The organism is Providencia alcalifaciens, from assembly GCF_020271745.1.
Lineage (GTDB): Bacteria > Pseudomonadota > Gammaproteobacteria > Enterobacterales > Enterobacteriaceae > Providencia > Providencia alcalifaciens_B.
The window spans coordinates 2,939,705-3,170,390 of record NZ_CP084296.1; the positions used below are offsets into that span (position 1 = coordinate 2,939,705).

General features: G+C 42.3%; 221 protein-coding genes, 5 tRNA genes, 1 pseudogene, 2 CRISPR repeat arrays, 1 riboswitch and 1 other annotated feature (1 of these 231 only partly in view). Of the genes and pseudogenes, 148 read left to right on the plus strand and 79 right to left on the minus strand.

What is annotated here, in order from left to right:
- On the minus strand, positions 1–2,409 hold the 5' portion of the coding sequence (gene putA / locus LDO51_RS13420) for a trifunctional transcriptional regulator/proline dehydrogenase/L-glutamate gamma-semialdehyde dehydrogenase (RefSeq protein WP_225574954.1). Its footprint begins 1,575 nt before the window's first position; only the first 2,409 of its 3,984 coding nucleotides appear in the window; the start codon lies at positions 2,407–2,409; its stop codon lies off the left edge, out of view.
- A 492-nt stretch (positions 2,410–2,901) separates the two neighbouring features.
- Here putA and putP point away from each other — a divergent pair, with 492 nt between their 5' ends.
- The gene (putP, locus tag LDO51_RS13425; RefSeq protein ID WP_225574955.1) at positions 2,902–4,386 is read left to right on the plus strand and encodes a sodium/proline symporter PutP; all 1,485 of its coding nucleotides are present in this window, start codon (positions 2,902–2,904) and stop codon (positions 4,384–4,386) included.
- 88 nt (positions 4,387–4,474) lie between these two features.
- On the opposite strand, the gene cycA is transcribed toward putP, so the two are convergent.
- Positions 4,475–5,875, minus strand: a complete 1,401-nt coding sequence (gene cycA, locus LDO51_RS13430) for a D-serine/D-alanine/glycine transporter (protein WP_225574956.1) — start codon at positions 5,873–5,875, stop codon at positions 4,475–4,477.
- Between the two features lie 349 nt (positions 5,876–6,224).
- Positions 6,225–6,656: a hypothetical protein gene (locus LDO51_RS13435; protein ID WP_225574957.1), complete on the minus strand. Its 432-nt coding sequence runs from the start codon at positions 6,654–6,656 to the stop codon at positions 6,225–6,227.
- Between the two features lie 599 nt (positions 6,657–7,255).
- On the opposite strand from LDO51_RS13435, the gene LDO51_RS13440 reads away from it, so the two are divergent.
- The 13 genes from LDO51_RS13440 to LDO51_RS13500 all read left to right on the plus strand — a co-directional run bounded on the left by LDO51_RS13440 (position 7,256) and on the right by LDO51_RS13500 (position 21,924).
- Positions 7,256–8,484 (plus strand): IS3 family transposase gene (locus LDO51_RS13440; RefSeq protein WP_225574958.1). Its coding sequence is split into 2 segments (ribosomal slippage): positions 7,256–7,571 and positions 7,571–8,484, totalling 1,230 coding nucleotides; the frame shifts between segments, so codons are not numbered across the junction.
- Positions 8,485–9,619: 1,135 nt separating this feature from the next.
- On the plus strand, positions 9,620–9,970 hold the full coding sequence (gene flhD, locus LDO51_RS13445; RefSeq protein ID WP_036951507.1) for a flagellar transcriptional regulator FlhD: 351 nt from the start codon (positions 9,620–9,622) through the stop codon (positions 9,968–9,970).
- Complete coding sequence (flhC, locus tag LDO51_RS13450) at positions 9,967–10,557, plus strand: flagellar transcriptional regulator FlhC (protein ID WP_225574959.1); 591 nt, start codon at positions 9,967–9,969, stop codon at positions 10,555–10,557. Before flhD ends, flhC begins: the two co-directional genes overlap by 4 nt.
- A gap of 96 nt (positions 10,558–10,653) precedes the next feature.
- Positions 10,654–11,541, plus strand: a complete 888-nt coding sequence (motA, locus tag LDO51_RS13455) for a flagellar motor stator protein MotA (RefSeq protein WP_225574960.1) — start codon at positions 10,654–10,656, stop codon at positions 11,539–11,541.
- A 6-nt stretch (positions 11,542–11,547) separates the two neighbouring features.
- Positions 11,548–12,483, plus strand: a complete 936-nt coding sequence (gene motB, locus LDO51_RS13460; protein ID WP_225574961.1) for a flagellar motor protein MotB — start codon at positions 11,548–11,550, stop codon at positions 12,481–12,483.
- 92 nt (positions 12,484–12,575) lie between these two features.
- Positions 12,576–14,777 (plus strand): chemotaxis protein CheA, encoded by a 2,202-nt coding sequence (gene cheA / locus LDO51_RS13465; RefSeq protein ID WP_225574962.1) that lies wholly within the window; start codon positions 12,576–12,578, stop codon positions 14,775–14,777.
- Positions 14,778–14,793: 16 nt separating this feature from the next.
- A complete protein-coding gene (gene cheW, locus LDO51_RS13470) occupies positions 14,794–15,291 on the plus strand; it encodes a chemotaxis protein CheW (protein WP_225574963.1) in 498 nt (165 codons plus the stop codon).
- Positions 15,292–15,411: 120 nt separating this feature from the next.
- Entirely contained in the window at positions 15,412–17,097 is a 1,686-nt protein-coding gene (locus tag LDO51_RS13475; RefSeq protein ID WP_225574964.1) for a methyl-accepting chemotaxis protein, read from the plus strand.
- Between the two features lie 112 nt (positions 17,098–17,209).
- Complete coding sequence (locus tag LDO51_RS13480) at positions 17,210–18,775, plus strand: methyl-accepting chemotaxis protein (protein ID WP_225574965.1); 1,566 nt, start codon at positions 17,210–17,212, stop codon at positions 18,773–18,775.
- A gap of 141 nt (positions 18,776–18,916) precedes the next feature.
- On the plus strand, positions 18,917–19,756 hold the full coding sequence (locus LDO51_RS13485) for a CheR family methyltransferase (protein WP_225574966.1): 840 nt from the start codon (positions 18,917–18,919) through the stop codon (positions 19,754–19,756).
- The gene (locus LDO51_RS13490) at positions 19,753–20,820 is read left to right on the plus strand and encodes a protein-glutamate methylesterase/protein-glutamine glutaminase (protein ID WP_225574967.1); all 1,068 of its coding nucleotides are present in this window, start codon (positions 19,753–19,755) and stop codon (positions 20,818–20,820) included. The genes LDO51_RS13485 and LDO51_RS13490 overlap by 4 nt, the downstream gene beginning before the upstream one ends.
- A 42-nt stretch (positions 20,821–20,862) precedes the next feature.
- Positions 20,863–21,255, plus strand: coding sequence for a chemotaxis response regulator CheY (gene cheY, locus LDO51_RS13495; RefSeq protein ID WP_225574968.1), 393 nt, complete (start codon positions 20,863–20,865; stop codon positions 21,253–21,255).
- Positions 21,256–21,279: 24 nt separating this feature from the next.
- Positions 21,280–21,924: a protein phosphatase CheZ gene (locus LDO51_RS13500; RefSeq protein ID WP_132494647.1), complete on the plus strand. Its 645-nt coding sequence runs from the start codon at positions 21,280–21,282 to the stop codon at positions 21,922–21,924.
- A 113-nt stretch (positions 21,925–22,037) separates the two neighbouring features.
- On the opposite strand, the gene LDO51_RS13505 is transcribed toward LDO51_RS13500, so the two are convergent.
- From LDO51_RS13505 to yajD, 3 genes are all read right to left on the minus strand, one after another.
- Positions 22,038–22,346: a CcdB family protein gene (locus tag LDO51_RS13505; RefSeq protein ID WP_225574969.1), complete on the minus strand. Its 309-nt coding sequence runs from the start codon at positions 22,344–22,346 to the stop codon at positions 22,038–22,040.
- A complete protein-coding gene (locus LDO51_RS13510; protein WP_225574970.1) occupies positions 22,346–22,582 on the minus strand; it encodes a type II toxin-antitoxin system CcdA family antitoxin in 237 nt (78 codons plus the stop codon). The genes LDO51_RS13505 and LDO51_RS13510 overlap by 1 nt, the downstream gene beginning before the upstream one ends.
- A 542-nt stretch (positions 22,583–23,124) precedes the next feature.
- A complete protein-coding gene (gene yajD, locus LDO51_RS13520) occupies positions 23,125–23,472 on the minus strand; it encodes an HNH nuclease YajD (protein ID WP_006657500.1) in 348 nt (115 codons plus the stop codon).
- Between the two features lie 284 nt (positions 23,473–23,756).
- On the opposite strand from yajD, the gene flhB reads away from it, so the two are divergent.
- From flhB to LDO51_RS13535, 3 genes are all read left to right on the plus strand, one after another.
- Complete coding sequence (gene flhB / locus LDO51_RS13525; protein ID WP_225574971.1) at positions 23,757–24,908, plus strand: flagellar biosynthesis protein FlhB; 1,152 nt, start codon at positions 23,757–23,759, stop codon at positions 24,906–24,908.
- Entirely contained in the window at positions 24,901–26,997 is a 2,097-nt protein-coding gene (gene flhA, locus LDO51_RS13530; protein WP_225574972.1) for a flagellar biosynthesis protein FlhA, read from the plus strand. Before flhB ends, flhA begins: the two co-directional genes overlap by 8 nt.
- 256 nt (positions 26,998–27,253) lie before the next feature.
- A complete protein-coding gene (locus LDO51_RS13535; RefSeq protein WP_225574973.1) occupies positions 27,254–27,391 on the plus strand; it encodes a hypothetical protein in 138 nt (45 codons plus the stop codon).
- 76 nt (positions 27,392–27,467) lie between these two features.
- Here LDO51_RS13535 and LDO51_RS13540 read toward each other — a convergent pair whose 3' ends face one another.
- From LDO51_RS13540 to flgA, 3 genes are all read right to left on the minus strand, one after another.
- The gene (locus LDO51_RS13540; RefSeq protein ID WP_225574974.1) at positions 27,468–27,908 is read right to left on the minus strand and encodes a flagella synthesis protein FlgN; all 441 of its coding nucleotides are present in this window, start codon (positions 27,906–27,908) and stop codon (positions 27,468–27,470) included.
- Between the two features lie 11 nt (positions 27,909–27,919).
- Positions 27,920–28,222: a flagellar biosynthesis anti-sigma factor FlgM gene (gene flgM, locus LDO51_RS13545; protein ID WP_225574975.1), complete on the minus strand. Its 303-nt coding sequence runs from the start codon at positions 28,220–28,222 to the stop codon at positions 27,920–27,922.
- A gap of 245 nt (positions 28,223–28,467) precedes the next feature.
- The gene (gene flgA, locus LDO51_RS13550) at positions 28,468–29,139 is read right to left on the minus strand and encodes a flagellar basal body P-ring formation chaperone FlgA (protein WP_225574976.1); all 672 of its coding nucleotides are present in this window, start codon (positions 29,137–29,139) and stop codon (positions 28,468–28,470) included.
- Between the two features lie 240 nt (positions 29,140–29,379).
- On the opposite strand from flgA, the gene flgB reads away from it, so the two are divergent.
- The 11 genes from flgB (at position 29,380) to flgL (ending at position 39,699) form a co-directional block, all read left to right on the plus strand.
- Positions 29,380–29,793 carry a flagellar basal body rod protein FlgB gene (gene flgB / locus LDO51_RS13555; protein WP_225574977.1) on the plus strand — a complete coding sequence of 138 codons (414 nt, stop codon included), beginning with the start codon at positions 29,380–29,382 and terminating at the stop codon, positions 29,791–29,793.
- Positions 29,794–29,798: 5 nt separating this feature from the next.
- A complete protein-coding gene (flgC, locus tag LDO51_RS13560; RefSeq protein ID WP_225574978.1) occupies positions 29,799–30,203 on the plus strand; it encodes a flagellar basal body rod protein FlgC in 405 nt (134 codons plus the stop codon).
- Positions 30,204–30,215: 12 nt separating this feature from the next.
- On the plus strand, positions 30,216–31,073 hold the full coding sequence (locus tag LDO51_RS13565; protein WP_225574979.1) for a flagellar hook assembly protein FlgD: 858 nt from the start codon (positions 30,216–30,218) through the stop codon (positions 31,071–31,073).
- Positions 31,074–31,118: 45 nt separating this feature from the next.
- Complete coding sequence (gene flgE, locus LDO51_RS13570; RefSeq protein ID WP_225574980.1) at positions 31,119–32,387, plus strand: flagellar hook protein FlgE; 1,269 nt, start codon at positions 31,119–31,121, stop codon at positions 32,385–32,387.
- 15 nt (positions 32,388–32,402) lie between these two features.
- The gene (locus LDO51_RS13575) at positions 32,403–33,158 is read left to right on the plus strand and encodes a flagellar basal body rod protein FlgF (RefSeq protein ID WP_225574981.1); all 756 of its coding nucleotides are present in this window, start codon (positions 32,403–32,405) and stop codon (positions 33,156–33,158) included.
- A 47-nt stretch (positions 33,159–33,205) separates the two neighbouring features.
- A complete protein-coding gene (flgG, locus tag LDO51_RS13580; RefSeq protein ID WP_225574982.1) occupies positions 33,206–33,988 on the plus strand; it encodes a flagellar basal-body rod protein FlgG in 783 nt (260 codons plus the stop codon).
- 80 nt (positions 33,989–34,068) lie between these two features.
- Positions 34,069–34,803 (plus strand): flagellar basal body L-ring protein FlgH, encoded by a 735-nt coding sequence (locus LDO51_RS13585; RefSeq protein ID WP_154628524.1) that lies wholly within the window; start codon positions 34,069–34,071, stop codon positions 34,801–34,803.
- Between the two features lie 35 nt (positions 34,804–34,838).
- Positions 34,839–35,954 (plus strand): flagellar basal body P-ring protein FlgI, encoded by a 1,116-nt coding sequence (locus LDO51_RS13590; protein ID WP_225574983.1) that lies wholly within the window; start codon positions 34,839–34,841, stop codon positions 35,952–35,954.
- Complete coding sequence (flgJ, locus tag LDO51_RS13595) at positions 35,954–36,934, plus strand: flagellar assembly peptidoglycan hydrolase FlgJ (protein WP_225574984.1); 981 nt, start codon at positions 35,954–35,956, stop codon at positions 36,932–36,934. Before LDO51_RS13590 ends, flgJ begins: the two co-directional genes overlap by 1 nt.
- Positions 36,935–37,073: 139 nt before the next feature.
- Positions 37,074–38,714 carry a flagellar hook-associated protein FlgK gene (gene flgK / locus LDO51_RS13600; protein ID WP_225574985.1) on the plus strand — a complete coding sequence of 547 codons (1,641 nt, stop codon included), beginning with the start codon at positions 37,074–37,076 and terminating at the stop codon, positions 38,712–38,714.
- Positions 38,715–38,763: 49 nt separating this feature from the next.
- On the plus strand, positions 38,764–39,699 hold the full coding sequence (gene flgL / locus LDO51_RS13605; RefSeq protein ID WP_225574986.1) for a flagellar hook-associated protein FlgL: 936 nt from the start codon (positions 38,764–38,766) through the stop codon (positions 39,697–39,699).
- On the opposite strand, the gene LDO51_RS19750 is transcribed toward flgL, so the two are convergent.
- Positions 39,682–39,843 carry a hypothetical protein gene (locus LDO51_RS19750; RefSeq protein ID WP_225574987.1) on the minus strand — a complete coding sequence of 54 codons (162 nt, stop codon included), beginning with the start codon at positions 39,841–39,843 and terminating at the stop codon, positions 39,682–39,684. The genes flgL and LDO51_RS19750 overlap by 18 nt on opposite strands.
- A gap of 208 nt (positions 39,844–40,051) precedes the next feature.
- Positions 40,052–42,060: a CRISPR direct-repeat array (repeat unit 28 nt; unit sequence GTTCACTGCCGTACAGGCAGCTTAGAAA).
- Positions 42,061–42,121: 61 nt separating this feature from the next.
- Positions 42,122–42,538, minus strand: coding sequence for a helix-turn-helix domain-containing protein (locus LDO51_RS13615; protein ID WP_225574988.1), 417 nt, complete (start codon positions 42,536–42,538; stop codon positions 42,122–42,124).
- A gap of 296 nt (positions 42,539–42,834) precedes the next feature.
- Here LDO51_RS13615 and cas1f point away from each other — a divergent pair, with 296 nt between their 5' ends.
- From cas1f to LDO51_RS13655, 8 genes are all read left to right on the plus strand, one after another.
- Positions 42,835–43,812, plus strand: a complete 978-nt coding sequence (cas1f, locus tag LDO51_RS13620; protein ID WP_225574989.1) for a type I-F CRISPR-associated endonuclease Cas1f — start codon at positions 42,835–42,837, stop codon at positions 43,810–43,812.
- Positions 43,809–47,300 (plus strand): type I-F CRISPR-associated helicase Cas3f, encoded by a 3,492-nt coding sequence (cas3f, locus tag LDO51_RS13625; protein WP_225574990.1) that lies wholly within the window; start codon positions 43,809–43,811, stop codon positions 47,298–47,300. The genes cas1f and cas3f overlap by 4 nt, the downstream gene beginning before the upstream one ends.
- Before the next feature lie 27 nt (positions 47,301–47,327).
- Positions 47,328–48,596, plus strand: coding sequence for a type I-F CRISPR-associated protein Csy1 (gene csy1, locus LDO51_RS13630; protein WP_225574991.1), 1,269 nt, complete (start codon positions 47,328–47,330; stop codon positions 48,594–48,596).
- Positions 48,593–49,549 carry a type I-F CRISPR-associated protein Csy2 gene (gene csy2 / locus LDO51_RS13635; protein WP_225574992.1) on the plus strand — a complete coding sequence of 319 codons (957 nt, stop codon included), beginning with the start codon at positions 48,593–48,595 and terminating at the stop codon, positions 49,547–49,549. The genes csy1 and csy2 overlap by 4 nt, the downstream gene beginning before the upstream one ends.
- Positions 49,549–50,571 carry a type I-F CRISPR-associated protein Csy3 gene (gene csy3 / locus LDO51_RS13640; RefSeq protein ID WP_225574993.1) on the plus strand — a complete coding sequence of 341 codons (1,023 nt, stop codon included), beginning with the start codon at positions 49,549–49,551 and terminating at the stop codon, positions 50,569–50,571. The genes csy2 and csy3 overlap by 1 nt, the downstream gene beginning before the upstream one ends.
- 8 nt (positions 50,572–50,579) lie before the next feature.
- Positions 50,580–51,215, plus strand: a complete 636-nt coding sequence (gene cas6f, locus LDO51_RS13645) for a type I-F CRISPR-associated endoribonuclease Cas6/Csy4 (RefSeq protein ID WP_225574994.1) — start codon at positions 50,580–50,582, stop codon at positions 51,213–51,215.
- A gap of 131 nt (positions 51,216–51,346) precedes the next feature.
- A CRISPR array of direct repeats spans positions 51,347–55,156; the repeat unit is 28 nt; unit sequence GTTCACTGCCACATAGGCAGCTTAGAAA.
- Positions 55,157–55,234: 78 nt separating this feature from the next.
- Positions 55,235–55,561: a type II toxin-antitoxin system RelE/ParE family toxin gene (locus tag LDO51_RS13650; RefSeq protein WP_225574995.1), complete on the plus strand. Its 327-nt coding sequence runs from the start codon at positions 55,235–55,237 to the stop codon at positions 55,559–55,561.
- Positions 55,545–55,820, plus strand: coding sequence for a helix-turn-helix domain-containing protein (locus LDO51_RS13655; protein WP_423810936.1), 276 nt, complete (start codon positions 55,545–55,547; stop codon positions 55,818–55,820). Before LDO51_RS13650 ends, LDO51_RS13655 begins: the two co-directional genes overlap by 17 nt.
- A 420-nt stretch (positions 55,821–56,240) precedes the next feature.
- On the opposite strand, the gene fliR is transcribed toward LDO51_RS13655, so the two are convergent.
- The 13 genes from fliR to fliF form a co-directional block, all read right to left on the minus strand.
- Positions 56,241–57,020 (minus strand): flagellar biosynthetic protein FliR, encoded by a 780-nt coding sequence (gene fliR, locus LDO51_RS13660; RefSeq protein ID WP_225574996.1) that lies wholly within the window; start codon positions 57,018–57,020, stop codon positions 56,241–56,243.
- Between the two features lie 2 nt (positions 57,021–57,022).
- Positions 57,023–57,292 (minus strand): flagellar biosynthesis protein FliQ, encoded by a 270-nt coding sequence (gene fliQ / locus LDO51_RS13665; protein WP_006657520.1) that lies wholly within the window; start codon positions 57,290–57,292, stop codon positions 57,023–57,025.
- An 8-nt stretch (positions 57,293–57,300) separates the two neighbouring features.
- Positions 57,301–58,044: a flagellar type III secretion system pore protein FliP gene (gene fliP, locus LDO51_RS13670; protein ID WP_225574997.1), complete on the minus strand. Its 744-nt coding sequence runs from the start codon at positions 58,042–58,044 to the stop codon at positions 57,301–57,303.
- A 12-nt stretch (positions 58,045–58,056) separates the two neighbouring features.
- Entirely contained in the window at positions 58,057–58,554 is a 498-nt protein-coding gene (gene fliO, locus LDO51_RS13675; protein WP_225574998.1) for a flagellar biosynthetic protein FliO, read from the minus strand.
- A gap of 2 nt (positions 58,555–58,556) precedes the next feature.
- Positions 58,557–58,973, minus strand: a complete 417-nt coding sequence (gene fliN, locus LDO51_RS13680; RefSeq protein WP_036951399.1) for a flagellar motor switch protein FliN — start codon at positions 58,971–58,973, stop codon at positions 58,557–58,559.
- Positions 58,966–59,973 carry a flagellar motor switch protein FliM gene (gene fliM / locus LDO51_RS13685; protein WP_225574999.1) on the minus strand — a complete coding sequence of 336 codons (1,008 nt, stop codon included), beginning with the start codon at positions 59,971–59,973 and terminating at the stop codon, positions 58,966–58,968. The genes fliN and fliM overlap by 8 nt, the downstream gene beginning before the upstream one ends.
- A 5-nt stretch (positions 59,974–59,978) precedes the next feature.
- On the minus strand, positions 59,979–60,464 hold the full coding sequence (fliL, locus tag LDO51_RS13690; protein WP_225575000.1) for a flagellar basal body-associated protein FliL: 486 nt from the start codon (positions 60,462–60,464) through the stop codon (positions 59,979–59,981).
- Positions 60,465–60,626: 162 nt separating this feature from the next.
- On the minus strand, positions 60,627–62,072 hold the full coding sequence (locus LDO51_RS13695) for a flagellar hook-length control protein FliK (RefSeq protein WP_225575001.1): 1,446 nt from the start codon (positions 62,070–62,072) through the stop codon (positions 60,627–60,629).
- Positions 62,073–62,516 carry a flagellar export protein FliJ gene (gene fliJ / locus LDO51_RS13700; protein ID WP_225575002.1) on the minus strand — a complete coding sequence of 148 codons (444 nt, stop codon included), beginning with the start codon at positions 62,514–62,516 and terminating at the stop codon, positions 62,073–62,075.
- An 11-nt stretch (positions 62,517–62,527) separates the two neighbouring features.
- Positions 62,528–63,892, minus strand: coding sequence for a flagellar protein export ATPase FliI (fliI, locus tag LDO51_RS13705; RefSeq protein ID WP_225575003.1), 1,365 nt, complete (start codon positions 63,890–63,892; stop codon positions 62,528–62,530).
- Complete coding sequence (fliH, locus tag LDO51_RS13710; protein WP_225575004.1) at positions 63,889–64,620, minus strand: flagellar assembly protein FliH; 732 nt, start codon at positions 64,618–64,620, stop codon at positions 63,889–63,891. The genes fliI and fliH overlap by 4 nt, the downstream gene beginning before the upstream one ends.
- Positions 64,613–65,605, minus strand: a complete 993-nt coding sequence (fliG, locus tag LDO51_RS13715; RefSeq protein WP_006657530.1) for a flagellar motor switch protein FliG — start codon at positions 65,603–65,605, stop codon at positions 64,613–64,615. The genes fliH and fliG overlap by 8 nt, the downstream gene beginning before the upstream one ends.
- Positions 65,602–67,296, minus strand: a complete 1,695-nt coding sequence (gene fliF, locus LDO51_RS13720) for a flagellar basal-body MS-ring/collar protein FliF (protein ID WP_225575005.1) — start codon at positions 67,294–67,296, stop codon at positions 65,602–65,604. Before fliF ends, fliG begins: the two co-directional genes overlap by 4 nt.
- A 260-nt stretch (positions 67,297–67,556) precedes the next feature.
- Here fliF and fliE point away from each other — a divergent pair, with 260 nt between their 5' ends.
- From fliE to LDO51_RS13740, 4 genes are all read left to right on the plus strand, one after another.
- A complete protein-coding gene (gene fliE, locus LDO51_RS13725; RefSeq protein ID WP_225575006.1) occupies positions 67,557–67,868 on the plus strand; it encodes a flagellar hook-basal body complex protein FliE in 312 nt (103 codons plus the stop codon).
- 216 nt (positions 67,869–68,084) lie between these two features.
- Positions 68,085–68,501 carry a hypothetical protein gene (locus LDO51_RS13730; protein WP_225575007.1) on the plus strand — a complete coding sequence of 139 codons (417 nt, stop codon included), beginning with the start codon at positions 68,085–68,087 and terminating at the stop codon, positions 68,499–68,501.
- Positions 68,502–68,525: 24 nt separating this feature from the next.
- Complete coding sequence (locus LDO51_RS13735; protein ID WP_154604150.1) at positions 68,526–68,939, plus strand: hypothetical protein; 414 nt, start codon at positions 68,526–68,528, stop codon at positions 68,937–68,939.
- Positions 68,940–68,949: 10 nt separating this feature from the next.
- Positions 68,950–69,309: a hypothetical protein gene (locus tag LDO51_RS13740; protein ID WP_225575008.1), complete on the plus strand. Its 360-nt coding sequence runs from the start codon at positions 68,950–68,952 to the stop codon at positions 69,307–69,309.
- Positions 69,310–69,406: 97 nt separating this feature from the next.
- On the opposite strand, the gene LDO51_RS13745 is transcribed toward LDO51_RS13740, so the two are convergent.
- The 3 genes from LDO51_RS13745 to LDO51_RS13755 all read right to left on the minus strand — a co-directional run bounded on the left by LDO51_RS13745 (position 69,407) and on the right by LDO51_RS13755 (position 72,099).
- Entirely contained in the window at positions 69,407–69,871 is a 465-nt protein-coding gene (locus LDO51_RS13745) for a DUF1097 domain-containing protein (RefSeq protein WP_225575009.1), read from the minus strand.
- 269 nt (positions 69,872–70,140) lie between these two features.
- Positions 70,141–71,328 (minus strand): YadA-like family protein, encoded by a 1,188-nt coding sequence (locus tag LDO51_RS19755; protein WP_225575010.1) that lies wholly within the window; start codon positions 71,326–71,328, stop codon positions 70,141–70,143.
- A gap of 288 nt (positions 71,329–71,616) precedes the next feature.
- Positions 71,617–72,099, minus strand: a complete 483-nt coding sequence (locus tag LDO51_RS13755) for a DUF4822 domain-containing protein (protein WP_225575011.1) — start codon at positions 72,097–72,099, stop codon at positions 71,617–71,619.
- A 564-nt stretch (positions 72,100–72,663) separates the two neighbouring features.
- On the opposite strand from LDO51_RS13755, the gene def reads away from it, so the two are divergent.
- Positions 72,664–73,170, plus strand: coding sequence for a peptide deformylase (def, locus tag LDO51_RS13760; protein ID WP_154604147.1), 507 nt, complete (start codon positions 72,664–72,666; stop codon positions 73,168–73,170).
- A gap of 146 nt (positions 73,171–73,316) precedes the next feature.
- On the opposite strand, the gene fliT is transcribed toward def, so the two are convergent.
- The 3 genes from fliT to fliD are packed head-to-tail and all read right to left on the minus strand — an operon-like array spanning position 73,317 to position 75,535.
- Positions 73,317–73,706, minus strand: coding sequence for a flagellar protein FliT (gene fliT / locus LDO51_RS13765; protein ID WP_225575012.1), 390 nt, complete (start codon positions 73,704–73,706; stop codon positions 73,317–73,319).
- Positions 73,696–74,094 carry a flagellar export chaperone FliS gene (gene fliS, locus LDO51_RS13770; protein WP_006657543.1) on the minus strand — a complete coding sequence of 133 codons (399 nt, stop codon included), beginning with the start codon at positions 74,092–74,094 and terminating at the stop codon, positions 73,696–73,698. Before fliS ends, fliT begins: the two co-directional genes overlap by 11 nt.
- A 4-nt stretch (positions 74,095–74,098) precedes the next feature.
- Complete coding sequence (gene fliD / locus LDO51_RS13775) at positions 74,099–75,535, minus strand: flagellar filament capping protein FliD (RefSeq protein ID WP_225575013.1); 1,437 nt, start codon at positions 75,533–75,535, stop codon at positions 74,099–74,101.
- Between the two features lie 358 nt (positions 75,536–75,893).
- Between fliD and LDO51_RS13780 the strand changes: the two genes are divergently transcribed.
- Both LDO51_RS13780 and LDO51_RS13785 read left to right on the plus strand, forming a co-directional pair.
- On the plus strand, positions 75,894–77,051 hold the full coding sequence (locus LDO51_RS13780; protein WP_225575014.1) for a FliC/FljB family flagellin: 1,158 nt from the start codon (positions 75,894–75,896) through the stop codon (positions 77,049–77,051).
- Positions 77,052–77,448: 397 nt separating this feature from the next.
- The gene (locus LDO51_RS13785; protein WP_225575015.1) at positions 77,449–78,165 is read left to right on the plus strand and encodes an RNA polymerase sigma factor FliA; all 717 of its coding nucleotides are present in this window, start codon (positions 77,449–77,451) and stop codon (positions 78,163–78,165) included.
- A gap of 190 nt (positions 78,166–78,355) precedes the next feature.
- Here the strand turns inward: LDO51_RS13785 and LDO51_RS13790 are convergent, their stop codons facing one another.
- Positions 78,356–78,796: a GNAT family N-acetyltransferase gene (locus tag LDO51_RS13790; protein ID WP_036951356.1), complete on the minus strand. Its 441-nt coding sequence runs from the start codon at positions 78,794–78,796 to the stop codon at positions 78,356–78,358.
- 304 nt (positions 78,797–79,100) lie between these two features.
- On the opposite strand from LDO51_RS13790, the gene LDO51_RS13795 reads away from it, so the two are divergent.
- Entirely contained in the window at positions 79,101–79,463 is a 363-nt protein-coding gene (locus LDO51_RS13795) for a hypothetical protein (RefSeq protein WP_225575016.1), read from the plus strand.
- Between the two features lie 74 nt (positions 79,464–79,537).
- On the opposite strand, the gene LDO51_RS13800 is transcribed toward LDO51_RS13795, so the two are convergent.
- Complete coding sequence (locus LDO51_RS13800; RefSeq protein WP_225575017.1) at positions 79,538–81,580, minus strand: choline transporter; 2,043 nt, start codon at positions 81,578–81,580, stop codon at positions 79,538–79,540.
- Positions 81,581–81,789: 209 nt separating this feature from the next.
- Between LDO51_RS13800 and betI the strand changes: the two genes are divergently transcribed.
- The 3 genes from betI to betA are packed head-to-tail and all read left to right on the plus strand — an operon-like array spanning position 81,790 to position 85,593.
- Positions 81,790–82,392 (plus strand): transcriptional regulator BetI, encoded by a 603-nt coding sequence (gene betI / locus LDO51_RS13805; RefSeq protein ID WP_225577278.1) that lies wholly within the window; start codon positions 81,790–81,792, stop codon positions 82,390–82,392.
- A gap of 21 nt (positions 82,393–82,413) precedes the next feature.
- The gene (betB, locus tag LDO51_RS13810; protein ID WP_225575018.1) at positions 82,414–83,892 is read left to right on the plus strand and encodes a betaine-aldehyde dehydrogenase; all 1,479 of its coding nucleotides are present in this window, start codon (positions 82,414–82,416) and stop codon (positions 83,890–83,892) included.
- Between the two features lie 33 nt (positions 83,893–83,925).
- Positions 83,926–85,593 carry a choline dehydrogenase gene (gene betA / locus LDO51_RS13815; protein ID WP_225575019.1) on the plus strand — a complete coding sequence of 556 codons (1,668 nt, stop codon included), beginning with the start codon at positions 83,926–83,928 and terminating at the stop codon, positions 85,591–85,593.
- Between the two features lie 45 nt (positions 85,594–85,638).
- On the opposite strand, the gene LDO51_RS13820 is transcribed toward betA, so the two are convergent.
- Positions 85,639–85,986 carry a carboxymuconolactone decarboxylase family protein gene (locus LDO51_RS13820; protein WP_225575020.1) on the minus strand — a complete coding sequence of 116 codons (348 nt, stop codon included), beginning with the start codon at positions 85,984–85,986 and terminating at the stop codon, positions 85,639–85,641.
- Positions 85,987–86,346: 360 nt separating this feature from the next.
- The gene (gene cutA / locus LDO51_RS13825) at positions 86,347–86,694 is read right to left on the minus strand and encodes a divalent-cation tolerance protein CutA (protein WP_225575021.1); all 348 of its coding nucleotides are present in this window, start codon (positions 86,692–86,694) and stop codon (positions 86,347–86,349) included.
- A gap of 696 nt (positions 86,695–87,390) precedes the next feature.
- On the opposite strand from cutA, the gene LDO51_RS13830 reads away from it, so the two are divergent.
- Together LDO51_RS13830 and LDO51_RS13835 are read left to right on the plus strand one after the other, a co-directional pair.
- Positions 87,391–88,863, plus strand: a complete 1,473-nt coding sequence (locus LDO51_RS13830) for an anion permease (protein WP_225575022.1) — start codon at positions 87,391–87,393, stop codon at positions 88,861–88,863.
- 275 nt (positions 88,864–89,138) lie between these two features.
- On the plus strand, positions 89,139–89,459 hold the full coding sequence (locus LDO51_RS13835) for a hypothetical protein (protein ID WP_225575023.1): 321 nt from the start codon (positions 89,139–89,141) through the stop codon (positions 89,457–89,459).
- Between the two features lie 89 nt (positions 89,460–89,548).
- On the opposite strand, the gene LDO51_RS13840 is transcribed toward LDO51_RS13835, so the two are convergent.
- Positions 89,549–90,640, minus strand: a complete 1,092-nt coding sequence (locus tag LDO51_RS13840; RefSeq protein ID WP_225575024.1) for an NADH:flavin oxidoreductase/NADH oxidase — start codon at positions 90,638–90,640, stop codon at positions 89,549–89,551.
- A 608-nt stretch (positions 90,641–91,248) separates the two neighbouring features.
- On the opposite strand from LDO51_RS13840, the gene LDO51_RS13845 reads away from it, so the two are divergent.
- The 5 genes from LDO51_RS13845 (at position 91,249) to LDO51_RS13865 (ending at position 97,149) form a co-directional block, all read left to right on the plus strand.
- Complete coding sequence (locus LDO51_RS13845; protein WP_225575025.1) at positions 91,249–92,565, plus strand: CitMHS family transporter; 1,317 nt, start codon at positions 91,249–91,251, stop codon at positions 92,563–92,565.
- Positions 92,566–93,188: 623 nt separating this feature from the next.
- On the plus strand, positions 93,189–94,010 hold the full coding sequence (locus tag LDO51_RS13850; protein ID WP_225575026.1) for a VanW family protein: 822 nt from the start codon (positions 93,189–93,191) through the stop codon (positions 94,008–94,010).
- A 420-nt stretch (positions 94,011–94,430) separates the two neighbouring features.
- Positions 94,431–95,027, plus strand: a complete 597-nt coding sequence (locus LDO51_RS13855; RefSeq protein ID WP_225575027.1) for a hypothetical protein — start codon at positions 94,431–94,433, stop codon at positions 95,025–95,027.
- Between the two features lie 281 nt (positions 95,028–95,308).
- Positions 95,309–96,019, plus strand: a complete 711-nt coding sequence (locus tag LDO51_RS13860) for an RNA ligase family protein (protein ID WP_225575028.1) — start codon at positions 95,309–95,311, stop codon at positions 96,017–96,019.
- Complete coding sequence (locus LDO51_RS13865) at positions 96,016–97,149, plus strand: AAA family ATPase (RefSeq protein WP_225575029.1); 1,134 nt, start codon at positions 96,016–96,018, stop codon at positions 97,147–97,149. Before LDO51_RS13860 ends, LDO51_RS13865 begins: the two co-directional genes overlap by 4 nt.
- A 48-nt stretch (positions 97,150–97,197) precedes the next feature.
- Here LDO51_RS13865 and LDO51_RS13870 read toward each other — a convergent pair whose 3' ends face one another.
- The 8 genes from LDO51_RS13870 to citC all read right to left on the minus strand — a co-directional run bounded on the left by LDO51_RS13870 (position 97,198) and on the right by citC (position 105,280).
- Positions 97,198–98,253 carry a 4-oxalomesaconate tautomerase gene (locus LDO51_RS13870; protein WP_225575030.1) on the minus strand — a complete coding sequence of 352 codons (1,056 nt, stop codon included), beginning with the start codon at positions 98,251–98,253 and terminating at the stop codon, positions 97,198–97,200.
- A gap of 82 nt (positions 98,254–98,335) precedes the next feature.
- A complete protein-coding gene (locus tag LDO51_RS13875; protein ID WP_225575031.1) occupies positions 98,336–99,769 on the minus strand; it encodes an anion permease in 1,434 nt (477 codons plus the stop codon).
- A 271-nt stretch (positions 99,770–100,040) separates the two neighbouring features.
- Complete coding sequence (gene citG, locus LDO51_RS13880) at positions 100,041–100,949, minus strand: triphosphoribosyl-dephospho-CoA synthase CitG (protein ID WP_225575032.1); 909 nt, start codon at positions 100,947–100,949, stop codon at positions 100,041–100,043.
- Complete coding sequence (gene citX / locus LDO51_RS13885) at positions 100,930–101,475, minus strand: citrate lyase holo-[acyl-carrier protein] synthase (protein ID WP_225575033.1); 546 nt, start codon at positions 101,473–101,475, stop codon at positions 100,930–100,932. The genes citG and citX overlap by 20 nt, the downstream gene beginning before the upstream one ends.
- A 3-nt stretch (positions 101,476–101,478) precedes the next feature.
- The gene (gene citF, locus LDO51_RS13890; RefSeq protein ID WP_225575034.1) at positions 101,479–103,005 is read right to left on the minus strand and encodes a citrate lyase subunit alpha; all 1,527 of its coding nucleotides are present in this window, start codon (positions 103,003–103,005) and stop codon (positions 101,479–101,481) included.
- An 11-nt stretch (positions 103,006–103,016) separates the two neighbouring features.
- Positions 103,017–103,913, minus strand: a complete 897-nt coding sequence (citE, locus tag LDO51_RS13895; protein ID WP_225575035.1) for a citrate (pro-3S)-lyase subunit beta — start codon at positions 103,911–103,913, stop codon at positions 103,017–103,019.
- Positions 103,913–104,209, minus strand: a complete 297-nt coding sequence (citD, locus tag LDO51_RS19760; protein WP_225575036.1) for a citrate lyase acyl carrier protein — start codon at positions 104,207–104,209, stop codon at positions 103,913–103,915. Before citD ends, citE begins: the two co-directional genes overlap by 1 nt.
- Before the next feature lie 18 nt (positions 104,210–104,227).
- Positions 104,228–105,280 carry a [citrate (pro-3S)-lyase] ligase gene (gene citC, locus LDO51_RS13905; RefSeq protein WP_225575037.1) on the minus strand — a complete coding sequence of 351 codons (1,053 nt, stop codon included), beginning with the start codon at positions 105,278–105,280 and terminating at the stop codon, positions 104,228–104,230.
- Positions 105,281–105,652: 372 nt separating this feature from the next.
- Between citC and dpiB the strand changes: the two genes are divergently transcribed.
- The 24 genes from dpiB to LDO51_RS14025 all read left to right on the plus strand — a co-directional run bounded on the left by dpiB (position 105,653) and on the right by LDO51_RS14025 (position 123,360).
- Positions 105,653–107,290, plus strand: coding sequence for a sensor histidine kinase DpiB (gene dpiB / locus LDO51_RS13910; RefSeq protein ID WP_225575038.1), 1,638 nt, complete (start codon positions 105,653–105,655; stop codon positions 107,288–107,290).
- A gap of 206 nt (positions 107,291–107,496) precedes the next feature.
- On the plus strand, positions 107,497–108,756 hold the full coding sequence (locus LDO51_RS13915; protein WP_225575039.1) for a tyrosine-type recombinase/integrase: 1,260 nt from the start codon (positions 107,497–107,499) through the stop codon (positions 108,754–108,756).
- A 93-nt stretch (positions 108,757–108,849) separates the two neighbouring features.
- Entirely contained in the window at positions 108,850–109,833 is a 984-nt protein-coding gene (locus LDO51_RS13920; protein WP_225575040.1) for a hypothetical protein, read from the plus strand.
- A 105-nt stretch (positions 109,834–109,938) separates the two neighbouring features.
- Complete coding sequence (locus tag LDO51_RS13925) at positions 109,939–110,184, plus strand: helix-turn-helix transcriptional regulator (RefSeq protein ID WP_225575041.1); 246 nt, start codon at positions 109,939–109,941, stop codon at positions 110,182–110,184.
- Positions 110,184–110,579 carry a hypothetical protein gene (locus tag LDO51_RS13930; RefSeq protein ID WP_225575042.1) on the plus strand — a complete coding sequence of 132 codons (396 nt, stop codon included), beginning with the start codon at positions 110,184–110,186 and terminating at the stop codon, positions 110,577–110,579. Before LDO51_RS13925 ends, LDO51_RS13930 begins: the two co-directional genes overlap by 1 nt.
- Positions 110,580–110,591: 12 nt before the next feature.
- Positions 110,592–111,278: a Rha family transcriptional regulator gene (locus LDO51_RS13935; protein ID WP_225575043.1), complete on the plus strand. Its 687-nt coding sequence runs from the start codon at positions 110,592–110,594 to the stop codon at positions 111,276–111,278.
- 985 nt (positions 111,279–112,263) lie between these two features.
- A complete protein-coding gene (locus LDO51_RS13940) occupies positions 112,264–112,488 on the plus strand; it encodes a host cell division inhibitor Icd-like protein (protein WP_225575044.1) in 225 nt (74 codons plus the stop codon).
- Complete coding sequence (locus LDO51_RS13945; RefSeq protein ID WP_004265088.1) at positions 112,481–112,654, plus strand: DUF4222 domain-containing protein; 174 nt, start codon at positions 112,481–112,483, stop codon at positions 112,652–112,654. The genes LDO51_RS13940 and LDO51_RS13945 overlap by 8 nt, the downstream gene beginning before the upstream one ends.
- Positions 112,655–112,656: 2 nt before the next feature.
- A complete protein-coding gene (locus tag LDO51_RS13950; RefSeq protein WP_225575045.1) occupies positions 112,657–112,920 on the plus strand; it encodes a transcriptional regulator in 264 nt (87 codons plus the stop codon).
- Entirely contained in the window at positions 112,913–113,092 is a 180-nt protein-coding gene (locus LDO51_RS19765; protein WP_225575046.1) for a hypothetical protein, read from the plus strand. The genes LDO51_RS13950 and LDO51_RS19765 overlap by 8 nt, the downstream gene beginning before the upstream one ends.
- The gene (locus LDO51_RS13960; protein ID WP_225575047.1) at positions 113,089–113,298 is read left to right on the plus strand and encodes a hypothetical protein; all 210 of its coding nucleotides are present in this window, start codon (positions 113,089–113,091) and stop codon (positions 113,296–113,298) included. The genes LDO51_RS19765 and LDO51_RS13960 overlap by 4 nt, the downstream gene beginning before the upstream one ends.
- On the plus strand, positions 113,295–113,879 hold the full coding sequence (locus tag LDO51_RS13965; protein WP_196731547.1) for an ORF6N domain-containing protein: 585 nt from the start codon (positions 113,295–113,297) through the stop codon (positions 113,877–113,879). Before LDO51_RS13960 ends, LDO51_RS13965 begins: the two co-directional genes overlap by 4 nt.
- Positions 113,876–114,049: a hypothetical protein gene (locus LDO51_RS13970; RefSeq protein ID WP_004255426.1), complete on the plus strand. Its 174-nt coding sequence runs from the start codon at positions 113,876–113,878 to the stop codon at positions 114,047–114,049. The genes LDO51_RS13965 and LDO51_RS13970 overlap by 4 nt, the downstream gene beginning before the upstream one ends.
- Complete coding sequence (locus LDO51_RS13975; protein ID WP_144140322.1) at positions 114,049–114,234, plus strand: hypothetical protein; 186 nt, start codon at positions 114,049–114,051, stop codon at positions 114,232–114,234. The genes LDO51_RS13970 and LDO51_RS13975 overlap by 1 nt, the downstream gene beginning before the upstream one ends.
- A complete protein-coding gene (locus tag LDO51_RS19770) occupies positions 114,234–114,455 on the plus strand; it encodes a hypothetical protein (RefSeq protein WP_225575048.1) in 222 nt (73 codons plus the stop codon). The genes LDO51_RS13975 and LDO51_RS19770 overlap by 1 nt, the downstream gene beginning before the upstream one ends.
- The gene (locus tag LDO51_RS13985; RefSeq protein WP_225575049.1) at positions 114,452–115,048 is read left to right on the plus strand and encodes a hypothetical protein; all 597 of its coding nucleotides are present in this window, start codon (positions 114,452–114,454) and stop codon (positions 115,046–115,048) included. The genes LDO51_RS19770 and LDO51_RS13985 overlap by 4 nt, the downstream gene beginning before the upstream one ends.
- Before the next feature lie 12 nt (positions 115,049–115,060).
- On the plus strand, positions 115,061–115,405 hold the full coding sequence (locus LDO51_RS13990) for a hypothetical protein (RefSeq protein WP_225575050.1): 345 nt from the start codon (positions 115,061–115,063) through the stop codon (positions 115,403–115,405).
- A complete protein-coding gene (locus LDO51_RS13995) occupies positions 115,402–118,143 on the plus strand; it encodes a DUF927 domain-containing protein (RefSeq protein ID WP_225575051.1) in 2,742 nt (913 codons plus the stop codon). Before LDO51_RS13990 ends, LDO51_RS13995 begins: the two co-directional genes overlap by 4 nt.
- A 319-nt stretch (positions 118,144–118,462) precedes the next feature.
- Positions 118,463–118,777, plus strand: coding sequence for a hypothetical protein (locus LDO51_RS14000; RefSeq protein WP_225575052.1), 315 nt, complete (start codon positions 118,463–118,465; stop codon positions 118,775–118,777).
- Positions 118,777–119,214, plus strand: a complete 438-nt coding sequence (locus LDO51_RS14005; RefSeq protein WP_225575053.1) for a ProQ/FinO family protein — start codon at positions 118,777–118,779, stop codon at positions 119,212–119,214. The genes LDO51_RS14000 and LDO51_RS14005 overlap by 1 nt, the downstream gene beginning before the upstream one ends.
- Positions 119,215–119,415: 201 nt before the next feature.
- Entirely contained in the window at positions 119,416–119,589 is a 174-nt protein-coding gene (locus LDO51_RS14010) for a 3-hydroxybutyryl-CoA dehydrogenase (RefSeq protein ID WP_080675951.1), read from the plus strand.
- Complete coding sequence (locus LDO51_RS14015) at positions 119,590–121,968, plus strand: hypothetical protein (protein WP_225575054.1); 2,379 nt, start codon at positions 119,590–119,592, stop codon at positions 121,966–121,968.
- A 62-nt stretch (positions 121,969–122,030) separates the two neighbouring features.
- Positions 122,031–122,483, plus strand: coding sequence for a hypothetical protein (locus LDO51_RS14020; RefSeq protein WP_225575055.1), 453 nt, complete (start codon positions 122,031–122,033; stop codon positions 122,481–122,483).
- 484 nt (positions 122,484–122,967) lie between these two features.
- A complete protein-coding gene (locus tag LDO51_RS14025) occupies positions 122,968–123,360 on the plus strand; it encodes a terminase small subunit (protein WP_036983508.1) in 393 nt (130 codons plus the stop codon).
- A 299-nt stretch (positions 123,361–123,659) separates the two neighbouring features.
- Here LDO51_RS14025 and LDO51_RS14030 read toward each other — a convergent pair whose 3' ends face one another.
- The gene (locus LDO51_RS14030; RefSeq protein ID WP_137021945.1) at positions 123,660–124,028 is read right to left on the minus strand and encodes a hypothetical protein; all 369 of its coding nucleotides are present in this window, start codon (positions 124,026–124,028) and stop codon (positions 123,660–123,662) included.
- Positions 124,029–124,110: 82 nt separating this feature from the next.
- A complete protein-coding gene (locus tag LDO51_RS14035; RefSeq protein WP_137021944.1) occupies positions 124,111–124,527 on the minus strand; it encodes a hypothetical protein in 417 nt (138 codons plus the stop codon).
- A 563-nt stretch (positions 124,528–125,090) separates the two neighbouring features.
- On the opposite strand from LDO51_RS14035, the gene LDO51_RS14040 reads away from it, so the two are divergent.
- The 8 genes from LDO51_RS14040 to LDO51_RS14075 all read left to right on the plus strand — a co-directional run bounded on the left by LDO51_RS14040 (position 125,091) and on the right by LDO51_RS14075 (position 132,160).
- Positions 125,091–125,336, plus strand: a complete 246-nt coding sequence (locus LDO51_RS14040; RefSeq protein WP_419182011.1) for a hypothetical protein — start codon at positions 125,091–125,093, stop codon at positions 125,334–125,336.
- 651 nt (positions 125,337–125,987) lie between these two features.
- Positions 125,988–126,275, plus strand: a complete 288-nt coding sequence (locus LDO51_RS14045) for a hypothetical protein (protein ID WP_225575056.1) — start codon at positions 125,988–125,990, stop codon at positions 126,273–126,275.
- Between the two features lie 488 nt (positions 126,276–126,763).
- Positions 126,764–127,444, plus strand: coding sequence for a two-component response regulator DpiA (gene dpiA, locus LDO51_RS14050; RefSeq protein WP_154628501.1), 681 nt, complete (start codon positions 126,764–126,766; stop codon positions 127,442–127,444).
- A 28-nt stretch (positions 127,445–127,472) separates the two neighbouring features.
- The gene (locus LDO51_RS19775; RefSeq protein WP_225575057.1) at positions 127,473–128,660 is read left to right on the plus strand and encodes an ATP-grasp domain-containing protein; all 1,188 of its coding nucleotides are present in this window, start codon (positions 127,473–127,475) and stop codon (positions 128,658–128,660) included.
- Positions 128,657–129,799, plus strand: a complete 1,143-nt coding sequence (locus tag LDO51_RS14060; protein ID WP_225575058.1) for a hypothetical protein — start codon at positions 128,657–128,659, stop codon at positions 129,797–129,799. Before LDO51_RS19775 ends, LDO51_RS14060 begins: the two co-directional genes overlap by 4 nt.
- Positions 129,796–130,800, plus strand: a complete 1,005-nt coding sequence (locus LDO51_RS14065; RefSeq protein WP_225575059.1) for a Rieske 2Fe-2S domain-containing protein — start codon at positions 129,796–129,798, stop codon at positions 130,798–130,800. The genes LDO51_RS14060 and LDO51_RS14065 overlap by 4 nt, the downstream gene beginning before the upstream one ends.
- Positions 130,801–131,101: 301 nt before the next feature.
- Positions 131,102–131,653, plus strand: a complete 552-nt coding sequence (locus LDO51_RS14070) for a helix-turn-helix transcriptional regulator (RefSeq protein ID WP_225575060.1) — start codon at positions 131,102–131,104, stop codon at positions 131,651–131,653.
- Between the two features lie 24 nt (positions 131,654–131,677).
- Positions 131,678–132,160 carry a glutathione peroxidase gene (locus LDO51_RS14075; protein ID WP_225575061.1) on the plus strand — a complete coding sequence of 161 codons (483 nt, stop codon included), beginning with the start codon at positions 131,678–131,680 and terminating at the stop codon, positions 132,158–132,160.
- 42 nt (positions 132,161–132,202) lie between these two features.
- Here the strand turns inward: LDO51_RS14075 and LDO51_RS14080 are convergent, their stop codons facing one another.
- Positions 132,203–133,264, minus strand: coding sequence for a tetratricopeptide repeat protein (locus tag LDO51_RS14080; protein ID WP_225575062.1), 1,062 nt, complete (start codon positions 133,262–133,264; stop codon positions 132,203–132,205).
- 1,018 nt (positions 133,265–134,282) lie between these two features.
- Here LDO51_RS14080 and dtpA point away from each other — a divergent pair.
- Complete coding sequence (gene dtpA, locus LDO51_RS14085; protein ID WP_225575063.1) at positions 134,283–135,752, plus strand: dipeptide/tripeptide permease DtpA; 1,470 nt, start codon at positions 134,283–134,285, stop codon at positions 135,750–135,752.
- 95 nt (positions 135,753–135,847) lie between these two features.
- On the opposite strand, the gene glpX is transcribed toward dtpA, so the two are convergent.
- Positions 135,848–136,825 carry a class II fructose-bisphosphatase gene (glpX, locus tag LDO51_RS14090; protein WP_225577279.1) on the minus strand — a complete coding sequence of 326 codons (978 nt, stop codon included), beginning with the start codon at positions 136,823–136,825 and terminating at the stop codon, positions 135,848–135,850.
- Positions 136,826–136,988: 163 nt separating this feature from the next.
- A complete protein-coding gene (locus LDO51_RS14095; RefSeq protein ID WP_225575064.1) occupies positions 136,989–137,912 on the minus strand; it encodes an AEC family transporter in 924 nt (307 codons plus the stop codon).
- Between the two features lie 498 nt (positions 137,913–138,410).
- Between LDO51_RS14095 and LDO51_RS14100 the strand changes: the two genes are divergently transcribed.
- The 16 genes from LDO51_RS14100 (at position 138,411) to LDO51_RS14175 (ending at position 153,879) form a co-directional block, all read left to right on the plus strand.
- Positions 138,411–141,179: a DUF2339 domain-containing protein gene (locus LDO51_RS14100; protein WP_225575065.1), complete on the plus strand. Its 2,769-nt coding sequence runs from the start codon at positions 138,411–138,413 to the stop codon at positions 141,177–141,179.
- Positions 141,176–142,705 (plus strand): DUF3999 family protein, encoded by a 1,530-nt coding sequence (locus LDO51_RS14105; RefSeq protein ID WP_225575066.1) that lies wholly within the window; start codon positions 141,176–141,178, stop codon positions 142,703–142,705. The genes LDO51_RS14100 and LDO51_RS14105 overlap by 4 nt, the downstream gene beginning before the upstream one ends.
- Positions 142,706–142,766: 61 nt before the next feature.
- Positions 142,767–143,180 (plus strand): GFA family protein, encoded by a 414-nt coding sequence (locus LDO51_RS14110; RefSeq protein WP_225575067.1) that lies wholly within the window; start codon positions 142,767–142,769, stop codon positions 143,178–143,180.
- A gap of 213 nt (positions 143,181–143,393) precedes the next feature.
- Positions 143,394–143,801 (plus strand): phosphate-starvation-inducible protein PsiE, encoded by a 408-nt coding sequence (psiE, locus tag LDO51_RS14115; RefSeq protein WP_211886385.1) that lies wholly within the window; start codon positions 143,394–143,396, stop codon positions 143,799–143,801.
- Between the two features lie 295 nt (positions 143,802–144,096).
- Positions 144,097–145,650, plus strand: a complete 1,554-nt coding sequence (locus LDO51_RS14120) for an AbgT family transporter (protein WP_225575068.1) — start codon at positions 144,097–144,099, stop codon at positions 145,648–145,650.
- A gap of 16 nt (positions 145,651–145,666) precedes the next feature.
- Positions 145,667–146,899 carry a peptidase T gene (gene pepT / locus LDO51_RS14125; RefSeq protein WP_225575069.1) on the plus strand — a complete coding sequence of 411 codons (1,233 nt, stop codon included), beginning with the start codon at positions 145,667–145,669 and terminating at the stop codon, positions 146,897–146,899.
- Positions 146,900–147,130: 231 nt separating this feature from the next.
- Positions 147,131–147,817: a LuxR C-terminal-related transcriptional regulator gene (locus LDO51_RS14130; RefSeq protein WP_225575070.1), complete on the plus strand. Its 687-nt coding sequence runs from the start codon at positions 147,131–147,133 to the stop codon at positions 147,815–147,817.
- Positions 147,784–149,616: an excinuclease ABC subunit UvrC gene (uvrC, locus tag LDO51_RS14135; RefSeq protein ID WP_225575071.1), complete on the plus strand. Its 1,833-nt coding sequence runs from the start codon at positions 147,784–147,786 to the stop codon at positions 149,614–149,616. Before LDO51_RS14130 ends, uvrC begins: the two co-directional genes overlap by 34 nt.
- A 56-nt stretch (positions 149,617–149,672) precedes the next feature.
- A complete protein-coding gene (gene pgsA, locus LDO51_RS14140) occupies positions 149,673–150,221 on the plus strand; it encodes a CDP-diacylglycerol--glycerol-3-phosphate 3-phosphatidyltransferase (RefSeq protein WP_006657588.1) in 549 nt (182 codons plus the stop codon).
- Between the two features lie 164 nt (positions 150,222–150,385).
- Positions 150,386–150,461 (plus strand) — tRNA-Gly (locus LDO51_RS14145).
- 25 nt (positions 150,462–150,486) lie between these two features.
- Positions 150,487–150,560, plus strand: a tRNA-Cys gene (locus tag LDO51_RS14150).
- Between the two features lie 6 nt (positions 150,561–150,566).
- Positions 150,567–150,653 (plus strand) — tRNA-Leu (locus tag LDO51_RS14155).
- Positions 150,654–150,758: 105 nt separating this feature from the next.
- A tRNA-Leu gene (locus tag LDO51_RS14160) sits at positions 150,759–150,845 on the plus strand.
- 242 nt (positions 150,846–151,087) lie between these two features.
- Positions 151,088–151,246, plus strand: a complete 159-nt coding sequence (locus LDO51_RS14165; protein WP_154604110.1) for an MbeCy — start codon at positions 151,088–151,090, stop codon at positions 151,244–151,246.
- Positions 151,247–151,344: 98 nt separating this feature from the next.
- Positions 151,345–152,544, plus strand: coding sequence for an enoyl-ACP reductase FabV (gene fabV / locus LDO51_RS14170; protein ID WP_225575072.1), 1,200 nt, complete (start codon positions 151,345–151,347; stop codon positions 152,542–152,544).
- Between the two features lie 132 nt (positions 152,545–152,676).
- Positions 152,677–153,879, plus strand: a complete 1,203-nt coding sequence (locus LDO51_RS14175; protein ID WP_225575073.1) for a nicotinamide mononucleotide deamidase-related protein YfaY — start codon at positions 152,677–152,679, stop codon at positions 153,877–153,879.
- A 69-nt stretch (positions 153,880–153,948) separates the two neighbouring features.
- On the opposite strand, the gene LDO51_RS14180 is transcribed toward LDO51_RS14175, so the two are convergent.
- Positions 153,949–154,368 carry a DUF5339 family protein gene (locus LDO51_RS14180; RefSeq protein WP_225575074.1) on the minus strand — a complete coding sequence of 140 codons (420 nt, stop codon included), beginning with the start codon at positions 154,366–154,368 and terminating at the stop codon, positions 153,949–153,951.
- 300 nt (positions 154,369–154,668) lie between these two features.
- Between LDO51_RS14180 and map the strand changes: the two genes are divergently transcribed.
- Together map and LDO51_RS14190 are read left to right on the plus strand one after the other, a co-directional pair.
- Positions 154,669–155,439 (plus strand): type I methionyl aminopeptidase, encoded by a 771-nt coding sequence (map, locus tag LDO51_RS14185; RefSeq protein WP_225575075.1) that lies wholly within the window; start codon positions 154,669–154,671, stop codon positions 155,437–155,439.
- Between the two features lie 285 nt (positions 155,440–155,724).
- Entirely contained in the window at positions 155,725–156,531 is an 807-nt protein-coding gene (locus LDO51_RS14190; protein WP_225575076.1) for a hypothetical protein, read from the plus strand.
- Positions 156,532–156,590: 59 nt separating this feature from the next.
- Here LDO51_RS14190 and LDO51_RS14195 read toward each other — a convergent pair whose 3' ends face one another.
- The 3 genes from LDO51_RS14195 to LDO51_RS14205 are packed head-to-tail and all read right to left on the minus strand — an operon-like array spanning position 156,591 to position 158,613.
- The gene (locus LDO51_RS14195) at positions 156,591–157,847 is read right to left on the minus strand and encodes a PTS ascorbate transporter subunit IIC (RefSeq protein WP_006659411.1); all 1,257 of its coding nucleotides are present in this window, start codon (positions 157,845–157,847) and stop codon (positions 156,591–156,593) included.
- An 11-nt stretch (positions 157,848–157,858) separates the two neighbouring features.
- Entirely contained in the window at positions 157,859–158,146 is a 288-nt protein-coding gene (locus tag LDO51_RS14200) for a PTS sugar transporter subunit IIB (protein ID WP_225575077.1), read from the minus strand.
- 20 nt (positions 158,147–158,166) lie between these two features.
- Positions 158,167–158,613 carry a PTS sugar transporter subunit IIA gene (locus LDO51_RS14205; RefSeq protein ID WP_036953691.1) on the minus strand — a complete coding sequence of 149 codons (447 nt, stop codon included), beginning with the start codon at positions 158,611–158,613 and terminating at the stop codon, positions 158,167–158,169.
- A gap of 236 nt (positions 158,614–158,849) precedes the next feature.
- Between LDO51_RS14205 and LDO51_RS14210 the strand changes: the two genes are divergently transcribed.
- The gene (locus LDO51_RS14210; RefSeq protein WP_225575078.1) at positions 158,850–159,884 is read left to right on the plus strand and encodes a LacI family DNA-binding transcriptional regulator; all 1,035 of its coding nucleotides are present in this window, start codon (positions 158,850–158,852) and stop codon (positions 159,882–159,884) included.
- 321 nt (positions 159,885–160,205) lie between these two features.
- Here LDO51_RS14210 and LDO51_RS14215 read toward each other — a convergent pair whose 3' ends face one another.
- From LDO51_RS14215 to LDO51_RS14225, 3 genes are all read right to left on the minus strand, one after another.
- Positions 160,206–160,493: a hypothetical protein gene (locus tag LDO51_RS14215; protein WP_225575079.1), complete on the minus strand. Its 288-nt coding sequence runs from the start codon at positions 160,491–160,493 to the stop codon at positions 160,206–160,208.
- A 512-nt stretch (positions 160,494–161,005) separates the two neighbouring features.
- Positions 161,006–162,628, minus strand: a complete 1,623-nt coding sequence (locus LDO51_RS14220) for an FGGY-family carbohydrate kinase (protein ID WP_225575080.1) — start codon at positions 162,626–162,628, stop codon at positions 161,006–161,008.
- Between the two features lie 36 nt (positions 162,629–162,664).
- A complete protein-coding gene (locus tag LDO51_RS14225) occupies positions 162,665–163,393 on the minus strand; it encodes an SDR family oxidoreductase (protein ID WP_225575081.1) in 729 nt (242 codons plus the stop codon).
- Between the two features lie 238 nt (positions 163,394–163,631).
- Between LDO51_RS14225 and LDO51_RS14230 the strand changes: the two genes are divergently transcribed.
- Complete coding sequence (locus tag LDO51_RS14230) at positions 163,632–164,690, plus strand: LacI family DNA-binding transcriptional regulator (protein WP_225575082.1); 1,059 nt, start codon at positions 163,632–163,634, stop codon at positions 164,688–164,690.
- A 45-nt stretch (positions 164,691–164,735) separates the two neighbouring features.
- Here LDO51_RS14230 and fetB read toward each other — a convergent pair whose 3' ends face one another.
- Together fetB and fetA are read right to left on the minus strand one after the other, a co-directional pair.
- Positions 164,736–165,476: an iron efflux ABC transporter permease subunit FetB gene (gene fetB, locus LDO51_RS14235; RefSeq protein ID WP_423810982.1), complete on the minus strand. Its 741-nt coding sequence runs from the start codon at positions 165,474–165,476 to the stop codon at positions 164,736–164,738.
- Between the two features lie 54 nt (positions 165,477–165,530).
- Positions 165,531–166,184: an iron efflux ABC transporter ATP-binding subunit FetA gene (fetA, locus tag LDO51_RS14240; protein WP_225575084.1), complete on the minus strand. Its 654-nt coding sequence runs from the start codon at positions 166,182–166,184 to the stop codon at positions 165,531–165,533.
- A gap of 144 nt (positions 166,185–166,328) precedes the next feature.
- A riboswitch (Fluoride riboswitch) is annotated at positions 166,329–166,398 on the plus strand.
- 108 nt (positions 166,399–166,506) lie between these two features.
- Here fetA and crcB point away from each other — a divergent pair.
- The 3 genes from crcB to LDO51_RS14255 all read left to right on the plus strand — a co-directional run bounded on the left by crcB (position 166,507) and on the right by LDO51_RS14255 (position 169,972).
- Positions 166,507–166,887 carry a fluoride efflux transporter CrcB gene (gene crcB / locus LDO51_RS14245; protein ID WP_225575085.1) on the plus strand — a complete coding sequence of 127 codons (381 nt, stop codon included), beginning with the start codon at positions 166,507–166,509 and terminating at the stop codon, positions 166,885–166,887.
- 596 nt (positions 166,888–167,483) lie between these two features.
- The gene (locus LDO51_RS14250) at positions 167,484–168,707 is read left to right on the plus strand and encodes a hypothetical protein (protein ID WP_225575086.1); all 1,224 of its coding nucleotides are present in this window, start codon (positions 167,484–167,486) and stop codon (positions 168,705–168,707) included.
- Positions 168,708–168,787: 80 nt separating this feature from the next.
- Positions 168,788–169,972, plus strand: a complete 1,185-nt coding sequence (locus tag LDO51_RS14255) for a M20 family metallopeptidase (protein ID WP_225575087.1) — start codon at positions 168,788–168,790, stop codon at positions 169,970–169,972.
- A 171-nt stretch (positions 169,973–170,143) separates the two neighbouring features.
- On the opposite strand, the gene LDO51_RS14260 is transcribed toward LDO51_RS14255, so the two are convergent.
- Positions 170,144–170,320, minus strand: a complete 177-nt coding sequence (locus LDO51_RS14260; protein ID WP_108479034.1) for a DUF2526 family protein — start codon at positions 170,318–170,320, stop codon at positions 170,144–170,146.
- A 27-nt stretch (positions 170,321–170,347) separates the two neighbouring features.
- Entirely contained in the window at positions 170,348–170,917 is a 570-nt protein-coding gene (locus LDO51_RS14265; protein ID WP_225575088.1) for a helix-turn-helix domain-containing protein, read from the minus strand.
- 113 nt (positions 170,918–171,030) lie between these two features.
- Between LDO51_RS14265 and LDO51_RS14270 the strand changes: the two genes are divergently transcribed.
- Positions 171,031–171,705: an AzlC family ABC transporter permease gene (locus LDO51_RS14270; protein WP_225575089.1), complete on the plus strand. Its 675-nt coding sequence runs from the start codon at positions 171,031–171,033 to the stop codon at positions 171,703–171,705.
- Positions 171,702–172,024: pseudogene (locus LDO51_RS14275) on the plus strand (AzlD domain-containing protein). The gene LDO51_RS14270 and the pseudogene LDO51_RS14275 overlap by 4 nt, the downstream one beginning before the upstream one ends.
- A 154-nt stretch (positions 172,025–172,178) precedes the next feature.
- Here the strand turns inward: LDO51_RS14275 and LDO51_RS14280 are convergent.
- The 5 genes from LDO51_RS14280 to hxpB form a co-directional block, all read right to left on the minus strand.
- A complete protein-coding gene (locus LDO51_RS14280; RefSeq protein WP_154604091.1) occupies positions 172,179–172,487 on the minus strand; it encodes a hypothetical protein in 309 nt (102 codons plus the stop codon).
- Positions 172,488–172,699: 212 nt separating this feature from the next.
- Complete coding sequence (locus LDO51_RS14285; protein ID WP_225575090.1) at positions 172,700–173,089, minus strand: YkgJ family cysteine cluster protein; 390 nt, start codon at positions 173,087–173,089, stop codon at positions 172,700–172,702.
- A gap of 284 nt (positions 173,090–173,373) precedes the next feature.
- Positions 173,374–174,765 carry an L-cystine transporter gene (locus LDO51_RS14290; RefSeq protein ID WP_225575091.1) on the minus strand — a complete coding sequence of 464 codons (1,392 nt, stop codon included), beginning with the start codon at positions 174,763–174,765 and terminating at the stop codon, positions 173,374–173,376.
- Between the two features lie 175 nt (positions 174,766–174,940).
- On the minus strand, positions 174,941–175,522 hold the full coding sequence (locus tag LDO51_RS14295; RefSeq protein ID WP_225575092.1) for a metal-dependent hydrolase: 582 nt from the start codon (positions 175,520–175,522) through the stop codon (positions 174,941–174,943).
- A gap of 192 nt (positions 175,523–175,714) precedes the next feature.
- Positions 175,715–176,380: a hexitol phosphatase HxpB gene (hxpB, locus tag LDO51_RS14300; RefSeq protein ID WP_225575093.1), complete on the minus strand. Its 666-nt coding sequence runs from the start codon at positions 176,378–176,380 to the stop codon at positions 175,715–175,717.
- Between the two features lie 303 nt (positions 176,381–176,683).
- Here hxpB and LDO51_RS14305 point away from each other — a divergent pair, with 303 nt between their 5' ends.
- Positions 176,684–177,223, plus strand: coding sequence for a YniB family protein (locus LDO51_RS14305; RefSeq protein ID WP_225575094.1), 540 nt, complete (start codon positions 176,684–176,686; stop codon positions 177,221–177,223).
- Between the two features lie 79 nt (positions 177,224–177,302).
- On the opposite strand, the gene LDO51_RS14310 is transcribed toward LDO51_RS14305, so the two are convergent.
- The 5 genes from LDO51_RS14310 to LDO51_RS14330 all read right to left on the minus strand — a co-directional run bounded on the left by LDO51_RS14310 (position 177,303) and on the right by LDO51_RS14330 (position 181,990).
- Entirely contained in the window at positions 177,303–178,172 is an 870-nt protein-coding gene (locus tag LDO51_RS14310) for a fructosamine kinase family protein (RefSeq protein WP_225575095.1), read from the minus strand.
- A gap of 269 nt (positions 178,173–178,441) precedes the next feature.
- On the minus strand, positions 178,442–179,308 hold the full coding sequence (locus LDO51_RS14315; RefSeq protein ID WP_225575096.1) for a metal ABC transporter permease: 867 nt from the start codon (positions 179,306–179,308) through the stop codon (positions 178,442–178,444).
- On the minus strand, positions 179,301–180,191 hold the full coding sequence (locus LDO51_RS14320) for a metal ABC transporter permease (protein ID WP_225575097.1): 891 nt from the start codon (positions 180,189–180,191) through the stop codon (positions 179,301–179,303). Before LDO51_RS14320 ends, LDO51_RS14315 begins: the two co-directional genes overlap by 8 nt.
- Entirely contained in the window at positions 180,188–181,078 is an 891-nt protein-coding gene (locus LDO51_RS14325; RefSeq protein WP_225575098.1) for a manganese/iron ABC transporter ATP-binding protein, read from the minus strand. Before LDO51_RS14325 ends, LDO51_RS14320 begins: the two co-directional genes overlap by 4 nt.
- Complete coding sequence (locus tag LDO51_RS14330; RefSeq protein ID WP_225575099.1) at positions 181,079–181,990, minus strand: metal ABC transporter substrate-binding protein; 912 nt, start codon at positions 181,988–181,990, stop codon at positions 181,079–181,081.
- A 370-nt stretch (positions 181,991–182,360) separates the two neighbouring features.
- Here LDO51_RS14330 and LDO51_RS14335 point away from each other — a divergent pair, with 370 nt between their 5' ends.
- Entirely contained in the window at positions 182,361–183,020 is a 660-nt protein-coding gene (locus LDO51_RS14335) for a transglycosylase SLT domain-containing protein (protein WP_225575100.1), read from the plus strand.
- On the opposite strand, the gene LDO51_RS14340 is transcribed toward LDO51_RS14335, so the two are convergent.
- The gene (locus LDO51_RS14340) at positions 183,014–183,718 is read right to left on the minus strand and encodes a MarC family NAAT transporter (RefSeq protein WP_225575101.1); all 705 of its coding nucleotides are present in this window, start codon (positions 183,716–183,718) and stop codon (positions 183,014–183,016) included. The genes LDO51_RS14335 and LDO51_RS14340 overlap by 7 nt on opposite strands.
- 543 nt (positions 183,719–184,261) lie before the next feature.
- On the opposite strand from LDO51_RS14340, the gene LDO51_RS14345 reads away from it, so the two are divergent.
- From LDO51_RS14345 to ihfA, 13 genes are all read left to right on the plus strand, one after another.
- Positions 184,262–184,660: a hypothetical protein gene (locus LDO51_RS14345; protein ID WP_225575102.1), complete on the plus strand. Its 399-nt coding sequence runs from the start codon at positions 184,262–184,264 to the stop codon at positions 184,658–184,660.
- A 113-nt stretch (positions 184,661–184,773) separates the two neighbouring features.
- Positions 184,774–185,223 (plus strand): methyltransferase family protein, encoded by a 450-nt coding sequence (locus LDO51_RS14350; protein ID WP_225575103.1) that lies wholly within the window; start codon positions 184,774–184,776, stop codon positions 185,221–185,223.
- 184 nt (positions 185,224–185,407) lie between these two features.
- A complete protein-coding gene (locus LDO51_RS14355) occupies positions 185,408–185,755 on the plus strand; it encodes a hypothetical protein (RefSeq protein WP_225575104.1) in 348 nt (115 codons plus the stop codon).
- Positions 185,756–185,876: 121 nt separating this feature from the next.
- Complete coding sequence (locus LDO51_RS14360; RefSeq protein WP_225575105.1) at positions 185,877–186,254, plus strand: hypothetical protein; 378 nt, start codon at positions 185,877–185,879, stop codon at positions 186,252–186,254.
- A gap of 257 nt (positions 186,255–186,511) precedes the next feature.
- Positions 186,512–188,440 carry a threonine--tRNA ligase gene (gene thrS / locus LDO51_RS14365; RefSeq protein ID WP_154604022.1) on the plus strand — a complete coding sequence of 643 codons (1,929 nt, stop codon included), beginning with the start codon at positions 186,512–186,514 and terminating at the stop codon, positions 188,438–188,440.
- Positions 188,441–188,443: 3 nt separating this feature from the next.
- Positions 188,444–188,983, plus strand: coding sequence for a translation initiation factor IF-3 (infC, locus tag LDO51_RS14370; protein WP_071992134.1), 540 nt, complete (start codon positions 188,444–188,446; stop codon positions 188,981–188,983).
- Positions 188,984–189,271: 288 nt separating this feature from the next.
- The gene (gene infC, locus LDO51_RS14375) at positions 189,272–189,811 is read left to right on the plus strand and encodes a translation initiation factor IF-3 (RefSeq protein WP_071992133.1); all 540 of its coding nucleotides are present in this window, start codon (positions 189,272–189,274) and stop codon (positions 189,809–189,811) included.
- Positions 189,812–189,904: 93 nt separating this feature from the next.
- Positions 189,905–190,102, plus strand: a complete 198-nt coding sequence (gene rpmI / locus LDO51_RS14380) for a 50S ribosomal protein L35 (RefSeq protein ID WP_004263702.1) — start codon at positions 189,905–189,907, stop codon at positions 190,100–190,102.
- Between the two features lie 44 nt (positions 190,103–190,146).
- Complete coding sequence (gene rplT, locus LDO51_RS14385; RefSeq protein ID WP_006659451.1) at positions 190,147–190,503, plus strand: 50S ribosomal protein L20; 357 nt, start codon at positions 190,147–190,149, stop codon at positions 190,501–190,503.
- Between the two features lie 119 nt (positions 190,504–190,622).
- Positions 190,623–190,753: a sequence feature (Phe leader region), on the plus strand.
- Entirely contained in the window at positions 190,629–190,673 is a 45-nt protein-coding gene (pheM, locus tag LDO51_RS19920) for a pheST operon leader peptide PheM (protein ID WP_225577280.1), read from the plus strand. Its footprint overlaps the feature before it by 45 nt.
- Before the next feature lie 123 nt (positions 190,754–190,876).
- Complete coding sequence (pheS, locus tag LDO51_RS14395) at positions 190,877–191,860, plus strand: phenylalanine--tRNA ligase subunit alpha (RefSeq protein WP_036950469.1); 984 nt, start codon at positions 190,877–190,879, stop codon at positions 191,858–191,860.
- Positions 191,861–191,874: 14 nt separating this feature from the next.
- On the plus strand, positions 191,875–194,262 hold the full coding sequence (pheT, locus tag LDO51_RS14400) for a phenylalanine--tRNA ligase subunit beta (protein ID WP_225575106.1): 2,388 nt from the start codon (positions 191,875–191,877) through the stop codon (positions 194,260–194,262).
- Between the two features lie 4 nt (positions 194,263–194,266).
- On the plus strand, positions 194,267–194,563 hold the full coding sequence (gene ihfA, locus LDO51_RS14405) for an integration host factor subunit alpha (RefSeq protein WP_004263721.1): 297 nt from the start codon (positions 194,267–194,269) through the stop codon (positions 194,561–194,563).
- A gap of 74 nt (positions 194,564–194,637) precedes the next feature.
- Here ihfA and LDO51_RS14410 read toward each other — a convergent pair whose 3' ends face one another.
- Complete coding sequence (locus LDO51_RS14410) at positions 194,638–195,783, minus strand: RhoGAP domain-containing protein (RefSeq protein WP_225575107.1); 1,146 nt, start codon at positions 195,781–195,783, stop codon at positions 194,638–194,640.
- Between the two features lie 123 nt (positions 195,784–195,906).
- On the opposite strand from LDO51_RS14410, the gene btuC reads away from it, so the two are divergent.
- The 11 genes from btuC to LDO51_RS14465 all read left to right on the plus strand — a co-directional run bounded on the left by btuC (position 195,907) and on the right by LDO51_RS14465 (position 206,938).
- Positions 195,907–196,911, plus strand: coding sequence for a vitamin B12 ABC transporter permease BtuC (btuC, locus tag LDO51_RS14415; RefSeq protein ID WP_225575108.1), 1,005 nt, complete (start codon positions 195,907–195,909; stop codon positions 196,909–196,911).
- A 1-nt stretch (position 196,912) separates the two neighbouring features.
- Positions 196,913–197,680, plus strand: coding sequence for an ATP-binding cassette domain-containing protein (locus LDO51_RS14420; protein ID WP_225575109.1), 768 nt, complete (start codon positions 196,913–196,915; stop codon positions 197,678–197,680).
- Positions 197,681–197,804: 124 nt separating this feature from the next.
- Positions 197,805–198,950: a UDP-4-amino-4-deoxy-L-arabinose aminotransferase gene (arnB, locus tag LDO51_RS14425; protein ID WP_225575110.1), complete on the plus strand. Its 1,146-nt coding sequence runs from the start codon at positions 197,805–197,807 to the stop codon at positions 198,948–198,950.
- Positions 198,950–199,942 (plus strand): undecaprenyl-phosphate 4-deoxy-4-formamido-L-arabinose transferase, encoded by a 993-nt coding sequence (arnC, locus tag LDO51_RS14430; protein ID WP_225575111.1) that lies wholly within the window; start codon positions 198,950–198,952, stop codon positions 199,940–199,942. The genes arnB and arnC overlap by 1 nt, the downstream gene beginning before the upstream one ends.
- Positions 199,942–201,927, plus strand: a complete 1,986-nt coding sequence (gene arnA / locus LDO51_RS14435) for a bifunctional UDP-4-amino-4-deoxy-L-arabinose formyltransferase/UDP-glucuronic acid oxidase ArnA (protein ID WP_225575112.1) — start codon at positions 199,942–199,944, stop codon at positions 201,925–201,927. The genes arnC and arnA overlap by 1 nt, the downstream gene beginning before the upstream one ends.
- Positions 201,927–202,820 carry a 4-deoxy-4-formamido-L-arabinose-phosphoundecaprenol deformylase gene (gene arnD / locus LDO51_RS14440; protein WP_225575113.1) on the plus strand — a complete coding sequence of 298 codons (894 nt, stop codon included), beginning with the start codon at positions 201,927–201,929 and terminating at the stop codon, positions 202,818–202,820. Before arnA ends, arnD begins: the two co-directional genes overlap by 1 nt.
- Positions 202,821–202,827: 7 nt before the next feature.
- Positions 202,828–204,486 (plus strand): lipid IV(A) 4-amino-4-deoxy-L-arabinosyltransferase, encoded by a 1,659-nt coding sequence (gene arnT, locus LDO51_RS14445; protein WP_225575114.1) that lies wholly within the window; start codon positions 202,828–202,830, stop codon positions 204,484–204,486.
- Positions 204,483–204,830 carry a 4-amino-4-deoxy-L-arabinose-phosphoundecaprenol flippase subunit ArnE gene (arnE, locus tag LDO51_RS14450; protein ID WP_225575115.1) on the plus strand — a complete coding sequence of 116 codons (348 nt, stop codon included), beginning with the start codon at positions 204,483–204,485 and terminating at the stop codon, positions 204,828–204,830. The genes arnT and arnE overlap by 4 nt, the downstream gene beginning before the upstream one ends.
- Complete coding sequence (gene arnF / locus LDO51_RS14455) at positions 204,827–205,234, plus strand: 4-amino-4-deoxy-L-arabinose-phosphoundecaprenol flippase subunit ArnF (protein WP_225575116.1); 408 nt, start codon at positions 204,827–204,829, stop codon at positions 205,232–205,234. Before arnE ends, arnF begins: the two co-directional genes overlap by 4 nt.
- Positions 205,235–205,361: 127 nt before the next feature.
- A complete protein-coding gene (locus LDO51_RS14460; protein WP_225575117.1) occupies positions 205,362–205,847 on the plus strand; it encodes a C40 family peptidase in 486 nt (161 codons plus the stop codon).
- A gap of 74 nt (positions 205,848–205,921) precedes the next feature.
- A complete protein-coding gene (locus tag LDO51_RS14465; protein ID WP_225575118.1) occupies positions 205,922–206,938 on the plus strand; it encodes a lipoate--protein ligase A in 1,017 nt (338 codons plus the stop codon).
- An 83-nt stretch (positions 206,939–207,021) separates the two neighbouring features.
- On the opposite strand, the gene LDO51_RS14470 is transcribed toward LDO51_RS14465, so the two are convergent.
- The 4 genes from LDO51_RS14470 to ppsR all read right to left on the minus strand — a co-directional run bounded on the left by LDO51_RS14470 (position 207,022) and on the right by ppsR (position 212,346).
- Positions 207,022–207,393, minus strand: coding sequence for a helix-turn-helix domain-containing protein (locus tag LDO51_RS14470; RefSeq protein ID WP_225575119.1), 372 nt, complete (start codon positions 207,391–207,393; stop codon positions 207,022–207,024).
- Positions 207,394–207,884: 491 nt separating this feature from the next.
- Complete coding sequence (locus LDO51_RS14475) at positions 207,885–210,047, minus strand: TonB-dependent receptor domain-containing protein (protein ID WP_225575120.1); 2,163 nt, start codon at positions 210,045–210,047, stop codon at positions 207,885–207,887.
- Positions 210,048–210,317: 270 nt separating this feature from the next.
- On the minus strand, positions 210,318–211,367 hold the full coding sequence (locus tag LDO51_RS14480; protein ID WP_225575121.1) for a 3-deoxy-7-phosphoheptulonate synthase: 1,050 nt from the start codon (positions 211,365–211,367) through the stop codon (positions 210,318–210,320).
- 136 nt (positions 211,368–211,503) lie between these two features.
- Positions 211,504–212,346, minus strand: coding sequence for a posphoenolpyruvate synthetase regulatory kinase/phosphorylase PpsR (gene ppsR, locus LDO51_RS14485; RefSeq protein WP_225577281.1), 843 nt, complete (start codon positions 212,344–212,346; stop codon positions 211,504–211,506).
- Between the two features lie 280 nt (positions 212,347–212,626).
- Between ppsR and ppsA the strand changes: the two genes are divergently transcribed.
- Entirely contained in the window at positions 212,627–215,005 is a 2,379-nt protein-coding gene (ppsA, locus tag LDO51_RS14490) for a phosphoenolpyruvate synthase (protein ID WP_225575122.1), read from the plus strand.
- Positions 215,006–215,694: 689 nt separating this feature from the next.
- Here the strand turns inward: ppsA and ydiK are convergent.
- Entirely contained in the window at positions 215,695–216,810 is a 1,116-nt protein-coding gene (ydiK, locus tag LDO51_RS14495) for an AI-2E family transporter YdiK (protein WP_225575123.1), read from the minus strand.
- Positions 216,811–217,064: 254 nt separating this feature from the next.
- On the opposite strand from ydiK, the gene ydiJ reads away from it, so the two are divergent.
- The 9 genes from ydiJ to LDO51_RS14540 all read left to right on the plus strand — a co-directional run bounded on the left by ydiJ (position 217,065) and on the right by LDO51_RS14540 (position 227,914).
- Entirely contained in the window at positions 217,065–220,121 is a 3,057-nt protein-coding gene (gene ydiJ / locus LDO51_RS14500) for a D-2-hydroxyglutarate dehydrogenase YdiJ (protein ID WP_225575124.1), read from the plus strand.
- The gene (locus tag LDO51_RS14505) at positions 220,118–220,534 is read left to right on the plus strand and encodes a hotdog fold thioesterase (protein ID WP_154627943.1); all 417 of its coding nucleotides are present in this window, start codon (positions 220,118–220,120) and stop codon (positions 220,532–220,534) included. Before ydiJ ends, LDO51_RS14505 begins: the two co-directional genes overlap by 4 nt.
- Positions 220,535–220,917: 383 nt before the next feature.
- Entirely contained in the window at positions 220,918–221,286 is a 369-nt protein-coding gene (sufA, locus tag LDO51_RS14510; RefSeq protein ID WP_036950521.1) for a Fe-S cluster assembly scaffold SufA, read from the plus strand.
- 16 nt (positions 221,287–221,302) lie between these two features.
- On the plus strand, positions 221,303–222,802 hold the full coding sequence (gene sufB, locus LDO51_RS14515; RefSeq protein ID WP_225575125.1) for a Fe-S cluster assembly protein SufB: 1,500 nt from the start codon (positions 221,303–221,305) through the stop codon (positions 222,800–222,802).
- A 45-nt stretch (positions 222,803–222,847) separates the two neighbouring features.
- Complete coding sequence (gene sufC, locus LDO51_RS14520) at positions 222,848–223,594, plus strand: Fe-S cluster assembly ATPase SufC (protein ID WP_036950422.1); 747 nt, start codon at positions 222,848–222,850, stop codon at positions 223,592–223,594.
- Positions 223,569–224,876, plus strand: a complete 1,308-nt coding sequence (gene sufD, locus LDO51_RS14525; RefSeq protein WP_225575126.1) for a Fe-S cluster assembly protein SufD — start codon at positions 223,569–223,571, stop codon at positions 224,874–224,876. Before sufC ends, sufD begins: the two co-directional genes overlap by 26 nt.
- Before the next feature lie 4 nt (positions 224,877–224,880).
- Positions 224,881–226,119: a cysteine desulfurase SufS gene (sufS, locus tag LDO51_RS14530; RefSeq protein WP_225575127.1), complete on the plus strand. Its 1,239-nt coding sequence runs from the start codon at positions 224,881–224,883 to the stop codon at positions 226,117–226,119.
- Between the two features lie 72 nt (positions 226,120–226,191).
- A complete protein-coding gene (sufE, locus tag LDO51_RS14535; RefSeq protein ID WP_036950416.1) occupies positions 226,192–226,608 on the plus strand; it encodes a cysteine desulfuration protein SufE in 417 nt (138 codons plus the stop codon).
- 250 nt (positions 226,609–226,858) lie between these two features.
- Complete coding sequence (locus LDO51_RS14540; protein WP_225575128.1) at positions 226,859–227,914, plus strand: L,D-transpeptidase family protein; 1,056 nt, start codon at positions 226,859–226,861, stop codon at positions 227,912–227,914.
- 107 nt (positions 227,915–228,021) lie between these two features.
- Here LDO51_RS14540 and LDO51_RS14545 read toward each other — a convergent pair whose 3' ends face one another.
- The 3 genes from LDO51_RS14545 to LDO51_RS14555 all read right to left on the minus strand — a co-directional run bounded on the left by LDO51_RS14545 (position 228,022) and on the right by LDO51_RS14555 (position 230,653).
- Positions 228,022–228,258 (minus strand): major outer membrane lipoprotein, encoded by a 237-nt coding sequence (locus LDO51_RS14545; RefSeq protein ID WP_004263789.1) that lies wholly within the window; start codon positions 228,256–228,258, stop codon positions 228,022–228,024.
- Between the two features lie 457 nt (positions 228,259–228,715).
- Positions 228,716–230,128, minus strand: coding sequence for a pyruvate kinase PykF (gene pykF, locus LDO51_RS14550; protein ID WP_225575129.1), 1,413 nt, complete (start codon positions 230,126–230,128; stop codon positions 228,716–228,718).
- A 448-nt stretch (positions 230,129–230,576) separates the two neighbouring features.
- Positions 230,577–230,653 (minus strand) — tRNA-Val (locus LDO51_RS14555).
- Between the last annotated feature and the right edge of the window lie 33 nt (positions 230,654–230,686).

The window sequence follows — 230,686 nt, forward strand, 5'->3', positions numbered from 1 at the left end:
AGTGTTACCCGCAGCTAATGCCGCTGCAATTTGCCCAGAGAAAATGGCTAATGGGAAGTTCCATGGGCTGATACAAACAACAGGGCCAAGAGGGCGGTGAGTGTTATTATCAAAATCTTCACGGACTTGAGTTGCATAATAGTTCAAGAAATCAACTGCTTCACGCACTTCAGCAATCGCATTGGCGTAGGTTTTCCCGGCTTCACGCACCAGCACATCCAATAATGGTTGCAATTGTTGTTCCATAATATCGGCAGCACGTAAGAGGATAGCTGCACGCTCAGATGGTGGCGTTGCAAACCAAATCGCGCCAGCATCCGTCGCGATATTTAATGCATGTTCAGCTTCTTGTTCACTGGCTTCTCGCACTTTACCAACGATATCGCGATGGCATGCTGGGTTGATGATTGGGACGGCTTCAGAAAGATCTTGCTGTGCAATAAACTCGCCACCCAGTAAAGGCACCGCGATTTTCTCTTGTGTCGCGGCATTGAGTAATGCGCTCGAGAGTGATGCTAAGCGGTGTTCATTAGATAAATCCAAGCCCATTGAGTTAACACGGCGAGTTCCATACAGGTCACGCGGTAATGGAATTTTTGGGTGTGGTAAGCCAATTTGCCCTTCAATCTTAGACAGTTCACGAACATCTTTAACTGGATCAGCAACCAGCTCATCTAATGGGATCGTGGCATCTGCAATTCGGTTAACAAACGAAGTATTTGCCCCATTCTCTAAGAGGCGGCGTACTAAGTAAGCTAATAATGTTTCGTGGGTACCGACTGGGGCATAAATGCGGCATGGTCGGTTGAGTTTGCCATCAGCCACTTTACCAACAACTTGTTCATATAATGGTTCGCCCATGCCATGTAAGCATTGGAATTCATATTGGCCAGGGTAGTAGTTTTTACCTGCAATTTGGTAGATAGCCGATAATGTGTGCGCGTTATGCGTCGCAAATTGTGGGTAAATTAAGTTAGGTACAGACAGTAATTTACGAGCGCAAGCGATATAAGAAACATCGGTATACACTTTACGGGTATAAACAGGGTAACCTTCTAAGCCATCAATTTGCGCACGTTTAATTTCGCTATCCCAATAAGCGCCTTTTACAAGACGGATCATCAGGCGGCGTTGGCTGCGTTCGGCTAGATTGATAATTGAGTCGATAACAAATGGGCAGCGTTTTTGGTAAGCCTGAATGACAAAACCAATACCGTTCCAGCCTGCTAATTTCGGCTCAAAACACAGTTTTTCGAGTAAATCTAACGAAATTTCTAAGCGGTCTGCTTCTTCAGCATCAATGTTAATACCAACATCATATTGGTGAGCCTGCAAGACTAAAGAAAGTAAGCGCGGATACAGTTCTTCCATCACACGAGCATATTGTGCGCGGCTATAGCGTGGATGCAGGGCAGATAATTTGATAGAAATGCCCGGTCCTTCATAGATCCCGCGTCCATTCGATGCTTTACCAATTGCGTGGATCGCTTGTTGGTAAGAGACCATATAATCTTGAGCATCTTTCTCGGTTAATGCGGCTTCACCCAGCATATCGTAGGAGTAGCGGAAACCTTTGTCCTCTAATTTACGTGCGTTAGCAAGGGCTTGGGCGATGGTTTCGCCAGTGACAAACTGCTCACCCATTAAGCGCATTGCCATATCCACGCCTTTTCGTACCAGTGGTTCACCACTTTTACTGATAATGCGATTTAACGAGGATGATAGTTTTGCTTCGTTGTGTGTAGAGACTAATTTACCGGTAAATAAAAGCCCCCATGTTGCTGCGTTCACAAACATTGAGCTGCTTTGACCAACATGGGATTGCCAATTACCCGTACTGATTTTGTCTCGAATCAGAGCATCGCGAGTGGCTTTATCTGGAATACGTAATAGCGCTTCAGCAAGGCACATTAATGCCACGCCTTCTTGAGAAGACAGCGAAAATTCTTGTAATAATCCTTGGACTAAGCCTGAGCGACCAACCCCATTTTTTTGATTACGTAATTTTTCCGCAATGGAATAAGCCAATTTATGAGCCGCATCAGCTTGCTCTGGAGGCAGCTCAGCTTGCTGTAAAAGCATTGGCACGGCTTGAGTTTCAGGAATTCGGTACGCTGATGTAATTGCAGAGCGTTTCACGGATTGGGGCAAAATATGCTCAGCGAACTCAAGGAATGGCTGATAAAGGGGCTCAGGAGTTGAAATTACATCACCAGAATGCTGATCTTTTGTATCCAAAACCGTTGATAATTCAGGTATAATTTGATTGCTATCGAGTTGCTCTAAATAATTATATATAGCTTGTTTAATAAGCCAATGGGATGTGCGATCAAGACGTTGAGCGGCGGCTTTAATGCGGTCACGAGTTTCTTCATCAAGTCTCACACCCATAGTTGTTGTGCTACTCATCTTAATTCCTTCCTTTTCACAGGTGTTAAATACTAAAAGTTACACACCATTATGATGATGTTGCAACTTTGTGCAACATTGTTAATGCGCTATGTGAGAGAAATGTGAAACAACTCTTATTTTTATGAGTAATTTATTATGTTTATTGATTGTATATTTATAAATTACTTATAAATCAATATGTTGATTTATCATCATGGAGGGTGGCAAGTTAAACGCTTAATTAATAATTTGACTTAAAAATTTAACATTTGTGATGTGTCTTTTATTTATTGAACAAAAAATAGTTAATTTCTTGTTAAAATCATCTGAGTCTGTCTAGCATGATGTAGCAAGGTTATTGAGTTATTGCAACACAAGCAATCACAACATAGATAAGGCGTGCATTAAAAACGCAAAATTGTGCAATCAAGTGCAACGCCTTGAGATTAAAAGTTATCAATGAAAATTATAAAGATAACGACAAAATAGACGCACTATGGAGACGACAGGATGACTGTAAGCACTCCGATGATCATTATGTTCATCGTATATATCACGGGTATGTTATTGATCGGCTATCTAGCCTATCGCTCAACGAAAAACTTTGATGATTACATTCTAGGGGGACGAAGTTTAGGTAGTGTGGTAACCGCATTATCTGCCGGGGCTTCAGATATGAGTGGCTGGTTATTAATGGGTTTACCGGGCGCTATTTTCCTCGCTGGGATTTCTGAAAGTTGGATTGCGATTGGTTTATGTTTAGGGGCTTATCTGAACTGGTTGTTTGTTGCGGGGCGCTTACGTGTACAAACCGAGAAAAATAATAACGCCTTAACGCTGCCAGATTATTTTACGAGCCGTTTTGAAGATAATAGTAAGGTTTTACGTATTATCTCTGCGGTTGTTATTTTAGTTTTCTTTACTATCTATTGTGCATCTGGGGTTGTCGCGGGGGGCTTATTATTTGAAAGCACCTTTAATATTAGTTACGAAAAAGCTCTGTGGTTAGGGGCATTGGCGACCATAGCGTATACCTTTTTAGGTGGTTTCTTAGCGGTAAGTTGGACAGATACTGTTCAAGCCTCTTTGATGATTTTTGCCCTGATCTTAACGCCAATTGTTGTGATTTTATCCCTTGGTGGGTTAGATACTTCAATAGAAGTGATTAAAGCTAAAAACCCTGAATATCTTGATATGTTTAAGGGAATGAACTTTGTTGCTATCTTGTCATTGCTAGGTTGGGGACTGGGTTACTTTGGGCAGCCTCATATTTTGGCGCGTTTTATGGCGGCAGATTCACATCGTACGATCCGTTCAGCACGCCGTATCAGTATGACATGGATGGCATTATGCTTAGGTGGAACGATTGCCGTTGGCTTCTTTGGTATCGCTTATTTTGAAAACAATCCTGCATTAGCAGGCTCTGTGATGAAAAATAACGAACGTATTTTCATGGAATTAGCCGGATTACTGTTTAATCCATGGATTGCGGGTATCTTGTTGTCCGCGATTTTGGCGGCGGTAATGAGTACATTGAGTTGCCAATTATTAGTCTGTGCCAGTGCATTAACCGAAGATTTATATAAGCCATTTTTCCGCAAATCAGCCAGCCAGAAAGAGTTAGTGTGGGTAGGGCGTGGAATGGTGCTGTTAGTGGCGGCGATCGCAATCTATATTGCCCAAGACCCAAATAATAAAGTCTTAGGGTTGGTGAGTAATGCGTGGGCAGGTTTTGGTGCCGCATTTGGTCCCGTCGTTTTACTCTCTGTTATGTGGAAACGTATGACACGTACTGGGGCATTAGCAGGGATGGTTGTCGGTGCGGTAACGGTATTAGTTTGGATGAAATTCAAATGGTTAGATTTATATGAAATCATTCCAGGCTTTATCTTTGCTACCATCGCTATCATTGTTATCAGCTTGATAACTAAGGCGCCAAGTGCAGCAGCACAAGCCCGCTTTGATGAAGCGGAAGCTGAATACAATACAAAATAATAGATAGATTTGGTTATAGATAGCAAAAAGGCTGAAAGGGAAACCTTCCAGCCTTTTATTTTTTATTAATTGCTTATTCGTCAAATCATTAACGTGGCTTACGGCGTTTTACAACTTGGTAGCCAATAAACAGAATAACAAACCACAGTGGCGTCGCAACTAAAGCTTGTCGGGTGTCATGTTGGAACGCTAATAACACCACCATAAAAGCAAAGAAGGCGAGGCTGACCCACGACATAAAAATACCCCAAGGCATCTTATAGCGAGAAGCTGCATGTTTTTCTGGGCGTTTCTTACGGAAATTCAGGTAGCTTAATAAAATCATGCTCCAGATAAACATGAATAGGATCGCAGACACGGTTGTGACTAAGGTGAATGCATGCATGATATTGGGAATAAAGTAAATCAAAACAATCCCGAAACTTAGGCAGATACAGGTGAAAATTAAGCCTGTTGCCGGTACCGCTTTTTTCGATAACTGGCTAAATTTTTTCGGCGCATCACCCTCTTTAGATAACCCAAACAGCATACGGCTGGTGGAGAAAACACCGCTGTTTGCCGATGAAGCCGCAGAGGTAAGTACCACAAAGTTCACGATACTAGCCGCGGCAGGCAAGCTGATTAGCACAAACATTTCCACAAAAGGACTTTTGTCCGCCAAAATGGTGCGCCAAGGGGTAACAGCCATAATTACAATCAGGGATAACACATAAAAAGCAATGATCCTAATCGGGATAGCATTAATGGCTTTTGGCAGGGATTTTTCAGGATCACGGGTTTCCGCTGCGGCTGTTCCCACTAATTCAATTCCTACAAAGGCGAAAATAGCAATTTGGAATCCAGCAAAGAATCCACTGAGTCCCATTGGGAACATGCCGCCATCGTTCCAGATATTACTTAAGGATGCTGTGTGTCCAGTCGGTGATTGGAAATTCATCGCAATTAAAGTCCCACCGACGGCAATTAGCGTCACAATGGCGACAATTTTGATCATCGCGAACCAGAACTCCAGTTCACCAAACAGACGAACAGACACTAAGTTAAGCGTTAGTAGTGTGGCTACACAGATAAATGAAGTCACCCATTCCGGGAAATTAGGTACCCAGAAACTGACATACGAGGTGATCGCGATAATATCGGCTATTCCCGTGATCACCCAGCAGAACCAGTAAGTCCATCCCACAAAAAAACCAGCCCATGGACCGATTAAATCCGCAGAAAAATCACTGAAAGATTTATAGTCTAGGTTGGATAGCAGTAATTCCCCCATTGCTCGCATGACAAAAAATAGCACAAAGCCGATGATCATGTAGACAAAGATAATTGAGGGTCCCGCAAGGGAGATAGTCTTTCCTGACCCCATAAATAGCCCTGTACCAATGGCTCCACCAATAGCAATTAACTGAATATGACGGTTACTGAGGCTACGTTTTAGTTGATTTCGGTCAGAAGATGGCCGAGAGATGGTTGTCGTTGCATTTTCTTCCATATTGTTATTTATCCGATAGTCATTGTGATATTAGCCCACACTATTTTTTTAAGTTTGAGGCTGTGTTTGCTTGAAATATTGTGACATAAATCTCAATTAGAGTAAGAGAAAATTTACAAATGGCTGGGGGATTGCTGGTTTAACCAACGAATCCTCCTTGCTTATTAACACTGTTAACGAAAAATTAACCTAAAAATAAAAATAGCAGAATAAGATGAAATGTACCAAATACTTCATTCTAAATAATGTCAGTTTTGGTATTAGGGATATTAAGAGTGGTTCAGCTCATTTTTTAACTGTAAAAGCCACGGATTTTCTTATTTTTAACAGTTATCCTCATTGGTTATTTCTAAACGATAGGGCTAACAGTCACTTTCACGTCATAGCCCACGACAAATAAGGCCTGTTCTAGCGCTTCAATTTTTGACGCATATTGTAGGTCAAGTAGCCGTTCTATTTGTTGAGCATTGATATTGAGTGTCCTAGCCAGTTTGCTGCGAGGGGTTTGCGTTTTAAGAATGGCATTGTGTAGTGCGATTTTTAAGCAACTCAATACAGGCAAATGAATAACAAACGCATCAGCTACCGAATTTTGGGGAAGAGGAATAGGATTTCTTAATGTGATCAGCTCTGAAAGTGTGGCTAGCAATGTTTCATGAGCCTCTAGTTCGACATCTTCTGCGCAATAAGCCACACCTTGAATGTCGGGAAAGTCACAAAAATTAATTTCGTATACACCTTCATCTTCGACAAATTCAACCGTTGCTAAATAATTAAACATAGTAAACCTCAAAAATTAATTTCTTTATAAGATAAATAGTACAAAACGTCACATCATAGACAATGAGTAGCATGTTAATAAAATGAAAAACAGATAGTGATAGTGTATAAATTGAACATTTTTTATTGCCTATAAGCCTGATTGCTTAAAGAATAAGTGTGTTTCATCATGAAACAGTGATGTAAATTCGTCACCTATTTGTGAGCTAAGTCTCAGTTTTGACAATATTTTATTTATCCCTTATCTCAGTATCAATATGCCAATTTTACCCTTTTAGTCATCATATAATTGTTTAAATAAAACATATGAGAATGCATATGCACCTTAATTTAAATAAGCAGTTATACGTAATTTTGTCATTGTGGTTAAGTAATTTGTTAAAACAAAAGTATATAGTAACATGTAGTTATCATTACAACTTGTTATTAACTGGCGAATAAACAGAGATAGGCACACAGGGCAATAAGTTAAATTACTTATCCGCATAAGCCATATTTTCGATGTAGAGTAGACTGGCCCCTTAGATCTCCAGACAGTTGGTATCACTTAAATTAGTGATAATCTTAATACTAGTTTTTAGACTAGTTCTTGGAGATAACATGATCGAGATATTAGGTCCTGAACGTAGAAAACGTCGTTCCCCACAAGAAAAAATGGCGATTGTTCAGCAAAGCTTTGAGTCGGGTATGAGTGTTTCCATGGTTGCCCGCCAACATGGCATAGCAGCAAGCCAGCTTTTCCTTTGGCGTAAACAGTATCAAGAAGGAAGCCTGACTGCAGTGACAGCAGGTGAACACGTTGTTCCTGCCTCTGAGCTAGCCTCAGCAATAAAGCAAATTAAAGAGCTACAGCGTTTACTCGGCAAAAAAACAATGGAAAATGAACTTCTTAAAGAAGCTGTCGAGTATGGCCGTGAAAAAAAGTGGATAGCGCTCGCGCCCTTATTACCCAAGGATGGAAAATAAGTTTAGTGAGTCGAACATTACGTGTGTCACGAGCACAGTTATACGTTTTAGCGAAACGAAAAAGTGATTGGAAGGATAAGCGAGGTAGATGCTGTCAAGATGATAGTGATGCGCTTGCTCGTATACATAATGTCATTGATAAGCTGCCTACGTATGGTTATCGCCGCGTCTGGGCAATACTTCGTCGGCAATCTGAGAATGAAGGTATCGCGATGATTAATGCCAAACGCGTTTACCGTCTCATGAAGCAATCCGCATTATTATTGGAACGTAAACCTGCAATGCCAGTCTCAACGCGTGCTCATACAGGAAAAGTATCGGTGAATGAAAGCAACCAACGTTGGTGTTCAGATGGTTTTGAGTTCCGATGTGATAATGGTGAAAAACTGCGCGTCACGTTCGCTTTAGACTGTTGTGATCGCGAAGCCCTGCATTGGGCAGCTAGCACGGGAGGCTTCGACAGTGAAACCGTGCAAGATGTCATGTTAGGCGCTGTGGAGAATCGCTTCGGTAACGAGTTACCCTCAAAGTCAGTTGAGTGGTTGACAGACAACGGTTCAGCATATCGAGCCCATGAAACACGGAGGTTCGCTAAACAAATTGGCCTATCACCGAGACATACGGCGGTACGGAGTCCACAAAGTAATGGAATAGCAGAAAGCTTTGTAAAAATCATGAAGCGTGACTACATAAGTCTCATGTCAAAACCGAACGGATTAACGGCAGTGAAGAATCTTGCGGCAGCCTTCGAGCATTATAATGAATGGCATCCCCACAGTGCACTGGGTTATCGTTCACCGCGAGAGTACCTGCGGCGTCGAACCCATAATGCAATAAGTGATAAAAAGTGTCTGGAAATATAGGGTCAAATACATAGAGCATGTTTGTTTGCACATAAAAGTAGTGAACTTGGATAACCATCTTATTGTTTATAAATTCGCTAGCAAAATGGTGCTTAGTTTTTTTATTTTTTCCTTTTATCAATAACTCAGTGCGCTAACTAATGCCGTGGCTTGAATTTTTTATGCAAAAAACAATAGCAAAATTAGGTTAATTACATGTTTGAAAGTTAATTTAATTAAAATGAATTTGTCATACAAAAATAACAATCTTGCTTATTAATATGACAATACTCGATGAGAATCCATGATAATTATATCTGAAATCATTAATGGCATTACTTGTATATAAAATGATCTTAATTAAATTTTTTAATGTTATTTGCATTGGTTAATAATAATACAGTTAAGTTTAACTAATATAAAATTAATGTGGGATAATAATATGTATGACAAATTTAGCTTTAATTTAGTCGAGAAAAATTGAATTAATTTGATTGAAATTTGTAATTTTGATTAAACACATTGAAAAATAATGTTTAATTTTCATTCCTGATTTATCGGTATTACTAAGTCTTTAAGCAAATTTCTTTTTTACTGGAGTGATAAAGATTGATTTAGATCAATGTGTAGATTCTTTTGTTATGCTTGGTGTTTATTGCTTATAAATTCCCTCATATGAGTGAATCTTTTACTTAAAATGCTAGTATTTGACTTATAAAAAATCTAAATGTTGTGAATATTTAAGATAGGAAGGATTAAGATACGGTTGTAATAAAGAATTGCTAATATATAGATGGATAATTATCCCGATAGACCAAAAAGAAACATAAGTGTCTTGAATAGTTAATTTAGTGGTGCATAATAATTAACGGCTAATAATGAAATCGGCATATTCTGAGATTTACAAGAAATGCTAACTTTTTAGCCACTCGTTATTGTTGTAGGTAATCAGGAAGTATATTTAATTTAAGTTTGAACCTGTGTGTTTATATACTCCAAACTGGGTATTTCAACGGATCTCATGGGATAGTAATGGACTACGCTATCCAGATTTAATTATTTTCATATTTAAAATTTTGGTTAACACATTCGGCTCAAATTGATATTTGTTCTTTCTGCATGCAGATGTTAATAATTATTCGAAAGGTATAAAAAAATGAGCTCTACCACTGATTTTCTGAAGCATATATACGATATTAATCTTTCATATTTGCTTTTAGCTCAAAAGCTTATCGCCCAGGAAAAAGCCACTGCCATGTTCCGCCTCGGTATTTCCGATTCAATGGCAAACACTTTAGCAGAACTTTCTTTACCTCAATTGGTTAAATTAGCGGAAACAAATCAGCTAATCTGTCAATTTAGATTTGAAAACAGCGACACGATTGAGAAACTTACCCGAGATTCTCGAGTTGATGAATTACAGCAAATTCATACAGGTATCCTTCTTTCGACCCGACTATTGCAAACGCATAATGAGTCCGATTCAGATATAGCGAGAAAAAGATGAGTAGCGTAGCGGAAAAAAGTATCGTCAAGGAAGCTAATGATATTCGTTTAGCAATGGAATTGATTTCTCTTGGGGCTCGCCTTCAGATGTTGGAAAGCGAAACTCAAATTAGTCGTGGACGCTTAGTGCGTTTATACAAAGAACTCAGAGGTTGCCCTCCACCAAAAGGGATGCTCCCTTTTTCAACGGATTGGTTTATGACATGGGAACAAAATATTCACTCATCCATGTTCTATAACGCCTATCAGTTTTTACTACAAACCGCTCAATGTGAAGGGGTTGATGCTATTCTCAAAGCCTATCGACTCTACCTAGAACAGTGCTCCCCTAATGATGGAGATGAGCCAATTTTGGCATTAACTCGAGCGTGGACATTAGTTCGTTTTGTGGAAAGTGGCATGTTACAAAGCTCCGATTGCAATTGCTGTAGTGGTTCATTTATCACCTATGCCCACATTCCTGAAAATAGCTTTACGTGCAGCTTGTGCCAGCCTCCATCACGAGCAATAAAAAAACGTAAACTTTCCGAGCATCTCGCCGATATTACGGAATATCGACAAGATGGCATTACCAAAGCGGTAATGTAATTGGATTAATTTGGTTTACAGGTAATTTCATTGCCTGTCCTTCCTCATATTCCATTCGACTGCCATCTGTTAACCAACGGAGTGAAAGGGAATACTGTGTTAATACTCATCGGATATATCATTGTTACAGCTGCCGTTATCGGCGGCTATGTCATGGTCGGTGGTCATCTTGGCGCGCTGTACCAACCAGCTGAGTTTGTCATTATTTTAGGGGCTGGTTTAGGCGCATTTGTTGTGGGTAACAGTGGTAAAGCCATCGTTGCATTATGCAAAGTATTACCAAGACTCTTCCGTCGTTCATCTTACAACAAAGCCATGTCAATGGATTTAATGGCTTTGTTATTCCAACTGCTGAATAAATCTCGTCAACAAGGCCTGCTTGCGCTGGAAAAAGATATCGAAAACCCGCAAGAGAGCGAGATCTTTGCACAGTATCCGCGCATTCTCAAAGATCAAACCGCCATGATGTTTATCGTGGATTATTTACGTTTAATGGTGACGAGTAACTTACAAGCCCATGAAATCGAAGCGCTTATGGACGAAGAGCTCGAAACATTCCGTCAAGAAAATGAAGTGCCTGCATCCGGTTTGAACATGGTGGGTGAATCCATGCCTGCGTTCGGGATCGTGGCAGCTGTTCTGGGGGTGGTGAATGCGCTAGCAGCCGCAGATCGACCCGCAGGTGAATTAGGGGCCTTGATTGCACATGCAATGGTAGGAACTTTCCTCGGTATTTTAGTGGCTTATGGGTTTATTTTGCCTCTGGCCAGTTTAATTCGTCAGCGCAGTAGCGAACAATTAAAAATGATGGAGTGCATTAAAATCACTTTCCTCTCTTCATTGCAAGGGTATGCCCCTCAAATTGCGGTTGAATTTGGCCGTAAAGTCTTATTTAGCGTTGATAGACCATCATTCCTTGAGCTGGAAGACAAAGTCCGCGAAGTCAAAGTCGGTAATCGCGCAACAGAAACCACTGAGGAGTAATCGCTAATGGCAGCCAATGGCCCTCAAATTATTCGTGTTAAGAAGAAAGGCGGTCATCAGCAGCATGCCCACGGTGGAGCATGGAAAATTGCTTACGCTGATTTTATGACTGCGATGATGGCATTCTTTCTGGTTATGTGGCTGATCTCCATCTCCAGTCCTCAAGAATTAACCAAGATAGCGGAGTATTTTCGTACTCCGCTCAGCACTGCCATCAACCCAGGAACCAAAAGCGGAGATGCCACTAACCCCATTCCCGGTGGTGGAAAAGATCCGATTTTTCGTGATGGTGACGTGATGCCAGAACCAAATAACATCATTTCCGGTGATGCAAACTATCGCTTTGAAAAATTAAAAGAAAATCTTGAGCAAGCGATTTTACAAGACCCGCGTTTGAATGAATTAAAACCCCATTTATTGATTGACATGATCAACGATGGCTTGCGAATTCAAATTGTAGATAGCGCCAATCGCCCTATGTTTAAAGTGGGTTCTGCCATTGTTGAACCTTACATGCGCGATATTCTGCGTGCCATTGCACCACTACTCAATGATGTCCCGAACCGCATTAGTATTTCTGGACATACGGATGACTTGCCGTATGCCAGCGAAGCCTATTACAGCAACTGGGAACTCTCATCCGATAGAGCCAACGCCTCTCGCCGTGAGCTGATCATGGGAGGAATGGATGAGCGTAAAGTTTTACGCGTAGTGGGGATGGCCTCATCCATCCATTTAGACAAACAAAACGGCTTAGCACCCGTCAACCGGCGGATCAGCATCATCGTATTGAATGAAGATGAAACAAATCAAATTTTACATGAATACGATGGCTCAACACCGATTAATGAGGTGCTGAAAAAAGGACCACAAGATGTGCCAATACCGGCAAACAGTGATGTCGTGACTGTGAAGGTGACAAAGTCACCCGATAAACAGTAATGACAAAAACCATAATCACCCGAATCTCACTACTGCCGGACTTATCCGGCAGTCAGTGCTAAGTGAAACTTAAGCGAGATTGGATAAAAAGCATGGATATTACCGAGTTTTATCAAACATTTTTCGATGAAGCCGATGAGTTGCTTAGGGATATGGAACAGCATTTGCTTGAACTTGATCCTATTGACCCTGATAGCGAGCAGCTCAATGCCATATTCCGCAGTGCCCACTCAATTAAAGGTGGGGCGGCAACCTTTGGTTTCACGCATTTGCAAAATACCACACATACCTTAGAAAACTTGCTCGATAAGGCACGTCACGATGAGCTGACATTAACACCAGATATTATTGATGTTTTCTTAGATGCAAAAGATGTGATGGTGTCCCAGTTGGATGCCTATAAAAACGACTCATTACCGGATGATGAGACATTCAAACGCATTTGTGATGTGCTTAAAAGCATTGAACATGATGTTAGCGAAGTCGGCCCGGAAGAGGTTGCCGCTATTGTTAGCGTGAATACCGAAGAGTCTGATGGTGTTGTGGCTGACGATGTTGCGACGGAAGAGTCTTCTTCGGAAACAGTGATGCAAATCCATGCCGAATTGAAAAATAACGAATTTTCTCACTATTTCATCATTACGTTGCATGAATTGAAATCGACGGAAGTGGATGTATTAGCAGATGAATTAGGTTTATTCGGCAGCTTATTTGGCTCTGAAAAAAGTGATTCCAGCTTAAAAGCGTGGCTAGGAACCAATACGGATATCGAAGATATCTGTGGCGTACTGTGTTTTGTCGTGGATGAGTCTCAAATCCAGTATAGCGAAATCAGTTTTGAAGAATGCCAGCGTGCAACCCAAGTCACTAGCCAGAAAAGCAAAGTTACTGCAACTCTTGAAGAATTGGAAGCAACGGTGGAAGAGTTGGCGGCAATGGTTGGAACACCGGACGAACCAATTGAATCACCTCAAGCAGTTAGCCCAGCACCTGTTGCGGCACCAACGTCAGCGCCATCTTTGACATCATCTTCAGCATCGTCATCCGCAACCGCTAAAAAAGCAGAGGCAGCGAAGCCTAAAGGGGATTCAAGTAGCATCCGTGTTGCAGTTGAAAAAGTTGACCAATTGATCAACTTAGTGGGCGAGCTGGTGATCATCCAGTCAATGCTGACTCAGCATAGCCAACAAATTGACCAAAACGAATATGCCGATTTGCTTAGTTCCATCGTTCAGCTAGAGCGTAATTCTCGTGCCTTACAAGAATCAGTGATGTCGATTCGTATGATGCCGATGGACTATGTGTTCAGCCGTTTCCCTCGAATGGTACGCGATATTGCCTCTAAACTCGGTAAGAAAATCGAGCTGAAAGTGGAAGGAAGCTCAACCGAATTAGACAAGAGTCTTATCGAACGTATTGTTGATCCACTTAACCACCTTGTCCGCAATAGCCTTGATCATGGAATTGAAAAACCCGACGTTCGTTTAGCAAATGGCAAGCCTGAAGCGGGAACCTTAACGCTTTCGGCAGCACACCAGAGTGGCAATATTTGTATCGAAGTGCGCGATGATGGTGCTGGGTTAAATCGCGAACGCATTCTAGCGAAAGCACGCTCTCAAGGCATGAATGTTCATGATGGAATGAGTAATGACGAAGTCGCGATGTTGATCATGGCACCGGGCTTCTCTACTGCTGAAGTGGTGACAGATGTTTCAGGGCGCGGTGTCGGCATGGACGTGGTTAAACGAAACATTCAAGACATGGGCGGACGCATTCAAATCGGTTTCACGGAAGGCAAAGGCACCATCATCCGTATTTTACTGCCATTAACCTTAGCCATTCTTGATGGGATGTCAGTCAAAGTCTCTGACGATGTGTTTATCGTGCCACTTAGCGCGATTATTAGCACATTACAGCCACGTCCAGAGGATATCTATCGCCTTGCAGGTGAAGAAAAAATGCTGCTCGTTCGTGGTGAATATTTACCACTGGTCGAGTTACATCACGTCTTTTCTATCGAAAATGCCGAGCCAAATCTCGCCAATAGTATTGCGCTGATCATCCAAAATGCAGGGCATCGTTTCGCTTTGTTGGTTGACAAACTCGTGGGGCAGCAGCAGGTCGTGGTGAAAAATATCGAAAGTAATTATCGCAAAATTCCAGGCATTTCTGCTGCCACCATCATGGGGGATGGTTCTGTTTCTCTGATTTTAGACGTCGCAGAATTGCAGAGAATGAACAACAACATTTTGATTAATAAGAAACAGCCTGTTTCTCAACCAGTAATGCACTAAATAGAGGTTATATACCATGTCTATGTTAGATGATGATTTAAACAAGCTTGAAGAAGAAAAGAATGGCGAAGGCTACCTCATCTTTACGCTTGGTGAAGAAGAGTACGGAATCGAAATTTTAAAAGTACAGGAAATTCGTGGTTATGAGCAAGTGACTCGTATCGCGAACACCCCTGACTTTATTAAAGGCGTCACCAACCTGCGTGGCGTCATTATTCCGATCATCGATCTGCGCATTAAGTTTTCCCATGAAAACGTAGTTTACAACGACAATACCGTCGTCATCGTTGTTAATTTAAAAGACCGTGTTGTGGGAATTGTGGTTGATGGTGTTTCTGATGTACTGGTGCTGCACGAAGAACAAGTTGCACCGCCACCAGATTTCGCTGTGACATTATCCACTCAGTATCTGACCGGGTTGGGAACCGTAGGCGAGCGTATGTTGATTCTGGTTGATATCGAAAAATTATTGACCAGTGAAGAGATGGCGTTAATTGACAATATTGCGGAATAGCGTGTCATTAGATGCGTTAAATACGCTGATAATTTGCTCAAAAATGGTAAGTGTATGACTAAAGTTTTTGAGCAACTGTCCGATATCCAAACTACAACAACACTATGTTAGTAAAACACCATGTACAGTCGAATTAAAATCGTATCAGGACTTTTGTCCGTTATTTTTGTATTTATTTTATTGCAGCTGGTATCGAGTGGTTTGATGTTTACCAAACTCGGCGATAACCGCGAAAGCATTAATGATTTGAATTCTCTTCAACTCCAAAGAGAAGTTTTGACTCAAAGTTGGGTCAATTTACTGCAAGCTCGCTCTGATTTAAACCGTTCAATCAACGCGTATTTATTAGAGGAGCTAAGCATTAAAGATGATGCTTCAGCTGCGGAGCTTATCGCTTCAGCGAAAGGTAAATTCAAAACCGCTGATGAAGCGTATGAAAGTTATAAAAAGCTAATGGAAAACACCGTCGTTGATAAAACGCTGTTTGATAGCTTATTAAAGTCTTATGAAGACTACCGTACTGCCTTAATCAAATTGGCAGAATACGCAGAGAAAGGTGATTTAAACGGTTTCTATGCCCATAGAACATCAGGACTACAAGCTAAGCTTGAGGAGCAATTTAGCCTTTATTTCACTGAAATATCGGAAGATTTTGAAAATGAAGTTGCTACCGCTGAAGCCAATTATCGCCAATCTTTGTATTTACTGATTATTTTATCCGTACTGTTAGCGGTGATCAGCGTGATTAGCTATCGCTATGTGCGTAAAGGGATCACTGAGCCATTAAATACGTTGATTGAGCGCATCAAAGTGTTTGCAGCAGGTGATTTAACACCAAAAATTGATACCTCAGCGAACAATGAGATTGGTGAGTTAGCCCGAGGTGTTCAGCATATGCAACAGGAGCTTATCGATACGGTTCGTGGTGTATTGGATGGTAGTGAAACTATCTATCAGGGTACCACTGAAATCGCAGCGGGTAACAATGACTTATCTTCACGTACTGAGCAGCAAGTAGCTTGCTTAGAAGAAACGTCTGCTAGCATGAGTGAGCTAACAGCAACCGTTAAGCAAAACACCGAATATGCTCATCAAGCCAGTGAGTTTGCAAGCCAAGCATCTGTTATCGCAAAAGAAGGCGGCAAAGTGGTATCTAACGTGGTTCATACCATGCGCAACATTGCAGATAGCTCGCAAAAAATCTCTGACATTACAGCTGTTATTGACAGCATTGCTTTCCAAACCAATATCCTCGCATTGAACGCTGCGGTTGAGGCTGCACGCGCGGGTGAGCATGGTCGTGGATTTGCGGTGGTTGCCGATGAAGTTCGCAGCCTAGCGCAGCGTAGCGCAGATGCAGCAAAAGAGATCAAAGGCTTGATTGAAGACTCAGTTTCTAGAACTGACGTTGGGGCTCGGCAAGCAGAAGATGCTGGCGAAACCATGACAAAAATTGTCGACTCAGTCACTCGTGTTACTGACATCATGACGCACATCGCAACCGCGTCTGATGAGCAGAGCAAAGGTATTGCTCAAGTGAGTATTGCCGTGGAAGAGATGGACAAAGTAACTCAGCAAAACGCCTCGCTAGTTGAGCAATCCGCCGTTGCTGCAAATGTACTGGAAGAGCAAGTCGCTAAGCTTTCTCAGTTGATCTCCATTTTCCGTTTACCTGCAATGGATCAAGCAAAAGTACGCAACGCACAACCTGCACCAAGAACAGTATCTAATATTGTTAAAACACCAGATTTATCCAAAATCGCATCGAAAAATCATAAAGATGACGACAACTGGGAAACCTTTTAAGGGCAAATCTGTTCGAGCGCTGTGAGAGTTTCTCTCGCAGCGCTTTTATATGTTTAAGCTCGATAATTAAAAAAGGGCCAAATTTTTGGCTGGCATAAGTAGGGGATTAAATATGTTAGGAAAGAATATCCGAATTTCAGTGAGCTTATACTTACTCTTGATTTTATTTTGTGGCATGCAGTTAACCTCAAGCGGCGTCTCTGTCGGCATCGTTAACAGCGAGTTAAAGGCGCTAGAAAGAATCGATATGGGTTCTAAAAAACGCGCATTACTGGAAGAGACCAGTAAAAATTTAATGCAGGCACGTAATAGCCTAACCCAAATTGCCTTACTGATGAAAGTAGGTGACCACGTTCCATTAATCGAAGAAACCCGTGTTGTTTTCGATAACTACTTAGTTTCAGCTAACAAATCGTATAACGAATTCAAAACTCAGCCAGTGCTAAGCGAAAAAGAAAACTTAGCGGAATTGGATGAGAAATTTAAAGCCTTTGTCGTCACGTTACACGCATTGAAAGGTAATCTTGATAACAACGATGTTGCGGCTTATATCAATTTGCCTGCACAACAAAACCAAGATGAATTAATCAGTGTTATGAATAACTACCTCTCTGTTTTAAACGACGAAAGTAATGCTTCTATTGCGGATGCAAGATTTTATAACCAATTTGCATGGGGCTCATTCTTCACCGTTATGGTCATTATTTTGGGTGTGATTGTCATCGTACACTTGTGGTTAAAACGTAAAGTCATTTCACCATTAAACAGCATGAGTGAACACTTTATGTCCGTAGCGGAAGGAAAGCTAAATCAGAATATTGAAATTAATTTTCGTGATGAAATCGGTGATGTATTCGAAAAATTAAAAGTCATGCAGCAGTCGCTGGCAAAAACCGTCACCTCTATTCGTTCTAATACAGACCAAATGTATACGGGTATTCGCGAGATTGCGTTAGGTAATAATAATTTATCATCAAGAACAGAACAGCAGGCAGCCTCGTTAGAAGAGACCGCGGCGAGCATGGAAGAATTAACGGCGACAGTGAAACAAAACGCGGATAACGCGCGTCAAGCAAGCGAACTTGCAGTGAGTGCATCGCGCACTGCGAGCAAAGGCGGCGAAATCACGGAAGGTGTGATTGACACTATGACCGCAATTTCTAACAGCTCTCAGAAAATTAGCGCCATTATCAGTGTCATTGATGGCATCGCTTTCCAGACCAACATTCTTGCATTAAATGCAGCTGTAGAAGCGGCCCGTGCGGGTGAGCAAGGTCGTGGATTCTCGGTAGTTGCAGGTGAAGTTCGCGCATTAGCGCAGCGAAGCGCTGAAGCGGCGAAAGAGATCAAAGGCTTAATTGACGAGTCAGTTGGGCGCGTGAACCAAGGCTCTCAGTTGGTGAATGAAGCCGGTCAAACGATGAATGAATTGGTCGCCGCAGTTAACCAGGTGACTGAATTAATGGGCAACATAGCATCTGCATCGAATGAACAGAGCCGAGGTATTGAGCAAGTTGCGATTGCGGTAAGCCAAATGGATTCTGTTACACAACAAAACGCCGCATTAGTTGAGCAATCAACCAGTGCGACAGCGGCACTTGAAGACCAAGCCAATAATCTGGTCGAGACTGTGGAGTTTTTCGAGTTACCAGAACAATCCACCCGAGTTAGACGGTAATGGGACTTCACACAAGAGTGTGAAGAATGAAGTCTCATCTAGATAAAGCGAGTTAGGAGAGACGGTTAGCTAGACAACGATAGATTAGGCAGCCACTGTCGGCTGCCTCGCCGGTTTTTATTGAATAGGACGACAAGTACGATGCTATTAGTACCACAGATAGAACCTTTGACTGATGACGAATTTAGTCGGGTTTGTCGATTTATTCATAAAAAGTCTGGAATAGTCCTTACGATGAATAAGAAAAATATGGTCTATAACCGCTTATTAAAGCGCTTACGTGACTGTAATATCGACAATTTTTCTGACTACTTACGGATGTTAGAGCGTGAACCGTTGAATGCGGAATGGCAAGCATTCATCAATGCACTGACCACAAACTTAACGGCATTCTTTCGAGAGCCTCACCACTTTGCGACATTGACCGATTTTTTAAAAAGCCGTCGAAATAGCAATATCAATATTTGGTGTTCGGCCTCTTCGACAGGGGAAGAACCTTATTCTATCGCCATGACAGTGAGTGATGTTTTGGGGGCCAACGCCGTCAATGCCAAGGTCGTTGCCAGTGATATTGATACGGAAGTATTAGAGAAAGCGAAGCAAGGGATCTATCGAGTCGAAGAGCTCAAAACTCTGACGGCACTGCAACGGCAGCGCTACTTCATGAAAGGGGTGGGCGAATACGAAGGTTTTGCTCGTGTAAAACCCGCACTTAGTAACATGATTGAGTTTCGTTACTTAAATCTGACGGAAGGTGATTGGCAATTACAACATCGCTTCGATGCGATTTTTTGTCGTAACGTCATGATTTATTTTGACAAGGAAATGCAGATAAAACTGCTAGAGCGCTTTGCGCCACTGCTCAAGCCGGATGGCTTATTGTTTATTGGTCACTCTGAAAATATTTCGCAACTGACAAAACAGTTCGTGATCAATGGGCAGACTGTCTACAGCTTAGCGTCGGCGAGGAGAGGACAATGAAAAAAATAAAGGTATTGTGCGTCGATGACTCTGCACTAATGCGTCAATTGATGCGTGAAATTATTAACAGTCACTCTGATATGGAAGTGGTCGACACGGCGCCAGATCCATATGTTGCACGGGATTTGATTAAGCAACTGGAGCCAGATGTTATCACCCTCGATGTTGAAATGCCGAGAATGGATGGAATTGATTTTTTAGAGAAATTGATGCGGCTGCATCCAATTCCGGTCGTCATGGTGTCCACATTAACTTCTAAAGGTTCTGAAGTAACCTTAAAAGCACTGGAATTAGGCGCCGTAGATTTTGTGACAAAACCACAGATTGGTATTCGCGAAACCATGATGAGTTATCGCGACATGATCGGTGAAAAAATTCGTGCCGCGGCGATGTCTAAAATGTCGCCGCGTAACCGTTTTGCTCGCACAGAGAAAAAAGTAACTGAGCCGACAACCCTGGCAAAACCATTGACGCCATACGTGTGTAACAACCGCGTGATAGCAGTGGGAGCCTCAACCGGTGGAACAGAAGCAATCCGTCAATTTTTAGAGATGCTACCTAGAGAGTGCCCACCAGTGGTGATCACTCAGCATATGCCGGCAGGCTTCACCCGCTCTTTTGCTGAACGCTTAAATAAATTGTGTGCACTCACGGTTAAAGAGGCGGAGCACAACGAAATTTTGCAAAAAGGCTGCGCCTATATCGCACCGGGTGATTCACATATGCTGATTACCGATAAAGGTAAAGGTTATCAAGTGGTGTTGGAACAGAGTGAGCCAGTTAACCGCCATCGTCCTTCCGTCGATGTGCTATTTGACTCAGTTGCAAAGCATGTCGGACGTAAATGTATTGGCATTTTGCTAACGGGGATGGGAATGGATGGAGCCAAAGGCTTACTCAACCTGCGTCAACAAGGGGCTTTCACTTACGCTCAAAACGAAAGTAGCTGCGTCGTATTTGGTATGCCGCGTGCCGCAATCGAAATGCATGCCGCAGATGAAGTGCTGGATCTACTGAAAATTGCCCCAAGTGTATTAACAAAACTTTCTACTGTCACCGTTTAGCGGTGACAGTTTATTTCTCATTGTATTTTTGAAGGAGTGGTTATGGCCGCTAAAGATCTGAGCTTTCTGGTTGTCGATGACTTTTCTACTATGCGTCGCATCGTCCGTAACTTATTAAAAGAACTTGGTTTTAATAAAATTGATGAAGCGGAAGATGGTGTTGATGCCCTCGAAAAAATCCGTGCTGGGAATATTGATTTTGTGGTTGCTGACTGGAATATGCCAAACATGGATGGTTTAGAGTTACTCAAAACCATTCGTGGTGATGATGCACTTAAACATATTCCTGTCTTAATGGTGACCGCAGAAGCGAAGAAAGAAAACATCATTGCGGCAGCACAAGCCGGCGCAAGCGGCTATGTTGTGAAACCGTTTACTGCAGCTATCCTCGAAGAAAAATTAAATAAAGTATTTGAAAAAATGGGGCTGCAATAATCGCGAGCGGTGAAGGAGACAGTGATGATTGAACAAGTAGCAATGAATGGCAGCCGTAATGGCACTGGCAACGAAGATCTAAAACACGTCATTACGCGCATTGGAACTCTGATGAGAACCTTACGTGAAAGTATGCGTGAGTTGGGTCTAGAGAAAAGCGTTCAGCAGGCCGTCGCAAGTATTCCTGACGGTAAAGATCGCCTGCGTTATATAGCCCAAATGACAGCCCAAGCGGCAGAAAAAACACTCAACGGCATTGATGTTATCAAACCATTGCAAGTGGAAATGAATAAAAATGCGATTGCGTTGCAGCAACAGTGGGAAGAGGCGGCATCCGGCGAAGTCTCCGAAGCATTACGCGGCTCCACTCAAGCATTTTTGGGACAAGTTATCCAAGATAGCGAAGTGACTAAAGCTGAACTATTAGAAATCATGATGGCGCAAGACTTCCAAGATTTAACGGGTCAAGTCGTCAAAAAAATGATGGAAGTGGTTGAAGAAGCAGAGAAACAGCTATTAGCGTTGCTGATGGAAAATACACCACCAGAAATGCGAGTGAAGACTCAAAGTGAAAGCTTGCTAAATGGCCCGCAGATTAATAAAGAAGGTGTGAATGTGATGGCATCACAGTCACAGGTGGATGATCTGTTAGATGAGTTAGGTTTCTAATTCGCTCCTTCGTAATATTTTGAGCTATAGCGTTATTGGCTGCGTTTGCCTTTTTGTTATGGCTCAAACTATTTAGGGCAATTGAGCATTATTATTTTATTAGCGATTTTTAATCAAAACCCATCGACCAGTAGATCTATCGCGCTTTTGATTTTATCTTTTTGGTGTTCAATGCAAATGATCTCTTTTCCTAACATGGATTTAGAGATAGCTGACATCAAATGAGTCATAAGGACAAAGGATTGTCCTTCAATATCAATAATCGGATTAAGTCGAATCGGTAGAGCGGCTTGTAGATGACGTGTATCAAATAACGGAATGATAAGACGTGTTGTTAGGTCATCAGTAATGTCACTTTGTACATCCAAAAGATAAGGATAATTTGTTAGCTCTTTTTTAGCTTGATAGACACAATATTGCATTAAAGCGCCTTATATTCCTCTGAAAAAATTCCATATTCTTCACTGATCCTATTGAGTTCCTGAAAACCATCTTGGTTATCTGCTTTCCATTTTAACGCCTCAAGTTTTTTGAGTTCAGCCAGCAAAGCATTGGATAACACGAGGGAGAAATTCAAGTTAGCTTTTCTCGCTTGTTCATAAAGTTCAGGGGAGACTGTCACACTCACTGTCTTTTTCATTTTATTGGTTACCGTCATCGCAACTCCTTTTTGATATACATGCTAAATTTACCAGTGCATTCGAATACCCGTGCTCGAACACGGGTAAATGTAGCATGTATTTTGAGTGACAAGTCAAGTTGCTCCCATTTACTGAAAAATTCAGACACTCTGTTTCTTTTTTACACATCAAAAAGCGTTTCAATGGATTTTGTTGGATAAAAAAAGCTATCAGCGTTTTCTCCTGTTAATTGGATAAAACCGAGTCCGAGATAAAATTGTTTGGCTTTATCATTTAAGGCTTCGACAAATAGGCTGTAAATATACATAGGTAGCTTTATTCACAGGTAGTTTTATATAGAGCCGCAAACAGACCAAAAGTGTTTATTTGGTTTTGCGAAGCGCTTCGCAGAGGGTATGCAATAAGCAGCAATTGCGGATAAATGACTGGATAGCGTGTCGAGAAATAAAATTATAATAGTGGAATAGAGTGATGAATGCTGGAAAGCAAGGGTGAATCGTCGGGAGTCACGCAAGCTTGAATAGCATTTCAAACTTGCGCAAACAACATACAGATAAGGTTATTTCTTTTTATTTAACATCGCTTTTAAATCTGCAAACGGGTTATAAGTGGCTTCACCCACATCTTTTTGTGCATCTTCACCCGCAACCACATTCGTTCCGTACTGGTCGGCTTCGGTATACTTAGAATGTTCATGGTCATGGCAGAAGAGACATAATAATTCCCAGTTACTACCATCTTCAGGGTTATTGGTATGATCATGATCGATATGATGAACAGTTAATTCTCTCAGATTCGAATAAACGAATTCCCGTGTGCAGCGTCCGCATATCCATGGATAAATTTTGAGTGCTTTTTCACGGTAGCCACTTTCTAAGCGAGCATAGTTTTTGGGGATCAGAGCCATAACGAATATTACCTGTTATAAATAGAGTGTTTTATATTGATGTTATCAATATACCCCATTTTACTGCACGGGTATTATAGGAAGTGATTTTTTAAGCCATCCTTTTTAACTTTCTCTCTTTTTACCTTTCATTTACCTCTTTGCGAAGCGCTTCGCAAAGTTGTTGCCATATTGCTCAATAGCCAAAAAACCCCTGCGAAGTACGTCTATTTTCCACCATTGATTTTTTTACACTCTGTCATGCTATAGCGACTATGCGTATAGGCTAATTTTTTGGAAGTCACGTGTCCGACGAAAGTGATGTAGAAAAAACAGAAGAACCCACGCCCCATAAAAAGCAGAAAGCGAAAGATGATGGGCAAATTGTTCGCTCCAAAGAATTAAGCTCCCTGATGATGATGTTGGCTGGAGTCAGTTTGCTGTGGTTAAGTGGCGGGCATTTGGCAAACCAGCTACGACAAATTATGCGACAAGGATTTATCTTTGACGGGCATTACCTGCAAAACACCGGGCTAATGCTCAGTTATTTGGGAAGGGTAGTTAGTGAGGCGTTATTCGCCCTATTTCCAATTATCGGGGGATTAGCGCTGGTGGGGATCTCAGCATCGTCACTGGTGGGCGGGCTGTTATTTAATAGTAAATTGATTAAATTTGACTTAAAAAAATTAAATCCAATCAAAGGATTAAAGCGAATTTTCTCCATGAATGCCTTATCTGAATTGTTTAAGGCGATATTAAAATCACTGTTTGTGGGGTTAGGAGCATCCATTTTCCTTTGGCAAAGTTGGCCATCGTTACTCCATTTGGTGATGGAGCCACCGATAACGGCGTTGGCGAATGCACTCGAGAAGGTGATTTTTGCAGGTTATTTAATTGTCTTTCTATTAATCCCGATGGTGGCATTTGATGTGTTTTATCAATTTCGCTCCCACTTGAAAAAGTTGCGGATGAGCCGCCAAGAAATTAAAGACGAATTTAAACAGCAAGAAGGTGACCCGCACATTAAAGCCAAAATTCGTCAGCAACAACGGGCGATTGCGCGTAACCGAATGATGGCGGATGTACCCAGTGCGGATGTGATTGTCACCAACCCGACTCACTACGCTGTCGCCCTAAAATATGACGATAAAAAAATGGGAGCGCCGAAAGTCTTGGCAAAAGGCGCGGGGGTCATTGCTCAACGTATTAAAGAAATTGGTGCAGAGCACCGTATTTTACAACTTGAAGCTCCACCGCTCGCGCGTGCGTTATACCGCCATGCGGAGATTGGACAAAGTATCCCTGTTGCGCTGTATGCAGCGGTAGCAGAAGTTTTAGCATGGGTTTACCAATTACGCCGTTGGCGTCGTGAAGGTGGCCTGAAACCAAAGAAACCGAAGAATTTACCAGTGCCACCGACGCTGGATTTTGCTGGAGATAACAATCGCGATGGCTAATTTGGCTGCACTTTTAAAATTGCCGAAAAACTTACAAGGAACTCAGTGGCAAATCCTCGCTGGGCCCGTGCTGATATTACTGATTCTGTCGATGATGGTTTTACCATTACCGGCATTTTTGCTTGATTTGTTGTTCACCTTTAACATTGCTCTGTCCATTATGGTTCTGTTAGTGGCGATGTTCACCAAACGGACATTGGATTTTGCCGCATTTCCCACCATTTTGCTGTTTGCAACGTTATTACGTCTATCTTTGAATATCGCTTCAACGCGTATCATTCTGTTGGATGGTCATACTGGACCGGATGCAGCAGGGCGCGTCGTTGAAGCCTTTGGTCACTTCCTGGTTGGCGGAAACTTTGCCATTGGTATCGTCGTTTTCATTATCTTGGTTCTGATTAACTTTATGGTTATCACCAAGGGTGCGGGGCGTATCGCCGAAGTAGGCGCTCGCTTTGTACTTGATGGTATGCCGGGTAAGCAAATGGCCATCGATGCCGATTTAAACGCCGGTATTATTAATGATGATGAAGCAAAAAAACGCCGCACAGAAGTAACCCAAGAAGCTGATTTTTACGGCTCAATGGATGGTGCGAGCAAATTCGTTCGTGGTGATGCCGTCGCCGGGATTATGATCATGGTGATAAACGTCATTGGTGGTCTGATTATCGGTGTGGGTCAGCATCATATGACCCTTGGTGATGCAACGAGCGTTTATACCTTATTAACCATCGGTGATGGTCTAGTCGCCCAAATTCCAGCATTGATCATCTCAACGGCGGCGGGGGTTATCGTCACTCGCGTTGCAACTGATGAAGATGTTGGTGAGCAGATGGTCACTCAACTGTTTAATAACCCGCGTGTGATGTGGCTCAGTGCTGGGGTATTAGGGTTGATTGGTCTTATTCCAGGGATGCCTAACTTTGTTTTCCTACTGTTCACTGCGGCATTGGCTGCATTAGGGTGGTATCTGGTCAAACGCAGTCGCAGTCCAGAGAAAGCGATGGATGATAGTCAAGCGCAACATTTCCAAGAAGCCAATAAAGTGGTTGAAGCCACATGGGATGATGTGCAGTTAGAAGATTTACTGGCAATGGAAGTCGGTTATCGCTTAATTCCGTTGGTGGATAACGATCAACAGGGGGAGCTACTGGGTCGACTTCGTGGGCTACGTAAGAAATTTGCTCAGGAAGTCGGATACTTACCTCCGGTAGTGCATATTTGCGACAACCTAGAACTATCCCCATGTGAATATCGCATTCTTATTAAAGGGGCTGAGGTGGGTCGTGGAGAAGCTCAACCAGGACGTAACTTAGCGATTGACCCAGGCAATGCGGCGGGGACTTTACAAGGGGATATCACCAAAGAGCCTGCATTTGGTCTGCCTGCGGTATGGATCGATGACGATTTACGTGAACAAGCACAAATCCAAGGTTATACCGTCGTTTCCGCAAGTACCGCGGTAGCAACGCACTTTAACCAAATCTTACTGCAATACTCGAGTACTTTGTTCGGTCGCCAAGAAGCCCAAATGTTGTATGACCGAGTGAAAAAAGAGATGCCAAAACTGGCAGATGATTTGATCCCTGACACTATTTCATTGACCATCTTGCACCGCGTTTTACAAAACCTACTCATGGAAGATGTGGTGATCCGCGATATGCGCACCATTATTGAAACGCTGGCTGAAATGGCAGGTGAGAATGGTGAACAAAAAGATACCGATTACCTCACTTCTCAAGTGCGCATAGCGCTGGGACGTGCCATTACCCAGCAATGGTTTGGTAGCGCGGAAGAGATTCAAGTAATTGGGTTGGATGCGAAGTTGGAGCAAATCCTGCTACAAGCCGCGAAGAATGGCGGTGGCTTAGAGCCAAACTTAGCTCAGTTTATTCAAACTCAAGCAGAAGAAGCCGTGGGGCATCAAGAAGCCATGGGCGCACCAACCGTATTGTTAGTGAATCATGCCCTGAGGCTGATTTTATCCCGCTTCCTGCGTCGTAGCTTGCCGCAATTAGTGGTGATGTCCAATTTAGAAATGACCGATCACCGTAAGATTAGAATGACATCGATGATCAGCGGGTCATAAACAGTCGATTGATTTAAAGTTAACGAAACACAAATAAGTATCACAATAGGCAGCATAGTGAGATGAGCATCATAACTTCTCACTCACTGCCTATTTTTCTCATGTCAGTTTTATACAAAAGAACAATCGGAGTCTTTACTGGTTTTAAACCAAACGGTGCGGACGGTATTAAGTCTCGCTAGCATGGATTAAAAGACCTTAGATATTAATCAGTAAAGTGTATTGATGTCTTATACATAATTATGGTGAAAATAACATGGCAGACACATTGAAGGAATTATTGGAATTTACTAAAGGACTAGAGAAAATCGGGGTAATAGATGGAGAGGGTGTGAAGCGTATTGAAGCTAGAATAAAAGCAAGAAAGGCGAAATCTAATCGACCAAAAGACTAAATTTAATCGACCAAAAGACTCTGATCATTTAACCAGATAAAAATAGAGGGTGAAGGAAACAGGTTGAGTCAGAAACCTAAATTGAAATTTTCTTTCCTAACACAGGGCGTTTAGATTCTAAGCCATCGGCACCGTAAGTTGACTGATTATTATGCTTTTTCACAAAATTTAGACGTTGTGCATTCAGCTCAATATGCAGTTGAAGCATTTGGTGATTACGATAATTCAAATCTTTTAGCTGAGTCGTCAGGTCTTTAATTGTATTCCAAGTGTGGCTGAGCGCTGGGTTACCTTCATAAGGTGCAACAATTTTTGCTTGCTCTTCCAGTTGTAAACGGTGGTTCTCGCCATGACTAATAGCGGCAACTAAAAAACGCTTTTGCTCCGTCGTTTCCTGAAATGGAGAAGGTGGCACACGATGGTAACCCAGTAATAACTCTTCATTCTTCATCACAATTTCCAGTGATTGCAAATGACCAAGCTGCTGTTCTAATAGGAGTAATAATTCGTCGTTCATAGTCGTTCAGTTTATTTCATAGAAAGCATGCATTCATGGGCGTCACGTAAAATGCCATCAGCGATTTTACCTGCATCCATGGTTAAGGTGCCGTCTTTGATGGCTTGTTTGATTTTTTCAACTTTAGCGACATCAATATCAGAAGCTTGAGGCTGAAGTAATTTCTTTTGTAACTCACTTGGCGCAAAAGTGCTTTCTTTAACGACTTCATTAGCGGAGACTTTTTTCTCACGAACTAACGCTGCGTTTTCTTGTGGATCGCGAGTGGTTACCTGAGTCAAGGCAGAGATTGCAGATGTTTGCTCAATAGCCATAGTATTTTTCCTGTTCCCGATATTTTTGATATAGAAGGTTATCGGCAGATATTAATGAACCTTTAATATTCGGTTAGATTTCAAATTACCAGTGAGGTAAGTAATTTCACTTAAATCACGATATAAATCATGATAATTAACTGCATATTTAACTACTTCAGACGAACTGCAAAATTATACCTGTAATTCGTTTCAAAAACAGAAAATTATCATGCTATAACTTGATGATTTAATTTTAAATTAAGCTAATTAAGCGCCACTTGAACACTGCCATTTTCTTGAGCTTCACCATTAACCACTTGCCCATTAATGAGTCGAACCCGAATATTCTCACCCATAGCGGCATTATTAATGGCTCGACCTTCATACTTAACGGAAAAGTTATTGCCAGTGGCAAATACATACACGGTTTGACCCGCCTTAATAGCCCAAGGGCGTCTAACCATCGAGCTAGTAAATGTCTGTCCTGCGGTAATATTGCGAAGGGCTAACGTACCACGCAGTGCCATCTTGTCGGTAGAAGCCCCTGATGGCAATTGGTGAATAAGCCCTTTTTTGGCGCCAATATCCACAAATTCAATGGTTTCTCCCCGCTGAATATTGCGAGTGGCAACATAATATTGCCCAGTGACATTCACCGTCAGCTGTAAGTACTGTTTTTTCTTATCGCACTGCACAGGAAGTGAAATATTCCCCATATTACGACCCCCACTTGGTAAGCTAATTTGCGGCTTATCACAATTTGGCCATTTATCAATTGGGGTTTTTATTTCAATTGATACGCTATTTTGTTTTCCATGAATTTTACGGAAATACTGGTCAATATCTTGTGGGAGAGAAGCTTGCACAGAAAAAGAAAATAGGTTTAATATACTGATAATTAAAATATATTTAGTTGAAAAAATAGTTTTTATCATCCCGTTTCCTTTTTCATCCCATACCTTTTCACCCTTTAAGTTTACCGACATCATCAATAATGAATGAGGCAAATAGGTCAATTATTTTGCCTTTATCTCGCCATTAGATTTTTTATCTGCCAGCTAATATGAGCATCGAATTTCTATATTCAAACTTTGCGTTTATAAAAACTGCAATTCAAAGATTCTTAATTTTCGTCTAAATCGATTAGGAATTAACTGAAATCCATTGAGGAAACCATGATTGATAAATTAGATGCCACCTTTGCTTTTTCGCAACGGGCTTTGTCTATAAGAGAAGCAAGACAGACTGTTTTGGCTTCTAACATCGCCAATGCGGATACCCCCGGTTATCAAGCGCGTGATATTGATTTTAATCGTCAATTACAACAAGCGATGAATAAAGGCGTGGTGAAAGGAAAGGGTATTTCACTGGCAGTGACAGCTAAAGGACATATTGAAGGCCATGATATGAAACCTGCTGCGCTGGATCTGAAATATCGCGTGCCTTATCAAACGTCAATGGATGGAAATACGGTTGATATGGATGTTGAACGCAGCCAATTTGCTGATAATACGTTGAAATATCAAGCCGATCTTACATTTATCAATAGCCAAGTCAAAAGTATGTTGGCCGTTCTACAACAAGGGTAAGGGTTATGGGTCTACTCAGTATTTTTGATATCTCCTCTTCTGCACTAACCGCGCAATCTCAGCGTTTAAACGTTAGTGCGAGTAACATGGCGAACGCAGAAAGTGTGGTGGGTCCTGATGGTGAACCGTACCGTGCGAAGCAAGTGGTTTTTCAAATGGCGCCACAAGGTCGCAACCAAGTCGGTGGCGTTCGTGTGAGTGAATTAATCGAAGATCCCGCTCCTCCGCGTATGGAATACAAGCCCGGTCATCCTCTCGCAGATGAAAAAGGCTATGTGAAGATGCCTAACGTCGATACGGTGGGTGAAATGATCAACACCATCTCCGCATCGCGTAGCTATCAAGCTAACTTAGAAGTCATGAATACCGCTAAAACATTGCTACAGAAAACCTTAATGCTAGGTCAGTAACGGAGACGCGCAATGGGAATTTCTGCCTCAATGAATGACTCTTTGGATAACTCGGTTGCAGGCCCCGAAGCCGCAGCGAGTAATATTCCAAAGAAAAGTCAAAGTGATGATATGCGTGACACATTCTTAACCATGATTGTCACACAAATGCAGAACCAAGACCCAACCAAGCCAATGGATAATGCGGATTTAACTGGGCAACTGGCGCAGATAGCCACGCTTGAGAGTATGAATAAACTCAGCGATAGCGTCACCGGAATTTCGCAACAAATTGGGTCTGGACAGTCATTACAGGCGACGCAACTCGTGGGCAAAGGGGTGCTTATCCCGCGCAATGAGATTGTGCTTGCGCCACTGAAAAAAGAGAGCAACGGCGAAAATAGCAATGTGGCTAAGCCGGCTAACCCGTTACCTGATGACGTGATTAGTGCGAATAGCCCATCTAACTTTGGGCTCAGTAATTTTGGCGCAACAGAAGGCGAGGAAGGCACTGAAGAGCCGCAAACCGATTACATTTCATCGCCATTTGGTTTCTTCCTACCGAAGATGGCCGATAGCGTTGAAATTACCATTCGAGACAAAAACCGCAGCGTAGTTCGCACCATCACTTATGACTCAGAAGTGAAACCCGATATTTACGATATGGCATGGGATGGTCGCGATAACAACGGCAATGTGGTTGCCGATCCGAAAGGTAAATATTTCTTTGATGTGAAAGCCGTCAGGATGGGGTCTGAAATTGAGGTCACCAAACTCGGTTATACCCGTGTCAATGGTGTCACACCTGGCTCAGACGCACCATTACTGGATGTTGGAATAGGGCAAAGCGTGCCACTAAGCAGCATCTTTAAAGTGTATCCCGCATCTTAATTTTATTCCCCAAACTTTTATTCCCCAAATATTCATGGAGAAAATATGTCTTTTTCACAAGCAGTCAGTGGCTTAAACGCAGCATCAGCGGGGCTAGACTCGATTGGTAACAATATTGCCAACTCCGCAACTAACGGTTTTAAAGGGGCGACAACCTCGTTTGCTGATATGTTTGCCGGCTCCGGTGTTGGGCTAGGTGTTAACGTTGCAGCCGTCACTCAAAACTTCAAAGATGGTCCAATTACCCGTACTGATAGAGCAACCGACGTTGCGATTTCCGGTAACGGTTTTTTCCGTGTTCAAGACCAAAACGGTGATGTTTATTACAGCCGTGACGGTCAATTCCTGCGTGATAAAAGCGGTAACTTAGTCAACAACCAAGGCATGGTAGTGACTGGGTATCCGGCAAGCGTGGATGATAAAGGTAACGTCACGGTACAAAGCGGCGGTGTTCCGGGTGGGATGAATATCCCAACGGATATGATGGACGCGAAACAATCTGATTTAGCTAAGTTAACCATTAACTTGAACTCAGAAGATAAAGTTAAAGCCAAAGCGTTTGATCCAAACAACCCAGATGATATTGCAACGTATAACTTCAGCACTACCATGACGGCCTATGATAGCCAAGGTAACACCCATGAAATTTCTGTCTATTTTGTGAAGAAAGACGATAACAAATGGGAAGTTCATGCCAAAGACGCGAGTGAAACCAAAGCTGAAAAATTGGGGGAGCTAGAATTTGACGGTAACGGTAAGTTAATGACTGAAAAAGTAGTAAAAGGTCCAAACCCAGGTGACCCAGACACTACGGTTCAACTCCCAACAACGTTTGCTTTCCCATTTAAAGGCTTAAATGGCGCGAATGATGGCACTTTGCAAGTTGATTTAGGCAAAACTCGCCAACAAAAAGTGAGTGAGTCTTCGGTCAGTGCTATCGATGTCAACGGCTACCCAGCGGGTGAATACACCACCTTTAAAATCGAAGATAACGGTCTGATTGTTGCTAACTACTCCAACCAACAAAAACGCGTCGTGGGTCAAATTGCGTTATCCGCATTTGCTAACCCGAACGGTTTAGTTTCCCAAGGTGGCAACGTCTGGGCCGCGTCTAACGCTTCTGGTAACCCAATGGATGGCGTTCCGGGTGTAGGTCAATTTGGTAAGTTGACCAGTGGTGCGCTGGAATCGTCCAACGTAGATATGAGCCAAGAACTGATCAGCATGATTGTGATGCAACGTAACTATCAGTCCAACGCCCAAACCATTAAGACCCAAGACCAGATGTTACAAACACTGGTTAACTTACGTTAATCCTAGAGGCTGGCGATGGATCATGTCATTTATACCGCAATGGGCGGGGCGCGTCATGCGCTTGAAAACCAAAGTATTGTTTCGAATAACATTGCGAACGTTTCAACAGCGGGCTTTAAAGCCCAACTGTCAGCGATGCGCGCGGTGCCTATTCACGGTGATACCGAGCAGACGCGTACGCTAGTTGTTGCATCAACACCTGGTGCGGATATGAGCCAAGGTCAACTGAATTATACCGGTAGGCCAATGGATGTTGCGTTGAATGATAAACACTTTTTGGCAGTCGCTTTAGGCGATGGCACTGAAGCGTATACCCGTAACGGTAACATTCAAATTTCGCCAGACGGTGAATTGATGATTGGTGAGCGTGTGTTGCAAGGGGATGGCGGCGCTATCAACGTGCCACCTAACGCGGAATTAACCATTGGTAACGATGGCACCATTACCGCGTTGCTGGCAACCGATCCGCCAACCATGTTGGGACAGATTGGTCGCCTCAAAGTGGTTGAAGCGCAGCCGCAAGACTTAGCCCGTGGCGAAGATGGATTATTCCACCTATCCCCTCAGGCGCAAGCAGCGAATGGCGAAGGATTACCGATGAGCGAGCGTGCTGTCGTGACTTCCGGAGTGATTGAGGGCAGTAACGTCAATGCCGCTGAAGCCATGGTCTCCATGATTGCCAATGCTCGCCATTTTGAAATGCAAATGAAAGTGATCCACAGCGCAGACGAAAATGCGCAGCGTGCCAATCAACTACTTACGATCAGCTAATCACTAACAGCTAGCCACTAGCCGGCAATTGTTAGTAAGGAATGACTATGATCCGCTCTTTATGGATTGCAAAAACAGGGCTTGATGCTCAACAAACGAACCTAGACGTGATTTCCAACAACTTGGCAAACGTCAGCACCAATGGTTTTAAACGCCAACGTGCGGTATTTGAAGATTTGCTGTACCAAAACATTCGCCAACCGGGTGCGATGAGTTCAGAACAAACCTCATTACCATCAGGTTTACAAATGGGTACAGGTGCGCGCCCAGTGGCGACAGTACGTATTCATAGCCAAGGTAACTTAAATAAAACTGGCACGACGACGGATATCGCCATCAAAGGGCAAGGCTTTTTACACGTTCAGATGCCAGATGGTACTGATGCTTACACCCGAGATGGTGCTTTGCAGCGTAACCAAGATGGTCAATTGGTCACATCGAGCGGTTATCAAGTTGTCCCTGCGATCATGATCCCTGAAAACGCCAACAGCTTAAGTGTTGCCCGTGATGGTATGGTTTCAGTCACCGTGTATGGGGACAACCAACCCCAGCAAATCGGTCAAATTACGTTAACCACCTTTATTAACGATGCTGGCTTAGAAAGCATGGGTGAAAACTTGTACATGGAAACAGCAAGTTCAGGTGCACCGAATGAGAGTGCACCAGGCACTAATGGTGCAGGGTTGCTGTATCAAGGCATGTTAGAAACCTCAAACGTTAACGTAGCAGAAGAGTTGGTGAATATGATCCAAACTCAACGTGCATACGAAATTAACAGCAAGGCAGTTTCTGCATCAGACCAAATGCTGCAACGTCTGACACAGCTGTAAGTAAGGATGGCAGTTCATGAATAAAGTCGTGAACTGCTTTTCGTGATGACAAAGGTATCCAGTAGCAAAAGAGTCGCATGATGATTGAAAACGGTATTGTTCCTAAGCGGAGAAAAACAGTGTTACAGACCACAAAATCCGTCTGTTTGGTTGCGGCAGTGGCGGTCACATTAAATGGCTGTGCACATATTAAGCCACGCCCGCTGGTGGACACTCAAACCAGTGCAGTACCGACTGCACCCACAGCACCTGCTCCTAATGGTGCCATTTTTCAAAGTGCTCAACCTGCTTACTACGGCTACCAGCCGCTATTTGAAGACAGAAGACCACGTAACGTTGGCGACATCTTAACGATCAACCTACAAGAAAACGTGAGTGCGAGTAAAAACTCGTCTGCAAATGCAAACCGTAGCGGAAAAACCGGATTCTTGGCAGCGATTCTGCCTGGGTTTATGCAAGGTTGGTTAGGCGGTAGCAACACAGAAATTGATGTGAAAGGAAACAGCGACTTTAACGGCAAAGGTGGCGCAAATGCCAACAATACCTTTAAAGGCACAATTACAGTGACCGTTGACCAGTTATTAGCAAATGGCAATTTGCATGTCGTGGGTGAAAAACGCATTGCGATTAATCAAGGAACGGAATCTATTCGTTTCTCCGGCGTGGTGAACCCGCGCACGATTGGCGCAGATAACAATGTAAGTTCCACGCAAGTGGCTGATGCTCGGATTGAATACGTTGGTGATGGCTATATCAACGAGTCCCAAACAATGGGGTGGTTACAGCGTTTCTTCTTAAATGTATCCCCTTACTAAGTGAATATCCGTCAGCTAATAGCCGAGAAAAATCAATGAAAAACAAATTATTCGTTCTCATTTCATTTGTTTGCCTTTTCGGGAGCCTATTTGTTGCTCCTGCCTACAGCGAACGAATTAAAGATCTCACCACGGTACAAGGGGTGAGAGATAACCCATTAATTGGTTATGGTTTAGTGGTCGGATTGGATGGAACGGGAGACCAAACCATGCAAACGCCATTTACCACTCAAAGCTTAAATAACATGCTGTCCCAAATGGGCATCACCGTTCCGCCAGGCACCAATATGCAGCTGAAAAACGTCGCAGCGGTTATGGTCACGGCGAAGATGCCACCATTTGGTCGCTCCGGTCAATCCGTGGATGTGGTTGTTTCCTCGATGGGTAACGCAAAAAGCTTACGTGGTGGTACCTTGCTGATGACTCCATTAAAAGGGGTTGATGGACAAATTTATGCGATGGCGCAAGGTAACGTATTAGTCGGTGGAGCAGGGGCTAGCGCGGGTGGAAGCAGTGTAAAAGTTAACCAGCTTAATGGTGGCCGTATTACCGATGGTGCAACGATTGAACGTGAACTGGCCAGTAGTTTTGGTCAAAGTGGCGCTATCAACCTGCAACTTAACGAAGACAGTTTTGCATTGGCACAAGACATTTCCGATGCGATTAACCGTCTGGGGGGAATGGGGTCTGCACGCGCATTAGATTCGCGAACTGTTCAATTACTTGTTCCTGCAAATAACACGGACCAAGTCCGCTTTTTATCGCAGGTTCAAGAACTGAATGTGCGCACGCCAATGACAGAAGCCAAAGTTATTCTGAATTCACGCACCGGTTCTGTTGTGATCAATCGCAGTGTCACCTTAGACAGTTGTGCGGTCGCACACGGTAGCTTAGCCGTTACGGTTGAGAGACAAACCCAAGTTAACCAACCGAATACGCCATTTGCTGGTGGACAAACGGTGGTCACTCGTAACACCAATATTGGCGTAAAAGAGCAAGGTGGGGCGCTACAGAAAGTGAATGCAAGCGTTCAGCTTAACCAAGTTATCCAAGCGCTCAATACGTTAGGGGCAACGCCAACAGATTTGATGTCTATTTTGCAAGCGATGGAAAGTGCGGGCTGCTTACGCGCGAAATTGGAGATCATCTAATGAGCGATATGCAGTTATTACAAGGGGCTGCGTATGATGTCCAGTCGTTAACCAGTTTAAAAGGCGAGTTAAACAAATCGCCGGAACAAGGGCTGCGTCAAGTGACGCAGCAACTGGAAGCGACATTTGTGGAAATGATGCTTAAAAGTATGCGCTCTGCATTACCGCAGGATGGCATGTTCTCCAGTGACCAAACGCGTATGATGACCAGTATGTATGACCAACAAATTGCCCAAGATCTTGCCCAAAAAGGGCTTGGTTTTGGGGAAATGATGTATCAGCAATTGACCCGAGACCAATCACCAAGCTCACCGGCACAAGGCGCATTTATGCCTCTCAATGAGCAGGACCTGCAATCGTTGCCACCGTTCGCATTAGAACAAATGGTTCGACGATTCGCCCCTGCCATGGGGGATGCACTGGCATCACCTTTTAAGCAAATCAAATCCTTATCGCTCTCTAGTAGCAATTTTATCAATCAATTGATTGAACCTGCTAAACATGCCAGTGAAAAAAGCGGTATTTCCCACTTCTTAATTTTGGCGCAAGCGGCATTAGAAAGTGGTTGGGGAAAACGAGAAATTCTGACTGCGGAAGGCAAAGCTAGCCATAACTTATTTGGTATTAAAGCGGGCAAAAATTGGCAAGGACCGGTCACGAATATTATGACCACGGAAGTGATCAACGGCAAAACTATCAAAATGCGCGATGATTTCCGTGTGTATGGCTCCTATGAAGAGGCAATATCCGACTATATCAGCTTGTTAACGGAGAATCCTCGCTATAAAGATGTTAAACACGCCGCAACCCCTGAAATTGCCGCACGTCGCCTCCATAAAGCGGGGTATGCGACCGACCCTGGATACTCAGACAAATTGATCACGTTAATTAACCAGATTCGTGGTTCGGGCAGTGTGGGGAATACCCCGGTATCACGGGCAATTCAAGCTTATAACATCGACTTAAACGATATCTTTTAAAGCGTCTCGATAAATCAAAGTTTGCGCTAAACATTTGCGCCAACTTTCCGATAAATGAATAAGTGAAAAATTTTGAGTGGCTAGCGCTGAGATTGAGTCAGCCAATCAACGCGCTCAGTCCCAAGAATAGGAAAAGCTTATGCTGAACAATGTAATGAATAATGCGCTCAGCGGTGTGAACGCTGCGCAAGGCGGGTTAAGTGTTATTTCTAACAACTTAGCGAACGCTGGCGTGGGTTACTATCACCGCCAAAGTGCTGTTTTCGGGGAGAATCCCGGTACGATGACACCTAATGGTTATTTTGGTAACGGCACCTATTTCAGCCATGTTCGCCGTGAGTTTGATGAATTTGTCAATGCACAATACAGCCAATCCCGCGCACGTAGCGGTGATTTCGAGGCGTATGTGAAAAACTGCAACAAAGTTGATGACCTGCTGACAAACGATATCGAAGACTTGTCTGGTAGCATTGGAAGCTTCTTTACTGCGCTGGATACAGCAAGCAGTGACGCGAGCGACAAAACGCTGCTTGACGTTTTCTTAGGGCAATCCAACGCGTTAGTTTCTCAATTCAAAGAAGCAGATAAGCAACTGCAAGAGATGGAACGTGATATCAACCGCCAAATTGAAAATCAGGTGAAAGATATCAACATCTACGCAGAAAAAATTGCGGGTTTAAACCAACAAATCGCGCGTGTACGCTCTGTCAGTGGTTCAGAACCTAATGATCTTCTGGATGTACGCGACCGCTTAGTGAATGAGGTTAACTCGTTGATTGGCGTTAAAGTTATCGAACAAAACGGCAACTATAACGTGACCTTTGCGAGTGGATTGCCGCTCGTCACTGGCGAAAAAGCTAACCGCTTAGAAGCGGTGCCATCCTCAAAAGATGACAGCCGTTTTAGCATTGGTTTTGTAGGCGCGAATGACCAAGTTCGTGAAATCCCTGATGAAGTTTTCAAAGGTGGTGAATTGAGCGGTATTTTGCGTTCACGTCAAGAAGTGCTCGATCCTGCTTATCAGCAAATCAATAAATTAGCGTTAGTTTTTGCGACTAAATTTAATGAAATTCACCAAAAAGGCTTTGATTCTAATGGCGAAACGGGCAAAGACTTTTTCGCGATTGGTAAAGGCTCTGTGGTTAGCAACACCTTCAATGCCGGTAAAACTGACTTTGATTTGAGTTACAGCGATGTATCGCAAGTCACTGGCAAAAACTATGAAATGCGTTTTGATGGCGGAAAATGGAATGTGACCCGTTTACCGGATGGTGTTGACGTTAAAGTGGATACGACCACTCCAGGTTCACTGAAATTTGAAGGTATTGAACTCAAAATCACGACCAATTCTCCTGCACAAGGAGATACTTTCGTCGTTAAACCGATGAATGGTGTGATCAACAGTATGTCAACGCTAGTGACGGATTCTTCGCAGTTTGCAAAAGCGGGCAGTAAAGATGGTGGCCCGGGTGACAACGAAAACATCAAAGAGTTAGTTAAGCTGCAAGATCAAAAACTGATTGATGGTGGCTCTACGTTCTCTGATTTCTACGCAACATTGGTCAATGATGTGGGAAGTCGTACTAAACAAGCGCAAATTGATTCTGAAACCCAGAATAAAATGACCGAAAGTTTCTATAGCCAAGAGCAAGAAATTTCGGGGGTTAACATGAATGAAGAGAGCATTCAAATGCAAAAAATCCAGCAATTCTTTAACGCGAATGCTCAGGTATTAAAGACGGTTGATGATTTATTCAATGCATTAATGCGTGTGTTCTAATCGGTTAAAAATACTGGGTTTTAATCAGAAATTAATAAGGATTTAAGCGATGCGTTTAAGTACTAATATGATTTTCCACCAACGCTTGCAGGACATGAATAACGCTCAATCTCGTTGGATGGAGGCAGGTAGCCAATTGGCTTCAGGGCAGCGTGTAAATAAGCCTTCAGATGACCCGCAGGCGTCATCTCAAGCGGTGCGTATAAACCAGTCTGAAAACCGTAACCAACAATATGTGACCAGCCGTGGTTTTGCGAAAACTGGCATGACATTGCAAATGAGTATCCTGACTCAAATGGCGGATGTCACGACACAAATTGATACCACCATTATTCAGGCCTCTAACCAAGGTGCCTTGAGTGATAAAGACCGCAATTCACTGGCTGAGCAACTGACTGGCCTGAAAGATCAATTGGTTGCACTGGGTAACACCACTGACGGTAATGGTCGCTATATTTTTGCGGGCTTTAAATCCGATAAGCCGCCATTTGAAATTGATGCAGACGGTGAAGTGCTATATCAGGGTGGTGATAAGCCAATCACTCAGAACGTCGCGAGTGAGCGTGAAATGACGACCTATTTCACTGGCGCACAAGTGTTTGAAACCGATGATGCGGGTATGGTCAATGTGTTTAAAGCATTGAACGAAGGCATCAAAGCGCTAGGCATTCCACAAGAAAATGCATCACAAGCGGATTTAGACAGAGCGCAAGCGGGTATGGACACGGCTAACCGTGGCATCAAAGCGGCATTGGATCAAATCTCCAATATTGAAGCGAAGCAAGGTTTACAGCTGCAAGAGATTGATAAACTTGATTTCTTAGCGGATACCCGTTCTATTCAGAATGCGGCACGTAAGAGTGAGTTATTAGAGACTAACTGGACGGCGACAACAACGGATTATTATAAAGAGAAGGCGATGTTCCAAGCTTCTCAAGATATTTTCAAAGATCTGAACAGCATGTCATTATTTGGCAGTCGTTAATTGATTTTTACCGCACCCTGTAGCAGTGGCATGTGTATTGGGTGCGGGTTTTCTTCCCAGTATTTTTGATGTGTCTTTCCAATTTTCCTTTCTGATTTTTCTCACACGATTTTTTAGTGTTTTAATGTTCATATTCCAATCCACATTTTCACCTTTCTCTTTCGAGATAACAGAGTTTATTTTTCTGTTGTTGGTTTATAGTATTTGTCACGATGAATTTGACCTTTGTTTTTTGCTCTTTAATAAATTGCTTAATAAACAATTTGTTACCCATTGCCTGAAAATAGAAGGTATTCTGGTGTATCTCACGCTAATTGGTTGTTGTGATTTGTTTTATCTCTGATAAGTTATAGTTCACTGCCGTACAGGCAGCTTAGAAAAATATGATAGCCGCAAACTTACCATCGAATTTGTTCACTGCCGTACAGGCAGCTTAGAAAACAATCACGGTGAGAAAAGAAGGTGAATTTTTGTTCACTGCCGTACAGGCAGCTTAGAAAATTTGGAAAAAAATCCGCAAAGTGGAATTTTAGTTCACTGCCGTACAGGCAGCTTAGAAATTCTTACCGCTTATTTCTTTTAGCCAAATAGCGTTCACTGCCGTACAGGCAGCTTAGAAATAGGTGATATTGAACACCATTGTATTTTATATGTTCACTGCCGTACAGGCAGCTTAGAAAACACTGGGAAAGTACGATATTCAGTAGTGTAGGTTCACTGCCGTACAGGCAGCTTAGAAAAAAAAACTCACTTGCTTTAGCAACGTAAGCTTGTTCACTGCCGTACAGGCAGCTTAGAAATCTGGCTTCGGTGTCGGTAAATTTGCGAGGTTGTTCACTGCCGTACAGGCAGCTTAGAAAACGTTGGCGGTTTAAATCACCAAAGTTGAAATGTTCACTGCCGTACAGGCAGCTTAGAAATTTTTCAGGGGTTAGTAGCAGACAGATAGAGAGTTCACTGCCGTACAGGCAGCTTAGAAATAAGCGGTATGGCGTTGCCGTCATGCCTACAAGTTCACTGCCGTACAGGCAGCTTAGAAAAGCGGAAGCTACCGCAGATGCTATCGGTGAAAGTTCACTGCCGTACAGGCAGCTTAGAAAGGCCAATTGCGCGTTGACTTGCGCCATCTTGTTGTTCACTGCCGTACAGGCAGCTTAGAAAACTAATATCTTAACTGCATACTCACGCTCGACGTTCACTGCCGTACAGGCAGCTTAGAAAATAGCAGGCAACAAGTTCACAATTGGTCATGAGTTCACTGCCGTACAGGCAGCTTAGAAAAACCTGGTCTGCGCTAGCTGCATAAAAATAGCGTTCACTGCCGTACAGGCAGCTTAGAAATATAACGCGCAATTTTTGCACTTTGCATGAGCGTTCACTGCCGTACAGGCAGCTTAGAAAAGATTGAACCCCGCCATGCGTATGACTTTCAAGTTCACTGCCGTACAGGCAGCTTAGAAAATTAGCTGGCGTAACTGTGGCTTACGGCTAAAGTTCACTGCCGTACAGGCAGCTTAGAAATATATGCGAGGCGGTGAATCGCTGCTGGGTAGGTTCACTGCCGTACAGGCAGCTTAGAAATCCAGCATAGCGTTATGGCGATTATTGGCGTTGTTCACTGCCGTACAGGCAGCTTAGAAAGTGGTAACGTCAAATTTAAATGAGCCGACACTGTTCACTGCCGTACAGGCAGCTTAGAAAGGAAGAGACAACAGTAAAATTAACTGCCGATGGTTCACTGCCGTACAGGCAGCTTAGAAAATGGGGACTCTTTCTCTCCTCAATCACACGTTGTTCACTGCCGTACAGGCAGCTTAGAAAATGTTATCCATGTAGATATAACTTTGCGTATCGTTCACTGCCGTACAGGCAGCTTAGAAAACACCGTATACACAGTGCTATGCACTACCACAGTTCACTGCCGTACAGGCAGCTTAGAAATAGAAGATTATTCTATAAAGCTATGTTAACTGGTTCACTGCCGTACAGGCAGCTTAGAAATCTATCATGGTTAGCGCTAATTCAGTTTTACCGTTCACTGCCGTACAGGCAGCTTAGAAATTCTCACCATCTCTATTGATTCCCATCCTCCCGTTCACTGCCGTACAGGCAGCTTAGAAATGTAGGTCGCATTGCAGTAGCTAACCTTTTTGGTTCACTGCCGTACAGGCAGCTTAGAAATAGTTGATACGTGTATAATCACGCGCCTGTTTGTTCACTGCCGTACAGGCAGCTTAGAAAATGTGTGGTGCAAAAACTGAAATAACCGATTTGTTCACTGCCGTACAGGCAGCTTAGAAAGTTGCAAAGTCTCCTATGACCTACCGGCAAATGTTCACTGCCGTACAGGCAGCTTAGAAAAATGAGTTTTTACGCAAAACCGCCAAGAATGTGTTCACTGCCATACTGGCAGCCTAGTTTTTTATTTAATAAACATTGAAATAGGAAGCTTAAATCGTTCTGCTAACTTTTTCATATGCTCAAGAGATAGGCTACGTTCGCCATTTAAAATTCGGCTAACATAAGAGCGTGAGCCTATTTCATCAGCAAAATCAGTTGTATTTAAACCATATTGGTCCATCAAAGTTCGTAATACAGCAATAGCACTATCACACTGTTTCAATTTGCGATTGAAATCGGCAAATTCAGAGGCATTTTCTTCATAATCTTCAATTTTAGTGCATAAGATCTCAACTAATGGATTGTCAGGGTCATGTTCAATCAAATACTCAACCAATTTAATTGCATCATCATAATCTTGTCGAGAATGGTTTCTACCTAGAATAGGGATAAGATGAATCAAATGATTAGCGGTCTGAATTGCTTCATTGAAAATCATATTTGTATTTTCCGATCATAATGAATGATATAGCCATGTGTATGTTTCCTGACTATCAACAATCTACCATTGCTCTTCAGCGTTGCCATTCTGGCAACTATAATTATTTTTATTAAACTATTAATCATGGTTTTTAAGGGAAGAACAACTCAGTCAAGTTTGTTCTTTAAGGTTTTGCGAAGCCTCTCGCAAATTGACTCTTCGATTTTTTTAAAGCTTGTATTGATATGAGAGACAGACTTAAATGGAATAAATGATTCAAAATATTTATTGATATAGGGAAAGGCTAAGTCGATATGGATGATTTTTCACCGTCAGATTTGAAAACCATTTTGCATTCAAAACGTGCCAATATGTACTACTTAGAGCATTGCCGAGTGATGCAAAAAGACGGTCGAGTGCTTTATTTCACGGAAGCGAAAAACGAAAATCTCTACTTTAATATCCCGATCGCCAATACCACTGTTTTACTGTTAGGTACAGGCACATCTGTGACTCAAGCTGCAATGAGAATGCTATCTCAAGCGGGGGTATTGGTCGGATTTTGTGGCGGGGGTGGAACGCCTCTGTATATGGCAACCGAAGTAGAATGGTTTACCCCTCAAAGTGAATATCGCCCAACAGAGTATCTACAGGGTTGGCTAAGTTTCTGGTTTGATGATGCAAAAAGATTGTCTGTTGCGAAAAAACTGCAAAAAGCGCGAATCCAATACTTACAGTCGGTGTGGGAAGGCTCAAGGGAACTGAAAAACGAAGGTTTTGTTTATCAGCAAGATGTTATTCAGTCAGCGTTAAAAACATTTCATTTGCGAACAGAGTCCGCTGAAAACTCACAAGAATTATTATTAACTGAAGCCCAATTAACAAAAGCCCTTTATAAATACGCTGCAAATAATACCGAACATAAAAAATTTTCCCGCCAACATCAATCGTTAGATAAAACCAACGCTTTTTTAAATCACGGTAATTACTTGGCATATGGATTAGCCGCTAGTTGCTTATGGGTGTTAGGCATCCCTCATGGTTTCGCTGTGATGCATGGGAAAACCCGTCGCGGAGCTTTAGTGTTCGATATTGCAGATCTAATTAAAGATGCAATTGTACTGCCATGGGCATTTATCTGCGGAAAAGAGGATGCAACTGAACAAGAGTTCCGTCAGCAAATCTTGCAGTCTTTTGTGGATCATCACGCCTTAGATTTTATGTTTGATACTGTGAAAGCGCTTGCGCTTCAGGCAGCGGTTGAGCCACAACAAGAGGAATCGAAGTCATGATGGTGACGTTTGTTTCTCAATGTGAAAAACACGCCTTGAAAAGAACAAGGCGCGTATTAGATGCCTTTGCTAACCGAATTGGCGATAACACTTGGCAAACGTTAATAACCCAAGAGGGGTTATTAACAGTTCAAAAAATGTTACGTAAAAGCGCTAGCCGTAATACTGCTGTCAGTTGCCACTGGATCCGCTCTCGTTCTCGCAGCCAATTACTTTGGGTGGTGGGTAAAAAAAGTAAATTTAATGAGCAAGGTTATGTTCCCGTCAATCGAACCGAAAAATCGCTATTAGGGAGTGAGCTGGAAAATAACTGGAAATACTTACCATTAATTAATGCTTTTACCCGTTTAGCGGCGTTATTGCATGACTGGGGGAAAGCATCTTTATTGTTCCAAGAAAAACTGGCACCGAATTCAAAAAATAGATTTAAAGGAGACCCGCTTCGGCACGAGTGGATTTCATCACTATTATTTAGTGCGCTAGTAAAAAGCAGCCTTGCAACTAAAGATGATGAGAGCTGGATAGATACACTAGTTAATGGCTCCTGGGATGAACAACAGTTACAAGAATGGGTGAAAGATAATAATACTTTCAGTAAGCCACTGAGTGACCTCCCTGATGCGGCATCATTATTAGTTTGGTTAATTGTTTCTCATCATAGACTGCCATTTTATGAAGTTAAAAATGAATGGGCAGATAAAGCACGAGATACCTTACCTGAATTACTTAAAACAATCAGCCAGCAATGGGGATATCAAAATTGTTATGATGAGAATGAATATCAGCGCAGAGTTAGCCAGTGTTTTGAATTCCCTCAAGGTTTATTAAGTCAGTCGCAGGTATGGTTGCAAGCGGTTAGCCGAGCCGCTGAGCATCTTAAGCACCAGTTACCACTTTTCAAAGAAGCCATGGAAAATGGTTGCTGGCGGCTCGTCGCTCAGCATGCACGTCTTTGTTTAATGCTTGGGGATCATAATTATTCTTCGAAAGATGCCGACCCAACATGGCAATCAGATATTGCGCTTTACGCCAATACGCAGCGTGTCAATGAAACAGTTCAATATAAACAAAAGCTCGATGAACATTTAGTTAACGTCGCCAATATTGCAGCGAATGTATCTGAATATCTGCCTTTTTTCGAATCAGAACCACCAATGGCGAATGATATTCCTGAGCTAAAACATCATAAAAATGCGACTGGGAAATTCAGTTGGCAGGAAGATGTGGTTAACACCATCTATCAATATCGTGATGATCAGGAGGACAAAACCCAAGGTTATTTTATCGTTAATATTGCGAGCACAGGCTGTGGTAAAACGACCGCGAACGCAAAAATTATGCAGGCATTATCGGAAGATAAGCAAAGCATGCGGTTTATTCTTGCGTTAGGGCTTCGAACATTGACCCTACAAACAGGGGATGAATATCGCGAGCGTTTGGGGATTGATGAAGAAAATCTCGCAGTTTTGATAGGTTCAAAAGCCGTTTTAGCGCTGCACCAAGAAGAAAAAGATCAAGAAAAGGAAAGAGAAAAAGCGCTTGAAAGAGAGCTTCAATTAGCGGAGTTCGGGTCTGAATCACAAGAGAGTTTATTTGGTGGTGAAGAGCTGGAACTGAACTGGTCCGAAGAAAGTTGGCAGGGCAGTTTGCCTGAAGAGGAGCTTTCCACAGTTTTAACGCGACCAAAAGACAGGGCGTTGCTGTATGCGCCTATTTTAGCCTGTACGATTGACCATATCATGGGGGCGACAGAAACCATTCGCGGTGGTCGCTATATCCTGCCTTACTTGCGCTTAATGTCATCAGACTTAGTGATTGATGAAATCGATGATTTTACTGGTGATGATTCCATTACGATTGGCCGTTTAATTTACCTAGCGGGCATATTAGGGCGCAAGGTGATGATCTCATCGGCAACCATCCCACCAACACTCGCCCTATTTTATTTTAAAGCGTATCAACAAGGCTGGCGTATTCATGCACTTAGCCATCAAAAATCATTACAGATAGGCTGTGTATGGGTGGATGAGGGGGAGTATGATCCTAAAAAGGATAAGTGTATTCGTTCATGCCAAATATCGACGATTAATACGGAAGAGACTGAGCAAACTTTTGAGCAGTATAAGCACGACCATAATGAATTTATTGTTAGGCGCATTAAAACGTTGCAGTCATTGGTTGTCCGTAGAAAAGCCTTTATTGTGCCGATGCAAAAAGTGCAGGGTAGTGGCCAACAAACTCAATATTTCGAATATATTCAGCAAGCTATTCTTGGTTTACATCAAACCCACTCATGCGTTGATGCACACACTAATTTGAATGTTTCATTCGGGGTTGTGCGTGTCGCTAATATTCCAGTCTGTGTCGCTTTAACGCACTATTTATTATCCTGTGAATGGCCTGAAGATGTTGAAATTCGCGCTATGGCTTATCACAGTCAGCAAGTTTTATTGCTGCGCCATGAGCAAGAGAAACACCTTGATGCGGTGTTAAAACGCAAAGAAAAACCGGGCGAACCGCCAGAAGCGTTTCAAAACCCAGTTATTCGACAGCATTTGGACCACATTCATCAACAAGGTAAAGCCAAACATGTGATTTTTATTTTGGTGGCGACGCCAGTTGAAGAGGTTGGGCGAGACCATGATTTTGATTGGGCTGTCGTTGAGCCGTCATCTTACCGGTCAATAATCCAAATGGCAGGGCGCGTTCGCCGTCATCGTGAGGGGGCAATTGAAAGTCCAAATATGGCCTTGCTGCAATATAACTGGAAAGGATTTACCGAAGATGAAAATGACAAACACAAGATAACGGATGTTTTCTCTCGCCCTGGCTATGAGAATAAAGAGCTAAATCTTCATTTATCCACGCATGATTTATGTGAACTTGTTGATGAACAGCAACTTTTAAAATCTGTTGATGCAATCCCGCGAATTCAGCACATGGCAGACTGGAAAAGCCAGCAAAAAACAGATTTAGCCTGTTTAGAGCATGCAGCGATAGAGCGATTGATGGGGGCAGCGACGGATACTCAACCGAAGTTGAGAGTCCGTTCTCGGATTCCGGTTAAAACCTCATCAAGCTCGCTCAATGAACCGACCAAACTGTGGGGATTTACTTTAGGTACATGGTGGATGACCGCACTTCCTCAGCAATTTGCCGAATTTAGAAAGAGTCAGCCTTCAATTCGATTATCGCTGATTCTGTCAGATAAAAATAAACTGAATTTCTGTGAATACGATAAAGACAACGGCTGGGTAATTAAAACACCTGAATATGGTATTCATTTTCAGCCAATAGAAGGTGCATTAAAGCAAAGATTATGGCTAGTGCGAGATTATCACCAATCACTGGAAAACCGTGAAAGTGAGCTGGAGACCGCGGAAAAGCTTTCTAAACGTTACGGTGAGATTAGCTTTATATATCGTGAAAACACCATGTATTACTACGATGACCAAATGGGGATAAGTACCTCTAAGGTTTCGAAATAGATATTTAAGTCACAAGGACCATTCAATATGTTAGATCCAGCAATAGACGCCTTTTTTGCGGAGCGTAAAGAGGGTTGGCTTAAAAAGAATGTAAAAGCATCTATGAGTGAAAGTGAGTTACAGCAATTACAGCAAGAGTGTGATGCCGTATTTGCATTATCACAGTGGCTGCCCAATGCTGCTAAACGAGCTGGGCAGATATCGTTGTCGACTCATCCCTGCACTTTTAGCCATCCAAGTTCGAGAAAGAATAAGAATGGCTATGTGACGGCGACATTAGCGGAAACAGAACATAGTAATGATGGCTTTTTGAGATCGGGTAATGTGGCGGTTGAAACCGATGCATTAGGTAATGCGGCAGCATTAGATGTATATAAGTTTTTAACCCTTACACTGCAAGATAACAAAACGTTACTGGCACATATTCAAGATGAAACTGACCTAGCTAAATCTGTTTTAGCGCAAGGCGATGAATCATATCAAGTGCTGAGGGATGGATTCTTAGAAATGGCTTCGACGGATGACTCCATCATCACAAGTTCGAAAATAAAACAAGTCTATTTCCCAGTTTGGCAAGAAGACACTGAATATCATTTGCTTTCACCATTAACCCCGTCAGGATTGGTATTTGAGCTTCGCCAGCGCATAGATGCCATTCGTTTTTCTGAACAAACCAAAACATTGCGAGATTTAAAACGAAAAGGGGAATATAGCGAAGTCGGTTATAAAGAAATTTATAACATAACGACGATTGGTTACGGGGGCACTAAGCCTCAGAATGTCTCCGTTCTAAACACGCAGAATGCCGGAAAAGCACATTTATTATCGTCGCTACCCCCTCAAATTATTCAACGAAAATTGCGCTTACCAACCAGCAATTTCTTCTCTGACACATTAAATCCATGGCAAGCAAAAGAGACTCTAGAGGCATTTCATGGGCTGATTTCATTACCAAAAGCGCAGCGAAATAGTCGGTTTATTGAGTATAGAGATAGGCGTATTCAAGAGTATATGGACTATATCATGTTGGTAATGTGGGAAGTTCGTCGTGAACTTGAACAGGTTGATGCTAGGTTGCCCGCTAGTTTACCAAAAGAGCAGCAAATATGGCTATTTCCTAATCCGCAGGAGAGGGATAATTCTGATGAGTGGATATCAGTGATCGTCACTTCGATAGTTAAAAGTTTCATGCTGCATTACAAGAAAGTGCTTGGTAAAAAAGCCATTAGTTTAGGGAATGAGGAATTTGCCGCTATCGCGGAATTGGTTATGACAAATAAGGAGCTTTTGCGATGAGTTCAACTTACATTCTTAAGCTACCCCACTTAAAAATTCATAATGCAAATGCGCTATCCAGCCCTTATACCATTGGTTTTCCAGCGATGACGGCATGGTTAGGCTTTATGCATGCCTTAGAACGTAAACTTCGTGAAGATGGAACACTAAATATTGTGTTGGATTCGGTGGCAGTAATTAGCCATGACTGTAATTTGCAAACGTATCGTGGAGCCAATGACTATGTGAGCTCCATCATTGGTACTGCGAATCCACTCAATAATGATGGTAGCCGTTCAGCATTTATCGAAGAAGCACGCTGCCATCTCGATGTTTCACTATTAATCCAGTATGTCATTAAGAATGATGAATTAGAGCCACTGTCTGAATATTCACCTATTTTAGAAACTATTCATAATCAAGTCATGACAATGAAACTCGCTGGGGGTGACATTCTTTCTTTGGGTAAACCTACAGTTCATATTATTCCAGAAGTCGATGAGAATGGGCTATCCCGACGTCAACTACTCAATAGTGTGATGCCGGGTTATGCTTTGATTGAGCGTCGAGACTTAATGATATCAGCGATGGAAGAGGGGCAAGATGCGATGGATGCCTTGCTCGATTATGTGGTAGTAGAAAATCATTGTGTTGAAAAAATATCCGAGGATGACAGTGAGCGTGAGAAAAAAGCGCAGTTTGAGTGGCGTTCTCAACGAAAAACATCCGGTTGGATTGTGCCTATCGCGACAGGTTATCAAGGTATTTCGCCGTTAGGGCAGGCTAAAAACCAACGAGACCCAGATACACCCCACCGTTTTTCTGAAAGTGTCGTGACGCTCGGGGAGTTCATTCTGGCTAACCGAATTAACGATATTTATGAAATTTTATGGGGATTTGATTTTATTGAATCCCAAAACCTTTATCTATGCCAACAACTGGTATCAAATTTTTTATCTGCGGAGAGTAAATAATGGCGAAGAATAATGATGTTGCATCAGTTTTAGCATTTGAGAAAAAATTGGTTCCATCGGATGGTTATTTCTATGGCACTTGCTGGGATAATAAATCGCAATTTACGCCATTATCATTACAAGAAAAGTCGGTGAGAGGTACGATTTCAAACCGTCTTAAAGGTGCGGTAAAGAGTGATCCTTTGAAGCTTAATTCAGAGGTGGAAAAAGCCAACCTACAAACTGTAGATGCCTGTGCACTGGGTACCAATGAAGACACATTGATGCACCAATTTACCTTAAAAGTCCTAGGTGGCGTTGAAACCCCATCGGCTTGTAATAATGCGTTATTCAAACAAAGCTATGAGCAAGCAGCCAAAGCCTATATTGAAAAAGAAGGCTTCCGAGAATTAGGTCACCGTTATGCGCAAAATATTGCGAATGGGCGTTTTTTATGGCGCAACCGTGTTGGCGCGGAACAAATTGAAGTGGTGGTTAAAGTGCTAAATCAAGGCCAGCAAGCTGAGTGGGTGTTTGATGCCACGCAGTACAGTATTCATCAGTTTGATGCCAAAGATGAAAAACTCACTCAGTTAGGTGAAAAAATTGCGGCTGCACTGGCGACGCCTCAAGGTGCTTTACTGCTTGAAATCACAACTTATGCTCAATTAGGTAAAGCACAGGAAGTGTATCCAAGTGAAGAGTTGGTGATGGATAAAGGCAAAGGTGAAAAAAGCAAAATTCTATACCATGTCAACGGGCATGCTGCGATGCACTCGCAAAAAGTAGGCAATGCGCTCCGTTCTATTGATACTTGGTATCCTGCTTATGGCACTGAAAATGGAGCCGGCGCAATTGCGATTGAGCCATACGGCGCTGTCACTAACTTAGGTACTGCCTATCGCACACCAAAAGAGAACCAAGATTTTTATACTCATTTTGATAAATGGGCGCGCGGTGAAAGCTTGGCACGAATTGAAGATGAGCATTATGTGATGGCAGTGTTGGTTCGAGGCGGTGTATTTGGTGAAAGCGATAAATAAGGTGGGCTATGAATTACTATCAAGAGGTCACTTTATTGCCAGATTCAACGGTACCATTAGATTTTCTGTGGCAAAAGGTTTATCAGCAAATCCATATTGCGCTGGTGGACAATAAAACAGGCCAAGGGAACAGTGCGGTCGCGGTTGCATTTCCTGAATATGGTAGCCCTGGGTTTCGATTAGGCAAAAAGGTACGTTTGATCGCCAAAGACTCTACGGCATTAGCGGCGTTAGATTTGGCTAAATGGCTTTCAAGGCTATCTGATTATGTGCATATAAAGTCAATACAAGCGGTACCTGAAAATGCTCGCCCAGTGAGTTATATTCGTCGGCAAGTTAAAGGTGCGTCGCGTATTGAGTCGGATATGCAGAAAAAAGCAGCGCGTTGGGCAAAAAAATCGGGGCAATCCTTGGCTCAGTGTTTAGCGGATCTCGAAAAATCTCGCCCAATTAAACAAAGCCGATTGCCATTTATCTGGGTGGAAAGCCAACACAGTAAGAGTGAGCAACGAGGTAGCCGACCCTTCCCGTTATTTATTCAATGTATCGAAGTAGAGAAAGCGGTTGAAGGTATCTTTAATTGTTATGGACTCAGTCAGATTAACAATGATGGTCAAATATTCGCAACTGTTCCTCATTTTTGACCTTTGTTTTTTGCTCTTTAATAACAAAGCCTAAAATCAATAAGTTACAGTAGTCAGATAGAATAAAGGGTATTTTATTAAAAATGCCCTTAACTGATTGTTGTAACTTATTTTTTGTTTGATATTTTATAGTTCACTGCCACATAGGCAGCTTAGAAAAGTTTAAAGCCATCAATTAAGCGAGGTGTTGAGTTCACTGCCACATAGGCAGCTTAGAAATAGAAGAAGCAACCAACGTAATCGCACCGCTAGTTCACTGCCACATAGGCAGCTTAGAAATATAACGCGTAATTTTTGCACATTACATGAGCGTTCACTGCCACATAGGCAGCTTAGAAAGTGATAAAGCCGGAGGATGTCAATGTTGATATGTTCACTGCCACATAGGCAGCTTAGAAATACAGACTTTAACGCGCGTGAAATCACACCATGTTCACTGCCACATAGGCAGCTTAGAAATAGCGAATCGGTAGAGCAAATCACATTTTTTAGTTCACTGCCACATAGGCAGCTTAGAAATTCTACAAAAGTGATAACCCATTGCTGACTATGTTCACTGCCACATAGGCAGCTTAGAAATCTACGAAAGTGATAACCCATTGCTGACTATGTTCACTGCCACATAGGCAGCTTAGAAAATATTGTACGTGTTGCCATCACTAGCAAAACAGTTCACTGCCACATAGGCAGCTTAGAAAGACCTGGTCCGAGCTAGCTGCGTAAAAATAGCGTTCACTGCCACATAGGCAGCTTAGAAAACAGTTGAGCACGCTTATGAGATAGCATCATCGTTCACTGCCACATAGGCAGCTTAGAAATTGATATTGTTGAATAGCCCAGTCTGCCATCCCGTTCACTGCCACATAGGCAGCTTAGAAATTTTTCAGGGGTCAGTAGCAGACAGATAGAGAGTTCACTGCCACATAGGCAGCTTAGAAAATCCAGTCCACATCAGATTGAAACGCGGCTACGTTCACTGCCACATAGGCAGCTTAGAAAGATAACGGTTTTATTCCCGTTGGCTAGCTTAAGTTCACTGCCACATAGGCAGCTTAGAAAGAATTGCTCAACTTTTGCAGTCTCAGTGACAGGTTCACTGCCACATAGGCAGCTTAGAAAACACATGAGACTTGACGCTTACTTATGCAAGCGTTCACTGCCACATAGGCAGCTTAGAAATATATGCGAGGCGGTGAATCGCTGCTGGGTAGGTTCACTGCCACATAGGCAGCTTAGAAAAGTCGCGCCGATGGTTAATTGCCCGATATCACGTTCACTGCCACATAGGCAGCTTAGAAACTAACTTGTCTGTTATTCGGGTTTACAACTTGGTTCACTGCCACATAGGCAGCTTAGAAAGCGCTCAGAACTTGCTCCAAACTGATATTTTTGTTCACTGCCACATAGGCAGCTTAGAAAGCGATAAAACCGGAGGATGTCAATGTTGATATGTTCACTGCCACATAGGCAGCTTAGAAACAGCTAAGAATCCATTGCGCACGAACTCTTTAGTTCACTGCCACATAGGCAGCTTAGAAAAGTCGGAATCGTTGGACAGGGTTGGTAAAGCTGTTCACTGCCACATAGGCAGCTTAGAAAATACCACTGCTGGACTTCTGCTGCTTCATCATGTTCACTGCCACATAGGCAGCTTAGAAAGTCTTTCACGCTTATTGCGCCGTTCAAGATAGGTTCACTGCCACATAGGCAGCTTAGAAATCTAGCTAGTTTCTCGTCACCTTCTACGAAAGGTTCACTGCCACATAGGCAGCTTAGAAATTCCATGTCATCGCGGCCATAATCGAAAATATGTTCACTGCCACATAGGCAGCTTAGAAAAACTGCGGGGATTGCCGAACCAATCATGCTTGGTTCACTGCCACATAGGCAGCTTAGAAAAAATCGGCAGGGTTAACTGGTAATAAGCGATTGTTCACTGCCACATAGGCAGCTTAGAAATGCTGACCGTTAACATTCTGCTTAATCATAATGTTCACTGCCACATAGGCAGCTTAGAAATAACGACAAGATAAGGCGCTTTCGTTGTAACGGTTCACTGCCACATAGGCAGCTTAGAAAAGCGAGTAGATAGTGCGGAGCTCATGTAATGTGTTCACTGCCACATAGGCAGCTTAGAAAATGCTAGAAGCTCAGGGGCTGGTTAAAAAAGAGTTCACTGCCACATAGGCAGCTTAGAAAGATACCAGACTTCCGAACGCTTCGAAGGTTTCGTTCACTGCCACATAGGCAGCTTAGAAACGTTCGATGTTGAGTTGGTTCGCATTCCAAGCGTTCACTGCCACATAGGCAGCTTAGAAAATTTAGTTGGAGTGTAAGCCATTATTTAGCCCGTTCACTGCCACATAGGCAGCTTAGAAACAGGTAGCAACCCACTTCACGCTATCGTTTACGTTCACTGCCACATAGGCAGCTTAGAAAACACCGAAGCCAGAAGCTGATGCGTCTCTATAGTTCACTGCCACATAGGCAGCTTAGAAATGCCTATTGCAACAGCGGCAACCGCCCCGACCGTTCACTGCCACATAGGCAGCTTAGAAAATTAACTGGCGTAGTTGTGGCTTGCGACTAAAGTTCACTGCCACATAGGCAGCTTAGAAAAAAACCAAAAAACAAAGCGGCGGCTACTCCAGGTTCACTGCCACATAGGCAGCTTAGAAAACATTTCACGCTTTACTCGTTATCTTTTTATTGTTCACTGCCACATAGGCAGCTTAGAAATACTAACGATGGATCGGAGAGTAGCATTTGAAGTTCACTGCCACATAGGCAGCTTAGAAAAGAGTCATCGGTATAGAAACCAACACTATAAAGTTCACTGCCACATAGGCAGCTTAGAAACAATTATCTCGACTCCTGCAAGTTTAGATGCAGTTCACTGCCACATAGGCAGCTTAGAAACGACTAACAAATAACTTGATGGTGATAGGCTCGTTCACTGCCACATAGGCAGCTTAGAAAAATCAGTTAATGCTTTTTCGTATTCTTCTTCAGTTCACTGCCACATAGGCAGCTTAGAAAACTTTCGGCCTCTCTTGCTGTCGTTGGTTGCCGTTCACTGCCACATAGGCAGCTTAGAAACATCGGATGATTGATGATCCACTTGCTGTTTTTGTTCACTGCCACATAGGCAGCTTAGAAATAGACATTGGCACGACGTGAGACTTCCCATTCTGTTCACTGCCACATAGGCAGCTTAGAAACATTTGAGAATTGTTTTGTTCGCCACTTTACAGTTCACTGCCACATAGGCAGCTTAGAAATGCTGAGCCTCCATTAACCATTGCTGCTCCTCGTTCACTGCCACATAGGCAGCTTAGAAATGTTAACGGCTCATTCATTTTTCAGTCCTGTTGTTCACTGCCACATAGGCAGCTTAGAAACAGCTTCTTAGCTGCGCATGTCTCAACTATTCGTTCACTGCCACATAGGCAGCTTAGAAATGTCTCTACGTTAACGCCAACTCTATGACAAAGTTCACTGCCACATAGGCAGCTTAGAAACAAGGGCGGGGACTATATATCAATAACTCCAGGTTCACTGCCACATAGGCAGCTTAGAAAAGTAACAGCCACAAAAGCACGTAAAGCGGATAGTTCACTGCCACACAGGCAGCTTAGAAAAGCTAGAAATAAAGGGGCTAATTCCATCATTAGTTCACTGCCACACAGGCAGCTTAGAAAAGAAGCACTCGACAAGCTGAACACTGACGAAAGTTCACTGCCACACAGGCAGCTTAGAAACGGAGAAGTGGGTTTTAATATCGATGCGAAAAGTTCACTGCCACACAGGCAGCTTAGAAATCTCGCATCAAATAATCGATGTCTGCGGTCCAGTTCACTGCCACACAGGCAGCTTAGAAAATTAAAAGGGATGCTTCATGAACCAATCAACCGTTCACTGCCACACAGGCAGCATATAGGAAATAACGTCGGATAATGGAATGACAGAATTGCACTAGAATGCAATTTGCATCATAATGCAATTTATTGAGAGGGAACATGTATACAGTAAAATATCATTTAGAAGCTGAAAAAGAAGCGAATGCGTTACCTCTAAAAATAAAAGTAAAGTATGACCGAATAATACAACAGCTTGAAAAATTCCCAAATTATTTACGGGAACCAGATACAAAGTCATTAGGAAATGGACTTTTTGAACTTAGAACAATGGGAAGTGAAATTGTCAGAGGTTTGTGGGTATACCATAAAGGCAACACAATCATTATCTTGAGGGTTTTTATCAAAAAATCGCAGAAAACCCCAAAGTCAGAGTTTGATTTAGCTAAAAAACGTTTGCAGGAGTTATTAAATGATGAAAACGCATAAGGAATTACACACGGAATGGATGAAAGACCCGGAGTATCAGGCTGCATATGAAGAAGAAATTAGAACTGAAAAATTACAAGCAATGCTTAAAGAATGGCGTGAGTCTGCCGGTTTGACTAAGAGACAATTGGCCGAAATCATTGGTGTAAATCCATCAACGATTACAAGATTAGAAAGTAACGTAAACAACGCTAGCATCAAAAGTATTGCAAGGTATGCTGCGGCATGTGGAATTAAAAACCCAGTTATTGCATTGTAATTTTAATAAAATAGAGATTGCCACACAGGCAGCTTAGAAATCGGAGTCCTGTCAATAACTGTAGATCACGGAGTTCACTGCCACACAGGCAGCTAAAATATATCCCCATCGACTAATTTTTAGTCTTTATTTTCTCGAATCTTTTGCACTAAATTTGGCAGTGATTCTGTGAAATAACAGAACAGCCACTGTCATTAGATAGCTTAGAAATGAACCATAGAATGGGTCTAGTTTACTGCCATGTAGGCAGCTATAACAAAGTCAGACCTGAACAATAGAATGGGTTTATTACTGAATAGTTATCGGATGATAAAAATCATATGCCAACTGACTGATGGGAAAATGTAATGCATTACGAAATAATCATTAAGATCTTCTGCGTGACCTTAATCCTCAAAGTGAAAAATGTATCAACCACCTTCAAACCCACAAATTAAACATCAACGATAACTGCTCAAACGCTTGATGGATCAGGCGTTCTGTATAGCGCGGTAGGATAGAAATAATCAGCCCCAACATACTGATACCGATAGTTAATGTGAGGGGAAAACCCACCACAAACACGGATAACTGTGGCGTCATTCGATTTAGAATGCCGAGGGACAAGTTTAGAATTAAAAACAGCGTAATAAACGGTAGAGCGAGCATTAACCCATTAATAAAAATAGTATTAGCAAATTGTAAAAACACCCAAAAACCATCACGGTGCAGGGGCGTGGTTTGGATGGGGATCAGCTCAAACGAGTTCGTCAGAATATAAATCAGCCATAAATGCCCATCGAATGACAAAAACAGCAGTAACGTGATTAAATTTAAAATTCGCCCAAGAATTGGCATGTTGGGCCCGCCAGTTGGGTCAAAAAACGTTGCAAATGATAATCCCATTTGTAAACCAATCACTTCCCCAGCGTGGCGTACCGCAGCAAAGGCCATCTGCATGGTCAATCCCATGGCAGCACCAATCACAATCTGTTGCACACAGACCCATAAGCCCATAGCCGAAAATAGCGGAACAGTGGCGATAGGCAACTGAGGGGAAATGACTAATACGGTAAAAAAGGCGAGGGCAATGCGAACCTTACTGATAGCCTGTTTTTCATTAAAAAATGGCGCTGTTCCAAACAACGCTAAAAGGCGTACAAAAGGATAAAAACCTTGGCTTAGCCAAAGGGTGAGCGTCTCACTGGTGATGGTTAACATTGCTAGCCAATGATAAAGGGTAAATTGCTAAATAATGTACGGATATAGTCAGTTAGCAGGTTTAGCATCCAAGGCCCCGCGATGATTAATACCGAAATCACCGATAAAATCTTAGGAATAAACGACAACGTCATTTCGTTCACTTGGGTAGCGGCTTGCAGCAGGCTGATAATTAAACCCGCCGCCAGTGCAGCTAATAGCAAAGGCGCCGCCAGCATCAATGCGATTTTCATCGCTTCCGTTCCCATTGCCATTACAGATTCAGGTGTCATGTGTGCTCCTAATTAAAAAAGCTTTGGGAAAGGGAGCCGAGTAGCAACTGCCAGCCATCGACTAACACGAATAGCATTAACTTAAATGGCAATGAAACCGTCGCAGGTGGCACCATCATCATCCCCAGCGCCATCAATACGCTGGCGACTACAAGGTCGATAATCAAAAATGGGATAAAGATAGTAAAACCAATCTGGAATGCCGTTTTTAATTCACTGGTAATAAACGCCGGAATTAAAATGCGCATCGGCACATCTTTGGCTTCTTGGATATCACCCACTTTGGCAATGCGCGCAAACAGCGCTAAATCGGATTCACGGGTTTGTCCTAGCATAAAAGTACGCAGTGGCGCAGTGCCTTTTTCTAATGCGGTTTCTAGGCTAATTTTATCTTCACTAAAAGGTTGATACGCCTCGCGATAAACCTGATCGGCAACCGGGGACATCACAAAGAATGTGAGAAATAAAGCTAAGCCTAATAAGACTTGGTTTGGTGGCGCTGACGGTGTGCCGAGGGCGTTACGGAGTAACCCTAATACAATGATAATCCGGGTAAAACTGGTCATCATCAGCAACATTGCGGGGAGAAAACCCAGCAAAGTTAAAAACAGTAAAGTTTGAACGGGCAACGACCAGGATTGACCACCATCGGCTAATGTATGGCTGATCACAGCAGGTAATGCCGCAGAGGCAGATTGTGGTAGAACAAGTAACAGAGCGCTGATAATGGCAGTAGGTTTTAAAGGTGACATGGGCGCTTCCAGTTACTGTTTTTCAGGTGCCACCGCGTTAGCAGCATCCTGTTTTTTCTTGAAAATCGACTGAAACGTTAACGGTTCAGAGGCAAGGTTCACAATATCGTTTTCCAGTGGTGCAGGGTACTGGTGCAGCAAATTCACGGATTGTGATGTGACGCCCAGCACTAAATATTCGTTATTCACTTCCACCACGACAACGCGCTCTTTGCCCCCGAGGGTGCAACGGCCTTTCACATTAATCAGTTGCTGCTTAACGAGCGGATTACGTCCAAACCCAAATGTCTTAAACAGCCATGCACCTAGCAAGATCAGTAAAATGATCCCGCCAAGTGCCCCTGAGATCTGCGCTAAGCTATCATTTTGGTTGATAGCTTGTGCGGAGTTACCTTCACTGCTGACGGTGCTGGTCAAAAAGGGTTTTTGAGTGTGCGCCGAATCAATCTGTGAAGGTGGTGTCTGCAAGGATGCCTCGGTTTGCAAAGATACCGCTGTTTCGTCAGACATTTTTAGCGGCTCAAGCGGCGCATACGTTCTGATGGCGTGATGATGTCAGTGATACGAATCCCATAATTGTCAGACACCACGACCACTTCACCTTGGGCAATCAAATAACCGTTGATCAGGATATCCAACGGTTCACCCGCTAATCCATCTAAAGAAACCACAGAACCTTGAGACAGGCTCAGTAATTTTTTAATCGTCATTTTGGTGCGACCCAGTTCCACTGATAGGCGAACCGGAATATCCATGATCATATCGACATCAGATAACTGATTTAATGGATTTTGTCCGTCGAAATTATCGAAATTTTGCATACCGGCGGAGGCGGATTCCGCTTGCTTTTGCTGTTCCAGCGCCTCAGCCCACAGATCCTCTTCATTGTGGTTGGTTGATGCATCAAGAGAATTCTTCGCCTCACTCATTGGTACTTTCCTCATCTAGAGTGTTTAAAACAGGATTAATCAAATGTTCCACACGCAGCGCATACTGACCGTTTTGGGTACCGTATTGACTGGTTAATACTGGCACGCCATCAACATGGACAATAAGACGGTCAGGTTTCTCGATAGGGAGCACATCCCCTTTTTGTAACTGCAATAAACGAGAAATACGCAGCGGGATCTCAACCAAATTGGCAATCAGTTCAAGTTCTGAACGTTTTACTTGCGTGACTAAATTATTTACCCACGCTTCATTTTCTTGATGCCCTTGTTCCATTGGTGGGTTAATTAACCGTTCACGCAATGGTTCAATCATGGCAATAGGAATACAAATACTGAACTCACCGATGGTATTACCAATTTCCACTAAGAACGGGGTCGTAACCACGATATCGTTCGGGGATGTGGTGATGTTGGTGAATTTAACTTGAATTTCAGAACGCACATACTCGACTTCCAAGTCAGCAATCGGCTTCCACGCATCACGATAAGCGCCTAAAGCTAGCTTCAGCATACGGTTGATAATGCGTTGTTCTGTATTGGTAAACTCTTTGCCTTCTGAACGAACAGGGAATCGACCATCTCCGCCAAACAGGTTATCCACGGCGATATACACTAACGCAGGTTCGAAAGTGAACAGTGCGGTACCGCGAAGCGGTGGCATGTGGATCAAGTTCAGGTTAGTTGGAACAGGTAAATTACGCGCAAATTCATGATAAGGTTCGATTTTGATGGCGCCAACCGTGATATCCGGGCTGCGGCGCAACATGTTAAACAACCCCATACGAAACTGGCGGGCAAAACGCTCATTAATAATTTCCAAGGACTGCATACGTTCACGAAATACCCGACGTTGGGTATTCGGGTCATAAGGGCGAACGTTGTCTTTGCCTTGGAGCTCCGTGGATGGCTGGTCGCTTGATGGCGCATCATCATTGAGTAGTGCATCAATTTCAGCCTGAGATAAAATATTATCGCTCATGGGTCTTACCGCAGAATAAAAGTAGTGAACAACACGTCTGAAATATCCTGATCAGAATCTCCCGGGATCAGGGTAGGGGTAAGCGTCCCCTTAATATCTTTCATTAACTGCAACTTACCCTCGTGGGTACCCATGTTTTTAGATTGCTGTTCTGACAGTAATAACAGTAGGCGGCTACGCACTTCTGGCAGATATTCATGAAGTTGCTTACGCGATTTTTCATTCGCTAGACGTAAGGTGATGTGGATATAGAGCACGCGATCTGCCGCATTATTTAACCCAGGAAGGTTAATGGTAAACGGTTCTAACTCCATAAAAATCGGTTGAGGCATATTTGGGCGTTTTTCTTCCCCATTTGCAGTGTTCTGCGCCTCTTGTTTTGTCGTCCACCAGCTGTAACCACCGAAACCTGCACCGGCTAAGGCGATGAGGGCAAACAGCAAAATTAACCCTTTGTTCGAACGTTTAGATTGATTGCGTGAAGACGACATGTTGCAAAATTCCTGTTGTAAATGCCAAACCCATACGGAGTTTTATACTTTATGATCTCTAGCATTATCCCTAGATTGGGAAGAGTTAAAGGAGTGAAAAACGAAACAAAAAGGCGGTAACTCGACGCTTTAGACTTGAAATTACCGCCATTAGGTTATTTCTTAGGCAAAGGTGTTAATTCCGCCTTGATGTGTTGGTAATTTAATCCCACTCACGCTGGCATGAGATTCACTGATGCCAACCGCGCCCATTGATGGATGGGTTGGCTGAATTTGCCCATCATGTTGGCGAGATTGCTGATCAGCGTGTGATTGACCGCTAAAATTATCTTGTCCCACGGAGCCTTGCGCCAAATGAATACCGCTTTCCTGCAATGCACTGCGCAGGACTGGCATCATGCTTTCCATCGCAGCACGAACATGGCTATGTGGAGAAACAAAGTGCATCACGGCTTGATTATCTTCGATACGTAAATGCACATTTAGGGAACCTAACTCTTCAGGATGTAAGCGAATTTGTGCTTGAGAAACCCCTTGGCGAGAGAAAAACAGCATTTGTTGGCTAAGTTGTTGCTGCCAAGCTTCAGTACCAAACGGAGCTGCAAAGTTCATGGTTGGCGTTGGCATCGCAGGTGTTGCCGTTGGCATTTGTGTGGCCGATGGTGTCGCCATAATACCCGCCACATGGGTGACTGAAGGCGTCGCGGTATTGTTAAATGCGCCACTTTCAGCTTGAACGCTAAAAGCGCCTTTAGCGCTATTTTGCAGATTCTGGGTATTTTCAGCCGTCGCACTGGCGATTTGTGACAGAGATTCTGTGCCCGGCGCTTTTTTACCGAGCGACATCGCATCTTGATTCAGATCTTTCGTTGGGATTGCGCGTGGATTATCTAATGCAAATAGAGCCTGGTCACGACGCTCGCCCACCTCTTTCTTGCTCATTAAAGCGAGTGTCGGTTCATCGGCTTCCCCGGCAAGTTGAGACTGTGCACCTGCTAAGGTCTTGTCATCAAATGGCGTCACGTTACGCGCCACATCTGTCAGTTGTTGCAGCGTTTGTGTGAACGGAGTTGCAGAGGGTTTTTCCGCACTGGCTTGCGGGTTAGACGCCGCGTGAAGGCGCTCATCCATGGCTTGTTTTAATTGGCTGATTAAGGCGTGTTCCTCGCCTTGTTTACCCGTTAATAGCTCCGCTTGCAGTGGCGATTGTGCATTAAGATCACGACGGAAATTCAGCTGCGCTAAGGTATTTTCAGCTTGTTGTTTTTGAACTAACTGATTTTGGACTGACTGTTTTTCAGCTAACTGATTTTCTGTGGTCGCGATGTTATCCGTTGCTAATGGTGCGTCAGTGGGTTTCTCTGAGGCGGTAGTGGCTGCATCAGATTGTTTTTGCTCACTGATCTGTTGGTTCAAAGAGGGTTCGTTAGCACGGCTATTGAGCGTCGCGGCGCTATCGCTATTTTTTTCAGGCAATTGCTGGTTTTCCAGCACAGCCTGAAAGGGGACGGCGGGTGCTTGGTTTTCATCAATTTGCGTGTCTCGCGGCTGCTCCTTTGCGGTATTAGCGGCAGGGGTGACCGGCAACAGGTTTGCATTGACGTCCATTTATTGGGTTCTCCGTAAAGTCGCGCGTTGAGCAAATTCATCCATCTGTTTCTGCTCTAAGCGATTTTGACGTTGGTTTTGAGTGTGCTGCGCACGCTGAATCAACGTATCGAATGCGTTGACGCGCTGCTGTTTTTCTTGCCAATGACGATTGGCGTCACTGACACGCTGTTCCCAAAGCGTTAGCTGCTGTTGCTGCTGCTCAATCGTGAGCTCTAAGGTAACTAAAAATTGCTGATAGTTTTGCCATTTGTCTGAGTCCATGCCCGTGTGCAACGTTTGGTTTAATTTCTGCCGATATTCCGACTGATAATTTTCCAACATGTGCAACTGTTCTGCCATTTGCGTGTGTGTTTGACGAACTTGAGCAAGGACTTTAGCCGCTTCCTCTGAGGCATCTTCTGCTAAGTTCAGTAAGGTCGCTAATGCATGACTATTGGACATCGAATTCCTCGTTATTCATTGGGAACAACATGATCCAGTTGTTCGCAAGCGGTTTGATAATCACAACGTTCATCAATATCTTGCTGTAAAAATTTCGACATTCTTGGGTAATACTGGATAGCAGTATCGAGCATTGGGTCGCTACCCATGGCATAAGCGCCAACGTTAATCAGGTCACGGTTGCGTTGATAGCTGGATGTGAGCTGTTTAAAGCGCTGGATCTTACGATAGTGTTCTTTGGCGATGAGCTCCGTCATTGCACGGCTAATTGAGGCTTCAATATCAATGGCAGGGTAGTGTCCTGATTCTGCCAATGATCGTGACAGAACAATGTGTCCATCTAAAATGGCGCGCGCGGAGTCTGCAATCGGGTCTTGTTGGTCATCCCCTTCAGTCAATACGGTATAAAAGGCGGTAATCGAGCCGCCGTTTTTACCGTTACCGGCACGCTCAACCAATGCAGGTAATTTCGCAAACACTGATGGTGGATAGCCTTTGGTTGCCGGCGGTTCACCGACAGCAAGTGCGATTTCACGCTGTGCCATGCTGTAGCGAGTGAGTGAATCCATAATCAGCAATACGCTTTTGCCTTGGTCACGGAAATATTCCGCGATACGGGTAGCGTAAGAGGCCCCTTGCATTCTCAATAGCGGTGAAACATCGGCAGGCGCAGCGACGACCACGGCACGGCGTAAACCGTCCGCGCCTAAGATATTTTCGATAAAGTCTTTAACTTCGCGTCCACGCTCACCGATAAGCCCGACCACAATAATGTCTGCTTGGGTAAAACGCGCCATCATGCCGAGTAAGACGCTTTTACCGACGCCGGAACCTGCAAACAGCCCCATACGTTGGCCGCGACCGACAGTTAACAGTGAGTTAATCGCTCGTACGCCCACATCTAAAATATCGTGTATTGGGGTGCGCTCCAGCGGGTTGATGGAGGGAGTAATCAGCGGCGCACGTTGTTTAGTTTCCAACGGTCCTTTGCCATCTAACGGAGTCCCTTGGGCATCTAATACGCGCCCAAGTAATTCATTGCCGAGTGGCAGCAGGCGACTCGTTTGTCCGTCATCCCCAGAAGTCTGCGCATACACACGCGCGCCTGGAGAAATACCTTCGAGGTCGGAGAGCGGCATCAATAGCATGCGGGGCCCGTTAAAACCAACCACTTCGCAGACAACTTCGTCAGTGCCACCATTAATAATGCGTTCGATATAGCAGGTGGCCCCTAAAGGCATTTTAATGCCTTCGGCTTCCATCACGAGACCGGTAATTTTGGTTAAACGTCCGTAGCGGCGCACCATCGGAATGCCTTTCATGCGTGATTCTAGGTCATCAAGAGACGCTATCCAACGGGCGAGTCTCGCAGTCATGACAAGCTCTCCGGTGCATACAGACGGCATAATTCTTGCCAGCGAGTGGCGACTGTCATATCAATTTCACCATCTTCAGCGACCACGCGACAACCACCCATATGCAGACTTGGGTCGGCGACTAAGCGCCAGCCATTTAAGTCTAACAGCGAGCCTAAATGTTGCTCGATAAGCGCCACATGATTCGGGTTTACATGCAGTTCAGGCTGGCTCGCAAAGATTGGTTTTTGTTGCATTAAATGGCTAATTTCTTCTAACAGCGCGGTGCCATCGCACACAGTAGATTGCCCCAACACTTGCTTCGCGGCGGTTAGCGCGATTTGCAGTAATTTGGTGGTGACGACGGTGTCAAAGGTATCCAGCGAATAGTGAAATTCGGATAACAGTTTCTGCCACGTTTCAATCACCGGTTGCTGAAGGGCGAGGGCTTGCTCGCTCCCTTGCTGCTCACCAGAACGTAAACCTTCCGTAAAACCGGCTTGATAACCTTCTTTTTGACCTTTTTCAAAGCCTTGTTGGAAGCCCGTTTTCTGGGCATCTTCTTTGATGTTATCCAGTAAGTTGATCTGCTCGAGCACTTCTTTTGGCTCTAAGCAGGGGACTTTCGGCGTGTTCGGTTCAGGAATCTCATTCAATGGTGGAATGGCCGATGAATTCAGATCCCATTGATTAAGTTCCCGTAACTGCCAAGGCTGCCACTGCTGATTATTTTTGGATGTATTAGACATACACGTCGTCTCCACCACCAATCGCTATTTCGCCTTTTTCCATTAAGCGGCGAACAATCATCAAAATAGCCTTCTGCTCGGTTTCCACTTGTGACATACGGACTGGCGCTCGAGATTCCAGGTCGTCGCGAACAATCTCGGCTGCACGCGCCGCCATATTGTTGAGGAAATGGTCGCGTAGAGCTTGGTTGCTGCCTTTGAGAGCAATAACCAGCGAGTCGGTAGACACATCTTGCAGAATGCGCTGAATGCTGCGGTTGTCCACTTCGATAAGGTTTTCGAACAGGAACATTTCGTCGATAATGCGCTGAGCCAGCTCACCATCGTAATCACGCATAGCATCGATAACGCTTTCTTCTTGCTGATTTTTCATCAGGTTGATAATTTCTGCCGCGGTTCTTATGCCACCCATTTTGCTGCGCTTGAGGTTCTGACCGTCTAGCAGGTTGTTCAGAACTTCGGTCAGTTCAGCTAATGCCGCTGGCTGAACGCCACCAAAGGTGGCAATACGCAGCATAATGTCGTTACGCTGACGCTCTTCGAACAGCTCTAAAACATCGGCCGCTAAGTTGCGTTTTAAGTGAACCAAAATCGTGGCGATGATCTGTGGATGCTCGTCGCGAATAATATCGGCAACCGTTTGTGGTTCCATATAGTTGAGGCTTTCGATACCAGAGGTGGTCTCTTGTTTCTCGAAAATATCTTCCAACAGGCTGGCTGCACGCTCTTCCCCAAGGGCTTTGACCAATACCGAACGCAGGTAGTCGTTGGTGTTGATATTTAAGGCGGCAAACTGAATTGCCGACTCTTCAAACTCAGTGAGTACTTCCGCCAGTTCGTTGTTGGAGATTTGGCGCATGTTGGACACTGCCATACTCAACTGCTGAACTTCTTTGGGATTCAGGTGCTTAAACACTTCCGCTGCCTGATCTTCGCCGAGTGTCATTAACATTACGGCGCTTTTTTCTGTTCCAGTTAAATTCATTGGGATTTTCCTAACCACTGACGGATAACCATTGCCACGACTTGTGGGTCTTTCTCTGCCATTTCACGAATACGCTGGCTTTGAATTTCAGCGCTAACACGTTGGCGAGTAAGACGGCGACGGGTTTTCTCGTCCATATCTTCACTAATTTCTTCTTCCACCACGAACGGCGCTTTGACTTGAGATGCATTAGCAAGGGACATTTCAGCGTCGATTTGCGCTTGTTGGGTTTTACGGTATTTCACCCACTGAGGTTTGATACCGAAGCGCCACATAAACCAAGTAATCAACGCGATAAGTAAGATTTTGCCGTAATCTAAGGCTTGACCAATCACCTGTGGGTTATTCAATAACGATGGCTCTTCAACCACTGGCGTATCGTCAGTAAATAAGGAGTTGGTAATATTGATGGAGTCACCACGCTGCGCGGAATAGCCCATCGCTTCACGGGTTAATGCATCAATTTGTTGCAACATTTCCGGTGGGAGCGGCTTCATTTCTGGGCCTTTCTCACCTTCTTGGGATTGGTAATTGACGATCACCGCAACAGACAGCCGATCAACAACACCAATTTGGCGCTGTGTGTGACTGATTTTGCGATCCACTTCGTAGTTTGTGGTTTCATCACGCTGAGTATTGAGGGCGCCATTACGGGTATTCTCTGCGTTTTTCCCATCAGTGCTTTCTTTATTATTAGCATCAATAGGTGCGCTTGGTGCACTCACGGGTTGGTTAGATAAGGCACCTGGTACGCCACTTGGACCCCCGTTGCTGTTTTGCTGGCTTTCGCTGTTCTGGCGAGAACGAACCGCGGCCGCATCGGGTGTTTGGTTTGGCTTGTACTCTTCGGAAGTCTGCTCTACTTTTGAAAAATCCATTTGTGCGGTGACTTGCGCATGAATATTGGCACGACCGACTAATGGGGACAGAATATTTTCAATGCGCTCTTTAAGATGGGCTTCCATCTCTTTGGTCATTTTGATTTGTGCGCTATTGGCAGATTGCTGGCTGTTGTCGTTATTGGTTAGCAGGCGACCCGTTTGGTCAACAATAATCACATTGGCGGCGGTTAAGCCAGTTACGCTGCTTGAAACCATATGAACGATAGCGCTAATTTGCCCTTCATCTAACATTCTGCCCGGCAATAAACCGACAGTGACCGAGGCGGTCGGCAATTTTTGTTCGCGGACAAATAAGGTTGGTTTAGGGATAGCCAAATGGACTCGCGCGCTTTGAACTGGGCTGAGGGATTCGATGGTACGAGATAACTCACCTTCAAGGGCGCGCTGATAGTTGATTTGTTCGCTAAATTGGCTGATACCAAATTGTTCTTTATCAAGCAGTTCAAAACCGGTATTGCCACCTTTCGGTAGACCTGATTGCGCCAGTTTCAAACGTAATTCATGGACTTTATCAGCAGGCACAAGAATAGCGCTGCCGTTATCCGCGATTTGATAAGGGACGTTCATCTGGGTCAATTGACCGACAATATCGCCACCATCTTTTGCACTCAGGTTACTCAGCAGCACGCGATAGTCAGGGCTACGGAACCAGAGGAGCAGGGCGACAATAATAGATATCGCAGCAGCACCGGCAATAATTAATGGTATTTTCGGGTCGGCTTTGATGCTTTCGATCAGTGAGGCAAAACCTTTTTTGGCCTCCCCCGTATCTTTAGATGCGGTACTCATAAATATTCCCTGCTATGCAAACTAAACGGATGAATATACGTTTGGTGAAACAATCTTATTTCCCTCTTCGTAACCTCATTTTTTTACGCTGCTATTATTTATTGTCTTGATGCAATCTAATGACGGAATCAGCCTATAATTTTGGTGTTATTTATCGGCTTCAAGTAAAAAACGGTGTGGTAGGGTAGGCAAACTAAAATTCATGATGGCAATTTTTTGCTCAATTTACCGAAAAACTGAGATTAACCGAAGAGAACAGAATGACGATTCAAGCGATTGAAGGGGTGGTTTCCCAATTAAATGTGGTAGCAACTCAAGCGGCACATAACACTAAACCCGTTGTAGAGCCAGTGGGTTTTGCCGATCATTTAGTGGCATCCGTGAACCAAATCAATGAAACCCGTGTGCAATCTACGCAAAAAGTGCAGGATTTCACCCTCGGCAAACCGGATGTTTCATTAAATGATGTGATGGTGAATATGCAAAAATCCAGCTTAAGCCTGCAAATGGGCATTCAGGTGCGTAATAAACTGGTGGCAGCGTATCAAGAAATCATGTCAATGCCCGTGTGATTACCATTCTCTAATACTTATGTATTGCTACGAAACGCAGGTAATCCTGCGTTTTTTATTGGCTTTTAAATTGTGAAACATGCATCAATAAATAAGTTAATCTCTTATATTTTCCTTTACTATTTTAAATATATCCATCTCTCTATTAATATAGGGCAAATAGGTAATACACTAAATCAGCATTTATTTTATGAACTCAATAATGGTGAATGTTTTATGAATGGCGATATTAGTGAAAGTCACGAGCGGAATAGTTTTATTAATAAAAGAGAATATGAAAGTGTCATTAAAAAAGGTGCGTTTTTTATATTAAACAGTAGTGGTGAAACCATTAATTCTATTGTTGTAAGTTATTATTCTGGGTTGAAAGGAAATAAAACGACACAACGAATTAACAAGCTAGAGCATTTAGAAATGGCAGAGTCTGGATGTGAATTTACGTACACTGTAATGGCGTGGAGTCATACGGACTATTGGGATGTTGATTTTAAAATATCAACAGGAAAAATCATATCTTATAGAAAACAAGCCTGTAATATCCGGCATTGGGATAATGGTATTGTGATTATTAATATAGTTAAGAATTTTAAATTGCTTATAAAATTTTCGAATTCAGGTGGTTGCCATAGTTAATTTTTCAATAAAGATTGGAGACAAATGGATAACGTAATAGAAAAAGCGATTTCAACTAACCATACTGGTTATTTTTATGTGATGAACTGCTCTTTACAGGAGCTACAATCTGTTAGTGTCACACATTCTACAGATTATCCTCATAGCATGCTTCATATTACTGCTGATTACAGTAACCTAAAAAATATGAACACAACTAAATTGGGATATTCATTTCCATATGAAACAGGCTTTTTATCCCACTTTGATTACTGGACTGTTGAGATAGAAACAGCATCTGGATACAAATATAAAACTAATGATTATTTTCTTTGTAACCTGAGTTACGACGATGATGGTTTTGTGTATATGGCTATTCTTCCTGATTTATCAGTTCATACTATTTTTTCTTATTCAACAGGATGTGTGAATCATTTAATAAATAATTTTTCTAAATAAGGTTTATGCAATGAATAAAAAAATAATTTTACTAAGTTGTATGTTGTTATCAAGTTTATCCATGGCGGAAAAAATTAATATTAATAGGGCATTTTCAGATAATTGTAATACCTACATCAATAAAGAAAAAAGAATTTCGACTATCACATTAGGTGAACAAGATGTATTTAACAAAAGAGCATTTTTCACAATAACTCTACGTGATGGTGATTCAGACACAAAAGAAATATCTATATTGGAATCGGTTGGGAACGAGTATGGTAGAGCAATGTTCCAGCTGATGAACACTGCATATTTATCAAATTCAAATATTAAAATAACGCGTTGTGAACTCAATAAAATTGCAGGTGCTTCAATAGCCTATAAATAAAAAATCAGTTGTTTTGATAGCTAGAGGGTAATCAATACCCTCATTTTTTATAATTCTTTTAGATCTTCCTGATATAAAAATATATTTACTTTATACATCAGGAAGTACTATCCAGTTTTTTGACTAACCAGAGACCACTTTGTTTCATTGCGTAGCCAAATAAAACGCCGACAATAAGCGATGGGATAGTCAGTTGCCAATTGCCTTGCGCTGCAAAGGTTGCACAGGCGCCGATAAAGGTTCCTGGAATATAGGCCAGCCACGATTTTTGGGCTTGAAAGCACATGATAAAAGCGATAATCGTGGTCACAAAGTAGCCTGAAAAATTAGGTAGGTCATGGGTGAGCTTATCGCTATGAATAATGACTAATCCCCAAACAACACCACTTAAAGCCGTCAGTGCAGTGACAAGCAATCCCTTTATCCCTTCTTTGGGATAAGCAAAATAAGCCGTGCAGCCTAAAAAGCCTGCCCAACTGATCAAGCCAAAGAGATCAGCAACCCATGCCCATAACCCAGAAAGAATTGCAGTCGTTAATGATAGAGAAAAAAGTAGTTTCACAATGCGTACTTCATGAATAAGTTAAGATAACAAATTTGAGAAAGCTGAGCATTGTATAGAGGGATTTTAATTGTTGCAATTAAATGATGGATAATCATTGTGGAGAAAAGACATAATGTATAAGTTAAAAGTGCTATGGATGATTTGAAATCAATTTTAGAAAATTGAATAGATATATTGATAATTAATCGTTAAATAAAAATTAGCATCAATTTACATTGATGCTAATAAATATGGCAAGAAGAATAAAGATAATTATTGTATGGAAATCACCAACCGTAAGCAATACCTGCGCCAATAACTGCGCTATCAGAATTATTCCAAGAAATAGAGCTACGAACGTTTAAATTTTGTTTGATTTGATATTGAGCGCCCGCGGCAATGGCTTTACCATTCTTAAAGTTACCTGCGCCTAAACCCATACTAAAACGGTTGCCGGTAATATAGGGAATATTGCTCATTGCAGCAACAGAGGCAATACCTGCATTGGCATCACGAGCAGTTTGGTTGATTTTACTTTCCATTCTTTCAAATCTAGAATCAATTTGCTTAAAGTGTTGAGTATGTAATTTGTCTTGTTTATCGAGTTTATCAAAACGATCAATATTCAGCATTTGCTGATTACGTAAAATTAAATCAGCATGAGCTTTGCTATTTACTTCTGCTTCTTCAATATTCTGAAGGGTTGCTGTATTGCTCTCTTGGATTTCTTTATCGAGTTTCTTTATTTCTGCATTAAGTCGTTTGGTTTCTTCAAGGTTTTTTTCACTGACATCATTAATTAGAGAGTTCATAACCACTTCACTATTAAATAATTCTTTGTCAGTATATTTTTTGCTTTTTATTTCATTGTTTTTAATATTCCCCTCAAGTACAGAGACGGAATTTTCTAATTCCTTAATGGAATCAAGTGTTTTCATTTGATTTTCAAGGTTTATTTTTTCATTGATGCTACTAGTATTATTTAAATCAGAAATTGATATGTTTAACATATTAATTTCATCAGTGTTATTTCTAACTCTTTCATCGAGAGAATTTGAGTTGCTTTGTAAGAATATGGGTGGATTATTATCCGGCGATATTGGTGGATAGTATAATTGGCCAATTGGCGAGCCAGCGTGAGAGTAGGGAGGAGATGGAGGGGTAGAGACGGGTAATGTTGAGGTAGGTGAACGACTTGGTGTTTGTGGTGCTGACTGTTGCATCATTGGCGATAAGCTTTCTGCAGCAAAGGTGCTGATGTCAATGATAGGGGCCATTTCCTCAACGATATTGGCATATTTTTTTATTTTAGCTTTTTGAATATCGATGATATTTCGATTATCTTCATGCCGGTGTTCTGGATAATCATAAGGTGCATTAATCGCATCTTGATAACCAGTTAAAGCAAGGGATTGAGAAGATAAGGACGTGAGGATAACCATACTTAAAGTACTTAATAGTAATTTATTTTTCATAACGAAATTTCCATATAACGAATAAAAATCAGAAAGGAATAATTGAGGTAAATTATTCTTAAGAAAAAACGTTGAAATAATAATTTGGATGTTTTAAAAAATAAAATCCGTTTTTATTTTTAATTAACTCGGGAAAATCGTGTTGGATGAAGATTAATACAATGGGATTGATGAGGGGAATAAAGTGTAATGCTTAGATGTTTTAAAGCAATTTAAAGATTAATTTTTACTAGGCTAATAATTTAGAAAAAGGGGAATATTAAATACATTCCCCAATCATGGTATAAACTATTTTTTCACTTTATGGACGATATCAAAATATTTGGTTTTATCATCCTGTGATGGGTAGATGCGGTAAGTATACTCGTCCGGTGTCACAGTCACGTTTTCAACCACACGAGTAAACAGCACTTCACCTTTGTCATCTTTGGCTGTTAATGAACGGGTTTTACCATCTTCGCTGAATGACCAATCACCCTGCATTTTAGGCGCACCCTCAAGGGTTAGCATCTTAAACGTGCCATCAGGGTAATACTCTGCAAGCCCAAAGAAGTTTGCCACTTGTTTATCTGTTGCAGGCACCTCTTTTTTATCTTGATCGACAGCTTGAGTAGTTACCCAGACTTTATCAATCATAATTTCTTCATAGGCATTGGCTTTTTTCGCGCTAACGGCTTGCTTTGCAACAGGTGCCGTTGAGTTAGCTTGAGCCGTAAAAGCAGCAGTGGTGGACATCACAATCAGGGCGGCAATAATCGGTTTTAATTTCATAAGAACTCCATTTATTAAGATTAGAAATGTGAGTAACAAAATCGAACAGGTCTTCATCATTAATTAAACAGCGAACAAAGCAAAGATAAGAATTATGATTAAGTATTAAAAACGTAAGCTTACGTTGGGTTATGTATTTAAAGAAAAGAAGGTATCAGCAAACAAAACTCGGCTTATCCCATGTAATTTTTCTGTTAAAAACAGTATTAAATAGAAAGTCGAAATAAAATTATAGCTAAGCTATCTAATCAGTGTTAATTCAGATTTATATTTTGGTCGGTTTTCCATGAAAAATTTACAAATACTATTTTTTGCGGATTGTCCGATTTCGATAAAATGTGTTGGGTTTTGCCTGTAGACAGGGGTTATACGGAGAATTTTCTGGTGATTTCAGATGTATTTTGTCTTAGATCATGTTATTTTTCTGTGAAATTTTCATCTCCAAGCCACTTTGCCATTTTTTGCATCTTTTGTGGGTAAAAAAAGGACGATACTTTAATACATAAATTTGTATGAAAGAGCATGGGCTTGAGTAAAAGTAATTGAATCAACAGGACTTTAGCTATGGCAGTAAGAGAAATTATTGAAATTCCAGATGAAAGATTGCGTATTCAGTGCAGTCCCGTTACGGATTTCGCAGCAGTACAAACATTGGTCGATGACTTAATTGAAACCATGTACAGCACTGATAATGGTATCGGGTTGGCGGCAACGCAAATCGCCGAAACCAAAGCCATTATGGTGATTGATATTTCAGAAGAACGTAATGAGCCAATGGTATTTATCAACCCTGAAATTATTGAGAGCGAAGGGGAGACAAGCTATCAAGAGGGGTGTTTATCCGTACCGGATGTTTATGCGGATGTGCCACGCTTTTTGCGTGTGAAGGTGAAGGCGTTTGACCGTGACGGCAAGGAGTTTGTTGTCGACAGTGACGAGTTTTTAGCGATTGTCATGCAACATGAAATTGACCATTTAAACGGTAAAGTGTTCATCGACCACTTATCCACGTTAAAGCGCAATATGTTGTTGAAAAAGCTTAAAAAGCAGCAGAGATTAAAACAGCAGTAAAAATTAAAGTAACAGCATTTCCCGTCTATTTTACGGCTTCCCGAGACCCAACAAGTGTGATTCGGGGAGCTGCTATTGTGTTCTTGGTGCCAATTGAGTTGTCCTATTAAGTTAAGCGTCAGGTGAACTGCCTGACACTTTACCGTTTACTCGAGAAGTTTAATAACCCTTGGAGCATCGGGTTGATCAAATTGGCCGTAGCTATTATTCAATACCTTTTGTTGGTCGAGCTGTTTGATTTCTTTACTTAAAAAATTCAAATGATTTTGTAAGTGTTCTTTTGTCACTCGTTCGTTTTCAATGATCTGGTGTAGTAACTGCACAAAGTCGTCAGTAATAGGTTGTTCCTGCTCATATTCTTGAGTCAGAGCCGTTAAATTCTCAACGGCAAGGACATATTCAGTTTCTCGGGAGATTAATGACTCCCATTCCCCTGATTGTGCGAGCGAAACTAAGTTTTCACTTAATATTAAGACATTACGATATATTTCAAGTAAATAGAGAGGATTTTTATTGTCCACCTGGTTATCTTTCATCCACATTTGCACCGATTTGTTGCCATGCAGAGGCGATATCGGAGAGTAATTGGTAAACTTCTTGGACATAAGTCACGTTGTTTTCTATGTTGGCGCGGAGCAATTGCCGCGTCATGTATTCATACAAACTTGCTAAATTTTCAGCAAGTTCGCCACCAGCCTCGTAATTTAGCGATTGTTTTAATCCCGTGTCAATGATGTCGATTGCTTTTGAGATTTCTTTACCCTTTTCAGCAATGTTTCCCTGCTCCATAAAAATCTCTCCCCGTTTAAGGGCACTTAAGGCCCCTTTAAACAGGATTTGGATCAGTTGATACGGGGTCGCATTGGCGATTTCACTCTCCAAACTGACCTGCTGATAGGCTTGATTAGCTTTACGTTGATACATGCGGTTAACCTAAAAGTCTGCCTAATGAACTGCTTGTGCTGTTCAGTGAACTCATCATCTTATCGAGGTTTTGGAACTGACGACGATAGATATCCATGGTGTTTTCAATTTGTTTATTGGTTTGTTCAATACGTTTATCGATGCTTTTCTTTTTCTTCTGTACGCCATCAGTGGCGTTATGCAGCGTGCCTTCTTTGCTATCTAAGGTATCCTTTAAGAAATTAAAGTTTTCGGTCGCAAACCCAGTTTTTTCACCATCGCCGGCAAAGAAAACTTTTACGCTTGATGGGTTATCTTTTAGGGCAGCATCGAGTTTTTTATTGTCGATTTCTAACGTACCGTCCAGTTTTTGTTTAATCCCCATTTTATTCAGCAGGTTTAATTCGCCGCTATCTTGTGGACTACGCACTTGGGTACGTAAGGTGCTTTGAATTGCACGCAAAGTGGAATCACCAATTAATGGACCATTAGTTTTATCCGGTGCAGTACCTTTTTCAGTAGGGGTATATTTAGTGAGCTCTTTGGCTAAGGTTTGGAATTCATTATAGGCATCCACCCACGCTTTAATTTTGCCTTTAGCCGGTTCAATATCTTCAGAGATAATTAAATGTTCTGATTTACCATCTTCACTCTCTTTCTTTAAAGACAGGGTTAAACCAGGAAATAGGTCTTTCGCTTCATTAGTTTGTGACTCAAGATCAAAACCATCGATAGTTAATAGTGCATTTTGCGGTGGAACTTTCTGATCCATACCCGTAGTAGCATCAGTGTTTAATGTCACTTTGCCATTTGTATCAATTTCAGATTGAACGTTTAACATGGCGGCTAAATTACTATCACCTTCCACATTGATGCTAATTCGGTTATCGGTTCCGGCTTTTTTCGAAGTGACCACTAAGTGGTATTGATTGTCTTTATCTTTAATAACGGAAGCTGAAACGCCTTTATCGGTTTTATTAATGGCGTCCGCAATTTCGATTAATGAAGTATGTTCATTATCGAGTTTGATAACAATTTTATCTTTATCTTCTTTTTGTGAAGGTTGGGTAATGGTAATCGTTCGTTCTGTTGCGCCGTTACCTAATAATTTTTTATTATCATCAACACCTTTTGTTGCAATAGTTTGTGCTTTTGCCAGTTGATTGACTTTAACATCATGTACACCCGCAATAGCCTTACCATCAGTTTTTACATCAAAGGCTTTATATTCACCACTCACTTTAGTGGTGCTGATATCTTGATATTTTTTGAGATCTTCCGCCGCTTTTTTCAGTTTTTCTAATGAAGATTGCATCTTACCAAATACACTGATTTGCGCATCATAGCTGGCTTTCTGTTGTGTTAGTGGGTCGAGACGACGCCTTTCCATTGCCTCTAATTGATCCATTTGCACATTTAAGTCTAAGTTAGCCCCGATACCGAGTGTGGATATGCCTGCCATAAATCTCTCCTGAATATAAACCCTGAAAATAAATTCGTATTTAGTCCTTTATCGGCGAATTGGGGAAAAATATTAGACTATTCTGAGAAATAATAATGGAAGGAGTTAAACCGTAAAAAGCAGGTAATTAGGCTTATTGAATAAAAATGATAAGGACATTAACCATAATCGAAGGGTTTAATAAAAAATTTAGTGTGAAAAAAGCTGATTCCAGTGCGCTTTTGTCGTTACTCGTGAAAAATTTTTATAAAAATGGCTAAAGGGGTTTTGGGTGCCGCCGATAATGTTATTGCTGACAACATTTACCGAGTTAAGCCAGCGTGCTTAATCGACTATTAAGATAAAAAGGACATACATTATGGCACAGGTTATTAATACCAACATTCTGTCTCTGACGACTCAGAACAACTTAAACCGTTCTCAAGGCGTACTGGGTACTGCGATTGAGCGTTTATCTTCTGGTTCACGTATCAACAGCGCAAAAGATGACGCTGCAGGTCAAGCAATCGCTAACCGTTTCACTGCAAACGTTAAGGGTTTAACTCAAGCAGCACGTAACGCAAACGACGGTATTTCTATCGCACAAACCGCTGAAGGCGCAGTTAACGAAATCAACGATAACTTACAACGTATTCGTGAACTGACTGTTCAAGCACAAAACGGCACTAACTCTAAGAGCGATATCGAGTCCATCAATAAAGAAGTTACCGCGCGTATGGACGAAATCAACCGTATTTCTGAACAAACTCAGTTTAACGGCGTGAAAGTGCTTAGCGAAGATACTTCAATGAAAATTCAGGTTGGTACTAACGATTCTGAAACTATCGCTATTAACTTGAAAAAAATCGACAGCGAAGTATTAGGCCTGAAAGGCTTTGATGCAAGCAGTAGCAGTTTTGGTAAAACTTTGTCTGCTGATGACTTTGCTGCCGATTTAAAAGGTACAGCTGCTGACACTACTGCCGCTAAAGCTGTTGCACAGACAGCTCTTGATGGCCTACAGTTCAAAGGTAAGGACATTGAAGGTGCTAAGGTTTCTTATCAGACTAATGCTGATGGTACAGAAGATAAGGATAATGTCTATATTCAAGGCACAGTGGACGGTAAAAGTGTTACACTAAAAGCAACCGTCACAGCAACCCCTGCTTCTGGTACAGCTGGTACAGCTGGTGCTACTGCTGCGACATTAGTTTTTGGTGCTACTTCTGAGTTAGGCGCAGCTGATAAGAAAGCACTGGAGGGTAAAGGTCCTCTGGGTACTTTAGACAAAGCATTAGCAACAGTTGATAGCCTGCGTTCAGACTTAGGTGCTATCCAAAACCGTATGCAGTCGACTATCAACAACCTGAACAACTCTGTTAACAACCTGAGCGCAGCACGTAGCCGTATCCAAGATGCTGACTTCGCTACAGAAGTTTCTAACATGAGCCGTGGTCAGATTCTGCAACAAGCAGGTACTGCTGTGTTAGCGCAAGCTAACCAGGTTCCACAAGGTGTGTTAAGCCTGTTACGTTAATTCGTGATCGAGCTTTTTATTAAAGACCAGCTTTGCTGGTCTTTTTTTTGCCCGTCATTCTTCGTATTGCAGCGTTGTTGGCTGCACTAAATTACCCTAGTCACATACTTCTGTATGCTCCTAGGGATAATCCAGCTTGCCGCCTAGCTGCAACACGAATTATTTAGGGCGCGCTTTGGCATTGTTAAGGTCAAAACAAAGATCAAAAACAAGGTCAAAGGCAAGGGCAAGGTCAAAAGAAAAAGCAAAAAATAGAATCAAAAAATATTGGGCTCCATCAAATTTATTTAGGATAAAAAGAATAACGGCTGATTTAGTGCCTTACTCTGCGGATTGAAATTACGCGTAACACAGATAATGGCTAACTTTAGTTAAAACTTGAAGGGTGATTCAGGTTGTGAGTGATTTATATACTGCCGAAGGTGTCATTAATAAAAATAGCCTATGGGAGCGTTATTACCCTCTAATACGCCATGAAGCCCTGAAACTGCAAGTCCGACTTCCTGCCAGCGTTGATATCGATGACCTAATCCAAGCGGGTGGCATCGGGCTACTCCACGCATTAGAACGTTTCGATGCCTCATTAGGTGCCTCTTTTGCCACATACGCTGTGCAGCGGATCCGCGGATCTATGCTTGATGAACTGCGTAGCCGTGACTGGGTTCCTCGTAGCGTGCGTCGCCAAGCGCGAGAAATGACCAAAGCCATTGGTGAACTTGAGCAAAGCCTTGGGCGCAGTGCGACAGAACCAGAAATTGCCAAGGCGCTGGATATTGATCTATCGGAATATCGCCAAGTGCTGCTAGATACCAACAATAGCCAACTGTTCTCCTACGATGAATGGCACGAAGTGCATGGGGAAAGCTGCGAACCTTCAATGGATGAAGACGATGGCGGCAACCCACTGAGCTTACTGATGGAATCCAGCCTGAAAGACCAAATCGTGGCGGCAATAGAACAATTGCCTGAGCGCGAAAAAATGGTACTGACGCTGTATTACCAAGAAGAGCTGAATTTGAAGGAGATTGGTGCGGTGTTGGAGGTGGGGGAGTCAAGAGTCAGTCAGCTTCACAGTCAAGCCATTAAAAGACTACGATCAAAATTACGTTCGTAGCTCGTCATACTTCGAACCACAGCGTTGTTGGCTGCTCTCAGCTACCCGAATCACATACTTATGTATGCTCATCGGGATATCTTCGCTTGCCGCCTAGCTGTGAATTCGAATTATTTAGAGCTATGTTTGGGTAAGGTCAAGGGAAAAACCAAAACCAAAGCAAAAACAAGGGCAAAAAAGTCTCGGTATTTTAGGATTTCATTTTGTCTAGAAAGCTTTTGGCGGAGATATGCCATGTGTTGGGGCAGGGATTGAAGCCGAGTTTGGGGTAGGTGTTTTGGGAGTCGGGGGTGGAGCGAAAAATTAAATGACACTCGGGGGGAAGCTCCTCGGCGGTGAGGCGCAGCAAATGCTTACCGACACCTTGGTGAAGATACTGAGTATCTACCGCAATTTCAGAGATATAGCAGCAAAAACTAAAATCCGTGATCGCGCGAGCGAAACCCACCACCTGCTCATCCACCCAAGCACTGATCAACAAATCTGCATTATTTAACATCGAATCCAGCAACGCGACATCGTCAGTGGGCACAAACGTATCCAGTGGAGATTGCTTCAATAAATTCAAAAAATCATCCACTGAAATCGAATGGTTCACTTTATAGGTGATGTGGCTATTCACTGGCTCCATGTCATTCCCTCATAAATAAAAACGCTAATATAGTTTTAGCTCGAAATCATGAAAATTGCCTGTTTTTGTTTGTATTTTTGCGTGATGACATTGCGCTATTTGATGGAGAGTAATGAAAGCAATAGATAAAAATGCAGAAATAATTACTATGGATATTAGTAAGTATTCAATCAATTGATTTTATATCTAATTATTCATAACTGATTAATAAACAATAAAATTTAAAAATCAAAAATATATTTTCTACACCGATAGGTTGTAAGTGCATATAATGCCAAATTATGCATTTACAGTAGGTATCCATATGTTCAAAAAGGTTATTGTTGTCTTTTTTCTTGTTTTCTGTGCTCCTTTTGGCTTTGCCACCGACTTGTCATTTAAAGAAAAATCACCCGTTGATCGCTTATATCATGAAAATTACCAAGGAATGGACTCACTGCGGGAAGAGCAGAAGTTCAAATTTGACCCGAAATTAAAAATTGCCCAGCAAGATCGTAGCTACCAATCGCTACTCGAACAGCGGGATGAAGATGAAAAATCCTTGCTCAATCACATCCGCCCTTGTGATATCAACCCAACGGCAGCAGGCTGTCCGGGGCATTTATCGTGGATGAATAACCCGCGCGAGCTTCAATCCATGCTAGAGCAAAAATATCAGAATGAATAATTAGCATTCCTCGTGTTGCAAACAAAAGGCGCTTATTGGGCGCCTTTTGCATTGTTTAAATAATCAGCTCCCTATCAATTTCCTTCGGGAAAGGTCAATGTCGCCCCCGGTGCTTCGCGGCTTAAATGAATAAAATTCAAATGTTTCTCATACTGGTCGAGGATATCGCTGATCACCTGCTCTTTGGTGTAATCCATTAAATCGTTAGCTTGGGTGCCTTCCCATAAATAAGTTTCAAGGCGGTAATAGTGTGATTTACCGGAGCGAGCGCGGTAGGTAAAGCTTGGCACTGTATAGCGACGCGGCCAGATTTGGTAGATAAAGCTTTGCTCTTCTTCTAAATCGACCACTAACTCTAAATGATTAAGTCGCTCTTCTTCGGCAAGAGGGTGGATCGCAAATTCCACCTTAGCGCCACGCAATTCCAGCTCTTTCGCCACATCTTGCATTGCAGGAATACAGACTAAATCTAACATCCGTTGGGTATAGGTGGTGCCCGGGAAATTCATCACGCGTCCCAAACGCTGCTTCCACTTAATTGGCTCGTTACCATACAGCGGCGCAGGGGCATTAGTATTAATGGCACTGACGCGGCGATAATCTTCAAACCGCAATGACTTATATAGCCCCGCCATAATAAAGAAGATCACAAAACTAAACGGCAGCCCCATAATCACGGTGGTATTTTGCAGGGCGGGCACCCCATCGGTCATTAACATCCCAAGGGTGAGTAAACCAATGGCCACTGACCAGAAAATTCGCAGCCAATTAGGGGAATCGTGATTAATATCGCTCAGTTTTGAGGTGAAATTTCCCAGCACTAACGAGCCGGAATCCGCGGACGTCACGTAAAACAGTAACCCTGTAATGGTGGCGACAGAGGCGGTTAATCCGAACCCCGGATATAACGCGAGTAAGGAATAAAACCCTTTTTCAGGCGCTTCTAACACGGTTTCGGCTAACGCTTTGTTGCCATGAATAATTTCATATAAAGCACTGTTTCCAAAGATAGATAACCAAAGTAGCGTGAAGACAAACGGGATGATCAGCGTGCCAATCACAAACTGGCGAATGGTGCGGCCACGGGAAATTCGTGCCAAAAATAGACCAACAAAAGGCGACCAAGCGACCCACCATGCCCAGAAAAACAGCGTCCAGCTATTCATCCAGTCGGTCGGTCTATCGAACGCAAAACTGTTCAGAGTCATCCCCATAAAACGGTTCACATAATCTCCGACGTTGAGCACCAGCGCATTGAGCAGAAATTCAGTATCTCCCACAAATAAGATAAATAGGATCAATCCCAAGGCCAGCAACACATTGAGTTCCGAGAGAATACGGATCCCTTTATTGACTCCGGATGTGGCGGAAACTACCGCCATGATCACCGAAAGGAAAATCAGCCCGCCTTGCACCGTTAGCCCTTGGGGAAGGTCAAACAGCACTTTTAGCCCGTAATTGAGCTGCACCACACCAATACCGAGGGTGGTGGCGATACCAAAAATAGTCCCGAGCACGGCAGCAATATCGACGGTATGACCAATCGGTCCGTTAATGCGATTGCCAAAAATAGGGTATAACGCCGAACGGATGGTTAACGGCAAATTATAACGATAACTAAAGTACCCGAGCGCGATGCCCATCAAGGCGTACATTGACCAGCCCGTGAGTCCATAGTGAAACAGTGTCCACACCATCGACTGACGAGCCGCTTCAAGGGTTTCGCCTTCACCCGTTGGCGGTAACATATATTGAGTGACCGGTTCAGCCACCGAGAAAAACATCAAATCAATGCCGATCCCCGCGGCAAACAGCATCGCCGACCAGCTGAGCAAACTAAATTCTGGTTTGGATTGCTCCGGTCCCAGTTTGATATTCCCAAAGCGTGAGGTGGCGATAAAAATCACAAAAACGATATATAAGGTGGCGGCGAGTAAGTAATACCAGCCGAAGGTTTTTGATACCCAACCCAGTGTTGTAACAATCCATTGATTTGCGGTGTCAGTCATCAGAATGGTGAAAAAAGAAAACGCCAGTATTAAGGCGGCGGAGGTAAAAAAAACAACGTGATTAAGTTGGTCTTTCTGCCCATTTTTTGGACTTTTTGAATTTGTCATTGGCAGTTCCACAGTTTTATCTGGATGAAAATTTAAAGTTACATTATTTACTAATTCATTGAATTATTAGTAAATATTTAAAATTTCACGGGTATCTCCTCGAGTAATTTGTGAATGAATTGTTGTAAACCATAGTTAATATTGATTGAACATTCAATTAAAAAATCGTTTAATGAATGGGTTCAATGGTCTTATTAGGTCTTCATGCCATGCCGAAAATAGGCGTTCAATCGATACGTAAACAGCAGTTAATTCAGGCCACTTTAGCTGTCATCAACGAAGTGGGAATGCAAGAAGCTAGCTTTGTGCTGATCGCCCGTAAAGCGGGGGTATCTACTGGGATTATTAGCCACTATTTCCGTGATAAAAACGGTTTATTAGAAGCCACCATGCGCCATATTCAGTATCAATTAGGGTTTGGTATTGCGATGCGTTTAAGAATGTTGAGCGGTGAACCGCCTAAAGCGCGAATTCAAGCGATTGTGGAAGGGAACTTTGACTCCACCCAAATCAGTGAAGCTGCAATGAAAACGTGGTTGGCATTTTGGGCGAGCAGTATGCACCAGCCAAATTTGAATCGCTTACAGCGAGTGAATGACCGTCGCTTATATTCAAACCTAAGCTATGAGTTTGGGAGAGCGCTAAGTCAACCTGCCGCACGTCGTGCTGCTAAAGGTCTGGCTGCTTTGATTGATGGCTTATGGCTACGTAGTGCGCTGAGTAACGAGCCTTTTCCTGTGAGGGAAGCGCTCAGCATCACTAACGAATATATCGATATGCAATTGGCACGGGCAGGAGACCATTCGACCTAACTATTTTTCAAAGGAGACGTTATGCAACATCCACCGATTCATAAGCTTTACATTCATGGCGGATATGTCGACAGTTCACAACCTGAATGCGGGCAGTTTGAGGCAATAAACCCCGCTACTGGTGACGTGATTGCCCATTTGCAATCAGCTAGCATCGACGATATTCACTGGGCGGTGGAAAGTGCAAAACAGGGGCAAAAAATTTGGGCGGCAATGCCTGCGATGGAGCGTTCGCGTATTTTGCGCCGTGCTGTGGATATTTTACGTGAACGTAATGATGAACTCGCCTATTTAGAAACCCTTGATACGGGGAAACCACTTTCTGAAACGCGCTTTGTGGATATTGTGACGGGCGCGGATGTGCTTGAATACTATGCAGGCTTGATCCCCGCTCTAGAAGGGCAGCAAATTCCGCTACGTGAAACCTCGTTTGTCTATACTCGCCGTGAACCATTGGGGGTTGTTGCGGGGATTGGCGCATGGAACTATCCCATTCAAATTGCGTTATGGAAATCTGCACCGGCACTGGCGGCGGGTAACGCCATGGTATTTAAACCCAGCGAAGTTACCTCATTAACCGCATTAAAGCTGGCGGAAATCTACACGGAAGCGGGTTTACCTGCGGGGGTGTTTAACGTGGTAACGGGCATGGGAAGTGACGTGGGTCAATGGCTAACGGAACATCCTGATATCGCCAAAATCTCATTTACCGGCGGTGTCCCAACAGGGAAAAAAGTGATGTCCAATGCTTCTAGCTCAAGCCTTAAAGAGGTCACCATGGAGCTGGGTGGAAAATCACCGCTGATTATTTTCGATGATGCCGATTTAGACAAAGCCGCTGATATCGCCATGATGGCGAATTTTTACAGCTCTGGACAAGTGTGCACCAACGGGACGCGAGTATTTATCCCAGAAAATCTGAAAGCCGCCTTTGAAGCCAAAATCGCGGAGCGTGTTGCACGCATCCGTATTGGCTCTCCAACCGAAGAAAAGACCAATTTTGGTCCTTTGGTCAGCTTCAAGCATCTGGACAATGTGCTGCGTTATATCGAAATTGGCAAGAAGCAAGGGGCGACAGTGTTGTGTGGCGGTGAGCGCCTTATGACGGAATCACTGGCAAACGGCGCTTATGTGGCTCCAACAGTGTTTACCAATTGCACTGATGAGATGCAAATCACCCAAGAAGAGATTTTTGGCCCTGTGATGAGTATTTTAAGCTACCGCACAGAAGACGAGGTGATTGAGCGAGCGAATCACTCGATTTACGGTTTAGCCGCAGGGATTGTCACGCAAGATCTTGCCCGCGCTCATCGCGTTATTCACCAATTGGAAGCGGGAATTTGCTGGATCAACACCTGGGGGGAATCCCCTGCACAAATGCCAGTGGGGGGGTATAAGCACTCGGGTGTAGGGCGTGAAAATGGTCTGGTGACGCTACAAAATTACACTCAAATCAAATCCATTCAAGTAGAACTCGGAGAGTTTTCATCCATTTTTTAATCACTTAATTTGACTGAAACAGAGGAGATAACAATGGTCTATGACTACATTATTATCGGTGCTGGTTCAGCCGGTAACGTTCTTGCTACCCGCCTGACAGAAGATACTGATGTTACTGTGCTGCTCCTTGAAGCAGGAGGACCGGATCACCGGTTCGACTTTCGCACACAAATGCCAGCGGCATTAGCTTACCCACTTCAGGGACGCCGTTATAACTGGGCGTATGAAACAGAGCCTGAGCCTCATATGAACAACCGCCGTATGGAATGTGGGCGCGGTAAAGGGCTTGGTGGCTCTTCATTGATTAACGGTATGTGCTATATCCGTGGAAATGCCATGGACTTTGATGGCTGGGCGCAAGCGCCGGGGCTTGAAGATTGGGCTTATGCCAACTGTTTGCCATATTTCCGTAAAGCAGAAACTCGCGATATTGGTGGAAATGATTACCATGGCGACCAAGGTCCCGTGAGTGTGACGACGCCAAAACCCAAAAATAATGTGCTATTCCACGCGATGGTTGAAGCGGGTGTTCAAGCGGGTTATCCGAAAACGGATGATTTAAACGGTTACCAGCAAGAAGGGTTTGGTCCGATGGATCGCACGGTGACGCCAAAAGGTCGTCGTGCGAGTACCGCCAGAGGGTATTTAGACCAAGCTCGCGCCCGTAAAAACTTAACGATAATCACTCATGCAACCACGGACACCATCGAGTTTGAAGGGAAAAAAGCAGTTTCTGTGAAATATTATTTAGGAAAAAATCAGCAAGTCCATGTGGCGAAGGCGCGCAAAGAAGTTTTGTTATGCGCAGGGGCTATCGCATCCCCACAAATTTTGCAGCGCTCCGGTGTTGGCCCTAAAGCGGTGTTAGCGCAATGTGAGATCCCTCCCGTTCATTATCTGGAAGGGGTTGGAGAAAACTTGCAAGATCACCTGGAAATGTACTTGCAGTATGAATGCAAGCAACCTGTTTCCCTGTATCCCGCATTGAAATGGTTTAATCAGCCGATGATTGGTGCACAGTGGTTATTTAAAGGTACGGGCATTGGTGCGAGTAATCAGTTTGAAGCGGGTGGGTTTATTCGCAGCAGTGAAAAATTTGCATGGCCAAATATTCAATTTCACTTTCTGCCCGTGGCGATTAACTACAATGGCAGCAATGCGGTGAATCAGCACGGTTTTCAGGCTCATGTAGGGTCTATGCGTTCACCTAGCCGAGGTCGAGTGCAGATAAAATCGCGTGACCCGCACCAACACCCTAGTATCTTGTTCAATTACATGTCTTGTGAGCAGGATTGGGAAGAGTTCCGTGCTGCGATCCGTATCACGCGGGAAATTATGGCTCAGCCAGCGTTAGACCCATATCGAGGTGAAGAGATCAGCCCCGGTAAGCACATTGTCACCGATGAACAACTTGATCAGTTTGTGCGAGAACGCGCGGAAACTGCGTTTCATCCTTGTGGAACGTGCAAAATGGGCTCGGATGCAATGGCGGTCGTCGATGGAGAAGGGCGTGTTCATGGTATTGATAATCTGCGGGTGATTGATGCGTCCATTATGCCGCTGATTATTACGGGCAATTTAAATGCCACAACCATTATGATTGCAGAAAAAATGGCGGATAAAATTCGCGGTCGGGAGCCATTAGCACCCAGTCAGGCTTCCTATTATAAAGCCGGTGTTCAGGGGGCTAGAGCGGGCTAAAACGTCGTTTATGGGGGAAGAGACGTCCTCCCCCTTTGTACATGCTTATTCGCAATGGCAGGTAAACTCTTTATACGCATTCCATGTCTGTGTTGCGTACATAACAGAAGGGCCTCCCCCCATAAAAATGGCAACAGCTAAAGCTTCAGCAAGCTCTTGCTGAGTTATACCTAAATCAACCAAGCTTTTTGTATGAAAGGCAATACAGCCATCACAGCGGTTGGCAACCGCAATACCAATCGCAATCAGCTCTTTGGTTTTTTTATCCAGAACTCCCTCTATCGAGGCCGCGGTAATTAAGTTGGAAAAATGCGTCATAACTTCAGGAATAAATTGAGCCAACTCTGGCATAGTTTGCAGTAGGTTCTGATTGATTTCAGTAAATTTTGGCATTGTTTCCTCTTTTTACATTATGTGATTTGATAATATATATTTAAATATAATGTAAGGGTGTCATTGAGCAAGGAGAAATATTCGAAATAAGACATAAAAAATATTTATACTTTTTATTTAATAAATGGTGGTGTATTGAATTGAAAGGTTCATGTTTGGATGTGTAATCTAAAATTTAACACTATCGGTGTCAATTTGACAAAAAAATCCTCCAAACGAAGGAGGAAAATAAATATTAAGCGAGACTACTTATATAGCATTAATTTTGTATTTACCAAAGCTGACCAGCTAATAAAAATGATCATAATTTGCTATATGAAAAAGGAATATAAACTGAAAATAATATGGTAAGTATGAATATTAACGGACAGAATTAACCAACCACTGTAAATAGTTGTCCTCAACTTGATTAGGGTCTAACCGAATTAATTCAGGAATTTCATAGGGATGAATTTCCTTGATAGCATCAAATAACGCGTGTTGATTACCAATCGTGCTTTTTATCAGTAATAGAATTTCATTATCTTCTGTCACATTTCCTTTCCACAAATAGACTGATTTCATTTCTGGTAATAATGAAACACAGGCAGCAAGGTGGTTATTCAACAGGTGCTGTGCAATTTTTATCGCACTTTCTTGGCTATTAGTCGTGCTTAAAACGATGCAAGGTTGTTGCTGGCTCTTATAATGAGTATCGTCAAATGTCATTTTAATCTCCTTTATTTAAAGGGCTTATTTAAATGAGTGGCCTGATTCATTCTAGTTTAGCTGCCCATAAGAAAACGTAGCCACATAATGATACAAATAGAGAAGTGCGTTATTAATGTGGAGGTGATTATTACTTATAACGATTATCTTATTGGGTAATGAATTGGCTGCCCATGAGATAGCAATATATTTACTCTAATAGCTTAAGCTTGAGCTAAATAATTTCATTAATCAATTGGCTTGTTTGATTTTTAATCACCCCATTAAACGAAAGTAAATCTATTTACAAGGTACTTTATTGCTATTCTTGATTAATTATGAGTAATTCGATTCAGCATTAAGTTTTAGATAGATAAATATCAATAATTATTGAATTTTTGTATATTAATTGAGTTTTGGGAAATATTTTAATATTTAATCGCTTTAATCCGATGGAAGAGTTAGTGACGTTTTTACGTATAACTGTTACTCGTTTTTATTTTACAGTTACTTTTAACCTCCCTTAAGGGAGTATGGCTGCTTGTGAATTTCAATTACATTTTGTTACACAATGGCTTGAAATTCATATGAAAATCAGTAACCAAATGATAACGATCAATATTTTCAGGTGATTATTTGCTAACATCAACTGAGAATAAAAAAATATATATTGCACTTTCTCTGTCATTCCATCTTAAAAACTGTATGGATACCCTTATGAATAAACTGACCCCGTTAAAACCGATACCTACCTTAATCGCCATCGCGATTACGTTAATTATCTGGTTTGCTATTCCTGTTCCTGAAGGTGTTAATCCGAATGCATGGCATTTATTAGCCCTGTTTGTCGGAACCATTGCCGCGATTATCGGTAAAGCGTTACCGATTGGTGGTGTTTCTATCGTTGCGATTTCATTGGTGGCCGCAACTGGTGTCACCAATCCTGAATCCACGAAAGGGGCGATTGCAGATGCATTAAGTGGTTTTTCCAATGACCTGATTTGGCTGATTGGTATTTCCATTATGGTCTCCATGAGCTTGAATAAAACGGGGCTGGGAGCGCGTATCGGTTATTACGTTATTTCTCTGTTTGGTAAAAAAACCATTGGAATTGCATACTCATTGGCTATTGCAGAAACCATTCTTGCGCCTGTGACACCAAGTAACACTGCGCGAGGCGGGGGAATTATTCACCCGATTATGCGTTCGATTTCAGACAGTTTTGGATCTAAGGCGGAAGACGGTACTTCAGGAAGGATAGGGCGCTACCTCTCCTTAGTGAACTACAATATCAACCCAATTACCTCTGCAATGTTTATTACAGCAACGGCACCTAACCCATTGATTGTAAGCTTAATTGTCAGCGAAGCGGGTAAAGGTAATGAGCTAACGTGGGGGATGTGGGCGATTGCGGCATTCGTACCCGCGATTGTTTCTCTGATTTTAATGCCTCTGGTTATTTACTTTATGTATAAGCCAGAAATTACCTCTACACCAGATGCACCTAATTTTGCCAAAGAGCGTTTACAGCAATTAGGACCAATTTCACTGCCAGAAATGATCACATTAGGGGTGTTTATCCTGTTATTAATGATGTGGGCCGGGGTTCCTGAAATGCTGTTTGGTCCTTCATTCAGTGTGAATGCAACGACAGCTGCCTTTATTGGCCTGAGCGTATTGTTAGGCACTGGAGTCATTAACTGGGATGACGTCCTGAAAAATAAAGGGGCATGGGATACCGTTGTTTGGTTCGCCGCATTGGTGATGATGGCCAGCTTCTTAGGTAAATTAGGTCTTATTAAGTGGATGTCTGTTACCGTAGGCGGCTCCATAGACAGTATGGGAATTAGTTGGGTGTGGGGCACCTTAATTTTGGTGTTGATCTATGTTTACTCCCACTATTTCTTCGCCAGTACAACCGCACACATTACTGCAATGTTCGGGGCTTTCTTTGCGGCGGGTCTCGCATTAGGTGCACCACCAATGCTGTTAGGTTTAACCTTAGCATTCTCCTCATCCTTAATGATGTCATTAACTCACTACGGTACGGGTACCGCACCGATTATCTTCGGTTCAGGCTATGCGACCCTAGGCGAATGGTGGAAAGCGGGCTTTGTGATGAGCGTAGTTAACTTAATTATTTGGATCAGTTTAGGGAGTATTTGGTGGAAATTCCTGGGTTACTGGTAATACGGTTGAATATTAATTGAAAATACTTGTTCACCAAAAGCCGGAATTATCTTCCGGCTTTTTTGTCCTCTATCGACAGTGAATAAAATTATATTTTACTGAGCGGGAAATCATAATATTTAAACCTTAAATTGGTGAATTTATTGAAATAAATAAAGCAATTAAATATTTAATGGAAACAAGATTTTTTAATTTAAAGCAGCTATGATTAATACTAAGGCATGTTGTAGGGTTTTAATGGTCATCTGATATAAACAAAGATAAATAGGTTAAAAATGAAAAAGACAGCATTAGTATTGGGTATGGCGGGTATGATGGCATTGTTGTCAGCGTGTTCAGACGAGAAAAAAGAGACTGCTGAGTATCGTTCTGAGTTCGTAAACAACTGTGTAAAAGCAGCGGGTGAATCTGATGCAGAAACAGCACAAGCTATTAGCGCAATCTGTGGCTGTGCTTACGATAAAACTATTGAAAAATATGGTTTAAAAGAATTTAAACGTTTAGACAGCGAATTGCAAAAATCACCAGCTGCTGCGCCTGAATTCCAACAAACTATGATTTCATTTGTTCAAGAATGTGCAACTAACGCGCGTTAATTGAATAGCTTTAGTCATTGTTAAATAAAGCCACGGTGATGAAAAGACCCGTGGCTTTGCTGTTTTTAGGACTAATTTTAAATTAACGCTTATTTAAATAGCTGCTTAAATTGATGTGGTGCACAGCGTAAATATTGTGGTGCCACATTAATTTGTTCATTGAGCACACTGGCGGCACGCCATGGCCAGCGCGGTTCATATAAAATGCCGCGACCAATCGCAATAAAATCAGCTTGTCCAGTCGCAATAATTGCTTCCGCTTGGTTAGGCTCGGTGATAAGTCCCACCGCAATCACTGGCATATCGGTATGTTCATGAATAGCTTGTGCCAGTGGCACTTGGTAATTTGGGCTGACCGGGATCTGCTGCTTGTCTGATAATCCGCCTGAAGAAACGTGGATATAATCGCATCCAAATTCTTCTAGCGCCTCAGTGAGTTCGATGGATTGAGTCAGATCCCAGCCACCTGCAACCCAATCTGTCGCTGAAATACGGATACCGACAGCAATATTTGGGCTGACCGCTGCACGTACTTCACGAAATACATCCACTAAAAATCGAGTACGGTTAGCAAAACTGCCACCATATTCATCTTGTCGTTGATTAGCGATAGGAGATAGGAACTCATGCAGTAAATAACCATGAGCTGCGTGAATTTCAATTAAATCAAAACCCGCTTGTTCAGCACGTTTTGCAGAATCTACAAACTGTTGAGTGATTTGGTGGATCTCATTTACAGTGAGAGCTTTCGGTGAATAGCTGTCACCAAAAGGCAGGGCAGATGGTGCGACCGTTTGCCAACCATGTAGATTTTCTGGTGCTAAGTTTTGTCCGCCTTCCCACGGTAGTGCGCAGGATGCTTTTCTACCTGCATGAGCGATTTGAATACCTAATTTTGCATTGGCAAAACTTTTGATGTTCGTTAGCAGGGTTTTAAACGCCTGCATCTGAGAGTCATTCCATAAACCTAAATCTTGATAAGTAATTCGCCCATCGGGATTGACAGCGCTAGCTTCGACAATCACAAGGGAAGCGCCGGATAAGGCAAGGTTCATATAATGAGCCTGATGCCAAGGACTGATGAGACCTTCATGTGCGGAATATTGGCACATGGGTGGAACAATAATGCGGTTAGTTAGCTGAACTTGGCCTAAGCTAGCAGGTGAAAATAGGTAACTCATTCCTTTTTCCTTATAACGAAACTTAAGATAATTCTGACAGTATACAAAAAAAGAACGACCATTCTTGTGATAAAGCGGTAAATTTAGGTAATCAAAAAATTTTTTCGTTATAAGTAAGTCGAAAAAGCAATAACACAGAGATAATTTTGAGAAAAAGAATAAAAAGTATAAATCTCTGCTTGCTATTTTTTATTATAAATAAAAGAACCAGAGACAGAATGTAGATATATTACAATGTGCCATTTCAAATCATGATAAATACTCGCTTAGTGTACTTTTCTTTGTTAACTCGATGATAAATTAAGTAGAATAAACTTAATTTAGTTTTATGGTTTTTATGGTGCTAATAGGTTTTCACACTGAGTTTCTATTTTATTAAGTGATTTTCTTTACCTTGAAATCAATATTTCTGCCGCAAAAAAACAATTTTCATCTTGCAACCTAAATAAGGGCTTTATATAAGCAATAAATCCCCCTGCGTAATATTGGTTTTATGTAAAAAGAGCAATGGAGATGAAAATAAAATTAGAACTGTAAAAGTGTAGCTGATTTATTTTCTACAACGTGTATTAGCCTGTGAAAATATAATTCTAAAAAGGAAGGTCAATGTGTTAACAATTATTGGTATTTTAATCATCGTGACAATCGTCACTTTACTGATGATGGGTAAAGCTAGCCCAATTATTGCAATGTCTTGTATTCCTTTTATTGGTGCGCTACTAGCGGGATATTCCATTGGTGAAATCTCGGTCTTCTTCGAAAGCGGCATTAATAAAGTGGCAAAAGTGGCAGCGATGTTTTTATTTGCCATTTTATTCTTCAGTATGATGAAGGAATTACATATTTTTGACCCACTGATCCGCATGATGGTCAAAATGACCCGTGGTAATGTGATTATCGTCTGTATTATGACCACGCTGATAGCGGGGGTTGTACATTTAGATGGCTCTGGTGCTGCAACGTTTTTAATCATTATTCCTGCATTATTACCGCTATACCGGCAATTAGGCATGAGCCCATACCTTATGTTGTTGCTGATGTGCGCAAGTATGGGGATTATGAATATGGTACCGTGGGGTGGTCCATTAGGTCGCGCTTCAGCGGTAACAGGCATTGATGCCTCCACATTGTGGCAAGGCTTAATTCCCGTGCAATTGATTGGTATGGGCGGCGCGGTGGTATTTGCCATCATTATGGGAATGCGTGAAAAGCGTCGCATTGCTGCGGCTGCGTTAAATGGCACTACGCCGTATCAAATGGATTCACTGTTAAATGAGAGTGAGCAAACCACAGATATGGTTGACACTGTCCATAAGCCTAAAAAACCATTAATTAATGGTGGATTAATTGTAGGGGCGATAATCTGTTTAGCATTCGGGCTACTTTCAGCGCCGTATGTGTTCATGATTGCACTTTCTTTAGCGTTATTAATTAACTATCCAAATCCAAGAGAGCAGATGAAGGTACTTTCCCTGCACGCACCACAGGCGTTAGGTATGGTGGCAATTATTCTTGCCGCAGGGGCATTTTTGGGGATTTTATCCGATGGTGGAATGTTGAAATCTATCGCGATGGACCTGACATCAATTCTGCCAACGGAATGGGTATCAAAAATACATATTTTTGTGGGTATCCTCGGTGTACCAATGGATATCTTCACCAGTACAGACGCTTACTATTTTGCATTGTTGCCGATTATTCAACAGATTGCTGCAACGGCAGGGGTTGATCCTTCAGCGGTGGTGTACGCCATGGCGATTGGGAATAACGCCGGTACGTTTGTGAGTCCATTCTCACCGGCAGCGTGGCTGGCAATGGGGCTGGCAGGGATTGATATGGGGCGTCATTTGCGGTACTCGTTCGGGTGGATTTGGGTGTTCAGCTTTTTCACGCTAGCCGTCGGGGCGGTTCTTGGATTGTATTAATCGCTCGTCGTCTTTTACGTCGTAACGTTGTTGGCTTCAAAAGAAAACCCTAGTCACATACTTATGTATGCTCCCAGGGATTAGCTGCACTTGTCGCCTTGCTACAGCACAAAATCCATAGAGCCATAGTTTGGAAGTTAAAAGCTAAATACGAAAACTTAAATTCTAAGAATTAATTTTAAAATCAAACTTGTATCCCTAGTAGCAACGCCGCTGGGGATTTTCTTTTTTGCCGCCTAGTTACGGCGCAAAATCCATAGAACCAATGTTTGGAAGTTGAATTGCTCGTCGTCTTTTGCGCTGTAGCGGTGTTGGCTTCGCTTACTAACCCTAGTCACATACTTATGTATGCTCCTAGGGATTTTCTTTTTTGCCGCCTAGTTACGGCGCAAAATCCATAGAGCCAATGTTTGGGAAAGCTAAAGAAAATGCTAAAAGCTAGAATCTGAAATTTGAAGTCTGAAGTCTGAAGTCTGAAGTCTGAAGTCTGAAGTCTGAAAAGATAAAAAACAGTGAGATAAAATAGTTGCTAAGTGGAACATCGATTATCGGACTGTGACTATATTGATGATGAGGGAATTATGTGAAGATACCTTTATTATCTGAAACCTATAAGGCTCGACATGCGCAGACCTCTTTCTTCCTATCATCCTATCTTGTATTGGCTGCGCGTGAATCAAAAACGGCTACTTAGGCGCTGGCACTGGGTATTTTCAGGGCGCAAATATACCCGCAATTTAGCGGAGCAACCGCTGGAATACCGTTACCATAAACACACATCGCGCCTTATCCGCAAGTTGGGTCAATCAGATCTTCGGTTGCAACATAACAAAGTGATAAACCTCGGAATTGCGATTGAAACGATGAACGGCATTACTATCGCACCGGGGGAATACTTCTCATTTTGTCGCCTTGTGGGAAAACCCACAGCCAAACGTGGATTTGTGGAAGGAATGGAACTTTCCTACGGAGAAGCTCGCAGTGGGATTGGCGGCGGAATTTGCCAACTCAGCAATTTAATCCACTGGATGGCGCTGCATTCTCCATTGCAAGTGGTGGAACGCGCTAACCACAGTTTTGACCCATTTCCGGATGAAGGGCGAGTACTGCCATTTGGATCGGGTGCCGCTATCTTCTATAACTATATCGACCTTGTATTGTATAACCCCACTCAAGCGACATTTCAGTTAGTGTTTAAAATTGGCGAACACCAAATTGAAGGGGAGCTACTGTGCTCAGAACCCCGCGAAAATAAATACCATATTTACCAACATAACCATAAGTTTGTTAGAGAGCGCGGTGTGATTTATCGTCATAATGAAATCTGGCAGCAAATCACCACCAAAGGACAAGAGCCGCTCACACTCAGCAACCGCTGTTTATACCGTAATAAAGTGGTAGTGAAATACCCACTGGATGAATCTCAATTGAGTGACGTGGGGTAATACGTAATTGTGATAATCGTGTAAGTTATTTTAAAAAGAATGTTTTTTATTATTTTAAATAGAAAATAGATGACGGTATTATTAAATACTCAAGTATCATATTTATACTTTGATATCATACAAAATAATATGCTGCATTAAATTCACTTTAATAAAAAAAAGAAAACCTCATAAAATAAAAATTTAAGTTAAATGATTTAATTGTCAACTCATGGTATTTGCGTGAGCTTACTTTTTGTTCATAAATAGCTAATAATATTCATTATATGAGTTATTATTAGTGCTATTCTAATTATTAAATTCTAAATTTGGTTTTATCTGCTGATTTTTTGTTCTTATGAGTAGTGATTTTAATTATAAAATGCACGGTGGTTTATATTTCTATTAGAAGTATTCAAAAAGAACTAGAGGGGATTTAGCATGGATTTAGATTTAAATTGGAAACCAGATTCAGCAAAAAATCATACTTGGGTCGCCGGAGATAAAAATGGCTTGATATCTTTGATGTTAAGTAATGGCTATGGTTGGCTACCAACGGTTTTACTTAACTCATCTATTAGCAAAAATGATATTAATCTTTTATGTGAATATATAGATGGGGAATCAACAGATTATATTAACGAAACAAATTTAAATGGTAGTTATACAATTGATTTATACTCAAGCTATTCTTATGAATCATACAAAAATAAGCATGAGTTAATAAAAAGTTTCAATTCTAGACTTGAAAGTAATAAAAATTGTATTGCTTCACTTGCTACTAAAATGGGAATGTTTTGTTATGAAGCTTTAGAGTTACCTTCGGAAGGTGATAACTACCCCATAGGTTATGATGGTGAAACAAAAATGGGAGACTATTATCGTTTTATTGTCCCAACTGTTTTCTCAACGATAGAGGATATTCCACTTCCTTTGAGACAATATATTGTTGTTTCAAGTACGATTGATTTCACAAAAGATAGACTGCTGGATAACGATAGAATCAGTGAGTATTTTCCTCGAATGTATCAGATTTAAACTAAGTTGGCGGCCATTTAGCCACGTTATATAGATGGCTGTCAGCACAAGGTTTAATATCCAATACGTTATCGTCAGCCTCCAAACCAGTTGGATTCTACTCTGATTAGTGTAGAATCCCCTCAACTAAGTTATTTCTTGCTGTTTTTCTGATAAAACACCCAAAATGAGGCCGTCTCGCGGACTAGATATGTAATACCAACACTTGATTTCTCAATTATCGCAGAGGCAAATCTTGCACAAGATTTGTTGTGTTTTGTTATTTCTGTAGAGAAAGCATAATGAATATGCAATCAAGGAAGTATGGTAGAACGTATCACTATCCGTTCTCACCGGGTACCACCAGCGACGATCGTATTAATAGCGATTGGTGGGCGCACATCCAAAATATTGAACAACTGGTTCATACTGAAAAACTCGATGGTGAAAATAATTGCCTGAATCGTCATGGCGTATTTGCTCGTTCCCATGGTGCTCCGACTCAGTCGGCATGGTCGCAACAAATTCGTCAGCGCTGGCAATTAATTAAAGACGATCTGGGTGATATCGAATTGTTTGGCGAAAATCTGTATGCCGTGCATTCCATTGAATACCAACATATCGAAGATTATTTTTACGTGTTCGCCGTGCGCCAAGGGGATGATTGGCTCAGTTGGGATGAAGTGAAGTTTTACGCCTCATTGTTTGATTTTCCGACCGTACCCGAGCTTCATTTGGATATCGACAAAACCCTTACAGCTCAGCAATACAGCTGCGGTCTAATCGCCGCGGCAGGGGAAGATAGCCAATTTATTGCACGAGATACCCACACCGGAAAACCGTGCAGCATGGAAGGCATTGTAACGCGCAATCGCCAAGGTTTTGCCGTGGATGATTTTATGCAGCACGTATTTAAATATGTACGCAAAAACCATGTCAAAACTGATATCCATTGGAAACGAAATTGGCAGCGCGCGAAATTAGCATTTGAGATGCAAGGAGGTGACCAATGAGTTGGCAACTGACAAAACAACGGGAATGGTCGCAACTTGCTGATCAATTTGAATTTGTGCGTGATATGCATGGCGTCCCCCAAGATTCACTGCACCATGCTGAAGGGGATGTGGCTATCCATACCCAAATGGTATTAGCTGCGCTGGAAGGCTTACCGGAATATCAGCAATTGCCTGAAGCGCAACAGCAGATTGTCTGGACAGCGGCGCTCTTGCACGATGTGGAAAAGCGCAGCACCACCCGAGAAGAAGAGGGGCGCATTCGCTCGCCGGGGCATGCAAAAAAAGGGGAGTTATCCGCTCGCCATATTTTGTTTCGTGAAGTGGAAACACCATTTGCTATCCGCGAGCAGATTGCTGCATTAGTGCGCTTTCACGGTTTACCATTATGGTTGATGGATAAGCCAGATCCAGAGCGAACCTTATACGCGGCCTCATTACGAGTCGAAATGTCCTTGTTGTGTATGCTAGCGAAAGCGGATGCGATTGGTCGTGAATGTGAAGACAAAGCGGATTTATTAGCGCGCATCGAGCTGTTTGAACTGTTTTGCCGTGAACATGATTGCTGGGATCAGCCGAAAACCTTCGCGTCATTGGCGGGGCGTTTTCACTATTTCCACACTCAGCGCGGGACGCCGGATTATCAACCGTTTGATGAAGATGGTAGCGACGTGATTATGTTGTGTGGTCTGCCAGGAATGGGAAAAGACCATTTTATTCAACAACATTATCCGCAAACGCCGATGGTATGCTTAGATGAAATTCGCCGAATGCATAAAATCAGCCCAGCGGATAAAAATGCCCAAGGCTGGGTCGCACAGCAAGCGAAAGAACAGGCGAAAGTCTATTTGCGTAGCAAACAAGATTTCATTTGGAATGCGACATCGCTAAGCGCTTCATTGCGTGAAAGCATGATTAGCCTATTTGCTCGCTACCAAGCCAAGGTGCATTTGATTTATCTGGAAGTGCCGTATAAGCAGTGGCAGCAGCAAAATCGTCAGCGCAAATATGCGGTATCGGAAAATGTGATGGAAAGAATGGCGGGGAAACTGGAAATTCCGACCCCTGATGAAGCTCACCAAGTTTCTTATTATATCAATGGTGAATTTTTGAGTGAGCCGGTGAAGTAAGTTTTATCATCCTGCCTCTGTCAAAGAGGCAGGACAATCAGTTCGCCATCATGGCACAAAAACCTTTCCTTCAAATAATTTTCTAGCAGTACGAATAATAGAAGCTTGAATGCCTTCCGGTTTATCCGTCGGATTACTTAGCGCCACTTCAAATTTACCACTGAGATGCTCAATGGCAATCTTCTGCATATCCACATCTCCTTGCAGATAACGCTCGATAACGGTACCAGAAATCACGCAGCCGGTGGCAATAGCAATTGCGCCCGTTACTGCTAGTGCGCCATGGCATTTATGGGGCATAAAGTAGCGCACATTTATGGTGCCGCCGTGAATGGCGGGGGAGACCAAAATCGGTTTGGGGATCACTTTTTTGCTCACATCCCCTAACCCCATCATTGCGCCAGCTTGCAGACGAAGATGCTCCAGCGTTTGCATAAACTCGCTATCGCCTTCAAGTTGCTCCGCCGTTTCATATCCTGTTTTATTCAGTTGTGGGGCATCGATAAGCACCACAGGCGTCGCCATATCGAGGCAAGAAACTTCAATACCATCAATGATATCGACCACATTTTCGGTGGGGAATAATTTCCCTGTTTTGGTTCCACTCGCATTAAGAAAAGTTAAACCAACAGGGGCTGCATGACCGGGAACACCGGCAATAGTTACATTACCATTGTATTCTACTTGTCCATTGGGGGTTTGAATGGTGGCGTTGATAAAGGTATTGGTGTTGACGTTACGCACCCTGACGGTGGTCACATCTCCGGTGATAGGAACTAACCCTTTTTCTAACGAGAATGACCCGACCGCACACAGAATATTACCGCAGTTAGGGGCAGTATCGACGATGCGCTCAGTAATGGCGACTTGGGCAAAAAGGTAGTCAACATCCGCATCTGGGTGTGTCGATGGGCTAATAATGGCAACTTTACTGGTTTGCGGGCTACCGCCACCAATACCATCGATTTGTAATGGATGACCGGACCCCATAATGGCTAAAATCAGCTCATCACGTTGTTGAATGTCGGTCGGGAGAGAGTCAGCGAGGAGAAAAACACCTTTTGATGTGCCTCCGCGCATTAATGTACAAGGAATTTGTTTCATCACGCTTCCTTTTGAACGCCTTACTGTAAGAAAAATGGAGTGCGTTATATTGCACTCCATCTTTTTTATGGGGTAAGGGCGATTAGATTAAGCCCATATTGATAAGAATTTCCCACCAACCTAAACCAATAGTCATGTGAACTAATAAGCTGAGGAACGCGATAATCCCACCAATGATCCACCAAGAACGAATATCGTTATAGCCTGCACCGAAGACGATTGGCGCAGCCGCGCCTCCGTAATGGGTTAAGCTGCCGCCGTAAGCGTTAGAGAACAGCAGACCCAGCGCTAACAGCATCGGCGGTGCGCCTGCAACCATACCAACGGTGGCAAAAACAGGAACCATCGCCGCTACATAGGCACCACCAGAGGCGAACAGGTAACGAATCGCGACACTGATAAACATGATGACAAAGAACGCTAACATCGCTTGGTCACCGAAGGAGAGGTGTTCGCTCATCACATCGGCTAACCATTTGAAGAAGCCTGCTTTGGTGAGCACGCCGGACATCCCGATAATACCACCGTACCAAATCAGGGTGTTCCAGCCACCTTTGTTCTTCAACACATCATCCCAAGTCACGACACCGAGGATCAGCGTTAATGCCATCACGGCAATGGCGACGCTTGAGGCGCTCACACCGATTTTATCTGCAAATATCCAGCCGGATAACGCCAGCACAAAGATAATGCTGAGCAGTTTTTCACGCATGGTCATTGGACCTAAATCCGCTAAACCTTTCGCTGCAATTTCTTTGTTATTCACCTTTTTCAATTCAGGTGGATACAGTTTGTAGATAATCAGCGGAGTGAGGATCAACATGATCAAGCCGGGAACCGCAGCGGCTAATGCCCAGCCCCCCCAACTTAAATGGATGCCCATAATGTCGGTCATCATCGCTAATGCCAGCGCATTTGGTGCCATCGCCGTTAAAAACATATAGCTGGTGGTTTTGGTCACCATATACACGTTCACTAGCAAATAGTGACCTGCTTTACGGGGGCTTTTTTCAGGATCAGAACCTAATGCAACTGCCACACTGTTGATGATAGGGAAGACAATCCCGCCAGCACGCGCGGTATTAGAAGGCGTTGCTGGGGCGATAATCAAGTCAAGGATAGCGGTGACATAGCCGAGCCCGAGCGTTGTTCCACCTAGTTTCCCAATCAGAATATAAGAGAGACGTTTACCCAAACCAGTGATGACGAACGCAGCACTCAAGGTGAACGCGGCGAATACCAGCCATGTTGTTCCTGAAGAGTAGCCACTGAGCACTTCGCCAGCTTTCACATCTTTGGTTCCTGTGACACCGATAATGACCGCACTAGCAGCGATGGTTGCTAACAAGATCACTGGCTCGGAGTAAGGTTTTAATACTAGCCCCACAATAGCGGCAAGGTACAAACCAAATAACAGCCATGCAATACTCGGTAGCCCGGTGGGCGTCGGTATTAAGGCTATGATTATCGGAATGGCTATTAAAATTAATAGCTTCCATATTTTATCTTTTTGCATAGGCTAATCCTTCAAGAATATAAAACTTTAAATTTTTTAAATCACATAAAACGAATATCTAAAATGTGTGGAAACCTATTTCTGGATATAGCGGTATCTTGAATAGTGTTATTTTTTTAATAAAACTATTGGTTAACGCTTATTAACAGAAATATTATTAATGATTGAAAAGCAAAGTCGGTTTTTATTTAAAAAATTATTTTCTCTGGTTTTAATTAATCAATTTTGTGATTTTTATTCCTTTGTTAATTAACATTTAAGTTATTTTTATTTATGAAGCTAAATAAGCATTCGTAGGTAATCGCGCAAAAAACCACGTGAGAATTAATAAATCTGCGCTGCCTCCGGGGCTTAAATTCTTTTCAATACACTGCAAGTCAAATTGTTGAACTTTGCTTAAATCCTGTTCGTCTTGAATCCCTTGCTGTAATAGGCTGTTTGCTTGCTGTTTTACCCACTGAAGCCCCGTTATGCCACCGCGATTGGCGATGTTGGTATCGTCATTGAGGCTCATCAGCAAAATTAGCGTATCGAGTAGGGCGATATCGGCCTGTTTACCATCAGCCAGCTGTTTCAAGTAGTGGGGCAGTGCATGGGCAATCACCAATTGATAACCGTGCTCCGCTTCCCCTCGGGCGCCAGTGAATCCATACTCTTGGAATAAACGTTGCCCTGCTGTTGGATGTTCTGCGGGCTGTTGCAATTCTGTGGTTAATCCTTGGCACATATCAGAAACAACTTGGCTGATTGCGTTGGGCGTAACTCGTTGCTGTAGCCCTAATAAACGCCCCACCGCAGTGAGCACTAAACCTAATGAAAAAACTGAACCTTTGTGGGTATTCACCCCTTGAGTCGCGCGAAACATTGCTTTTTCACAAGCGATACCGATACCACGAATTTGACTAAGTAACTGATTAATAGGTAATTGATAATATTGATAACCCGCTTGCAAAAAGTGTGGAAAGAATTTTGCAATCGCATTGGCACTTAAATGAAAATCGGTCAGCGCCATATCTTTATGGGCACCAGTGTTACATTTATCCACTAAACCCGGTTTAGGGGTTAAATTCACTTCAGCAAGCATCGCTTGCCAAGCCAGTTGGCTGTAGTGATTCACCACATCATCATTTAACGTGTTTTGTTGAACGATAGCTTGCTGATCAATTCGTTGCTGAAACATACGCTAACTCCTCGATACGACGCAAAATTTCTTCAAGGGAATGGCTGCGTTGGCGCGCGCACACCTTGGCTTCATTGTCACAAATCAAGCAGCGCCTGGTCGGTAAATTGAATTGGCTGCGAGAATATAAAACGCCATTTGCATCAAAAACATCAAAGTCCCAAAGTCGACCAACGGGGGATAATTCTTCTGCTTCCATTAAGGCTTTTTTGACCTCAAGGGCATCGGCATTGACGGCAACTAAACACTCCGGTCCGGTAACGAAAGGGAATGATTGTTGTGATAAAAGTACCCACTGCCTGCATGAAGCAACTTGCTTAAGCGCATTTAAGCCTTGATTAAAAATGTCTCTGACCAGTTGATTGTCTTTAACCGGTCCCGGAAAAACGACAGTAAATGAAATCAAGGTTACCTGATGGAGACCAATCCACTCTTGCTGACGAGCCTGACGGGCATCACGGCTCGCCAGCAAGTCAGGTAAGGAAATATCAAGTTGCTCTTGGGTATCAGGCAGTGGGTAAAACATGTTCTACTCCTTCACTTGATGGACAACATCAATCACGGAACCGTCACGGTAACGCACCACAGCCACCACTTTATCGGTAAATTCGATAGGGTTTGGTGTGCCTGTTAATAATTGGGCGCGTTCACGTAACCATTGAATAGAAACGGTTTTGATGCCTTGGTTTTCCAGCTGTTGCTTTAGCTCAGGGCGTGCTGGATTAACGGCAATACCATGATCGGTCACTAAAATATCGACGCTAGAACCCGGTGTAACGCAAGTCAGCACATCGTCCACCAACGTTGGGATACGGCCGCGCACTAACGGCGCGACGATGATAGACAGTTTCGCCGCCACTGCTGTATCACTGTGCCCACCGGATGCACCACGAATAACCCCATCGGAGCCGGTTAACACATTGACATTAAAGCGAGTATCAATCTCTAAAGCACTGAGTACCACCACATCGAGCATGTCCACTGAGGCGCCTTTGGAATCAAAGCAAGCATATTGGTTGGCACTGATTTCAATGTGATTTGGGTTACGCGCGAGAGACTCGGCAGCAGCGCGGTCAAAGCTTTGCACATCGAGTAATTTTTTAATTAAGCCTTTTTCGTGGAGATCAACGATGGTAGAGGTGATCCCACCTAATGCGAAGCCTGCATGGATATTATGACGGCGCATTTTATCTTCGAGGAAGCGAGTGACTGCCAGTGAAGCTCCGCCAGTACCGGTTTGCAGTGAAAATCCTTCTTTGAAGAATCCTGATTTTTCAATCACATCCGCGGCGGTACGCGCGATCAATAACTCACGTGGGTTGGAGGTCATGCGAGTGGCATCGGCACCAATTTTGTCGGCATCCCCCACACGTTTGACTTTGACAATATAGTCCACTTCATCTTGCTTAATGCTGGATGGGTTATGTGGGTAAGGCAGAAATTCTTCGGTCAACATGACCACTTTTTTGGCATTTTCCGCGTCGATTTTGGCATAACCCAGTGAGCCACAGCTCGCATTACCTGTGTATCCGTTCGCATTACCGTATTCGTCGCAAGACGGAACACCGATAAAGGCCACGTCAATTTTTAATTCACCGCTATGGACAAGGTTGGCTCGTCCGCCATGGGAGTGAACTTGCACAGGTTCCGCTAATTCACCACGAGAAATGGCTTCGGCTAATGGTCCACGTAACCCAGAGGTGTAAATCTTGGTGACGACCCCATGGCGTATATGTTCAACCAGTGGCGAGTGGCACGCGCTGAGTGAGCTGGATGCCAAGGTGAGGTTGCGAAAGCCCATTTCGGCAATCACTTGCATCACCATGTTGATGGTTAAGTCACCGCCACGAAAAGCGTGGTGGAAAGAGATGGTCATGCCATCTTTTAATCCTGAACGGCGAATAGCCACTTGCAGGTCATCACACAGTTTGCGGTTGCGTGGTTTTTGAACTTGCTGTTGAACTTTGCCGATATCTTTGAATTCACGCAGTAATTCATCGTCTTTAGGTGCTAAGTAGGCTGATACGCGAGCCTGACGCAATGTATTGGTTGTCATAATGTTCTGCCTCACTCTTCCCGAATGCCTGATAATGCCGCGCGCGATAACACCAAGCGGGCTCTTTCGATTACAGGGCTGTCTACCATTTTGCCGTTGAGGGACACGACACCTTTTCCTTCTCGCTCTGCGGCATCAGCGGCATCCACGACGCGCTGCGCATGGTCGACTTCTTTTTGGGTTGGGGCATATAAGTTATGCAGTAACTCAATTTGTCTTGGGTTAATTAATGATTTGCCATCAAAACCAAGCTGCTTAATGAGTGCGGCTTCTTTGAGGAAGCCTTCTTCATTGTTGGCGTCAGAATAGACGGTATCAAAGGCTTGAATACCGGCAGAACGTGCAGCTTGTAAAATGGCGCACCGAGCATAGAGGAGTTCAATGCCGTCTGGAGACCGCTCGGTGCGCAAATTGCGGACATAGTCCTCGGCACCTAATGCGATGCCTATTAATCTTGGTGAAGCGTGAGCAATATTCACCACTTGGGTGATCCCCATCGGGGATTCGATAGCCGCGAGTAACCCAGTGCTGCCTTCTTCGCGCCCACAGCTTTTTTCAATGCGTAGAATTTCGCTTTCAATATCAATAATATCTTGTGCGGTATCGGTTTTCGGTAAGCGGACAATATCAGCACCACCGCGAACGACGGCTTCGAGGTCAGCAACCCCATAAGCAGAATCGAGGGCGTTAACGCGCACGATGGTTTCAATATCTTGATATAACGGGTGTTGCAGTGCGTGGTATACCAAGCGACGTGCTGTGTCTTTTTCTCGAATGGTGACGGAGTCTTCGAGGTCAAACATCAGGGCATCGGCTTTATAAATAAAGGAGTTACTGAGCATCGCGGCGTTGGAACCCGGGACGAACAGCATACTTCTGCGAGTGCGGTTTTTTCTTTCCGGTGTCATTATTTATTCTCCCATGGCAGAGCATCGAGATCACAGGCACGAGCCAGTAAGGCCTCAAGGCGAGCACGTAATACGCACTCCAATGCACCTTTGTCATCCACCACAATTTCAGCGCCTTGAATATCGTATTTTTCAATCATTTCAAGCACGATGGCATTGATGGCATCACCAAATTGTTTTTCAACACTGCTGGTGATCTGCAATGAGACCTCGAGAGTGTCTTCAAGAGGTTCGATTCGTACCATGACATCACTGGATTCGAGTGTGCCGGCAACCGCTGCGTGTAGTATCTTCATATTTCACCTATAACTAATTCAAGCTTGTAGTGCGGGGGTAGGCGACGGTGTCTGGGCTGCTAGCATCTCTTGTAAATAGTGATACGTGGCAGGGGGCACAATCGGCTTGATCGCCGCAAGATCTTTTTTTGCGAGCAGTTTTCGAACTTGCGAGGCGGAAACCGCCGTGCCGTCGATCACTGTCCGCGGGAATTCGACCAGTTCAATGGGGGGGAATGGCATTTCGTCGGTTTCCAGCCAGTAGCGCATGTCTTGGTTATATTGGTTAGTGACTTGGCAAAATGGCTCTGAGCCGACGAAACGATGGGTAATTCCCAGCGCCGGAGCAATATATTGGCGAAAAATCTTAATATCGATTTCTGTATAACAGTTGTTGGCTACAGTAATATCTTTAATAAAATAACAAGGGAATGTAGCCCGTGAAATAATGTATTCTGAACCTTTATGAATAGTGAGGTTATTAATTCCCTTTGTGCCTTCTTCAATTAATTTCAGGCGAACTTTATATGGAAAACGGGAAGTATCTTCTTTGACAACAAATAAATGTAGCCAATCACAGTTCTTTGAAGCTTGTTCAATTAAGTAGCGATGCCCCAATGTGAATGGATTGGCATTCATCACGATAGCACCAATTTTTTTCCCAGCTTTATACTGAGATTTTAAACTTTTAATATAGCGATTTAAATAACAGCAGCTATTTTCCATTAAAACCATTACATTGGGCACAGTAGCAATAGTATGAAATCCGCATTGATGAAACAGATCTTCATTTTGGTATTTGGTATAAATAAATAGGTGCGTGGTATTATTTTCATAAGCGAGGTTCACCAATTCAGTCGCTAATTTTAAGGCCAAACCTTCACCACGAACTTCATCGCTAATAGCAACGCATTTAATGACATTCTTAGCGAGACCACCACAAGCAATTAATTTTTCGTTACGTGTGATCGTAATAAAGATGTCAACGCTAGCATCAATGTCTAAGTCATTTTCTTTCAAAAATTGAGTGATATCATTGAGTTTTCTGTTCTCATGACGTTTTACTTGGTTAAACGTTATGCTGTCGAACATAATGGTATCCTGCATCTCATTTAGAGATGTATTAAAAATGTTGCTAATGTTAAAGTTAATTAAATAAATATTTTTGGCTTACCGTTAATTACCTAAGTTCTCAATTTTTATTTAATTACCCTTTTCAATATTTATATTAAATACCCTGCATATAATATATTTGACCTATTTCATGTTTCTAAAATGAGTTTGTATTTGTTTAATGGTTTTAATGTTTTTAATTAAGAGTTATGAACTTTACTCAGTGGTTTTAATGTGTTTAATTAATAATATGTGCATTACTAAGCGGACTACGTTATCTTTTATCTTCATTATTGGTATTTTAGTGTGTAACAATAATTTCACTTTTTTAGCGAGTTATAGAGAGACGAAATGAAAACAGAGTTTTCACAGATCCCATTTAAAAAAGGGAATATTTTTTCATTCTCTGGAAGAGTCTTTCTTCTATTGTTACTGGCTTCAGTATTATTGACGTTTGGTTTAGGAAAATATTTTACGGATACCACCGAAAACCGCATGATGGCGAACATTCGCGTGCTCGCCATGAGCCAAGCCAAAATGATCGCTTCATTGGATGGCATCGTCAGTACTGTAAAAGATAAAGATATTCCTAAGTTAAAAGTTATTGCCGATAAGCTCAATCAAGATTCCAGTTATGACTATGTCGTTATTGGCGATGAACATTCTGTTCGTTTATATCATCCGAATAGCGAAAAGATTGGCTACCCAATGCAATGGAATAAACCGGGGGCGCTAGAAAATGGTGAAAGCTATTTTATTAAAGGCGAGGGCTCCATGGGGAATGCGGTACGTGCAAAAACGCCTATCTTTGATGAAAACGGCAAAGTCATTGGGGTTGTTTCTATCGGTTATTTCACCACCAAAATAGATACCTCGTTAGCTGAGGTATTTGTGCAAACGTCAGCAACATTTTTAGGGGTGTTGGTGATTTTGCTATTTCTATCTTGGGCATTTGCCCGCTTAATTCAACGGCAAATGCTTGGCATGGAACCTGAAGAAATAACCCAATTGGTTTTGGTGCAAAAAGGGATTTTTGATGCGGTGTTTGAAGGAATTATTGCCGTCGACCGTTATGGGAAAATTATCAATATCAACCATAACGCCAGAAAAATGTTAGCGCTGAGTGAGTCAGCAAAACAGTTAATCGGTAAACCAATTTCTGATTACGTTTCTCCCGTAGGTTTTTTTACGAAAGAAATCACGAAAAACCATCATGATATAGTTTGCGAATTCAATGGGTTGAATGTGATAGCCAGCCGAGTTGCTATTATGGATGGTGAGTTGCTTGCGGGAGCGGTGATCAGCTTCCGTAGCCAAAATGATATTGAATCCTTAAATGCGCAGCTTTCTCAGGTTCGCCAATATGTGGATAATTTGCGCACATTGCGCCATGAACATTTAAATTGGATCTCTACGTTAAGCGGCTTGTTGCAAATGAAAGAGTATGACCAAGCCTTAGCGTTAATTAAGGGTGAGTCGGAATCTCGGCAACAATTAATAGATTCATTGCGTGAACAATTTGCAGATAAACAAGTGGCAGGGTTGTTATTTGGTAAATATCACCGTGCGAGAGAATTGGGATTGCAGCTTATTTTTGTGCCGGGTTGCCAACTCCGTGAATTACCTTGCTCATTAAATAGCACGGAATTATGTGCTGTATTAGGAAATTTATTAGATAATGCCTTCGAGGCCAGTTTAAAGAACGAAGCGGGTAATAAGCAGGTAGAATTGTATATCTCAGATGAAAATAATGAGATTGTGATTGAAGTTGCTGATCAAGGATGTGGTTTTCCTCTTGAGCTGCAAGATAAATGGTTTGAACGCGGAACAACAACAAAAACGGATGCTGTCGATGGGCATGGCATAGGGCTATTTTTGGTGGCCTCCTATGTTAATCGATGTAATGGGGCGGTGATCATTGAAGATAATCAACCGTATGGTACTGTATTCTCTATTTTTATACCGAAAGTGTTGAATAGGCATTCTTAGCATATCAGAGTATATCAACTAACAATCTAACTCATTGATAATGATTAATAATGCAATTCACGGGCAATCAGAAGTAGTCACGTAATAGCCGTTTTTGCTTGTACCTGAGCTTGTACCTAAAAACGACTAAAAAACATACAGTGTTTTAAGTTGTAGAAATTAATAGCTTTTTATAAAAGTTATCGATTGATTGGAAATTGCACAAAATGCCAAACTTAAACGATAGACAAATTAAGGCTTGGATAAATTCTAATGAACGATTCGAAGGTAAAGCTGACGGAAACGGACTTTATCTTAGATATTCAAAGAATGATAAAAATCCAAGCTGGAGATTTAGATATAGTTTCAATAAAAAAGCCCGAATAGTCTCTATAGGGACATACCCCAATATCACCCTAATGAAAGCGCGTGAAATTGCTAGAGAGTTATCAGCAAAGGTTATTTTAGGTGTTGATGTTGCTGGAGATATAAAGCGACAAAAAGCCGAGGCGTTAGAGAGAATACAGCGCGAAGATAAAGCGGTTAAAGTGTTTGGGCTGATTGATGAGTTTTACGAGCGACAAATAAAGCCAAAAAGAAAAAAACATGAGGAATCTAAAAAGCTGATAGATAAAAATATCACGGCTGTTATTGGTTCAATGAAAATTGAGGATGTGAAGCCAAAAGATGTTGATCTATTAATAAAGTCCATCGTGGATAGAGGCTCACCATTTACCGCTGATGAATCGCTACGTTGGTTAAAGCGTATTTTTGATTATGCAGTTCGTAGACAGATGATAGATAGCAATCCAGCCTCGGCCTTTGGTATTTCTGATGCTGGCGGAATGGAAAGTAAACGCGAACGATGGTTAACCCGTGATGAGCTGACATTATTCCTTTCAACGCTGAATAGTTCGACATTGCCAGAATCTAACAAAATAGCATTTAAAATAATTCTAGCTGTTGGCTTGCGTAAGATGGAATTATGCGAGGCTAAATGGTGCGAGATTGATTTAGATAATGCGGTATGGCACTTCCCATCAGAGAGAAGCAAAACTGGTGACGCTATAGATATCCCTTTGAGTAAGCCTGTTATAGAGTGGTTTAATCAATTAAAGGTAATGGCTTGCGGTAGTAAATATGTATTACCTGCCAGAAGAACAGGCACAGGAAAAAATAAAACGATAAATAAGACAACGTTAAATAAGAACCTTGAAAGTATTCTTTCATCGTTGCCTGAGTCGTTTATTCAGTTCAGCATCCATGACCTACGAAGGACAATGCGAACTCATCTATCAGCATTAGGTGTTGAGCCACAGATAGCTGAAAGGTGCTTAAATCACAGGGTAAAAGGTATTGAAGGGGTGTATAACCGCCATGATTACTTTGATGAACGAAAAGCCGCATTATCACAATGGGCTGATTTGCTTACAGCATTAGAAAGCGGTTCTGACTATAATGTTGTACCAATGAGTAAGAAAGCATAACAAGTTTAAACCGTATCTAGCTCGACGGGGCGAAAAGTGGGAAACCTTACCTATCTGATACGGTATTCTTTAAGGCACGTTAAAGGTGACGTGATGAGCAAAGTTAAGACAACAAAAATTTGGTCTGACAAAAAAATTCCATCAATTAATTGGTGCCGTATAGATAGGGCTGCGCATCTTTTAAATTGTGAGGTTGACGATATATTGCAGTGGGCAGCCTATAGACAGATTGAATTGTACTTATATCTAGATGATATTGATTGCTATGTAAGCACGTCGAATGCTAACAAATCACACTTATTAAAGTTTATAGATGATAGTATGTTTGCGAGTTTAACGACTTCATCATTTCAAGGGAATTATGAGTGGGTAAATAATGATGAAAATAATTATCTAAATAAAAAATCAGGAGGAGAGTACAACGATTATCAGCAGGCCAAAGAAGGTGATTCAAATGTTAGATATGAGCTGATGTATATAGAAAATAACATTAAAGTTGAGGCGTTTGGCGTGGCGTCTGGTTTATGGGCTATCAATCCAAGGATTATTGAGTCATTTTTTCTTCTAAAGAGAAACGTATATGTCTATTCAGCAGATTTCTATTGTCTGGTTGGTGACGGGGTTGAGATAGAGTTAAAAGTAGATGGAAGTCATAGCTACAATATTGCTTTAGAATTACAAAATAAAGAAAACATATTTATAAATCAGTCTGGAATGGAACGTATATACGACGCGATTGGAAGTAATATAAAAGTAAAAAAAATAGAGAAAATTTCTAGTAATACGCGCGATATTGAAAAATCCCACTATAAGATAATAAAAGCAGTAGAAGATAGAAAGCTAATAAAAAAAGCTATTAATAAATTATTGGCAATCTACCCTTCAACCCCAGAAGATAAAGATATGTGTTACAGAACAAAAAACGGGAAGCTGATAAAAGCAAAAATTGCAGATATTCTTAACAATCATGAATCGACACTATTTGATAGTGGAGAATTGCCATTGAAAGATCGCGATACTTTACTTGAAGCTATTGGGGAGTATCTAAAGGAATTAGGGTGGAATAGCGATGAATAAGTTACCTGACTGAACGTTTAATCTACCTGAATGAAGTATTACTCCTGTTTTTTTATCCAGTCAATTTAGATTTAATGTGTATGACATTCACAAGGAGTCATACACATGGAAAAGAAATCACCTAAGCGCAAGCCTCGCGCTAAAATCAGTACACCATACCCTATGGACGGTTACGCCCGTCTACGTCATACAGCCGACTTTCTAGGCATTTCTGATGCTACCCGTTATCGCTGGGAGCGTGACGGTAAATTACCTAAGTCATTTGAGATTGAGAAAGGCTTTTTTGTCTATGATGCGAAAGAGATTCGCGCATGGGTTGAAGCTAAGAAATCACAAAGCGGGGTAGCATAATGGAAAAGAAAAACCACCCGCTACAGGTGGCTTCTCAGGATAACGCGACAGCATCTATTCTATCAAAGAACCCACCGAAAAAACACCGTGCCCGTTTATATATGTTAGGTACAGGCATTAATGGATTTACAGAGAATGAAATATTAATTCATTGCCGCTTATCGTCAGCAAGAAATTACGCCTCGGAGTTAGAGCGCAAGTTGGATATTACGCTGGATCGCATTGATGAGCCTAATCCTGATGGTATCGGGTCACACTACCGTTACCGCTTTAAGACGGCTCAGGACGCGCAGAAGGTTATCAATTTAATTAATGAACGCGCTGAACAGGGTAATTACCAAACACTGGATAAAGCACACGTAAATAATATTTTAAGCCTCTACCCGACAAAATAACGGAATAAGAAAATGAAACTAAAAAATAACAGCTTAAATGCTGGTGGATTCGCTCACCCTAAATTCAGCGACGAGCCTATTTTAATTCAACACAGAACTGAGCCGAGAATAGATAGCCGCCTGTTTGCTAAACGCATCGGAATTAAACATAAGAACCTTTTTGAATTAGTAAAAAAGAATGCAAAGAATTTACGTCAATTTGGCACGCTTCCGTTTCAAACGGAGACGTGCTCACATTCAACGGGTGCGAGTATTAATAAATACGCTCTACTCAATGAAAACCAATTTGATTTTATGTGCCGTATTGTTCGTGGTCGTAATCATGAACAGATGACGCAATTCAAGCTAGATGTAACCAAAGCATTCAGTAAGAAACGCGCCGCTGAACCTATCCGCCGCGAATATCTGCCTCATTACCATGAGTCACGCGACGCACTCAGAGACTTAGGCGCAGAGAAATATCATTACATCAACCTAGCCCGTACAGAGAACCGATTAACAGGCTTACTCACTGGCGAACGTGCCAGCGCAGACGAGCAACAATTAGGTTTATTAGTCTGTATGCAAAAAATCGAACAGGCAGCATTTCAGGACGCGATTGATTCGGGGTTATCAGCTACTCAGGCATTGCGAGAGGTTAGCAAACGCATTGAGCAGTTCGCTAGTTTAATGAGTCCTACTGTGCGGATTGGTGGCTAATATGATGAATGCGACTAAAGCAATGTTTGATACCCCAAATCGGGGGAATCAAAGTTCAAATATTAATCAATTATCCCCAGAGTTGGGGAATATTGCCTACCAAGAGAATGATTCTCTACTGGCAGGTAATAACGTATGTTCAACTTACACTAATCAGCCGATTACCGTAGCTTTAAACTGCGGTATTACTGGCAACCAATCAGACAAACTTTCGTCTGGTTACTCGGTCAATATTTTGGCTCAGCAACTGGCTAAAACTTTAGCCGATGTATCAGCGAAAATTTACGCCAATCAATCACCCAAATTTACGGGAAATCAATCTGGGGAATATTTCTCAGGTCAATCAGCAAAACATTTTGCCAATCAATCAACCCTAACCACCGCAGGAGGATGGGATAGCGGCGAGAACCTAAAACGTGGAGAATTTACACCATTAGCTAAAGGTGATTTTTCTCGCCTTTCTAAAGTCGGGAAATCCCGCTATTTGAATTCGTTCATCTCAAAAAATGGGAAAATTGAGTTATTAGACACCATAAAAAAAGAAAGAATTGAGTTTTTGGAGTCCATAAAAAAGGGCAGCCAATCGGCTACCCTTGGAAACGTCGATATAAAATACCGAGCAAGTGAGAATATTAATATTAGCTTACTTCTCTGGTATGGCAAATATCAGTTTTTAGGCTCAATGCCTCGTGCTTGTAGTTCTTTTCTGATGATGCGTTTAATCCAAGCTGATATTGACTCATCTCCATCAGCTTCCATTGCTTTCCTCATAGATAGCTCTAATTGCGGCTCAACCCTGAAAGCTATTTGTTTATTGCCTCTAGGTAATTTTGTGTTTGACATGTGTAATACTCAGAGTGTATGTTGTTTGTGTCAGACAGTGTATAACACTTTTGGCAGTAATGTAAAACAACGAAGCCCCGAAGTGCGGTCAACACTATCGAGGCTTCTAATCACCAACGATAGTCTATTTATCGAGGTAACTATGAGTAAGTTTAACACACCCGTCACAGGGCGGACTAGTCTCACCCCTAACCAATCGTACAGATGGTTATTCCTCGCGTTAAACCGTAGCGATTACACCGCTAAACCTTGCCGTATTGCTGTTACAGCACCGAATGAAAACAGTGCAAGACTGATGCTTGTACGTGATTACATGCTGATATTCGCTGGTCGCTTACCTGCTATTGGAGGTAAACATCATGCGTAACCCTCAACCTAATGATTTCTACACCCACAAAAACAATGGTGAAACTGTCAAAGTTTTATCGGTTCAATTCAACCGTGTGACCTTTCAGCGAGACGGCTTTGATAGTCCTGTCATTGTTCCATTAAGCCAGTTCAGCAACGAATACACCTATGCAGGGAGGGCTTAATTATGAGTCGTTTATATCCTGATAACTATCAGCGTATTCAAGCTGAAATCGCGGACATGTTAGGCAATAACACCCCTTTACACTCAGAAGAACGTAGCCGTGACCGTTTGCTTAGGGTTCGAAAAGGTATGGCTCATATTCTTTGTGAGGTATTCCCTCAGATTGATGATCCAAAAAAACAAGAACTCTATTACTGGTTGGAAGCTATTAACCGTATTAGTGACGCGGAAGCCGTAGACGCTAAATCGGAGGGGAAGCATGAGTAAGCCGACTCCATTAGACAGAGCCGCATACAAGGCACAGCAAAACAATTCATTGCTTGCCGTTATCTTGGAGCAAGTGAGTAGCGATTGTTCGCGTGAGTTAATCGACCTCGTTTCTATTGCGTATGACTTCAACGCGGAAATATGCGAATCGCTCGAGGAGGCGACCAAATGAAAACAATCAAATTAAAAGTTGGTCACTTATCTACCTTGGAAGAAGTCGAGCATATCAACGAGGGGCTCCAAGCGTTGTTAATCCCACTGTTAACGGCTGTAGAGAATGAGGCTGATACAGATACACATTTTCTACTAAGAGCAGTTAATCGCCTTGTACATGCTCAAGGGAAAGAAATTACTCGGTTAGCGGAGGTGATGAAATGAGACAAGTCACTATCAATGCCACCAGCCTAAGCCCATTCATGTATCAAGGTAAGCGAGTAGTTACCTTTGCCATGATTGACGAGGTACATCAACGCCCGAAAGGTACAGCAAAGCGCACATTCAACACGCATAAAAAGCACTTCATTGATGGGGTAGATTACTTTTTGCTCACTAAGTACGTAATACGTACCGAGTTACCCGAACTAGAGATAGGCGGCAAGGCAAAAGAGTTAATGCTTATCACTGAGTCAGGTTATTTGATGGTTGCCAAGCCATTTACCGATGATTTGTCGTGGCAGGTTCAACGCTCAATGGTTAACAGCTACTTTCGTTTGTCTGAGTTTCCCGAAATTAAACATATTCAAATCCCCACGCTGGCGGAGCTTGAAGCCATGCCAATTGGTGAGGCTCAGAACTTGATTAGCAGTTTAGAAGCTGATTCTTATCAAGGTCACGGTAGGCGCGGTAGTTATGCCATGAACCTACGTCGCAAGGAGAAGAAAGCACTAAAACCAATGGTAATGGCTATTGAACAAGCCTCACAGCTACACATTCAGGATATGGGGGATTATCGCTCATGAGAACGTTTCAAATCGCAGGGTATGGCACAACACCGAAAGGGTTAACGCTAGGTATTAGCAAGCGTGTGATATCTGCCACCCAGAAAGATGCTCAATCGCAAGTGATGCGAGAAGCGCAACGTGACGGTTTGACCGATATCCGAATTAACTATGTGCGTGAGGTGAAGTAATGGCTAACAAAGAGATGGTTTTATCACTGGAAGTACCACGCATGAAAGTAAACCGAGTGTTGACACTGTTAAGCGTTTGGCAAGAGGCGAATCAGGACGAGGAAACCGCCCACATGATAGATGTTGTTTTCTCTATGGTGAGTGATGCTGTTAAGGCTATTGATTCTGCTATGGAGGGCAAATAATGAAACTCAATTATTTTGACAGTGGCGCAGTCGCCAAAATCACCGTAACCAGCAATCTATTTCAATATAAAAAATATCGTCGCGTTGTGGATACGGTGCTACTCAAAACCCATGTAACAGCCAGCACAAAGCGCGGTTTAGTGATTAAAACAGTGATTACAGGTAAGTCCTCGCATGTGTTGCGAGCTTACAAGGTAGCAGTAGCGGAGGCGAACCGATGAATATCACCAATATCAACGCATTCGAGCACAGCGAACACGGTGTAATTCTCATTACTGACGCAGCGAATCAAGAGGCTATCAGCTACAGCGAAGCATTGGACGCACTGAATAATGGCATCTTTGATGGCAATTTGATTTTGGGTTTTGAGTTAGTTCTCGCTATTAGTAAGGGAGAGGTTAACGGCTTCTTTAAATCTACGATTGAGCAAACGGTCATTCTTTGGCGTTGGATTGTCGCAGCCTCGTTTGTTATGGAACAAGCCGATCACAACGGGTTTCATTATGCTGACGATGGGAAAGGCGGAGTGGTTACCGCCGCAGTGTATCGCAATGAGCACGCCGCTTTAACTATTTATGCCTCCAGTGAGCGCATGTTATTAGCAAATCATGTTGAGAGTATCGCTTATGAGCATTATGAGCCTAAGTATGCTCCTGCAATGGCTTTACGCATGTATCGTGATTTTATCAATCTTGAGCCAAAACAAGGCTGTCGGCTATCAGATAGAGGTCGAGAGGGGCTATCGATGCTTCACGATGATCTCATTCGAATAATAGAAGATGGTGACTTTAAAGACACCGTTACCGTTCACTAGGGAGCCAATGACATGATAATCACAACCTTTAAAGTTAATTCACTGGCAAACCGTTACGCAGAGGCTATCTATCAGGATATTAAAGCCAGTAATGGTGGCGATTACTTCACAATGAACGTGGGTAATAAAGTGATTGAGGTCGCTATTAGCGACGGTGCTAAAAGTGTTCGCTTGCTGGTAGACAGTTACTTATTGAACGCCTTGAAACAAGAAAAAAAAGCATGGAAAAAAGCCACCGTACAAGTCTTAAAAGTTTGCGTGATAAATGGCGTTATTACAGGCTACGGGCGCGAAATATGGAAAAGCATGATTAATGACATGGGTAATACCTTAGCCGAACAAGGAGAGTTTCAATGAAGCCGATAGATGTTATCCGTGATGTGAAGCTGAAAGCCAACGGGCAATGGCAAAACATATTATCTAACCTTGGAGTGGAAGTGCCCCTAAACACGCACACGGCTTGCCCCCATTGTGGTGGTAAAGACCGTTTTAGATTTGACGATAAAGACGGCAACGGCACGTTTATTTGTAGTCAGTGCGGCTCGGGTGATGGGTTGGACTTAGTTCAGCGTGTTCTTGGTGGCAGCGTGACTGAGGCAGCGTATGAAGTGGCTGGCATGATTGGAATTGATACCCGTTCAGATAATCCACCAGCCTACCGTAGCCATGAGGTGAAAGCGCAACAGGACGCATTGAAAGCACAGCAAGCTCAGAACCAAGCTAACGAGCAGATAGAGAAGCATAAACGCTTTACAGCGCGATACAGCCGCACTGTTGCCAATGCTAAACAGGGCGAATCTGAGTACCTAAAAGCGAAAGGCTTTGATAGTAACACCGTGACCCTATTAACCGATGGTTCGTTGATTATCCCATTGATGGACGCTGACGGCACAATTACAGCCGCGCAAACCATTAAACCCACTGGCGAGAAAAGGCTATTACTCGATAGTGCGAAGAATGGTAGCTATTACCCTATCAATGAGCCTGTCAACGTTTCTACGGTGATTATTGCCGAGGGATTGGCAACCGCCATGACGTGCCAGTTAATCCAACCAGAAGCGCACACAGTCGCGGCAATTGATGCGGGTAACTTAACTCATGTGGCTAAGGTGATGCGGACGAAGTACCCAGAGAGCCAAATTATCATTGCTGGAGATAATGACAGTAAAAATGAGGTCAATACGGGGAAGGTGAAAGCAGAAGCCGCAGCGAGAGAAGTTAGCGGCTATGTTTCAATTCCACCTTGTCAGGGAGATTGGAACGATTACCTGCAATCCAGAGAGAGGGAAGCCGCCGCCTCTGCTTTCAGCGAGGGAATGTATCAGCCACAGGACAATATGGCAATGAAAGAGGACAACGTGATCCACATTGACGCGAAAAAGAAAGTTAGACCCCACGATGATTTAGCCCCATTTTTTGATAAGCGTCACGGTGGCTTGTATTACATCGAACGCAAGCAAAATAACACGACAGGCGAGATTGACGAAAAAGAAACATGGTTTTCGGATGAAATGGCGACGGTAGGCATTGGCTCTGACGGTAAAGACAGTTATTTGGTTATCCAGATGAAGCAAGAGGGCAGCAACCGCATAATTTATGAAGCCATTCCAAGGCGTGAACTAGGCTCACCTCAAGGGTGGGGAAGATTGCGCTCCCGTGGCGTTAATATCACAACAAAGCGCGGTCAATTGGATTTACTGGCTAACTATCTTCAGCGAAAAGGAAAGCGTGACGAATGGACGATCACCCATACCGCTGGTTGGCATGATGGGGCATACGTGATGCCAGATGGTCATATTATTGGTACACCTAGCCGCCCCGTTGCCTTTTGTGGTGGAACGTCTGCCGTTGCGGGTTATGTCGTCAGGGGAACAGATGAAAGCTGGCGGAAGAATGTCGGTAATTTAATGAAAGGCAACCAATCTATGATTTTAGGTGGGTTAGTCGCGTTAGCTGCCCCGCTGAACTCGTTATCAGGTGGTAGCTCATTTGGCATTCACTTATTCGCTCAGTCCTCAGCAGGGAAAACCACCACGGTAGAAGCCGCCTCAAGTATCTACGGTGTACCCGATGAACTGAAATTAACATGGGATGCGACAAAGTACGGGCTAACGATTGAAGCCGCTTCACGAAATGACGGGTTTATGCCGATTGATGAAATTGGACAGGGTAACGATGTGCGGCATGTCGCAGGAAGTGCCTACAGCTTATTCAATGGTACGGGGCGCATTCAAGGTAATAAAGACGGTGGAAATAAAGCCGTTTTACGTTGGGCGATTGTTGCGTTATCAACGGGTGAGGAAGATTTTGAAACTTATCTCATTCGTAATGGTGTCACCCCAAAAGCGGGGCAATTAGTGCGGTTGGTTAGTGTGCCATTTACCGATACTGTCGAGTTTCACAGCCTTGATGATGGTGATTTACATTCACGAGCCATCAAGCGCGCATCAACGCAGCATTGCGGGGCTGTCGGTAGAGCATGGATTGAGTATTTAGCCAACAATCAGGATATCGCCAACCAGAAAGTAACCTTTAAAGAAAACGAATGGTTATCGAGTTTACCCGAAGAAGCATCGCCACAGGTTAAACGAGTCGCTACCCGTTTTGCCATGTTGGACGCTACCGCAGAGTTAGCAACATCAATCACAGGTTGGGATATTGCCGAATGTAGCCGTTTTATTCGTAATAGCTTCAATGAGTGGCTGGAGAACTATGGCACAGGGAACCGCGAAAAATACCAAGTCGTCAAACGGGCAAGGGATTTTATTCAACGCTATGGATTGAATCGCTTTCAACCGTACACCTATGGCAAGCGTAACGGGGATCTAGACCGAACTTACGCAGGCAGGATAACAAACCTTGCGGGCTATTTGGTTTCTGGACGCAGAGAGGACGGCAAGGACGAATATCACATTATCCCGTCAGTATTCGAAGATGAAATACTCTCAGGCATTCAAAAGAAACTGGGGGCAGAGGCACTCGACGAGGCAGGTATTTTAGTCAGACCCGAATCAGGGCGTGTAGACGGTAAAACCATCAGCATTAACGGGAGTCAGCAGCGATTTGTTGTCTTAATTGATAGCGAAGAAGAGTAGCCAGCCAGAACAGAACTCCTGTGATGAATCAAAAGCGTTGGGATAAGTGGGATAACGGGATAAGAACTAAAAAAGATAACAGTATTATTAAGTTAGGTTACTTCTATTTATCCCATGTTATCCCAAGTTATCCCAAATGAAATGATAATTAATTGTTATAAATGTTAATTAAAAATCAAAATTATCCCAAAAATAAAAAGTCTGGGATAAGAAAATAGGGTGTTTGGGATAAGTTAACTTTATGATATTAAATAGAAATAATCAACTTATCCCGTTATCCCAAAGAAAAATCATTTTTCGCCTATAGAGAGATATTTAAATGAGTAACAAATTGACCATTAAAAGCCTGACACCTGCTATCTCTGGTTGGTGGGTTAAAATCACCGATAATGACGCAGATAAAACTGAATGGTACTCGCCTGTAGCAGCATGGGCGTTATGTGATGTGCGCTATGAAAAAGAGTCGAAAGTATATACTCAAATCTTGCCTGTATTGACAGGGGAGTCTGGTATGGAGCCATTACACCCAGATGAGGCTTATAGTGAAATGCTTTATTTGCCTGATGATAGATTTATTCATATGGGTGAGCCTTGCGTTTACTCATGGGCAATTGTTAAGGAGGGCGGGGTATAATGAGCACTCAAACACTGACACTAAAACGCAAAAATCCACCAGCGACGAACACACCCAAAAGCATACAAGGTAAAACGCCACAGGAAGCCTCACAGCAACCGAAGAAGAAAAATAAGGCAGATGTTCACGCGAAGAAGAAACAGCACCGCATAGACCGTATAGCGAAGCACTGGACGCTATTCAGTGAACCAGAAGCCAAGCCGCTAATGATTGGCATCAAGGAAGCTATGATTGCTGAGGTTAAAGATAAAGGGCTAGATATCCCAGAGAGCCACATTAAACAGGGATTACGGTCATACATCAGCCGCAAGGCGTATTTGAAAGCTCTTACTCTGGGCGGCAATCGGTTTGATATGCACGGGCAACCTAACGGAGAAATCACACCAGAACAGCAAGCCATAGCAGAACAAACGCTGGCGGAATGGAACGGGAATTAATACCCCAATTCAAAATCAATCATCACATACAAGACGAAAGCCGACTCAAATAGTCGGTTTTTTGTTGTCTTATTTCCATGGTATCGAGCGTTAGTAGAAGATATTTCTATTTATGCGTCTAATCATAGCAATAATTTGTTGTTTATTTTTTAATCTGAATTAAAATTATAGTGTATATAAAAACAGGGTGGATAAATAACCATGAGCAAACAAAAAAGAACGTTCAAAGCCGTATCAATTGATAGCGAGATTTTGGAACGCATAGAGAAGTTTCGCCAACAACGCGCGGAAAAGGACTATTTAATTAATGAAGCTCCGATGACGCAACTAATTAGAGGGCTACTCAATGAGGCTTTACGCCGTGAGGGGGTATAAATGGCAACGTTAATAGATACATTGCTAGTATCGCTAAAGCTGGATTCGGCAAGTTTTGCCGCCGATGCGAAGAAAGCGACGAATGAGAATGATCGGTTATCGAAATCTATCGATTCATTAAATGACGTACTCGGCGACGTTAACGAAACGCTCAAGGGTACAAAAGAGCAGCAGAAAAAAGCGAAAGAGCAAACAGACGAGTTCGCCAAGTCAGTCAATAACGGAATTAAAGCCCTCGCCACACTATTTAGCACAATCTTAGTTTCATCAGGGTTGCAAAAACTCATTGACGATACCGCCAAAGCTAACGATCAGCTTAATTTTCTAAGTAAAAACCTCGGCGTAAATGCGACTACCGTTAAACGCTGGCAAGGTGCGGCAGAAATGGCAGGAGGCAGCGCAGAGGGCATGGCTGCCAGTATGGGCGGATTAAGCAAATCATTGTGGGATTTGGTGACGGTGGGTGATACCTCTATCCTGCCCTATTTTAACGCGCTGAACGTGGGGGTGATGAAAAATAGCGGAGAGTTGAGAAACCTCGATGATATCTTGCTGGATGTTGCCGATAGCCTGTCTCAGATGACCAGACCTCAAGCCTATAACTTCGCTAAGAATATGGGCTTTGACGAAGGCACGATAAATATGTTACTGCAGGGGCGGAAAGAGGTAGAGGAATATCTAGCCTTACAAAAAGACATCGTGGTTTCGTCTGAACAAGAGCTAGAGATTAGCCGGCAACTGAATAAGCAAAATGCGCTAGTAGGTCAGCAATGGGAGGGGTTAAAGACGCTACTGGCTAATTATGTTATCCCTTATGCGCTGAAATTCTCTGAGCTAGTGTCTGGCTTCCTGAATTACCTGAATAAGAACCGAGATACCGCCGTCATGGTGTTTAAAGCTATGGGGGCGGTGATAGGCTTGACGCTGATCCCGTTAGCCCTGAAAGCTGGAGCCGCATTTATGGGGATGTTTGCCCCGTTATTCGGTGGCGTTGGCTTGGTTCTCTTACTCGCGGCAGCAATAGCCGCCTTATATGATGACTATAAAACGTGGAAAGAGGGCGGAAAGTCCTTATTTGATTGGGAAGAGTGGGATGGCTCAATCACGTTTATTCTTAAAAAGCTGGACGAGTTGGAAACATGGTTTAAAGACACCACTATCGGCAAATGGTTTACTGACCAAAACGGCGATATTGAGGGTTGGAAATTAGCGTTAACAGGATTTGCTACTTGGTTCGGCGTAAAATGGGTTGCAAAAATATTAGGGGGGTTCGCTAGTTTATCTCTAGGTGCTACTCAATGGGCTTTGAGTCTTACTCGGGCGTTTGCGTCAATCACAGCATCAGCAACGAAGTTTTTAGCCAAAAACCCGTGGCTACTCATGCTTTATTCAGAGCAAACAGCTACCACAGAACAAGAAGATAATGCCACTCGAAATTCTAATAGGGATAATTTCTACCGCAATCATGCGATGACTAACTTGAATAAGTCAGGTAAGCCATACACTGAAATTGACGTTACTAATGAAATACTAAGAATGACGATCTCAGGTGAAATGCCAGAGCCAACAGAGGACGACTTAAACCAAAATACGACAATTGGCAGAAAGCAACAGTTATTAAAAAACGGTGTAATTGGTGGGAAAGAAGATACAGCGAATAGCAATGATGACAGTGTTTCATCAAAGCATGGAGAAAGAGGGTTAAGGTATAATAGTCCGCTAAATTTGGCTTATGCAAAACAGAATGGAGCATCAAATGACGGGGAAGGATGGGCTAAGTTTGATCGCCCTTATGATGGAATAAGAGCCAGTTCTAGACAGCTAATGATGTACTACAATGGAACATCAGCAGCCGCGGAGTATAAAAAGTTACAGACTGTCTGGGATATTATCCATAAATGGGCTCCAAAAGGTCATGGCAAGAATGACCCAGCGTCATATTCAAAGATCGTAGCAGGTAGGATGGGGGTTAATGTTGATTCTGTTTTAGATTTGAATAATCCGGCAGTCATGTTCTCATTGATTAAAGAAATGTCTAAAGTAGAGAATAATAATAAATATCCGTATTCTGAAGCCTTATCTATGGCAGCCATTCAAGGTACTGGCGACCCTATGCAGAATGCTATTAGTAATATTCAATCATTTAACAAACAGATATCAACACCTTTTGCAGCAGGTGTGAATGGTTTGACTAAGGGATTTTTAGACCAATCGAACGCGCTTAAATCACAAGCCCAAAGAATTACGAATAACAAAACAGATGTTAATGTGGGAGGTATAACCGTCCACACTACCGCTACTACATTATCAGGAGTAAATGAGGCGGCAGCCGAGGAATCGACAAGACGAGTTTATCAACTCGTTCCGTCACTTAGCTAAGAGTTTCTGTAATTAACTCAAATCAGACCGTGTAATCACCTAAACAAAATATAGAGGTTGGTATGTTAAAAAAGATAATTGCTATGCTGGTTTTCTTGCCTTTTTTGGCACTTGCAGGAAACTCCACATCCACACAGGCTAATACGGAAGATAAAATAGTCATTAATGATGGTGTATTTGATTGTGACTTCTTTCCTATAGATAAAAGCACTGGTCTAGCTAATACAGATAGAATTGATAAGGAAGGTAGCGCAATAATTCATGTGAAGAACATAGATGGAGGCAAATTGCTTGTCACCGCAACTTTGTCTGACACTGTTTTAATATCTATACCTCAACTACAGTTTTATCAAGGTAATGGTAAATCCGCTTCATATGGATATAGTTCCGATGATGAGAAATACCAAATAATATCAACACCTCAAACTGGATTGATATTGGTAATTAACGCCAAAAGTAACAACATCGAAGCCAGTACTTTAATTAGGAATTGCTCCGCTAAAAATACCAAGTAGCTAACAAGCCCTTCGGGGCTTAACAATATCGTTAAAACTACCAGTGGAAATAAAAAGCAATAATTAGATTATGTAATAGTGCTAACAAGGTGAAACATGCAGCAAAGCATTAAGAAAAAACGCAATCGCTACTTTAACGGTACGCCGACAACGCGCCTAATCGTAACGTGTGAGCAATCCGTTATTGACGCAGTAGACGAGCATATATTGATAAACTATATCAGGGCTGGCAATCGTGCAGAGTTCGTGAGACAGGCGATAATTGAGAAGTTACAGCGTGAACTTTGATGATTAATGGAGAAGTACGCGCACGCGCGAGAAAATCCAGACTTTCGAGACCAGTACGCGCGCGCGAGGGAATGATGATTTTCGGGCACGTTAGCGGTTATTTATTCGTATCGTAAAAAGTAACTTTGATGATTAATGGAGTCCATAAAAAAGGGCTGAATTAGCGACAAATATAGACATTAAATGAGGGGGCTAGATGCTAACAACTAAACAAGAAAATTTCTGCCTTGCCTATATTGAGACGGGCAACGCAAGCGAAGCCTATAGAACGGCATACGACACGGCAAAAATGAAGCCTGAATCAATCAACAGGAAAGCTAAAGAGCTATTGGACAACGGCAAGATTACGGCAAGGGTGAACGAGCTACAGCAAGATATTAGAACAAAGCACGATATTACCGTTATGATGTTATTGGACGAGCTGGAAGCGGCTAGATTGAAAGCCCTGAATGCTGACACGCCTCAAGCATCGGCAGCAGTAGCGGCAACGATGGGGAAAGCCAGATTGACAGGGCTGGATAAGGTTCTGGTTGATTTAAGTGCTAATGTGAAAGTAGAGACGCGCTCAATCAAGGATATTTTTGATTAACTCCTAAGAAATCCTAAGATTATTACTGGTTGGATGTTAACAATTGTAAACGTTCAGATGCTAACATTTGCTAACGTATTTCAGTTAATACCGACTCGAAGCCTCATACATAAATCTTAACAAATCTTAAGGTTTCTTAAGGGTAAATGCTGCCATGTTGATAACATTACAGATAATAAGGATTGGTAAGGTGGTTGCATGGCTTAAGGTGTGGTGAGGTTATTATTGACAGAGTGAAAAATAGTCATACGATACCTTTCACTCCTTTATAATTAGCACTACATTCGGGAATTAGACGATTATTTGCTTAAAATTGTAATGCCAATTAATGCGATGAATAAAAACAGACCGAGAAAAAACCATCGGGCTGTTTTTTTTGTAATTGAAGTAATAATCTTAACTACTTCATCACAAAAATAAAAAACAAACCAATCCATATCAAGTTCAAGATCGGGATGAATCCTCTCAGCCTCAACAAATTTAACTCTGGCAACGGCTTTCATAACATCTCTGCTTGAATTCAAATCTAATTGGTCACTTAAAAAAGCATCCCAAGCAGCTTCTCTAGCAATCCTGCTGTTTAGATCGCTAATACCTTCAATTGCTACTTGTCGTATTCTTTGAGCTTTTAATACTCGCTCAAAACCATATTTATTAATATTAATCATTATTCACCTTAAATGAGTTCTCATAATCCCTTTATGTTAAACGGGCGAGTTGGTTTACTAAAACCGCCCGTTGATACCTTATTTAATTTAGCTTCCCAGCAATATCCTTGTGACGCTTCCACGCTGAATAAATATCCTTATCCCATGCTTTACCGCCTTTCGTTTGATAGCCAGCCTCGTTAATCCGTTCAGCGATAATGCGCCCGTTATCTATCCCCTCTGATAGCACCAAATTAACCACAGAAACGACAGCAGACTCATTATAGGTATAAGGTGGGATATCTGCCTTACCAGCAATCAAAGATGCTACAGACGATTCTAGGCGTTCCACCAGCGACAGCATACGAGCGTCTGGATTACTGTCTGGGCGGTTTAACTTCTCTTTGATAGCCGAGACTATCCACGCTGTTTTATCAGTGGCAGAGTTCGATACAGCATCATTAAACAGTGCTTGGAGTTCAGCAGGTAGACGAAAGGCAATAAGATTAGATTTGCTCATGATAATAGTCCGTTATTAACTCAATGAGTGCTTATTATATCAGCGTATAACGCTGTTATACAGATAAGAAAATATAAAATTGCTGGTGGATTTGATGAGTAATTGTATAACTTAATATAACAAAGTCAGGGTAACTTACTGTAAAACAAGCAAAGCGTATTATTGCGCCTTGTAACTAACTGAACACATGGCAAAGCTCAAATTTGAGCACAGTCTAATTTTACCAATAGAATCAATCGGCTCATTTTTGAGCTTGTATCAACCGTTGTGATTATCGCAACAGTTGAAATGCTACCTATGCACCAAAACCACAAATTAGTGCCTTTAGCCAAAGCAGCTAAATATTAGCTACTACAGCTAACAACAATAATTATTAATTACGGTGTTATTACAGTGATACCAAAAAGAATCACGGTGGTTTATTTGACTATTCGAACCTCACAAAACCAGACATCGTTTTTTATTTTAGGTACGCAGTAGGTACTTAATTGATGCTAACTATTGGTTATAATTAAATAAAATCCAGACTTTCGTGAACAGTACGCGAAAAGGTACGCAGCAAAATGATATTATTCGCATCGATGTCGATTGTTCCAATTCAGCACAATCAAGGTATAGCCATGTTACAGCGTGAAACAACAGAAGCCGTCATGATGGAGTTAGCCCACCAGCAAGGGCAAGCACTAAACGGACGCGATAGGTTAGCTATTAGAACTGGTGTAGCCCAGACAATACAGGCTAAAGAGCGGCACAGGCGCAGAATGACCGCACCTACCTACCAATGGACTAAGCCAGCATCAAAACGCTGATGCGATGGTAATCGCAATGGTTAAATGTTAAGCGAAGCACTAAAAAGTGCGACGGTATACAGGTATACAAGGAGACATGAGGCTCTGAAATTGGAGGCTCGTCACTGGCTGGCAATGTTTTAACAATGTTCATGAAATAAAAGTAACCACAGGACTAATTTGTCCTCTGGGAATTAATCCCACAATGCAAATAAGCACTCTGAATAAAAATCAATAAGTTACCGCAAAATTTAAAAATTGATGTTACCCTCACGAATGGGGGAAAGATAGGTAGCGACAACAACGACTATGGCAAGATTACGGCAAGGTATTAGCCATAAGGTTTATATAAGGTTTCAGGCGGTCAATTTGACCGTTAGTAATAAAAACAATGTATTGCCACCTCTTAACAATGGTCACTGAAACGATAACCAATGCCGCTATTCTGGTTTTGTGACAGAATTAAACATTATCAATCAGTTATATTTTGATTCCGTCGATTTGCCGGAATTAAGCATAATCAATAGCCTATAGATACATACGGGATTATCCCGTATCATCATGGATAAATTAACGTTTAGATCTCATTAGAAATTGGAACTATTATCTTATTTTCCTGAATCTCACCAGCATTTTATTTTAATCAGTAGCTTATATTACGATGGTATTAAGATGAATAAACCAGATATGAGAAAAGCAAAATCAATTAGGATCACCACATCAGGAACGGTAATAAAAGCCCCTGAGCGAGTTAAAACAGCCACAGGTAAAGTTATGGCTACGATGACTATTCAGGCTGAGAGTGACAAGCGTAGCCCGTACCCATTAAAGATAGTGGCATTCGATATTAACGCGCTGGAGCTAATGACCTGCCAGAAAGGAAACAAAGTCACGGCTACAGGTCGCTATGAATGGTTTAATGGTTATCAGCTAACGGGGGCGCAGATAGTTACCTGTTAGTAAATGTTAGTATCAATAAGCCGATTTGAAATCAGGAAATCCAAAGAGGACATTTCACCTCTTTAAGCTAACCCACAATTAGTTGCCTACCTTTAACTAACCCGAAAATATCGGGGCAGTTCGAATAAGTCCACCAGCCTACCTATTCTATTTTGTATAACTCATATTGATGTGTGCAAATAATCACTGCCGTCATTTGAAATCGCATTAGTGATAATCACTCATTCCGTTTGAAACGGAGGCAGTGAAAAACAAGGGCAGGGTTATTTCTGGTCGGTGTTTCATTATCTGCAATATTAATGACTTTTATTTCAAATATAGCAATATACGGCATGACATGTTCTCTTTAGAATGACCTTTAATGATTTATAGCCCGTGTTTTGCTTGTACCTGAGCTTGTACCTAATTTATGCCTTGGATTATTATGTTTAATAAAATCAAAGGGATTGGTTTATAATCGACATTTATACCGAAAGTGAAGACGCAAAATGGCTAAGATAAAAATCCTCATTGTCGAAGATGAACTGCTCCTTGCGGAGATGCACGCGGAGTACATTAAAGCTTATCCTGCTTGTGATAAAGTCTGGCTTGCGGGCAATCTTGCAGAAGCAAGAAAAATGATTGAGTACATGAAGCCTGACTTGATTTTGTTGGATAACTATTTACCTGATGGCAAAGGGATTGATTTAGTTCATGAACTGCTTCAGGAACGCAATGGTGCGGATATTGTGTTCACCACCGCCGCCAGTGATATGGAAACCGTCTCTGAGGCGATTCGCCTCGGCGTATTTGATTATCTGGTTAAACCGATAGCGTATGAGCGTTTAGGGCAAACGTTAGATCGCTATATTCAGCGTAAAGCGGTTTTGCAGGGGGCCAATAAAACCAATCAAAGCCAGATTGATGACATGTTTAATACCTATGCTCGCGGTGAGAGTAAGGAAGAGCTACCGACGGGGATTGATGCTATTACGCTTGATAAAGTGCTCGCGTTATTTGCAGTACCCGATGCGGAATATACGGCAGAGACAATTGCAGAAACCATAAAATTAAGTCGCACCACCGCCCGCCGTTATTTAGAGTATTGTTTAGCCCAACGTAAGATTGAAGCGGAAATTGAATACGGCAAAGTCGGGCGCCCCCAGCGGATATATCGAGGAAGTCATTAGTTGCTGTAGGTAGACGATTGAAGTCTGTATGAATGTGTTTGCGCCAATGTCCAAAAAGGTTGTTATGAATGTACTGATCCTTGGCGCCCGTGCGCCAGCCTGCCTAGAATGGGCGCGAGCGTTTAATGAGGCAGGATGGACTGTCAGCGTTGGTGATTCGCTCAGTCAGCCGCTGAGCCGCTTTAGTTGCTCTGTGCAACATTATGTCCGCTTGCCTGAACCTCGACAGAACCCGACTGCTTGGGTTGAAGCCCTTGCGACGGCGATCGAAAATCAACATATCGACCTGCTGCTACCAACGTGCGAAGAAGTGTTTTATTTGGCTCATGGCCTTGAACGCTTGCAACCGTTGTGTCGGGTGTTAACCAGTGACTTTTCGCTGTTGCACCGCCTGCACCATAAGGGGCATTTTGCAGCCATGACGGAAGGCTGGTCTTTAGCTGCCCCTGAAACTCATCTACTGACAGACAGCCAAGCATTGCTCACATTCGCGGAGGATGCTGCAAGCTGGGTGTTCAAACCCGCGTATTCACGCTTTGCCTCACAAACCTTAATCCGTCCGTCAGCCCAACAGCTTAATAACGTGCAGCCTACTCAAGCCGAGCCTTGGGTTGCGCAGCGATTTATCGAAGGGCGGGAGTTTTGCAGTTTTAGTGTTTTAATTGACGGTGAGTTGCGCGCCCACAGCTGTTATCACCCGTGCTACCGAGTCGGTCGTGGTTCGGGGATCTATTTTCAACCGAGTGCACCAGAACCGGTACGCCAATTTCTTGAGCATTTTGGTCGCGAGACTGGCTATAACGGGCAAGTAGGCTTCGATTTTATTCAAGACAAAAACGGTCGGTTTCATGTGCTGGAGTGCAACCCAAGGGGGACCAGCGGTGTGCATCTATTTGATAATCAGCGACAATTATTAGTGAATAGCTTGAGCCATCCACTTGAGCAGATCCTTGAACCAACATTAGAGCCTCGAATGATCGCATTGGCGATGCTGCTCTTTGCCGCACCACGACGCGCCCTGAGCCCGACATTCTGGCGTGATTATGCCGCCGCCCACGATGTTATCGTACAAAAAAGTGATTGGTGGCCGTTGATAGCACAAGTCGGAAGCCTTACGGAAATCGTTGCTCGGGCGGTATCTCGACGCTGTGGATTATTAACGGCGTCTACGGCAGATATCGAATGGAACGGTCAGCCGCTAGACGAGCGTACATGATGAAATTATTGTGCGAAGATCAAATTGTTAGTGAGAGCGCCAGCCCGAATGACAGTTTGGCTCGGCACTATGTGCGAGCCTGTGCCAGTGAGTGCTTGATAGGTAATGTCAGCACGAAAATGGCGCTGCTCGATACGGGGACACAGCAATTTCCGGTCAGTATCACAGACGGTAACGAACCCGATGACAACTGCTATGTGGTATCCCCCCAAACAGCCTATAGCGGTTATGCCCGCGAAGAAATCAAACGCCTCGGACGACCTTATCTGACTTGGCCGTTAAAGTTGCTGACTCAAGCTGTCGAACGCTTGCTAAATGTGGGTAAGGTCAACAAATTGGTGCAGGTCAACAACTGGCTGCTATCGACCAATCTGTATCCTGATGATTGGGACGTCACTGAATTACCGGCGATCACGGCACTGCTGAGACAAAACTTTCCTGAGCATGGGATTGGTTTTCGTTCACTTAATGATTTCAGTAACCATGCATTGCGCCAAAGCCTGCAAAAACACGGTTATTTGAGTATTCCTAGCCGGCAAGTCTATTTGTTTGATGGTCGGGCAGGGAAGGAAGCGCCGTTTCTCCAGCACCATAATACTCGGATGGATGCCACTTTATTACGGCGAAGCCCGTATACCGTTGTATCCGGTAGCGAATTGAATGATAGCGATTTCAAGAGAATAGAGCACCTTTATAACCTGCTTTATTTGGATAAATATTGCACGTTGAACCCCCATTATAGTGCGCAATGGATGCAGCAGGGGCAACGTGAAGGCTGGTTAGAGTTCCGAGCTTTGCGCAACGCAGAAGGGCGTATTGACGGCGCGTTGGGCTGGTTCTCATCTTCCTCCGTGATCAGCACCCCAATAGTGGGCTATGACACTGCATTGCCTCAACGGCTTGGATTGTATCGACAATTGACCCGTCTGTGCCTACAAGAAGCGGCTGAACGCCGTCAGATATTGAATTTTAGCTCTGGCGCTGCCGAGTTTAAGCGCTTGCGGGGTGGCCAGCCGCAGATAGAATACAGCCTAGTCTACGTCGCCCATTTATCTTGGGGGCGACGCCTAGTATGGAAGGTGCTGAGTTTTCTGTTACATGGTATCGGTGTGCCGATGATGAGGAAGCTAAAACTGTGAAGCTGTTTGCACATCAATGGTGGCCTGTGGCTATCAGCGACAAATTGCGAAACCAACCTGTGGCGTGTCAGTTACATGACACTCCACTCGTGCTGTTTCGCGACAGTGACGGGCGTGCTGCTGCACTGCCCGATCGTTGTCCGCACCGTTTTGCGCCATTGAGTGCGGGTAAAGTGTGTGATGGGCAGATTGAGTGTCCTTATCATGGCTGGCGGTTTTCTGCCGACGGGCGGTGTACTCGAGTGCCCGGTACCAACCTTGTGGCGGGAAGTAAGCCGCTGCTTGAGAGTTTCCCTTGTTGCGAAGCCCACGGGCTAGTCTGGGTTAGCCTGAGTACGGAATGGCCGCTGATCCCGCCAGTTGCGCCCTCTGATAGTTTGCAGAGAGTCGATACGTTTTGGATCACCGATGAAGTGCAGTGTTCCCTGCAAGACGCCGCAGAGAATTTTCTTGATGGTTTTCACACGCATTTTGTTCATTCTGGCTGGATACGTCACGACAGGGAACGGCAACAAATCAGCGCTCGAGTTCGCCCACTGGCAGATGGTGTCGAAGCCGTGTATAGCGAAGAGGGCAAACAGTCAGGGATTATTTCGCGACTGTTTGAGCGTGAGCGCGGAATTAGTATGGGGCGCTTTCGTCTGCCGTGTCTGGCAGAAATTGAGTATCGCGATCGTCGTGACGAGCTCAATTTGCTGGTCAGTGCTTGGCTAGTACCTTGTGGAAGTGGTCAGTTACGCCTGTTTGCACGAATTGCCACTCGGCGCGGCAAGCTTCCGGCAGTCATTAAACGTTATGTATTGAGCAAGTTATTCCGCGTGATCCTCCGTCAAGACCGCCAAATATTGGAGAAAGTCAGTGCCAATAAACTGCGTTTTCAAGGAACCTTACCGACACCGCTCGATGGTGAGCAGGATCTACTAGGTCCTAGTATTCGCCAATTACTTGAAGAGGATGAGCCGCTGATGTTTGAGGAGCGGGAGTTCTGTTTTCGGCTTTAAGTCGCTGTGAGGAATATTGCATATGCTTTCCAGACATATTTGGAGCCTATAAAAAGGCTCTTTTTATAGGTTCAGTACCATCAACCCTATCTCATCTGTTTTCTCAAGTATAAGCCTTCAATTGCATTACGTAACACTAAGGTCATTAATGAGTGTTGACGAGAGTCAACAAACTGCATATTGTTAGAGCACGCAAAGCAAATCCGTAGAATGGTTGACCGCTGTACCCCGAAGAAATCTAAGGATTGATTCGGTATTTTAGGCCAAGGTGGGCAACCGCCTTTTTGATGAGGAGAGCGGAATGGAACTCTACAATTTCACACTGACGCTATCAGGCGTTCAAATGGAGACAGAGGGGCTTGCGGATGCTCTGTATACCAACGGCTGTGATGATGCGCTAATTTGCTACTACGGTAGCTCAGTGTATATAGAATTTGACCGAGAGGCAGAAAGTTTAGACTTGGCAATCAAATCAGCGATTAATGACATTGAAACGGCAGGTATTGGGGCTGTCGTTGAGTCGGTGGACTCAGCTCTAGTTGGTTTGAGTGATATTGCCCAACTTTCCGGTTTAACTCGCCAAGCCATTGCTTTACTAAAAGACGGCTCACGAGGTAAAGGCAATTTCCCTTGTCCTATCCAACGTATTAGTGGCCAATCACCACTTTGGGATTGGTCAGAAGTTGCTAAATGGTTGAATGATAGCGGTCGCCTCGACAGTAAAGGCATTCAGGCTCGAGAACAGTTGGTGCGTAATGCACATATATTGAGCAAGTGGAATCTTGCGTTAAGAATGCGATCATTTGGAAACATTAAAGAAGTAGAATCAATCGCATATTCACTTATTTCATAATATTTGATCTTTGAGGGCTTTACGATGACCACCTTTTATCAACTAACCGCAACAAGCCTTAGCGGTCAGTCTATTTTTATGGCGGACTACGCGGGTAAAGTGGTTCTCGTCGTGAATACCGCCAGCCATTGTGGTTTTACACCGCAATATGAAGGTCTTGAAGCACTCTACAAAAAATATGCAGAGCAGGGTTTGGTGGTGCTGGGTTTCCCTTGCAATCAATTTGGGAAGCAGGAACCCGGCGGCGCAGAGGAAATCGGGCAAACTTGCTACATTAACTACGGTGTGAGCTTTCCGATGTTCGAGAAAATAGACGTCAATGGAAGCGCCGCACACCCAGTATTTCGTTATCTAAAAAGCGAGTTACCTGGGCTGCTGGGTGGTCGAATTATGTGGAACTTCACTAAATTCCTGATTGGACGGGATGGTAAGCCGCTCAAGCGCTTTGCACCGTTCACGACCCCCGAAAAAATGGAAGCGGCGATTGTTGCCGCACTTGGCATTTGAGTGCTCGTTAATTTGAGCCTATTTCATGCAAATTATCTGAGGCTATTTCCCTTTCCCCGAATTCTGCAACTCATTTTCCATAATCATCACTTTCTTCTGGGCGCGTTCGTCGCCTTGCTTGGCGGCGAGTCGATACCAATATAAGGCTTTCGTGTCATCTTGCGGTACGCCCATTCCATATTGATAACACGCTCCGCTGGCATACTGTGCATCACGGCTGCGTTGATTGGCGGCCTTGATAAACCATTGGCAGGCTTTAGCTTGGTTGGCGGTGATGCCATCACCTCGTGCGTAAATTAACGCTAAATTAAACTGGGCGGAAACTTCCCCTTGCTGAGCGGCGAGGGTTAGCCACTTAATAGCCGAAGCAGTATCGCGCTTGGTACCTTGCCCTGCTAAGTAGAGCATGCCTAGGCTATTTTGTGCGGGGGAAAATCCTAACTCCGCAGAACGTGTAAAATATTGAAAAGCTGCGGGGTAATTTATTTTGTCATACATCCCCGTTGCCGCTTGATAACCTAATAAATAGAGCGCTTGTGGGTGATTTTTTTCAGCCAATGCGAGGTAGATTTGATTGGCTTTTTGAGGGGCTTTATCTCCGACCACACCTTTTTCATACCAATAAGCTAAAGTTAGCTGCGCTGCGGGTAACTGTTGCGCCGCGGCTTTTTCTAGCCAACTTAATGCTTGTTGTGGATTTTTCTCTAACAGGTTTGGGATGCCTTCTAGGGTATATTCGGCCATATTCATTTGGCCAATAGGGTCGCCAGCATTGGCTGCCGCTTCCATCCAATGCAACATCTCTTTGGGATTTTTACCGATGCCAGCCCCTTGCTGGTACATCAGGGCGAGGTTGATTTGTGCCTTGGTAAAATGTTGGCTGGCGGAAAGCTTATACCAATATGCGGCTTTATCTAGCTGACCGTGAGATTGATAAAACATCGCTAAATTAAACTGAGCTTCGGCTTGCCCACTATCGGCTAATTGCGTGAGCGTTTTTTCATCCACAATCGAAGAGGGTGCAGCAGGAGCGACAGTTTTAGCATAGCTCACGTTAATAAAAAGCAAGCAAAAGATAATTAAGGGGAGGGTAAACTGTTTCACTGAGCTTCCTTGGGATGAATTTTAGCCATTTATTCCTAATGGGTAGGTTAACGGGTTGCTGTTAGCGGCACAATTGCCATTCTTGCTATTTTGAAAATTATTTTTACGTATTAAAAGACGATAAATCATGATGTTATAAAAAAGAATAAAAATAATTAAAAAAAAGATGAACCTTTTGAGGTTATCAAGGGTCTTAATTACATATATATCACTGTTTGCTTGTGTAAACATTCATATATTTACCCTCAACATTCATTTCTTTACATGAAGTAATGCAATAATGCATCTATGTAGTGTAGTTTGAATTAGTAGTACGATCCTTAATAGAATGCATTATGCCCAGTTTTAGTCGCTGGGCTTTTTTTTGCATAAAATATGACTCTTCCTGCAAATACCGCTTTATTTTTATCTCACACCGCTATTTCGTTCGATAAATAAACACACAATAGTGACATTAATAAATAATCACCTATCTAAATTCATTTCTATTCAGTTTTTATTATCACCAAGACGAAATATTAGCAGGATACCGCACGGTATATTTGTGGTGTTTATAGGGTGTTACTCAGCGAGTAAAATGATTAAAGATAGAACAATATGCTTAACATATAGTGAACAAGTGGTTATTTAATGGGCGATAATAATTTCATGATTTTGTAAAAAATTGAAGTTAATCACGATATGCATCTATAAGCATGGTAATTAATGCTGGCTAAATTATTAGTTTTGGTGCATAAATAGCATATATTGCTTAACTGATTATTTTGTTTGGCTTGGCATATATTCGCTGTAATGCTGAATAAATAATCAAATATGCTTTAACTCATTGAATTTTATGTTCGTGATTCATAAACAATATTTACACACAGTTTTGTTTGTTTTGAGGTCAGGGATTGATACTCCTCCTACCAAAAGTGAATCTTCTAAAGCTTGAATTCTTGAGACCATAACAATGCGAGGGTGCAGACAGCGCCCCGTGGTTTTTTTGCATACGTACAGGTTGTATTAGAGGTAACTTGTGTCCACAACAAATAACAAAGAGGAAGTCAGTCTTAACGCGTTTAAGCAACCTCGTTCATTCTATCTCATCTTTTCTATCGAACTCTGGGAACGTTTTGGTTACTACGGTCTTCAGGGGATCCTCCCAATTTATCTCAGCCAAGTGCTTGGCATGTCGGAAGCGGAATCTATTACGCTGTTCGCGGCCTTCTCTGCGCTGGTTTATGGCTTCGTTGCCATCGGTGGTTGGTTAGGGGATAAAGTTCTAGGAACTAAGCGCGCGATTGTCCTTGGAACGGTAGTATTAATTGTCGGTTATTCCTTCGTTGCCTTCTCTGGGCATGATGTGTCGATGGTTTACCTCGGCCTTGCTACCATCGCGGTAGGTAACGGTCTGTTTAAAGCGAACCCATCATCATTGTTATCCACCTGTTATGACAAAAATGACCCACGTTTGGACGGTGCATTCACCATGTACTATATGTCCGTTAACATTGGTTCATTCTTTTCAATGTTGGCAACGCCATGGTTAGCAAAACATTACGGCTGGGATGTCGCATTCTCCCTCAGCGTAGTGGGCCTGATCATCACCTTAATTAACTTTTATATGTGCAAAAAATGGGTTGCTGACCACGGTTCAAAACCGGACTTTGCGCCTGTTGTTATCTCCAAATTACTGATGACTATCGTCGGTGTGGTTGCTCTGATTGCGATTTCAAACTGGCTACTGTACAACTTAGGCATTGCGCGTGCGGCACTGGCGGTGATTTCTCTGGGTATTTTAGTTATCTTTATCAAAGAGATGATGGCGCTTAAAGGTATTGCTCGCCGCCGTATGGCAGTCGCGTTGATCCTGATGCTCGAAGCTGTTGTTTTCTTCGTACTTTATAGCCAAATGCCAACCTCACTGAACTTCTTCGCACTGCATAACGTGGAGCATGAAATTTTCGGTTTTGCGATTGAGCCCGCTCAGTATCAAGCATTAAACCCATTATGGATCATGATTGGTAGCCCAATTTTGGCGGCAATCTATAACAAAATGGGCGATAACTTACCGATGCCACATAAATTCGCTATCGGAATGTTACTGTGCTCTGCGGCGTTCTTAGTGCTGCCATTAGGGGCAAAATTCGCGAACGAAGCGGGTATCGTTTCTGTTCAATGGTTAGTTATCTGCTACGGTTTCCAAAGTATCGGTGAGCTGATGATTTCTGGTCTGGGTCTGGCGATGGTGGCACAGTTAGTTCCACAACGTCTGATGGGCTTTATCATGGGCGCATGGTTCTTAACTAACTCTGCTGCGGCATTTATCGCGGGTTATGTTGCTTCTATGGCGGCTGCACCTCAAGGCGAAATCACCAGCAAAGTTGAATCTCTGGCTGTTTACAGCGATGTCTTTATGAAGATTGGTCTGGTGACGGGGGCTATTGCCATTGTGATGGTATTCACGGCGCCGTTATTAAACCGTATGACGCAAGAACAACATTAATTTGTTCTGTTAGTCATAAAATTGAAAAGGGCGATAGAAATATCGCCCTTTTTTAATGCATGATTATTTAAAGCATTCGTGATTCAATGTATTTGCTATTTAAAATACCGATTGCTAATTAGCTTCATGGAACGGTTATTGCCGTTGACTAAAATGGTGCTCGCGCTGCGGCTATGCAGATCATTCGAGATACCATTCATCAGCACCGTTGGGGTGATAGCGGTGGCAGAGAAAATGACATCAGACGTATTCACCATCATATCCAACGTTAAAATCTCCCCAATTTCGATACCCATCTGCTGGCAACGAATGGCTTCTTGCGCCGCTAACAGTTTATTTTGTTCGGTGTCTTCTTTGGCTTTATTGCGCGGTACAAGGCGTGCTTGCATGTCTCCACCTAATGCGCGTGCAATGGCTGCACTAATAATGCCTTCTGGTGCACCGCCGATGCCATACATCATATCAATAGGGTGCTCAGGTAAGATTGTTAGCAGTGATGCAAGAACATCTCCATCAGGAATAGTGATAACATTGGCACCAAAGTTACGGATAGTTTTAATAATGTGCTGGTGGCGAGGTTTATCGAGAATGGCAATGTTGAGCATGGAAATTGGTTTATCCAATGCTGCAGAGAGAAACTCAAGATTCTTCTCTAATGGATTTTTTAGGTGAACGGCATCTTTTGCGGCTGTACCGACGACCATTTTTTCCATATACATATCGGGGGCTTGCAGTAATGTTCCTGTTGGTGCTGCCGCCAAAACTGCAATGGCATTGTGCTCATTACATGCCACCATGCGGGTCCCATCAATAGGGTCGACCGCAATATCTAAATGATGTTCGCTAGATTGTTTGCCGACTTGCTCGCCAATATACAGCATTGGTGCTTCGTCAATTTCCCCTTCACCAATTACGATTTTCCCATGAAAATCAATTTCATTGAGTCGATTTCGCATGGCTTCAACCGCAGCGTTATCCGCTGCATTTTTATCTTGTTTCCCGACCCATTCAAACGCGGCAATGGCAGCAACTTCCGTCACTGACGCGATAGCAGACGCGAGTTCATCGCTAATTTTCATTTTGGTGTTATTCCTAGGACTAAAAAATTATCGCGCCTATGATACGTTTTTTGTGATCAACTTGGTAATTTTTTGGCGAATAAAGCGGCGTTTAATTGAGGTTGGAGAGAGTAATTAAGCAGATGGAAAGGGCGGAGTGAGCTCCGCCAACATAAAGTTACAGCATTTCGACGATGGTGATCCCACCAATAATTGAAATCAATGCCGCAATAGTACTGAGTAATACGGTTCCCGCGGAGGTTTCAGTATAGGCTTTATTACTGATAGCTAACGCTGGTACAGCCGTTGCCGTCGGTAACACACCGATAATAAATGCCGCTTTTAATAAATCACTTTGTAACCCTAATGCGAGGCCGGTTCCAAGAATAAGTGCCGCCTGTACAAAGTTTTTCACAAAAACGTTAAAGACAATTTCTTTATTGATTGTGAGTTTAATACCTGAAAGTAATAAACCAAGGAAGAAGAGGGCCACACCACCTGCAGTTTTTCCGAGTTCATTGACTGAGTTTTGTAGAATTTCAGGTAATTTCACGCCACAAATTGCCAGAATTGCCCCTAAAACAGGCAGGAAAACTAATGGCTGAATGACGGCTTTACCGATAGATTTCAGAATACCATTACCATTCGCTGATCCGCTGATCATCAATAAGGTAAATGGAATGATGATGACGGTATAAATTAAGTTACCGAGTACCATGGCAATTAAACCGGATGAACCGACGGTTGCCAGTAAAACTGGTGGTCCACAGTACGCCATATCCGGGAATGAAACAGACAATGCTTGCATCGCAGCATCGGTTTTATTGTGACGGAAAAATACTTTACCGACCACAAAACCAATGACATAGGATGCAATTAACCCAACTGCTAGCGCTATCAAATAATCAACATTCAGTAAAACTGAAGGTGGGGCTTGAACGGCTGCAAGGAATAATGCAAATGGTAAGGCGATTTTGACAACAAAGTCAGCAAATGCTTGCGAATATTCTCGTTTCACGAAACCATATTTACCCGATAACCACCCTACGGCAAGACCGAGTACGATGGGACTTAGGGCTTCAAGTATTATGTGTAATAGCATAGGAATTCCTTTGCGTTATTTAGGACAATACATATTTTTAAATATATCAATAAAAGACAGTCACTATTTGTTAAATAACGTATTGGTGAATTTGTCTATAAATTAATAACATAATCATAAGAAAAAACACCTATTATCTGCATATTTTCTATAATAAATAGAAAGTATCAAAAATGGATTATTGAAATTAATAAGTTATTAATAAAGTCATAGAGGATTTAGAGGTGAGAAAAATAAATATTTAAAAATTTATTTTTCTCACCTAAAAATGTACTATCATTTTATGATGCTTAAATAATAAGATGATAGAATAAATCATACTGTGAATACTCTTAAAATGAGTTATTTTGTAACAGTTTGTTACTCTCTGTTGGCAATTTAGTTATTCGTCTCTAAACTAGGACGGTTATTGAATAATATCGATTGATACTGTGTATTCTAAGATCCTGTTAACTAATCTTGGGTTACTGGCATTGGATTAAAGAAGGAAACCTATTTGTGGATACATGGATACTCCTAGGGCTCATTTTTATTGCGTTTGTGATAGTTGCCCCTGTGCTAGCTATCATTGCGATTAATCGCACTGGTCGAATGCAATACCAAATTAACCAGTTGAACCAAAAGGTTGCCTCTCTAGAAGCCGAAATAGCCCGTGATAACGGCCTTCAGCCTGTTCACGCTATTGATATGGATGAAGAAAATCCAATATCCCATCAAGGTGACATCCAACATAATAAGTATCAAGTGGATGCACTTAAAATTGCAATCCAAGATCCTAAGCCTCAAACACCTCAAATTATGTCGCAGCCGGTGGCTGTGTCCAGTGACAAACAAGTTAATGCAGTTAACCCGATAGCAGTTAATCCAAATCGTTTTGATAAGCCGAAACCAAGCCAGCCTGCATCATCTCAGAATAAAGCTGAAGATAAATCCATTTTTGCCCATTTCTTTACGTGGTTAATAACAGGTAATCCGCTGGCTAAGATAGGAATTTTATTATTATTTTTAGGCGTTGCCTATTTACTGAATTATAGCGTACAGAATGAAATTATTTCACCTGAGTTAAGGCTCGTCTTCAGTGCTGCGGGTTGTTTAGTTTTATTAGGTATAGGTTGGTGGCTTCGCACGAAAAAAGCATTATTTGGCCTGATATTACAAGGCGGTGCAATCGGCTGCTTATACATTACAGTTTTTGCTGCTTTCAAGTTATACACCATGATCCCTTATGGGTTTGCATTTGTGGCGATGCTAATCATCTGCTGTGCGAGTATTGGGTTGGCGTTATTACAGCGTACGATTAGCTTAGCGATTTTAGCGTCTTTAGGTGGTTATTTAGCGCCAATATTACTGTCCACTGGAGGCGGTAGCCACATTGTTTTATTCTCCTATTACTTAATGTTGTCGATAGGTATTTTAGTCATCAGTTTCTGGCAAGCATGGCGCCCGTTAAATTTAGTCGGCATGTTTATGACCTATGGTGTGGCAATATTATGGGGAATGGACAATTATCATTATGATTATTATCTATCATGCCAGCTATTTATTATTGCTAACTTGGTTGTATTCAATGCATTAACTCAGTTATTTGCCTTGCGTTTTGAGCATAATAAACAGCTCGTTGTCGATAATACCCTATTATTTTTCCCACCATTAATGAGCATTGCTTTGCAATTTGCTATTTCGGATGGCATCGGATTATTGCCAGCATTTATTTCTCTGCTTATCGGCTTACTGTATCTCATTGCCAGTTTACAGCTTCATAAACGCTTTAATACCGCAGGCAAGAATATGGCTCTAGGTAACATCATTATTGGCGCTAGCTTCGTAACATTGGCGGTGCCGCTCGCCTTGTCATTTGAATGGACGACGATTGTTTGGTCATTACAAGGCTTAGCCATGCTGTGGTTTGCCCTCAATCAAGGGCATAAAAAATTAGCGTTGCTCTCGTCACTGCTCATTGCTGTGAGTGCTTTAATGATATTAAGTGACTATCCTTATCATTATTGGAGTAACAATGTTATTTACATGCTACCAAGCCTGATAGCTGCTTGCTTCTTTGCGGGCGGGTTATTTCATGTGCGCCAGAAAGACGCGAGCTATTTTATTGCGCTCAGTTATGCATTTTTGATCCTAGGGTTAGTTGTCTGGTTCATCTGGGTGCCAGAATTTACTGACATGCTTTCATGGAACAGTGAAACGGAAAGCTTAATTATTTTAGCGATAGTGCTTATCTCTGCGTGGTGTTGGCGTATTGGTGGTCAAAAAATCAATTGGATACCATTAGTTTTATGCCAGTTCTCATTATGGGCAGTGGCTTATTACTATTTAACATTAGATTTTATTTATGCAGAAAATCCGATGGGGCGTGGAGAAGGTTCGTTGATTTGGCCTGTGATCTTGGGCAGTTCAGTTCTGTATGTGATGCACGCTTATAGTATCCAAAACTTGTATATTCGACGTGGAATGTACGTTGCCAATCTATGGTTAATTATTGGATTTGGTGCGACACAAGTTAACTGGTTTGTTGCTAATCTACCGTGGGGAATGCACGAACTGGGTTACTTCATTTACATTATGTCGATAACCTTAGTGGTATTAATCCTCTACTTGCTGCAACATAACAAATTTGTACCAATGCGCCGTAAAGGCTTGCTGTATTGGTATAGTTTATTGCCACTTATGGCAGTATTGGTGGCACTTTCATATTGGTCTAACTTTGAAGATGGAAAACTCACGTTTTGGAGTTACGTCCCATTAGTTAACCCGCTAGATGAAGCGGGACTGTTTAGCATTGCAGCGCTGTTATTGATGCGCAAAGGTTTTATCGCGAAGATAAGAAAAATAACGCCTATTGAAATTGGGGTGATGAAAGGTCTGATGGTGGTGATCATTGGATTAGCTATCTTCTGGTATAACGGCATCATTCTTCGTGCGACGGCTGATTTTGCGAATATTCCTTGGAATGAGAATATCTTATTTGATTCGCGTCTCGTGCAAACGGTTCTTTCCATTAGCTGGGCAATAGCTGCACTATTCTGCATGGTGATTGCTGCTGTGAAGAAAAGTCGAACATGGTGGTTTGGTGGTGCAGCGATTTTTGCTTGTGTGATTGCAAAACTATTTCTTATTGATGTGTATGGGCAGGATGGCATTTCCCGTGCGGTCTCCTTTATTGCCGTAGCGGTGTTGATCTTGGTTGTGGGGTATTTCTCCCCATTACCACCAAAGCATAAAATGGACATTGAGGTACAGGATAAATCGTTATGAACTGCATGAAAATAGCCGTGAAAAACATAACAATATTATGTGCATGGGGCGCTTTCTTTTCCTCAATATGCTTATTATCATTTGGAAGCTATGCTAGCGACTCTAAAACCAATGGCTCTAGAGCTACTGATTCTACGCAAGTAAGCCCTTATGATTTTTATCAAGGAAAAGAGCTTACTACACCGGATAGGAGCAGCCCGTTCTACTGGCTAGAGTTACCTGCGGCTGCCTATATGGGATCTGCGTATCCAGATACTCTGCAAGATATTCGTGTTTTCAATGGAACAGGGAATGAAATTCCGACGGCGCTATTTTTCGATACCAATAAATCTGTTGCGACGACCAATGTTAAATTTAATTTTCAACGCTTAGTTACTCGTGCAGATAATGTGAATCCTAACGATGATGCTCAATTTGATAGCCAATATATACTGGTAGAAGCAGAGCCAGGAAAAACAACCCGTATTGAATTGCCGAATTTACAACGAAAAGATAAAACCAATTATCAAGCCTATTTATTGACGCGTGATCAACTCAAAGAGAACGGTGTTTTATCGACTTTAAATTTAGGTTGGGATCAGAACAATCAGGACTGGCAAGCCAAAGTTTTTGTTTATTTTAGTACCGATAAGAAAAACTGGGTAAATATTGCGTCGAATCAGCCTGTCATGAGCCTGAAATTAGACTCAGGAGTTGTGGCGAGTAATACCATTGAGTTATTAAGAGGGGAAAGTACTGGGTTTGTTGCACCATACCTAATGTTAGTAACGGTGAGCACGCCAGAGCATGAAATTCCACTTCTTCAATCTGTGACAGGATTGCAGTATGTTATGAACTCTTTCCACCGTCAGGAATCTTTTCTCTTTGAAGTGACGAACGATGGTATCACTCGAGAACAAGTGATTTATCGCTTGCCAACTCCGCAGCCATTAAATGAAATCAGTATTAAGTTACAACAATCAAATCGCGTGATACCGCTTAAAATAGAATATATTGCCAATAGTGATGATGAATGGAAATTGTTGGCGAATGTGATGGTTTTCAACCAAATCAATGATGGTGATAAAGCCAGCAATCCGAATTTAATGATCCACGATAAGCAAATTAAAGGACTCAGAATAACTGCATTAAAAGGCAGTTGGGATGAGCTGCCACCTACGATTTATGGGTTACGTGATGCTGTGAATCTGATTGTGAATATACAAGGTGCTTCGCCTTACTTGCTAGTGTGGGGAAATAAACAAGCCACTTTAGATAATGTTAACTACACTCAACTTATTGGTAAAAATGAAAGCGTTGAGAACGTGATGGATGATTTCCCTGAAATCACAACAACGGGTAAAGTATTGAATTTAGGTGGTGTGGAGAAAAAAATCCAAGATAAGCCCGTGGAAAAAGGGTTACATTGGATGATCATTGCATTATGGGTATTACTTGTTGTCGGTATTTTCGCGCTGCTTTATTTCTGCTGGTATCTTTTCAAAGAGATTGGGTCATCAAATAAATCTAACCCAGATGATTTTTAACTGAAAAAGGAACCTGAGGTTCCTTTTTTTGAATCTAACCGCATCAAGAGAGGACAGGATCATGCCGAAAGGACAATGCTTATGTGGGGCAGTTAAATTGACTATCAATCAGCCTATCGATACCGTTCATGTTTGCCATTGTGGGATGTGCCTAAAATGGAATGGTGGTCCCGGAATGACCATCGGCTATGAGGGTGAACCTAAAATTGAAGGCAGCGAGTTTATTACTCGTTTCGCTTCATCGGAATGGGCTGAAAGGGCTTTCTGTAAGCAGTGTGGCACCCATCTATTTTATCACTTGCATACACCATCAACGTATTACATTTCAGCTCAGCTATTTGATGAAAGCAAGAATGCTAAAATGGGAACGCAGATTTATATTGATTGTAAGCCGAATTATTATAATTTTGCTGAGAAAACACCAATGCTAACTGAGCAAGATATATTAAATATCTATGTGAATAATTCAAAATAGCAATCCGATATCAGGTATTATTACCTGCTATTTATCTTAAGGTAATCTAAACATTCATTTATAATGTCAACGTCAAAAATTTCAATTATAATTAAGCCATTCTGTTTTTTTACATAACGCTGAAAGGTTATGCTTAGTCTAAGGTAAATAAAAAAGATAATTTATCTATTTTAAACGTAGGAAGAGTAACCTGAGGGATGATTAATGAATAATATGAAAGGAATGCGTCACGCTAGTAATATAGCTTGGGTATTACAATGGGTTCTTAACGCAGGTTTAATTGTGCTTGCTGCGGTGTTAGTTTTCTTTTTAGCAAAAGAAACATTTACCATGGCATCGTTAATGTTTGGAGGAAACCAAGAAGCTAAAGCGTATGAGCTTTTAGAAGGAATCGTCATTTACTTTCTGTACTTTGAGTTTATCGCTTTGATTATAAAGTATTTTATGTCAGGTTATCATTTCCCATTACGTTATTTTATCTACATTGGTATCACGGCAATTATCCGCCTGATCATTGTTGACCATAGTGATCCGATGACAACGTTGTTACACGCTGGCGCTATCTTAGTTTTAGTTATTGCGCTTTATATTGCTAATACTGAAAAACTAAAACGAGAATAATAATCGTTAGATTAATTTATCAATCACACTAAAGGGAATAATAATCATTTCTTTTAGTGTGAGCTTAAATAAATAAAAAAATGACTTAAACAATATAAAGCGAGAGTAAATATAAGCTAAAATAAAATTTTAGAGAGTTGGTTTTAGAATAAAACTAATAATATAAGCATTGTTAACTAGAGTGATTGTCTGTTTTTTATTCTGTTAAAATAAAGTAAGAAAGTGTTTTACTTTTCTAAATGGGTTATTTACTGTGATAAAGTTTCTATTTTAATAACATAAGTAACTTGCAACTATGACAACTAAAACACTACCTCAGAAAAAGGGTTTTTTAAATCGTGTTGAGCGCATCGGTAACGTTATGCCTGATGTGACAATGTTATTTGTTTACGCCCTAGTAATATGTTGGTTTTTATCCTATCTACTCTCATTTGTAGATTTCAGTTATCACCATCCTATTTCTAAAGAAAAAATTTCCGTTATTAATATGTTTCAGTATGAAGAAATCATATTATTTGTGACATCAGCGGTTAAAAATTTTATTAATTTCCCTCCTCTCGGCATAACAATTGTTGCCACCTTAGGTATTGGGATTGCAGAAAGTAGCGGCTTTATTAATACTGCACTGAAAAAAATGCTTTCTTTCATTTCACCTAAAATGTTGACTCCAACAGTTGTTTTCGTCGGGATCGTATCTCACGTTGCTTCTGATTCAGCCTACGTTATTTTGATGCCAGTCGCGGCAATGATGTTCTATGCCAGTGGCCGCCATCCTTTAGCGGGTATTGCAGCGGCATTCGCCGGCTTGGCGGGGGGATTCACGGCAAGTTATACACCATCGATTATTGACCCGATTATGCAGAGCTTCACACAAGATGCCGCGCAAATGTTAGCGCCGGGCTACAGTGTGAACGTGCTGTGTAACTATTTCTTTAGCTTGGGCGGAACCTTCGGCGTTATTTTCACTTGCTGGTTTATCACCGAAAAAATCGTTGAGCCGTGGTTAAATAAAAACGCACCAATCAATAAATCTGACGTTGATACCGATGCAGAGCAAGATTTAGGTAAAATCACCCTACAAGAGCATCGCGCATTTCGTGTGGCTGGATTAATGGTAATTGCATTAGGCGTGGGATTATTTGCGCTGTTATGGCCTGAAAGTTCACCGCTACGTGGCCCAGACGGCAGCTTAACTAGCCCGAAAGCACCAATCATGCAGATTGTTGTGCCACTATTGTTCATCTTCTTTGCACTTCCGGGCATTGTGTACGGGTATATGACCAAATCTTTCACCTCGACCAAAGATGTGGTTAAGGCGATGGAAAATATTACCAAGTCACTGATCCCATTTATTGTGTTTGCTTTCTTTGCGGCGCAATTTCTGTATTCTTTCCAACACTCTAACTTAGGTACATTATTAGCGTTATCGGGTGCGGAATTACTGCGAACTTTAGATATGCCATCGGGAATGACGGTATTTGGGGTGATTTTATTAACTGCCGTGTTAAATATCATGATCACGTCAGCGACCTCGAAATGGGCTATTATGGCGCCTGTTTTAGTGCCAATGTTAATGGCTGTCGGAATTTCGCCAGAATTAACCCAAGCGGCATTCCGAGTGAGTGATTCTGCGATGAACGTGAGTACGCCAATGTTCCCGTTCTATCCGCTGATTTTAATGTATTGCCAGAAATATTATAAAAATGCAGGTATCGGAACCTTATGTTCCATGATGATCCCATTCACCATAGGTTTATTAATTACCTTAACAGCAACACTATATCTGTTCTGGGCATTCGATATTCCAATCGGTTTTGACAGCGGTTATACATGGCAGCCTGCGCAATAAGTAAAAGGTATGTAAAATGAAAGAATTAGGTAAAAAGTTAGAAGCGCGTTTTTATCGCTATGTGGCAATTGAAAGCCAAAGTGATGCGGCAAGCTCTGTTGTACCAAGCACCGAAGGTCAGCGTGAGTTGGCAAATCTTCTGGCGAAAGAATTAGAAAGTTATGGTTTGAAAGATGTGTATGTTGATGAACATGCCATTTTATATGGGATGCGCCCAGGTAATAAGCCTAATGCACCTAAAATTGGTTTTGTGGCTCATTTAGATACTGTGGATGTAGGTTTATCTCCGGTGATTAAGCCGCAAACTTTGAAGTATGAAGGTGCTGATTTATGCCTGAATGCACAGGAAGATGTGTGGTTTAAAACCGCTGAACACCCAGAAGCGGCAGCTTATGTGGGCGATGAAATTATTTTCAGTGACGGAACCAGTGTTCTGGGTGCCGATGATAAAGCGGCCATTACAGTTGTCATGGAGTTGATGGATAAACTGCAAAATACAGATTTTGACTGTGGCGATATCTATGTAGCATTTGTGCCAGATGAGGAAATTGGTCTTCGTGGCTCCAAAATCATGGATCTTTCTCGCTTCAAAGTGGATTTTGCTTACACCATTGATTGCTGCGCGCTCGGTGAAGTGGTTTTTGAAACCTTTAATGCGGCTTCTATTGAAGTGGAAATTAAGGGGATCACAGCTCACCCAATGTCAGCGAAAAACGTATTGTTAAACCCAATTCGTGTGGCCCATGATTTTATTGGTTGTTTCGACCGTTTTGATACGCCGGAACACACTGAACACCGTGAAGGCTACTTTTATATTACAGATTTAGCTGCAAACCCGAATGAAGCAAAAATCAAGATGGCGATCCGTGATTTTGACCGCCCAAGTTTTGAAGCCCGTAAGCGTTTCATTGCTGAAAGTATTGAACTGATTCGCACTCGTCATCCACGCGCAAAAGTGGAATTCAAAATTGATGATGTGTATAGCAATATCAGTGATTCAATCGGCGAAGATCGTACTGCGGTAGATATTATTCTCGAAGCGTTAAAAATTCATAATATCGAGCCAAATATCATTCCAATGCGTGGGGGCACTGACGGGTCAGCGCTGTCTGCTCGCGGAATTGTGACACCAAACTATTTTACGGGTGCGCATAACTTCCATTCTCGCTTTGAATTTTTACCAATAACTTCATTCGAGAAGAGTTATTTAGTGTCTGAAACTATTTGCCGCCTTGTTGGGCAAAAGTAGTTTATACACTGATTTAGCCTTAGTGCGTTAAAAGTAAGTGCATTAAAACAGATAGCTGCTAATTATTTAGCGGCTATTTTTTTTGAAATTAACTTATTCAAGTTTTAAATATTACTTAATTAATTATCATTAGGATAATAGTTTTAAATCTTGATTTAAAAAGAAGATATGACTTATTGATTTTTTCATTTATTATCCTCCCATTATGGCAGCAAGTAATAGGAGAGGTATTTGATTAATATAATAATTATTGATGATAGTAATATTTCGATTCGAGGTATTGAAGCAATACTGACTCGAAATACTCGCTATAAAGTTGTCGCAACGTTTCCTTCTTTAGATCCCGTGATCACATGGAACCGACAAAATAAAGCAAATATTATTTTGATTAATCGGGAACATTGCCATTTTGATTCATTGAAAACCTTCACGACAATCCGCCGTACTCAACCCGATGTTGGGCTAATTATCTTCAATGTTCGTCATAATGATATGTTTGTTGTGAAGGCGTTGGATATTGGTATTTTCGGCATACTGAGCGCCAGTATTGCAGAAGAAGAGCTTATTGAAGCTCTGCAAATCGTGAATGCGCGTCAACGAATTATCTCTCCTGATATTGCTCAACAGTTGGCTTTACAAAGATTAAACCAACGTGAACAGCTAGATATATATGAACTGCTTTCTGCAAGAGAGCTCGAAATTATGCTCATGATCACAAGAGGGCTTCCGGTTAAGCATATTGCGGATGCATTATCTTTAAGCCCTAAAACGGTAAATACTTATCGATATCGAATGTTTGGTAAACTTAATATCTGTAGTGATGTAGAATTAACACATATAGCAATCGGTTATGGTTTAATTACCGCAAAACAGGGTTCATCAGGGTGGAACAACAGTTTGATCCAAAAGTTTTCTTAAAAACAGTCACAAACCAACCCGGCGTTTATCGTATGTATGACGCTGGGGGAACTGTGATTTATGTTGGGAAAGCGAAAGATCTGAAAAAAAGGCTATCGAGCTATTTCCGTGAGAATGTTGGTAGCCGTAAAACAGAGCAACTCGTCAAGCATATCGCCTCTATCGATGTGACGGTAACCCATACTGAAACTGAGGCGCTACTGCTGGAACATAATTATATAAAGTTGTATCAGCCTCGTTATAACGTCTTGCTACGAGATGATAAATCTTATCCCTATATTTTTCTGAGTAGCGAAAAACACCCCAGAATTTCAAGTCACCGTGGCGCGAAACACGGAAAAGGGGAGTATTTCGGTCCATTCCCAAGTTCTTATGCGGTGCGTGAAACCTTAGCGGTGATGCAAAAGCTGTTTCCCATTCGCCAGTGTGAAGATAGCGTTTATAAAAATCGTTCAAGACCTTGTTTACAATATCAAATTGGTCGCTGTTTAGGGCCGTGCGTGAAAGGTTTAGTGACGGATGAAGAGTATGACCAGCAAGTCAACTATGTCCGTCTTTTCTTAACGGGTAAGGATAAGCAAGTCTTAACTGGGTTGGTCGAGCGCATGGAAAAAGCTAGCCAAGAGCTACGTTTTGAAGATGCGGCGCGTTTTCGTGACCAAATTCAAGCCGTGCGTGCGGTAACAGAAGAGCAATATGTCTCCGGCGGTGATGATGACCTCGACGTTATCGGGGTTGCATTCGATTCGGGTTTGGCTTGTGTTCATGTTCTATTTATTCGCCAAGGAAAGGTTTTGGGAAGTCGAAGCTACTATCCAAAAATTCCGGCGGGGACTCTATTAGAAGAAGTGGTTCAAACCTTCTTAGGGCAGTTTTATTTACAAGGCAGTGAAAACCGTACATTGCCAGGGGAAATATTAATTGATTTTCCATTAACGGAAAAAGAGTTATTGGCGGAATCGTTGTCTGGGATAGCGGGTCGTAAAATTAATATCCAAAGCCAGCCTCGAGGTACTCGAGCGCGTTATTTAAAACTGGCTCGAACCAATGCCTCTATCGCACTCTCCACCAAACTGGCGCAGCAGTCGACGATTCAACAACGCATGGCGGCGCTGTCAAAAGTGGTGAATATAGAGAATATTTCTCGCATGGAGTGTTTCGATATTTCCCACACGATGGGGGAGCAAACTGTGGCTTCCTGCGTGGTATTTGATAAAACGGGTCCCGTGAAGTCAGAATATCGTCGATACAATATTACGGGGATCACGCCAGGGGATGACTATGCGGCGATGCACCAAGTGCTGACTCGCCGTTATGGTAAACATCTGGATGAGAGCAAAGTTCCCGATATTATCTTTATTGATGGTGGCAAAGGGCAACTAGGCCAAGCGCGGGATGTATTTAATTCCCTTGAAGTGGATTGGGATAAAAACCATCCTTTATTAATTGGGGTTGCTAAAGGTAGCGATCGTAAAGCAGGGTTGGAAACGCTATTTTTAAAACCTGAAGGTGAAGGCTTTGCACTTCCCCCGGATTCGCCAGCATTGCATGTGATCCAGCATATTCGTGATGAGTCGCATAACCATGCGATTACAGGGCATCGCCAGCGCCGCGCGAAAGTGAAAAATACCAGTGCACTTGAATCTATCGAAGGGGTAGGGCCAAAACGTCGCCAAATGTTATTGAAATACATGGGGGGATTGCAACCTTTGCGTAATGCGAGCATAGAAGAGATCGCAAAAGTGCCCTCGATCTCATACGCACTGGCAGAAAAGATTTATAATGCATTGAAACAGTAGGTATCTTAGGGCAACATACTAAGGTATCCGTCTTGGACAAAGAGTTAGTGAGCGCGATGAAATTAAATATACCGACGTGGTTGACCTTATTTCGTGTCATCCTGATACCGTTTTTTGTATTAGCGTTTTATCTTCCCGTCAGTTGGGGACCTTTTGCTTGTGCGCTGATTTTTGTGATCGCCGCCGTGACGGATTGGTTCGACGGATTTTTAGCGCGTCTATGGAAGCAAACGACCAAGTTCGGTGCTTTCCTCGATCCTGTTGCAGACAAGGTTATGGTTGCGACAGCTTTAGTCTTAGTGACTGAAAGTTATGATGTTTGGTATGTAACTTTACCCGCAGCAACCATGATTGCCCGTGAAATCATTATCTCGTCACTCAGAGAGTGGATGGCAGAAATAGGTAAACGTAGCAGTGTGGCGGTATCTTGGATTGGTAAATTCAAAACTACCGCGCAAATGATGTCGCTGGTGGGCTTATTATGGCGTCCAAATCCGCTGATCGAACATCTGTCTATTGCACTTTTATATGTGGCTGCAATTCTGACTTTCTGGTCAATGTTTCAATATTTAAAGGCTGCGTGGGGCGATTTGAGCGAAGCGTGATCGAAATGATTGAAAAAACAGCGAACGATCCAATTATTTCAATAATTGTATTGACTCGATAGGTGAAATCAGTAGAATGCAACGCATCGAACGGCAACGTGGTTTACGAAAATAAATAAGTAAATCAGCCAGTTTGAGAGCAGAAACTGAAAAGTGAAGCTTAAGCGGGAATAGCTCAGTTGGTAGAGCACGACCTTGCCAAGGTCGGGGTCGCGAGTTCGAGTCTCGTTTCCCGCTCCAAATCTTGAAAAAGACTAGGGTGTAAGGCGCGTTAGCAAAGCGGTTATGCACCGGATTGCAAATCCGTGTAGCTCGGTTCGACTCCGGGACGCGCCTCCAATTCTAGCCCAGGTGGTGAAATCGGTAGACACAAGGGATTTAAAATCCCTCGGCTGTAAGGCTGTGCGGGTTCAAGTCCCGCCCTGGGCACCATATTCAGTGAGTGGACAAATAAGTCCATTTTACTTTAAAGATTTAAACTAGTTAATTAATAAAAGTTAGTAACTAGACGAGCAGTAAAGCAGTATTAAAAATTTGGCCCAGGTGGTGAAATCGGTAGACACAAGGGATTTAAAATCCCTCGGCTGTAAGGCTGTGCGGGTTCAAGTCCCGCCCTGGGCACCATACAAAACTTCACTGAGTTTAATCAGTAAGTTAGAAAAAGAAAAAGCCACCCAATGGGTGGCTTTTTTGCGTTTGAATATAACAATAATTATCTATTTTCAATGGGGTTTATGTATCCACCTTTTTTGTCATTTTTCTCCCATTTTTCTCAAGATTCTGAAGGACTAAGTAAAAATAAGTAAGTCAGACCTCTCCCACCTTGAACTGTGCCAATATCAGCGTTTTAGAAAAAGGAGAGGGTGATGTCTAATATGAAAACTGAAATTGTGGTTGTCCGCTTAACGAAGCATGAGCGTGCGATGTTAGATGCGATAAAAACCACGCCATTACTTGCGGATTGGTTGAAAGCGCTTGCTTTTTCTCAAGTAGAACAGCACGAAAAGAGTCAAAATCCTAAATAAACTGGTCTGTTCACTATGTTTCTTACCTATACATCTTAAGTATATGGTGAATATCAGGTATATTAGTGTTCGATTGTAAGCTACCAAGAAAAATTACTATGATTATCAAACCTAAAATTCGTGGTTTTATCTGCACTACAGCTCATCCAGCAGGCTGCGAAGCCCATGTTCGTGAGCAAATTGCCTATGTGAAATCTCGTGGTGAACTGAAAAATGGACCGAAAAAGGTTCTGGTAATTGGTGCATCCACTGGTTATGGTCTAGCTTCACGCATCAATGCAGCTTTTGGCAGCGGTGCAGCGACCATCGGTGTTTTCTTTGAAAAACCGGGCAGTGAGAGCAAAACAGGTTCCGCAGGCTGGTACAACGCCGCTGGTTTTGACAAAGCAGCCAAAGAAGCGGGTCTGTATGCGAAAAGCATCAACGGTGATGCATTCTCCAATGAGTGCCGTCAAACCGTAATCGACTTGATTAAACAAGATTTAGGTCAAATCGATTTAGTGGTTTATTCACTGGCTTCTCCAGTGCGTAAAATGCCTGAAACGGGTGAGGTTGTACGTTCAGCATTGAAACCAATTGGCGAACCGTATAAATCTGTTGCGCTGGATACCAACAAAGATGTGCTGATCGAAGCCGTTGTGGAACCTGCCAACGAGCAAGAAATCGAAGACACCGTGAAAGTGATGGGCGGTCAAGATTGGGAATTGTGGATGAATGCATTAGCGGACGCTGGCGTTCTGGCTGACAATGCACAATCCGTTGCTTACTCCTATATCGGTACTGATTTAACGTGGCCAATCTACTGGCACGGTACATTAGGTAAAGCGAAAGAAGATTTAGATCGCGCAGCCCATGCCATCAACGAAAAAATGGCGCAGAAAGGCGGTTCGGCACACGTTGCTGTACTGAAATCTGTGGTCACTCAAGCATCTTCAGCAATTCCTGTTATGCCTCTTTATATCTCAATCGTGTTCAAAATCATGAAAGAGCAAGGCATCCATGAAGGCTGTATCGAGCAAATTCAACGTCTGTTCGCAACGAAATTATTCAGCGGTGAAACACCAGAAACTGACGAGAAAAACCGTCTACGTCTGGATGACTGGGAACTGCGTGATGATGTGCAAGAAACCTGTCGTCAAATCTGGAAACAGCTTAACGACGACAACATCAATGCACTGACTGATTATCAAGGCTACAAAGCTGAATTCTTACGTTTATTCGGCTTTGGCTTAGATGGCGTTGATTACGAAGCAGACTTAAGCGGCGAAGCTAATTTTGAAGTGAAAGAATTAGTTTAATAGATAACTATCTATTTCGCTGAAAACCCCGAGCACTGGTAAACCGGTTCTCGGGGTTTTATTTTTTATGCTCTAGGATAATAATGAGTAAATTGACGTTTTATAATGGATCTCAAAAAGGGAGTAACTGGGATGTTGATTGTAGAAATGTTAAGTACTGGTGATGAAGTACTGCATGGGCAAATTATTGATACCAATGCGGCTTGGCTGGCGGATTGCTTGTTTCAGCAAGGATTACCACTGCATGGTCGTACAACGGTCGGTGACTCTCTTGATAGCTTAGTGGAAACATTTATCGAGCGTAGTCATCATGCAGATGTGGTTATTGTTAATGGTGGATTAGGTCCCACGAGTGATGATCTCAGTGCCTTAGCGGCTGCAACGGCTACGGGGGTGCCACTGATTGAGCATCCTGAATGGATTGCGGTAATGGAAAGTTATTTCACTGCACGAGGGCGTGAAATGCCGGCTACCAATCGCAAACAGGCTATGTTACCCGCTAATGCAGAGCTTATCGATAATCCTGTCGGAACCGCTTGTGGTTTTGCTCTGCATCTTAATGATTGTTGGTTCTTTTTTACGCCAGGCGTCCCTTCTGAGTTTAAAGTCATGGTCAAGGAACAGATCATTCCTCGTTTACGTCAAAATCTTACGTTACCAGAACCACCAGTTTGTTTACGTCTAACCAGTTTTGGTCGCAGTGAAAGTAGTCTTGCAAGGCAGTTTGACCCACTTGAGTTACCAAAAGAGTGCGTGCTGGGTTATCGCTCTTCAATGCCAATCATTGAGTTAAAATTGACAGGACCTGCGAGTCAACGTGATGCGATGGCGAAAGTTTGGCAAGTCGTGAAAGCGGGTGTCGGTGATAATAAAGTATTCGAAGGAACCGACGGTATTGGCGCGTTAGTGCGGGAATCACTTGAACAACGACAGTTTTCGGTTGTGACACACGAACGGTTCAGCGCGGGTTTACTCTATTGGACATTGAATGCAGCGAAAGCGCCTATCAGCCAAGGGAATATTGAGAAATTGGCAACGCATTCAGATTTGGCCGCGTTAGTCCAAACTGCAAAAAATAGTCGATCGCTAAATCAGTGTGAGATTGGTTTAGTCATTGGCGAATATTATGATGGAACCTTATCTTTAGCATTATCCACCCCAACTGGCAGTTATGCTCAGTGCGTAAATTATTTACCTCGCAATCACTCGGAACTCGAAAAACAGCAGGTTAGCGTGATGTTGATGTTGGATATGTTATCCCGTTGGTTAGAGGGGCGGCCAATCATTGGAGATTATGAATGGTTAGAGCAAATTCAAGTGATGGAAGTTAGCTAAAGTAATTAGCGTGCCGCTAGGATTATTTGCAAAACCACCCTCAATGAAAATGGGGGTGGTTAGTATCTGTTATTCAGTTGGTGAGATAGTTTCAATCATAAAATTAAGCCCAGAAATCCCTTTTTCACAGGCTTTATCTTGAAAAACGGAAGGGGCTTTTTCAATTTTACGTTTTAAGGCAGTAATTTGATTGGCATAAATATCTGCGCCTGCAATGTCTGGGTTATCTTTCAAATATTCGATAAACACATCCACATTCTGATAAAAATAGTCGCAAGGTTTATCTGTGACATCAATCTTAGATAGATCTTTTAAAGAGTCAGGTAAAATATTATCTTTGGCCAACTCAATATATTCACCGTCTTTTACTTGTTGAATTGCGTTATCCACCTTCGCTTTTAAATTAAATAGCATCACAGCGACGATGATCAACGCAGCGAGTAAGACAATATTTGCCACTAAGCTAATACTCAGTAAATATTTTTTCATTTGCTCCCTCAAATTAGCCTCAATAACCGATAAATAACATAAGAAATTTAAATTTTCTGCTTAATAATCTAGCAGCAATGATTCTAGCTGTAACTAAGACAATCCTTGAAGCTTAACAAATCATCACTTATTTATTTTATGCCGTTTTGTGCCTTTCAATAATGGAGTACTTTAATGGTATGAGTTGATACGCTATGATCATACCAATTTATATGTATAGCCAATTTATGTTAAGTAAGATTTTTAGCGCGTTATTTAATGAAAAATCGAATACCTGAACGGCGGTTTAAAGGAAACTCAATGGACAATATCACGATTAAAAATGTTGAAGAGATAGAATTAATGCGAGAATCTGGCCGATTGCTTGCTCGCGTTTTTAAAATGTTGGATGAGTTTATCGTTCCAGGAATATCCACAATGGAAATTAACGACAAAGTCGAAAATTATATTGTGAATGAACTTCAAGCGCGCCCTGCCAGTAAAGGCCAATATGGTTATCAATATGTTCTAAATACATCAATTAACGAAGTCGTGTGCCATGGTGTGCCAAAGGTCGATGAAATCTTAAAGCCAAAAGACATTATCAACGTGGATATAACCCTTGAGAAAAATGGCTTTATTGCTGATTCAAGTAAAATGTATGTGATGCCAGAAGCGCCTCCGCTTGCCAGAAAATTAGTGAAAGACACCTACAATGCAATGTGGGAAGGGATCAAGCAAGTAAAACCGGGTGCGACATTAGGTGATATTGGATCTGCTATCCAACATCATGCGGAATCAAACGGTTATAGCGTCGTTCGTGAATATTGCGGGCACGGCATTGGCCGAAAAATGCATGAAGACCCGCAAGTATTACATTATGGAACCCGTGGGCGCGGTGTAGTTCTAAAAGAAGGTATGACATTCACCATTGAGCCGATGATCAACCAAGGTGGCATGAAAATAAAAACCAAAAAGGATGGTTGGACTGTTGTGACACGAGATAAAAAGCTTTCCGCGCAGTCAGAACACACCGTTTTGGTCACTAAAGATGGTTATGAAGTACTGACTCTGCGTGACGAAGAGCGCTAATCGGACTTAGCTATAATTCGATTTAGTTCTAATACTGTCTACTTCTGATACTGAAAATCGCCATATTCACTATAAATGGAATATGGCGATATTTTCAATTAAGTTAAATTTAATGCTTAAGTTCTGAAATTATTCATTTATTGATGTTATTTTAACTTAGTTTATCGTTATTGGATAAGCGACCTGAAGCTTATTACTAAAATACCCACCCCAAAGGTAATTTACATAGATATTACGCATTTGATTGTGTTATATATCGGCAAATAAACTTTTCAGGTGCCTCGCATGTTTAACTTCTCTGAATTAATTAACGATACGCCCATTGATTCTATTCTTTTATTTATTGTTACCTTCGTTTTATTAATTATTTCTGCTTATATTGGAAAATATATTTTTAAACGCCGTAGTGCTCATGAAGAGCTAGCGGATGATGAGGCAAAAATTATTTTAGGCGCGATTTTATCGTTATTGGGTCTGTTGATTGGCTTTGTATTATCGATTTCTATCAATGGCTATAACAACCGCCAACAAACAGAAGAAAACGAAGCAATTGCGATTGGTAATGCCTATCAGCGAGCACAATTACTTAGTGGGGATGAGCGGGCGGAAGCCTCATTGCTTATTCAACAATATCTTGAAGCGCGTATCGAGTTTTTTAAATCTGGGGTCAGTGATGAAAACAGCCAATGGCGGATGACATCGCTGACTAAACAAGGGCAACTTTGGGAAATTGGCGTGAAACAGGCTCAAGAATCGCCGAATCCTGTGGTCTCTTCAGTTTTATCGGCATTTGGTGATTTATATGTTTCCCAACAAAAAACTATGGCTAGCTGGCGACACCAAATCCCAAATGCAGCTTGGTTCTTACTGATATTTTTCGCTGTCTGCTCGAATGTTTTAATAGGCTATAACATTCGAGGAACAAAAGGTAAAAACTGGCTCATTGTTATTTTGCCATCTTTGACAACATTGGCACTGTTTATGATTGCAGAAATTGATATCCCAGGAGAAGGGGTGATCCACGTTACGCCAGACGATTTACTTTTATTGCAGGACTTCTTATTTAAGGATGGTGCTTGGCTGGGAAAGTAAGCTAGGCAGTGCAGGAATGAAGGAAAACCCTCTGAGTATAAACTCAGAGGGTTGAAGGATTATCGAACGATAATACCTAATAAAATTCCGATAGCGCCGAAGTCAGCATCACTAAAGGTAGTATTGGCAATGCCGATGTCGCCGAGGACTGGCAGCAAGAACACAGGTAAGAAGGTAATTAACAGACCTTGAGCAAAGGCACCAAGAATCGCACCACGGCGTCCACCTGTTGCATTACCGAATACCCCAGCCGCTGCACCCACGAAGAAGTGTGGTACAACACCCGGAATAATTACCGTCATGTTCAGTGCATACAGAACAAACATGCCTAATACACCCGCTGCAAAGCTGCTTAAGAAGCCAACTAACACCGCATTCGGCGCGTAAGGGAAGACCACTGGGCAGTCTAATGCAGGTTTTGCATTTGGCACCAATTTGTCGGAGATCCCTTTAAATGCAGGAACGATTTCGGCGATAACCATGCGCACACCTTGCAGAATGATGTAAACACCCGCTGCGAAAGTAATGGACTGCATCAACGAGAACATGAACCAGTTTTTACCACCGCTCACTTCACGAACAAAATCACTACCTGCAAACAAACAAGTAATGATAAAGATAATGAACATAGTAAACGAAATAGCCACTGGCGTATCACGCAGGAACAGTAAGCTTTTTGGTACATTCATATCTTCAGTAGAATGTTCTTTATTACCAAATTTGCTACCGATAAAACCCGCTAACACATAAGAAATAGTGGAGAAGTGACCAATTGCGACATCATCTGAACCGGTGACTTTCTTCATGTATGGGTGTGCAATCGCAGGGAAGAACACCATACAGAAACCCACAATCAGTGAACCAACAGCCACGAGCATGGTTCCTTCCATACCTGCGGTCGCTAAGATAACCGCAATCATCATAGACATGAATAAAGTATGGTGACCTGTTAGGAAGATAAATTTCCATGGGGTCAGGCGAGCAATCAAGATATTGATTAACATCGCAAAGAACATGATCATTGCCATTTCACGACCGAAGCTTTTTTGTGCAATAGACACAATTGCTTCGTTGTTCGGCACGACACCATTGATACCAAATGCGTGTTGGAAAATCGCTGAAAAATCACCTAAAGAGCTGACAACTAGCCCTGCACCAGCACCTAAAATTACAAAACCCATGATGGTTTTGATAGTGCCTTTAATGCATTCCGTGACAGGTTTCTTTTGAGCAATCAGACCGATAAGTGCGATCAGACCGACGAGTACCGCCGGTTCAGAAAGCACATCTTGCATCAGAAAACGAAAGAATTCCATGAAGCCTCCGGTTACATCGCGCCGAGTTTCTGTAAAGTCACGCTCAGACGTTCTTTCATCGCGACTTTATCAATCATATTTTCCAGAGCAACAATTTCGCCGCCAACTTGTTGAGCAACTAATTGTTCAGCGATATCGGTGGTACCGACAAAAATATCACTCACAGTGCCTTTGGCTGAACCTAAGTCAACGTGGTCAACATCTGCCGCAACTTGCAAGTCTTTTAAAATTGTCTTGATGCTCATTTCCATCATCAGACTTGTACCTAAACCATTTCCACAAACAACAGTGATTTTCATAATATTTACCTATGACTCAATTATTCATATTTAGCGATGATGTTAAGGATGTCATCTACGTTTTCTGATTGCATGATGCTATCAATATCTTCTTGGTTATCAAAAAGTTCAGCCAGTTTTGCAATCGCACCGATATGGCTGTTGCTGTCTGTTGCTGCAAGAACAATCAATAACTTAATTGGATCGTTACCTTCGGAACCAAACTCAACCCCTTGTTTGATGACCGTTAAACCGAGAGATAACTGGTTAACTCCGTCTTCAGGGCGGGCATGTGGCATTGCAATGCCAGGTCCCAATACATAGTAAGGGCCGATTTTTTCGTGGGATTGAATGATGGCATCAATATAGCGAGGTTCGATGAACTTATTATTAATTAAGGGATTACAGGCGATTTTTATCGCATCACGCCAGTCATTGGCGCTGTCAACCACCTGAACCACATTCGGGGTTAATAACGTAGTTAGCATTGGTTTGGCTCCTGGTAAAAAAGAAATTTTATTAGATGTTTTAGTAATGGAATGAATAGTAGTGATCTATGGTAGCGCTATCTAGCTGAATTATTCATTTTCGTGATAGCGCTATCATTTTGGCTAAATATCGTTAATAAAATCATTTTTAGTGCATTTGGCAGTTAATTAACAAATCGGAGCTGTGATAAGTTATCGTCGTTGAATAATAAGTTTAGACTAAACAAAGTAATTTCATGCAGAAAACCCGAAAAAGAAAGAATACAGGTAGAGTCACATTACAAGACGTCGCGAAATATGCAGGGGTCGGTTCAATGACGGTATCGCGCGCCTTGCGGACACCGGAGTTAGTCTCGGATAAATTGAGAGAAAAAATCAATGAAGCGGTTGAGGAGCTCGGTTACATTCCCAATTCCGCAGCAGGCATTTTAGCGTCAGGTCAAAGTCGAACAATTGCAGTATTGATCCCATCATTACGAGACAATGCAAGCTCAGTTTTTCTGCAAGCGTTACAAGAAGTCTTGAATAAAAATAATTATCAAGTGGTAATTGGTAGTCACGATTATCAGCATAAAAAAGAGTCTGAGGTGCTACTCACGCTATTGCAAAGTAGCCCCGCAGCATTGGTGATTTTTGGTGCAATGAATTCTGAAAGTGCTTTGATTACTCTGAATAATTTGCCGATACCCGTCATTAATGCGACGGGGGATCCCGCTCATCGTTTTACACTCAATATAAAAAACAATTTAGGGGAAGCGGTCAGTTTCCTCACACACTATTTGCTGCAAAAAGGTCATCAGCGTATTGGTTATATTGGTGCGCAAATGGACAGTAAAATGCAAGGCCAACAACTGAGTGGTTGGAATAACACGCTGCTAAAGCATAACTTGAGTGCTGAGCAAAGTATTACTACACCTTATGTGGCCACAATGGACTTTGGTCGGCAGGCGATTAGTGAAATGTTAACACGCCAACCAGAATTAGAAGCCGTGATTTGTAGCCATGAAATGATAGCCTTAGGGGTTATGTTTGAATGTCAGCGGAGGCTAATCAAAATTCCGAAGATGTTGGCTGTGGTGTGTGTTGAAGGGTCGGAAAATTGCGATCATATTCATCCATCGCTAACATCCGTACGCATTGATTACAGTAAAATGGCGCGGGAGACCGCGAAAAAACTCTTAAAATGGTTAGGGGATACGGAAGAAAGCTTTGCTGGTATTCAGGATGAAATTGTCTTTCCTTATAAATTTGAGGCAAGGCAAAGTGGCTAGAACTCACTGTATTTGTTGCACTTCACTGTGTAGCGAGTCACAGAATTACGTAAAGTCTAAAAGTTATTTTTAATCTCGAAATAAAAATGTCATAGAGACCACTGTTTATTTATCTTTGTGTGCTAATTTCCTTATTATATCTATCGTGCATGTTCGGATTTTATGTAGAGATAGTGACTTTGTTTAACTTGAATATAGTGATTAAAATGGTCAAAAGCCAGTGACCATTTGACTGTTATTGCAGAACTTGAGCTGCAAGAACAGTAAGTTAATCGAATAGTCGACAGGCCTCTATTTGAGGTCTGTTTTTGTTTGAATCACTTACTTTTGTAGTAATTTTTGACGCTGAATATAGCGGACTTGAGCGATTCCTAAGTACTCTTCAATGGCGGCGTAAATGCGTGAGCTTAATGCGTGAAAATCCGCTTCACTTTCTAAGGCAGGTTTAGTTGATGCAATGAATTCATGCATAAATTCTTTAATTGTTGAGAATTTATTGGCGACGTTTTCATAGTAAAATTGATAAACATAGGACTCTTGAGAATGGCTGAGTTCGGTATTATTTTTGATGTTGTTGGTTGCCAGCAACAGTAGTTGTGTATTTGTCATGATGGGTCCTATTTTTGTTTTTTAAAATAGTACACAAGTTGCTATAAATCTTTTATCAAAATTAGTCGGATAATTTTAGTTTTTGGTTTTTAAATTAAACCTAAAATCGTATTTTCCATTATATCATTACGTTAGCAATTTATTTCTTGGAAAGAATGTTGTTGGGTGAAAGTCATAATTTAACCCTTATAAAGGTTAATGGAATTGTATCATATTAAAAAATATGAATATAAATATCTTATTAGATGATCTCTCTAGTAAACCTGAGGTTTCCCTTGCTTTCTACGTGTAAAAGGCATGTTTGCAAGACTCTCTATTACGCATTAGCCTGTTTATTTCATATGTAGCTAATGATCATTTATATTTTTTTATTTTAATTATTATAATTAACTCTAAGGTTTGTTATTAATTATTTATTTGCGTTTTATTTTAATATTATTTAATTTTTTATTAAAGATAATAAAAAGGGATAAATAAAACTTATCCCTTTGTTTGATAATTTAAATGAGCAATTAACCTTTTAGTTCTCTAGCGCATTGTTGTAAATGCTGGAAAGAAGTAAATCGAGTTTGATGATGTAATTTAAACTGCTCATTAGGTTGATACGTTAAATCAATATTCGCGAATTGTGCCATCGCTTGTGCCACATTCTCACAAACTCCTCCCGCGACAGCTCCTAAGATTGCAGAGCCCAATAATACAGGTTCATCCGCTTGAGTTGAAATCACAGGAACACCACAGGTGTCGGCTAGAAGTTGGCGAATAAGCGGGTGCTGGCCGGCGCCACCACTGATAGCGATATTTTGGATAACAGCGCCTGATTGTGCTTGAGCATCAATGATTTGTCGTAATCCATAGCCAATACTGCAAACGCCAGCGGTATAGAAGGCAAGTAAGTTATCAAAGCTGTTATCCATGGTTAAGCCTGCAATGATGGCTTTCGCGTGGGGATCAGCGAAGGGGGCTCTATTGCCTAAAAATTCAGGAACAATATGAATACCTTTAGCTAATTCAACTGCTTGAGATGGTGTGCCTGATTTTTCTAATACTTTATCCGCCAGCATAACGGGTAATGATTTGCCTTGCTCTTTCGCCATGACTTTGGCTTGTGCGGCCATCGGGTGTAACGAAAGTAGTTGGTCAATTGCCGCACCAGCAGCACTTTGTCCCCCTTCGTTGAGCCACATCCCCGGTACCATTGCAGAATAATAAGGACCCCAAACGCCAGGGATAAACACGGGTTCTTGGGTGGTGGTCATCGTGCAGGAAGACGTACCGAAAACATACGCCATATTTGCAGTAGCATCACCATTCACCCCAACTGTACCAATTCCACCAGCATGAGCATCAATCATCCCTGCGGCAACAGGCGTCCCAACTAACAGTCCCATTTGTTCAGCAGCTTGGGCGGTTAAGCCGCTTCCGTTTGGTGTGCCAGGCTCGACAATTTCCTGACCAATGCGAGCAAAATTTTCGTCTGCTAATTCAGCGAGACCAATTTGGCGAAAATAGTCAGCATCCCAGCGTTTTTCATGGGCTAAGTAAGTCCACTTGCAGGTTACTGTGCATGTAGAACGCGCTAAAGAACCCGTTGATTTCCACGTTAGGAAATCTGCCAAATCAAAAAATTGCCACGCATTATCATAAGTTTGGCGGCGATTTTCTTTCAGCCAAAGAATTTTTGGGGTTTCCATTTCAGGGGAAATTTTACCCCCAACATAATTCAATACTGGGTGTTTTAGGCTATTGATGCGCTCAGCTTGTTCTGTGGCGCGGTGATCCATCCAAACAATAATATTGCGTTCAGGATCTTCACTCGGGCTGACAGAAATAGGTTGCTGGTTTTCGTCTAAAACAACCAGAGAGCAGGTCGCATCAAAACCAATTCCTGCGACGCGCTTTGCATCAATATTGGCATCTGTCATTGCATGTTTCACACAATAACAAACGGCATTCCAAATTTCGTTACTTGATTGCTCTGCGAAGTTGGCACCATCACGGTAGAGCGTAATATCGTGTTTAGCTGACGCAAGCATGTTGCCATGCAGATCAAAAATACCTGCACGCGCGCTGCCTGTGCCGACATCAATACCAATGACGACGTCGTCATTTTTACTTTGCGTAGGGCTGTTCATGTGTCCTCCCACAATCTTTATATTTATCGGTAAAAACTAGAGGTCAACGCTGTTTGGCAGGATCACAAGATCACGGATAGTGATATTTCTTGGTCGAGTTAGCATAAATAGAACCGCTTCAGCGACTTCGATAGGTTGCATTAAGCTGCCATTGGCTAATGCTTCTTCCATTTTTTCTTTTGGCCAGTCATCCAGTAATGCAGTGACAACAGGGCCCGGTAATACAGCACCAACGCGAACACCGTGTTGAGATACTTGGCGGCGAGTTGAATGGACAAACGCTTGAACTGCAAATTTAGACGCTGTGTAAATAGGTTCCCAAATCACGGGCACCATACCTGCGATTGAGCTAGTAAACAGGACATCCCCTGATTTTTGCTCAATAAAGTGTGGGAGAACGGCGCGCACGCTACGAAATGCAGCATTGATGTTGAGGTTTAATACTTTATCCCAAACATCTGGGTCGCCTTCTGCAACAGGGCCACCGATATAAGCACCTGCGTTAGCGTGGAAAATATCTAAGCGACCTGCTTTGGCTAAAATGGCATCTAACATGCCATCCACTTGTTCTGGTTTCATTAAATCAATAACCAGAGGAATAGCGTTGTCGCCTAATTCGGCAACTAACTGATTTAATCGCTCTTCAGCACGGTCAATTAAAACAACTTTCGCGCCAGCTTTGAGTAGGGTACGTGCACACTCAAGTCCAATACCAGAAGCCGCACCCGTGATAGCGGCAACTTTGTTTTCTAATGAGATAGCCATGATGTTCACTCCGGATAAGTTAGTTAATCAATAAGGAAGTCAAACTGAGTATTAGAAATTAATGTAATTTTAATAAGTTACGAGGAAATTTGGCGGAATGTATTCAGTGAGTGTGAATGCAGGCAAATCGCCATATCAACTCGATTCTAGGTTAATTTCGATGTCGCTCAATCGATGGAGCAGTATTGCGACTTTTACGCTTTGGTGTCAAGCTAGGAAAAAATGGAGGCATAAATTTGTGAGCAAGATCAGACAAAAAAAGAAAACCACGATCTATGACCTTGCAGAATTGGCAGGGGTTTCAGCCAGTGCCGTTAGCGCTGTATTGAATGGAAATTGGCAAAAAAGACGTATTAGCGCCCAATTGGCTGAAAAAATTATACGAATAGCGCAAGAGCAAAACTATTCGGTGAATAAGCAAGCGAGCCTATTACGCAGTAATAAATCCAAAATCATTGGGATGTTGGTTCCTAAATATGACAACCGTTATTTTGGGTCGATAGTGGAGCATTTCGAGGAGATGGCGCGTGAACGCGGGTTATTTCCTATCATTACCTGTACACGTCGGGATCCTCAATTAGAGTTGGAAGCCGCAAAAGCAATGCTTTCATATCAAGTGGATTGGTTAATTTCAACGGGGGCAACCGATCCTGATAAAATTACGCAAATCTGCCATACATCAGGTGTGCCGACACTCAATTTGGACTTACCCGGTACATTGGCGCCTTCGGTGATTTCCGATAACTACCATGGTGCAAAGCAGTTAACGCTCAATATTTTACGCAAAAGGCAACAACGAGCCGCATCGTCAGAATCGCTGGTGTTTGTGGGAGGACGGGAAGAGGAGCATAACACTCGAGAGCGAATTCGAGGGTTTATCGATGCTCACAATTCTTTGAATATAGAGGTTCCTCAACACCATATTTTGACTTGTGGTTATGCACCAGAAAAAGCCGAACGGGCACTCTCGACGTATTCTTCTCAGTATTCATTTCTACAAAAAGAAGCATCGCAAGACCCTAAATATATTGAACTTTGTGGGTTGTTTGTTAACTCAACAATTTCATTGGAGGGGGTGATGAGATGGTTAATGAAGGAGGGGCATACAGGAGCACATCAGCCGCCGATGGGATGTTTTGACTGGGATCCATTTGTCGCACTGCTTGGGAATGATATTGAGATGGTTAAACAGGATGTTCCCGCCATGCTAGAGCAAATTTTCACATTAATAGAATCGGGAGAAAGCCAGCCTCAGATTATTGAGGTGATGCCTATTATGGTTGGAAAAACAGGATAAAATTAAATCAGGCTTAAAGCAGAAATGTTAAGCCTGATCACTGGTCTACTTAATATTTTTATTCAAAGCATCTAAACGTAATTGATAGCGCTGATTATAAAATTTAACGTAGGTTAAATACCCCGCCAAAATCGTGGAGAGACTTGCCGTTGCTAATAGCATAAATGTCACCATAATTTGGTATTTAACTGCCTGTAAAGGGTCGACTCCCGCAAAAATTAGCCCTGACATCATACCGGGCAAACTCACGATCCCAACCGTTTTGGCAGAATCCACCGTAGGAATTAATGATGCTCGAATACTTTCACGAATAATCGAGGCAGAAGCAATTTTAGGTGTGGCGCCCAAGCTGAGCATTTCTTGAATTTGCTGTTGTTGGCTATTAAAGCGCTGCCCTAAGTTATTGAAGCAGAGCCCGACGGCAATCATGGCATTCCCTGCAATCATCCCGGTAATTGGGATCACTTGCATTGGGGTAAACGCGATGGCTTCAGTGAGAATTAATACCAGTAAGGTTAAAAACGTTCCTGAAGTAATCGCAATTAACGCGGTTGGAAATAGCTTATCGAGGTATTTACTGCGCTTTTTCGCATTCCATGCGGCGTTAAAGCAGATAAACAACACCAATAAAACAGTGAGTGCCTTATGATCAACGTGAAAAATATATTTGAGGATATAACCGGCAATTAATAATTGGACAATGGCGCGGCACGTACTCCAAATAATATCTTTCTCAAGAGAGAGCTTCTCTTTATGGCTAATAAAAATAGCCACTAAGACTAACATGATAGAAAATGCGAGCGACTCATTGGAAATAGTAGGTTGATGCACAGTTAATTCCTATTTTTCGCTATGGTGTACGGGAAGGGTAATAATATCGTCAGCATGACCAATTTCATCTTGATCATGAGTTACCCAGAGGACGGCAATATTATTGTTGACGGCTAATTGATGAATAAGCTCATTCACTTTGATTTTATTTTGCTCATCTAAGGCACTAGTGATTTCATCCAGTAATAAAATTTGCGGCAAGAATTGCAAATTACGGATCAATGAGACCCGCTGTTTTTCTCCGCCTGAAAGCTCATTAATGCCTTTTTCTAGGATGGTGTCTGGCAGTGAAAAATAGCTTAAATCATCGAGGATTTTTTGTTTATTAAATGGCTGATTCCGTATTTGATAAGGAAAAAAGAGGTTGTCATACACGGTATTGCCAAAGAGTGCGGGCGTTTGCGTGCAATAGGAGACTTGTTGACGATATTTCTCTGGTGCAATTGTGTTGATATTTTCGCCAGCAAAGAGAATTTCACCACAACTTGGCGGGATGAGTGAAGAGACAATTTTTAATAATGTACTTTTCCCACAACCAGAAGGCCCCGTGATCAATTTAAATTCACCGGGGTATAGGTCGATCTGCACATTATCTAAAATTATCTTCTGAGCAACCTGAAAACCGATATTCTTAAGTTGTAATAAGGGCTGTTTTGTTTCCATATTTGACCTAATCCATCTAATTCTATTATCGATATTACGGATATTATGCGCCAATTTAGGGTAAATAGACACCGAGTTATCTGGGATAGATTTGGCAAATTAGATTTGCATGAAAAAAATAGTTGCCTTATTATTTTAATCAACGTCTCGTTAGGAGATGGCATTCCTCCTAGTTTAACCGTCCTTGATGTGGACTGATGATGCCTACGTAAACCTTTTCATTTGAATGGGCACGTGGGTTATGTGCCCGAAGTTAGGGCATAAATGTCTGCAGGAGCTTTTCCTTGCATTTATTCCCATCCAACTTGTAAGGAAAGTGGCAATGTACGCATCCCTCATTTCTATTGCTTTAGGCTCCGTTTTAGGTGGCTGGTTAAGATGGTTGATTGGCTTAAAGCTGAATAACTTACATCCTCACATTCCATTTGGTACTGTTTTCGTTAATTTAATTGGCGGCTTTATCATTGGCTTTGCTGTCTCTTACTTTGCTAGCGCCAATATCAATCCTGCCTATAAACTGTTTATTGTTACGGGCTTTTGTGGGGCGTTTACGACTTTTTCGACATTTTCGTTGGAGGTGTTGGTGATGCTGCAAGAAGGAAAATTGGCGGTGGCATTTAGCACGATCGCGATTCATGTTCTTGGCGCTTTATTATTTACGCTACTCGGTATGCTATGTCATAACATGCTATCTCAAGGATAATAGACTCTAATAAAGTATTTATTTTCCATTCATTGTTTTCGTACGATTAATAGTCTATTTTCAGGTGTGAATAGGCTATTTTTGTTTCTATTTTGAGCAAAAAAAGAGAATGGCAAAATAAAGCAGAATATATTACTAACTGTGATAATGAACCATTTTTATCATGATATAACGACATCAAAATGGTGAAAGCATAAAAATATATAGCAGGGCAATAGATTATAAATTTATCGTTTTTCCTACACTGAAGAAGTATGAATTATCATCAAATATAAAGTATAAAACATATCCTATTAAAAATAGAGCTGAATGCAAAACTATCGCTCTGTATTTTCACTCTCCCTCCTCATATATGACTTTTTAATCTACGATTTTTTGTTGGTGTATTTTCAGCATTACACTGTAACTCAATCTATACATCTATTTATTCAGTGTTATGATGAAATTGTTGTTTAAATGTAATGGCTTGGACGGATATATGCTGGTTGGCTTTATTCTGTTCTTTATTTTGACCAAATAAATCTGACATACCAAAATTAACAGATTAAATAACTAAAAAATAAATAGATAAAAATAATAAATACGGGGAAAAACTTATGTCACAAATGTTAGCTCTGTTATTAATTGTCGGGATACTGTACATCGGGGATGCCATTGCAGTACGAACAAAAGCGTGGATCCCATCGGTGTTTGTTTGCGCTGTATTATTTCTTTTAGGTTATTGGACATTCTTTCCTAAAGATATTGTGAGTATTGCGGGAATACCAACAGTTGTCGCCGTGATGTTGATGTATTTACTCATTACCAATATGGGTACATTGCTGTCATTGAAAGAACTTTTACACCAATGGAAGACTATCTTAATTTCGTTATCCAGTATTTTGGGGATCATTGTCTTTATTTATGGGGTAGGTCTGGCGTTATTTGATTTAAATACGGTATTAGTGGCAATTCCGCCATTAGTCGGTGGCATTGTCTCTTCATTAATTATGTCAAAAGGTGCCGCAGAAGCTGGGCTGGTGGATCTCTCGGTATTTGCCATCTTAATTTATGTGATGCAAGGTTTTGCTGGTTATCCACTAACGGCCATCATGTTGAAACGTGAAGGTCGCCGAGTGCTTAAACAATATCGCAATGGTACATGGAAAGAGTCATTGGCGGTTGATGGTGCGGATGATGTCGAAGTTAAAACACTAGCATCTGAAAGTGCAATGCCTCGTATGTTCAAGCGAATTCCGAGCCACTATAACACCAGTTATTTTCAATTTTTACGCTTAGTGGTGGTGGGGTATCTTGCCTATTTAACCTCTACTATTGTCGCACCTTATGTCAGCATCAGCCCGTTTGTTTTGTGCTTATTATTTGGTGTTATTGCTTCGTCGATGGGCTTTTTAGAAAGACAACCACTGCAAAAAGCGAACGGTTTTGGCTTTGCTATCATGGCATTAATGTTGTTTATCTTTGATACATTAAATCATGCGACACCGGATATGCTGTTGAGATTGGTCTACCCAATGGTGGTGTTGATCGTGGCTGCGGTCATTGGCATGTTTATCGCGTCTTGGATTGTTGGAAAAATTCTAGGGGTATCAAAAGAGATGGCTTTCGCGGTCTCATTGACGGCTCTGTACGGTTTCCCTGCGGATTATATTATTACCAATGAAGCCATTAACGCACTGACCAAAGATGAAAAAGAGCGTCAGATTTTAACTAGCCATATGTTAGGGCCAATGTTAGTTGGCGGTTTTATCTCTGTCACGATGGTTTCCGTGGTATTGGCGGGCATCATGGTCGCCTACATTGTGCCTGTTGCGGCATAACGATAAATTGAATATTAGAATTTAACACGCTGAAAAATAATAGTTTAAGAAAGCGAAAAGAATAGAAAAAGGACAGAAAAATGGTCAATAACAGCATCACAGCATCCATTAAAAAACACACAGAAGCGATGATTGCTTTTCGTCGTGACCTTCATGCACATCCAGAATTGCCTTTTGAGGAAGTGAGAACCACGCAGCGTATTGCACAAGAGTTGGCAAAAATTGGTATTGAGTATCGCCTCACTGAACCTACCGGAATCATCGCGGACATTAAAGGGGGCCAACCCGGAAAGACGGTCGCCTTACGAGCAGATATCGATGCATTGCCCGTTCAGGAATTGAATGATTCCCTTGAGTACAAATCGACAAATCAAGGGAAGATGCACGCATGTGGGCATGATGCGCATACAGCGATGTTATTAACCGCAGCCAAAGCGTTATATGAAGTGCGCGATGAATTAAAAGGAAATATTCGCCTGATTTTTCAACCAGCTGAGGAAATAGCACAAGGTGCGAAAGCGATGGTGAAACAAGGTGCAGTGGACAATGTGGACAACGTGTTTGGTATGCACATTTGGTCTACGACGCCATCAGGAAAAGTATCGTGTAATGTAGGCGGGACATTTGCTTCTGCGGATTTGTTGGTTGTGAAATTTAAAGGGCGCGGTGGACACGGTTCGATGCCGGAAGCGACCGTTGATGCCGCAATCGTTGCCTCGTCATTTGTGATGAATTTACAGGCGGTGGTTTCCCGTGAAACTTCCTCGCTAGACTCAGCCGTTGTGACTATCGGCAAAATGGAAGTAGGCACCCGATTTAACGTGATTGCAGAAAATGCGGTACTGGATGGAACGGTACGTTGTTTTGACATTGAAACCCGTACCCGCATTGAAGCGGCGATCCGACGTTATGCCGAACATACTGCCGCGATGTATGGCGCCACTGCCGAAGTGGATTATATCTACGGTACGCTGCCGGTGATTAACGAAGAGCGCAGTGCATTACTGGCACAGTCGGTGATCAGCGAAGCGTTTGGTGAGAATGCATTAATGGCAGAAAGACCAACACCGGGTGGGGAAGATTTTAGTTTCTATATGGAAAATATTCCGGGTTGTTTTGCGCTTTTAGGTTCAGGTAACCCAGAAAAAGATACTCAATGGGCACATCACCACGGTTGTTTTAACATTGATGAAGATGTAATGGCATCAGGCGCAGAACTGTATGCGCAATATGCATGGTCTTATTTGCAGCAAGATAAGTTTTAATAAAAGAATAGGATTAAATGCAGGAATAGTCTGTTTGAGTTTTACATCGTTATAATAGATTATTGAATCAAGCCTGAGCAATAAATACATTGCTCAGGCTTTTCTTTTGTAATTTAAATCAAGATATTGACCACCAAATTCTATTTAATTAAAGGTTGGCTAGGAATTTTATTACGAATTATGGTGAACAAAAATGGCGTCTCTAAGGCGTTGTTGCAGCTCAAAGCGTTGTTCTTGAGTAAGCTTATCATCATGAGAAAGCTGCATTAGCATTTCATTCATATTATGAACGGAGTTTTCATCTAGTAATAAAGCGACTTTGTTTGTTATTTCTTGATAGTAATTCACAGTAAATCCTCCAGCTTATTGGGCTAATTAATTCTGTTTATCGATCACCATGACTGCCATGGTGTTTGGTTCAAGCGCGCGCATAATGTGGGGTTCATCACCTCGGTAGTGAATATAGTCACCGACATTGAGCTCAACCGGGTTGTCGAGTGGACCCACTAATGCTCTGCCTGACATTAAAATAATATGCTCAGTGACATCATGCATATGGGGTTCTGAAACGCGATCTCGGCCCGGCTGTGCAACAACCGTATAAATATCCCGCTGAGAATTAGCAGGTGCAGAAGAGAGCAAATAGACCAAATAGTTGGCATGTTCTGCACTCACAGGGGTACCTTCGCCATGTCGGATCACTGTCACTGCTGCACGTTTTTCTTCAATTAAACGGGAAAAAGGAATATCCAGCGCAACACATAATGCCCATAGGGTTTCAATGCTGGGATTGCCGCTACCAGCTTCCAATTGGGATAATGTGGATTTGGCGATCCCCGCTTTACGCGCAAGTTCAGAGAGAGAAAGTCCACTTTTTTGCCTTTCACAAGCCAATGATTTTGAGATTAATTCGATAGGGGGCGTGAATAAGGTCAACTTTAACATCCTATTTGATTGCACTTAATTGATTGAATTTAATTGATTGAACTTAATTGATTGCACTTGGCCTAAAGTATCGACATAATGAACGAATGTTTTTTATATCGAACGGTCGTTCTATGCGAACATCTACACTTCAGTTTTCTATTCTCCATAATAGCACAGTGAAAAATATTGCACTGGTGTGTATTGCAGACTTAATTGTGGGGATCTCCTATGGTGCATTAGCCCATTCACAAGGTTTTGATTGGTGGGTGCCGTTGATGCTGTCTATTTTTGTGCTAGCGGGTGCATCCGAGTTTCTGTTTATTGGCGTAGTATTTTCAGGGGGAAGCCCTCTGTCAGCTGCCTTAGCTGGGCTATTAGTCAACTCGCGCCATATTCCATTTAGTTTTGCCGTCAGCGAGTTAACGGGAAAAGGAGCAAAATCACTGCTGGGATATCACATTATGAATGATGAAAGTGTGGTTTTTGGCTTGGCGCAAGATAGCGAACGCGAGAAAACCGCCGCATTTTGGTTGTGCGGATTAGGAATTTTAATCTGCTGGCCTGTTGGTGTGGTTATCGGAGAAATTCTGGGAAGCTTTATTCAAGATACCCAAGCGTTAGGGATGGATGCCATGTTTCCCGCTATTATCTTAGCGCTGAGTTTACCCGCGTTGAAAGATAAGCGTTTAAGACTCGCTGCGATAGTCGGGGCTGTGGTTGCTGTGGTAACAACACCTGTATTACCGGTGGGGATCCCCGTTTTACTGGCTTTGTTGAGTTTAGTTATCTATATAAGGAAATCATGATGATGGAACATCCTTGGTTAATCGTCAGTGGGATTTTCATTTTAGCAGTTGGAACGTACTTAATGCGGGCATCCGGCGCATTGCTGAAAGGGCGGGTCAATTTAACAGAACAAAATAAAGCCCTATTTTAGCTGCCGCCATTGTGATTTTATTTTCAGTCGCGATGACTTCAACGCTCTTTTCAGGCAATGAATTATCGGATTTACCGAAAATAATTGGGGTAGTGGTCGCAGGTATTCTGACTTGGTACCGCAAGCCATTTATTGTGATTGTTTTGTCGGCGGCGATAGTCACCGCGGTATTACGCGGGTTATTTTAGTTAAAAAAAAGCCCCTATGGCATTAGGGGCTAAAATTAGGGATATACCTAAACGTTATTGTGTCCATTAAGATACTGATTTTTAAGTAACAATGCCAAAAGGTTAGCATTATCAGTGTAACAGGCACAGCCTATGGTTTAGATTGGCTCATTCATTATTTAGCTGCGGGCGCTGTAGCAGGGACAGGCATTGGCATTGGTTGTGCTGGTTTGAATTCAGGCACTTCCACCACAGACATCTTCACCATGTAGCGTTTGCCATCTTCAATTTTAGGCGTATCGTTTGCCAGTTTTTTCAGGGTTTCATTAGGCTTGGTGGTTTGTTCAGTCACGCTATACACCATATTATGATGATTTCCACCGTGATGGCGTGGTGATTTGTTCATATCAACATTAGCGGCTGCGGCAGCAAAGCCGACAGACAGTAAAACAGCAGCAAGCAAACCTTGGTTTAATTTGTTCATCTTTTATCTCCTCATTAACGTGATGAGAGGATAATTCATCAATTAGATTTCTCTCGCAATGGCTTTTACCTGCTTTGACTGAAGCTCCATATTTCCTGCACGTTTTATCCTTTCTTTACACATTTTATTGAAAATAATGAGATTATTTTACGTAGGAAGAGTTGTGAAAGGGTAAAGAAGATAACCCAGAAAAATCTCTGGGTCATTGACGGTTAGCACGCGATTTGCGGTTGCTGTGGCTCGAGCGGGGGTAAACCATAGGCTGCGCGAGCACGATCGCAGGCCTCATTGTGGATGCCGTTGTGCCACGATTGTTCGAATTCTCGACATGGTGTTGGGCGTTGTTCATAAATAGAGCAAGAAACACATTTCCCGACGGTGCCTCCAAGTGCGGTACAGCGGGTGTTAGGTTTTTGATTTGTACCTTGCATACAGCTCATAAAGGGGGTGATTTGCTCTGTTAAATGTTGAGGCACCGAACCACCGCCAGCCTCGGCTTCTGCCCAATAAAATGAGACGCGAAAGTAAGCACAACAAGCTCCACAGCTGACACAGGGGTTATCTGAAGGATCAGTTTTTAGTATATGAATAATATTGGTCATATAAAAAATCTAACAATGAAGTTGATAGTTCCCGTAGGAAACGGGAGACGCAACACAGGCAGGAGGCCTAAGAAAATGTTGCTCGGCCTTTATTATGTTACGCAGCTTTATATGTTGGCAATATTTTTTAGAGTAAAAATCCAGTATTTCCCATCAAGTCAAAATAAAGTAAAAAATTTCAACCTGTTGCAGTTTGATAAAATATCGAGCACAGACACTAGCAGACACAAAAAAACCTGCCGTTTGACGGGCAGGTTTCAATGAGTGTTAGGAGATTAGGACGATTAAACGTGTTTTAAATCACCGTCATCATCTTGGTTGAAGATTGACTTGTCCGTTTCGCCCATTAACTGGCTAGTGACGGTACCCGCTGTCATGGAGCCACTTACGTTCAGAGCAGTACGGCCCATATCAATCAGCGGTTCGACTGAAATTAACAGCGCAACTAACGTGACTGGTAATCCCATTGCAGGCAGAACAATCAGTGCAGCAAAGGTTGCACCGCCACCCACACCAGCAACACCGGCAGAGCTAATTGTCACAATGCAGACTAAGGTTGCAATCCACAGTGGGTCAAATGGGTTGATCCCCATCGTTGGTGCGACCATCACTGCTAACATCGCAGGGTAGATACCCGCACAACCGTTTTGACCGATAGTTGCACCGAAAGAAGCCGAGAAGCTTGCAATTGATTCTGGCACACCAAAACGACGAGTCTGCGTTTCAATATTCAGTGGAATACTGGCTGCGCTCGAACGGCTGGTGAATGCAAATGTCAGTACTGGGCCCGCTTTCTTAAAGAACTTGATTGGGTTTAAGCCAGTTGTAGCAACTAAGATACCGTGAACCACAAACATAATCGCTAGCGCGACATAGGACGCGACGACGAAAGTTCCTAAGTTAATGATATCGGCTAAGTTAGAGCTTGCGACCACTTTGATCATCAGCGCCATTACACCGTAAGGGGTTAAACGCATGACTAATCGAACGAGTTTCATTGCCCATGCTTGCATCACATCGATAGCCGCTAATGCTTTTTCTCCGCGTTCTTTATCATCTTTAAACAGTTGCAGTGCAGCTACCCCTAAGAAGGCAGCAAAAATCACCACACTAATGATAGATGTCGGGCTTGCACCCGTTAAATCAGCAAACGGGTTTTTCGGGATAAAGGACAGGATCAACTGAGGAACCGTTAAATCCGAAACTTTACCAATATAATTTGTTTCAATGGCCGCTAGACGTGCAGTTTCAGATTGACCTTGAACCAGACCTTCAGCGGTTAAGCCGAACAGGTTTGCGATCAAGATACCCACTAAAGCAGCAATGGCTGTGGTAAACAGCAGTGTGCCAATGGTTAAAAAGCTAATTTTCCCTAAAGAAGATGCCTTATGGAGTCGAGCGACGGCACTCAGAATGGAGGCGAACACCAGAGGCATAATCACCATTTGTAATAGTTGAACGTAACCATTACCGACGATATTAAACCAAAGAATGGAGTCTTTTACCGTTTGGTGACCGGAACCATACACAAGGTGAAGACCGACACCATAAGCAACACCGAATACGAGACCCAGTAAAACTTTTTTAGACAGGCTCCAACCATTCGATCCGAGTTTTGCTAACAGTATTAAAAGTGCTACGAAAACGAGCACATTGATAACCAGAGGAATATTCATTCCGTACTCCAAATTGTAATTATTTTACATAATGATTCTTGTTGTTAATCCTTAATAGGTATAAGGATTTCATTTCTTCTAACAACTGGTTATATGATATCAGTTGAAGTTAGTCATTACTTATAATCAAAAGTTATAATTTAGGTTGATTGATGCTTACAGTATATTACAAAAGTTAGCTTTTTGTCGGTAAGTGTATATTTATCTGATTATTAAAATAATTTAGCGCGCTTTCGATTTGCTGGAACCAATCAGCAGGATGGGCTGTTGGAATGAAGACAGCACAGACGGTCAAAAGCACGGCAATAAAGCGCTCCCCTCGTTTACTGGACTTGCCGCGCAAGATAGGAAAACAGAAACGTGTTGGTAGAGGCCATAAAAAGGGAACCCCGGATGGCGTTAGCATATCAGCCACTAAATGGCTCATATAACCGAGTAAAAATGCTTGGATAAGGTCGGTAGGTAAGTCCCAATAGTGAGGCAGCCACTGGTAGCTGCTAATCAGTAAAATGAGCCAAGCAATCAGGCTGTGAGTGAATCCGCGATGTCCGCACAGTTTTGATATAGGAAGTGAAATAATGCGAAAAAGCCGCCCGAGGATAGATGAAGGGTGGTCAATATCAGGTAATAAGGCACCTAGCAATACCCCTGGCACCATATGCAACCAATCACCCTGAGCGAACTCTGGGGTAATTTGCAATTTATGAGCCATTACAAGTGAGGCGACGGAAAAAAGCAGATGCCCTTCAGCAGTCATGGTGGATAAAATACCATCTGTTTATCTATACAGTAGGCGGGCAGTATAAAGGGTTTGTAGAAAATATGGTAGTAGGGAAGAGTTAAAAAAACTCTTATTTATTAGTTAATAACCGTAGGTTTTTATACTTTTTTTAAATTTCCCCTACGTGAAAAACGTAAGGGAAATCGAGTTTCGTTAACTTAGTTAAGATTAGCGTAAATTTTCTGGGCGTAAATCGTTCAATGAGGCGATTTTAACATCAGCCAGGCCCCAGCGTGGATCATTGAAATGCTTACTATCAGGCACGACGATAGAGCGCATTCTTGCCGCTTTAGCAGAAATCATTCCATTAAAGGAGTCTTCTAAAGAAGCACAATGGATAGGCTTGGTGGATAACTCAGCGGCGGCTTTTAAATAAACTTCGGGATGAGGCTTACTTAATGGTAAGTCTGCGGCTGAAACTACGGCAGAAAAATAATGACGGATATCAAATAAGTTTAGTACTTTTTCCAGCATATAATCCGGTGATGCAGACGCTAAAGCGATGTTTAGGTCCATTGAGCGGCATAGTTCAAGTGCATGCTGTACACCGGGCAGTAATGGGCGTTTTTCTTCCACTAAACCAATAACGCGGTCAATAATACGCTGTTTTGTTGCTTCTAAACTACAACCCTGCCAAGGAGATGCGTTGTACCAAAGTTCAACAACGTGGTCGATACGTAAACCGAGGGTGTCAGGAAGAGTGTGCTTAACGGATAAATCGACGCCTAACTCTGCAAAAACTTCATCTTCGCCTTGTTCCCAAAAAGGTTCCGAGTCAATCAGCAAACCATCCATGTCAAAAATGACAGATTGGATAGGTAATTTATGATACATAGCAAACTCCATTCATTTAGATACCCGATTAAAAATAGGGTATGGGGATTGTCGCTGTACTTTAATCACAGTCATTTTGGTTTCTGAAACTATTCTAACAAGCCATGACTTGGGGTTATAGCGATATATGTGCTATCACATGATTTTATTGGAAATTTGAGTTTAGTGATTGATATAAATTCGATTCAGTCTTTGAATAATCTGAAACTCAGTTTTTAACTATCATTTTTTTATAGATATTTGGAGCCAGCAAATATTATCGGCTATGATTAGCGTAGAAAAATACTTTAAGGAATAGTTGTAATGAATTACCACAAGGCAAATTCTCTTGCGATTGGCAAACGTATTTTGGGCTGGATCGTATTTTTTGTGGCGTTAATTTCCACATTGACATCGTTAATTAAATTAGCGGCTCTGAAAGGAATTCAAGGCGAAGGAATTAATGCGGTTGCCAATGATTTTGTTAAATTAATGGCGGAGATGACTCGACAAGGTACGCCGTTTCTCAATGTATTTTGGAATAATTCACCTGTCCCTGAAGTGAGTCATGGCTTTTCAGGTAGCTGCATCGGATTTTTTGTTATTTTTATTTTTATCTTCGTGGGGCTTGCTTTAAGCGCATCGGGCTTACGCATGTATCGACAAATCAAATTCATCCGTGAAAGTATTGAAGATCATGTCATTCTTGAAAATGCGAAAGGCAGTGAAGTGACCAAAGAAGAGTTAGAAGCTAAAGTCACTATTCCTCGACATACTATTTTCAAACAGTTCTTTTTGATGTATTTCTGGCCGATTGTTTTAGGGGTCGCCATTTATTTTGCATTGAAACTTTTGAATTGGTAGTTTTTCACCATGTTGGTGATTCCCCATCATGACAAATGCACAGCATCGGTGTTTATTCCGCTGCTGTGCATATTTTCGTCTATTCGTCGTCTAGTAAATTATCAATAATACTGCGAGCGTGCAGATAGCTTTGCTCATTACCGAACATATTAGCTTGATTGAGTAAGAAATAGAGCTGATAGAGTGGTTGTCTGTCTAAGAAGCCCGTTGGTAATGGCCAAACGCTTTGGTAACCATCAATAATTTGAATCGGAATTTCTTTATATAATGGCAACATGGCGATATCACATTCCCGATCACCCCAATAACAGGCAGGGTCATAGAGTACGCCATCCATTTGGTTGGTGACTGCGCAGTTTGCAGGCCACAGATCCCCATGTAATAAAGAGGGTTGAGGTTGATGGCCAGATAAGCGGTGTTTAACAATATCCACGAGTTTTTGAATATTGCCAAAAACCATACCTTTCTCAGATGCAATTTGTAATTGAAGACCAATACGCTTTTCTGCAAAGAATGCATTCCAACGTTTTTCCCACCCATTAGGTTGAACAATGGTACTGAGCATAGTATCAAAATCGAACCCATAGCTCGGCTGTTCTTCCCATTGATGTAATCGTGCCAACTGTTGACCAAAATGCCAGGCATTGGTGCTATCAAAATGTTTTAACGGGAAATATTCGAGGAGAAGAAAGCTATGGTGCTTGTTGCTACCCAATCCGTAGACTTTGGGAACGGTGATAGTTTGGCTTTTCGCTAGCATTTCAAGCTGTTCTGCCTCTTGTTTAAAAAGAGGGAGAAATTCGCGGCGATTTTGTTTTACGAACACCGTATGCTCGCCATAATCGATTCTTAAAGTGTGATGAATATCCCCACCAGAAAGAATCACTTTATTTCGCAGCTCTGCCTCACCAAAGTGTTCAATTAATAAACGATTCATCGCTTGCCACATGATCCACCTCGCTGTGATTTGGTCTTCACTCATACCATACTATAGCGTCAATTTAGGAATTAACAGTGATCATTGTTTAATAATTGCGCCTTATTCCGAAATGATTGATGGCTGATTTTGTTCAAGAATTGGGAGGGGGAATTGTTTTTGGCGATAACGAATGGATATCGTGTTTCTTCTTTTATATAGAGCAAGGGTCAAGATAGAAGAGAGTAAAATAGAAGAACGGAAAAGCTGAATAGGTTTTCACCGTATTCAGCTTTTTATCATTAGGCAGTATGCAAATCTTGGCGTGATGTATGGGATTTACGTCGTGCGAGGATTAATTTGCTATAGAGCAAGGCGATAACAAAGTAGCCCGCTTGGATAACCACAATGGTTGGGCCAGTTGTCGCATTAATATGGAAGCTGACGATCGTACCCAGTACACTGGAGGTGACTGAGGCGATAATTGCTACCACCAACATCCAACCAAAGCTCCGACACAGTACAAAGGCGATGATCCCCGGTGAAATCAACATTGCAATCACCAGAATGATCCCGACAGCTTGCAGTGATGCGACGATAGTTAAAGCCAATAGTGAAAGTAATCCGTAATGTAGCCATTTAACCGGCAAACCGATAACACGGGCTTGGTTTGGGTCAAAGCAGTACAACATAAAGTCTTTACGTTTGAGTAAGATAATCGCAATGGTGATCCCTGCAAACAGTAAAATTTGTTTAAATTCTTTGTCAGTGATCCCCAAAATATCCCCGAATAAAATATGGGTAAGATGTTGCTCAGTATCGATTTTTGCGAACATCACTAAACCGACAGCAAACATACCTGAGAAGACAATACCCATGACGGTGTCTTCTTTTATTCGACTGTTCTCTTTTAAATAACCAGTAGCAACGGCGCAAAATAGCCCCGAAACAAAAGCACCAATAGCGAGTGGAATACCAATCAGAGACGCAATGATAATACCGGGTAATACCGCATGGGAAATGGCATCTCCCATCAATGACCAGCCTTTCAAGACTAAAAAGCAGGACAAAATGGCACAGACAGTACCGGTAACAATCGCCGTAATCAGGGCTTTTTGCATAAATGGGAATGCGAAAGGAGCCATCAGTAAATCCATAAAATCATTCATGGCTCGCTCCTTGCTGTTTACTGTGATGCAAGTCAGCAACCTCACGGCGTGCTTTGCGTCGAGAGGCGAACAGCCCGTGTTTTGGTGCAAAGAAGAACGCCAGTAAGAAAATTACCGTTTGGAACGTGACGATCAGCCCACCTGTTGCTCCATTTAAAAAGTAGCTGAGGTAGGCACCGATGGCGCTGGTGGCTGTACCGATAGAGACGGAAATGATCAGCAATGTTTTAAATTTATCTGTCAGTAAATAGGCAGTTGCACCCGGAGTGACCACCATCGCAATGACCAATATCGCCCCAACGGTTTGCAGTGCGGCAACGGTACATGCGCTTAATAAGGTGAAGAAAATAATTTTTAGGCGCAGTGGATTTAAACCGATAGAGCGCGCGTGGCTTTCATCAAAAAACACTGCCAGTAAATCTTTCCATAGGCACATCAGGACAACAAAAGAAACCGCGATGATAATTTCGACTTGAAGCACGTCAGCATCGGCGATCCCCAAAATATTACCGAAGATAATACTTTGTACGTTCACGGAGGTTGGGTTCAACGAAACAATCAATAACCCCGCCGCAAAAAAGGTGGAGAAGATAAAGCCAATAACGGCATCTTCTCGTAAGCGGGTAAGATGTTTAACAAACGTCATGGCGAGGGCGGCGAGAATACCGGTAAAAAAGGCCCCCGCGGCGTAAGGTAATCCAAGCGCATAAGCGCCCGCCACACCAGGAACAACAGAGTGGGAGAGGGCATCTCCCATCAGCGACCAACCTTTGAGCATTAAATAAGCTGATAAGAAAGCGCACACGGCTCCGACAATGGCACTCACCCAAATAGCTTTAACCATAAAGTTGTACTCAAAGGGTTGCAGTAACAACTCAATCATTCAGATTCCTTAGGCTGATTTTTTCTAACCGGTGCATCGTGATCGTGACCATAGAAGACGGCGGCACGTTCATCATCAGTAATAACCGTGACAGAGCGTGGGTCATCATCGTCGTGAAGCTCTTGACCAGATAGGTTAATATGACGCAGCACGCCCCCAAATGCTTTTTGCAGATTTCGTTGGGTAAAGGTGGTTTCCGTTGGACCACTCGCCAGTACAGTGCGGTTTATTAAAATCACATGGTCACAAAATTCAGGTACACTTCCCAAGTTATGGGTTGAGACTAGAATTAAATGCCCTTCATCGCGCAGGCTGCGGAGTAGGTCAATAATGGCATTTTCTGTTTTTACATCGACCCCCGTAAAGGGTTCGTCAAGTAATAAAACTTTACCTTGCTGGGCGAGGGCGCGAGCCAAAAATACCCGTTTTTTCTGACCGCCTGAAAGCTCACCAATTTGGCGGTGTTCCAAACCCGCTAAATCTACGCGTTCTAAAGCTATTTTGACGGCTTCTTTGTCTTCTTTTTTAGGAATACGAAAGAAACCCATTTTGCCGTAACGCCCCATCATAACCACATCAGAAACTAGCACTGGGAAATTCCAATCGACTTCTTCTGTTTGTGGAACGTAGGCAATAATATTCTCTTTTAATGCCGCTTTAATTGGCTGATCATTGAGGGTTACACTACCGGATGATGGCGTCACTAACCCCATAATGGTTTTAAACAGCGTTGATTTACCACTTCCGTTTACGCCCACAAGGGCGCAAATGGAACCACCGTGAATATTGAAACTTGCATCATAAATCGCGGTATGACCATTGTTGTAGGTGACAGTTGCGTCATCAACAACCAGAGTCGGATGTTCAAATTGATTTGTATGTCTCATTTACTGTGAAAATCCTTTTGCGATGGTATCGACGGTTGTGTTCAACAGGTCTATATAGGTTGGTACAGGGCCTTCAGCGGTTGATAGTGAATCGACGTATAATACTCCGCCGTATTTTGCACCAGTCTCTTTACTGACCTGCAGAGCTGGCTTGTCTGAAATGGTGCTTTCGCTGAAAACAACGGGAATGTTGTGCTCACGAACGGTATCAATCACTTTTTTAACTTGCATTGGTGAGCCTTGCTCTTCAGCATTGATGGGCCACAAATAGACTTCTTTAAAGCCATAATCTTTAGTGAGGTAGCTAAATGCGCCTTCACTGGTCACCAACCAACGCTTATCTTCAGGAATACGATTTAAACGTTCACGTAAAGGTGCATCAAGTGACGCAATTTCTTGGGAATATTTTTTAGCGTTCGCATTATAAGTATCAGCGTTTTCTGGGTCATATTTCACCAACGCCTTACGGATGTTTTCGATATAGATTTGTGCATTAGCAGGAGACATCCAAGCGTGAGGATTAGGGTTATCTTTATATTCCCCTTCACGGATTGGCATCGGCTCAATGCCTTCAGTGACTACAACCGCAGGTACATCCTTAAGGTTTTCAAAGAAACGCTGAAACCAAACTTCCAGATTCATTCCATTCCATAAGATAAGGTTAGCATCATAGGCTTTCATAATATCTTTTGGTGTTGGTTGATAACCGTGAATTTCAGCACCCGGTTTAGTGATGGATTCGACAATTGCGGCATCACCGGCTACATTTTGAGCAATGTCTTGTATTATAGTAAATGTGGTGACCACTTTAAATTTTTTAGCCAAAGCAGGTTGGCTGACAAATAAAACGGCAGCTAATGCAATGAATATGGTACGTAATGGCGTTGATAATCGGAATAAAAAGTTTGTCATAAAATAGATCCTAACGTTGGGTCACGAGCTCTATTAACTAAATTAATCTCATTAAATGGTTAATCTAAATAAGTACGTTGTTGGGTTTGAATATATCTTCTCATTTATATTGACCTATTTGACTCTACAATGAGTATGGTCTTTCGGGCTGATAGTATTTATATCCCAATTGATAATGATTATCAATATCAGTTATGAAAAATCCCGTTAAATGGTAAGAGAGGTATTTTTATAATCGATGGGATGCCGGTTACCATTAATTATTTAACATGACTAAAACACGTCCAGAAGTAAAAGTTAAGTAAAAAATGTATTATTTTTCTAAAGATTAGCTATTCTTTTGGTGTTTTAATTTGCAGAGGATACAACAGTGAAAAAAATGGTTGGCAGTGCGCTTGTACTTTTGCTATTGGCAGGTTGCTCAAGTGATCCCAATAAAACCGCGAACAGAACTAGAATGTTAGATAACCGTAATCAAATACCAAATACGGTAGCCAATACGAGTTATCCGCGAACTCCTTATGATGAGTTTATTCGTGAATCTGCGAATCGCTATAGTGTGGATGAAACACTGATCAGAGCCATTATTGAAGTAGAGTCTAATTTCCGACCTGAAGTGGTGAGTAAATCGAATGCCATTGGTTTAATGCAAATTAAAGCGTCAACAGCCGGACGTGATGCATATCGTTATCAAGGACGTTCTGGTGAGCCAAGTTCTAGCGATTTAAAAGATCCACGTAAAAATATTGATATCGGTACAACCTATATTCGTATTCTCAAAGAGCAACATTTGGCGGGTATTAGCCACCCGCAGACCATGTATTATGCGACCGTTGTGGCTTACGTGAATGGGGCTGGGGCATTATTAAGAACATTTGATAATGATAAAACTAAAGCTATCGCGATGATAAATAATTTATCGCCAGAAGAGTTCTATCAACATGTTCAGTCTAAACACCCAGCACCGCAGGCTCCACGCTATTTGTGGAAAGTGAAGAATGCGTATAATGCATTAGCGGTGAGTTACTGATATTCCATCATTAAGTGTGGGAGTTGCGCGATAATTTCAACGATTCCGTTAATGACGAATTGCACTCCCATACAAATTAATAAAAACCCCATTATCCGCCCAATTGCATCAATCCCACTGTTTCCTAGCCATTTCATAATTGACGTTGCGCCCCGTAACCCAATCCAAACAATCACACTGGCAATCAGAAAAACAATAATGGGTGCGACAGTGATAACCCATGGCGTAAAACCAATATCCCCTTGCAAAGAGGCGGTGGAACTAATAATGATCGCGATGGTACCTGGACCTGCGGTACTTGGCATCGCGAGGGGAACGAAGGCAATATTTTGGTTACCTTGACGTTTTTTGGGAACACTTAAATCGTCAGTGGAAACATTACTGTTGTCTTCACTATTTTCTGAATTAGGAAATAGCATCCCAAAACCAATAAAGGCCACAATAAGCCCCCCTGCAATACGCAGCCCGGGAATGGAAATTCCGAAGGTGTTCATGACTAATTGGCCCGCATAAAAAGCGACGAGCATGATACAAAAGACATAAATTGCAGCCAGACGTGATTGGTGGTCACGTTGTTCTTTGGTCATGTTGGCCGAAATACTGAGCATCACGGCAATGGCGGTCAGTGGGTTAGCCAGTGGAAGGAGTAATACTAAGCCAAGGCCAACGGCTTGAAAAAGTTGTAAAATATCTTGCATGTCGAAAAATACCCTCCAAATTAATCTAGAATGGCTTCTCGTTGGAACTATAACAAACATTGTTACTAATTTGTGGAATCAGAAGGGTATTCTCCCACCAAATTTAGGATAAAGAGATTTTTTAACGTGAAATTGCGTAATGTTTTTACTTAATGAGTAACAAAGTTGTTCACATTAACTGTGGATAACATCCCTATTCATGTGTGAATAAGTGTAATTATTTGTTGAATAACAATGGAGTATGGTGCTGGATTAAAAACATTCAATATTTTGAGCAAAAAAAAACCTTTTTATGTGAGATAAAAAGGTCAAGGGCATTATTGCTAGAGGGGGTTTATGTTCATTTGTTATTAAGTATATACAGTACTATCTGTTTTACTGACAGGTTATGTAAATTCGTTAAAAGATTATTGTCAGGCGATAATATTATTTCTTGGTAATATAATTGGAATATTCTTTACAAACTCTTTTTTATTTTAAAAACTGCTTTACGGTTTATTGTGTATTCTAAATTTCATGTTAAATAGAATTTTAGGATAGCCAATGAGAAAGTTACTGTCACCGTTAGTTACTTCATCAATGTTGCTTGTTTTGGCTATTGCTGCCGTGCTGATCCTGTTCCCACAAATGTGGAAACAATCTATTTACCCTTCGCTTTCTCAATTATTACCCGCTTCAGTCAATTCTTTTATGGTACAAAACGGATTGGCAAATAATGTGTGCGATAATTTAGAAAATAATTTAAGAAGCTTTACAGATTACCTGCAAGCAAATGCAGACGTTGTCGAAGTGAAGGGAATGAATGGATTAGAAGAGCAAATTGCTAATATCCAAGCTAGATTGAATAATTTACCCAGCGATGTGCGTAATTCAGTATGCCAACAAGAGTATGCCAATCTTGAAGGGCTAAAAAGCGTTTTTTCTTTAGGATACCGATCATAAAATAACAGAGTATTCATTCACTTTGTGTTATTGAATATTATTGACTTCGGCGCCAATTTTTATCGTTTTATCCATGATATGCTTGCCAGATGAATATTAATTTAGGATCTGTGATGAGCATTTTTAAACTTCCATTTGTGAATTGGTTAGCGCTCAATGGATTTGCTGCTTATTATCTGCATATCAAAGAGGGCTTTTTCTGGAGTTTTTCTGGTTGGATGGGCATTATCGGCATCCTGATTGCCTTAGAGGCTTTAGGTTGGATTGGCGCAAGTTTATATTATTTTGTTCAGCAAAAAACCTCGCCGAATCCTATTAGCTCGGCATCCTCTCTTATTACTAGAGGCCCTTATCGGTTATCTCGTAATCCGTTATACCTTGCTTTTACCTCTCTGAGTTTAAGCTTTGCTTTATTTTCCCATTCGCCTTATTTCTTGGTTTCAGGTCTGGTCTTTTGGTTAATTACTGACTTGTACACCATTCCCCAAGAAGAAAAATTCTTATCTGAACGTTTTAAAGAGGAGTGGCGTGCTTATATTCAGCAAACACGGCGCTGGCTGTGATTTTTATTGATTTAATCTGTTGGTTATCTATTTTTAATAGGCGATTCTACCTATATTTTTGCTTATTGTTGGTATTATTTTATGTTAATTTAGCTTTTGGTGTGTTTTTTTTGATGTTGCCCAAGGCAGTTTCAGTCAGGTAAATGTAAACTGGTATAACCCATGGATTTGTGAGGTTATTGCCGTGAACAAAAAAGTGTTGTTAGGTGCTATCGTTTCTTCAGTATTACTGTATTCGGCATCGGCTACAGCATGCCCTTACTGCAATGGAAACTATGATCACCGTTATCAAAACAATTATCGCCAAAACAATGAAATCGCTAAGTTAGCGAAAGAGTTTGATGATAAGCGTTTTGAACTGAACAAACTGTACGATGCGGGTGCCAGCGATGACGATACGAAAGTGAAAGCGCTGGTGAAAGAGCTTGATGATTTATCACTGCAACTTCGAAATGAAGAAGGCAAACACTATAACCGTCCATATCGTGATGGTGGGTGGGGGGGACGCGGTAATCATCGAGGTTGTTGGTAACGCGTTGTTTTAATAAGGCTATTCAAAGTCATGTTGGGTAGCCTTTTCATCGTTTTTCGCAAAATGATGGAATGGTATTTTTCTCCCCTTAACGATTTATCGTAAAAAAGTGTGGTGAGAGATGAAAAAAGGAATAATTACCACGTTATTGGCGTTATTAACCTTTGTGTTACTGATACCGAGTTCCTCTGCACGGCTTGTTTATACCGCAGATGAAATGAATGCAATTATCAATAAGCAAGGTGTCCCGTATCATGAGGATTGGCATGCTATTTATGCTGATCATATTAACTTTGAACTCTGTTCAGCCACCGTAGATTTAGTCTATCTTATTAGCGCATTAGAGAATCCCACAACCCTGAATCTTTCATTATCGCGTTCAAAATCACGTATCGCATGGTTACCTGAATATGCGGTGAGAACGGATTGTAATGGCTATGGTAATAATGTTCTTATTATGACGGCGGATTACGCGTCAATTAGCCCAGAGCAGCAGTAATTTTAGCGCTAGAATAATCAACAACTGGCTATCGCCATAAAATATGTCTGTGTTATGATTACGAGTTGAGTTGCTAGCGATGTGCATAATTGCGTTATCGATTATATCTGTTTCGGCTTATATAGTGTGTACATAGTTGTGTACCTATCTCGCATAGTGAAGTGAGAAATCGTGAGCAACGTATTGATTTATAAACTTTGGAATAATCAAGCAAGTGATCTTTCGTGTGGGTCACCACTGCTGATAAGGATTTTTTAATGCCTGTTATTACTCTTCCTGATGGAAGTCAGCGTCAATTCGACCATGCAGTTTCTGTCATGGATGTAGCTCGCGATATCGGCGCCGGTCTAGCAAAAGCATGTATAGCTGGTCGTGTTAATGGTGAGCTGGTGGATGCTTGTGAACTGATCGAGCATGATGCAAACCTGTCAATTATCACGAGTAAAGATGATGAAGGTCTAGAAATCATTCGCCACTCTTGTGCTCACTTATTAGGTCATGCAATTAAACAATTGTGGCCAAATACCAAGATGGCAATCGGTCCGGTTATCGACAACGGTTTCTATTATGATATTGACCTTGACTATACGTTGACCCAGGAAGATTTGGACAAGCTAGAAAAGCGTATGCTTGAACTTGCCAAAACAGATTATGACGTGGTTAAAAAACGTGTTTCTTGGGCTGAAGCTCGTGAAACATTTGTAAACCGTGGCGAAGATTATAAAGTTGAAATCTTGGATCAAAATATTAGCCAAGATGATCGCCCAGGTTTATATCACCACCAAGAATATATTGATATGTGTCGCGGTCCACACGTACCAAATATGCGTTTCTGTCACCACTTTAAATTACAAAAAGTAGCAGGGGCATACTGGCGCGGTAACAGCGACAATAAAATGCTGCAACGCATTTACGGTACTGCATGGGCAGATAAAAAGCAGCTTGCTGCGTATCTGCTGCGCTTAGAAGAAGCGGCGAAGCGTGATCACCGTAAAATTGGTAAGCAATTAGATTTATATCATATGCAGGAAGAAGCGCCGGGTATGGCGTTCTGGCATAACGATGGTTGGACAATTTTCCGTGAACTGGAAACCTTTGTACGTACCAAACTAAAATCCTACAATTACCAAGAAGTTAAAGGCCCATTTATGATGGACCGCGTATTGTGGGAAAGAACAGGTCACTGGGAAAACTACAAAGATGCAATGTTCACGACCTCATCTGAGAACCGTGAATATTGTGTTAAACCAATGAACTGCCCAGGTCATGTTCAGATCTTTAACCAAGGGTTAAAATCTTACCGTGATTTGCCACTACGTATGGCAGAATTTGGTAGCTGTCACCGTAATGAGCCATCAGGTGCACTGCATGGTTTAATGCGCGTACGCGGTTTTACCCAAGACGACGCCCATATCTTCTGTACTGAAGATCAAATTCTGGGTGAAGTGACTAGCTGTATTGAGATGATTTATGACGTTTACAGCACTTTTGGTTTCGAAAAAATCGTTGTAAAACTGTCTACTCGTCCTGAAAAACGTATCGGTACAGACGATATGTGGGATACAGCAGAAGCAGACTTAGCCAATGCGCTGAAGTCAAAAGGTATTGAGTTTGAATACCAGCCGGGCGAAGGTGCATTCTACGGTCCGAAAATTGAATTTACACTGTATGACTGCCTTGACCGTGCATGGCAATGCGGTACTGTACAATTAGACTTCTTCTTACCGGGTCGTCTAAATGCTTCTTATGTTGGCGAAAATAATGAGCGTATTACGCCAGTTATGATCCACCGTGCGGTTCTGGGTTCACTAGAGCGCTTTATCGGTATCTTAACGGAAGAATATGCAGGTTTCTTCCCAACATGGTTAGCACCACAACAAGTTGTTGTGATGAACATTACAGATAGTCAAGCAGACTATGTTCAAGAATTAGTTAGCAAGCTGCAAAGTGTTGGCATTCGTGCGAAAGCGGACTTACGTAACGAGAAAATCGGCTTTAAGATCCGCGAACACACCCTGCGTCGTGTTCCTTACATGTTGGTTTGTGGTGAGAAAGAAGTTGAATCAGGTAAAGTATCTGTTCGTACCCGTCGTGGTAAGGATTTAGGCAGCCTTGATGTTAACGAATTCATGACTAAACTACTGGAAGAAATTCGCAGTCGTCAGCTCAATCAGATGGAGGAATAAGGTATTAAAGGCGGAAAAAAACTCCCAACAGCACGTCCGAATCGTATTAACGAAGAGATCCGTGCAACTGAAATCCGTGTCACTGGCATTGACGGTGAACAACTTGGTGTAATGAGTGTGCGTGACGCACTTGCCAAAGCGGAAGAAGCTGGTGTTGATTTAGTTGAAATCAGCCCAAACGCAGAGCCACCAGTTTGTCGAATCATGGATTACGGCAAGTATCTTTATGAGAAGAGTAAATCTCAGAAAGAGCAGAAAAAGAAACAAAAAGTTGTTCAAGTGAAGGAAATTAAATTCCGTCCTGGGACAGATGAAGGGGACTACCAAGTTAAATTACGTAGCCTCATTCGTTTCTTAGAAGATGGTGATAAAGCGAAAATCACACTGCGTTTCCGTGGTCGTGAAATGGCTCACCAACAAATTGGTATGGAGATGCTTAACCGCATCAAGGCTGATTTGGAAGAGCTAGCTGTCGTTGAATCATTCCCTTCACGTATTGAAGGGCGCCAAATGATCATGGTGATGGGACCTAAGAAAAAATAATAGGTCATGATTAAGAACGCGAGTGGGGGATTGCACCTCACTCGCGTTTTTTTATTGATAGACTTGGCTATTTACATGATCCTTTGCGAATAATTTGAATATCTGCTTGAGTAATCTCACAATAAGCAGTAAAATCCGCGGTCGAATCGCTTTGTAAAGCTCGTCTTGTTCGAGTTAAAGCCAAAAAAGAATATCGCGTTTGGGTAATAGGTTGTTTAAAAAGACATTACCGAGGCGCTTGCTTTAGAGAATGTAGCAAATCTCTTTATCCAGTTGGAGGAATGAAGTATTAAAGGCGGAAAAAGAATCCCATCAACACGGCCAAATCGTATTAATGATGAAATTCGTGTTCCTGAAGTCCGTTTAACCGGTTTAGACGGCGAACAGTTAGGCATCATGAGCGCACGTGAAGCGCTTGAAAAAGCTGAAGAAGCAGGTGTAGACCTCGTTGAAATCAGCCCAAATGCTGAACCGCCAGTTTGTCGTATTATGGATTACGGCAAATTCCTTTATGAGAAGAGCAAATCTCAAAAAGAACAGAAAAAGAAACAAAAAGTTGTTCAGGTGAAGGAAATTAAATTCCGCCCTGGTACAGATGAAGGTGATTATCAGGTCAAACTACGCAACCTGATTCGCTTTCTAGAAGATGGTGATAAAGCGAAAGTAACACTGCGTTTTCGTGGTCGTGAAATGGCTCACCAGCAAATCGGTATGGAAATGCTTAACCGCATCAAATCTGATTTGGAAGAGTTAGCATCTGTTGAATCATTCCCTTCGAAAATTGAAGGGCGCCAAATGATTATGGTGCTGGCACCGAAGAAGAAATAATTAGGCAACCAAGTAATAGTTTCACAGTAATGTGAGTATTATTCGCCTAATTAATTCGTAGTTAATCACAATGCGAAGTTGGAAATAAAAGAAATGCCAAAGATTAAAACTGTACGTGGCGCAGCAAAGCGCTTTAAAAAAACTGCAGGCGGTGGCTTTAAGCGTAAGCATGCAAACCTTCGTCACATTCTGACTAAAAAGTCTACTAAGCGTAAACGCCATTTACGTCCGAAAGGAATGGTATCTAAGGGCGATCTGGGTCTGGTTGTTGCTTGCCTGCCTTACGCATAAGTAAACATTTAGTTAATTAAGAATAAAGACGATAGGAGATAGCTATGGCTCGCGCAAAACGTGGTGTAATCGCACGTGCACGTCACAAAAAAATCATGAAACAGGCGAAAGGTTACTATGGTGCACGTTCACGTGTTTACCGCGTAGCATTTCAAGCGGTAATCAAAGCTGGTCAATATGCTTACCGTGACCGCCGTCAACGTAAACGTCAGTTCCGTCAACTGTGGATCGCGCGTATCAACGCTGCGGCTCGTCAGAACGGTCTGTCTTACAGCCGTTTCATCAATGGCTTGAAAAAAGCTTCAATTGAAATCGACCGTAAGATCTTAGCAGACATCGCAGTTTTCGATAAAGCAGCATTCACTGCTTTAGTTGAAAAAGCAAAAGGCGCTTTAGCTTAATGTTTGCTTGAAGAGAGGAAGGAAACTTCCTCTTTTCATTTATAATGTTTGTATTAAAAATCAGCTTGTGTTAATACTTTCAGTGTATATTAGTAACCTTAATCTTGTTTTTTGAGAATCTTTTAATGAACAACGTTGTTTTTCGTTTCTTTTTTTACTTTAGCACCTGAATTTCGGGGGCTTTTGCGTATAGCGAGTAGAATAGAAACGAAAAGTTACGCTAAAGCCTCCGTCAGGAGGCTTTTTTGTTTTTGGTTTGATAGAAAATACAGTAAAATCAGTCAGGTATTCACATCTTATTAATATGATTTGTGAAATTTGATAAATTTAGTGAATAACTAGCAAAAGACCGAGTGGTCATAAAGGGGAAACAATGCCACATCTCGCTGAATTGGTTGCACAGGCAAAAGCAGCCATTGAACAGGCCCAAGATGTTGCGACGTTAGAGTCAGTGCGTGTTGAATTTTTAGGCAAAAGCGGCCACTTCACACTCCAGATGAAAACGTTGCGTGATCTGCCTGCGGATGAACGCCCAGCAGCAGGGGCTGTGATTAATGAAGCTAAAGTCCAAGTTCAAGATGCACTGAACGCCCGTAAAGATGCAATGCAAGCCGATATTCTGAATGCGCGTTTAGCATCAGAAAAAATCGACGTTTCATTACCGGGTCGCCGTATGGAAAATGGTGGATTACACCCAGTAACTCGCACCATTCAGCGAATTGAAGAATTTTTTGGTGAATTAGGTTTCTCTGTTGAGACAGGACCTGAAATCGAAGATGACTATCATAACTTTGACGCACTAAACATTCCTGCTCATCACCCAGCGCGTGCTGATCACGATACTTTTTGGTTTGATGCAAAACGTTTATTACGTACTCAAACATCCGGTGTGCAGATCCGTACAATGAATGGTCAGCAACCACCAATCCGCATTATTGCACCAGGTCGCGTTTATCGTAATGACTACGACCAGACTCATACCCCAATGTTCCACCAAACTGAAGGCCTGATTGTTGATAAAGACATTAGCTTTACCAACTTAAAAGGTACACTTCATGACTTCCTGAATAACTTCTTTGAAGAAGAAGTTCAAGTTCGTTTCCGTCCTTCTTATTTCCCGTTCACAGAGCCTTCTGCTGAAGTTGATGTTATGGGTAAAAATGGTAAATGGCTGGAAGTATTAGGCTGCGGTATGGTCCACCCTAATGTATTACGCAATGTCGGTATTGACCCTGAGGTCTACTCTGGATTTGCATTCGGTATGGGAATGGAGCGCTTAACTATGTTGCGTTATGGTGTTTCTGACCTTCGTGCATTCTTCGAAAACGATCTTCGTTTCCTCAAACAGTTTAAATAAGGCGGGTCTATCTCATGAAATTCAGTGAACTATGGTTACGCGAATGGGTGAACCCGGCGGTAAGCAGTGAAGAATTATCAGACCAAATCACCATGGCAGGTCTCGAAGTTGATGGCGTTGAAACCGTTGCGGGTCAATTCCACGGTGTTGTTGTGGGTGAAGTTGTGGAATGCGGACAACACCCTAACGCAGATAAACTGCGTGTCACGAAAGTGAATGTCGGTGGCGAACGCTTATTAGATATCGTATGTGGCGCACCAAACTGCCGTCAAGGCTTACGAGTTGCCGTTGCAACCGTCGGCGCTGTATTGCCGGGTGATTTCAAGATTAAAGCGGCGAAATTACGCGGTGAACCCTCTGAAGGCATGCTGTGCTCATACTCTGAGCTAGGTATTTCTGATGACCATAGTGGCATTATTGAATTACCGCAAGACGCTATTATCGGTACTGACATCCGTGAATACCTAAAATTAGATGATCACGCGATTGAAATCAGCATTACACCAAACCGTGCAGATTGCTTAAGTATCCTAGGTGTGGCACGTGATGTGGCGGTTATCAACAAATTAGATTTAGTTGAACCTGCAATCAGCCCAGTGGCAAGCACAATTAAAGACACATTCCCAATTCGTGTTGAAGCACCTGCTGCATGTCCACGTTTCTTAGGTCGTGTTATCAAAAATATCGATGTTAGTGCACCAACGCCAATGTGGATGAAAGAAAAACTGCGTCGTGGCGGTGTTCGTTCTATCGATGCTGTAGTTGATATCACAAACTATGTTCTGTTGGAATTAGGTCAGCCACAACACGCTTACGATTTAGATCGTTTAAATGGCGCAATCGTTGTGCGTATGGCGAAAGATGAAGAGAAACTAGTACTGTTAGATGGTACCGAAGCCACTTTGAAATCTGATACGCTGGTTATTGCCGATGAAACTCAAGCTTTGGGTATCGCGGGCATCTTTGGTGGTGCGCACTCAGGTGTTAACACTGAAACCAAGAACATTTTATTAGAATGTGCATTCTTCGAACCTCTGGCTATCACTGGCCGTGCTCGTAATTACGGTCTGCACACTGATGCTTCTCACCGTTTTGAACGCGGTGTTGACTCTCAGCTGCAATTTAAAGCGATGGAACGAGCAACTGCATTGGTTGTGGAGATTTGTGGCGGCGAAGTTGGCGACATTATTGATATTTCTAGCGAAGCACATTTACCGAAACAGGCAAATATTAAGTTAACGCGTAAAAAGTTAGACCGTTTAATCGGTCATGTGATTGCAGACGAAACTGTGACCGATATTCTGACGCGTTTAGGTTGCCAAGTGCAAGTTTCAGCTGATTGCTGGGATGTTGTGGCACCAAGCTGGCGTTTCGATATGCAAATCGAAGAAGATTTAGTTGAAGAAGTCGCTCGCGTATACGGATATAACAATATCCCAGACGTACCGCTGCGTGCTGATTTGATTATGACTGACCATAAAGAAGCTAATTTGCCGCTGAAACGTATTAAAGCGATGTTAGTTGACCGTGGTTATCAAGAAGCGATTACTTATAGCTTCGTAGACCCTAAAATTCAGAGCTTATTACACCCGCAGGAAGAAGTGCTTTCCTTGCCAAACCCAATTTCAGCTGACATGTCCGCAATGCGCCTGTCTCTGTTGACTGGTTTATTAGGCACCGTGGTCTATAATCAAAATCGTCAACAAAACAGAATTCGTTTATTTGAGACGGGTCTGCGCTTTACGCCTGATAATCAAGCAGAATATGGTATTCGTCAGGAAAACATGCTGGCGGGTGTGATCACGGGCAACAAATTCGATGAACATTGGTCGTTAGATAAACAAGTTGTTGACTTCTTTGATTTAAAAGGTGATCTTGAAGCTGTTTTTGAATTGACTGGAAAACTAAATCAAATTACATTTAAATCTGAAGCACATCCAGCACTACATCCTGGGCAAAGTGCTGGGATTTATCTGGAAAATGAACATATTGGCTTTATCGGTGTTGTTCACCCAGAACTAGAACGTAAACTCGATTTAAATGGTCGTACAGTCGTGTTTGAAGTTCGTACTGATGCAATCGCACAGCGTGTTATTCCAGAAGCGAAAGCGATTTCGCGTTATCCGTCGAACCGTCGTGACATTGCTGTGGTTGTGCCAGAAACTGTAGCAGCTGCCGAAGTTTTAGCAGAATGTAAAAAAGTTGGCATAAATCATATAGTTGGCATAAACTTATTTGATGTGTATTGTGGTGAGGGGATAGCAGAAGGTTATAAGAGTCTCGCTATCAGTCTCGTCTTCCAAGATACCCAGCGTACCATGGAAGAAGAAGAGATTACCGCGACCGTTGATCTGTGTGTTGCTGCGTTAAAACAGCGATTCCAAGCCTCCTTGAGGGACTAAACTTATGGCGCTTACTAAAGCTGAAATGTCAGAAAATTTGTTTGAAAAACTAGGTGTTAGCAAACGTGATGCGAAAGACCTTGTTGAAACTTTCTTTGAAGAGGTTCGCCTTTCCTTAGAAAACGGTGAGCAAGTTAAATTATCTGGATTCGGTAACTTTGATTTACGTGATAAAAATCAACGTCCCGGTCGTAACCCTAAAACTGGGGAAGATATTCCAATTACTGCTCGTCGTGTTGTTACTTTCCGCCCAGGCCAAAAATTAAAAAGCCGTGTGGAAAAAGCAACGCCAAAAGAGTAATCCTATTCTCTGAATAGCAGAGTAATAAAAAAGACCGCCCTTGGCGGTCTTTGTTTTTAAGTAAAAAATACTTTTTAAATCCGATGAAATAGACTTTTCTCTTGGTGGATTAACGCGGCAATATAATTTTCAGCTAGTTTAGTCGCTTCAACTTCTTTTCGGGTCTCAGCAAGAGGATCCAAACTATTATGTTGCGGTGTGTTGCTTGTGTTCATCAAGTGCGGCGCAAAAATCATAGCTAAATTTCTAATGGACATTTTATGGGATGCTTCATCATTGGAAATAAGAGCACAAAAGCGAGTAACAAGTCGCAATGTTAAAGGCGGTGGTGCCAGGCGACTCAATGCGCTGTGGATCCTATTGTCACAGTTTTTTAAAATCGAAGGGGCTTTATTTTTTAATTGCCCGTTACTTTTAATTTGTTGGGTCACATCTTCTTTATTTTTTACTGCATCAGCACAAATGTGTAAATCATCAAATGAAATATCTGATTTGAAGTCGATATTGCTAGCTTTTTTGAGTGATTCTCCTGCTATTTTTTTAAACGCGCTGGTTAATATTTTTAAAGGATAGCGCTCAAGTTCTGTAAGATGGTAATTAGGATCATTTGCCTTATTAACAAATTCACTGACGGCATTTTTGCTGCCTTCAGTACGAAGTATGCCTTCACTTGTTGCATACTCGTTATGTTTAAGAATCGCACAACCTAGCAGGTTAATTACACGGTTTTTCTCTCTATCTATGTCAGAAAGGCGGTCGTAATTATTAATGAGCTCCACATTGCTTTGTTGTAATTTAGTGATGTCGTTTTTTCGTGTTTTTTCTGCGCGCAGGGCTTTATGTTGAGCGACGACGTGTAATGCAGCCATTCGTGCAGCATCAACTCGGGGATTCCCGGTTAAACCTGCATTGGGAATGATTTCATCTTTAGATGATAAGTTTTTTGGGGAAGTTTCATCGGCAAAGGAAACTGCGCGTACCGATGCATCCTTGTTTGGACGGCTAATCATAACAAAGGATTTATCTGAAACGTTTTTTTTGCTTGCTTGTTTGCTTTGGCAACTAAAAAGTAAAGAGCAAAAGCTCATAAATGATTGAGTTACTTTTTTTAGCGATGCTTTAAAATGACTACTAGCCTTATTCTCAGTTTGGTCAGTCTCTTTTGCGTTGTATGCAGAGAGTTGTGGTTTGGGAGAATGGTTAACTGTATTTAGTGCCATGTGTAAACCCTCATTGTGGTTAAAAGTAGAATTAAAATTGGCAGCAGTTTAAATTTTTTCTTATGCTCTCTCTTATATAAAACGCGCTTATTTTTTTAATGAAAGATAATTATTGTAAATGTAATGACTATTTCCTTGAAACAATTACAAAAACAGCAATATCAATCCGATATGAGGGTGATTTTTTTGCTGTTATTGAGTCTTTTAATCATTGCAATGCTATCACTCAGTGCTGGGGAAATTTGGTATTGGCCGAACCAATGGATGGATGATTCCGCACAGTTATTTGTCTGGCAAATTCGCTTACCTCGACTCCTTGCGGTTGTCACCATTGGAGCATCATTGGCAGTAACGGGCGCTATCATGCAAGCGTTATTTGAGAATCCATTAGCGGAACCGGGATTACTGGGGATCAGTAATGGTGCTGGAGTTGCGGTTGTTTTTACCGTATTGATCTCATCAGGAGTTACCTACTATTGGTTAGTTAGCATGAGTGCCATTATTGGCGCTTTAGTCCTCACTGCTGTTTTACTCTACTTTGCTCGTCATCAGCATTTGAATAATGCCAGCTTATTATTAGTTGGTGTTGCGCTTGGTGTGATCAGTGGTGCGTGCATGACATGGATGGTATACATGAGCAGTAATTTAGATTTACGCCAATTGCTATATTGGATGATGGGCAGTTTCAGCGGTGTTGATTGGCGTCAAATAGGATTAGTTATTGCCTGCCTCCCATTTTTATTTTGGTTAATAACTCTGGGAAGAATGTTAAATTATTTATTACTGGGTGATATTCAAGCCTATCAATTGGGTATTTCAACGCATCGTTGGCGATTAATATTAATTATTATTACTGGAATATTAATTGGGCTCAGTGTAGCAATTGCGGGGGCAATTAGTTTTATAGGATTAGTGATTCCCCATATCTTAAGGCTAAGTGGGATCACCGATAACCGTTTTTTATTACCAGCTTGTGCAATTGCTGGGGCGCTATGCTTATTAATTGCAGATTTGTTATCCCGATTATTGATAGACAATGCTGAAATTCCGATTGGCGTGATTACCGCAACTTTGGGTGCCCCTATTTTTATTTATCTTCTCGTCAAAAATCATACATGGCGACAATAATATGAATAAAACAGTGATGCTTGAAATGCAAAATTTGACTGTAGAAAACCGGTTACGGGCTATCAACCAATCCGTTTTTGCAGGGGAGCAGATACACCTATTAGGTGCCAATGGGGCAGGAAAAAGCACATTACTTTCAGTGTTGAGTGGTTGCACATCTTACAAAGGAACGATTTTTTTTAATCATATTAATCTGAAAGATTATGCTGTTCAGGATGTTGCAAGGTATCGTTCTTATCTAACACAGCAAACTGGGATTTTGCCGAGTTTAAAAGTGTTTCAATACTTATCTTTGTTTATTGAGCAACATATTGTTCCTCCCTCGATTTTTAGCGAATTATGCGAAGACTTTCAACTTTCATCATTATTATCTAAGCCTATTAATCAATTATCTGGTGGAGAATGGCAGCGAATTAGGATAGTTGCTGTATTTTTGCAGGTATGGGATAGAGATTATTTAAGCGAAAAAATAATCTTATTTGATGAACCAATAAACAATTTAGATATTATTCAGCAAGGAATGCTAGATAAATGGGTGAAATGTTTTTGTCATTGCGCAGGAACAGTTATAATGAGTGGACATAATCTTAGTCATTCTTATAAAAATGCAAGTCGAATTTGGATGATGAAGAAAGGCGCAATTATTTATGAAGGTGAGCCTGACAATGTCATGACAGAAAGGCAGTTGTCAGATGTATTTATGGCTGATATAAAACTCAATCAGAGCTCATTGAATAAAGTATGGCAAATTAACGATCGTACTAATTAGCTAATTGTGTTCTTATTGCCCGTATCACGGCAATTATTGCAGCAATGATGACTGGTGTTGAGGTTCGGTTAAAGTAATTTTAACTAGAATATCCTATTCATAATGAAACTAGGCTACAAACAATATGAGCAATTTCCTTCCGTTTTCAAAACCATCAATCGGGGATGAAGAGGTTAAGGCAGTAGAAAACGTTCTGCGTTCAGGCTGGATCACGACAGGCCCACAGAATCATCAATTAGAAGAAGATTTTTGCAAACGTTATGGTTGCAAGCATGCGATTGCCCTTGCATCGGCAACAGCAGGTATGCATGTTGTTTTGATGGCGCTGGGTATCGGTCCAGGCGATGAAGTTATCACTCCGTCACAAACATGGGTTTCAACGATCAATATGATTGAGTTGCTAGGTGCAACGCCCGTTATGATTGATGTTGATCGTGATACCCTCATGATTCAGCCTGAAGCGGTAGAAAAAGCCTTAACTAGCAAAACGAAGGCAATTATCCCTGTTCATTATGCTGGTGCTCCTTGTGATTTAGATGGCCTACGTGCCATCGCACAAAAAGCGGGTGTTTTCCTCATTGAAGATGCAGCTCATGCGGTCGGAACACGTTATAAAAATGAATGGATTGGTGAGAAGGGCACTGCCATCTTTTCATTTCATGCAATCAAAAACGTGACCTGTGCGGAAGGTGGTTTAGTCGCTACTGACGACGATGCGCTCGCTCAGCGCGTTCGTGCGTTAAAATTCCATGGTTTAGGCGTAGATGCGTTTGATCGCCAAATGCAAGGGCGTAAACCGCAAGCTGAAGTGGTTGAACCTGGCTTCAAGTATAACTTATCAGATATTCACGCTGCGATTGCAGTTGTTCAATTGTCCCGCGTTGAGTATTTAAACCAGCGTCGAGCTGAACTGACGGCACGCTACCGTGAGTTACTGAAAGACTCTCCATTACAGATGTTATCTGTACCAGAATATCTACATTTACACGCTAATCACCTATTTATGGTGCGTGTTGATGAGTCTGTGTGTGGCATTGACCGCGATACATTTATGGAGAAGTTAAAAGAGCATAATATTGGCACGGGATTACATTTCCGTGCGGCTCATACACAAAAATATTACCGCGAAAAATACCCAGAGCTGTCATTGCCAGAATCAACATGGAATAGTGCAACGCTTTGTTCATTGCCTCTGTTCCCAGACATGACTGACGCGGATGTTGAACGGGTAGTGAGTGCAATTAATACAGTCCTTTTGGAGTCAAAATAGTGTCATTAGCTGATGAATTTGATGAGATTAAAAAAGTCTCAGTGGTAATCCCTGTTTATAACGAAGAGCAAAGTTTGCCTCAGTTGTTAGAGCGTACGATTAAGTCCTGTAAACAACTGACTCAAGCTTATGAGTTAATTTTAGTTGACGATGGAAGTAGCGACCGTTCTGCAAAAATGTTGGTTGAAGCGGCTGAAAACCCAGATAACCATGTGATTGCGATCATTTTAAACCGCAACTATGGTCAACACTCTGCGATTATGGCGGGTTTCAATCAAGCAGATGGCGACTTAGTTATCACTCTTGATGCGGACTTACAAAACCCACCGGAAGAGATCCCTCGTTTAGTGCAAACAGCGGCTCAAGGCTATGATGTTGTTGGAACTCGTCGTGCTAATCGTCAAGATTCATGGTTCCGCAAAACGGCGTCAAAAATGATCAATGCGATGATCACTAAGGCGACCGGTCGTTCAATGGGTGACTACGGTTGTATGCTACGGGCTTATCGCCGTCACATCATTGAAGCGATGCTGCAATGCCATGAGCGCAGCACATTTATTCCTATTTTAGCGAATACATTTGCGCGTAGAACCATCGAAATTGATGTAGCGCATGCTGAACGCGAGTTTGGTGATTCAAAATACAGCTTTATGAAGCTGATTAATTTAATGTATGACTTATTAACTTGTTTAACGACTGCGCCTCTGCGTTTGTTAAGCGTGGTTGGTAGCATTATCGCTGCTGGTGGCTTTGTGCTGGCAGTGTTGTTAATTGTTTTACGTTTACTGTTCGGCTCTGACTGGGCAGCTGACGGCGTATTTACACTGTTTGCGATACTCTTTATGTTTATCGGCGCGCAGTTTGTTGCTATGGGATTATTGGGCGAATACATCGGTAGGATCTATAATGATGTGCGCGCGAGACCTCGTTATTTTATTCAAAAAGTCGTCGGTGCAGACCTTAAAACCGACAAAAATCAGGAAGAAAACTAATGAAAGCTATTGTTTTTGCCTATCATGATATTGGCTGTGTAGGGATAAAAGCGCTTGAGAAAGCGGGTTTTGATATTCAGGCAGTATTTACGCACACTGATGATCCAAATGAAAACCACTTTTACTCTTCTGTAGCTCGTGTCAGCGCAGATATGGAACTTCCTGTTTTCGCTCCAGAAAACGTTAACCATCCACTGTGGATTGAACGTATTCGTGAGATGAAACCTGATGTGATTTTCTCTTTCTACTATCGCGATATGTTAAGCGAAGAACTGTTAGCATTAGCACCGAAAGGCGCTTTCAATCTGCATGGTTCTTTACTGCCTAAATACCGTGGTCGTGCACCAATCAACTGGGCACTGTTAAATGGTGAAAGCGAAACTGGCGTAACGCTGCACAAAATGGTCGCTAAAGCGGATGCTGGCGATATCGTAGCGCAAGAAAAAGTGGCTATCACTGATACTGATACTGCCCTGACTCTGCATGCGAAAGTACGTGAAGCAGCAGAAGTCCTGTTAGATAAAACTCTGCCATTAATCGAAGCTGGCAGTTACAAAACGGTTGCTCAAGATGAGAGCCAAGCAAGCTACTTCGGTCGTCGTTGTGCTGATGACGGTCAAATCGACTGGAGTCGCAGTGCGAAAGAAATTAACTGCCTGATCCGCGCAGTCACTGAACCATATCCAGGCGCGTTCACCTATTTAGGTGCACGTAAAATGGTAGTATGGCGTGCTCGTGTATTAGACGATAACCAAGGTAAAGCTGCGGGTACTGTATTATCTAGCGACCCACTGCGTATCGCATGCGGCCAAGGCGCACTGGAAATCGTTAGCGGTCAAAGCGAAACCGGTTTATACATGCAAGGCAACCGCCTAGCTAACGAAATGGGTATCGTGACTGACGTTCGCGTTGGTGCTAAACCAACTGCACAAGTTAAGCGTCGTAAACGTGTTCTGATCTTAGGCGTAAACGGCTTTATCGGTAACCACTTAACTGAGCGTCTGTTACAAGATGATAACTATGATATCTATGGTATGGATATCGGTTCGTCTGCAATTGAGCGCTTCATTGGTAACCCACGTTTCCACTTCATCGAAGGTGACGTAAGCATCCATACTGAGTGGATTGAATATCACATCAAAAAATGTGACGTTATTCTGCCACTGGTTGCTATTGCGACACCAATCGAATATACCCGTAACCCACTGCGTGTATTCGAATTAGACTTTGAAGAAAACTTAAAAGTTGTTCGTTACTGCGTGAAATACAACAAACGCATCATTTTCCCATCAACTTCTGAAGTTTATGGTATGTGTGATGATAAAGAGTTTGATGAAGACGAATCTCGTCTGATCGTTGGTCCAATCAATAAACAACGTTGGATTTACTCTGTATCTAAACAGTTACTTGACCGAGTTATCTGGGCATATGGCGCGAAAGAAGGTCTGAAATTCACCTTATTCCGTCCATTTAACTGGATGGGACCACGTTTAGACAGCCTGAACTCTGCACGTATTGGTAGCTCACGCGCAATCACTCAGCTTATCCTGAACTTAGTTGAAGGTTCACCAATCAAGTTAGTCGATGGCGGTGCACAAAAACGTTGCTTCACGGATATCAAAGATGGTATCGAAGCACTGTTCCGCATCATTGAAAACAAAGACGGCAAATGTGATGGTCAAATCATCAACATCGGTAACCCAACTAACGAAGCAAGTATTCGTCAGTTAGCGGAAATGCTGTTAGAAAGCTTCGAAAAACACCCAGCTCGTAGCAAGTTCCCTCCATTTGCAGGCTTCCGTGAAATCGAAAGCGCTAGCTACTATGGTCAAGGTTACCAAGACGTTGAGCATCGTAAACCAAGTGTTGAAAACGCACGTCGTTTACTTGACTGGGTTCCGACTATCGATATGAAAGATACCATTGAAGAAACATTAGACTTCTTCTTACAGGGTGCTGTAGAAGAGCTGGAAAGCAAAAAATAATGAAAAAAGTTGGCTTGAGAATCGATGTGGACACCTATCAAGGTACATTGAAAGGGGTTCCTCAATTACTTAAAGTGCTCAAAGAGCATGATATTCAGGCCAGCTTTTTCTTCAGTGTAGGACCCGATAATATGGGGCGCCATTTATGGCGCCTTTTGCGTCCTAAATTTCTGTGGAAAATGCTACGGTCGAATGCGGCATCTTTGTATGGTTTAGATATTTTACTGGCAGGTACGGCGTGGCCGGGTAAAAAAATCGCCAAAGATTTAGGCTATTTGATGAAACAAACCTTGGAAGCTGGGCATGAAGTCGGCTTACATGCGTGGGATCATCAAGGATGGCAAGCCAAAGTGGCTAAATGGAGCGAGGCTCAACTCACTGAACAAGTGAAACTAGGGGTCGATGCATTGCAACACGCGACTGGCCAACGAGTTACTTGTTCTGCGGTAGCAGGCTGGCGTGGTGATGAGCGAGTACTCGAAGTTAAACAAGGGTTTAATTTCGACTACAACAGTGACTGCCGTGGGAAGTTTCCATTTAGACCTATTCTACGTGATGGTTCTTTGGGAACAGTACAAATTCCTGTGACGTTACCGACTTATGATGAAGTTGTTGGCACAGTAGTGACAGATGAAGAATTTAATGATTTTATTCTTCAAGCAATAAAAGATGACCTAGGTGTTCCTGTTTACACTATCCATACGGAAGTGGAAGGAATGTCAAAGTCACAACAATTTTCACAATTATTGGAACGAATTAAGCAAGAAGAAATCCAATTCTGTACATTGAGTGAATTGTTGCCTGAAGACATCAATACGCTTCCAAAAGGAAGAGTGGTTCGCGCCCCATTCCCGGGACGAGAAGGTTGGCTGGGCTGCCAAGAAGAGGAATAAAATACCCATGTTGAATAACCGAGCGAGCAAAGTAGGAGCCTCTCTGCTGGCTCTTTTTTTTGTCTTGACCTATTTGTTGCCGTTAAACAGCCGTTTACTTTGGCAGCCGGATGAAACCCGTTATGCAGAAATCAGTCGCGAAATGCTACAACGCGGTGACTGGATCGTGCCGTACATGCTGGATATTCGTTACTTTGAGAAGCCAGTGGCGGGGTATTGGATCAACAATATTAGCCAAATGATTTTTGGTGACACAAACTTTGCCGTTCGTTTTGGTTCAGTCTTCTGTATTTTATTAAGCACTTTGCTAGTTTACCGCATGGCAAAAATGATGTGGCGTAATAGCCATGTTGCTTATGTGGCAAGCTTCATCTATATCTCGATGTTCTTGGTGTTTGCAGTAGGAACATATAGCGTTCTCGACCCGATGCTATCGTTATGGATAGCCGCCAGTATGTTTTGTTGCTTATGGGCAATGAAAGCTCGAGAGGTTAAGACCAAACTCGCCGCGTGGGGAGCTCTTGGGTTAGCCTGTGGTATGGCATTTATGACCAAAGGTTTTTTAGCTTTAGCCATTCCGGTTATCGTGATGCTACCTATTACCTTGTATCAAAAACGTTTCCTTGAAATGCTCAAATATGGCCCATTAGCCATTATCACCGCGGTGATCATCAGCTTGCCATGGGCGTTGGCAATAGCCAAACAAGAGCCGGATTACTGGAATTATTTCTTCTGGATTGAACATATTAAGCGTTTTACTGCCGATGACGCTCAGCATCTTGAGCCATTTTGGTACTATATCCCCATCATCTTGTTAGGTGCTATCCCATGGACCGGCTTATTACCAGGCGCACTCATTAAAGGTTGGAAAGAGCGTAAGTCTAGTCCGGATATGTTTTTCTTACTGTGCTGGTTTGTCGTACCTGTGATTTTCTTTAGTATCTCCCGCGGAAAATTGCCAACCTATATGTTGCCGTTTATGGCGCCATTAGCGCTATTAATGGCGAAATATGGTGTCGATTGTGTGCGTAATGGCACCATGAAAGGATTGAAAGCTAACGGTATTATCAACATTGTTATCGGAGTTGCAGCGGTGATCGCTGTGATTATCGTGAGCAGTGTGATTAAAAAACCATTATATGAACATGATGAATGGTCAAAAATGGTGCTAGGGGTTGTTGCATTTTCGATTTGGGCAATCATTGGCTATCTCTGCACTGTATTAAATGCAAAATATTGGTTGTGGGCAGCATCTTGCTCACTAGCCGTTAGTTTATGTATTGGCAGTGCATTGCCAAATAACACCATTGACTCGAAGTTACCACAGAATTTTATTCATCAAAATCATGATCTTTTGATGAATAGCCGCTATCTGATGGCAAGTAATGTGGGCGTTGCTGCGGGGCTAGCATGGGAAACCAAAAATTCCAATATTTATCTCTATAATAGTAGCGGTGAATTAACCTATGGCTTGAAATACCCAGATAGTGCGCATCGTTTGATTAAACCGGATGAATTTGCTGCATGGCTGGCAAAAGCGCGCCAAGAAGGACAGGTTACCGTGGTGTTCTTATTAGGTAAAAAAGAAGGTTTACCAGACATTCCTAAGCCAGATGAAGTCATAAAGAACTCCCGTATGGCGATAGTGGTTTACCATAAACAATGATAGCGCAATTACTTCTGTTACTCTTTGTCAGCGTGTTGACTTGCATTGGGCAAATAGCCCAAAAGCAAGCCGTCGTCGCTTGGCAAGGAGACAAACTTAATAAAGCCGCATCCGCCATTCGTTGGCTGATGTTGGCAGTATTAATGCTAGGGTTGGGGATGCTGTTTTGGCTAAAGTTGTTGGAAACCATGCCGCTCAGTATTGCCTACCCGATGCTCAGTATTAATTTCGTCTTGGTCACATTGATAGGGCAATTTGTCTACCATGAGCAAACTGGACTAAACCACTGGCTCGGGGTTGCCTCAATCATGATAGGAATACTACTGATGAGTATAAGTGTATGAATAAAGGATACTTATGGGTACTCGGTAGTGCGCTATTAGTTACCGTCGCACAACTCAGCCTGAAAGCAGGTGTTGTGGAACTTCCTTCGTTCTCTCTAGGTTGGCATTGGTTGCAGCTAGAATGGCTGGCAGATAATGCGGCAAGCTTAGGGATTATCTTTGTTGGGTTAGTCTGCTATGCGCTATCGATGCTGTGCTGGCTATTTGCGTTAAAATATATTGCGCTCAATAAAGCTTATCCGCTTATCAGCCTGAGCTATGTGTTTGTTTACATACTGGCGGTAGTGTTGCCATGGTTCAATGAACCCGCAACGGCGTTAAAAGCTGCGGGGATCGCATTTATTCTGTTAGGGGTATGGCTGATCAGTCGACCTTCCAAGCCTTTAACGAAAAAAGCTAAATAGCATCAGATAATTAGCCTTAGGTGTTTATTTTTCACGCGTTGTACATTATAGTCTCGCGTATTAAGATATCACTTAAGGTGATTCTTTTGGGGTTATCTATATCCACAGGTTATCTATAAGGTACGCTATGATAGTGAATTTCAAATACCTACCATTGCTGTGTTGCCTCGTGTTGATTGGCTGCTCTTCATCCGTAAAACGGACGTCAGCACCACCAATGAAAACCCAATTGTCTGATCCCATCATGACTATCGCTCAGCTCAAGGACCAACTAAGCCAATGGTATGGCACGCCGTATCACTATGGTGGCATGAGCCAAAATGGTGTGGATTGTTCGGGCTTTGTCTATCGAACATTTAGTGATCGTTTTGCGATTGAAGTCCCGCGTACGACTGTTGACCAAACGCGTTTAGGGACACGCATTGATAAATCGGATTTAATGCCGGGTGACTTGGTATTCTTCAAAACGGGATCAGGGGAAAACGGCCTGCATGTTGGTATTTATGATACTGATAACACATTCATCCATGCATCCACCAGCAAAGGCGTAATACGCTCATCGATGGATAATAGCTATTGGCGAAAAGTGTTTTGGCAAGCTCGGCGCATCTAATTTCGCTTCATTCCTCATTAATTCTTCAGTGATTATGCTATCTTAGGAGCAAGTTTTGCTTTTAGGATAGTCAAATGTCTACATTACGTTTATTTATTTCAGAGTCTTTTGATCCATGGTTTAATTTAGCGGTTGAAGAGACTATTTTCCGCCAAATGTCAGCCGACCAACGAGTTATGTTCTTATGGCGTAATGCCGATACCGTGGTTATCGGGCGTGCTCAAAACCCATGGAAAGAGTGTAACACTCGTAAAATGGAACAAGATAATGTTAGATTAGCGCGTCGTAGCAGTGGTGGCGGAGCTGTATTTCAAGATTTGGGCAATACTTGTTTTACCTTTATGGCAGGAAAACCCGAATATGATAAAACCATCTCAACGCAAATTATTGTGGATGGGCTAGCAAAAGTCGGGATCCACGCTGAAATATCTGGCCGCAACGATTTAGTCCTCGAAACTGAAAATGGCCCACGAAAAATTTCAGGCTCAGCGTACCGTGAAACTAAAGATCGCGGCTTCCACCACGGCACTTTACTGATTAATACCGATTTAAGTCGTTTAGCAAATTACCTCAATCCCGATCCTAAAAAATTGCAAGCCAAAGGGATCACTTCAGTCCGCTCTCGTGTTGCCAACTTGAATGAACTAGTCCCTGATATTTCGCACGAAAAGGTATGTGAGGGGATTGTAAATAGCTTCTTTAGCTACTACGGTGAAACAGTGGAAGCAGAATATATCTCACCGGAAAAACTCCCTGATTTACCCAATTTTGCAGAAACATTCGCGAAGCAAAGTAGTTGGGAATGGAATTTTGGACAAGCGCCTGCTTTTAGTCACATGGCAGATACCCGATTCCCATGGGGCGGTATTGAATTTCATTTTGATATTGAAAAAGGGGTGATCACGCGTTGCCAATTTTTTACCGACAGCCTCGATCCATCCCCATTAGAGTGGTTAAGCCAGCAACTGGTTGGGCAAGCTTATCAAACGGAAACTGTCCGTCAGTTAATGGTACAAATGGTCGTATTGTGGCCAGAATTGACTGAGCAATTTGCAGATTTAGAAAATTGGCTCGTTAACGAACTGAGATAAAAAAAGAGCCGATAGATATCGGCTCAAAATATAGATTTCGTTGAAATGGGTGTTTGAGGGTGTAACGAAAATCTAATGCACTGTTAATGATGACAATTGCAGGTCATAAAGGTTTTACATTCTGGTAATTCACCCGCTTGACGGAATTTAGCCGGGGTGGTATCAAAGTGTTTTTTAAATATACGTGTAAATGTTGCTTGTGAACTAAAGCCATATTGCAATGCAATGTCTAGAATAGGTAAGTTGCCTTCGCGTAATGATTTAGCGGCTTCTAATAGGCGACGTTTGCGAACGTATTCACCAAGGGTACAGCCCTTAAGCTCTTTAAATACGCGCTGTAAATGCCATTTCGAATATCCGCTTTTGTCCGCGATAGTATCGATTTTGATGCCTTCATTGCGTTGTAATTGGCTTTCAAGCCATCTAACAATTTCATTGACTACACTTTCTGACATATCTACCTCCTACTTTAGTAGGCTATTGTTCATTAATAACTAATAATAACTCATGAAATTATGGTCTATTCTTCCTTTTTTTCCGATATATCGCTAGGCTAATCGTGCGGTTTTTAAATGCGAATAACTATTGCTACGATAGTTTTTATTGAAATTCAAAAAACTAAACATACACAAATGAATGTTAAAAATTGTTTTAATACAATAAATTATATTTATTCTCCAAGCGTGAAATGTGAAAAATCAAGGTGAATGCAAGCTTGTTCAAATTTATTGTTGATACTGTTCTATTTTATTAACCAAGTAAATTATTGAAATTTTATTTGACTTAATAATGAGCAATGTGGTGGGGTGAAATAGAATAATTAACAGGAAATTCCGAGGTGAATTGTTTTTTAAGTGATGTAGTAGTGCGGTGAAAGGTTCATTTATCCATTAAAGCCTAAAATTGTGATAAATGAACCTTATTTTAACGTATTGCTATTCGTTAATTACCAACGATAGTTAACACTCCAATAAAAATTACGACCTTCCTGCGGTACACCCAGAGAAGAAACATATTCTCTATCAAAGGCATTTTTTAGGGTTAGTGTAGTATTTAACCCTTTAACAAATTGGTCGGCTTTGTAATTGACGTAAAAATCATGAACGCCATAACCAGCCTGCTGGAAAATCTCACGACGGTAGCGGTCTAGATCGTTAGAGTTTTTTCTATCGGGCAGTTTATAGGTGTTATCTCCCGTAATTTTGGTTCTTGCCGCAAACTCTCCAGTCCAACCCACATTGAACCCTGTATTAGCCACGGGGGCCTTGAATTTAATCATCATTGATTCAGGTCGAATAGAGGAGAGAGCATGATTTTCTAAATCCTCTTTACCTGTCGTAACATTATGATTAAGGCTTAAATCAAACCATGGCGACTGGTAATGAATAAAGCTATCAAACCCTGATATTGTTGCAGATGGAACATTAATATAGTAAACCTCACGAGGGAACCATTGATAATACATATCTCGCCCAACAACTCTTTTATATTCACTCTCCATTGCAATATAATTTTGAGCCTTAGTATTAAAGTACGTTGCGCCAAGCTGTAGGGTATCCCCATTAACGACGAAATCATCGAAACTCAGTTTTAATCCAGCTTCCAAAGTTTTATTGGTTTCTGGTTTTAAATCAGGGGATGTTCTAAAAATGGAGTTACCATATATAGGTGTTTCAAAATGCATGGAGTTATTATACAGCTCAGCCATTCTTGGCGTACGATAGCCTTCAGCATAAGAGGAATGAAGATTTAGCCAATGTGTTGGGGTCGCACTAACGGCAAAACGCGAAGACCAATTGGTATGTTTACTTTTAGCAAAGTCATCACGATTAACATGATATTGCGTAAAACGAGTTCCCGCTGAAAGGGTCACAGGCACATGGGCAAATGTAAGATCATTATTCAGCCAGCCTGAGGTATTGGATAGCTCAGTAGGTGGGTAACTAATTGCGTATTGATTAGGTTTTTGTTTCTGTTGGTAGTGTTCAATACCGCTTTGAATATTGCTGTATGCCCAGCTTGATACAGGTAAAGTAAAGTGGTTTGAAAACTTAGAGCCATAAGTATATTGATTACGACTTTCTGCACCATATTCTTTTGGTTTTTTTTCTGCTTTAACCAAATCTAATTGGCTCAGGCTGAGATCAGTATAATAAATATCCCATTCACCTTCCCATTGAAGCCGATTTTCAGGCTTAAATAATTGATTAATTAGAATATCACGCTGATGAGCATTACGCTCTGTAGGGTCATTCTTGAATTTATTTTTAATCTGCGCAGGCTGTTTTAGACTCAAGCCATCATTACGATATTCACGAAGCTGCAAACCAACGTGATAAGCAGGGTTCGCCATCCAGGTAGTTTTAAACATCCAACTGTGGATCTTCTCTTGGTTATCAAAAGCTGCTGATTCTTGAGACGGCATCAAATACTTTTTGCGTTGGCTATAGCTGAGTAGGGCATCAACAGAATCACTGCGTCCAAGTAATGTTCCCCCCGCATAATAACCATGATCATTACGGTTGATACCACTAAATAAGCGCCCTCCGAGATTTTTTCCGGGTGCTAACACTTCTGAAGCGCTGAGGGTTTTAAAGGAAATAACACCGGCAAGGGCGCCGCTGCCATGTTGTACAGAGGATGCGCCTTTATGTACATAGGCCTTACTGATCATTGAGGGGTCAATCAGTGTGGCATCGAATAAGCCAGAATTAAAATCCTGAACCACATTATCCACCATAATTTTGACACCACGGGAGTCGTAGCCTCGCATCTGTACTGACTGCCCATAGGTACTGCCTGCACCCGTTACAAAAATACCAGCTTGACCCTTTAATAAATCGAGGGCGGATGATGCAGTTTGTTGTTCTGGTGCAGTGGCGTCAATCACCTCAAATTGTTCAGCAACGGCAAATTTTTCGTTGCTCAATGGGGTTGAGGTGACGTGAATAATATCGTCAGTGGCAAAACTTGCAGTGCTAGCCCCTGTCATGGCAAGAGCGACGGTTAATGTTGATAAAGAAAATACTTTACTGTGTGAAGTATCTGCATTTGAAGCAGATGGTTTTAATGCAGATGGTTTTAATGCAGATAATAATGTGATTGCCATCGGAAATCCTTTCCTGATTAATATGATTCTAGCTACCTTAAGGATAAAAAATCCATGGGTGGCTCATAATTGAAATCGAGAATCATTATCGTTAATAAAGTGGCGGTATCAAGTATTTTTTAGTTAATAATATTATTTTACTTAAAATAATCAGTTAATTATATGCAAGTGTGAATGTGTTGGTGGTGTGTTATTTAGAAGGGAAATGAAAATAAGCGCTTTAGATTGAAAATAACCTAAAGCGCAGGTGTCATCTTTGGATGAAATGGATTATTTAAAGCGGAAGTTAACGGCGTCAGCCAGAATTTCAATCAACTGTTCGGTATCTTCCCAACCTAAACATGGATCGGTAATCGATTGACCATAAACGAGAGCTTGGTCTGCACAGATTTTTTGATTGCCTTCTTTTAAGAAGCTTTCTGCCATCACACCGCTAATTGCTGTGGAGCCTTGCTTAATTTGTTGAGCGATATCTTGCGCCACATCTAATTGGCGACGATGAATTTTCTGGCAGTTACCATGGCTGAAGTCCACCACTAAATGCTCAGCTAAACCAAATTCATTTAATTTTTCACAAGCTTGTGAAATGTACTGCGCCTCATAGTTAGGCTGTTTACCACCACGCATGATGATATGCCCATGAGGATTACCACTAGTTTGGTAGATTGTCATCTGTCCGTTCTTATCTGGCGATAAAAACATATGTTGCGCTTTGGCGGCACGAATAGCATCAATAGCGATATTGATATTGCCGTCTGTCCCATTTTTAAAACCCACAGGGCAGGAGAGCGCCGATGCCATTTCACGGTGGATCTGGCTTTCAGTGGTACGAGCGCCAATCGCTCCCCAGCTAATTAAGTCTGCAATATATTGTCCCGTCACCATATCGAGAAATTCGGTGGCAGTTGCTAACCCTAATTGATTAACTTCAATCAAAAGCTTACGTGCTAAGCGAATGCCAGTGTTCACTTGGCATGAGTTATCAAGATGTGGGTCAGAAATTAAGCCTTTCCAGCCCACAACGGTACGCGGTTTTTCAAAATAGGTGCGCATGACAATTTCTAAGCGATCTTGATATTTTTGACGTAACGTATTTAGCTTATTAGCGTATTCAATTGCGGCATCAATGTCATGAATAGAGCAAGGACCTACAATCACCAGCAAACGCGGGTCTTCACCGGATAAGATCTTTTCTATTCGTTTACGTGACGCTGTCACGTTATTGGCGATTGCTTGGGATATCGGAAATTCCTCAGCGAGCGCTTGTGGTGTAATTAAACTGTCCACTCGCTGAGTTCGTAACTCATCTGTTTTATGCATTTTGTTTCTCAAAACTTTTACTCGGCTGAGCCATTTCGTACAGCCGTATTAGTGACTAAGGTCACAATAAACGAAACTGGCTCAAATTCAAACCACCAACTTGGGTTGAATGAATAATTTTTTATATTTTATTTTGTTAAAAAATACGACGCTGTAATCCCATCGTATCAATCACTTTCGCTGAAATTTCTTCAACAGAGTAGTTGGTAGTATTTAAGTAATTGATTTTATTCTGCCTAAATAGGGCTTCTACTTCAGCAATTTCAATACGACACTGACGAAGTGAGGCGTAACGGCTGTTTTCACGTCGCTCTTCACGAATTGCCGCGAGTCGTTCAGGGCTGATGGTTAAACCAAAAAGTTTATGGGTATAGGGGCGTAATGCGGCAGGTAGCTGCAAATTGTCCATATCATCGGCAGTGAACGGGTAGTTGGCGGCTTGTATGCCAAATTGCATTGCTAAATATAAGCTTGTTGGTGTTTTACCACAGCGAGAGACACCAATTAAGATCACTTGCGCTTGTTCAAGGTTACGCAATGAAATTCCATCATCGTGAGCGAGGGTATATTCAATTGCAGCAATACGAGCATCATATTGATTCATATTTTGCATGGATAACCCGTGAGTACGATTAAGTTTTGGCTCCGGTTCTAAGCCGACTTCTCGCTGTATTGGGGCGACCAAACTTTGCACAATATCCTGACAAAAGCCGGAGCTTTGCGTAATTATCTCTTTTACTTGAGGAGAGATGATTGAATAGAACACTAGCGGGCGCATATTGGTTTCGATATAGATAGTATCAATTTTTTGCTTAATTTCTAATGCTCGAGCTTCCGAAGTTACAAAAGGTAAGGTGTAGGAAGTAAAAGCTAAAGGAAACTGAGAAAGTACCGCATGCCCTAACGTTTCAGCTGTAATTGCAGTGCCATCGGAAATAAAAAAAACTGTTCGTTGGGCTTGGTTGGCAGTGTTATTCATTGAATTTAGTTCGCTCATAGGTGATTTCTTTTATCGTTTTTATTGCCAGATTGTTGAAATATTGTAATCGATTAAAGTTTAAAAAATAGTTTATGAGAGGAAGTATAGGCATATTTTGAACAATTCGTAGAACAAAAAATTTTTATTAATTGATGGAACGATTCACCAGTCCATCTTCCCATAACGTCTGTGCTAGTCTATTCGCGAGGCGAATTTTCGCCAACGAGATTTTTTACGATTTGTTGTCTGTCACTAAATTGCTATAAAAGGATCGCTTTCAATGTCCACAAATGGCCTTACTCCGTCTAATGTACTTTGGTATAACCAATTAGGGATGAATGATGTTGACCGTGTTGGAGGTAAAAACGCTTCCCTCGGTGAAATGATCACCAACTTGTCCGATCTTGGTGTATCCGTACCAAACGGTTTTGCGACAACCGCACAGGCGTTTAATGATTTTCTGGAGCAGAGCGGTGTAAACCAGCGTATTTACAACCTGCTAGATGAAACGGATATTGATGATGTGAACCAACTGGCGACAGCCGGTGCTCAGATCCGCCAATGGGTGATTGATACCCCATTGACGCCAGCATTAGAGCAGGATATTCGTGAAGCTTTCCTTCAATTGTCTGAAGGTGAAGCCGAAGCGTCATTCGCTGTTCGCTCATCAGCAACCGCTGAAGATATGCCTGATGCCTCATTTGCTGGGCAGCAAGAGACATTCCTCAACGTTCAAGGGATTGATGCGGTATTGGTTGCCATTAAACATGTTTTTGCGTCGCTGTTTAATGACCGTGCTATTTCTTACCGTGTACACCAAGGCTACGACCATCGTGGCGTCGCGCTATCTGCGGGTGTGCAAAGAATGGTGCGTTCTGACCTCGCTTCTTCCGGTGTTATGTTTACTATCGATACTGAGTCTGGTTTTGACCAAGTCGTCTTTATTACCTCCGCTTATGGTCTTGGTGAGATGGTCGTACAAGGCGCGGTAAACCCGGATGAATTCTACGTCCATAAACCAACCCTGCAAAATAATAAGCCTGCGATTGTACGTCGTACATTAGGTTCTAAAAAATTGCAGATGGTCTATGCCGACAGTAAAGAGCACGGTAAACAAGTGAAGATTGAAGATGTGCCAGAAGCATTACGCAATCGTTTCTCTTTAGCCGATCACGAAGTGGAAGAGCTGGCTCGCCAAGCTTTACAGATCGAAAAACACTACGGTCGTCCAATGGATATCGAATGGGCAAAAGATGGTCATAATGGTCGTCTGTATATTGTTCAAGCGCGTCCGGAAACCGTTCGTTCTAACCAGCAGGTTATGGAACGTTATCAACTGAAAGGCCAAGGGCAGGTCTTAGTTGAAGGTCGTGCAATCGGTCATCGTATTGGTGCTGGTTCGGTCAAAGTTATCCATAACTTGAGTGAGATGGATAGAATTCAGCCGGGTGACGTATTAGTGACGGACATGACGGATCCTGATTGGGAACCTATCATGAAAAAAGCCGCTGCTATCGTAACAAACCGTGGCGGTCGTACTTGCCATGCGGCGATTATCGCGCGTGAACTTGGGATCCCAGCAGTTGTTGGTTGTGGAGATGCAACTGAGCGCTTGAAAGAAGACCAAGAAGTCACGATTTCTTGTGCTGAAGGGGATACTGGCTTCGTTTATGATGGCAAATTAGATTTTGAGATTCACAGCTCCGAAGTGGATAACATGCCTGATTTGAATGTCAAAATCATGATGAACGTGGGTAACCCAGATCGTGCATTTGATTTTGCTTGTTTACCAAATGAAGGTGTCGGCTTAGCGAGACTCGAATTTATTATCAACCGAATGATCGGTGTTCACCCAAGAGCGCTGTTAGAGTTCGATGCTCAAACTCCAGAATTGCAAGCAGAAATCCGTAATATGATGGTCGGTTATGACGACCCTGTTGAATTCTACGTTAGCAAGCTGACGGAAGGAATTTCAACACTCGCGGCGGCATTCTGGCCAAAACGCGTGATCGTCCGTTTATCTGACTTTAAATCTAATGAATATGCCAACTTAGTCGGTGGGGATATTTATGAACCTGAAGAAGAAAACCCAATGCTGGGCTTCCGTGGGGCTGGGCGTTATGTGTCAGATAGCTTCCGTGCATGTTTTGCGCTGGAGTGTGAAGCCGTGAAGCGCGTTCGTAACAAGATGGGTCTGACTAACGTTGAAGTGATGATTCCGTTTGTTCGTACAGTAGCACAAGCCGAGTCAGTGGTTGCTGAGCTGGCAAAACATGACTTGAAACGTGGTGAGAATGGCTTAAAAGTGATTATGATGTGTGAAATCCCATCTAACGCACTGCTAGCTGACCAGTTCCTTGAGCATTTTGATGGCTTCTCCATTGGTTCTAACGACATGACTCAGTTAACCCTAGGTCTTGATAGAGACTCTGGTGTTGTATCTGAATTGTTTGATGAGCGTAATGATGCGGTTAAGGCGATGTTATCAATGGCAATCAAGGCTGCGAAGCGTCAGAACAAATATGTCGGTATTTGTGGCCAAGGTCCATCAGACCACCAAGATTTCGCACAATGGCTGGTGGATGAGGGCATTGATAGCTTATCCTTGAACCCAGACACTGTGGTGCAAACTTGGCTAACAATCGCTGAAAATCAATAATTTAATTATTCACTTTTAGATTATTCATTATAAGAAGGTCGGTAAATAACTATTATTTACCGACCTTTATTTATATATAGGGACAAGGTATTGCAGGAATAGAATTAAACTTAATTTAAGTTTAATTTACGTAAAAATTCATAATATATTATTCAGATTTTCAGCAAAATAAAACTACAGTCTCATAAATAGATTCTTTATTAATGTTAAATGAAAAGTTATTAAATAATTAAAACCATTAAACACATTACTCCAATTATGAGTAATCACGTATAGAGAGAGTAATTAGAGTATTATATTACCTATGTAATAGTGTAAGTTGGGGTATGGAGGGATGATATAGAGATAAAAAAAAAGCCTATCATGGGCTGACAGGCAAAGACTACACACAGCAATTTGGTTAAATAAGTCACGTTGGAAATTAAATAACATAACTTATTAATTCGTTATCGACGAGATATTAACAGGGATATGCTAAACTGTTTAAATAAGTTAATCACTCGGAACACTCTTAATAAGATATTACTTGTTGTTCCCAAATGATTATTCATTCGATGAGGAGAATATTAACATAATTAAAGATAAAAACTAACAGTAGTGTGTTAAATATTGTTTCTAAATATTAATGAGAATAGATGGTCGAGAAAACATGTTCAAAATGAAACATGTTTTCTCGAATTAAATGGAATTTATTTTTTCATTAAGAATTCTTCTTCAAGGAATTTTTCGGTGGCATCTAAATTTTCACTGGGTGGCGCCACTTCATTCATCCACGCTTTGAGCAGACTATAAGAAACAGCCAGCACCACAGGACCAATGAATAAGCCAATCATACCGAAGGACAAGATACCGCCGATAACACCCACTAAAATAAGCACCATAGGAAGATCGGCACCCATTTTAATTAGCCAAGGTCGCAACACGCCATCCATAGTAGCAACAACCGCTGCCCAGACACCGAGAATAATTGCCCAGGTGGTATCCCCCGTCCAAAATAGCCACAGAACGGAAGGGACCATGACTAATAGTGGGCCAAGTTGTGCGACGCAGCAGATAAAAATCAAGACTGTCAGAATAGCAGCATAGCTAATACCGGATAGCGCTAAACCGACGCCACCGACAATGGCTTGAATTAATGCAGTCACAACCACACCAAGTGCGACTGCGCGAATAGATTGTGCTGCGAGTACCACCGCTGCATCGCCACGAATGCCCGCAAGACGTACGGCAAAGTGACGAACACCGATTGTTACTAGCTCACCTTTATAATAGAGCAGTCCACTAAACAGCAGCATTAATAAGAGGTGGAATAAGAAGCGGCTGGCACTAACGGCCTGCGTTGCAAACCATCCCGCGGCTTGACCGAAATAAGGTTGAACTTTAGCTAATAACGCGTTACCCCCACTCGCCACCAAACTGTGCCAAGCGTAATACAATTTTTCTCCGACCATGGGTACTTGATTCAGCCACTCTAAATCCGGCAAGGTGATACTGGCTGGTGACTTCGCTAATTCGATAAGCGGTGCACTATTTTGAATAATGCTGCCAATCAAAATACTGGTTGGAATAACAAAAAGCAGGAAGATCAGTAGAACCATGGTCAGCGAAGCAAGCCAGCGCTTATTCCAAAGGCGTGCTTGTAGTCGTAAGAGAATTGGCCAAGTAGCAATCACCATCATCCCCGCCCATACGAATCCTAAAATAAATGGGCTTAAGACCCAAAAACAGGTCGCTATCATAAAGATAATGGAGAGCAGTCCAAGGACGAGTTTGGGTAAATCCAAACGTTTTTGCGATTTTTCCATTAATGATCAATCCTTAACAAATGAAAATTCTGTGGGGTTAGGGCTTTTACAGGTGAAAATAACGTAATTATTTTTCATGCTTAAAAGAAACGATATTGTGATATGGTTTTACTGACAATGTCACCGGCAGATGCGCTATCTTTACAGGCTGCGAGGAAACACTCCAATAAACCTTGTGCCTATTGTGCTACTTAAACTAAAGATAGTACATAACGACAAATGCGATTACTCAACAACAAGAGTCATGATTAATAATGATCCCGCGTATATCTGAAGCACCACATCTTAGTCAGCTAGCTATCCAATTTCTGCACGAGCTACAACAGCAAGGTTTTACTGGTGATACTGGCACCAGTTATGCTGAACGCTTATCCATGTCTACTGACAACAGCATTTACCAACTGTTACCACAAGCTGTCATCTTCCCGCGTTCCAGCGCTGACGTACAAATCATTACACGCGTTGCAGGGCAAGACAAATACCGCGAATTAAGTTTCACGCCACGCGGCGGGGGAACGGGCACCAATGGGCAATCGCTCACCGAAGGGATTGTAGTGGACATGTCCCGCTATATGAACCGAATTTTAGAAATCAACCCAGAACAGGGATGGGTAAAAGTTGAAGCTGGCGTGATTAAAGACCAACTCAACCAATTTCTAAAACCGTATGGCTACTTTTTCTCTCCTGAACTATCCACAAGTAACCGCGCGACATTGGGCGGAATGATCAACACAGATGCGTCTGGACAGGGATCATTAGTGTATGGCAAAACGTCAGACCATGTTTTAGGTGTCAAAGCGATGGTTTTAGGGGGAGCTTGCCTCGATACTCGCGCTATGCCTATCGAACTCGCCCAAACGATTGCGTTAGAGGATTCAGTCGAAGGACGAATCTATAAAACCGTCCTTGAACGCTGCTTAGAACAACGCCCGCTAATCGAAGAAAAATTTCCAAAACTAAACCGATTTTTAACGGGTTATGACTTACGTCATGTTTTTAATGATGACCTTACTCAGTTTGATTTAACGCGAATTTTAACGGGGTCTGAAGGATCGCTGGCGTTTATTACGGAAGCCACACTGGATATCACGCCACTACCGAAAGTGCGCCGTTTGGTGAACGTTAAATATGATTCATTTGAATCAGCGTTACGTAACGCGCCATTTATGGTACAGGCGCAAGCGCTCTCGGTAGAAACCGTCGATTCGAAAGTTCTGAATCTCGCGAAAGAAGATATTGTTTGGCACTCCGTAAAATCGCTGATCACGGATGTGCCGAATAAAGAGATGCTTGGGCTGAACATTGTTGAGTTTAGTGGCGATGATGAAGACGAAATCAATCGTTTGACTGATAGTTTATGCCAACGCCTTGATGAATTGATGGCGAGCCATCAAGCGGGGGTGATTGGCTACCAAGTTTGTCATGACCTTGCTGATATTATCCGTATCTATAATATGCGTAAAAAAGCAGTGGGATTATTGGGCAACAGCAAAGGCGCTGCGAAACCCATCCCATTTGTTGAGGATACCTGCGTACCACCAGAGCATCTAGCGGATTATATTGCGGAGTTCAGGGCGCTACTGGATAGCCATAAACTGAATTACGGGATGTTTGGTCACGTGGATGCGGGGGTTTTACACGTTCGTCCAGCATTAGATATGTGCGATCCTCAGCAAGAAATGTTAATGAAGCAAATTTCGGATGAAATTGTTGCTTTGACTGCAAAATATGGCGGTTTACTGTGGGGGGAACACGGTAAAGGCTTCAGAGCGCAATATAGCCCAGAATTCTTTGGTGAAGTTCTTTACGGTGAGCTGCGTAATATTAAGGCGGCATTTGACCCAGATAACCGCTTGAACCCCGGAAAAATTTGTCCACCAGCGGGTATCGATGCCCCAATGAAACAGGTGGATGCAGCTAAACGCGGCACATACGACCGCCAAATCCCTATTCAAATACGCCAAGAGTTCCGTGGGGCGATGGATTGCAACGGCAATGGGCTCTGTTTTAACTTTGATGTAAAAAGTCAAATGTGCCCATCGATGAAAATTAGCCGTCAGCGTGTGCACTCACCGAAAGGTCGTGCGACGTTGGTTCGTGAATGGCTGCGTTTATTAGCTGAGCAAGGCGTCACACCTGAACAAATTGAAAAAGGCGTGAAAAGTGAGTCTCCATCGTTACGTGGATTGATTGAAAAAACCCGTAACTCATGGCGGGCGAAGCAGGGAGATTATGATTTTTCCCATGAAGTGAAAGAGTCGATGTCTGGGTGTTTAGCCTGTAAGGCGTGCTCGACTCAATGCCCAATTAAAATTGATGTGCCGTCTTTCCGCGCAAAATTCCTCGCACTCTACCATAGCCGTTACTTGCGACCTGTTCGTGACCATATTGTGGCGAATGTGGAAGCCAGTGCACCGTTAATGTCAAAAGCGCCGGGCGTTTTTAACTTCTTCTTGCGTCAAACGGTAGTTCAGAAACTGAGCGAACATACCATTGGTATGGTGGATTTACCGTTATTTTCTCAACCGACGCTGAAACAGGAGTTATCAGGGCATGCAGCGATCTCTCTGACTTTGGAACAACTTGAAGGAATGTCTGCCAGCCAGCGTGAAAAACATGTGCTCGTGGTGCAAGACCCCTTCACAAGTTACTACGATGCAAAAGTGGTAGTGGATTTTGTTCGTTTGATTGAAAAGTTGGGCTATAAACCTGTATTACTCCCATTCTCACCGAATGGTAAAGCACAACATATCAAAGGTTTTTTAAGTCGTTTTGCGAAAACCGCACGTAAAACATCGGATTTTTTAAATCGCGTTGCTAAACTGCAATTACCAATGGTAGGTGTCGATCCTGCATTGGTGCTATGTTATCGTGATGAGTACCACGAAATTTTAGGTGAGCAGCAGTGCCAATTTACGGTAATGCTGGCCCATGAATGGCTGATTTCATTACCAGAACAACCCAAAAATGACGGAATGGATGAGCAGCCTTGGTATCTCTTTGGCCACTGCACCGAATCAACAGCATTACCAAATAGTGCCAACCAATGGGCTGCACTGTTTTCTCGTTACGGGCGTAAACTCACTAACGTGAGTGTTGGATGTTGCGGAATGGCGGGAACTTATGGCCATGAAGTCGCTAACCTTGAAAATTCAAAAGGTATTTACAACCTGTCGTGGAAACCTGCGATAGAAAAACTGCCCCTAGAACGCTGCTTAAGCTCGGGATATTCCTGTCGTAGCCAAGTAAAACGAATGGAAAAAACGACAATCAAACACCCAATTCAAGCCTTACTGGAGATTGTTTCATGATTTGGAAGCGTCAATTTAACTTGCAACAAATGGCAGCGATGGCTGAAAGCTGTATGTTAGGCCATATAGGGATTGAAATTACAGGCTTCGGTGATGACTACCTTGAAGGTACCATGCCAGTGGACCATCGCACCAAACAGCCTTTTGGTTTGCTACACGGCGGTGCCTCGGTTGTGTTGGCTGAATCCTTAGGTTCAATCGCAGGCTACCTATGCAGTGAAGGAGATCAACGTGTAGTTGGCGTGGAAATTAACGCTAACCATATTCGTGCAGCGCGAGAAGGTGTGGTGAGAGGCGTATGCAAACCGATTCATCTGGGACGTCGTCAGCAAGTGTGGAATATCGAAATTTTTAACGAGAAAGACCAATTGTGTTGCACTTCCCGTTTAACGACTGCCGTATTGTTTGAATAATCAGCAGTTTATTTCCTCTGATACCCTCAGTTTATTTGAGGGTATCAATCATATATTTATCCATCATATCAATTCGTTGCAACCTATCTAATTTATTTATTCTTATTCTATGAGTGTGGTCTTAAACTGAATATCTTTTTATTAATTTGTGTTATTTTTATGTACTCAACAATACACAAAAAACATTATCATGAATGAAATTTATTTCTTAATTATTAATTGGTTAGATATTTTCATGAACTAAAATCCTGTCAATAAACCATTCTCATCGCTATAACCTCTTAAAACAAATGGTTGAAGTCATATGGGTAATCATTACCATGTCATCTAGAGAAGAAATCGCTGATAACAGGCTGAAAAACCATAAAAAAAGTGAGGTCAAAATGACTGGTGGTGTAGAAACGTTTTCATTGGATGAAAATTCATGGCAGGGCGTCAGCCTAACCCCAAGTGCCGCTAAACAGATCAACAAATTGGTTCTTCAAACACCCAATAGCAAAGGTTTATCCCTCGGCGTGAAACAGTCGGGATGTGCAGGTTTTGGATACGTCTTCGAGATGATTGAAAACCCAACCGATGACCACTTAGTGTTTGAACTCGATGGTGCACACTTGTATGTGCCTAAAAAAGCAATGCCATTCATTGATGGCACGGTAGTGGATTATGTCCAAGAAGGGCTTAACCATATTTTTAAATTTAATAACCCGAAAGCTCAACATGCCTGTGGGTGTGGTGAAAGCTTCGGCGTTTAACTTGTGAAGCTAGATTATGTCTCAGAGCAATGTAGAAGTTGGCGAAGATGTTCAAAGCTGGCTTGATGAAAAACGTTATAAAGAAGGCTTTTTTACCCAAGTTGCCACCGATGAGATGGCGAAAGGGCTAAATGAAGATGTGGTTCGTGCTATTTCTGCGAAGCGTAATGAACCTGAGTGGATGCTGCAATTTCGTCTTGATGCCTTTAATCACTGGAAAGGCATGGAAGAGCCACACTGGCTGAAAGCCCATTATCCAAATTTGGATTACCAAGATTATAGCTATTATTCCGCGCCATCTTGTGGGTCGTGTGATGATGCCTGTGGTTCACAACCAGGCGCGATGCAATCAACTGGCGCTGCGGAAGAAGCGAATTACCTGACGAGTGAAGTCGAAGATGCATTCAACCAGCTTGGCGTGCCTGTCCGTGAAGGCAGCAAAGTTGCGGTAGATGCGATTTTTGACTCCGTTTCTGTATCGACAACCTACCGTGGCGATTTAGCTAAACACGGGATTATTTTCTGCTCGTTCAGCGAAGCAATTCAAGAATATCCTGAACTGGTTCAAAAATATTTAGGTAGCGTTGTCTCCAGTCACGATAACTTTTTTGCTGCACTGAATGCGGCTGTGGCATCGGATGGAACCTTTGTTTACATCCCGAAAGGGGTGCGTTGTCCTATGGAGTTGTCGACCTATTTCCGTATTAATGCGGCAAAAACAGGGCAATTTGAACGCACAATTTTAATTGCCGATGAAGGCAGTTATGTGAGCTACATCGAAGGGTGTTCAGCACCTGTGAGGGATAGCTATCAATTGCACGCTGCTGTTGTGGAAGTGATTATCCATAAAGATGCGGAAGTGAAGTACTCGACAGTTCAAAACTGGTTCTCAGGTGGTGATAGCGAAACGGGAGGAATTCTTAATTTCGTTACTAAGCGTGCCCTGTGTGAAGGGGAAAATTCCAAAATGTCATGGACTCAATCCGAAACGGGTTCAGCCATTACATGGAAATACCCAAGCGTGATTTTAAAAGGGGATAACTCTGTCGGGGAATTTTTCTCTGTCGCGTTGACCAACGGTAACCAACAAGCGGATACGGGCACTAAAATGATCCACATAGGCAAAAACACCCGCTCAACGATTATCTCGAAAGGGATCTCGGCAGGTAAAAGCCAAAATAGTTATCGTGGGCTCGTCAAAATACTCCCAAGTGCCCATAACGCTCGTAACTTTACCCAGTGTGATTCCATGCTGATTGGCACCCAATGTGGCGCTCATACCTTCCCGTATGTGGAAGTGAAGAACAATACTGCGCAATTGGAACATGAAGCGACAACTTCGCGTATTGGTGAAGACCAGCTGTTTTATTGCTTGCAACGTGGGATCAGCGAAGATGACGCTATCTCAATGATTGTTAACGGCTTCTGTAAAGATGTTTTCTCAGAGTTGCCATTAGAGTTTGCCGTTGAGGCACAAAAATTATTGGCTATCAGCTTAGAACACAGTGTGGGCTGATCCTAACCGAGTTTAGTTGCGCTTGAGCGCTAAAGGCATGTTGATATGTTAAGTATTAAAGATTTACATGTAAGTGTAGAAGGTAATGAAATCTTAAAAGGGCTATCTCTGGAAATTAAACCGGGGGAAGTTCATGCCATTATGGGACCAAATGGTTCAGGTAAAAGTACCTTGTCTGCAACCCTCGCAGGCCGTGAAGATTACCAAATTGACAGTGGTGAAGTGACGTTCAATGGTAAGGATTTACTTGAGTTAGACCCTGAAGAACGTGCGGGTGAGGGGATTTTTCTTGCATTCCAATATCCGGTTGAAATTCCGGGTGTGAGTAATCAATTTTTCCTGCAAACGTCAGTGAATGCGGTGCGTGAGTATCGCCAGCAAGAGGCGTTAGACCGCTTTGATTTCCAAGATTTTATCGAAGATAAAATCGAATTATTGGATATGCCACAAGACCTGCTCACCCGTTCAGTTAACGTGGGTTTCTCCGGTGGAGAGAAGAAACGTAATGATATTTTGCAGATGGCGGCGTTAGAACCTAAGTTATGTATTTTAGATGAAACCGATTCTGGTTTAGATATCGATGCGCTAAAAATCGTCTCCAATGGTGTGAATTCACTGCGCACACCCGAGCGTTCATTTATTATCGTGACCCACTATCAGCGTATTTTGGACTATGTAAAACCTGATTTTGTTCACGTCCTGTATCAAGGGAAAATCATCAAATCCGGTGATTTCAGTTTAGCGAAAAAACTGGAGGAGCAAGGCTATGGCTGGCTTATTGACCAACAGTGAAAGAGCGGAAAAACGCGCTGCGGTTGATGCTTTAAATCAGCAGGCAATGCGCCGTTTTGAAACGCTATATGAACAAGGGGTAGGTGGGAAATCTCAGCACGCTCAAACCCATTGGAGCCTCGCTAAACACGTTGGGCTGCCCGCTTTTCGTCATGAAGATTGGCACTATACTCCGTTAAATAGCGTGTTAAATACCCAATACCGTTTTAGCTCGCAAGAACAGCAGATACCGCTAAGTGACTCACTCGCATTAGCTATCGATGCCTATCGCGTTGTGCTGGTGGATGGGCGCTACAATGCGGAACTGAGTTCTGTCGATACGGGAGAGTTTCAAGTTTCTTTGCTCGATAGCCAAGATTGGCTCCCTGATGCGGTGAATAGCGAGATTTTCTTACATTTAACGGAATGCCTAGCGGCTCAACCGCTTATCATCCAGTTAGCTGCCAATAAAGTTGCTGCTAAACCACTCTATTTATTGAATATCTCTAGTGGTAGCCATGACTCAAACGCGATGAACATGAGCCAATATCGCTACCATTTGACACTGGGGAACAATAGCCAATCTCAAGTGATTGAGCACTTTGTTAGCTTAAATGACCAACCGCATCTTACTGGTGGGCGTTTAACGGTCGAAGTGGGTGATAATGCTCAGTTTACCCATTTCAAGCTGATGACAGAAAACCCACAGGCGCAGCACTTTGCCCACAATGACATTGTGGTGGGACGTGATAGCCAAGTGAAAAGTAGCAGCTTTTTATTAGGTGCAGGGCTAACTCGTCATCATACCAGTAGCCGTCTTGATGGTGAAAATACGGAATTTGAGTTAAACAGCCTGTTGTTACCGCAAGGTAATGAAATAGCCGACTCTCGCTGCTATCTTGAGCACAATGCGGGTTATTGTAATAGCCGACAGTTGCATAAAGTGATCGCCATGGATAGCAGCAAAGCGGTATTCAACGGCATGATCAAAGTTGACCCTAACGCGCTGAAAACAGACGGTCAAATGACCAACAATACCTTATTACTGGGTGAAAAAGCGGAAATTGACACGAAGCCTCAACTGGAAATCTATGCCGATGATGTGAAATGTGGGCATGGAGCAACGGTTGGGCGTATCGATGATGAGCAACTCTTTTATCTACGCTCTAGAGGGATTGATAGCCAAGCTGCTAAACAAATGATTATCAATGCATTCGCTGCTGAGTTAACCGAATCTATTACTATCGATGGGTTAAAACAGGCCGTGATGGCGAGTATTCACCAACGCTTAGCGGGGGTGTAAACCGATGCCATTTGATGTTGAAGCGGTCAGGCAGGATTTTCCTGCCTTAGCGCAATCAGTGAATAACCATCCATTGGTCTATTTAGATAGCGCGGCGAGTGCTCAAAAACCTCAGCAGGTTGTAGATACTGAGAGTCAGTTTACGTTGCATCAATATGCGGCAGTGCATCGTGGGATACATACGCTAAGCGCGAATGCAACCACGTTGGTGGAAAATGTTCGCCAAAAAGCCGCGGATTTTTTGCATGCGCCTTCCCCTGAAGAGATAGTGTTTGTCAAAGGGACGACGGAAGGGATCAACCTTGTTGCTAACAGCTTTGGGCGCCAGTTTATCCAGCAAGGTGATAATATTATTATCACTGAAATGGAGCACCATGCGAACATTGTTCCTTGGTTTATGTTGGCGCAAGAGCGTGGTTTTGAAGTACGAATCCTACCTATCCTTGAGGACGGTACCCTCGATACCACTCAGCTCGCACAGCTCATCGATGCGCGTACAAAACTATTCAGTTTTACTCATATTTCCAATGTGCTTGGTACCGTTAATCCGGTGCAAAAATTGATTTCACAAGCGCGTGAAATTGCAGGGCAGTATGAAAATACACTGACTATCCTCGTGGATGGTGCGCAAGGGGCGATGCATCAGCAGGTTGATGTACAAGCGCTGGATTGCGATTTTTATGTTTGTTCAGGGCATAAGCTATATGGACCAACAGGTATTGGGATCCTCTACGGCAAAAAGGCATTGCTTGAGAAAATGCCACCTTGGGAAGGTGGTGGGGCGATGATCCGTCAAGTTAGTCTAAAAAAAGGGATTACATTTGCCGATGCACCATGGCGATTTGAAGCCGGTACCCCGAATATCAGCGGTATGATTGGTTTAGGCGCAGCTTTAGACTATCTCAATGGGCTAGGATTAAGCGAAGCCTTTGCGTATGAAAAGCAATTGATGCAATATGCGACGGATTTGCTTAAACAAGTGCCTTCCCTTCGTTTATATGGTAATGACCAACGTGAAGGTGTGATAGCCTTTAATTTAGGTGAACATCATGCCTATGATGTTGGCGCATTTCTGGATAGATATGGGATTGCCATTCGTACAGGGCATCACTGCGCGATGCCATTAATGGAGCATTATCAAGTTCCAGCGATGTGCCGGGCGTCTATTGGTGTTTATACGACTAAGCAGGATATCGATGCTTTGTATAATGCGTTATTGCGCGTTAAACAATTACTCGGCTAGACACCGAAGGTATATCGAAGCAACCGTATTGCAGCAAATAGAGATTGTAGTAAATAGAGAGAAGGAAATATTATGTCGGCGTTACCCGATGAAGCGAAGCTATTACGCAATTTTGCACGTTGCCAAGATTGGGAAGAGCGCTATTTGTATATGATTGAACTGGGCGGGCGATTACCTGCGCTATCTGAAGCTCAACAGGTGGATGATAACTTGATAGCGGGTTGCCAAAGCCAAGTGTGGATTGATATGCAAAAACAACCGGATGGTCATGTTGTTCTTGCTGGAGATAGTGATGCTGCGATTGTTAAAGGGTTAGTGGCGATTGTGATTATTCTATTTCAAGGAAAAACACCTGAACAGATCCTTGCAGTGGATGTAAAACACTTTTTCCAGCAATTGGCGCTTGAACAACATCTTACACCTTCTCGAACTCAAGGTTTAAATGGCATGATCAAGTCGATTTTAGCGCGAGCGCACCAACTTCTTTAAGTGTTCTGTGGGAAATCTTCGGAATTTCCCACATTTTTCTTTCCTTCTTATTATTCTTATCCTAGAAAATATTCCTCAGTAACTTACTGTATTTTATTGTTAAAATAACAATAATGAGACAAAGTTAGCTCATATTCAAATTATTAGCAGACTAAAATATTTATTAAGTATTAAAGATATTCGAGATAGTTGCTATTATGAGCGATATTGTTTGAATTTTGTAATGAATCTTATTTTCCTTGGAGTCGGTATGAAAAGAGTTTTGACGGCGGTAAGTCTGTTTGTCATGAGTGCGGTGCTGGCACCCGCGCAGGCTAAAGATTATCCATTACCCAATAACAACACACGCCTGATCGGGGAAAATATCACCTATGTGGTGCCTAATGATGGGCGCCCACTGGAAGCTATCGCGAGCGACTATCAGATTGGTTTGTTGGCGATGTTAGAGGCGAATCCAGGGACAGACCCTTATTTGCCTGAAGTGGGTAAACCACTGATTATTCCTGCTCAAATGTTATTACCTTCGACACCGCGTACCGGTATCGTGATTAACTTGGCGGAAATGCGTCTTTATTATTATCCTGAAAATAGCCATAAAGTGGCTGTGTATCCTATTGGTATTGGTCAGCTAGGGAGAGACACACCTGAAATGGTGACGTCCATTAGCCAATTGATTAAAGACCCTACATGGACACCAACCACCAATATCCGTAAACATTATGCGCAGCAGGGGATCACACTCCCTGCGGTGGTGCCTGCTGGCCCAGAAAACCCGATGGGGCTGTATGCGTTACGCTTGTCTTATGGTCGTGGGGAATACTTGATCCACGGTACTAACGCCAATTTTGGTATTGGTATGCGTGTTAGCTCTGGTTGTATTCGTTTACGCCCAGATGATATCAAAGCATTGTTTACTAACGTACCAAAAGGAACGCGTGTTCAAGTTATCGATCAACCAGTTAAATATGCAAAAGAGCCAGATGGTAGCTATTACATTGAAGTGCATCAGCCATTGTCACGTAAAGGCAGTGATGACCCACAGACAATGCCAATCAAGCTGACTGAAGATTTCCAAGCATTTTTAGCGAGTAACCCAGGCATTGATAAAGCGAAAGTTCAAGCTGAGTTGTCTAGACGTTCAGGATTGCCAGTGAGGGTGAATGTTGGGGATGATTCAGAATCGATGAAACGCGATTATCAGCAATTAAAACCCATTGCGCCATTCACTATTACTCAACCACAACCTGTGTTTGAAGGGGAAGTGAAGTCTTCTATTCCTGCGAAATATCAGTCATTTAAAAGCTAATGGCTTCCAGCCTTAAATGAGTTTCGAAGTAAAAAATAAGGGCCTATAAAATAGGCCCTCAACAATAATTCAGCTATTAAGCTTTTCTAGATAACATCAAGCCGAACTTATTTTTTGTAAGTACGTACTTGGTTGTCCAGACGTTGGTTTGCACGAGCTGCTTCTTCTTGTGCAGTTTGTACATCAGAACGCAGTGACTGAACATCGTTGCTCAGTTGGTCAACTTTACCGTTCAGAGTTTGCACGTCTGAAGAGAGCTTTTGCACTTCAGTGCTGTTAGAACAACCCGCCAGTAATGCTGAAGCTAATACGATAGAGCCCAGTACAATTTTAGTACGAATCATTATTTTACCCTCTAGATTGATTTATCTTGAAAATATAAAAGCAAGTAACCAAAAAATAGACTTAAGAGCGTTATCTTAAAGCTACCTCTATCCCTTTAAAACAACCTAATGTAAATTAGGGTATGGTACTTACTAAGTCTTATGCTAGTACGTAATTCAAAGTTTTGCTAGAAATACTTTATATTTAACAGGGGGAAAACGAATAAAAATTTCAATTAAAGGTTGTTTAGTTTGAAATTTGAGCGAATGGTTATCATTTTATGATTTATTTTGTAAATGCTTTGTAATCAAAATCTAGATGAATTATATCTTCACGGATCATAACGTAACTTATTGAAATTATATTTCGCACGGATTGCTGAATTTTAGTTATTCCAGATAATAAAAACCCTACTGCCGTGAAGCAATAGGGTTAATGTCACGCTAGATTATGCAGGACAACTGTTATGCAAGGCAATTACAGAACATGTACTGATGAGGTATTTGTTGTACCACTTTGTACTAATGCACCGGATACCATCACGACTGCATCACCTTCTACCGCTAATCCGCTTTCCAACGCTGCACGTTTACCTTCACGATAGAAATCATCGGTTGATTCGAAAGGACCCACGATCATCGGAATAACACCTTTTACTAACAGTAATTGACGAGCGGTTTCTTCGTTAGTTGTCAGAGCCAGAATCGGCGCAGTAGGGAAATATTTACGTACTGATTTTGCAGATTTACCACCATAAGTTGCAACAACGATTAATGGTACATCGAGTTTTTCAGACATCTCAACGGCGCCACGGCAGACAGCTTCAGTCACACGTAAGCGCTGGGTTGGTTTTTGATTCTCCACACGCGTTGGCATAACACGGTCAGTACGTTCACAGATAGTTGCCATGATAGTCACAGCTTCAATTGGATACTTACCTTTCGCACTTTCCCCAGACAGCATAACGGCATCTGTACCATCTAAGATAGCGTTTGCAACGTCACCCGCTTCTGCACGGGTAGGGCGTGGGTTTTTGATCATTGAATCTAGCATTTGAGTCGCAGTGATAACGACTTTGCGCGCCTTAACGCATTTTTCAATCATCATTTTTTGGGCGAAGATCACTTCTTCTACTGGGATCTCAACCCCTAAGTCACCACGAGCAACCATGATACCGTCAGAGGCTTCAAGGATTTCGTCGAAGTTATTTAAACCTTCTTGGTTTTCGATTTTAGAGATGATTTGAATATTTTCGCCGCCATGTTTTTTCAGGTGAGCGCGAATTTCTTCAACGTCTGAACGTTTACGGATAAATGAAGCTGCAACAAAATCAACACCTTGTTGGCAACCGAAAACGAGGTCTTCTTTATCTTTTTCTGCCAGTGCAGGTAAGCCGATAGAAACGCCCGGTAAGTTAACACCTTTTTTCTCGCCGAGATCGCCATTATTTAATACTTGGCAAATCACTTCAGTTGCAGTGATGTTGGTTACAGTCATGCCGATTAAACCATCATCAACTAAAACGGTATCACCCACTTTCAGGTCTTTGGTCAGACCAGGGTAAGTGACCGCAACGCGTTCTTGGTTGCCGACAACGGAAGTATCTGTTGTGAAAGTGAAAGTTTGACCAGCAACGAGAGAAACATCATTGCCGCCTTCCAGTTTCATAGTACGGATTTCTGGACCTTTAGTGTCCAGCAGAATAGCTGCTTGTTTACCGGTTTTTGCACAGACTGAGCGAAGGTTGTTGATACGTTGACCGTGTTCTTCATAGTCACCGTGGGAGAAGTTAAGGCGCATGACATTCATGCCTGCATCCAATAACTGAGTTAATTTCTCTTCTGATTCGGTTTTTGGACCGATGGTACAAACAATTTTGGTTTTTTTCATGGCAGTCTATCTAATGGTTATAAAGGAAATCGGTATTGCCGCCGATGCTTAATGCGCAAGATAGTCTATGTTGCGCAACTCATTTATAAGAATAGGCGACAGTTTGGTATACAAAATCTGGTTATTTAAAAAACGTCACTTTTTGACTTTTATTATAGTGTAGATGACATTTTCCATTAAAGCTAACATGCTGATTTGTCTTTGTTGAAACCTTTCAGCTTGTGGGATCATTATAAACAACATCAAACTGTGAGACAAATCAAATTTTGCTAAATTTGATGCAGAAGTAATTAAGATCAAACAACAACGAGATTTTCAGTTGAAAGTGGGTTGCGCAACAAAATAAGGGAAAACAAAATCACAATCAAGATAAATATGATATTTGAAAAAAGTACTTTAATCAGGGTAAGTAGGGCTCAGGATAAATAATGATTCGGAATAAGTAGAATGGTGCGTCCGAGTAGACTCGAACTACCGACCCCCACCATGTCAAGGTGGTGCTCTAACCAACTGAGCTACGGACGCACTGAGATGAAGCTTGGTTTGTCACTGATGACA

Excerpts from the sequence above, each read along its gene's own strand:
- putP (WP_225574955.1), top strand. The coding sequence starts at position 2,902 with ATGACTGTAAGCACTCCGATGATCATTATGTTCATCGTATATATCACG.
- cycA (WP_225574956.1), bottom strand. The coding sequence starts at position 5,875 with ATGGAAGAAAATGCAACGACAACCATCTCTCGGCCATCTTCTGACCGA.
- LDO51_RS13435 (WP_225574957.1), bottom strand. The coding sequence starts at position 6,656 with ATGTTTAATTATTTAGCAACGGTTGAATTTGTCGAAGATGAAGGTGTA.
- flhD (WP_036951507.1), top strand. The coding sequence starts at position 9,620 with ATGAGCTCTACCACTGATTTTCTGAAGCATATATACGATATTAATCTT.
- flhC (WP_225574959.1), top strand. The coding sequence starts at position 9,967 with ATGAGTAGCGTAGCGGAAAAAAGTATCGTCAAGGAAGCTAATGATATT.
- motB (WP_225574961.1), top strand. The coding sequence starts at position 11,548 with ATGGCAGCCAATGGCCCTCAAATTATTCGTGTTAAGAAGAAAGGCGGT.
- cheA (WP_225574962.1), top strand. The coding sequence starts at position 12,576 with ATGGATATTACCGAGTTTTATCAAACATTTTTCGATGAAGCCGATGAG.
- cheW (WP_225574963.1), top strand. The coding sequence starts at position 14,794 with ATGTCTATGTTAGATGATGATTTAAACAAGCTTGAAGAAGAAAAGAAT.
- LDO51_RS13475 (WP_225574964.1), top strand. The coding sequence starts at position 15,412 with ATGTACAGTCGAATTAAAATCGTATCAGGACTTTTGTCCGTTATTTTT.
- LDO51_RS13480 (WP_225574965.1), top strand. The coding sequence starts at position 17,210 with ATGTTAGGAAAGAATATCCGAATTTCAGTGAGCTTATACTTACTCTTG.
- LDO51_RS13485 (WP_225574966.1), top strand. The coding sequence starts at position 18,917 with ATGCTATTAGTACCACAGATAGAACCTTTGACTGATGACGAATTTAGT.
- LDO51_RS13490 (WP_225574967.1), top strand. The coding sequence starts at position 19,753 with ATGAAAAAAATAAAGGTATTGTGCGTCGATGACTCTGCACTAATGCGT.
- cheY (WP_225574968.1), top strand. The coding sequence starts at position 20,863 with ATGGCCGCTAAAGATCTGAGCTTTCTGGTTGTCGATGACTTTTCTACT.
- LDO51_RS13500 (WP_132494647.1), top strand. The coding sequence starts at position 21,280 with ATGATTGAACAAGTAGCAATGAATGGCAGCCGTAATGGCACTGGCAAC.
- LDO51_RS13505 (WP_225574969.1), bottom strand. The coding sequence starts at position 22,346 with ATGCAATATTGTGTCTATCAAGCTAAAAAAGAGCTAACAAATTATCCT.
- LDO51_RS13510 (WP_225574970.1), bottom strand. The coding sequence starts at position 22,582 with ATGACGGTAACCAATAAAATGAAAAAGACAGTGAGTGTGACAGTCTCC.
- yajD (WP_006657500.1), bottom strand. The coding sequence starts at position 23,472 with ATGGCTCTGATCCCCAAAAACTATGCTCGCTTAGAAAGTGGCTACCGT.
- flhA (WP_225574972.1), top strand. The coding sequence starts at position 24,901 with ATGGCTAATTTGGCTGCACTTTTAAAATTGCCGAAAAACTTACAAGGA.
- LDO51_RS13535 (WP_225574973.1), top strand. The coding sequence starts at position 27,254 with ATGGCAGACACATTGAAGGAATTATTGGAATTTACTAAAGGACTAGAG.
- LDO51_RS13540 (WP_225574974.1), bottom strand. The coding sequence starts at position 27,908 with ATGAACGACGAATTATTACTCCTATTAGAACAGCAGCTTGGTCATTTG.
- flgM (WP_225574975.1), bottom strand. The coding sequence starts at position 28,222 with ATGGCTATTGAGCAAACATCTGCAATCTCTGCCTTGACTCAGGTAACC.
- flgA (WP_225574976.1), bottom strand. The coding sequence starts at position 29,139 with ATGATAAAAACTATTTTTTCAACTAAATATATTTTAATTATCAGTATA.
- flgB (WP_225574977.1), top strand. The coding sequence starts at position 29,380 with ATGATTGATAAATTAGATGCCACCTTTGCTTTTTCGCAACGGGCTTTG.
- flgC (WP_225574978.1), top strand. The coding sequence starts at position 29,799 with ATGGGTCTACTCAGTATTTTTGATATCTCCTCTTCTGCACTAACCGCG.
- LDO51_RS13565 (WP_225574979.1), top strand. The coding sequence starts at position 30,216 with ATGGGAATTTCTGCCTCAATGAATGACTCTTTGGATAACTCGGTTGCA.
- flgE (WP_225574980.1), top strand. The coding sequence starts at position 31,119 with ATGTCTTTTTCACAAGCAGTCAGTGGCTTAAACGCAGCATCAGCGGGG.
- LDO51_RS13575 (WP_225574981.1), top strand. The coding sequence starts at position 32,403 with ATGGATCATGTCATTTATACCGCAATGGGCGGGGCGCGTCATGCGCTT.
- flgG (WP_225574982.1), top strand. The coding sequence starts at position 33,206 with ATGATCCGCTCTTTATGGATTGCAAAAACAGGGCTTGATGCTCAACAA.
- LDO51_RS13585 (WP_154628524.1), top strand. The coding sequence starts at position 34,069 with ATGATTGAAAACGGTATTGTTCCTAAGCGGAGAAAAACAGTGTTACAG.
- LDO51_RS13590 (WP_225574983.1), top strand. The coding sequence starts at position 34,839 with ATGAAAAACAAATTATTCGTTCTCATTTCATTTGTTTGCCTTTTCGGG.
- flgJ (WP_225574984.1), top strand. The coding sequence starts at position 35,954 with ATGAGCGATATGCAGTTATTACAAGGGGCTGCGTATGATGTCCAGTCG.
- flgK (WP_225574985.1), top strand. The coding sequence starts at position 37,074 with ATGCTGAACAATGTAATGAATAATGCGCTCAGCGGTGTGAACGCTGCG.
- flgL (WP_225574986.1), top strand. The coding sequence starts at position 38,764 with ATGCGTTTAAGTACTAATATGATTTTCCACCAACGCTTGCAGGACATG.
- LDO51_RS13615 (WP_225574988.1), bottom strand. The coding sequence starts at position 42,538 with ATGATTTTCAATGAAGCAATTCAGACCGCTAATCATTTGATTCATCTT.
- cas1f (WP_225574989.1), top strand. The coding sequence starts at position 42,835 with ATGGATGATTTTTCACCGTCAGATTTGAAAACCATTTTGCATTCAAAA.
- cas3f (WP_225574990.1), top strand. The coding sequence starts at position 43,809 with ATGATGGTGACGTTTGTTTCTCAATGTGAAAAACACGCCTTGAAAAGA.
- csy1 (WP_225574991.1), top strand. The coding sequence starts at position 47,328 with ATGTTAGATCCAGCAATAGACGCCTTTTTTGCGGAGCGTAAAGAGGGT.
- csy2 (WP_225574992.1), top strand. The coding sequence starts at position 48,593 with ATGAGTTCAACTTACATTCTTAAGCTACCCCACTTAAAAATTCATAAT.
- csy3 (WP_225574993.1), top strand. The coding sequence starts at position 49,549 with ATGGCGAAGAATAATGATGTTGCATCAGTTTTAGCATTTGAGAAAAAA.
- cas6f (WP_225574994.1), top strand. The coding sequence starts at position 50,580 with ATGAATTACTATCAAGAGGTCACTTTATTGCCAGATTCAACGGTACCA.
- LDO51_RS13650 (WP_225574995.1), top strand. The coding sequence starts at position 55,235 with ATGTATACAGTAAAATATCATTTAGAAGCTGAAAAAGAAGCGAATGCG.
- LDO51_RS13655 (WP_423810936.1), top strand. The coding sequence starts at position 55,545 with ATGATGAAAACGCATAAGGAATTACACACGGAATGGATGAAAGACCCG.
- fliR (WP_225574996.1), bottom strand. The coding sequence starts at position 57,020 with ATGTTAACCATCACCAGTGAGACGCTCACCCTTTGGCTAAGCCAAGGT.
- fliQ (WP_006657520.1), bottom strand. The coding sequence starts at position 57,292 with ATGACACCTGAATCTGTAATGGCAATGGGAACGGAAGCGATGAAAATC.
- fliP (WP_225574997.1), bottom strand. The coding sequence starts at position 58,044 with ATGTCACCTTTAAAACCTACTGCCATTATCAGCGCTCTGTTACTTGTT.
- fliO (WP_225574998.1), bottom strand. The coding sequence starts at position 58,554 with ATGTCTGACGAAACAGCGGTATCTTTGCAAACCGAGGCATCCTTGCAG.
- fliN (WP_036951399.1), bottom strand. The coding sequence starts at position 58,973 with ATGAGTGAGGCGAAGAATTCTCTTGATGCATCAACCAACCACAATGAA.
- fliM (WP_225574999.1), bottom strand. The coding sequence starts at position 59,973 with ATGAGCGATAATATTTTATCTCAGGCTGAAATTGATGCACTACTCAAT.
- fliL (WP_225575000.1), bottom strand. The coding sequence starts at position 60,464 with ATGTCGTCTTCACGCAATCAATCTAAACGTTCGAACAAAGGGTTAATT.
- LDO51_RS13695 (WP_225575001.1), bottom strand. The coding sequence starts at position 62,072 with ATGGACGTCAATGCAAACCTGTTGCCGGTCACCCCTGCCGCTAATACC.
- fliJ (WP_225575002.1), bottom strand. The coding sequence starts at position 62,516 with ATGTCCAATAGTCATGCATTAGCGACCTTACTGAACTTAGCAGAAGAT.
- fliI (WP_225575003.1), bottom strand. The coding sequence starts at position 63,892 with ATGACTGCGAGACTCGCCCGTTGGATAGCGTCTCTTGATGACCTAGAA.
- fliH (WP_225575004.1), bottom strand. The coding sequence starts at position 64,620 with ATGTCTAATACATCCAAAAATAATCAGCAGTGGCAGCCTTGGCAGTTA.
- fliG (WP_006657530.1), bottom strand. The coding sequence starts at position 65,605 with ATGAATTTAACTGGAACAGAAAAAAGCGCCGTAATGTTAATGACACTC.
- fliF (WP_225575005.1), bottom strand. The coding sequence starts at position 67,296 with ATGAGTACCGCATCTAAAGATACGGGGGAGGCCAAAAAAGGTTTTGCC.
- fliE (WP_225575006.1), top strand. The coding sequence starts at position 67,557 with ATGACGATTCAAGCGATTGAAGGGGTGGTTTCCCAATTAAATGTGGTA.
- LDO51_RS13730 (WP_225575007.1), top strand. The coding sequence starts at position 68,085 with ATGAATGGCGATATTAGTGAAAGTCACGAGCGGAATAGTTTTATTAAT.
- LDO51_RS13735 (WP_154604150.1), top strand. The coding sequence starts at position 68,526 with ATGGATAACGTAATAGAAAAAGCGATTTCAACTAACCATACTGGTTAT.
- LDO51_RS13740 (WP_225575008.1), top strand. The coding sequence starts at position 68,950 with ATGAATAAAAAAATAATTTTACTAAGTTGTATGTTGTTATCAAGTTTA.
- LDO51_RS19755 (WP_225575010.1), bottom strand. The coding sequence starts at position 71,328 with ATGAAAAATAAATTACTATTAAGTACTTTAAGTATGGTTATCCTCACG.
- LDO51_RS13755 (WP_225575011.1), bottom strand. The coding sequence starts at position 72,099 with ATGAAATTAAAACCGATTATTGCCGCCCTGATTGTGATGTCCACCACT.
- def (WP_154604147.1), top strand. The coding sequence starts at position 72,664 with ATGGCAGTAAGAGAAATTATTGAAATTCCAGATGAAAGATTGCGTATT.
- fliT (WP_225575012.1), bottom strand. The coding sequence starts at position 73,706 with ATGAAAGATAACCAGGTGGACAATAAAAATCCTCTCTATTTACTTGAA.
- fliS (WP_006657543.1), bottom strand. The coding sequence starts at position 74,094 with ATGTATCAACGTAAAGCTAATCAAGCCTATCAGCAGGTCAGTTTGGAG.
- fliD (WP_225575013.1), bottom strand. The coding sequence starts at position 75,535 with ATGGCAGGCATATCCACACTCGGTATCGGGGCTAACTTAGACTTAAAT.
- LDO51_RS13780 (WP_225575014.1), top strand. The coding sequence starts at position 75,894 with ATGGCACAGGTTATTAATACCAACATTCTGTCTCTGACGACTCAGAAC.
- LDO51_RS13790 (WP_036951356.1), bottom strand. The coding sequence starts at position 78,796 with ATGGAGCCAGTGAATAGCCACATCACCTATAAAGTGAACCATTCGATT.
- LDO51_RS13795 (WP_225575016.1), top strand. The coding sequence starts at position 79,101 with ATGTTCAAAAAGGTTATTGTTGTCTTTTTTCTTGTTTTCTGTGCTCCT.
- LDO51_RS13800 (WP_225575017.1), bottom strand. The coding sequence starts at position 81,580 with ATGACAAATTCAAAAAGTCCAAAAAATGGGCAGAAAGACCAACTTAAT.
- betI (WP_225577278.1), top strand. The coding sequence starts at position 81,790 with ATGCCGAAAATAGGCGTTCAATCGATACGTAAACAGCAGTTAATTCAG.
- betB (WP_225575018.1), top strand. The coding sequence starts at position 82,414 with ATGCAACATCCACCGATTCATAAGCTTTACATTCATGGCGGATATGTC.
- betA (WP_225575019.1), top strand. The coding sequence starts at position 83,926 with ATGGTCTATGACTACATTATTATCGGTGCTGGTTCAGCCGGTAACGTT.
- LDO51_RS13820 (WP_225575020.1), bottom strand. The coding sequence starts at position 85,986 with ATGCCAAAATTTACTGAAATCAATCAGAACCTACTGCAAACTATGCCA.
- cutA (WP_225575021.1), bottom strand. The coding sequence starts at position 86,694 with ATGACATTTGACGATACTCATTATAAGAGCCAGCAACAACCTTGCATC.
- LDO51_RS13830 (WP_225575022.1), top strand. The coding sequence starts at position 87,391 with ATGAATAAACTGACCCCGTTAAAACCGATACCTACCTTAATCGCCATC.
- LDO51_RS13835 (WP_225575023.1), top strand. The coding sequence starts at position 89,139 with ATGAAAAAGACAGCATTAGTATTGGGTATGGCGGGTATGATGGCATTG.
- LDO51_RS13840 (WP_225575024.1), bottom strand. The coding sequence starts at position 90,640 with ATGAGTTACCTATTTTCACCTGCTAGCTTAGGCCAAGTTCAGCTAACT.
- LDO51_RS13850 (WP_225575026.1), top strand. The coding sequence starts at position 93,189 with ATGCGCAGACCTCTTTCTTCCTATCATCCTATCTTGTATTGGCTGCGC.
- LDO51_RS13855 (WP_225575027.1), top strand. The coding sequence starts at position 94,431 with ATGGATTTAGATTTAAATTGGAAACCAGATTCAGCAAAAAATCATACT.
- LDO51_RS13860 (WP_225575028.1), top strand. The coding sequence starts at position 95,309 with ATGAATATGCAATCAAGGAAGTATGGTAGAACGTATCACTATCCGTTC.
- LDO51_RS13865 (WP_225575029.1), top strand. The coding sequence starts at position 96,016 with ATGAGTTGGCAACTGACAAAACAACGGGAATGGTCGCAACTTGCTGAT.
- LDO51_RS13870 (WP_225575030.1), bottom strand. The coding sequence starts at position 98,253 with ATGAAACAAATTCCTTGTACATTAATGCGCGGAGGCACATCAAAAGGT.
- LDO51_RS13875 (WP_225575031.1), bottom strand. The coding sequence starts at position 99,769 with ATGCAAAAAGATAAAATATGGAAGCTATTAATTTTAATAGCCATTCCG.
- citG (WP_225575032.1), bottom strand. The coding sequence starts at position 100,949 with ATGTTTCAGCAACGAATTGATCAGCAAGCTATCGTTCAACAAAACACG.
- citX (WP_225575033.1), bottom strand. The coding sequence starts at position 101,475 with ATGTTTTACCCACTGCCTGATACCCAAGAGCAACTTGATATTTCCTTA.
- citF (WP_225575034.1), bottom strand. The coding sequence starts at position 103,005 with ATGACAACCAATACATTGCGTCAGGCTCGCGTATCAGCCTACTTAGCA.
- citE (WP_225575035.1), bottom strand. The coding sequence starts at position 103,913 with ATGACACCGGAAAGAAAAAACCGCACTCGCAGAAGTATGCTGTTCGTC.
- citD (WP_225575036.1), bottom strand. The coding sequence starts at position 104,209 with ATGAAGATACTACACGCAGCGGTTGCCGGCACACTCGAATCCAGTGAT.
- citC (WP_225575037.1), bottom strand. The coding sequence starts at position 105,280 with ATGTTCGACAGCATAACGTTTAACCAAGTAAAACGTCATGAGAACAGA.
- dpiB (WP_225575038.1), top strand. The coding sequence starts at position 105,653 with ATGAAAACAGAGTTTTCACAGATCCCATTTAAAAAAGGGAATATTTTT.
- LDO51_RS13915 (WP_225575039.1), top strand. The coding sequence starts at position 107,497 with ATGCCAAACTTAAACGATAGACAAATTAAGGCTTGGATAAATTCTAAT.
- LDO51_RS13920 (WP_225575040.1), top strand. The coding sequence starts at position 108,850 with ATGAGCAAAGTTAAGACAACAAAAATTTGGTCTGACAAAAAAATTCCA.
- LDO51_RS13925 (WP_225575041.1), top strand. The coding sequence starts at position 109,939 with ATGGAAAAGAAATCACCTAAGCGCAAGCCTCGCGCTAAAATCAGTACA.
- LDO51_RS13930 (WP_225575042.1), top strand. The coding sequence starts at position 110,184 with ATGGAAAAGAAAAACCACCCGCTACAGGTGGCTTCTCAGGATAACGCG.
- LDO51_RS13935 (WP_225575043.1), top strand. The coding sequence starts at position 110,592 with ATGAAACTAAAAAATAACAGCTTAAATGCTGGTGGATTCGCTCACCCT.
- LDO51_RS13940 (WP_225575044.1), top strand. The coding sequence starts at position 112,264 with ATGAGTAAGTTTAACACACCCGTCACAGGGCGGACTAGTCTCACCCCT.
- LDO51_RS13945 (WP_004265088.1), top strand. The coding sequence starts at position 112,481 with ATGCGTAACCCTCAACCTAATGATTTCTACACCCACAAAAACAATGGT.
- LDO51_RS13950 (WP_225575045.1), top strand. The coding sequence starts at position 112,657 with ATGAGTCGTTTATATCCTGATAACTATCAGCGTATTCAAGCTGAAATC.
- LDO51_RS19765 (WP_225575046.1), top strand. The coding sequence starts at position 112,913 with ATGAGTAAGCCGACTCCATTAGACAGAGCCGCATACAAGGCACAGCAA.
- LDO51_RS13960 (WP_225575047.1), top strand. The coding sequence starts at position 113,089 with ATGAAAACAATCAAATTAAAAGTTGGTCACTTATCTACCTTGGAAGAA.
- LDO51_RS13965 (WP_196731547.1), top strand. The coding sequence starts at position 113,295 with ATGAGACAAGTCACTATCAATGCCACCAGCCTAAGCCCATTCATGTAT.
- LDO51_RS13970 (WP_004255426.1), top strand. The coding sequence starts at position 113,876 with ATGAGAACGTTTCAAATCGCAGGGTATGGCACAACACCGAAAGGGTTA.
- LDO51_RS13975 (WP_144140322.1), top strand. The coding sequence starts at position 114,049 with ATGGCTAACAAAGAGATGGTTTTATCACTGGAAGTACCACGCATGAAA.
- LDO51_RS19770 (WP_225575048.1), top strand. The coding sequence starts at position 114,234 with ATGAAACTCAATTATTTTGACAGTGGCGCAGTCGCCAAAATCACCGTA.
- LDO51_RS13985 (WP_225575049.1), top strand. The coding sequence starts at position 114,452 with ATGAATATCACCAATATCAACGCATTCGAGCACAGCGAACACGGTGTA.
- LDO51_RS13990 (WP_225575050.1), top strand. The coding sequence starts at position 115,061 with ATGATAATCACAACCTTTAAAGTTAATTCACTGGCAAACCGTTACGCA.
- LDO51_RS13995 (WP_225575051.1), top strand. The coding sequence starts at position 115,402 with ATGAAGCCGATAGATGTTATCCGTGATGTGAAGCTGAAAGCCAACGGG.
- LDO51_RS14000 (WP_225575052.1), top strand. The coding sequence starts at position 118,463 with ATGAGTAACAAATTGACCATTAAAAGCCTGACACCTGCTATCTCTGGT.
- LDO51_RS14005 (WP_225575053.1), top strand. The coding sequence starts at position 118,777 with ATGAGCACTCAAACACTGACACTAAAACGCAAAAATCCACCAGCGACG.
- LDO51_RS14010 (WP_080675951.1), top strand. The coding sequence starts at position 119,416 with ATGAGCAAACAAAAAAGAACGTTCAAAGCCGTATCAATTGATAGCGAG.
- LDO51_RS14015 (WP_225575054.1), top strand. The coding sequence starts at position 119,590 with ATGGCAACGTTAATAGATACATTGCTAGTATCGCTAAAGCTGGATTCG.
- LDO51_RS14020 (WP_225575055.1), top strand. The coding sequence starts at position 122,031 with ATGTTAAAAAAGATAATTGCTATGCTGGTTTTCTTGCCTTTTTTGGCA.
- LDO51_RS14025 (WP_036983508.1), top strand. The coding sequence starts at position 122,968 with ATGCTAACAACTAAACAAGAAAATTTCTGCCTTGCCTATATTGAGACG.
- LDO51_RS14030 (WP_137021945.1), bottom strand. The coding sequence starts at position 124,028 with ATGATTAATATTAATAAATATGGTTTTGAGCGAGTATTAAAAGCTCAA.
- LDO51_RS14035 (WP_137021944.1), bottom strand. The coding sequence starts at position 124,527 with ATGAGCAAATCTAATCTTATTGCCTTTCGTCTACCTGCTGAACTCCAA.
- LDO51_RS14040 (WP_419182011.1), top strand. The coding sequence starts at position 125,091 with ATGATATTATTCGCATCGATGTCGATTGTTCCAATTCAGCACAATCAA.
- LDO51_RS14045 (WP_225575056.1), top strand. The coding sequence starts at position 125,988 with ATGAATAAACCAGATATGAGAAAAGCAAAATCAATTAGGATCACCACA.
- dpiA (WP_154628501.1), top strand. The coding sequence starts at position 126,764 with ATGGCTAAGATAAAAATCCTCATTGTCGAAGATGAACTGCTCCTTGCG.
- LDO51_RS19775 (WP_225575057.1), top strand. The coding sequence starts at position 127,473 with ATGAATGTGTTTGCGCCAATGTCCAAAAAGGTTGTTATGAATGTACTG.
- LDO51_RS14060 (WP_225575058.1), top strand. The coding sequence starts at position 128,657 with ATGATGAAATTATTGTGCGAAGATCAAATTGTTAGTGAGAGCGCCAGC.
- LDO51_RS14070 (WP_225575060.1), top strand. The coding sequence starts at position 131,102 with ATGGAACTCTACAATTTCACACTGACGCTATCAGGCGTTCAAATGGAG.
- LDO51_RS14075 (WP_225575061.1), top strand. The coding sequence starts at position 131,678 with ATGACCACCTTTTATCAACTAACCGCAACAAGCCTTAGCGGTCAGTCT.
- LDO51_RS14095 (WP_225575064.1), bottom strand. The coding sequence starts at position 137,912 with ATGCTATTACACATAATACTTGAAGCCCTAAGTCCCATCGTACTCGGT.
- LDO51_RS14105 (WP_225575066.1), top strand. The coding sequence starts at position 141,176 with ATGAACTGCATGAAAATAGCCGTGAAAAACATAACAATATTATGTGCA.
- LDO51_RS14110 (WP_225575067.1), top strand. The coding sequence starts at position 142,767 with ATGCCGAAAGGACAATGCTTATGTGGGGCAGTTAAATTGACTATCAAT.
- psiE (WP_211886385.1), top strand. The coding sequence starts at position 143,394 with ATGAAAGGAATGCGTCACGCTAGTAATATAGCTTGGGTATTACAATGG.
- LDO51_RS14120 (WP_225575068.1), top strand. The coding sequence starts at position 144,097 with ATGACAACTAAAACACTACCTCAGAAAAAGGGTTTTTTAAATCGTGTT.
- pepT (WP_225575069.1), top strand. The coding sequence starts at position 145,667 with ATGAAAGAATTAGGTAAAAAGTTAGAAGCGCGTTTTTATCGCTATGTG.
- pgsA (WP_006657588.1), top strand. The coding sequence starts at position 149,673 with ATGAAATTAAATATACCGACGTGGTTGACCTTATTTCGTGTCATCCTG.
- LDO51_RS14165 (WP_154604110.1), top strand. The coding sequence starts at position 151,088 with ATGTCTAATATGAAAACTGAAATTGTGGTTGTCCGCTTAACGAAGCAT.
- fabV (WP_225575072.1), top strand. The coding sequence starts at position 151,345 with ATGATTATCAAACCTAAAATTCGTGGTTTTATCTGCACTACAGCTCAT.
- LDO51_RS14175 (WP_225575073.1), top strand. The coding sequence starts at position 152,677 with ATGTTGATTGTAGAAATGTTAAGTACTGGTGATGAAGTACTGCATGGG.
- LDO51_RS14180 (WP_225575074.1), bottom strand. The coding sequence starts at position 154,368 with ATGAAAAAATATTTACTGAGTATTAGCTTAGTGGCAAATATTGTCTTA.
- map (WP_225575075.1), top strand. The coding sequence starts at position 154,669 with ATGGACAATATCACGATTAAAAATGTTGAAGAGATAGAATTAATGCGA.
- LDO51_RS14190 (WP_225575076.1), top strand. The coding sequence starts at position 155,725 with ATGTTTAACTTCTCTGAATTAATTAACGATACGCCCATTGATTCTATT.
- LDO51_RS14195 (WP_006659411.1), bottom strand. The coding sequence starts at position 157,847 with ATGGAATTCTTTCGTTTTCTGATGCAAGATGTGCTTTCTGAACCGGCG.
- LDO51_RS14200 (WP_225575077.1), bottom strand. The coding sequence starts at position 158,146 with ATGAAAATCACTGTTGTTTGTGGAAATGGTTTAGGTACAAGTCTGATG.
- LDO51_RS14205 (WP_036953691.1), bottom strand. The coding sequence starts at position 158,613 with ATGCTAACTACGTTATTAACCCCGAATGTGGTTCAGGTGGTTGACAGC.
- LDO51_RS14210 (WP_225575078.1), top strand. The coding sequence starts at position 158,850 with ATGCAGAAAACCCGAAAAAGAAAGAATACAGGTAGAGTCACATTACAA.
- LDO51_RS14215 (WP_225575079.1), bottom strand. The coding sequence starts at position 160,493 with ATGACAAATACACAACTACTGTTGCTGGCAACCAACAACATCAAAAAT.
- LDO51_RS14220 (WP_225575080.1), bottom strand. The coding sequence starts at position 162,628 with ATGAACAGCCCTACGCAAAGTAAAAATGACGACGTCGTCATTGGTATT.
- LDO51_RS14225 (WP_225575081.1), bottom strand. The coding sequence starts at position 163,393 with ATGGCTATCTCATTAGAAAACAAAGTTGCCGCTATCACGGGTGCGGCT.
- fetB (WP_423810982.1), bottom strand. The coding sequence starts at position 165,476 with ATGTTAGTCTTAGTGGCTATTTTTATTAGCCATAAAGAGAAGCTCTCT.
- fetA (WP_225575084.1), bottom strand. The coding sequence starts at position 166,184 with ATGGAAACAAAACAGCCCTTATTACAACTTAAGAATATCGGTTTTCAG.
- crcB (WP_225575085.1), top strand. The coding sequence starts at position 166,507 with ATGTACGCATCCCTCATTTCTATTGCTTTAGGCTCCGTTTTAGGTGGC.
- LDO51_RS14250 (WP_225575086.1), top strand. The coding sequence starts at position 167,484 with ATGTCACAAATGTTAGCTCTGTTATTAATTGTCGGGATACTGTACATC.
- LDO51_RS14255 (WP_225575087.1), top strand. The coding sequence starts at position 168,788 with ATGGTCAATAACAGCATCACAGCATCCATTAAAAAACACACAGAAGCG.
- LDO51_RS14265 (WP_225575088.1), bottom strand. The coding sequence starts at position 170,917 with ATGTTAAAGTTGACCTTATTCACGCCCCCTATCGAATTAATCTCAAAA.
- LDO51_RS14270 (WP_225575089.1), top strand. The coding sequence starts at position 171,031 with ATGCGAACATCTACACTTCAGTTTTCTATTCTCCATAATAGCACAGTG.
- LDO51_RS14280 (WP_154604091.1), bottom strand. The coding sequence starts at position 172,487 with ATGAACAAATTAAACCAAGGTTTGCTTGCTGCTGTTTTACTGTCTGTC.
- LDO51_RS14285 (WP_225575090.1), bottom strand. The coding sequence starts at position 173,089 with ATGACCAATATTATTCATATACTAAAAACTGATCCTTCAGATAACCCC.
- LDO51_RS14290 (WP_225575091.1), bottom strand. The coding sequence starts at position 174,765 with ATGAATATTCCTCTGGTTATCAATGTGCTCGTTTTCGTAGCACTTTTA.
- LDO51_RS14295 (WP_225575092.1), bottom strand. The coding sequence starts at position 175,522 with ATGACTGCTGAAGGGCATCTGCTTTTTTCCGTCGCCTCACTTGTAATG.
- hxpB (WP_225575093.1), bottom strand. The coding sequence starts at position 176,380 with ATGTATCATAAATTACCTATCCAATCTGTCATTTTTGACATGGATGGT.
- LDO51_RS14305 (WP_225575094.1), top strand. The coding sequence starts at position 176,684 with ATGAATTACCACAAGGCAAATTCTCTTGCGATTGGCAAACGTATTTTG.
- LDO51_RS14310 (WP_225575095.1), bottom strand. The coding sequence starts at position 178,172 with ATGTGGCAAGCGATGAATCGTTTATTAATTGAACACTTTGGTGAGGCA.
- LDO51_RS14315 (WP_225575096.1), bottom strand. The coding sequence starts at position 179,308 with ATGAATGATTTTATGGATTTACTGATGGCTCCTTTCGCATTCCCATTT.
- LDO51_RS14320 (WP_225575097.1), bottom strand. The coding sequence starts at position 180,191 with ATGATTGAGTTGTTACTGCAACCCTTTGAGTACAACTTTATGGTTAAA.
- LDO51_RS14325 (WP_225575098.1), bottom strand. The coding sequence starts at position 181,078 with ATGAGACATACAAATCAATTTGAACATCCGACTCTGGTTGTTGATGAC.
- LDO51_RS14330 (WP_225575099.1), bottom strand. The coding sequence starts at position 181,990 with ATGACAAACTTTTTATTCCGATTATCAACGCCATTACGTACCATATTC.
- LDO51_RS14340 (WP_225575101.1), bottom strand. The coding sequence starts at position 183,718 with ATGCAAGATATTTTACAACTTTTTCAAGCCGTTGGCCTTGGCTTAGTA.
- LDO51_RS14345 (WP_225575102.1), top strand. The coding sequence starts at position 184,262 with ATGAGAAAGTTACTGTCACCGTTAGTTACTTCATCAATGTTGCTTGTT.
- LDO51_RS14350 (WP_225575103.1), top strand. The coding sequence starts at position 184,774 with ATGAGCATTTTTAAACTTCCATTTGTGAATTGGTTAGCGCTCAATGGA.
- LDO51_RS14360 (WP_225575105.1), top strand. The coding sequence starts at position 185,877 with ATGAAAAAAGGAATAATTACCACGTTATTGGCGTTATTAACCTTTGTG.
- thrS (WP_154604022.1), top strand. The coding sequence starts at position 186,512 with ATGCCTGTTATTACTCTTCCTGATGGAAGTCAGCGTCAATTCGACCAT.
- rpmI (WP_004263702.1), top strand. The coding sequence starts at position 189,905 with ATGCCAAAGATTAAAACTGTACGTGGCGCAGCAAAGCGCTTTAAAAAA.
- rplT (WP_006659451.1), top strand. The coding sequence starts at position 190,147 with ATGGCTCGCGCAAAACGTGGTGTAATCGCACGTGCACGTCACAAAAAA.
- pheS (WP_036950469.1), top strand. The coding sequence starts at position 190,877 with ATGCCACATCTCGCTGAATTGGTTGCACAGGCAAAAGCAGCCATTGAA.
- pheT (WP_225575106.1), top strand. The coding sequence starts at position 191,875 with ATGAAATTCAGTGAACTATGGTTACGCGAATGGGTGAACCCGGCGGTA.
- ihfA (WP_004263721.1), top strand. The coding sequence starts at position 194,267 with ATGGCGCTTACTAAAGCTGAAATGTCAGAAAATTTGTTTGAAAAACTA.
- LDO51_RS14410 (WP_225575107.1), bottom strand. The coding sequence starts at position 195,783 with ATGGCACTAAATACAGTTAACCATTCTCCCAAACCACAACTCTCTGCA.
- btuC (WP_225575108.1), top strand. The coding sequence starts at position 195,907 with ATGACTATTTCCTTGAAACAATTACAAAAACAGCAATATCAATCCGAT.
- LDO51_RS14420 (WP_225575109.1), top strand. The coding sequence starts at position 196,913 with ATGAATAAAACAGTGATGCTTGAAATGCAAAATTTGACTGTAGAAAAC.
- arnB (WP_225575110.1), top strand. The coding sequence starts at position 197,805 with ATGAGCAATTTCCTTCCGTTTTCAAAACCATCAATCGGGGATGAAGAG.
- arnA (WP_225575112.1), top strand. The coding sequence starts at position 199,942 with ATGAAAGCTATTGTTTTTGCCTATCATGATATTGGCTGTGTAGGGATA.
- arnD (WP_225575113.1), top strand. The coding sequence starts at position 201,927 with ATGAAAAAAGTTGGCTTGAGAATCGATGTGGACACCTATCAAGGTACA.
- arnT (WP_225575114.1), top strand. The coding sequence starts at position 202,828 with ATGTTGAATAACCGAGCGAGCAAAGTAGGAGCCTCTCTGCTGGCTCTT.
- arnE (WP_225575115.1), top strand. The coding sequence starts at position 204,483 with ATGATAGCGCAATTACTTCTGTTACTCTTTGTCAGCGTGTTGACTTGC.
- arnF (WP_225575116.1), top strand. The coding sequence starts at position 204,827 with ATGAATAAAGGATACTTATGGGTACTCGGTAGTGCGCTATTAGTTACC.
- LDO51_RS14460 (WP_225575117.1), top strand. The coding sequence starts at position 205,362 with ATGATAGTGAATTTCAAATACCTACCATTGCTGTGTTGCCTCGTGTTG.
- LDO51_RS14465 (WP_225575118.1), top strand. The coding sequence starts at position 205,922 with ATGTCTACATTACGTTTATTTATTTCAGAGTCTTTTGATCCATGGTTT.
- LDO51_RS14470 (WP_225575119.1), bottom strand. The coding sequence starts at position 207,393 with ATGTCAGAAAGTGTAGTCAATGAAATTGTTAGATGGCTTGAAAGCCAA.
- LDO51_RS14475 (WP_225575120.1), bottom strand. The coding sequence starts at position 210,047 with ATGGCAATCACATTATTATCTGCATTAAAACCATCTGCATTAAAACCA.
- LDO51_RS14480 (WP_225575121.1), bottom strand. The coding sequence starts at position 211,367 with ATGCATAAAACAGATGAGTTACGAACTCAGCGAGTGGACAGTTTAATT.
- ppsR (WP_225577281.1), bottom strand. The coding sequence starts at position 212,346 with ATGAATAACACTGCCAACCAAGCCCAACGAACAGTTTTTTTTATTTCC.
- ppsA (WP_225575122.1), top strand. The coding sequence starts at position 212,627 with ATGTCCACAAATGGCCTTACTCCGTCTAATGTACTTTGGTATAACCAA.
- ydiK (WP_225575123.1), bottom strand. The coding sequence starts at position 216,810 with ATGGAAAAATCGCAAAAACGTTTGGATTTACCCAAACTCGTCCTTGGA.
- ydiJ (WP_225575124.1), top strand. The coding sequence starts at position 217,065 with ATGATCCCGCGTATATCTGAAGCACCACATCTTAGTCAGCTAGCTATC.
- LDO51_RS14505 (WP_154627943.1), top strand. The coding sequence starts at position 220,118 with ATGATTTGGAAGCGTCAATTTAACTTGCAACAAATGGCAGCGATGGCT.
- sufA (WP_036950521.1), top strand. The coding sequence starts at position 220,918 with ATGACTGGTGGTGTAGAAACGTTTTCATTGGATGAAAATTCATGGCAG.
- sufB (WP_225575125.1), top strand. The coding sequence starts at position 221,303 with ATGTCTCAGAGCAATGTAGAAGTTGGCGAAGATGTTCAAAGCTGGCTT.
- sufC (WP_036950422.1), top strand. The coding sequence starts at position 222,848 with ATGTTAAGTATTAAAGATTTACATGTAAGTGTAGAAGGTAATGAAATC.
- sufD (WP_225575126.1), top strand. The coding sequence starts at position 223,569 with ATGGCTGGCTTATTGACCAACAGTGAAAGAGCGGAAAAACGCGCTGCG.
- sufS (WP_225575127.1), top strand. The coding sequence starts at position 224,881 with ATGCCATTTGATGTTGAAGCGGTCAGGCAGGATTTTCCTGCCTTAGCG.
- sufE (WP_036950416.1), top strand. The coding sequence starts at position 226,192 with ATGTCGGCGTTACCCGATGAAGCGAAGCTATTACGCAATTTTGCACGT.
- LDO51_RS14540 (WP_225575128.1), top strand. The coding sequence starts at position 226,859 with ATGAAAAGAGTTTTGACGGCGGTAAGTCTGTTTGTCATGAGTGCGGTG.
- LDO51_RS14545 (WP_004263789.1), bottom strand. The coding sequence starts at position 228,258 with ATGATTCGTACTAAAATTGTACTGGGCTCTATCGTATTAGCTTCAGCA.
- pykF (WP_225575129.1), bottom strand. The coding sequence starts at position 230,128 with ATGAAAAAAACCAAAATTGTTTGTACCATCGGTCCAAAAACCGAATCA.